Origin of the sequence: Herbaspirillum camelliae (genome assembly GCF_001929405.1) — a bacterium.
Taxonomy (GTDB): Bacteria; Pseudomonadota; Gammaproteobacteria; order Burkholderiales; family Burkholderiaceae_D; genus Herbaspirillum; species Herbaspirillum seropedicae.
Genome location: NZ_KV880769.1, coordinates 2,823,253 through 3,053,938, shown reverse-complemented (window position 1 = coordinate 3,053,938; position 230,686 = coordinate 2,823,253). Strand labels below are relative to the sequence as shown.

The window sequence follows — 230,686 nt, the reverse complement described above, 5'->3', positions numbered from 1 at the left end:
ATACGCCGGCGAATGCACGATCTCGGAGAGCTTGATCATCTGCCGACGCGCATTGGGCAACTCCAGGCCCATGCAGGTTTTGCCCGGGATGGTCTCGACTACGCGGATGGAGGTCAGGCCCAGCGCCCGCGAGAGGTCCTTCATCAGGTTCACCACCTGGGCCCCGCGCACCCCCTGGGCCGGTTCGACCTCGAAGCGGGTGATCACCGGACCGGCCTCGGCGCCCAGCACCGTCACCGGCACCTTGAATTCCTTGAGACGCTGCTCGATCAGGCGGCCGGTTTCCTGCAATTGCTCAGCATCGACCTCGATGCGCGACTCTGGGACTTCATCGAGCAGCTCCAGCGAAGGCAGCGGAATCTCCACGCGCGGCTCATCCACATAGTCGGGATAGGCCATGGAGACCGGCGCTGGCTCGGGTGCGGTGGGCGCATCCGGCATGCGCACCATGAAACCCGGCTCTGCAGCCACGGGCTCGACCGGCGCTGACGGTTCGGGATCGGGCAGCATGTCGAACCACGGCGCCTGGAATGTCTGCTGCGCCCCCGCAGCGGGGGTGAGCGGAGCAAAGGGAGTGAGGGGCTCCTGCAGGTCTGCGGGCGCTGGCGGCACTGATGGCTTGATGGGCTCGGCGGGAACTGCGGGGACAGTTGCCTCCCATGGCAGCGTCGGCGCGGGCGCCTCCATCTGCGGGGGCAGGCTTGCAGACGAGAGAGCCGGCGCCGCCGGCTCGGTCGGCAACGATGGCGGGGGCACCATGGCCGTCGCCGCCAGGGGCGGCATGGCGGGCTGGGCCGCTGGGGGAGCGCTGCTCTCTTGCAAGGAGCGCATCAAGCGGGTGGGAATGACATCGGCGCGCTCAGCGGGGCTGGGCGCGGCGGTGCTGGCTGGCGCGGGGCGGCCTACGCTGCTGATGCGCATGCCGCGCGTTGCCGGAGCAGGCGCAGGGCTGGCCGCAGGCACTCCGCCGGGCTGCACGGGACGGGCGATCGAAGGCGGAATCGGCCGGGGTGCGGCGGCCGCAGGCGGGACCGCGCGCGCCAGGCTCACATCAGCGGCTGCGCTGGCGGCCTGGATGGCGCGGCTGGCGGCGGCGCGGGCCAGCATGGCTTCGGTCGGACGCAAGGTTTCGAAGGCGGCCCATTCGGATTCCGGACGCGGCTTGGCGGGCTGCGCACCGGGCTTCAAGGCCGGCCATTTGCCGCGCTGGCTGCCATTGCCGGTCAGGGCCGACAGCGGCACCTGCCAATCCTCGCGCGGCGCGCTGTCCGGCGTGCGCTCTGCGGCGGGTGACAAGCGCGCCGGGCGTGGACGCGGCTCGAAGGGCGAGGCTGGCGCGCGCGCCGCGGGACGGGCCACCGGGCGGGCCGGTGCACGGCGCTCGGCGCCCGTCGGAAAACTGGAGCGCAGGCTGCTCATGCGCACGCGCTCGCTTTCGATGCTGCCGCGACGGGGCGGCCCCAGATCCAGTTCGGGATGATGGTCTTCGCGATCTTCACTGCGGGCGCGACCGAACAAGGCGCTCAGCAGCCATTTCAGGCCCAGCGCCAGCAAGACCAGCATCACGGCCACGGCCAGGCCACGGCTGATGCGTGCTCCCAGGGCGTCCAGCAGTGCGCCTCCCATCAGGGCAGCGCCCGGACCGCCGTCACCGCTGCCCAGTTGCGCGCGGATGAGCGCTTCGATCGCCCCGCTGGCGACCAGCAGCAAGAGGCTGCCGCACCACAGACGGATCGCACCGCGGCCCCCGAAGACCGACTTGCGGCCGAGCGCGCGCGCTACCGTGCGCAGCAGCAGCGGCAGCAGCCAGAGGACCGACCAGCCAAACCATTTGACGAAAATCATGCTACTCCCGACTTCACCGGCCTGGCATGTCGCCAGCCGGCCTTGTGTATCCTTTTACGACGGCGTCGGCACGACGCCACAGCCTGGCAGTGTAAACCAATCCACTCCATTGCCAGGGTTCAACAAGCCACCCTTTGGTACAGGCCCGCTTCAGCATCCCTCATTCAGCGTCCATGGCAATGGCAATCCCGGACATGGTCATTGATCACCCCCACGCCCTGCAGATACGCATAGATGATGGTGGAACCGACGAACTTGAAGCCACGCCGCGCCAGATCCTTGGAAATGGCGTCCGACAGCGGCGTCTTGGCCGGACACTCGGCCAGGCTGGACCAGCGGTTGACGATGGGCTGACCATCGACATGCGCCCACAGATAGGCATCCAGCCCGCCGATCTCTTCGCACAGCTTGAGATAGGCACGTGCATTGCCAATGGTGGCGGCGACCTTCAGGCGGTTGCGCACGATGCCCGGATCGGCCAGCAGTTGCGCCACCTTGCGCTCGTCATAGCCGGCGATCTTCTCGGCGTCCCAGCCGTCAAAGGCGGCGCGGTAGGTCTCGCGCTTGTTGAGCACGGTCTCCCAGGAAAGACCGGCCTGCGCCCCTTCCAGGTTGAGCATCTCGAAGAGCCGGGTCTCGTCGTGACAGGGCACGCCCCATTCGTGGTCGTGATAGTCGATGTAGCGTGGATTGGCAAGATTGACCCAGCCACAGCGGGTAAGCGTTTGCGTCATGTGTTCTCTTCTTCGATGAAGGGCTCAGACCGGCCACAGCGGCGCTTCGTCCATCAGCGCGATCTGTTCGCGCAGTTCCAGGATGCGGTCTTGCCAGTAACGTTGGGTATTGAACCAGGGAAAGGCGGCCGGGAAGGCCGGATCGTCCCAGCGCCGCGCCAGCCAGGCCGAATAGTGGATCAGCCGCAGGGTGCGCAGGGCTTCGATCAGGTAGAGCTCGCGCGGTTCGAACTCGCAGAAGCTTTCATAGCCGGCCAGCAGGTCGGCCAGTTGCCCGACCATCTCGCAGCGCTCGCCCGAGAGCAGCATCCACAGGTCTTGCACGGCCGGGCCGCTGCGGCTGTCGTCGAAATCGACGAAATGCGGGCCGGCATCGGTCCACAATACATTGCCGACGTGGCAATCGCCATGCAGGCGCAGGGTGCGGATGTGGCCGGCGCGCTCGTAGCAGCGCTGCACTCCGGCCAGCGCCTGCTCGACCGTGGTGCGCCAGGCGGTGGCCACATCCATGGGAATGAAGTCATGCGCCAGCAGCCAGTCGCGCGGCTCTTCGCCGAAACTGGCCAGATCCAGCGCGGGACGATGGACAAAGGGCTGGCGCAGGCCGACCGCATGGATGCGGCCAATGAAGCGGCCCAGGCGCTCCAGCGTATCGGCGGCGTCCAGCTCCGGCGCGCGACCGCCATGGCGGCGGAATACCGCGAAGCGAAAACCCGCATGACAATGCAGGGTGTGGCCGTTTTCCAGCGTCATCGCCGGCACGACCGGCACCTCATCATCCGCCAACTCCTGCGAAAAGGCGTGTTCTTCGAGGATCTGCTCATCCGTCCAGCGTAAGGGGCGATAGAACTTGGCCACCAGCGGCGGCCCCTCTTCCATGCCGACCTGGTAGACGCGGTTCTCATAGCTGTTGAGCGCCAGCAGCCGGCCATCGCCGTACAGGCCCTGGGCCGCGAGGGCGTCCAGCACGGTATCGGGCGAGAGGGTGGCGAAGGACGTGGCGTCGGGCTGGTCGGGGGCGGCGGATGGATTCATCCGTCTATTGTACTGTCCGGCAAGCCAAGGCCGCACGACAATCCCCCCTGTACCGCCAACAATGCTCGCGCCCCCGGCCCAATGCCTTTAAACTCCTGCCTTTAGCATCAGTCATTGGAACCATCATGCATCTCGACCAGCCCCTTTCCGACGCCGAATTCGACGAACTCGACGATTTTCTTCTCTCCGATCGCTGCGCCGACGATGTGATGACCATGGACACCCTGCACGGCTACCTGACGGCCCTGGCCATCGGTCCGCAGGAAGTGCTGATGGCCGAATGGCTGCCACGCGTCTGGGGCAGCCGTCCGGAAGACACGCCCAAGTTCAAGAATGGCAAGGAAGCTGAACGTATCACCAGCCTGATTGCGCGCAGCATGAACGAAATCGCCATCACCTTCGAGGTCGCGCCCAAGGAATATGAACCGCTCTTCTGCGAGCGCGAGCATGAAGGCAAACCCTTGCTGGACGCCGAGGCCTGGGCCTGGGGCTTCTGGGAAGGCATCCAGCTGCGCGCCGAGCAGTGGGATGAAATCTTCCACTCCAACCTGGCGCCGCTGATGCGGCCGATCTACCTGCTCGGTTCGGAAGAGCTGGAAGAGGAAGAGACCAAGCTCATCGACGATCCCATCAAGACCCACAAGCTGGCCATCGAGATCGAGGCGGCCATTCCGCATATCCACCGTTACTGGGCGCCCAAGCGCAAGTCGGCGGTGGAACAGGTGCAGCGCGACGCACCCAAGACCGGTCGCAACGACCCCTGCCCTTGCGGCAGCGGCAAGAAGTACAAGAAGTGCTGCGGGGCCGATTCCGATACGGAAGAGTGATTTTCCTTGCTGCAACGAAAAGGCGCGCCATTGCATTCAACGGGCGCGCCTTTTGGTTTGCGTCACGTCACCGCACGCTACTGCAGACTCACTCCTTGATGAAGTGCTCGCGGTAGTACTTCAGTTCTTCGATCGATTCGAGGATGTCGGCCAGGGCGGTGTGCATCTGGCGCTTCTTGAAACCGGTGGCGATTTCGGGCTTCCAGCGCTTGCACAGTTCCTTGAGGGTGGACACATCCAGGTTGCGATAGTGGAAGAATTCTTCCAGCTTGGGCATGCCGCGCACCATGAAGCGGCGATCCTGGCAAATGGAATTGCCGCACATGGGCGACTTGCCGGCCGGGACGTATTGCTTCAGGAATTCGATGATCTGCTTTTCGGCATCGGCTTCGGTGACGGTCGAGGCCTTGACGCGGTCGATCAGGCCGGAGCGGCCGTGGGTGCCCTTGTTCCAGGCGTCCATGCCGTCCAGCAGCTCGTCGGACTGATGGATGGCCAGCACCGGGCCTTCGCCCAGCACGTTGAGTTCGGCATCGGTAACCACCACGGCGACTTCGATGATGCGGTCCTTGTCGGGATCCAGGCCGGTCATTTCCATGTCCACCCAGATCAGGTTCATTTCATTGGGGCGGACAGGCGCGACGGGGGCTTGTGACATAATTCTTCCTTATTGACGTAATGGGGATGGCTCCCCTCTACTGCTTGGTTCCATTGCTGGGTGCGCTCGCCCGGCACTGGCCGGGCGGCGTGGCTGGCGATTGCCGCCACGCACTTTCGCCATTTTCGCACAGGGTACGCATGTCTTCACTTTCGTTTTCGGTTTTGTTCGTCACCTTCCTGGCTATCAGCCTGGGAGTACGCTTCTGGCTGGCCTCGCGCCATATCCGTCATGTGCTGGCGCATCGCGCCGCCGTGCCGGCCGAGTTCGCTGAAAAAATCCCCCTGTCGGCCCACCAGAAGGCGGCCGACTACACGGTCGCGCGCACCAAGTTCGGCCTGGTGACGCTGCTGGTCAATGCGGCGGTCCTGATCGGCTTTACCCTGCTGGGCGGCCTGCAAGCCCTCTCCAGCCTGCTGCTGGGCTGGACCGGCGGCCCCGGCATGCTGTACCAGATCGCGCTGGTGGCCGGCTTCGGCCTCATTTCGGGAGCGGTCGACCTGCCCTTCGACTATTACCGCCAGTTCAGGCTGGAAGCAGGTTTCGGCTTCAACAAGATGAGCCGCGCGCTGTTCTTCAGCGACATGATCAAGCAGACCTTGCTGGGCGCGGTGATCGGCCTGCCGTTGCTGTGGGTGGTGCTGGCGCTGATGGACAAGGCCGGTGCCCTTTGGTGGTTCTATACCTGGATCGTGCTGTGCGTGTTCCAGTTGCTGATGCTGGTGATCTATCCCAGCTTCATTGCACCGCTGTTCAACAAGTTCACTGCGCTGGAAGACGACAGCCTGCGCAGCCGCATCGAGGGCCTGATGCAGCGCGTCGGCTTTGCCTCCAAGGGCTTGTTCGTGATGGATGGCTCCAAGCGCAGCGCGCATGGCAACGCCTACTTCTCCGGCTTCGGCTCGGGCAAGCGCATCGTCTTCTTCGACACCCTGCTGGCGCGCCTGGCCCCGCATGAGATCGAGGCGGTGCTGGCCCACGAACTGGGCCACTTCAAGCTCAAGCACATCGTCAAGCGTGTGGTAGTGATGTTCGCCATGTCGCTGGCCTTCCTGGCCTTGCTGGGCTACCTGAAGCAGCAGGCCTGGTTCTACACCGGCCTGGGCGTGGAACCGCTGCTGATGGGCAGCAATGATGCGATGGCGCTGATCCTCTTCATGCTGGTGCTGCCGATCTTCACCTTCCTGCTCTCGCCCTTGTCCTCGCTGTCTTCGCGCAAGCACGAGTTCGAGGCCGACGCCTTCGCTGCGCAGCATACCGATGCGCAGGACCTGGTGTCGGCCCTGGTCAAGCTCTACGAGGACAATGCTTCCACCCTCACGCCCGACCCGCTGCACTCGGCCTTCTACGATTCGCACCCGCCGGCCTCGCTGCGCATCCGGCGTCTGCATGGCGCGCTGGCGGCATCGGCGGGCCAACACTGACACCGCAAGCACTCAACATCGAACATCGTCAGGCCGGTAGCGCATGCGCGCCGGCCTTCAGGAGAACTCCATGAGCATCACCGCATCCACCCTCGCTGCAGCCCACTGCATCCAACCCATCGACGCACTGGACGATAGCGCCATCGCCGCCCACCTGGCCGCCCTGCCCGACTGGCAGATCGAGGCCGGCAAGCTGGTGCGCAGCTTCGCCTTCAACAACTATTACGAGACCCTGGCCTTTGTGAACGCGATCGCCTGGATGATCCACGCCGAAGACCATCATCCCGAGCTGGGCGTGAGCTACAACCGCTGCACGGTGAAGTTCGACACCCACAGCGTGAACGCGGGACGCGGTGGTCTCTCGGCCAATGACTTCGTCTGTGCGGCCAAGGTGGACGCCCTCTTCGCCCAGCGCGCCCACGCCTGATGGGGGGCCGCAAGCAAGCCGCTGCGCGCCAGCGCAGCAGGTCCGATGCCATCGAACCGGGCCTGGTCATTGCCGCTCATGGCCGCCATTACCTGGTCCAGGCCGGCGAAGAAAAACTGCATTGCGTCACCCGGGGCAAGAAGAGCGACGTCGCCGTGGGCGACCGCATCCGCCTGGCCCGCACCTCGGCCGACCAGGGCGTGATCGAATCCATCGATGAACGCAAGACCCTGCTGTACCGCTCGGACCAGTACAAGTCCAAGCTGCTGGCCGCCAACGTGGACCAGCTCTTCATCGTGGTGGCGACCGAACCCAGCTTTACCGATGACCTGGTCTCACGCGCGCTGGTGGCGGCCGAATCGGCCGGGGTCGCGGCGCACCTGATCCTGAACAAGACCGACATCACCGACGCCCTGCCCAAGACCCGCGAGCGGCTGCAGGTGTATGCCCGCCTGGGTTATCCGGTGCATGAAGTCTCGGCCATCGCCCATCCGGAGCAAACCCGCGCGACCTTCCTGCCACTGCTGGAAGGCAAGAGCACCATCCTGATCGGCCAGTCGGGCATGGGCAAGTCGTCCATCATCAACCTGATCATCCCCGACGCCGACATCGCTACCCGCGAGATCTCGGCGGCGCTCGATACCGGCAAGCACACCACCACCTTCACCCGGCTCTACCAGATGGAGGGCGAGGCCAGCATCATCGATTCGCCGGGCTTCCAGGAGTTCGGCCTGTACCAGCTTTCGGAGGGCATGCTGGAACGCGCCTTCCGCGACTTCACGCCCTACCTGGGCAAGTGCCGCTTCTACAACTGCCATCACCTCAACGAGCCCGGCTGCGCCGTCCTGGAAGCGGTGCAGGCCGGCGAGATCGCGGGATTACGGCACCAGCTCTATGCGCAGCTGGTCCATGAGTCCTCGCAGACGCTGTACTGATCGATTCCTGATTCGTTCAGAACTTGTAGGCCGCCGTGAGCAATAGCGCGCGCGGCGCACCGGGCCGCACCTGGGATAGCCCGGTGGCGCTCTCGTAGTAGCGGCGATTGGTCAGGTTGGTGACGGCCAGGGTGAATTCAGCTTCGTAGAGGCGATAGCCCATCTTGCCATCCCAGCGCGTATAGGCCGGCAGTTCGAGCAAATTGTCACGGTCGGCGTAGCGCGCTCCCTCGACCGTGAGGCCAAGCTCGGCGAACCAGCCCAGGGTGGGGGCATAGCTGAGGAACAGACTGCCACCCCGGCCCGATACGCCCGATGCCCGCTTGCCGACGAACTTCGGTTCGGCCTGCACGATCTTCGCGCTCTGGATGGCCCAGCCGGCCCGCACGAACCAGGACGCGGCGAGCTCCCCTTCCACGCTCAGTTCGATGCCGCGATTGCGTTCCAGGCCGCTTTGCTCAAAGAAGCCCGGGCGCACGGGGTCGGCCACGTTGCGGTTGTACAGCTCCAGCTGGAACCAGGCCAGGGTGGTGCTGAGACGACGGTCCAGCCATTCGCTCTTGATCCCGGCTTCCACCTGACGGCTGAACTGCGGCTTGAGATCATTGAAATTGCCACGGGCGTCGGGCGTGATGCCGATGACGTCACCCCCGACCGGCGCAAAGTTCTTGCTCCAGGACAGATAGGCATGCTGGCCCGGCAAGGCTTCCCACACCACGCCGATGCGCGGGCTCAGGGCATGGGCCGTGCGCTCGCTGCGCACGCCGTTGCGGCGGTTGCGCGAATCGACGTCGAAGCGATCCCAGCGCAAGCCGGCCAGCATCTTCCAGTGCGTGGCCAAGGAAATCTGGTCCTGCACATAGAGGCCCAGGTTGGAAGCCTTGTGGTAATTCATCTGGAAAGGCGTAGTCGGGTCGTCGCCATTGCGGGTGTTTTCCGGCGTCACCGCCGAGACTGACGGTGCAGCGACCGACCACAGGCGCGGCTCGCGCTTTTGCCAGCCATGTTCAAGCCCGATCAGCAGATCATGCGCACCCCGCTGGCCGAGCAATTCCAGATTGTTCTGCACGCTGCGCTGCTGGAGGTTCTGCTGGTAGCGAGTACGCTCTACGCGATCCAGGTTCAGTGGCGCGCTCTGGTAGGCCTGGGTGACAAAGGTGTTATCGAAATTGCTGTTGAGGTCCATCAGGGCGAGCGCATGACGCAGGGTCCAGTCCTGCGAAAGCGCCCGCGTGAGCGTAGAGCGCAGGCTCATGTGGATATCGCGGATGACGTCGCGTCCGGCGGCGCCGAAGAATTGTTCATTCCCGGCGGTCGGCAGCGCGTAGGCGGTGGGCTTGCCGTTGGCCGTGGCAATGACGCGACCGGGAATGCCGCGATCCGGCACCCTTTCATATTCGTCGTATTCAGCCTGCAGCAGCCAGCTGTCGCGTCCGGACTCCCACTTCAGGGCCGGCGCAAAGTACTGGCGCGTGCCGTTGACGATATCGCGGAAGCTGCCCGCATGTTCGCGCCCGGTATTGATGCGCAAGGCCCACTGCGGCGCCAGTGGCCGGTTCCAGTCCAGCGCCGCGCCCAACAGCCCGGCGCTGCCCAGGCTGAGCGTGGCCTGACTGGTGACGTCCTGGCCGGGCTGTTTGCTGATGCGATTGATCACGCCCCCGCCGCTGCCGCGCCCGTAGAGCACGGAAGCCGGCCCTCGCAGCACTTCCACCCGCTCGATGTTGCCCAGGCCCCGCACGTATTGCGGATCATCCCGCATGCCATCGAGCAAGAGATCGTTGGCGCTGGAAAAGCCGCGAATGCGGAAGGCATCGAAACGGGTATCCGAGATATTGGAAATACCCGGCACGCCCAGGAGAGCCCCGGCCAACGTGCGCGCGCCATAGACGCTGACCTGCTCCACGCTCACGCTCTGGATGCTCTGCGGCACCTCCATGGGATCGGCGGCGCTCCTTGTCGCCGTACCGACCCGGCCTGCGCGAGGATCATGGGACCTGCGCTGGTCGCGCACCTCCACCACTGGCAGGGATGACTGTCCGGAGGACTCGCCCTCATTGCCGCCCTCGCGCTCGGCTGCGCAGGCCGGCAGGGTCAGGAAGGCCACACACACGGCGGCGGGAAGCCGGTGGATGCGGGCAAAGGGAATCGGGAATTGCATCTTGAACATGGCAGCCACTCAAGGAAAGTTGAAAGGCCGTCAATTCTATGCATACTAATGAAAACGATTATCGTTTACTTTCTGACTTTTGCTGACATCTTGGAACTGCTTCCTGTTTCTCGCAAACCATTCATGGTTTCTGCGAAAGTCTTCTATTTTCTTCCCTGATGAATTCGAAGCGCTGCATTTCCCTGGGCTGCCTGATCTGCGCAAGCGCCTGCACGCTCAATGCCCAGGCGCGGGTTTCCCGGAGGCAAGTACGCCGGGTATCTTTTTGGGCCGAATCCCTTATAATCTAAGGAGTTAACGACTATCGGCGGCAGGCGCCACACTGGCCGCCGTTTTTATTTATGGCAATCAAACACTACCTTCAGTTTTCCGACTTTACGCTTGATGAATACGAGTACGTGATCGAACGTTCCCGTGTGATCAAACGTAAGTTCAAGAATTACGAGCCCCATCACACGCTGGCCGATCGTACCCTGGTGATGGTGTTCGAAAAGAACTCGACCCGCACCCGCCTCTCCTTCGAAGCCGGTATGCACCAGATGGGCGGCGCGGCGATCTACCTCAACACCCGCGACAGCCAGCTTGGCCGTGGCGAGCCGGTGGAAGATGCGGCGCAGGTGATGTCGCGCATGTGCGACGTCATCATGATCCGCACCTACGGCCAGGAGATCATCGAGCGCTTTGCCAAGCATTCGCGCGTGCCCGTCATCAACGGTCTGACCAACGAGCAGCATCCCTGCCAGGTGCTGGCCGATGTGTTCACCTACATCGAACATCGCGGCAGCATCCAGGGCAAGATCGTGGCCTGGGTCGGTGACGCCAACAACATGCTCTATTCGTGGCTGCAGGCGGCCGAGGTGTTCGGCTTCCACGTCAACGTCTCCACCCCCAAGGGTTACGACATCGATCCGGCCCAGGTCTCGCCGGGCAACAAGCACTACACCTTCTTCGCCGATCCGGCTGATGCCTGCCAGGATGCCGATCTGGTCACCACCGACGTGTGGACCAGCATGGGCTTCGAGGCCGAGAACAATGCCCGCCTGAAGGCCTTCGATGGCTGGATCGTGGACCCGGCCAAGATGGCGCGCGCCAAGAAGGATGCGCTCTTCATGCACTGCCTGCCCGCACACCGTGGCGAGGAAGTGGCCGCCGAAGTGATCGACGGCCCGCAATCGGTGGTCTGGGAAGAGGCGGAAAACCGCCTGCACGTGCAGAAGGCCCTGCTCGAATATCTGGTGCACGGCCGCTTCGATTAAGCCGCCCTGCTGCCCATTCCCCCAGCGCAAGAATCACGCTTAACACTTCACTTCATCGCAACGTCAAGATCATGTCCAACATCCTGCAATCCGTCCCGGTCAATCAAAAAGTCGGCATCGCCTTCTCCGGCGGCCTCGATACCAGCGCCGCGCTGACCTGGATGCGCCAGAAGGGCGCCATCCCCTACGCCTACACCGCCAACCTGGGCCAGCCGGATGAGCCGGACTATGACGCCATCCCCAAGAAGGCCATGCAATACGGTGCCGAACTGGCGCGCCTGATCGACTGCCGTGAACAACTGGCCAACGAAGGCATCGCTGCCCTGCAAAGCGGCGCTTTCCACATCTCCACCGCCGGCATCACCTACTTCAACACCACCCCGCTGGGCCGCGCCGTGACCGGCACCATGCTGGTGTCGGCCATGCGTGAAGACAACGTCGACATCTGGGGCGACGGCAGCACCTACAAGGGCAACGACATCGAGCGTTTCTATCGCTACGGCCTGCTGGTGAACCCCAACCTGAAGATCTACAAGCCCTGGCTGGACAGCACCTTCATCGATGAACTGGGCGGCCGCAAGGAAATGTCCGAGTTCATGATCAAGTCCGGCTTCGACTACAAGATGTCGGTGGAAAAGGCCTACTCGACCGATTCCAACATGCTGGGCGCAACCCACGAAGCCAAGGACCTGGAATTCCTCAACAGCGGCATCAAGATCGTGCAGCCCATCATGGGCGTGGCGTTCTGGCGTGATGACGTGGAAGTGAAGGCCGAGACGGTCACCGTACGCTTTGAAGAAGGCCGTCCGGTGGCGCTCAACGGCAAGAGCTTCGCCAGCATGACCGAGCTGATCCTGGAAGCCAACCGCATCGGTGGCCGCCATGGCCTGGGCATGAGCGACCAGATCGAGAACCGCATCATCGAAGCCAAGAGCCGCGGCATCTACGAAGCCCCGGGCCTGGCCCTGCTGTTCATCGCCTACGAGCGCCTGGTCACGGGCATCCACAACGAAGACACCATCGAACAATACCGCGACAACGGCCGCAAGCTGGGCCGCCTGCTGTATCAGGGCCGCTGGTTCGATTCGCAGGCCATCATGCTGCGCGAGACCGCCCAGCGCTGGGTGGCGCGCGCCATCACCGGCGAAGTCACGGTGGAACTGCGTCGCGGCAATGACTACTCGATCCTCAACACCGAGTCGCCCAACCTGACCTACCACCCGGAACGTCTGACCATGGAAAAGGGCGAAGGCAGCTTCTCGGCCATCGACCGCATCGGCCAGTTGACCATGCGCAACCTGGACATCGCCGACACCCGCCAGAAGCTGTCGATCTACCAGAACACCGGCCTGCTGGATTCCAGCACTGCGGTGTCGCTGCCGCTCTTGGGCAAGGACGAGAAGTAATCTCCGCCTGATTCATATTCACCGTTTAATGGAAGCGATTCGATGAGCACCCAATTCGACAACGTCACCGTCCTGAAAAAGGGCAATGTCTACTTCGACGGCAAGTGTGTCTCGCACACCGTGCTGTTTGCCGATGGCACCAAGAAGACCCTGGGCGTGATCCTGCCCGCCAGCCTGACCTTCAATACCGGCGCGCCGGAAATCATGGAAATCAACGGCGGCAGCTGCCGCGTGCGTCTGAAGGGTGAAGAAGCCTGGAATACCTACGCCGCAGGCACCACCTTCAGCGTGCCGGGCAACTCCAGCTTCGACATCGAAGTCACCGAGACCCTGGACTACGTCTGCCACTTCGGCTGATCGCAGTCTTGCCTGAACGAAAAAGCCGTCCAGTATCGCTACTGGACGGCTTTTTCATATCTTGATGTTTTGCCCTTGGGTCGCGTTCAGATGAAGACCGGCTCGGGCTCCAGCTGCACCCCGAATTTTTCCTTCACATCCTCCTGGATGGCCTGGGCCAGCCTGGCCACCTCGGCGCCGGTGGCGCCACCGCGATTGACCAGCACCAATGCCTGTTTCTCGTACACGCCGGCGCGCCCCATGGTCTTGCCCTTCCAGCCGCTGCGGTCGATCAGCCAGCCGGCGGCCAGCTTGTAGTGCCCTTCATCGACGCGATAGCTGACCAGGTCGGCATATTGCGCCCGCAAGGTATCGCGCAGACGGGCCGGCACGATGGGGTTCTTGAAGAAGCTGCCAGCGTTGCCGATCTGCGCAGGATCGGGCAGCTTGCGGGTGCGGATAGTGATGACGGCTTCGGCGATGTCGCGTGGGCCGGGTTCGGTCACGCCACGCTCCTGCAGCGCCTGCGCCACGTCGGCGTAGTTGGCATTGGCTTGCCAGCGCTTGGGCAGGGCAAAGCTGACCTCCAGCACCACGGCGCGGTCGCGCAGCGCCTGCTTGAAGACGCTGTCGCGATAACCGAAGCGGCAGGCGTCGCGGTCCAGCGTGAGGATCTCGCCGGTAGCGAGATCGAAGGCGCGCAGGCTGTGGAAGCGGTCCTTGACCTCGATGCCGTAGGCGCCGATGTTCTGGATCGGCGCGGCGCCGACGCTGCCAGGGATCAGCGACAGATTTTCCAGTCCACCCAGGCCTTGCGCCAACGTCCATTGCACGAAGCCATGCCAGTTCTCGCCGGCAGCGGCGCAGACATAGATGAAATCCTCATCCTCGCCGGTGATGGTCATGCCCCGGCCCTGCATGTGCAGCACCAGCCCTGGGAAATCCTGCGTCAGCAACAGGTTGCTGCCGCCGCCCAGCACCAGGCGCGGCAAGGCCATCAGGGCGGCGTCCTGGCGCAGGGCGTGCAGGGTGTCGGCGCCCTGGACGGGCAGATAGGCATGGGCCTGCGCCTGGATGCCGAAGGTATTGAGGTCGGCCAGGGAAACGGCGTACTGGAGGGGAAGTGAAGACGTGGTCATAGGGCTGGGATTATATCGCCCCGCTGCGGCAAATCCGCTGTCAGCGGATCGGCGATGGCGGCCACGCCCCCTCTCCGCTAAAATCACGGGTCAGACGCCGGCCTTCGCCGGCTGCAAGAACATAAGGAACAAGCCATGCCCTCATTCGATACCGTCTGCGAAGCCAACCTGGTGGAAGTCAAGAACGCCGTGGACCAGGCCAACAAGGAAATCTCCACCCGCTTCGACTTCAAAGGCACCGACGCCCGCGTCGAGCAAAAGGAGCGCGAACTGACCGCCTACGCCGACTCCGACTTCCAGTTGAGCCAGGTGCGCGACGTGCTGACCGACAAGATGACCAAGCGCAACGTCGACGTGCGCTTCCTGGACGAAGGCAAGATCGAGAAGATCGGCGGTGACAAGGTCAAGCAGGTCATCAAGGTGAAGAACGGCATCGAGAGCGACGATGCCAAGAAGATCGTGCGCGTCATCAAGGACAGCAAGATGAAGGTGCAAGCCAGCATCCAGGGCGACGCCGTGCGCATCACCGGCGCCAAGCGCGACGACCTGCAGGCGGCCATCGCCCTGCTGCGCAAGGAGATCAAGGATATTCCGCTGGAATTCAACAACTTCCGCGACTGATTTCCTGCTGCGCAGTCCACAAAAAACGCCGGCAATTGCCGGCGTTCTTCATTGTCCTACTCCGCTATCTACTGAGCATCAGGCGGCGTCGCGCTCATCGCCCACCAGGCGGCGCTGCTTGACCGAATCAGCCAGGCCTTGCAGCACTTGCAGGCTTTCTTCCCAGTTGATGCAGCCATCGGTGACGGACTGGCCATAGGTCAGTTCCTTGCCCGGCACCAGATCCTGGCGGCCGGCGACCAGGTGCGATTCCACCATCACGCCGACGATACGGGTATCACCACCGGCGATCTGGCGACCGATGTCGGCGCAGACCGGAATCTGGTTTTCCGGCTTCTTGGAGCTGTTGGCGTGCGAGGCGTCGATCATCAGGCGCGCCGCCAGGCCGCTCTTGGCGATGTCCTGGCAGGCCGCTTCCACGCTGGGCGCATCATAGTTGGGCTGCTTGCCGCCGCGCAGGATGATATGGCAGTCCTCATTGCCGGCGGTGGAGACGATGGCCGAGTGGCCGCCCTTGGTCACCGACAGGAAGTGATGCGGCTGCGAGGCGGCCTTGATAGCGTCCACGGCGATCTTGACGTTGCCATCGGTGCCATTCTTGAAGCCCACCGGGCAGGACAGGCCGGAAGCCAGCTCACGGTGCACCTGCGACTCGGTGGTGCGAGCGCCGATGGCGCCCCAACTGATCAGGTCGGCGATGTATTGCGGGCTGATCACATCCAGGAACTCGGTGCCAGCCGGCAGGCCCAGCTCGTTGATGTTGAGCAGCAACTCACGGGCCGCGCGCAGGCCGTCGTTGATGCGGAAGCTGTTGTCCATGTACGGGTCGTTGATCAGACCCTTCCAGCCCACCGTGGTGCGCGGCTTTTCGAAGTAGACGCGCATGACGATTTCCAGCTCGTTCTTGTGACGCTCGCGCTCCACCACCAGGCGACGCGCATATTCCATGGCCGCCTTGGTGTCGTGGATGGAGCAAGGGCCGATGACGACCATCAGGCGGTCATCCTGGCCATGCAGGATGCGGTGCAGCGCGGTGCGAGCTTCAGCCGTGGTGCGCTCGACCTTTTCGGTGCAGGCGAATTCGCGGATGAGATGCGAGGGGGGGACCAGTTCTTTCATTTCTCGGATGCGAAGATCGTCAGTGCGCGGCATTTTTTTCTCCTGGTGTGCTGCAATTATTCAGCTGGAAATTTGACCAAAAAAAAACCGCCATCACTGGCGGTTTTTTAGGAAATCGGTTTTGTCTTTTTACGAACGCTTACCGCTTTTCACCGCCGTGGGGCTGGAATAGCTAAAGTAAAAATAAAAGTAAGCGCGGGTGAAGGACATGTCTGGCGTCAATCGTTTAAGTGAAGCAGGCATTCATAGTGCTACAAATCCAGACCTTTGGCAAGCAAACCGAAAAAAATGAAATGGTGCAGTGCATACGCAATTTTTATGCGTCAACGACCATAAAAAATAACTTTTTATATCACCAACACAAAAATTATCCGATAAAACACAATAATAATTCAAGCCAAATGCAAGCCATGCACGCCTGGGCGGGGGCGTATGAGCGTGGCTATCCTGCAAAAAAACAGCTTTCTTGATCTGGCCACGCCCTTCTCCTCCCTCGAAAACGCCGTCACGGACGAAAAAAAACCGCCAGAATCCCTCCGGCGGTTTTCATCATGCTGGCAGCGCAGCAACGCCGCAGGATCTGGATCAGGCGGTCCCGCCCACGGTCACGCCATCCAGACGCAAGGTCGGCTGACCCACGCCCACCGGCACGCTCTGCCCTTCCTTGCCGCACACGCCCACACCCGAATCCAGGCGCATGTCGTTGCCGATCATGGAAACGCGGTTCAACACGTCCGGACCATTGCCGATCAGGGTAGCGCCCTTGACCGGATAGGTGATCTTGCCATCCTCGATCATGTAGGCCTCGCTGGCCGAGAAGACGAACTTGCCGTTGGTGATATCCACCTGGCCGCCACCGAAGTTGACCGCATACAGGCCATTCTTGACCGACGCCAGGATCTCGGCCGGGTCCTTGTCGCCACCCAGCATGTAGGTATTGGTCATGCGCGGCATGGGCAGGTGCGCAAAGGATTCGCGGCGGGCGTTGCCGGTGACGTCCATCTTCATCAGGCGGGCATTCATGGTGTCCTGGATGTAGCCCTTCAGGATGCCGTCTTCGATGAGGGTGGTGCACTGGGTCGGGTTGCCCTCGTCGTCGATGTTGAGCGAACCGCGACGGTCGGCGATGGTGCCGTCATCGACCACGGTCACGCCCTTGGCCGCGACGCGCTCGCCGATGCGACCGGAGAAGGTGGACGAACCCTTGCGGTTGAAGTCCCCTTCCAGGCCGTGGCCGATGGCTTCGTGCAGCAGGATGCCGGGCCAGCCGGGGCCGAGCACGACGGTCATCGGACCGGCCGGGGCCGGGCGCGATTCCAGGTTCACCAGCGCCGTCGCCACGGCTTCGGAAGCATATTGTTCCAGCAGCAGGTCGGAGAAATAGCCATAGTCGTAACGGCCACCGCCGCCGCTGCTGCCCATCTCGCGACGGCCATTCTGCTCGGCAATCACCGTCACCGACACGCGCACCAGCGGACGGATGTCCGCAGCCAATACGCCATCGGCACGCGCCACCAGCACCACATCGTATTCGCCGGACAGGCTGGCCATGACCTGCTTGACACGCGGGTCCTTGGCGCGGGCGATGCGCTCCACGCGCTCCAGCAACTGCACCTTGGCGGTGGCGTCCAGCGAGGTCAGCGGATCATGCGGCAGATACAGCGCGCGACCGCCGCCAGGGATCATCGCACCGGCCACCTTGATCTTGCCGCTGCCCTGGCGGGCGATGGTGCGGGTTGCCGCAGCGGCATCCATCAGGGCCGATTCGGAAATCTCGTCGGAATAGGAAAATGCAGTCTTGTCGCCCGACACGGCGCGTACACCCACGCCCTGGTCGATGGAAAAGCTGCCCGTCTTGACGATGCCTTCTTCCAGGCTCCAGCCCTCGCTCTTGGTGAACTGGAAGTAGAGGTCGGCATAGTCGACCTTGTGCGTGAACATGCTGCCCAGGGCCTTGAGCAGCTTGGATTCGTCCAGGCCGAAGGGAGTCAGCAGCACGTCACGCGCCACTTGCAGGGCGCCCATGTTGGGTTCAAATAATTTCATAGCGTCTTGTCGGAAGGCAAAAAGGTCAAAGCTTGCGATGGCGGAGTGCCGGCAAACTTTCTCGAACGTATTGTAGACGATGGGGATCAATGTCGCCGATCACAAGCCCTTCCCCTTCCGGCAGGATCGAAACGACCTCGCCCCAGGGATCGACCAGCATGCTGTGGCCCCAGGTCCGGCGGCCATTGACGTGCTCGCCGCCCTGGGCCGACGCCAGCACGTAGCACTGGTTCTCGATGGCGCGGGCGCGCAACAGCAATTCCCAGTGGGCGCGGCCAGTGGTGTAGGTGAAAGCAGCGGGCATGACGATGAGCGCACACTCGCCCATGGCGCGGTACAGCTCGGGAAAGCGCAGGTCATAGCAGACCGACAGGCCGACCCGCCCGAAAGGCGCTTCGAAGCTCTGCACTTGGTGACCGTACTCGATGGTACGGGCTTCATCGTAGTTTTCTTCGCCGCGCACGAAGTTGAACAGATGGATCTTGTCATAACGCGCCACGCGCTGACCCTGCGGCCCATAGACCAGCGAAGTATTGAGCACCTTGTCCGGATTGCCGGCCTTCAGCGGCAGCGTGCCGCCCACCAGCCACAGGCCATGCTGGCGCGCCAGGCTGGCCATGAATTCCTGGATCGGGCCGACACCATCGGCTTCAGCGTGGGCCAGCTTGTCGCGTTCGTGGCGGCCCATGATGGGCCAGTATTCGGGCAGCAGCACCAGTTGCGCCCCCTGCTGGGCGGCAGCGGCCACCAGACGGGTCGCGCTGGCGAAGTTCTGCGCTACCTCGGGGGTGGAGACCATCTGGATGGCCGCCACCTTGATTGCCTGCGTCATGTCTTGCCTCTCATTGCATTGGGAGATGAACGATGCCCACAGTATCGCGCATTCGAGGCCAGCCTGCCGCCGGCACAAGCAATACGCTCACGCGCCGCTATTGATGACCGGGCCGATGTTCTGCGGGTTGGAGGGACGGCGCCCTGCCGGGGCCGTCGGCGCTGCAGCCGGAGCGGCCGGTGCAGCGGGAGCCGCCGGCGCAGGCATGGCAGGCAGGCCCTGCCCGCGCCCCTGCTCCAGCAGCTCGCGCGCACGCTGCCCGTCCACCGGCGTGACCTGGCCCTGCTTGACGACGATAGGATCGCTCCAGGAACCGCTGACCTTGTACTCGAAGCTGAGGGATTTCATCACCGGATTACGCAGGAACAGCTGCGCCAGCAGCGTGCTCACGCCGACTACCGGATTGACCGCCATGGCCACCACCGAGGCTGTGCCCAGGTTGATCTCGGGAATCACCACCACATGCAGGTCCTGGGTCTCGCGCGCAATGTCGGCCGAACCGCTCATGAGCACCGAGGCGGTCACGCCCGTCATCTTCAGGTTGTCGGTAGTGGCGATGCCCTTGTTGATGCTGGCCGTGCCGGCAACGGTATCGAAGGCGAAGCCTTCCGAGAAGACATCGCGGAAGTCCAGCGTCAAGCGGCGCGGCAAGGCTTGCAGGTTGAGCACGCCCAACAGCTTGGCCGCCCCCGGATCGACCTTGAGGAATTGCCCGGCATGCACATCCATGTGGACCTGCCCGGCCAGGCTGGCCATGTCCATGGCGTAGGGCGGCGCCTTCCAGCTGAGATCGCCATCGAGCTTGCCCTTGCCGCCGCGCACCGTACCGGGATAGCCGAAGCGCTCCAGCAGCTTGCCGGCGTCCTCGATGTCCAGCGCATAGGTGAAGTTGGAAGTATGGTTGCTGCCAAAGCTCATCCAGTTGCCGGCGGCGCGGAACTGGGCGTCAGGGTTGGCCAGCAGCAAGCGGCTGATACGCCATTCCCGGCCCACCGAGGTGACCATGTTGCTGGCGTCGAGCTCCAGTCGGCCCAGCTTCTTGCCGCCCAGCTCGAACTGTTCGGCACGAATGTCCAGGGCGGGCATCTGTACGTTGTCGTCTTCAGCGGCAACCGTCGCGGCGCCATTTTCGGCGGTCGGCGCCGGCTTTGGAATGACCAGCGAGGATAGGCGCGCCGTCACCTTGCCCGGGCCGCGCGCTGCGCCTGGCTCGTCCCAGGTAACGGTGCCGGCGACCTGTTGCGACTCCACATTGATCTGCCAGCTATTGCGCCGATGGGCAGCTTCCAGGATCAGCTTGTTGAGCTTCTTGCCCTTGAGGCTGAGTTCACCCACCCGCGCCGAGACCTGATCCGGCTCCAGATACTGTGCCACGTCGCCGCTGCCAAGGCGAGTGGAAGCGGCCGGCGCATCCTCTGCAGCCACCCGGCCGGCCAGTTCGTTCTTCAGGCTCAGCCAAGGGTCCACCTCCAGACTGTCGGCAGCCAGCGCCAGCTTCAGGCCGGCAGACGGCGACGGCGCGGGCTGGTTCCAGCCGATGCCGCCGCTGGTCACCCGCCAAGCAGCTCCCGTAGCTGCCACCCGCTCGCGCACATAGCGTGAAGCAATGTTGCTCCCCAACGCCACCTTCAGCTCCTCGCGTTCGATCAGGGGATCGGCCGAGGCCAGCGGCAGCAGTTCGAAGCGCAGAGGCAGGCTCTCCTGCGCACTCTTGCGCAAGGGCACGGGCAGATCGACGCCCAGCCCGGCCAGGCTGGATTCGACCACCACCTCGGGCTGATGCTGGCGCACCAGCACGGTGGCGTTGTAACGGGTCGTGCCGGACAGGCGCGCCAGCAGGCGCTGCAGCGATGGATCGGGATATTGCTTGCGCAGCATGTCGACGTTGATGGCGCCCTCCAGCCGCATCTGGCTGCTACCGTCTTTCTGGGTGCCGCCACTGATGGTCAGCGCATCGCCCAGGAACTGGCCGCGCACGCCATTGAGGGTGAAACCGTGTTCATTGAACTCGACCTTGCCATTGGTGCGATAGAGCACCGGCAGGTCCGGCAGCAGGTCCACATCATTGTTGGCGAAATGGAAGGCGCCCTGCGCACGGGTGTCGATGGCGTGATGCAGCGGCATCTGGAACTTCAGGTCCAGCCTGGCCTCGCCGGTGGCGCTGCTGCGCTCCATGATGTTGCCGGTCCAACGCGCCACTGGACTCTGGTTCACGTACCGCAGGAACACCGCCATCGGTGCACTGGCCACGCCCTCGATCTCCAGCTCGGCCTCATGCGAATCGACATCGGCCACCCGCGCCGTCACCGGCCCCAGCTTCGCACCCAGGGTGCGGGCGCTGTCGGCCTTGATCTCGAGGCGGGTGCGATCGATGCTCAGGTGACCCCGCCCCTCTTCCAGCAAAGGCCATTCCGGCTCCTTGCCGTCGCGACCCAGATGACCGGGCGTGTAGTTCAGCTTGAGGCCCTCGAAATCGCCGCTGAGCTGGAACTGGCCCTTGGGCTTGTCGCCGGGCTTGGCCGTATGGAAGGGAAAATCGGCCAAGGCGCCCTTGAGGGTGAATTGCACATCGCGCAGGCTGCCATCGACCAGTCCATCGGTGAGCCAGTGCCGCAAGGGTTCGCTCAGGTGGCTCGGCAGGTAGCGGCGGATCGCCTTCACATCGAAGCGGCTCAGTTCGCCGTGCAGGTCCACACTGCCCGCCGACTTGCCCTGCAAGGGCTGCACATGCCGCCCCGAGAGACTGCCGGCCACGCCGGGCTGGGCAAACTGCAGCTGCTCCAGGTCCACCTGCAGGGTCTGGTCCTTCAGGTACTGCCAGCGCGCCTGCATCTTGAGGCTGTCGAAAGGCATGCTGGACTCGACGAACTGTTCGGCCGGCATCTCGATGGCCAGATCCTGCGAGTCCAGCTTGACCGACCCGCCCTTCTCGGTGGCGTCGATCTCGCCGTCGATATTGCTGAAGCCGGGGAAACCCGCCCACTGCGCCCGCACCTGCTGGGCGGCATTGCGGCGCGGCTCCACATGCGCCGGCAGGCCCTTGAGTCCCAGCCCGGAAAAGCGGCCCTGGACGCGATAGGAAGCCAGTTCGGGATAGGTTCCCTGCCATTGCACGGTGAAGTCGCGCAGCTCGCCGCGCGGCGCCAGGTCATCCAGCAGCTTGCGCTGGGAAGGCGCCAGCGGCAGCCGCGTGGCCAGTTGCGACAGGGTCTGCAGGTTCAGGTAGGTGGCCTTGACGCTGGTGCGCTCGGCCTTCAGGGGCGTGCCTGGCTCATAGCTTTCGGAAATCGAGGTCGGCGGCAGCACGAAACCGTCCGGCGTCTCGATCGAAAAATCGGTCAGGGTCACCTGATGGCCATTGGCGCCGAAGGTGGGAATGCCGTCCTCGGGAGTGGCTCCCAGGCTTTCACTGGCCGAGATGCGGCCATTGACGCGCTTCAGCGACAGAGGCTCCAGCTGGCGCGAGAGCTGCGCATTGAAATCGTTCAGGGCCAGATCGGCGGTGAAATTGGCCACCTTGGCATGGTCCAGCGCCAGCCAGGCCCGCACCGAGCCGGTGCCGCTCTGGATGGCGATGGGATAGTCGAAATAGGCGCGCCAGACCGACAGGTCGGTGCGCCGCAGGTCGGCATAGAGCGTTCCCTTCCAGCGCACGATGTCGGAACTGCGGGCAAACGCCGGATGGCTGAAGTCGGCGCGCACGTCCAGCGGAGCGGCATAAGACACCGGTGGGATGGCGCGCAGCGAGAGACGATGGCGCAGCCAGCGGTTGTGCAGCACCAGGTTGACGTCTTCCAGCACCAGCTCCGGCGCCTTGCGCAATTCATCATCCCAGCGCAGCTTGCTATGGCGGATCACGATTTCGCGCTGCGACAGCAGCCAGTCCAGCGAACTGCCATCGCCCCCGGTAGGCACCGGGATACCCGCCACGAAGAGCTTGCCGTCGCCATCACGCCGGATCGCCAGGTCCGCGCCTTCGATGCTCAGGTTTTCCAGCCGCAGGCTGGCCACCAGCACGCTGCTCCAGGACAGCGTGGTCGAGACCTGCGGCAAGGTCAGCGCGGGCTCGCCCTGCTGGTCATGTACGGTGATGTTGGTCAGCGAGAGCTGCGGGCGCAGGCCACGCCAGGAAGCGTTGATGACGTCGATACTGACGGCGCGACCGATCTGGGCCGACACCAGGCGTTCGATCTGCGGTTTGTAATGGCCGATCTCGGGCAGCACGGCGTAGCGCAGCACCAGAAACAGCGCGCAGAAGATGAAGTAGCCCGCCAGCAGCAGCTTGACGGTAAAGCCCAGCAGATGATGGCTGGCCCGGTTCAGGCGGAAGTAGCTGCCCCGCGCGACGCGCCAGCACAGAGCCCAGCGGCCAGGCTTGTGTGCAGCGTTATCGTATTCTTCGGACATCAGGATGCAATGGCAGCTCGGGATTCAAAGATTTCTGGCAATACGGCAGTTCAGGCAGATGAAGCGGTGACATGATCGCATGGAAAACATGGCCATGCCATCTGCGCAATGCCCTTCCTGGGTGCAAAATGGCCGATAAATTGAAAAATGAAGGATAGAATCCCCTCTCTGGCCCATCCGTCAGGCCCATGTCAGCACTGTCCCAGCCCTGTCCAATTATCGACGCAGCGCAACATGACTGAAGCGACATGGCCACCGGTTTTCCTTCTTTTACACTTTGTTGCGGAGCTTTCCAGACGCTTATGCCGGTCTTCTCGCCTGCCCATCACCGCTCCCTCGTCGAGGCCTCGTCCTCGCGCTACTACACCCGCTGGACCCAGGCCGACCCGGCCCGCCCTGCCCTGGTGGCCGCCGCGGCCGCCGCCGGTGCGCTTGACCACGCCTTCCTGCAGCAGCGCCTGGAGCACGACCTGGCCAGCGGCCTGAGCCTGCCGGCGGCCATGCGCCGCTTGCGCAACCTGGTCATCTGCACCCTGATCACGCGCGACCTGGATGGCCGTGGCGACCTCGACGAAGTCGTCACCACCATGACCGGCTTTGCCGACTTCGCCGTGCAGACCCACCTGGCGGCGCTGATGCAGGAACAGACCGCGCTCTATGGCCTGCCCATCGGCGAGGAATCAGGACGACCGCAGGAAATGATCGTGCTGGGCATGGGCAAGCTGGGCGGGGGCGAACTCAATGTCTCCTCGGACATCGACCTCATCTTCGTCTATCCCGAAGACGGCGATACCCGCGCCGACGCCGGCCAGAAATCGCTGTCCAACCATGAATTCTTCGTACGGCTGGGCAAGAAGCTCATCGGTGCGCTGGCCGAGATCACCGAAGACGGCTTCACCTTCCGGGTCGACATGGCGCTGCGCCCCAACGGCAACTCCGGCCCGCTGGTGGCCAGTTTCAACATGGTGGAGGAATACCTGGTGCGCCAGGGCCGCGAATGGGAACGCTATGCCTGGACCAAGGCGCGCGCACTCACCGGCACGCCGGAAGACATCGCCACGCTGGAAGCGATCAGCCGCCCCTTCATCTTCCGCCGCTATCTCGACTACGGCTCCATCGACGCACTGCGCTCCATGCACGGCCAGATCCGCGCCGAGGTCAAGCGCCAGGAAGCCCTGCACCCCGACCGCAGCAACAACGTCAAGCTGGGGCGCGGTGGCATTCGCGAGATCGAGTTCACCAGCCAGGTATTCCAGCTGATCCGGGGCGGGCGCGATCCCGAGCTGCGCGACCGCTCCACCCGCACCACCCTGCGCACCCTGGCCGCCAAGGACCTGCTCGCGCCCGACGTGGTGGAACAGTTGCTGCACGCCTACACCTTCCTGCGCAATCTCGAACACCGCCTGCAATACCTGGAAGACGCCCAGACCCACACCCTGCCCGTCAATCCCGACGACCTGCTGCTGGTGGCCCGGATGATGGGCTATGAGGAGCCGGCTGCGCTGCTGCACGAACTGGAGCGCCAGCGCGCCATCGTCGCCACCCAGTTCGACGCCATCTTCGCCGACAAGCAGTCCGAGAGCGACAGCGACGGCCCCAGCGTGAGTGTGAGCGATAACGACAACCTCGAAGGACTGGCCGACGCCCTGCAGCTGGTCGGCTTCCCCGAGGCCGACATCGCCGACGGTGCGCGGCGGCTGCACCTGACCTGGCAATCCCCACGCATGCAAAGCCTGCCCGAGGCCAGCCGCAACCGCCTCAATACCGTCATCAACACCAGCCTGCCGCTGCTGGCGGCACTGCACTACGACCAGTTGCCGGCGCTGGGGCGGCTGCTCGACCTGCTTGAAGCAATTGCCCGCCGCGCCGCCTACCTGGCGCTGCTGACCGAGTATCCCTATGCCCTGCAACGCCTGGTGCGCATGATCGGCGCCAGCGGCTGGGCCGCGACCTACCTCACGCGCCACCCGCTGCTGCTGGACGAACTGCTGGACGACCGCAATCTCAAGGCGGCCTCCGACTGGACCGCCTTCGCCGAGAACTGCCGCCGTCAACTGGCCACCGCCGAGGGCGATACCGAACGCCAGCTCGACATCCTGCGCGAGTTGCACCATGCCGAACAGTTCCGCCTGCTGGCGCAAGACCTGGAGGGCGACCTGTCGGTGGAAAAACTGGCCGACGAACTCTCCGCCCTGGCCGATGTGCTGGTGCAAGTCACCATCGAAGCAGTCTGGCAGACCATTGCCCAGCGCCATCGCGAGGTGCCGCAGTTCGCGGTGATCGCCTATGGCAAGCTGGGCGGCAAGGAACTAGGCTATGCCTCCGACCTGGACGTGGTCTTCCTCTACGACGATGAAGACCAGGACGCCCCCGGCCTCTACGCCAAGCTGGCGCAGCGCTTCATCACCTGGATGACCAGCCACACCCCGGCCGGCACGCTGTTCGACATCGACATCGCCCTGCGTCCGGACGGCGCCAGCGGCCTGTTGGTGTCGCCCTTGTCTTCCTTCGAGAAATACCAGCTCAATGCGGCCTGGATCTGGGAACACCAGGCGCTCACGCGGGCGCGCTTCTGCGCGGGAGATACGGCCATCGGCGAGCGCTTTGAAGCGCTGCGCGAACGGGTGCTGCGCCAGCCGCGCGATGCGGCCAGGCTGGAAGAAGAAGTCTTGTCGATGCGACGGCGCATGCGCGAGGCCCATCCCAACCGCAGCACCATGTTCGACCTCAAGCACGACGAGGGCGGCATGATCGACATCGAATTCATGGTGCAATACCTGGTCCTGCGCCATGCCAGCGACCATCCCCAGCTCACCGGCGACATCGGCAATATCGCCCTGCTCAAGCTGGCCGGACAACTGGGCCTGATCGACGCGCTGCTGGCCGACGAGGCCGCCAATGCCTATCGCCTCTTCCGCAAGCTGCAGCACCAGATCCGCCTGCAGGGTTCAGAACGCGCCCATATCGATGCGATCCGGGTGGAGCATGAGCGGGCGTGCGTGATCCGGCTGTGGCAGCAGGTCTTCGGCTGACCCTGGGCCGGCCCGGCGCCAGGCGCCGGTGAACGAAAAACGGGACGCGCCTGCCGGTGCATCCCGTTTTTTCATGTCCAGCGCTGAGCCAACAGCGATGTCGCCTTACTGCTGCGGCTTGACCGCCACCAGATTGATGAGCGTTTCTTCGCGCTCGGCGCGGGGCTTGATGCCGAAGACGCGCTCCAGGATGCCCAGGTCTTCCCGGCTCCACCACAGGTAGGGATAGGAGATCGACTGCGGCGCCACCTCGAAACCGGCGCTGCGGACCAGGGCCAGGTATTCTCCGGCGGTCTTCTGCACCTCCATCGGATGGCGGAACAGCAGCCGGATGATCCACGAATGGATGTAGCGCTTGGTCGACTCGGCAAACAGCAGGATGCCGCCCGGCTTGAGGACGCGGTAGAACTCGCGGATCGCCTCTTCCTGGTCGATCAGGTGATGGAAGGTCTGGTGGCAGAACAGCAGGTCCACGCTATTGTCCTCCAGCCGCATGCGCGAGCTGGAACACTGGATGAATTCGGCGCGCAGGCCCTCAGCCTCGGTCTCGCTGCGGGCAGCGGCGATCATGTCCGGATCGATGTCCATGCCGATCAGGCGCTGCGGGGCAAAGCGCTGGTGCAGCTTCTTGAGCGAACGGCCCCAGCCGCAGCCCACATCGGCGACCACAGGATAGCTGCTACGGCGCGCGGGAATGAGACGCTCCAGATCCTGCATGGCGCGCTCCAGCACGTGCAGGGTCCAGGTCGGCGTGCGCAGGAACCAGAGACCGAAGGCAGTCTCGGGGACGTGCTCCGGCACGGCCGGAGGCATGGGCGAAGAATGTGATGTCATGTCGTTGTGCTTGTTGTACTGGCTGGACGCCGCGGCAGAATCGGCTGGCGTCGGGCTGACCGGCGGTTTCCCCCTGCCGGTTGATGGAAAAATGCCCCGCAAGCGGAGCATCGCAAGCGGGGCATCAGATGTTACCGGCTGGCAAACAGGACTGCAACCGTCCTGCGCGTTTATCCCAGCTCAATATTTGGGCGGCGTCTTCTCATCGCGGCTGGCGCGGCGGTCGCTGCCGGTGTCGCGTGAGGACGAGCTCTCGCGGTCGCGCGAACGGGCGCTGTCGCGGCTGGAATCGCGTTCGCGGGCGCGGTTGCTGCGATCGCTGTCCTTGCTGTCCTTGGCATCTTTGCTGTCCTTGGCATCTTTGCTGTCCTTGCCATCCTTGCCCTTGGCGTCGTCCTTGGCGGCATCAGCCTGCGCAGCGGGCGCCGTGACCGTCTGGATGCCCTTGGCGGCCATGTATTCGTGCATGTCCTTCCAGCCGGCGAAGATACCCGCCTTCAGGGCGTCGGGATTGCGCTGGTAGCAGTCTTCCAGGCTCTGGCCGGCCTGGCGGCAGCCCGCGCCAAGCGCGATGCCCTCGGCCTTGGCCTCTTCCGGGGTCTGCTTGGGCTTGGAAAAGCTGCTGATGTAGTCGCACGCAGACAGCGAAAAGCTGACGGCGGAAATCAGGGCCAGGTTGGCCAACAGGCGACGGGCCTGGGATGAGCTTGCTGACATGCGTTCCCTCGTTGGGTCGGTTGCTCTTGTTGTTGACGGGCCATGCGGCCCATGGCGGCAAATGGACAAAAGGCCATTGCAAGCGACGCTCGCAACAGCCTTCTGATCCTTTTGCAGGCTGATCCATCTATTTTCACCGCGGCAAGCAGGCTTGCATACGAGGAAAAGAAGCCGAAACAGCCCTGAAATTGACGCTCCCGACCGAGGAACCCCGGCCGGTGCGCCAGAACACGCGTCTTACTTGGCGTTGGCCAGGGCGACGGTGGTGTCCAGCATGCGGTTGGAGAAGCCCCACTCGTTGTCGTACCAGGACGACACCTTCACCAGGCGGCCGGAGACCTTGGTCAGGGTGGCGTCGAAGTTGGACGATGCCGGGTTGTGGTTGAAGTCCACCGAGACCAGCGGGTCGGTGTTGTAGGTCAGGATGCCCTTGAGCGGACCGGATTCGGAAGCGGCCTTCAGGATGGCATTGACTTCATCCACGGTGGTGTCGCGCGAGGCCACGAAGGACAGGTCGACGATGGACACGTTGATCGTCGGCACGCGGATGGCGTAGCCGTCCAGCTTGCCGTTCAGTTCCGGCAGCACCAGGCCGACGGCGGCAGCAGCACCGGTCTTGGTCGGGATCATGGACTGGGTGGCCGAACGGGCGCGGCGCAGGTCTTCGTGGTACACGTCGGTCAGCACCTGGTCATTGGTGTAGGCGTGGACGGTGGTCATCAGGCCGTTTTCCAGACCGATCTTGTCATGCAGCGGCTGCACCAGCGGAGCCAGGCAGTTGGTGGTGCAAGAGGCGTTGGAGATAACGGTGTCGGAGGCCTTGAGCACGCCGTGGTTGACGCCGAAGACGACGGTCGCATCCACGTCCTTGCCGCCCGGCGCCGAGATGATCACCTTCTTGGCGCCGCCCTTGATGTGGGCGCTGGCCTTTTCCTTGGTGGTGAAGAAGCCGGTGCATTCCAGCACCACGTCCACACCCAGCTCGCCCCAGGGCAGCTCGGCCGGGTTGCGCTGGGCCAGCACCTTGATGCGGTCGCCGTTGACGACGATGGAGTCGCCATCCACGGTCACGGTGCCGGGGAACTTGCCGTGGGCGGTGTCGTACTGGGTCAGGTGGGCATTGGTCTTCGGGTCGCCCAGGTCGTTGATGGCAACGATCTCGATGTCGTGCTTCTTGCCGCCTTCGTAGTGGGCGCGCAGGATATTGCGGCCGATGCGGCCATAACCGTTGATTGCAACACGAATTGCCATGCTCTTCTCCTTAAGTAGTAAAAATCAATGCAAACCGGTAGTCGGGAAAGCGACCTGTCCGTCAGCTTGCGCCCCGTGGGCGCCACCAGGCGGACATGAATCCTTCTTTTCCGGCCTTTTTGTTCAGTTGTTCTTGCCGTCGCTGCCTGCCCTGCTCATCTTGCCGATCGATCCCATAGCGGGCACACCCGGCGCTCACCCGCTCAGGAGTGAAGCTTGCGCCAGACGAAACCAGTCTCGTCGAGTTCACTGCCATCATCCCAGGTGAACGTTTGTTCATAAAGCCTTTCGGCCCCGAGTGACTCGAAAAATTCCCCTGCGCCTTCATTCTTGCTCAAGACCCAGGCCATCAGGCCGGTCGCACCAGCGCTGATGAGGGTGGCGGCGACGTTGGCCAGCAGGCGCTTGCCGATTCCCTTGCGCTGCTCATCGGGCAGCACGCAGATGGCGGTCAGCTCGGCGTCGCAGCCAAAGCGCGACTCGGCCAGGGTCATGCCGGAAGCAAACCCGATGATCTCGCCGCCGCTCTCGGCCACAAAGGTGCAGGCAGCATCCGAGGACGCTTCCAGCACCTGCTCCCACAGCTTGACGCTTTCCTCGGGCTTCAAGTGATCGAGGTAGCTGTCGGGCACCAGGCCGCGATAGCTGGCGCGCCAGGCATCGATGCGCACGCCAGCGATGGAGGCCGCGTCGCCCTTCTTGGCGCGACGGAACAGAACGTCTTCAGTCATGGACGGCGCACTGTTCAAGCCAGCACTGCCTTGGCCTTGGCCACCACGTTCTCGACGGTGAAGCCGAAGTGCTTGAACAGCACGCCAGCCGGGGCCGATTCACCGAAGGTATCGATGCCGACCACGGCGCCTTCCAGGCCGACGTACTTGTGCCAGAAGGCGGTCACGCCGGCTTCGATGGCCACGCGCGGCACGCCGCGGGTCAGCACGGAAGCCTTGTAGGCTGCATCCTGGCGGTCGAACACGTCGGTCGAGGGCATCGACACCACGCGCACGGCGATGCCTTCGGCGGTCAGCGCATCAGCGGCCTTGGTGGCCAGTTCGATTTCGGAGCCGGTCGCCATCAGGATGACCTTGGCGTTGGGCGCATCGCGCAGCACGTAGCCGCCACGGGCGATATCCTTGACCTGGGCGTCGGTGCGCTCCTGGAACGGCAGGTTCTGGCGCGAGAAGATCAGGGTGCTGGGGCCATCGTGACGCTTGATGGACTCGGCCCAGGCCACCGCGGTTTCGGTGGTGTCGCAGGGACGCCAGTTGTCCAGGTTGGGGATCAGGCGCAGGCTAGAGACGTGTTCCACCGACTGGTGGGTGGGGCCGTCTTCGCCCAGGCCGATGGAGTCGTGGGTGAACACGAACAGTGCACGGATCTTCATCAGCGCGGCCATGCGCAGGGCATTGCGGCTGTAGTCCGAGAAGGTCAGGAAGGTGGCGCCGAAGGGCAGATAGCCGCCATGCAGGGCGATACCGTTCATGATGGCGCTCATGCCGAATTCACGCACACCGTAGTTGATGTGGTTGCCGCGCTGGTCGGCGCGCACGGCCACCGATTCCTTCCAGTTGGTCAGGTTCGAGCCGGTCAGGTCGGCCGAGCCGCCCAGGAATTCCGGCAGCGCCTGCGCATAGGCCTGGATGGCGTTCTGGCTGGCCTTGCGGGTGGCGATGGTTTCCTTCTTTTCCAGCGTGGAATTGATGTAGGCGGTCACGGTCGATGCGAACGCGGCCGGCAGCTCGCCCTTGAGGCGGCGCAGCAGTTCGGCGGCTTCGCTCGGGTATTGGGCGGCGTAGGTGTCGAAGGTCTGCTTCCAGCTCGCTTCGAAGTCGGCACCGGTGGCCTTGGCATCCCAGGCGGAATAGACATCGGCCGGGATCTCGAAGGGAGCGGAAGTCCAGCCCAGCGCTTCGCGCACGGCGGCGATTTCCTTGTCGCCCAGGGCGGCGCCGTGGACCTTGTCGGTACCGGCCAGGTTGGGCGAACCCTTGCCGATGACGGTACGGCAGCAGATCAGGGTCGGCTTGTCGGCCAGCTTGGCCTGGTGGATGGCGGCGCTGACGGCTTCGACGCTGTGGCCGTCCACGGCCGGGATGACGTTCCAGCCGTAGGCTTCGAAGCGCTTCGGGGTGTCGTCCTTGAACCAGCCTTCGACGTGGCCGTCGATGGAGATGCCGTTGTCGTCATACAGCACGATCAGCTTGGACAGGTTCAAGACGCCGGCCAGCGAGCAGGCTTCGTGCGAGATGCCTTCCATCAGGCAGCCGTCGCCGACGAAGGCGTAGGTGTAGTGATCGACCACGGCCAGGCCGGGCTTGTTGAATTCGGCGGCCAGCAGCTTTTCAGCCAGCGCCATGCCCACCGCATTGGTGATGCCCTGGCCCAGCGGGCCGGTGGTGGTTTCCACGCCCGGGGTGATGTGCACTTCGGGGTGGCCGGCGGTCTTGGAGTGCAGTTGGCGGAAGGACTTGATGTCCTCCATCGACAGGTCGTAGCCGGTCAGGTGCAGCAGCGCGTATTGCAGCATGGAGCCGTGGCCGTTGGAGAGCACGAAGCGGTCGCGGTTGGCCCAGTGCGGATTGGCCGGATTGTGGCGATAGTGCTTGGCCCACAGGGCTACTGCGATTTCCGCCATCCCCATCGGCATGCCCGGGTGTCCGGAATTGGCTTTTTGAACTGCGTCCATCGCCAGCGCGCGGATCGCGTTGGCCATCTTGTCGGTGGGGAGAGTGGAAATCATGTCGATGTCTGAGTTTGCTTTGCTGGAAGCGCCGCCTGGCGCACAAATCGGGGTTCTGAAGCCAATCCACCCGCCCCGGAAGGCCGAGGCAAGTGCGGGGCCGTATTTTACCAGAGTGCGCCGGGGGGATTAAAATTCAGGGCCAGCCACATGGCTGTATTGACAATGTTTCCCCCGCTCACTGCCCTCAGGACCCGCCCATGCCCCGTTTCCATCTCCCGCAAGCCCTCGGTATCGGTTCGGACCTGGTCCTGCCGGAGCAGATCGCCCATCACATCCACGTGCTGCGCCTGCAGCCGGGCGACGCCATCACCCTGTTCAATGGCGAGGGCGGCGAATACACCGCCACCCTGAGCGCCATCGAGAAGAAACGCGCCCACGCGCAAGTGAAGACCTTTTCCCCCCGCGAAGCCGAGCTGCCCTATGCGCTGACCCTGGCCCAGGCCTTGCCGGAAGGCGCCAAGATGGACTGGATCGTGGAAAAGGCCGTGGAACTGGGCGCCACCGCCCTGCAGCCGCTGGCCGCCCAGCGTTGCGTGGTGCGACTCTCGGGCGAGCGTGCCGAGAAGAAGCAGGCGCACTGGCAAGGCATCATCCACGCCGCCGCCGAGCAATGCGGGCGCAACCGCCTGCCCCATCTGGGGGAAGTGACCGAATTCAAGCGCTGGATCGCCCAGAGCGACCTGCACCGCCGCATCCTGCTCTCGCCGCGCGGCGCCGAGCCGTTGTCGGGCTGGGCGCGCCACCATCCACCGCAGGCCGTGACGCTGGTGGTCGGCCCGGAAGGCGGCTTCAGCGACGAGGAAGAGGAACTGGCCTGCGCCCAAGGGGCGCTGATGCTCTCCATGGGCAGCCGTGTGCTGCGCACCGAGACAGCGGGGCTGGCCGCGCTGGCGGCTTTGAACGCGGTGTGGGGCGAGCTCTGAGCGGTTTTCCCCTCGCCATGGAGCCTGTAGCGCCTAGACCGGGCAACCGGTCTGCCGCCTGAACGTACGTAAGCTATTCTCCCCCTCCCCAAAGGAGCGCAGGCCTCACCAATTTGATTCGCCGCTGCGTCCCCTCACCCGCTGAACCCACCGATGCCATCCGGCAAGGATGGCCGTCCCGCCCTTCCCCGCCTGGCTTTGCCAGGACCAGCCAGGTCCAGGCAGCGATCTGGCATGGCTCCTGCTTAACGATATTCAATCTTGTATTCAAGTTTGAATATCCAACATGAAGCCTTCCCAGACTCCGCAACAAGTCGCTGCCGCTGCCCCTTCCACCATCGCCGCCACCCTGGCCGCCTACCGCAATGGCAGCAGCAGCCCTGGCAAAACCGTGGCCAGCTTGCTGGCGCAGATCGAGCAGGCCGACCGCGATGAAGTCTGGATCAGCCGTGTGCCGGCCAATCAGCTGAAGCAGCAGGCCGCCGCGCTGGACCTGATGTGGCAGATCAAGGGCGAGGCGGTCCTGGAGAGCATGCCCTTGTTTGGCATCCCCTTTGCCGTCAAGGACAACATCGATGTGGCCGGCATGCCCACCACGGCGGCCTGTCCCGAATTCAGCCGGGTGGCAGAGACCAGCGCCACGGTCGTCCAACGCCTGCAGGCGGCCGGTGCGCTACTGGTGGGCAAGACCAACCTGGACCAGTTCGCCACCGGCTTAGTCGGCGTGCGCTCGCCTTACGGCGCGGTACGCAATGCGATTGCCCCGGATTACGTCTCGGGCGGCTCCAGTTCCGGTTCCGCTGTGGCAGTGGCGCTGGGCCAGGTGATGTTTGCGCTGGGCACCGATACCGCCGGCTCGGGGCGCATTCCCGCTGCCTTCAATCATCTGGTCGGACTCAAACCCAGCCGGGGCCTGATCAGCACGCAGGGCCTGGTGCCGGCCTGCCGCACCCTGGACTGCATCTCCATCTTTACCCACGACGTCGCCGATGCCTGGCATGTGCTGCACAGCGCCGCCGGCTACGACACTGCCGACGCCTATTCGCGCAAGCTGCCCATGCTGGGGCTCAAACGCCGGGGCTATCGCATCGCCATCCCGGCCACCACCGAGTTCTACGGCGACCTGGCCGCCCAGGATGCCTGGGACCGCACCCTGACCCGGATCGCCGAACTGCCTGGAGTAACCCTGGCGCGGATTCCCTTTGCGCCCTTCGCCGATGCTGCGCGCTTGCTGTATCAAGGGCCGTGGGTGGCCGAGCGCCGCGCGGCGCTGGGGGATTTCTTCGTGGAGCAGCCGCAGGCCGTGCATCCGGTGGTGCGCGAGATCACCGCCCAGGCCGCCGACTATGACGCCGTGGCAGCCTTCCAGGGCCAGTACCGCCTGGCCGACCTGCGCCGTCAGGCCGAGCAGTTGCTGGAAGGCGCTGACCTAATGCTGGTGCCGACTACCACCGGCATGCCTACCATCGCCGACGTCCAGGCCGATCCGGTAAGGCGCAACTCGCAACTGGGCTACTACACCAACTTCGTCAATCTGATGGACATGTCCGCCCTGGCCATCCCCGGCCTGTGGAGGAGCGACGGCCTGCCCGCCGGCGTGACCCTGATCGGTCCGGCCGGCGCCGACCACTTGCTGGCTGAAGCCGGAGCGCGCCTGCAGCAGCAGCTCGGTGGTGCGGCCCAGGCCGACGCCATTGCTAGCGCGCCCCTGCCCTTCACCGAAGAGACGATCCGGCTGTGCGTGGTCGGCGCCCATCTGAGTGGCCAGCCGCTGAACTGGCAGTTGCTGGAAGCAGGCGCGCGCCGTCTGGCCAGCACCCGCACCGCACCGCGCTATCGTCTCTATGCCCTGGCCAACAGCGCGCCTCCCAAGCCGGGCCTGGCGCGTACCGAAGGCGCAGACGGCGTAGCCATTGCCGTGGAAGTCTGGGAAATGCCGCTGCGCCATTTCGGCGCTTTCGTGGCCGCCATTCCCGCGCCACTGGGCATAGGCACGGTGGAGCTGGAAGACGGCAGCAGCGTCAAGGGCTTCATCTGCGAGCCGGCCGGCATTGCCAGCGCCACCGATATCACCCGGCATGGCGGCTGGGTCAACTATCTGAATTCTCTGCACCGGTGACTATGCGCTGCCGGTCAAGGAAGCCGAAGCTGCCCACTTAGGCTTGATGACCTGAGTTGACTCCCCCAAGAACATCCGAATGATCGCGCCATGACTGTCACCCTCGCCAATGCGCTTGCCGAACAGGTCTATCACCGGCTCAAGGACGATATCTTCAGCTTCCGCCTGCTGCCGGGCGACAATTTCACCGAGACCGAGATGGCGCAGCGCCAGGGCGTCTCACGCACACCCTTGCGCGATGCGCTGTTCCGGCTGCAGCGCGAAGGCTATCTGGAAGTGGGCTTCAAGCGTGGCTGGAAGGTCTGTCCGATCGACTTCGACCGGCTCGATAATCTCTATGACCTGCGCATCGTGCTGGAAATGGCTGCGCTGGACAGACTCTGCAGCCAGCCGGAGGCCAGCGCTGAACTGACGCAATTGAACGCCATCTGGCTGGCCGAACCCGATGCGCGCCAGACCGATGCGGTCAAGGTGGCCCAGCTCGACGAGGCCTTCCACACCAACCTGGTCGCAGCGGCCGGCAATGAGGAGATGACGCGGGTACATACCGAGGTCACGGAAAAGATCCGCATCGTGCGCCGGCTGGACTTCCTGAAGAAAAAGCGCATCGACGCCACCTACGAGGAACACGGCAAGATCCTGCAGTTGATTGCCAAGCGCAAGGCCACCGAAGCCCAGATCCTGCTGCGCGCTCATATCACGCAGAGCAAGCTGGAAGTCCGGAAGATCACCATCTGGATGCTGGCCGAGGCGCGGCAGTTGCAGGAACCGGAGGCGGTGTTGACGCAGCTGTAAGAGAGGCGCGTGAGGATTTCGACGTCACCATACTGGCCTTTTAGGCGCTTGGGCGTCGTACCATTGCGGGCATCGCCGTGTGCCGGTGCCGTGCTTCTCCTAACCGAGATACTCGGTCGATTCCGCCTGTAAGGCGGAATCAACAGTAAGCTTCAATACCCCCTGGACAGGGCGTTTAGGCCACCTGACGTGCAGACGCCCGTCAAGACGGCTTCGTATGGATGTTAGTGCTTCAGCTTTACTTTGGACGGGGAAAGCCGATGCGATCCATCGTCATCAACTGGAATTGGCGAGTTCGCCGACACAGCGTTGTGAGTGCTGCCTCGTTCAGCATCATCCGATATCTTCAACGAATCACGCTGACTTTTCTAGCGCTGCGATTCAAGTACCTCATTGTAGTCAACCGTCTGTTGATCGACGAAATCAGTTGCGCGTCTCATCCTTTTGGGCAGATCAATCTTAACTTGCTCTTGAATTCGTGTTCCATCGCTGTTCTCTTTAATAGAGAAGGCAACCATCTCAGCAGCGTCTTGGCCAGCAGGGACCTTTCCTAAACTCCGGAATCCCACAAACACCTGGTTTTCCTGCGCATCCTTGCCCAAAATTCCAGTAGCGTCGTCTCTCTTTACCAGGGGCTTACCGCTGAACATCGCTATTTCTTCGATAGTTCTCTTATAGTGTCCGGTATTACCCTTCCCACCACGACCGTCACTGAAGAATTCTGCAATCCTGGCAGGATCTTCACTCTCCAGGCCATTCCAGAACTTTTTTTCCGGCAACCCATTGTAGACTCTCGAAAAGACGGCAATTCTCTGTTTATGCGGGAACGAGAATTCCTTCTCTGAACTAGAGAGGAATTTCTCTATTTTCCTAACGTTGGCTTCATAGTCTGGGGACGCTATTTCCATCACCCGAGAAGCGGCTGATTTAGAAAGGAGCTTTGACACATCCGTTTCAACAATTCCGCCACGACCGTCTTCCTGCTTCAACTTCAGTAGCGTTCGATTGCCCCCCTCTGTCCCCATCACAAACGACTTTTCCAATTCCGTTTCGTCCCCCTTCGCTTTGACAATTGCGGCCATTACCTTCTTAAACAGCTCCGGATCAGAAGATTCCTTTGCGACAAGCGCAACCGATTTTTCTTGAACAACCTTGTTCTGGTAAAGCAAAGTTCCGATACCAATCGTCGGGTTTCCATTCTTGTCGAGATAAACCATCGGACGATTACCCTCGCTCTTCTCCAGAAAATTAGCAAGTTCAGAGAAGTACTTTTCAGTTTTTTGCGTAGGCATTTTCACTTAGGCCTTCTGAAATTGAAGATGCAGCTATAACTATAAGCATCCTCCTTAGATTGAATATCAATAGGCTGACTGTACCCACCGAAGGTCTCTCCAGCGCTCGTCACAGACCAGTATCTTGAGAACTCCTTTTCCACCTCTTTCACCAGGACATATCCTTCTCCCGCACGTCCGTTTAAGGACTGAACGTTACCAATGGACTTATGGGCGTTCATATCATGGAAACCGGCGAATCTCTCCCGGCTATAGGTACCAAATTCCAATGCAACGATCCGCCCTCCGACCCGCGCCAGAAGAACTCTCTGCAGTGCCGCTCTATGGGATGGATAACCTAGCGCGTAGAACGGATCATCGGCATAGCATCCTTGGATCTGCAAGTTCTCAGTTGCAGGCTCTCCTCCACCATCTTTTTCCTGATATATCGAGAATCCATGCACCATGATCTTGGATTCGGGAACCGGCCCATCGGTGTTTTGTGGATCAATCCGCTCTGAGCCGTCGGGCTTCAACATTTCAACGTAGATATTCGTTCGATCCCGCATACGTTCCGAATAAGCGCGGAAGGTGTAGCCCTCCCAGCCCTTGGCATCGATGTTGGTGCCAATCACAGCATCTGGTTTGGAAGGAGAAAAACTGAACGCAGCCGAAGACACCAGATCACTACAACGCCGAGGCGCCACCGCGGCATCCAGAATGACCTTCAATTGCCGCGTGGTTCCGCGGGTACTTCGGAAGATCGGCTCAGGGAACGTAATGTCCTTCTTAACGAAAATTTCTTCAGACAACTTGCGACAGTATTTTTGCTGAGCCGGCCAATTGACGTCCCAATTAAATGCGGTCGCACTTTTCGCCACCCTGATATTTCTCGCGTCGAAGATGTGTTTGAAGAATTCTTTTCTCCTGTTGAGTATCAGCTTTTCATCCGCAGCCTCACGGGACTCATCCACCGCGAACTTGTTGGTTTCACATTTTTCTGCATCCTGGGATTGAACCTCAGGTATCCGTCTGCCGTCTTCGTCTGCCGCACTCGATATGGCTTCGACAGGAATAATCATGCTCGCTAGCATAAGAAGCTTTACCAAACGTTCTTTCATTTCCTCTCCACATAACAAGCTAGTTCACGAAACCATTTGATAGCACCAGATTGCACTGTTCTCTCCCCTGCCAATGATCGAACAAGGTCCAATGGAGAGAAAAGATGATCCGACATTTCACAGACGAGATGAACACCCTCATCCTCTGGAATCCAATTCCGATGGATTTGTTAAAAAACTTTTGAAGACGCCGTCGTCGCAGTTCTAGGCGTACGGATATGGATGGATCTTCAACTTCTATAGATGGGCCACATAGACCTCCGCCGTTGCGGTCGGAGCACTTGTCGATGGGTGAATAAGGCAACAGCAAGGAGGTGAAAAACCTTCGGCAAAGAGTCAAAGGCATCTTTTTCGGTCGGGAATACGCTGACCCAGCCTAACTTGGGCACTTTGGGGGATCTGGTATGCCCACCGTTGCACATGTCCTCAGAAGGAATCAACCAGCCTCAAATATTTCACCAAAGAAACATGGAAACTGCCTTGGATATCCGCGCCTGGCAGCTTGATCGCCCCGATCCCGCCACCAAATCAAGGAAAGCCTCCGAAACCATTTATAATGGAAGGCTTTTGCAACAACGCATCTATCCAGCGGCTCAATGAAGGTATTTCGCGGACTTCCCACAGCCGAATCGCGCGCCCCGTGCGCGCTGACCATCGGCAATTTCGACGGCGTGCATCTGGGCCACCAGGCTCTCTTGGCGCGCGTGCGCGAGGCCGCCGGCAAACTGGGGCTGGACGCGGCGGTGATGACCTTCGAGCCGCATCCGCGTGAATTCTTCGCCCAACTGGCCGGCACGCCCGAACGCGCCCCGGCGCGCATCGCCAACCTGCGCGACAAGCTCGAAGCACTGGCCAACTCCGGCATCGACCGCGTGGTGGTGGAACACTTCGGCAGCCATTTCGCCGCCCTCTCCCCGCAAGACTTCATCGAGAAGATCCTGGTGCAGGGCCTGCACGTGCGCTGGCTCATGGTGGGCGACGACTTCTGCTTTGGCGCACGCCGCGCCGGTACGCTGGACACCCTGATCGCAGCCGGCAAGCAGTACGGCTTCGAGGTCCACGCACTGCCCACGGTGACCAATGCCGGCGTACGCATTTCCTCTTCGGCCGTGCGCGCCGCCCTGGCCCAAGCCGATTTCGACCTGTCACGCCAGTTGCTGGGCCATCCCTACGCCATCAGCGGCCGCGTCGTCCACGGCAAGAAGCTGGGCCGCACCATCGGCTTCCCTACGCTGAACATGCGCGTGGGCCACAAGCATCCGGCGCTCTCGGGCATCTTCGTGGTGCAGGTGCATGGACTGGCCGAGCAGCCGCTGCCGGCCGTGGCCAGCCTGGGTGTGCGTCCGACGGTGGACGACAGCGGCCGGGTGCTGCTGGAGACCCATCTGCTGGACTTCAAGGGCGATTGCTACGGCAAGCTGGTGCGCGTGGAATTCCTCAAGAAGCTGCGCGACGAAGAGAAGTACGTCGATCTGCCCACGCTGACGGCCGCCATCGCGCGCGATGTGGACCATGCGCGCGCCTGGTTCCGCGAGAACGCCGGTTTCGCCGTCTCGGCCACCGACCGAATTTGAACGCTGGGCGGCAGCCGGAGCCCTGCTCCCGCTGCTGTCCAGCCGCCCCATCCTGCATCTCGCCAGCGCGCATCCTGCCGCGCGCGGCTGTCGAATCAACCTGCATTCAACGAAAGCCTTGTCATGTCCAACAACGAATCCTCCGCCAAACCCGGCAAACCGGAAAAAGCCGGCAAAGCCCCCTCCAAGTACCCGGTCAACATGACCGAGACCGCCTTCCCCATGCGCGGCGACCTCGCCAAGCGCGAGCCGCAATGGGTCAAGCAATGGCAGGAGAAGAAGGTCTACGAGCGCATCCGCAAGGCATCGGCAGGTCGTCCCAAGTTCATCCTGCATGACGGCCCCCCGTATGCCAACGGCGAGATCCATCTGGGCCATGCCGTCAACAAGATCCTCAAGGACATGATCGTCAAGGCGCGCAACATGGCCGGCTTCGACGCGCAATACGTACCGGGCTGGGATTGCCACGGCATGCCCATCGAGATCCAGATCGAGAAGAAGTACGGCAAGAACCTGCCGGTGGCCGAGGTGCAAGCCAAGGCACGCGCCTACGCCAATGAACAGATCGAGCTGCAGAAGAAGGATTTCATCCGCCTGGGCGTACTCGGTGAATGGGACAACCCCTACAAGACCATGAACTTCTCCAATGAAGCCGACGAGCTGCGCGCGCTCGGCAAGATCCTGGAGAAGGGCTATGTCTATCGTGGCCTGAAGCCGGTGAACTGGTGCTTCGACTGCGGCTCGGCCCTGGCCGAGGCCGAGGTGGAATACCAGGACAAGCGCGACCCGGCCATCGACGTCGGCTTCCCCTTCGCCGAACATGACAAGCTCGCCACCGCCTTCGGCCTGACCGAGCTGCCGACCCGCCACGGCTATATCGTCATCTGGACCACCACGCCCTGGACCATCCCGGCCAACCAGGCGCTGAACGTGCATCCCGAATTCGAATACGCGCTGGTGGAAACCAGCCGCAATGGCCAAGCCACACTGCTGATCCTGGCCAAGGACCTGGTGGCCTCCTGCCTGGAGCGCTTCGGCCTGGAAGGCAAGATCATCGCCACCACCACCGGCGAGAAGCTCTCGCTGATCCGCTTCCATCATCCGCTGGCCAAGGCCGACGCAGGCTACGACCGTCTGTCGCCAGTGTTCCTGGGTGATTACGTGACGGCCGATAGCGGTACCGGCATCGTCCACTCGTCGCCGGCCTACGGTATCGAAGACTTCATCTCCTGCAAGGCGCACGGGATGAAGGATGACGACATCCTCAACCCGGTCATGGGCGATGGTCGCTATGCGTCCTGGCTGCCGCTGTTTGCGGGACTCACCATCTGGGAAGCCTCCAAGCCCATCTGCGACAAGCTCGAGGAAATGGGCTCGCTGTTCAAGCTGGTCATGTTCAGCCACAGCTACATGCACTGCTGGCGCCACAAGAGCCCCATCATCTATCGCGCCACCTCGCAATGGTTCGCCAGCATGGACAACACGCCCAAGGATGGCGGCCCCAGCCTGCGCCAGACCGCGCTGCAAGGCATCGAGGACACCGCCTTCTTCCCCGGCTGGGGCAAGGCGCGCCTGCACGGCATGATCGCCAACCGTCCGGACTGGACCCTGTCGCGCCAGCGCCAGTGGGGGGTGCCGATGGCCTTCTTCGTCCACAAGGAAACGGGCGAACTGCATCCGCGCACGCCCGAATTGCTGGAACAGATCGCCCAGCGCATTGAGCAAGGCGGCATCGAAGCCTGGCAGGCGCTCGATCCCAAGGAATTGCTGGGCGACGAGGCCGACCAATACCTGAAGAACAAGGACACGCTGGACGTCTGGTTCGACTCCGGCTCGACCCATCAGACCGTGCTGCGCGGCTCGCACAGGCAAGAGCTGCAGTTCCCGGCGGACCTCTACCTGGAAGGCTCGGACCAGCACCGCGGCTGGTTCCACTCTTCGCTGCTGACCTCGTCGATGCTCAACGGCCGCGCCCCCTACAAGGCGCTGCTCACGCACGGCTTCGTGGTGGATGGCGAAGGCCGCAAGATGTCGAAGTCGCTCAAGAACGGCGTGGAGCCGCAAAAGGTGGCCGACTCGCTGGGTGCCGAAATCCTGCGCCTGTGGGTCGCCTCCAGCGACTACTCCGGCGAGATCTCGATCTCGGAGGAAATCCTCAAGCGCGTCACCGAAGCCTACCGCCGCATCCGCAACACCCTGCGCTTCCTGTTGGCCAACACCTCCGACTTCGACCCAGCGCAACACGCCGTGCCGATGGCCGAGCTGCTGGAAATCGACCGCTACGCCATCGCCAACATGGCGCGCCTGCAAGCGGAGGTGCTGGCGCACTTCGAGACCTATGAATTCCACCCGGTGGTGGCCAAGCTGCAGATGTACTGCTCGGAAGACCTGGGCGGCTTCTACCTGGACATCCTCAAGGATCGCCTCTACACCAGTGGCGTGGATTCGGCGGCACGCCGCTCGGCGCAGACTGCCGTCTGGCATATCACCCAGTCGCTGCTGCGCCTGATGGCTCCGATCCTGTCCTTCACCGCCGAGGAAGCCTGGAGCTTCTTCGCCGGCAAGGAAGCCTTCGAGGCCAGCGGCGAGACCATCTTCTCGCAGGTCTATTACGCTCTGCCGGAAGTGGCCGATGCGCAAGGCCTGCTGGCCAAGTTCGCGGTGCTGCACGAAGTGCGCGCCGCCGTGACCAAGCAGCTGGAAGAAGTGCGTATCGCTGGCAGCATCGGTTCGTCCCTGCAGGCCGAGGTGGAACTGAAGGTGGCGGGCGAGAAGGCGGCGCTGCTGGAAAGCCTGGGCGATGACCTGAAGTTCGTGCTCATCACCTCGGCGGCCCGCGTGACCCGCGTGGCTTCGGCGGAAGAAGAAGCTGTGGTGGTCACCCCCTCGACGCATCAGAAATGTGAACGCTGCTGGCACTATCGCGCCGATGTCGGGTCTCATGCCGAGCATGCGGGCCTGTGCGGCCGCTGCGTCAGCAACCTGTTCGGCCAGGGCGAGAAGCGGCAGTTCGCCTGATCCGGGCAGGACCGCCTTGCAAGCTGCCCGCTGCGACTTCACGCAGCGGGCAGCCTCATCAAACAAGAACATCCATGGCAACCAAAAAACGCTCTTCCTCTCCCGGCGCTTCCTCTTCCACCCAAGGGCTGCTGCCCTGGCTGGGCATCGCCACCATCGTGCTGCTGCTGGACCAGCTCTCCAAGATCACCATCCTCAAACTGTTCCACTACGGTGAATCGCTGCCGGTGACCGGTTTCTTCAACCTGGTGCTGGTCTACAACAAGGGCGCGGCCTTCAGCTTCCTGGCCGCCAGTGGCGGCTGGCAGCGCTACCTGTTCACCGCCATCGGCATCGGTGCGGCCGTGTTCATCATCCACCTGCTGCGCAAGCATCCCGGCCAGCGTATGTTCTGCTGGGCGCTGGCGCTGATCCTGGGCGGTGCGATCGGCAACGTGATCGACCGCGTGGTCTATGGCCATGTGATCGATTTCCTCGATGTCTACGTGGGCAACTGGCACTGGCCGGCCTTCAACATCGCCGATAGTGCGATCTGCGTGGGTGCGGTATTGTTCGTCGTGGATGAACTGCGCCGCGTCTCCAGGAAGTAAGCCTGCGGCGCGCCACATCAAGGAGCAAGCAATGGATCTGGCTGGCAAGAAAATCGTACTGGGCCTGACCGGCGGCGTGGCCTGCTATAAGGCGGCCATGCTGGCGCGCGAACTGGGCCGCGCCGGCGCCGCTGTCCATGTGGTGATGACCGAAGCGGCCACCCATTTCATGACCGCCGTCACCATGCAGGCGCTCACCGGCAATCCGGTCTATACCGACCAGTGGGATGCGCGCATGGACAACAACATGCCGCACATCAATCTCACCCGCGATGCCGACGCGGTGGTGATCGTGCCCTGCTCCACCGACTTCATCGCCAAGCTGGCCCATGGCGCCTGCGACGACCTGCTCTCCACCCTGTGCGTGGCTCGTCCTGCAAGGGTGCCGCTGATGGTGGCACCGGCCATGAATGTGGAAATGTGGCAGAACCCGGCCACGCAACGCAACGTACGCCAAATCAAGGAAGACGGCATCCTGCTGCTGGGACCGGACGCCGGTGCGCAAGCCTGTGGCGAGGTCGGCGAAGGCCGCATGCTGGAGCCGGTGCAACTGCTGGAAGAGATCGTCGCCGCCTTCCAGCCCAAGCTGCTGGCAGGCCGCCGCGTGCTATTGACGGCCGGGCCGACCTTCGAACCGATCGATCCGGTGCGAGGGATCACCAATCTGTCTTCCGGCAAGATGGGCTATGCGATTGCCCGGGCCGCCCGTGAGGCCGGCGCGGAGGTCACCCTGGTGTCCGGACCGACGGCGCTGGACACTCCCTACGGCGTGCGCCGCGTGGACGTGCAGACGGCGCAGCAGATGCATGATGCGGTCATGGCCCAGGTAGCCGGACAGGACCTGTTCGTGGCGGTGGCCGCCGTGGCTGACTGGCGTGTGGCCAATGCCAGCGCGCAGAAGCTCAAGAAGCAGAACGACGGGGATACGCCAGAGCTGCACTTTGTCCAGAATCCCGACATCCTGGCCACCGTGGCCGCCCTGCCCCAGCGCCCGTATTGCGTGGGCTTCGCCGCCGAATCGGAGAACCTGGAGCAATATGGCGCGGCCAAGCGGGTCAAGAAGAACATTCCGCTACTGGTCGGCAACATCGGCCACCAGACCTTTGGCCGCGACGACAATGCGCTCATGCTGTTCGACGCCCAGGGCCATACGGCGCTGCCGCGTGCAGACAAGCAGACCCTGGCCCGCCAGCTGGTGCGCGAGATCGCGCGCCGCCTGGCGGCCTGAGCCCTAGCGGCCTGCCGGCCACCAGCCTCGCAGGCCGTGTTTTTTTGTACCCTTTTGAACTCGACCAAGCATCCATGAAGACCATCGACATCAAGATCCTCGACCCCCGCATGAAAGACCAGCTGCCTGCCTACGCCACCCCCGGCAGCGCTGGCCTGGACCTGCGGGCCTGCATCGATGCGCCGCTGACGCTGGCGCCGGGTTCCACCCACCTGATCCCGACCGGCCTGGCGATCCATCTGGCCGATCCCAACTACGCAGCCGTGATCCTGCCGCGCAGCGGCATGGGCCACAAGCATGGCATCGTGCTGGGCAACCTGGTGGGGCTGATCGATTCGGATTATCAGGGCCAGTTGATGGTCTCGACATGGAACCGCGGCAGTACCGAGTTTGTCCTAAACCCCATGGAACGTCTGGCGCAGCTGGTGATCGTGCCGGTCCTGCAGGTCGGTTTCAATGTGGTAGAGGAATTCGACAGCAGCGAACGCGGCGCCGGCGGTTTCGGCAGCACAGGCAAACACTGATGGAGAACCGCATGCTCATATCCCCCCTGCCCCAATCCCCGTGGCAGAAACTGAAGACCCTGGCCGCCCTGGCGCCACTGGCCCTGCTGGCCGCCTGTGCTACGCAGGAACCGACCGTCAGCAGCCCGCCCTCGACGACCTGGCCCACCGCCACGGCACAGCCACCCAAGCCGGTGGCCACCACTCCCCAGCAGCAGCAGTTGCAGGAGCTGATCGCGCAGCAGGACCGCCTCTACCGTGTGGCCGCCCCGCTGTTGACCAGCAACGCCCAGCTGTGCCGCGGCAATGCCCGCAACCTGCTGGGCTTCACGGCCAAGAACCGCTATTCCTTCCCCATCGAGTATGCCGATACGGCGCGCAGCCTGGGCTATGACGACCGTCTGCAAGTGACCGGCGTGCTGCCTGGCAGCGGCGCGCAACAGGCGGGCATCCAGCGTGGCGATCTGCTCGTCTCGGTGGCGGGCAAGCCCATGCCGCAAGGCACCGACGCCGAGCGCCAGGCCGCCGTGCTGTTGAGCCCGCTGGTGGTCAAGAAAGCGCCGATCGCCCTGGGCGTACAGCGCAATGGCCAGACCAGCACCGTGAATGTGCCGCTGACCTTCGCCTGCGCCTTCAGCATCGAGCTGGGCAATGCCAGCAACGTCAATACCTATGCCGATGGCCGCCGCGTGCTCATCACTCGGGGCATGCTCAAGTTCACCCAGTCCGATGACGAACTGGCCTATCTGATCGCCAAGGACATGGCGCACAACATCCTCGGTCATGCGATCCGCCAGCGCATGGTCTCAACCATCGCCGAAGTGATCGACAACCTGCTGCTGCCGCATCCGGACCCGACCACGACCGCCGGCACCGCGGGTATCCGCGTCTATCCGCAGGACCTCGATGCCGCCGCGGATACGCTGTCGCTGTACCTGCTGGCGCGGGCTGGCTATAGCATCGACAACGTGCCGGCCTTCTGGAAGCGCCTGGCGGACCAGTATCCGGCCAGCGTACCCAATGGCTATACGGCGCTGCATCCTTCTACCACCTATCGCCTGGCGATGATCGAGAAGGTCACGCAGATCGTGAAGGCCAAGCAGGAGGCGGGCAAGCCGCTGGTGCCTTGATCAGCTGGTGTTGATGAGATCGACTTGAAGACGGCGCGGTGAAGACCGCGCCGTTTTTGTTTTTGTTGATCGCTTACTGAGGCGCGCGCCTTCGGCAGGGTCAGGACAGGCTTCGATACGCGGCGTTGCCGCTACTCAGGTCGAACGATCATCAGACCGCAAATTCCTTGGCATTGCACATTGACTCCCGTTCGACCTGAGTAGCCGCGCAACGGCGTATCGAAGGCGCTCCGAACTGCCGAACAAAAAAGCCACGCCGGTTTCCCGGCGTGGCTTGCATGGCTTGCTTGATGAGGCTTATTCGACTTCGAGCTTCTCTTGCGGTTCTTCCGGCGGAGACGAATCGTCGCCTTCGGGGAATTCCAGCTTGATCTGGTCCTTGTCGTCCATCTCCACCGTCACGCGGCCACCGCTGACCAGCTTGCCGAACAGCAGTTCGTCGGCCAGCGCCTTGCGGATCAGGTCCTGGATCAGGCGCGACATCGGGCGCGCCCCCATCAACGGATCGAAGCCCTTCTTGCCCAGGAACTTGCGCAGGCTGTCGGAGAAGACGGCTTCCACCTTCTTCTCGTGCAGTTGCTCTTCCAGCTGCATGAGGAACTTATCGACCACGCGCAGGATGATTTCCTCGTCCAGCGGGCGGAAGCTGATGATGGCATCCAGACGGTTGCGGAACTCCGGGGTGAACATGCGCTTGATGTCCGCCATTTCGTCGCCGGCTTCCTTCTTCTCAGTGAAGCCGATGGTGCGCTTCTGCAGGCTCTCGGCGCCCGCATTGGTGGTCATGATGATGATCACGTTGCGGAAGTCGGTCTTGCGGCCGTTGTTGTCGGTCAGCGTGCCATGGTCCATCACCTGCAACAGGATGTTGAAGATGTCGGGGTGCGCCTTCTCGATTTCATCCAGCAGCAGCACGGCATGCGGCTTCTTGTTGACGGCTTCGGTCAAGAGGCCACCCTGGTCGAAACCGACGTAGCCGGGGGGCGCGCCGATCAGGCGGCTCACCGCATGTCGCTCCATGTACTCGGACATGTCGAAACGCACCAGCTCGATACCGAGGATGAAGGCCAGTTGCTTGGCCACTTCGGTCTTGCCCACGCCGGTCGGGCCGGAGAACAGGAAGGAGCCGATCGGCTTGTCGGTCTTGCCCAGGCCGGCACGGGCCATCTTGATGGCCGACGACAGCGCTTCGATGGCCGGGTCCTGGCCGAACACTACGTTCTTCAGGTCGCGGTCGATGGTCTGCAGCTTGGCGCGATCATCCTGGTTCACGGACTGCGGCGGGATGCGGGCGATCTTGGAAATGATTTCCTCGATTTCCGGCTTGCCGATGGTCTTCTTCTGCTTGGACTTGGGCAGGATGCGCTGGGCAGCACCGGCTTCGTCGATCACGTCGATGGCCTTGTCGGGCAGGTGACGGTCATTGATGAAGCGCGCCGCCAGTTCGGCCGCCGAGGTCAGGGCCGAAGCAGAATACTTCACGCCGTGGTGTTCCTCGAACTTGGACTTCAGGCCGCGCAGGATCTGCACGGTCTGCTCCACGGTCGGTTCGTTCACATCGATCTTCTGGAAGCGACGCGACAGCGCGTGGTCCTTCTCGAAGACGCCACGGAATTCGGTGTAGGTAGTCGCGCCGATGCACTTCAGTTGACCGCTCGACAGCGCCGGCTTCAACAGGTTGGACGCGTCCAGCGTGCCGCCGGAAGCCGAACCCGCACCGATGATGGTGTGGATTTCATCGATGAAGAGGATGCCGTTGGGGCTGTCCTTCAATTGCTTCAACACGGCCTTCAGACGCTGCTCGAAGTCGCCACGATACTTGGTGCCGGCCAGCAGCGCGCCCATGTCCAGCGAATAGACGACGGCATTCTTCAGAATCTCGGGCACATCGCCTTGCGTTACGCGCCAGGCCAGGCCTTCGGCGATGGCGGTCTTGCCCACGCCAGCCTCGCCCACCAGCAGCGGGTTGTTCTTGCGACGACGGCACAGCGTCTGGATCACGCGCTCGACTTCGGACTCGCGCCCGATCAGCGGATCGATCTTGCCTTCGGCGGCGGCCTTGTTCAGGTTCTGGGTGAACTGGTCCAGCGGGCTTTCCTTCTGCTGGCCTTCGGCTTGCACGTCTTCCGCGCCTTCCGGGGCCTTCTGCGGATCGGCCTGCTGGTCCTTGCGCACCCCGTGCGAGATGAAGTTGACCACGTCCAGACGGGTCACGCCCTGCTGGTGCAGGTAGTAGACCGCGTGCGAATCCTTCTCGCCGAAGATCGCCACCAGCACATTGGCGCCGGTGACTTCCTTCTTGCCGTTGGAAGCCGACTGCACGTGCATGATGGCGCGCTGGATCACGCGCTGGAAGCCCAGCGTGGGTTGGGTATCCACCTCGTTGGTGCCAGGCACCGTGGGGGTGTTGTCGGTGATGAAATTGGTCAGCGTCTTGCGCAGATCGTCAATGTTCACCGAGCAGGCGCGCAAGACTTCGGCGGCCGACGGGTTGTCCAGCAGAGCCAGCAGCAGATGCTCCACGGTAATGAATTCATGACGCGATTGTCTGGCTTCGACAAAGGCCATATGCAAACTGACTTCGAGTTCCTGCGCAATCATGCTTCCTCCATCACGCATTGCAGGGGGTGCCCTGCCTTTCGAGCGTGGGTTAAAACGAGTTCCACTTTTGTGGATGCGATATCCTTGGGATACACACCACACATTCCCTTCCCATCTCGGTGAACCTTGAGCATGATCTGCGTCGCGGTTTCACGGTCCTTGTTGAAGTACTGCTGGATGACGGCGACGACGAATTCCATCGGCGTATAGTCATCGTTCAACAACAACACCTGGTACATCGGCGGCGGCTTGAGTTTGGACTCCTGCCGTTCGAGGACGGTACCTCCATCATTTTCGTGCTTGGTTGCCATGCGTTTGTTCGACCATCATAAGCTGTGCAACGCACAATGATCACGTAAGATCTAGATGAGATAGATATTACGCGTTTTCCGGACCTTGCGCAGATGACGATGATTTATCCTAAATCAAGGGCCGCGCCCCCCATCAAACAAACAAGCCTACAAACTTAAATCTGAAAACAGCTTGACTTTTGCATTTCGACCGAGAACAATGGAATTTCATCGGAAATCAGTTACATCTTGTTACTGTTGGCCGATAGAAGGGGGCACGGTTTAAGTGGGGCTGCGTGACGCGCGATGTTTCTTGCTTTAACGGCTCGTGTGATAGTTTATATTTGAAAGATGCTTTTATGGCAACAGGTACTGTCAAGTGGTTCAACGATTCCAAAGGCTTCGGCTTTATCACTCCGGATGACGGCGGCGAAGATCTGTTCGCCCACTTCTCCGCAATTCAGATGAACGGCTTCAAGACCCTGAAAGAAGGTCAAAAAGTCCAGTTTGACGTCACGCAAGGCCCGAAGGGCAAGCAAGCATCGAACATCCAGAACGCCGCCTAAACCCCGGTTTTCTCTGAAAAGCCCCGCTCGCGGGGCTTTTTTCATTTCCGCCGGTCAATGCCGTGCTACCACTTCACCACAACCACCACAGACAAAAACAGCCGGGGAATGCGCCCGGCTGTTTCATTCCTCATCCTGCGATCACATATTCTCGATCATGACGTCGCCAAAGCCCGAGCACGAGACCTGGGTAGCTCCCTCCAGCAGGCGGGCGAAGTCATAGGTCACGCGCTTGGACGAGACCGACTTCTGCATGGCGCTGATGATGAGGTCGGCGGCTTCGATCCAGCCCATGTGGCGCAACATCATCTCGGCCGAAAGGATGATGGAGCCGGGATTGACGTAGTCCTTGCCGGCATACTTGGGCGCGGTGCCATGGGTGGCTTCGAACACGGCTACCGAGTCGGACATGTTGGCTCCGGGCGCAATGCCGATGCCACCCACCTGCGCCGCCACGGCGTCGGAGATGTAGTCGCCGTTCAGGTTCAGCGTGGCGATGACGCTGTATTCAGCCGGACGCATCAGCACCTGCTGGAAGAAGGCGTCGGTGATGGCGTCCTTGACGATGATGGCGCGGCCGGTCTTGGGGTTCTTCAGGCGCATCCACGGACCATCGTCGATCAGCTCGGCGCCGAACTCGCGCGCTGCTAGCGCATAGCCCCAGTCACGAAACGCGCCTTCGGTGAACTTCATGATGTTGCCCTTGTGCACCAGCGTCACCGAGGGCTTGTCGTGGTCGATGGCGTACTGGATGGCCTGGCGCACGAGACGCTCGGTACCTTCCCGCGAGACCGGCTTGATGCCGAGTGCAGAAGACTCCGGGAAACGCAGCTTCTTGACGCCCATTTCGCGGGTCAGCAAGTCGATGAGCTTGTTGACTTCGGGCGTACCGGCGGCCCATTCGATGCCGGCGTAGATGTCTTCGGAGTTCTCGCGGAAGATCACCATGTCGGTCTTCTCAGGCTCACGCAGCGGCGACGGCACGCCCTTGAAGTAGCGCACCGGGCGCAGGCAGACATACAGGTCCAGCTGCTGGCGCATGGCCACGTTGAGCGAACGGATGCCTCCGCCCACGGGCGTGGACAACGGACCCTTGATCGCCACCAGGTATTCCTTCAGCACGGCCAGCGTCTCTTCGGGCAACCAGACATCCGAACCATACAGGCGGGTGGCTTTTTCGCCTGCATAGATCTCCATCCAGTGGATCTTGCGCGCGCCGCCATAGGCCTTTTCCACTGCCGCATTGACCACCTTGAGCATGACCGGCGTGACGTCCACGCCCACGCCATCACCTACGATGTAGGGGATGATGGGATTGTTGGGGACATTAAGAGTGTCATCGGCGTTGGCGGTGATCTTGCGCCCTTCTGCAGGCACCTGGATATGTTGGTACGACATCGTGTTCTCCGACGGTTGAGGCGAGCGTGGCCTGTATAGGTATCAGCGGCAGGCAGGAGCAGGCAAAGCAGCGACCATTGCCTGAATTGCCATGCAAGCGGGGAATTTTAAGAGATTTCCGGGATTTGAGCCCGGGAAATTCCAGTTCGCCGCAATCCGAGTTCGATCCAAGTCTTATATAAGACACAGGACATACTAATCGATTATGCATCAGGATTTTACGCAGCGCCATGTTTTTGCGACACTAGCGCATGCCCCTGATCTTATTGAACAAACCCTTCCAGGTGATGAGCCAGTTCTCGGCCCATCCCGAACGCCAGACGCTGGCCGATTACATCGACATTCCCAACGTCTACCCGGCAGGCAGGCTGGACGCCGACAGCGAAGGCTTGCTCCTGCTCACTGATGACGGCAAGCTGCAGCACGCCATCGCCCATCCGCGCCGCAAGTTGCCCAAGACCTACCTGGCCCAGGTCGAAGGACAGCCCTCCCCCGAGGCCCTGGACAAGCTGCGCCAGCCGCTGGACCTGGGCGATTTCGTGACACAGGGCAGCCAGGCCCGGCTGATTGAGGAACCGGGCTGGATGTGGCCGCGCAACCCGCCCATCCGCCAGCGCCAGAACCAGCCGACCAGCTGGATCGCCCTGACCATCAGCGAAGGCAAGAATCGGCAGGTACGGCGCATGACCGCTGCCGTCGGCCTGCCGACCCTGCGCCTGGTGCGCATTGCCATCGGGCCATTCTCGCTGGCGACCCACCCGGTCATGCCGGGCGAATGGCGGGAAGTAGAGCCACTGGAGCTGGAGCGGCAGGGATAGCGGGGCGCAAATCGGAAAAATTACGTCAATGACAATGTTTTTTCTGATCGTACATCATATTTTCTTGGCAAGAACTCTTAAAAATATGAAGAATACTGTCAACCTATGCAAGCCGCTGCCGTTATTGACAGTGATTCGCTCGAATCATCGTTTGCCTCACATCCCTAACATGTTGAATTGAAGGACGCAAAATGAAAAAATTGATCGCCGCTCTGATCGCTGGTCTGTTCGCAACTGCTGCTTTCGCACAAGCTCCGGCCGCTCCGGAAGCGCCGAAGGCTGAAGCCGCTGCTCCGAAGGCCAAGAAGGCAAAGAAAGCCAAGAAGGCAAAGAAGGCAAAGAAGGCAGCTGAAGCTAAGTAATTAGCGTCCGCATGACGAAAAAGGCAGGCTGGTCCTGCCTTTTTTCATGGGCGCGCACTTTGCGCGCATCCCCGGGCCATCCACCATCGCCCGGCACCTGCTATGCTGCTGATCCCTGCACGAACCGATATCCATAGAATCCGAACATGCGCCACCATCCTCTTTCCCGCTTTTTCGTCCGCAGCGCCGCCACCCTGCTGGCGCTCGCCTGCCTCTCCAGCGCCCAGGCCCAGACGCCACAGGTGCGCAAGTTTCCCACCACCCAGCTCAACATCGGCATCCACCTGATCAAGGCAGAAGTCGCCAAGACCGAGGCCGAGCGCGAGCAAGGCCTGATGTTCCGGGAAAAGATGGGGGACAACGAAGGCATGCTGTTCCTGTTCGAGCAGCCGGCCGGGGTCTGCATGTGGATGAAAAACACCCTCATCCCCCTGTCGGTGGCCTTCATGGACGAAAAAGGCGTCATCATCAACATCGAGGACATGAAGGCACAGACGCTGGATTCGCACTGCGCCAAGCGCGCGGCGGTCTACGCGCTGGAGATGAACAAGGGCTGGTTCAAGCAAAAGAACATCCAGCCGGGCAGCCAGATCGAGGGCTTGCCTCGTTAAGCAGGGAGCAGGGCCGGGGCGGTCGCTCCGGCCTCGGCCGCAAGGAAGAACACAGGGCAATACAAACGCAAAAAACCGCTTAGCAATAAGCGGTTTTCTTGTACTGCATCTACTGCAACCTGAAGCGGGCGGAGCCGCGCTTCAGTTCAAGCCAGGCGCAGATTAAGCAGCCAGGGCCTTCAGGGCAGCAGCCAGACGGCTCTTGTGGCGAGCAGCCTTGTTCTTGTGGATGATCTTCTTGTCGGCGATGCTGTCGATGGTCGACACGGAAGATTGGAACACGGAGGTTGCTGCAGCCTTGTCGCCGGCAGCGATGGCCTTGCGAACTGCCTTGATTGCGGTGCGCAGGGTCGAGCGCTGGCTCGAGTTGTGAGCGTTTTGCTTGACTGCTTGACGAGCACGCTTACGTGCCTGTGCGGTATTTGCCATGAAAATTATCCTAAATCGAGAGTCGTTTGCGCCGCAAACCCCTAGGACTCGCGATGCCAAATTCTGTAAAGCATTGGATTATAACCAGATTTGCGTGAGCAGGCAACCAACTTGTCCGCATCTGCGGTAAACCGGACGGTATCCGTTGCCATACAGCCCCACCGCCGCGCTGAACCGATCCGCCCGGTAGCACTCTACAGCGCCAAGGCATGCATTACCCGCCTACGCCTGGCCGCCGCCCCAGGCCTCCCTGCCCCGCTATAATGCCGCTCCATGAATCTGCATAAAACCCTAGCCGCCATCTCCGGCATGACGATGCTCTCGCGCATCACCGGACTGGTCCGGGAAATCCTGTTTGCCCGTGCCTTTGGCGCTTCCGCCTATACCGACGCCTTCAATATCGCCTTCCGCATCCCCAACCTGCTGCGCCGGCTGTTTGCCGAGGGCGCTTTCTCGCAGGCCTTCGTCCCCATCCTGGCCGAATACAAGAACCAGCGCGGCGAGCAACAGACCAAGCACCTGGTGGACCATGTCGCCACGGTGCTGATGTGGGTCATGCTGGCCACCTGCGTGGCCGGCATCCTGGCCACTCCCTTTGTGGTCTACTTCATCGCCACCGGCCTGCAATACAACCCCGATGCCTTCCACGCCTCGGTGCTGATGACCCGCATCATGTTCCCCTACATCGGTTTCATGGCCTTCGTGGCGCTGGCCGGGGGCATCCTCAATACCTGGAAGGAATTCAAGATTCCCGCTGTGACCTCGGTATTGCTGAACCTGGCCTTCATCATCGCCTCGCTGTTCGTGGCCCCCTTCATGGCGCAGCCCATCTATGCGATGGCCTTTGCCGTGCTGGTGGGCGGCATCCTGCAGGTGGCCATCCAGGTGCCGGCGCTGATGAAGATCGGCATGCTGCCGCACCTCTACTGGAATCCCATGCTGGGCCTGCGCGATGAGGGCGTCAAACGGGTGCTCAAGAAGATGGGGCCGGCCGTCTTTGCCGTCTCGGCGGCGCAGATCAGCCTGATGATCAATACCAACATTGCCTCGCGCCTGGAACATGGCAGCGTGTCCTGGCTCTCCTATGCAGACCGGTTGATGGAATTCCCCACGGCGCTCCTGGGCGTGGCGCTGGGGACCATCCTGTTGCCCAGCCTGTCCAACGCCCACGCCGCGCAGGACATGGAAGAATACTCCTCCCTGCTGGACTGGGGCCTGCGCCTGACCTTCATGCTGGCCATGCCCTCTGCCGTCGCCCTGGCCACGCTCTCCGAGCCCTTGACGGCCACCCTGTTCCACTATGGCCGCTTCGATGCGATTTCGGTGACCATGACTAGCCACGCCCTGGTGGCCTACGGGGTCGGTCTGATCGGCCTGGTCATGGTCAAGATCCTGGCGCCGGGCTTCTATGCCAAGCAGGATATCCGCACCCCCGTGATCATCGCCGTGGGCGTGCTCATCGCCACCCAGCTGATGAACAGCGTCTTCGTTCCCCTGTTCGCCCACGCCGGGCTGGCGCTGTCCATCGGCCTGGGGGCCTGCCTGAATGCCTTGTGTCTGTTCATCGGACTGCGCCGCCGCCAGATCTATGTACCGCGCCCCGGCTGGGGCCTGTTCCTGGTGCGCCTGACGGGTGCGCTGCTGGTGCTGGCGGGTGCTTCGCTGTGGATCGCCGGACATTTCGACTGGATCGCCCTGCGCGCCCATCCGCTCATGCGCATCGGCGCCCTGGCGCTGGTAATGCTGGTGTGCGCCCTGGCCTACTTCGGGCCGCTGTTTGCCATGGGATTCCGGCTGCGCGAGTTCAAGCGTATTGCGCGGCGCTGAGGTGGTGAATCAAAAGGTGTTTGTCAGACTGTGGGCAAGCTGAATCATGATCTTTCTTGCCACAGCAGACAGACCTGACGCAGCGCGCAATATTTTGATAGCATGGGTGGCATGACGCTCACCTCCCTCGACTATTTCGCTTCACTGGTGCGCCAGGACGATTCGATTCCCCTGTTCGAATCCGCCCTGACGCTGGGTCAGGACTTCTATCCCGAAATGGATTTCGCCGAAGAGGAGATGGCGCTCGATACGCTGGCCGCCAAGCTCAAGCAGCGCCTGCCCTCGGACGCTTCGCAGATCCAGAAGCTGCGCATGCTCAACCATTTCTTCTTCCAGGAAATGGCCTTCGCCGGCAACGTCAACAATTATTACGATCCCGACAACAGCTACATCCACCGGGTGCTCTCGACCCGGCGCGGCATCCCCATCTCGCTGGCCGTGGTCTATATCGAACTGGCCCAGCACATCGGGCTGGATATGAAGGGGGTGTCATTCCCCGGTCATTTCCTGATGAAGCTGTCGGTACAGTCGGGGGAAATCGTGCTCGACCCCATGAACGGGGCCAGCCTCTCGCGGGAAGAACTGGAAGAGCGCCTGGAACCTTTCCTGGCGCATCAGCCTGATGAAGAATTCGGCGATGAACTGCCGCTGGCAGCCTATCTGCGGGCGGCGCATCCGCGCGAGATCCTGGCGCGCATGTTGCGCAACCTCAAGGCCATCTTCATGGAAAGCCAGCGCTGGCAACAGGTGCTGGATGTGCAGGAGCGCCTGGTCATCCTGCTGCCCGAGGAAATCACCGAAAAGCGCGACCGCGGACTGGCCTACGCCAACCTGGGCCAGGCCCAGGCGGCGCTGGAAGACCTGGAAGCCTACCTGGCCCTGCGCCCCCATGCCGAGGACGCCCCCAACCTGCGCGAGATGCTGCCCGACCTGCGCGAAGCGCTGCGCAAGCCGAGCTGACCAGCCTTTGCGGGCTTACTGCTTGCCTTCGATTTCTTCCCAGCGCTCCAGGCTCACCAGCAATTCTTCGTCGATCTCGGCAAAGCGCTGGTTCAGCTTGACGGCCTCGTCGGCGCCCTTCTTGTACAGATCCGGGTCGGCCAGCTTGGCGGACAGCTCCTTCTGTTCCGCTTCCAGCGCGGCGATGCGCTTGGGCAGTTCTTCCAGTTCACGCTGTTCCTTGTAGCTCAGCTTCTTCTTGGCGGCCATGGGCGCCACGCCCGGTGCGGCCATGGTCGATTCGGCCTTCACCTCGCTCTTGTCAGCAGCCTTGGCGGCGGCCTTGGACGAAGCAGCCTGCTGCGCCGGGCGCTGGCGCTCCCAGTCGGAATAACCACCCACGTATTCACGCCAGACGCCATTGCCTTCCGAGGCGATCACCTGGGTGACCACATTGTCCAGGAACATGCGGTCGTGGCTGACCAGGAAGACGGTACCTTCGTACTCTTCCAGCAATTCTTCCAGCAGTTCCAGGGTATCGATGTCGAGGTCGTTGGTCGGTTCGTCCAGCACCAGCACATTGGCCGGCTTGGCGAACAGGCGCGCCAGCAGCAGGCGGTTGCGCTCGCCGCCGGAGAGCGTGCGCACCGGCGAACGGGCGCGCTCGGGCGCGAACAGGAAGTCCGACAGATAGGTCATCACATGCTTGCGCTGGCCGTTGACTTCGACCCAGTCGCTGCCCGGCGCGATGGTATCGGCCAAGGTGGTTTCTTCATTCAACTGCGCGCGCATCTGATCGAAATACGCCACCTGCATCTTGGTGCCCTGCTTGACGGTGCCACTGTCGGGCGCTTCCTCGCCCAGGATCAGCTTCAACAGCGTGGTCTTGCCGGCGCCATTCTGGCCGATCAGGCCGACCTTGTCGCCGCGCATCAAGATGGTGCTGAAGTCGCGCACGATGGTCTTGGGACCGTAGGCCTTGTTCACATTCTCCAGTTCCGCCACGATCTTGCCGGAACGCTCGCCCGTGCCCACTTCCAGCTTCACCTGGCCTTGCCGCTCGCGGCGCTCGCTACGCTGCACGCGCAAGGCTTCCAGGCGGCGCACACGGCCTTCGTCGCGGGTGCGGCGGGCCTGCACGCCCTTGCGGATCCAGACTTCTTCCTGCGCCAGGAATTTGTCGAACTTGGCGTTTTCCACCTCTTCATTGGCCAGCAGCTCGGCCTTGCGGGCCTGGTAGGTGGTGAAGTTGCCGGGGAAGGACAGGATCTTGCCGCGATCCAGTTCGATGATGCGGGTGGAGACGTTGTCCAGGAAACTACGGTCGTGGGTGATGAAGAGGAGGCTGCCCTTGAAGTCGCGCAGCAGGCCTTCCAGCCACAGGATGGAGCCGAAGTCGAGGTGGTTGGTCGGTTCGTCCAGCAGCAGCACGTCGGGGTTGCCGACCAGGCCGCAGGCCAGGGCCACGCGCTTCTTCATGCCGCCGGAGAGCTCGCCGATGCGGGCATCGCGGTTCAGGTTGAGCTTGTCCAGCGTGGTCTCGACCTTGTTGCCGATAGACCAGGCATCAGCCGCATCCAGCACGGTCTGGATCTGGTGCATGCGTTCCAGCAGGGCGTCGTCATTGTCGCCGCCGAACTGGCCGGTGATGGCTTCATATTCGGCCAGCAGCGCCGGCAGCTCGCCCAGGCCCGAGGCCACGGCGTCGAAGACGGTCATCTCTTCCGGGAAATGCGGTTCCTGATCGACGTAGGCGATCTTCAGGTTCTGCTGCATGACCAGGAGGCCGTCGTCCAGCTTGGAGCGACCCGCGATGATCTTCAGCAGCGAGGACTTGCCGGTGCCGTTGCGGCCGATCAGGCCGATGCGTTCGCCGGTCTCCAGCGAGAATTCGGCGTGATCCAGGAGGGCGACGTGGCCGAAGGCCAGTTGTGCGTCGGAGAGGGAAATGACTGCCATAGCGTGCGTGATCTGCGTGAGTGCGTCGGCCAGGGCCGCGCAGGATGAATGCGGAGGCGCTTGATGCGGGAAAAAGCGCAAGAGCGGCATTGTACCGACTGCGCCGCTGAAATGCTGATTTAAGCGCAGGAATGCCGACAAGCCCAGCCAATGACGCCCTCGGTTTGCACTGTAGCAACGGTCCTGACGACAAATAGCGACAGATACTCGAATTTCAGCGTCGAAGAAGTCCCATGTTACAACTGGTTAAGCATTGGCCGAGCGCCCTGCGCCGGCCTGGCGGCCCGATGCTGTAAGATAGCGCATCCCGATTTCCGCTCATCCCATGCCTCTGCCAACGCTTCCCCGCCCGCATTCCCGACCGCTCGCCCGACAGCGCGGTTTTCTCAACCCCAACATTGCCAAGTTCATCGGACTGTCCATCCTTGGCCTGGGCGTCGCCGGCGCGCTGCTGGTGGTCTATGCCCTGATCTTCATCAATCCGCGCCTGCCCTCGCTGGACCTGATCACCGACTATCGCCCCAAGGTGCCGCTGCGCATCTGGTCCGAAGACAAGGTGCTGCTGGGCGAGTTCGGGGAAGAAAAGCGCAGCCTGGTCAAGCTGGACGACATTCCGGCCGACATGAAGAACGCCGTGCTGGCCATCGAAGACTATCGCTTCTATGAACACGGCGGCATCGACTGGATCGGCATCGCCCGTGCGCTGGTCACCGACGTGCTGCGCGGCAGCGCCTCGCAAGGCGCCAGCACCATCACCATGCAGGTGGCGCGCAACGTCTTCCTGACCAAGGAAAAGACCTTCTCCCGCAAGCTCTATGAAGTGCTGCTGGCCAACAAGATCGAACATGCCCTGACCAAGGACCAGATCCTGGAGGTCTACATGAACCAGATCTACCTGGGCCAGCGCGCCTTCGGCTTCGCCGCCGCTGCCCGCACCTACTTCGGCAAGGACCTCAAGGACGTCACCCTGGCCGAAGCGGCCATGCTGGCCGGCCTGCCCAAGGCGCCCTCAGCCTACAACCCCATCGTCAATCCCAAGCGCGCCCATATCCGCCAGCAGTACATCCTGCAGCGCATGCTGGACGTGGGCTTCATCACCAAGGCGCAATATGAAAAGGCCGCCAAGGAAGAGCTGAAGGTGCGCGCACCGGGCAGCCAATACAACATTCACGCCGAGTATGTGAATGAAATGGTGCGCCAGATGGTCTATGCGCAGTACAAGGAAGACACCTACACCCAGGGCTTCAACGTCTATACCACCGTCAATGCAGCCGACCAGCAAGCGGCTTACCTGGCCGTGCGCAAGGGCGTGATGGATTACGACCGCCGCCACGGCTATCGCGGCCCGGAAGAGACCATCGAGCTGCCCGCCAATGCCGAGGACCGCGCTGCCGCCATCGATGACGTGATGGATGACCATCCGGACAACGACGACATCCTGGCCGCGGTGGTAGTCGCGGCCAGCCCCAAGCAGATCGACGCCGTGCTGCGTAGCGGCGACAAGATCAGCATCAAGGGCGAGGCACTACGCTTCGTGGCGTCGGCCCTGTCGGAAAAGGCCAAGAAGGACATCCGCATCGGCCCCGGCGCACTGATCCGCGTGATGCAGGACGCCAAGCAGAACTGGCAGGTGGTGCAACTGCCGCAGGTGGAAGCCGCGCTGGTGTCGGTGGTGCCGCAGGATGGCGCGATCCGCGCGCTGGTCGGCGGCTTCGACTTCACCCAGAACAATTTCAACCACGTCACGCAAGCCTGGCGCCAGCCTGGCTCCACCTTCAAGCCCTTCATCTACTCGGCAGCACTGGAGAAGGGTTTTGCGCCGGCCTCCATCGTCAACGATGCCCCGGTCTCCTATCCTGCCGGCCCCGGCCAGCCGAACTGGGAGCCCAAGGACGATGAGACCCCGGCCGGTCCCATCACCGTGCGCACGGCCCTGCAGAAGTCGGTGAACCTGGTGGCCATCCGTACGCTGGATTACATCGGCGTGCCCTATGCCAAGGACTTCATCACCGGCACCTACGGTTTCGACGCCGACAAGGTACCGCCCTACCTGCCCATGGCGCTGGGTGCGGGCCAGACCAATCCGCTGCAGCTCTCGGCGGCCTACTCGGTGTTTGCCAACGGCGGCTACAAGGTCCAGCCCTACCTGATCTCGCAGATCACCGATGCACGCGGCCAGGCGCTGTCCAAGGCCGAGCCGCTGATCGTGGGCAATGGCGCGCCGCGTGTGGTGTCGGAGCGCAACAGCTACATGATGACCAGCATGCTCAAGTCGGTGGCCCAGGGGGGTACGGGCGCGCGCAGCAACAGCATCGGCCGCAGCGACCTGGCCGGCAAGACCGGCACCACCAATGACGCCGTCGATGGCTGGTTCGCCGGTTACCAGCGCACCCTGGCGACGGTCGTCTGGATGGGCTATGACCAGCCCAAGAGCCTGGGCAGCAAGGAATTCGGCGCGCAGCTGGCGCTGCCGATCTGGGTCGACTACATGGCCAAGGCCTTGAAGGGTGTGCCGCAATTCGACTTGCCGGTGCCTGAAGGCATCCGCTTCATCGATGGCGAGCCCTACTACGACAACTTCACCCCGAATAACGGTCTGGTGACCAATGTGGGCGTGACGGTGGTGGATGCGATCTCGAACTTCTTCGGATGGACGCCGAGCCAGGCTCCGGCTGCGCCGGGTGGCGCGCAGCCGGAACCGAATGTCCCTGGCACTGCACCGGCGACCAATGGTACGCGCGCCCCCAATGAAAATGCGCGGCGTTTCCTGGAAAGCACCAACCAGGGTCATTGAAAGAAAGCCTCTTCCTGATGCAGAGGGAGAGGCTGAAGGCGAAGCTGAAAACGAAAAAGCGCAGAGGTTGCCCTCTGCGCTTTTTTTATGCTGGCGCCCCCGACACGGATCGAACGTGTGACCTATCCCTTCATACCACTATGGCTTTCGCCACCGGAGAACGTTTGTGGTCTGGACTATACCTTGACCATGGGCCTGTGCCTGATGCCGCACATGCCTACAGGCCGGAGCCGTCTAGTCTCTACACCTTCCGGTTTCCATCCATCTCGGAAACTGGCTTGGCTCGGTATTGCCAGCAGCCGCGCAGTCGCAGGGACCAGGCGCTGTCAGGGTTCACCGAATTTGACTCCATTCACGCGGCGCCTTTCGGCAGCCGCTGCCCAATTGTCTTTAGGAGGGGATCGCTCTATCCACTGAGCTACGGGGGCAGCAAGGCCGCTATTGTAGCTGCTGCGTCCAGGCTTGCAAAGCTGCAAGCAGGGGCAAGGCTTGGACTACAATAGGTTCATGCGCTTGCTCAATAAAAATGTGAAGGGGACGGCAGCCATCGTGCTGGGGATAGGGATGGCATGCGGCTTGGCGACGGCAGCGGCCCCAGAGGCTGCGCCAGCTGCCATTGCGGGCATGGCCGAACGCATGGCGGCCTGTACCGCCTGTCATGGCAAGCAAGGGCGCGCCACCGCTGATGGCTACTATCCCCGCATCGCGGGCAAGCCTGAGGCCTATCTCCTGAATCAGTTGCAGAGCTTCCGCGATGGACAGCGGCGCTATCCGATGATGAATTACCTGCTGGCCAACCTGTCCGACGATTATCTGCAGCAGATCGCGCGCTTTTTCGCTGACCAGCATCCGCCCTATTCGCCGCCGGCCCCGAATGAGGCCAGCGCCACCGTGCTGGAGCGCGGCCGCCGTCTGGTCGCGGAAGGCGATCCGCAGCGGCGCATACCGGCCTGCATCGCCTGCCATGCGCCCAGTCTGGGTGGCGTCCAACCTGGCATCCCCGGGTTGCTGGGTCTGCCGCGCGACTACATCAATGCCCAATTGGGCGCCTGGCGCAATGGCGACCGCACGGCAAAGACGCCTGACTGCATGGCTGCCGTCGCACGTGCGCTCAGCCCCGAAGAGATCAATGCGGCCAGCAGCTGGCTCAGCGCCCAGACCGTGCCGGCGGACTACGCACCTGCACCAACGCTCCCCGCGCCGCTGCCGCAGCACTGTGGCAGTCAACCGCAGGCGGGAGTGCAGCGATGAAGCGCACGCACCTGCTCAAGAGCCTGGGCGCCACTGCCGCATTGCTGATCGCGCTGCCAGCCGCCGTCATCGGCTGGCAATGGCTACGCCCGGAAGATCGCGGCGTGGTTGCTCCCGCCCCCGCCCCCACGCGCCAGCTGGCGCAAGGCCAATACCTGGCGCGCGCCGGCAACTGCATGGCCTGCCATACCGCGCGCGGCGGCACCCCCTACGCTGGCGGCCGCGCCATCGCCTCCCCTTTCGGCACCCTCTACACCAGCAACATCACCCCCGACAAAGCCACCGGGATCGGCCAATGGAGCGCCGACGACTTCTGGCGCGCCCTGCATCATGGGCGCGGCAAGGACGGGCAATTCCTGTATCCGGCCTTCCCCTATACCAGCTATACCCGCTTGAGCCGCGCAGACAGCGATGCGCTGTTCGCCTACCTGCAAAGCCTGCCGCCCGTGGCACGCGCCAACCAAGCCCATGCGCTGCGCTTTCCCTACGACCAGCGCATGCTGCTGGGACTATGGCGCGCACTCTACTTCACGCCGCAAAGCTACCAACCCGATCCCCGCCAGGATGCCCAATGGAATCGCGGCGCCTATCTGGTGCAAGGCGCGGGCCATTGCAGCGCTTGCCATAGCGCACGCAACCGGCTGGGCGCAAGCATTGAGCCGCTGGCGCTGGCGGGCGGCGTGATCCCGGCGCTGCAATGGTATGCGCCGCCCTTGCACGGAGGGACAGATGGCCTGCAAGACTGGAGTACTGCGGATATCGCCGCCCTGCTCAAGACGGGCGTCTCTCCCCATGCAGTGACGCTAGGGCCGATGTCGGAAATCGTCGGTCGCAGCCTCCAGTACCTGAACGATGCGGATGTCAGCGCCATGGCGGTTTATCTGAAATCCCTGCCGGCCAGCGCTGCGGACGACACGGCGCGACCTGCTCCGGTAGAACCCGCCGAGGCCGAGCGCATCCTGAAGCAAGGCAAGCAGCTCTATGGCACCCTGTGCGTGGACTGCCATGGCGGCAAGGGCCAGGGCAGCGCGCCCGACTACCCGCCGCTGGCGGGCAACCACGCCATTGCCGGCCCACATCCAGCCAACGCCATCCGGGCCGTGCTCAATGGCGGCTTCCCCCCCTCCACGGCGGGCAACCCCTATCCCTTTGGCATGCCGCCCTTCGGTCCGCAACTGAGTGACCAGGAGGTGGCCGCAGTGGTTTCCTACGTGCGCACCAGTTGGGGTAACCAGGGCGATCTGGTCTCGGCGGCAGAGGTGAACCGCTATCGCAGCGTGCCGCTGGATTGAACGCCGAGGCTGTCAGGACGTAAAAAAGGCGATCCGTGGATCGCCTTGCTGATGCAGCATCTGGGGGGCCGGCGCTTACTGTTCGGCGCTGAGCTTGTAGCCCATGCCGCGCACCGTCTGCACATAGTGAGCCAGGTCGCCCAGCGACTTGCGCAGCCGCATGATATGGACATCCACGGTGCGCTCTTCGATGAAGGTATGGTCGCCCCAGACCTTGTCCAGCAGCTGGGCGCGCGAGAAGATCCGCTCCGGATGCGCCACCAGGTAGCGCAACAGCTTGAACTCGGCCTGGTCCAGCAACACCGGCTTGTCGGCCACCGAGACCTGGCGTCGTTCGACGTCGATGCTGATGTCGCGATACTTCAGCGCCTGGCTGCCGATCTCCGGCGCCTTGCGACGCAACAGCGCCTGCACCCGCGCCACCAGTTCCTTGGGCGAGAAAGGCTTGGTGACGTAGTCATCCGCGCCCTCGTTCAAGCCCTTGACCTTGTCTTCTTCCATCCCCTTGGCGGTCAGCATGATCACCGGCAGGCTGGCGGTGCGCTGGTCGCGCCGCAATTCGTTCAACAAGACCAGGCCGGAACTGTCGGGCAACATCCAGTCCAGCAACACCACATGGGGCAGCGACTCGGCGATATGCTTCCTCGCCTGCGCCACGTCGGTGGCGATGGTGGTGGCAAAGCCCGCCCCCTGCATCGTGAAGCGCAACAGCTCCGCGATGCTGGGTTCGTCCTCGACCATCAGGATGTGGGGTAACTCTTTTGGCATCGTCCTTCTATCCGCAACACTGAATACTGAACAAGACCGGGCTCAAAGCACCTTGGCCGCAATGCGCTGCGCCATGCTGCGCGCCAGGTCGGCCTGCTGGGCTTCCACCATCACGCGGATCAGCGGCTCGGTGCCGGAGGGGCGCAACAGTACGCGGCCGCGTTCGCCCAGTTCCTCTTCCACGGCAGCCTTCTCGGCTTGCAGCGCGGTATTGGATTTCCAGTCGTAGCCAGCGGGAATCTTCACATTGACCAGCGACTGAGGATACATGGAAATATCGGCGGTCAGCTCGGCCAAGGTCTTGCCGCTGCGCTTCAAGGCCGACAGCACCTGCAAGGCCGAGACGATGCCGTCGCCGGTGGTGTGCTTGTCCAGCGCCAGCAGGTGGCCGGAGCCCTCGCCGCCCAGCACCCAGCCCTTTTCCTGCAGGACTTCCAGCACATAGCGGTCGCCCACCTTGGCGCGCTCGAAGGGCACGCCCATCTTCTTGAAGGCCACTTCCAGCGCCATGTTGGTCATCAGTGTGCCGACCGCGCCATGCACCGGACCGGTGGCCAGGCGATCCTTGACCATCAGGTACAGCAGCTCGTCGCCGTTGTAGATACGGCCTTCGCCATCGACCATGATGAGCCGGTCGGCATCGCCGTCGAGTGCGATGCCCAGGTCGGCGCGGAATTCGCGCACCGAGGCCACCAGGGTCTTGGGTGCAGTGGCGCCGCAGTCTTCATTGATGTTCAGGCCATCCGGCTGGTTGCCGATGGTGATGACCTCCGCGCCCAGCTCGTGGAACACGTGCGGGGCGATATTGTAGGCCGCGCCATGGGCGCAATCGACCACCAGGCGCATGCCACGCAGGTTCATGGCGTTGGGGAAGGTGCTCTTGCAGAACTCGATGTAGCGGCCGGGCGCGTCTGACAGGCGGCGCGCCTTGCCCAGCTTCTCGGAGGGCACGCAATCCATGGGCTGTTCAAGCGCGGCCTCGATATCGGCCTCGACCGAGTCCGGCAGCTTGTTGCCGGTGGCCGAGAAGAACTTGATGCCATTGTCGTGGTAGGGATTGTGCGAAGCCGAAATCACCACGCCCGCCGAGAGCCGCAGCGCACGGGTCAGATAGGCCACGGCCGGGGTAGGCAGCGGACCGGCCAGCCAGACGTCCACGCCGGCGGCGGCAAAGCCGGCTTCCAGCGCGGCTTCCAGCATGTAGCCGGAAATACGGGTGTCCTTGCCGATCAGGACCGTGGGACGGGTCATGCCATCCTTGGCCTTGGCCAGCACCTTGCCGGCGGCATAACCCAGGCGCATGACGAAATCCGGAGTGATGGGCGCCACGCCCACGCGACCACGCACGCCATCGGTGCCGAAATACTTTGCTGCCATATCTGTCCTTTTCCTTTTGTCTTGCGGACCTGTGCCCCCCACGGTCCATCTCCCATGATGCGTCCAGGCCGGCCGCATCATCCTGAATACCCTTGCCCGCTGACCCGCTCAGGCGTCTTCCCGTCCGGCCTGCCACATGGTGAGGGCATCGACCGTCTCGGCCACGTCATGCACCCGGATGATCATCGCACCCTGCTGGGCGGCCACCAGCGCCGCGCCGATGCTGCCGGCCATGCGCCGCTCCAGCGGCTTGCCGGTCACCGCGCCGATCATCGATTTGCGCGACATTCCCGCCAACAGCGGCAAACCCAGGTGCCGGATCAGGCGCCGGGTATTCTTCAGCAAGGCGAGATTATGCTCCACTGTCTTGCCAAAGCCAAAACCGGGATCAATACAAATACGCTCGCGAGCAATACCGGACTGGCGCATCAGGTCCACCTGTTGTTGCAGGAAAGCCTCGACCTCGCCGACCACGTCGTGGTACTGCGGCGCCTGCTGCATGGTCTGCGGCTGGCCCTGCATGTGCATCACGCAGAGCCCGGCTTCGCTGTCCACAACCGCCTCGATGGCGCCTTCTGCGCGGAAACCGTTGATGTCATTGATCATGTCCACCTCGGCCAGCAGCGCTTCACGCATGACGGCGGGCTTGTAGGTATCCAGCGAGAGCGGTTTGCCACAGTCGCGCAGGGCGTAGATCACCGGCAGCACGCGTTCCAGCTCCTCTTCCAGCGACAGCGGCGCGATGCCGGGGCGGGTCGATTCGCCGCCGATATCGATGATGTCCACGCCATCGGCGATCATCTGCTCGGCATGGGTCAGGGCCATGTCCAGGCGCTGGTGACGGCCGCCGTCCGAGAAGGAGTCCGGCGTGACATTGAGAATGCCCATCACCAGGGGGCGACGGCCTTGCTGTACCGACAGGCGGAACCTGCCGCATTTGAGGAATGCTTGCGTCATCTTGCTTGTGTGGTGGTGCGGAAAACTTTTGCTGCGCGTCCTTGGCAGGACGCCAGGCGATGCATGATACACCGCCTGATCTTGTCTTTTTGATCAGGGCTGAAAAAGAAAAAAGGTGAGGATCACTCCTCACCTTCCTTGCTACCGTGCATCTGCCGTCGCCATCAGGCCGGGGCCGTGGCATTGGGCGAGACATCGCCGGAACGGTTGTTGTCCGAAGGCGACTTCTTGGCCGGTACGCCATTGCGCGGCGGACGCGGTTCGTCGCCGTTCATGATGTCGTTGACCTGGTCGGCGTCCAGGGTTTCCCATTCCAGCAGGGCCTTGGCCATCACGTCGACCTTGTCACGATGCTCTTCCAGCAGGCGACGGGCCAGGGCGTATTGCTCGTCCAGGATGCTGCGGATTTCGGCGTCCACCTTTTGCTGGGTGGCTTCGGAGACGGTCTTGGAGGACATGCGGCCAAAGTAGGCGTCCTGCTCCGAATCTTCATACACCATGGTACCCAGGGTCACGGACATGCCGTAGCGGGTGACCATGGCCCGGGCCAGCTTGGTAGCGCGCTCGAAGTCGTTGGAAGCGCCGGTGGACATCTGGTGCATGAAGATTTCTTCAGCGATACGACCACCGAAGAGGATCGAGATCTCTTCCAGCATCTTGTCCTTGTACATGTTCACGCGGTCATGTTCCGGCAGCTGCCAGGTCAGGCCCAGGGCATAGCCACGCGGCATGATGGTCACCTTGTGGACCGGATCGGCCTTGGGCAGCAGCTTGGCGACGACAGCGTGGCCGGACTCGTGGTAGGCAGTGTTGCGGCGCTCTTCCTCGCGCATCACGGCCGACTTGCGTTCCGGACCCATGACGATCTTGTCCTTGGCGTCCTCGAAGTCCTGCATCTCGACCAGACGCTTGTTGCGGCGGGCGGCGAACAGGGCGGCTTCGTTGACCAGGTTGGCCAGATCGGCGCCGGAGAAACCGGGCGTGCCACGGGCCAGGATGTCGGCCTTGACGTCAGGGGCGATGGGCACCTTGCGCATGTGGACGTAGAGGATCTGTTCGCGGCCACGGATGTCGGGCAGGCCGACCATCACCTGGCGGTCGAAGCGTCCCGGACGCAGCAGCGCCTTGTCCAGCACGTCGGCGCGGTTGGTGGCGGCGATCACGATGACGCCGGAGTTGGCTTCGAAACCGTCCATCTCCACCAGCATCTGGTTCAGGGTCTGTTCGCGTTCGTCATTGCCGCCGCCCATGCCGGCGCCACGATGGCGGCCGACGGCGTCGATTTCGTCGATGAAGATGATGCAGGGTGCGTGCTTCTTGGCGTTCTCGAACATGTCGCGGACACGGGAAGCACCCACGCCGACGAACATTTCCACGAAGTCCGAACCGGAAATGGTGAAGAACGGCACCTTGGCTTCGCCGGCGATGGCGCGCGCCAGCAGGGTCTTACCGGTACCCGGGGGACCGACCATCAGCACGCCGTGGGGGATACGGCCGCCCAGCTTCTGGAACTTGGTGGGGTCGCGCAGGAACTCGACCAGCTCCTGCACTTCTTCCTTGGCTTCGTCGCAACCGGCGACGTCAGCAAAGGTGACGGAATTGCTGTTTTCATCGAGCATGCGCGCCTTGGACTTGCCGAAGGAGAACGCACCGCCCTTGCCGCCACCCTGCATCTGGCGCATGAAGAAGATCCAGACGCCGATCAACAACAGCATCGGGAACCACGAAATGAAGACTTGCGACAGGAAGGATTGCTCTTCCGGTTGCTTGACGTCGAACTTGACGCCATTGTTGAGCAGGTCGCCGACCAGGCCGCGATCCAGATAGGTCGCCGCGGTCTTGACCTTGGTGCCATCCTGGGTGGTGGCCACGATGGTGCGATCCTCGATGGTCGCATCCTTGATGTGGCCTGCCTTGACCTCGGAGATGAAGTCGGAATACGCGATCGCCTTGGCGTTGGTCGCCATGCTGCGGCTGTCGAACTGCTTGAACACCATAAACAGCACGAGCGCGATGACTACCCAGATGGCAGCCTTGGAAAACATATTGTTCACTGGAACTCCTCCGACGCCTGGGCGCCACGTTGCCTTTGTATGCTCCGATTTTACCCGGATTCAAACACCCTTACACAGAAAACCGCCGTCCGCCCTGCTCCCGGCGTGCGCTCACGCAACGCAACATCGCGTGCGGGCTACCTCTGGAAGCAGGCTTGTCATTTCGCCATCAGCAGTCCTGGACAGCCGGTAGAGGCAATCAGACGATTCCTGAAAATCGATATGAGGCTGAAATCAGGCAAAACAAGTCAGGAAAACGCAGCATCTGAAGAGAAATCTGGCAGATTTTGCGCTCAAACCGAGCTTCTGACGCTGTTGCGCATCAACTTTAACCGATTTAGCTGCGAGGATTTTTCAGGATTTTCCCTAGAAGAAAGATTTCCGACGACTTATCGCGACTGGCCTTGGGCTTTTTTGACATCACGGTCTTGAATTCGGCCCGGAATTTATGCACCAGCTCGTTGTAGCCAGTCCCGTTGAAACACTTGACCAGCAAGGAGCCGCCAGGTTTCATGTGTAGCTGCGCAAAATCGATGGCCAGGTCGATCAGGTACTCCACACGGGCAGCGTCGGCGATGGCTACCCCGGACAGGTTGGGCGCCATGTCCGAGAGCACCAGGTCGGCCTTGCGACCGTCCAGCACGGCTTCCAGCTGGCGCACCGGCTCCTCCTCGCGGAAGTCGCCCTGAATATAGTGGACGTCGGCAATCGGGTCCATTGGCAGGATGTCCAGGCCGATGATGGTGCCATGGATGCCTCCGCCCTGCGCACCGGCCAGCTTGTTGCGCACGTACTGGCACCAGCTGCCGGGGGTGCAGCCGAGATCGACGATCACCTGGCCAGGCTTGATGAGCCGCTCTTCCTCGTCGATTTCCTTGAGTTTGTAGGCGGCGCGCGCACGATAGCCCTCCTTCTGTGCAAGCTTCACATAAGGGTCGTTGATATGGTCGTGTAACCAGTTTTTGTTCAGTTTGTTCTTTGCCATTCGCGTAGAATACTGGTTTTATCTCATTGAGGGACAACTTGGCGCCGCCGAGACACCGTCCCGAACCTGCACTCCCATGTTGACATTGACTCCCGCCGAGCGCAGCGAACTGCGCGCCCAGGCCCATGGCTTGAACCCCGTTGTGATGGTTGGCGAAAGCGGCCTGTCCGAATCCGTGATGAAGGAAATCGACAAGAGCCTGAACGCCCACGGCCTGATCAAGGTACGCGTCTTCGGCGACGACCGCGAAGCCCGCATCGCGATCTACGAAACCATCTGCGCCGAGCTCAAGGCCGCCCCGGTGCAACACATCGGCAAGCTGCTGGTGCTGTATCGCCCGCAGAAGGACGAGGGCAAGAAAGCCGCTGCCGGCGCCAAGGGCGGCCTGCGCGAAGTGACCATCGTCAAGTCGCACGCCACCAAGCGCCCTTCGGTGAGCAAGGTCATGCTCAAGGGTAACGAGCGCATCACCGCCGGTGGCCTGGTCAAGAAGGCCAAGCCGCGCCAGCGCAGCACCAAGAAGTCCCTCGGCTGATTGTCGTTCGCCCACCGGGCTGCAGCTTGCTGCGGTCCAAAAAACAGAATGCCCGCTGATGCGGGCATTTTCATTTCCGGCTCGTCGGAGTTTGCAGCAGATCACATCCTTGCTGGAGGGATCGCTGCGGCGGCCTATCCGCAGACAGGCCGCCTGATGCCACGTCAGACGTAGCGCACTTCCAGGATCTCGTATTCCTTCAGACCCGACGGGGCTTCCACCGCCACGACGTCGCCAGCGCTCTTGCCGATCAGGGCGCGGGCGATGGGCGAGGTCACGGAGACCTTGGATTCCTTGATGTCGGCCTCGTCCAGGCCGACGATCTGGTAGGTCACCTTCTCGCCGCTGTCCAGGTTTTCCAGGTCCACGGTGGAGGCGAAGACCACGCGGCCTTCCGCGTTCAGTTCGGCCGGATCGACGATCTGGGCCGCGCCCAGCTTGCCTTCCAGGTCAGCGATGCGGCCTTCGATGAAGGCCTGTCGCTCCTTGGCCGACTCGTATTCGGCGTTTTCCGACAAGTCGCCCTGCGCGCGCGCTTCGGCGATCGCGTTGATGACTTCCGGACGGTCTTTGGTTTTCAAACGGTGCAATTCTTCCTTCAGAAGTTCGGCGCCACGCTTGGTAAGGGGAACTGTGCTCATAAGTCTCTTGCTCAAGGTTAGGGTTACACGGAGGACGCATCCAAGGTCCGCGAGCCAGCGAACACGCAAAAGGACAGCATCGCCGCCAACCTGGCGGACAAGCATCGTCTTTGCGGGAACATTCTGGCTGGTATGCGGACCGTTGCTGCAGGATTCCGTCAGCTCTTCAACAACACGCGCTCCTGACTCAGAGCCGCTAAGGACATGACGCCAAGCGGGTGCCGTTGTAACGGCGGCACGGTGGCGTCATGTCCTTAGCGTCCCCGGACGGATCTGCCCTGCAACATTGAACATGTTGTGGCCGCAGGGTGTCGTCCAAAAGTCAGAGAGGGCATCGATTGCTCAGATGCCCTCTGCGCTTGCCGGCGTCAGATACTGCCGACAAAGTAACGTGTTGTGGGTTTAGTGTATAGCTTTATGCAGGCCTTGTAAATCGTAGACGTCCAAGGACTCCAGATGGCGCATCCCTTCCACTGCTGCTTCGGCACCGGCGATGGTGGTAAAGGTGGTCACGCGGGCGGCCAGGGCCGAGGTACGGATCGCTCCGGAGTCGGCAATGGCGTTGCGCTTTTCTTCCACGGTGTTGACCACCAGGGCGATCTCGTTGTTCTTGACCATGTCCACGATGTGCGGACGGCCTTCCACCACCTTGTTGACGGTGGCCACCGGGAGACCGGCAGCGCTGATGGCAGCCGCCGTCCCCTTGGTGGCGACAATCGAGAAGCCCAGCGCCACCAGATCGCGCGCTACTTGCACGGCACGCGGCTTGTCGCTGTTCTTCACCGACAGGAAGACCTTGCCCGACTTCGGCAGCTTCACGCCGGCGCCCATCTGCGACTTCACGAAGGCTTCGCCGAAGGTCTTGCCCACACCCATGACTTCACCGGTGGACTTCATCTCGGGGCCGAGGATGGTGTCCACGCCCGGGAACTTGACGAACGGGAACACGGCTTCCTTGACGCTGTAGTAAGGCGGCACGACTTCGTTCTTGATGCCCTGGCTGTCCAGCGACTGGCCGACCATGCAGCGGGCGGCAATCTTGGCCAGTTGCAGGCCGGTGGCCTTGGAGACGAAGGGCACGGTACGCGAGGCGCGCGGGTTCACTTCCAGCACGAAGACGGTATCGACGGTCTTGCCATCGACTTCGCTTTGCTGGATGGCGAACTGCACGTTCATCAGGCCGACCACGTTCAGGCCCTTGGCCATCAGCGCGGTCTGGCGCTTCAGTTCTTCAATCGTTTCCGTGGACAGCGAATACGGCGGCAGCGAGCAAGCCGAGTCGCCAGAGTGCACGCCAGCCTGTTCGATGTGCTCCATCACGCCGCCGATGAAGGTACGTTCACCGTCGGAGAGGCAATCCACGTCCACTTCGATGGCATCGTTCAGGAAGCGGTCCAGCAGCACCGGCGAGTCATGCGAGACCTTGACGGCTTCGCGCATGTAGCGCTCCAGGTCACGCTGCTCGTGGACGATTTCCATGGCGCGGCCACCCAGCACGTAGGACGGACGCACCACCAGCGGGTAACCGATTTCCTGCGCCAGTTGCAGCGCGTCGGCTTCGGTACGGGCGGTACGGTTGGGCGGCTGGCGCAGGCCCAGGTCCTGCAGCAGCTTCTGGAAACGCTCGCGGTCTTCGGCGGCGTCGATCATGTCGGGCGACGTGCCGACGATGGGCACGCCATTGGCTTCCAGGTCCAGCGCCAGCTTCAGCGGGGTCTGGCCGCCGTACTGGACAATCACGCCAACCGGCTTTTCCTTGTCGACGATTTCCAGCACGTCTTCCAGCGTCACCGGCTCGAAGTACAGGCGGTCGGAGGTGTCGTAGTCGGTCGAAACGGTTTCCGGGTTGCAGTTGACCATGATGGTTTCGTAACCATCGTCACGCATGGCCAGCGCGGCATGCACGCAGCAGTAGTCGAATTCGATACCCTGGCCGATACGGTTCGGGCCACCGCCCAGCACCATGATCTTCTTCTTGTCGGTCGGGTTGGATTCGCACTCTTCGTCATAGGTCGAATACATGTAGGCGGTATCGGTCGAGAACTCGCCCGCACAGGTATCGACACGCTTGAAGACCGGACGCACACCCAGCTTCTTGCGCTGCTCGCGCACGGCGGTGTCGGTGGTCTTCAACAGCTTGGCCAGGCGGCGATCCGAGAAGCCCTTCTGCTTCAGCTGGAACAGGGTGGCCTTGTCCAGCGACTCCAGCGCGACGTCCTTTTCCAGCCACAGTTCGATATCGACGATCTCCTTGATCTGCGACAGGAACCACGGGTCGATGTGGGTCAGGCCGTGCACTTCTTCCAACGAGAAGCCTTGGGCAAAGGCATCGCCCACGTACCAGATGCGGTCCGGACCGGGTTCGCCCAGTTCCTTCTCGATCAGTTCGCGGTCGGTGGTCTTTTCGTTCATGCCATCCACGCCCACTTCCAGGCCGCGCAGGGCTTTCTGGAAGGATTCCTGGAAGGTGCGGCCGATGGCCATGACTTCACCCACGGACTTCATCTGGGTGGTCAGGTGCTTGTCGGCCTGCGGGAATTTCTCGAAGGTGAAGCGCGGGATCTTGGTCACGACGTAGTCGATGGACGGCTCGAAGGACGCCGGGGTCGCGCCGCCGGTGATCTCGTTGCGCAATTCGTCGAGGGTGAAGCCCACGGCCAGCTTGGCGGCGATCTTGGCGATCGGGAAGCCGGTGGCCTTGGAGGCCAGTGCCGATGAACGCGAGACGCGCGGGTTCATTTCGATGACGATCATGCGGCCATCGGCCGGGTTGACCGAGAACTGCACGTTGGAGCCGCCGGTATCCACACCGATTTCACGCAGCACCGCCAGCGAGGCGTTACGCATGATCTGGTATTCCTTGTCGGTCAGCGTCTGTGCCGGCGCGACCGTGATGGAGTCACCAGTGTGCACGCCCATCGGGTCCAGGTTTTCGATGGAGCAGACGATGATGCAGTTGTCCGCCTTGTCGCGGACCACTTCCATTTCGTATTCCTTCCAGCCGATCAGCGATTCTTCGATCAGCAGCTCGGACGTCGGCGAAGCCTCCAGGCCGCGCTTGCAGATGGTTTCGAATTCTTCGGCGTTGTAGGCGATGCCGCCGCCGGTGCCGCCCATGGTGAAGGACGGACGGATGATGACCGGGAAGCCGATGGTCTTCTGCACCGCCCACGATTCTTCCATCGTGTGCGACACACCCGAACGGGCCGAACCCAGGCCGATCTTGGTCATGGCCTGCTTGAACTTGGAGCGGTCTTCGGCCTTGTCGATGGCTTCCGGAGTCGCGCCGATCAGCTCGACCTTGTACTTGTCCAGCACGCCGTTGCGGTGCAGGTCCAGCGCGCAGTTCAGCGCGGTCTGGCCGCCCATGGTCGGCAGGATGGCGTCCGGCTTTTCCTTGGCGATGATGCGCTCGACAGCTTGCCAGGTGATCGGCTCGATGTAGGTGGCATCAGCCATTTCCGGGTCGGTCATGATGGTGGCCGGGTTGCTGTTGACCAGGATGACCTTGAAGCCTTCTTCACGCAGGGCCTTGCAGGCCTGGGCGCCGGAATAGTCGAATTCGCAGGCCTGGCCGATGATGATCGGGCCAGCGCCAATGATCAGGATGCTTTTGATGTCAGTACGCTTAGGCATTTTGTTTCTTCTCCATCATCGCCACGAACTTGTCGAACAGGGGAGCGATGTCATGCGGTCCAGGGGATGCTTCGGGGTGGCCCTGGAAGCAGAAAGCAGGTTTGTCGGTACGCTCGAAGCCTTGCAGCGAACCGTCGAAGAGCGAGACGTGGGTCACGCGGCAGTTGGCCGGCAGGGTCGCCTGGTCCACGGCGAAACCGTGGTTCTGCGAGGTGATCATCACCTGCTTGCTATCCAGGTCCTGCACCGGGTGGTTGGCGCCGTGGTGGCCGAACTTCATCTTGAGGGTCTTGGCGCCGGAGGCCAGGGCCATGATCTGGTGACCCAGGCAGATACCGAAGGTCGGGATGCCGCGCTCGATCAGTTCCTTGGACGCGGCGATGGCGTAATCACAGGGTTCCGGATCGCCAGGACCGTTGGAGAGGAAGATGCCGTCCGGATTCAGGGCCAGCGCCTCGGCAGCAGTGGCTTGCGCCGGCAGCACGGTGACCTTGCAGCCGCGCTCGGCCAGCATGCGCAGGATGTTGTACTTGACGCCGTAGTCGAAGGCGACCACGTGGAATTTCGGGGTGATCTGCTGGCCATAGCCGCGGCCCAGACGCCATTCGGTCTCGGTCCAGTTGTAGGCCTTCTGGGTGGAGACCACCTTGGCCAGGTCCATGCCGGCCAGGCCGGGGAAGGCGCGCGCCAGTTCCAGTGCCTTGGCGGTGGCCGCCGCGATGTCCGCATCACCGGCGACGATGGCGCCGTTCTGGGCGCCCTTCTCGCGCAGGATGCGGGTCAGCTTGCGGGTATCGATGCCGGCGATGGAGACGATGTTGCCTTCTTTGAGGTAATCCGACAGCGATTGCTGGCTGCGGAAGTTCGACAGCAGGCGCGGCAGGTCCTTGATGATGAGACCGGCGGCGTGGATCTGCGAAGCTTCGACGTCTTCACGGTTCACGCCCGTGTTGCCGATGTGCGGATAGGTGAGAGTGACGATCTGGCGGCTGTAGCTGGGGTCGGTCAGGATTTCCTGGTAGCCGGTCATCGCGGTATTGAACACGACCTCACCGGTGGTGTTGCCTGCGGCGCCGATGGAAAAACCTTGGAAGACAGACCCGTCTGCGAGCGCGAGGACGGCCGGAATCGCGGGACCGGAAAGAAGAGGCAGCAAGGGTAACTCCTGAGATTGTTACCGCCGCGGCTGGATGACCGGTAGACCTTTGCGCGCCAACCGACCGGCGCGAACACCCCGACTCATTCGGTACGGGAGCGTGGCTGGGCCTGTTTGGAACGAGGAAGAGGAATGGGTATGCGCTACGGCGGATAAAATTGGCTAAACCGCTCAATTATAGCGCAAGAGCGTCCCTCCGGCAAATCGTAGATCGCCGAAAGTTGCCGCAAGAAGCACCGAAATGGCTGCAAAAAAGCGGGAACGCCGGCAGGCAAGCCCACCGGCGTCGAGGAGGAGATTACAGGCCCAGGGCAGCGATGCCGGCCTTGGCGATCTGCACGTCTTCCGAGGACTTCACGCCCGAGACGCCCACGGCGCCCACGTAGTGGCCGTCAACGACGACAGGCACGCCGCCTTCGAGCAGGCCATCCAGGCCGGGGGCGCTCAGGAAGGAGACGCGGCCGTTGTTGATCATGTCTTCATAGATCTTGCTTTCACGGCGACCCAGCGCAGCGGTGCGGGCCTTGGCCGGGGCGATCTGCGAGGAGATCGGAGCAGCGCCGTCCATGCGTTGCAGCCACAGCAGGTGGCCGCCATCGTCGACCACGGAAATGACCACATTCCAGTTGTTGGCACGGGCTTCGGCTTCGGCGCCGGCGGCGATCTTCTTCACGTCGTCCAGCGTCAGAAACGGTTTGGTTTGCATGTTTGCTCCGGTAGGCATAAAAAATCGAACGCTGATTGTACGGCCAGATCGCTTTTTTGACACCCCGCCGCCACAAACTCATCGTTGAGAGTTTTTAATGCACCTTTAATGCAGCATTTAACGCACCAGAAAGAAGCCCTTCGCCAGGTCGCGACAGGCAGATCACGGAAGTAGTGCAAATTGCGCGAATAGTGCAAATAATTTAGCGAAAAAATTTTTTACAGCTCCTGTAGGAAAAACACTTACAGGGAGAAGACCGTGAGAAGCCCGCTTTTGCCCCACAAATCATTTCAATTTGACAAGCTGGCATGAAATCAGCTTTTGACAAGACGTAAGATTTACCTTACAGTCCCGCAATCCTATTTTGAGAGGATCCCGATGACCCTACGCCGATCTGACCGAATCCGACGACAAACCGCTCGCGCGTGCGCGCTCGCAGCCGGCCTCTGGATCAGTGCATCGGCTCATTCCGCTGACCTTTCCCTGGCAGCGCAGGATCTTCCCCCTCCCCAGGCAACTACCCCGCAAGCCCAGCAACTGATCAGCAAGACCAATCTTGCGATCGCCCGCCTGCAAGACATCACCAACCGCGCATCCGAACTGGCCACCCAGGCCCTGGCCATGCTGGGCATCAATTACCGCTACGGCGGCAATTCGCCTGATACGGGCCTGGATTGCAGCGGCCTGGTGCGTTACGTCTTCAAGGAAGCATGGGGCACCGACCTGCCCCGCACCTCGCTGGAAATCAGCCGCGTGGGCGAAAAGATCGGCAAGGATAATCTGCAACCCGGCGATCTGGTGTTCTACAACACCCTGCGTCGTGGCTTCTCGCACGTGGGCATCTATCTGGGCGACGGCAAGTTCATCCACTCCCCCTCGGCCGGCGGCCAGGTGCGTATCGAGAGCATGGACGAGTCCTACTGGAAGAAGCGCTTCAATGGTGCGCGCCGCATCGCGGCCGGCGAAGAAGAAAGCAAATAAGTAAAAAGTAAATAATTACGCAATTCCGAGTTCTGCTTACCAAGCAAATTCAACGAAATAGGCCGCTATCATCAGCGGCCTTTTTTTTATTTCTACAACACCATCACCCAGGCCATCACTCGCCCATCTGCATGGCCTTGAGCTTGCGCTTGATCTCCGGCATGGCCGCCAGCGCCGCCTGCTCGCCGGCCATGATGGCCACGTTGCGGCTGGCGAAGTCGCTGCCCTTCATCGCACCCAGGCCAGGCTGCAGGACGATGTCGGCGTTCTTGAGCTCATACTGGTTGATGGTCTGGCCCATGATGGCAAAGGTCTGCAACAGCACATCCACGGAACTGCTTGAAGCTGCTTGCGCCTCGGGATTGGCCGAGATGTTGACCGCAATCACGAAGTCCGCTCCCATCTGCCGCGCAAAGCGCACCGGCACCGGCGACACCAGCCCGCCATCGACATAGGTGTGCTCGCCGATCTTCACCGACTGGAACACCCCCGGCACCGCCGACGAAGCCCGCACGGCAATGCCGGCATTGCCGCGCTGGAACAGGATAGGCTGGCCGCTGCGCAAGTCTGTGGCGACCGCGCCAAAGGGAATCTTGAATTTCTCGATGGGGACGTTGTTGACGGCCTTGTTGACGTAGTTCTGCACGCCCTCCCCCTTGAGCACGCCGCTGACCTTGGAGAACAGTGGCACCGACCAGTCCGAGATGGCCGCCTCGTCCATGGCCAGGGCCAGCTTCTGCAAGGCAAAGCCATCGTTGCCGGCGGCATAGAGCGCACCGACCAGGCTGCCCGCGCTGGTGCCAGCCACCACATCGACCTGCACGCCCTGCGCCTCCAGCGCCTTGATCACGCCGATGTGGGCAAAGCCGCGCGCAGCGCCGCCGCCCAGGGCCAGGCCGATCTTGACGCGGCGCGGCGTCGGGCTGACCGGCGTTACCGTCGAGGAAGTGGCCGCACTGCCCTCGCGGGGCGAACTGCTGCCCGGCATCCACGAAGAGGTGCCGCAGGCGGAAAGGAAGAAAGTGCTAGCAAGGGCGGCCGCAGCCAGACGGAAGGGAAAGCGCATGAGACGACAGGTGGGAAATGAAGCGCCCTATTCTACTGCAAGCTCGGCCAGTGTCCGGGTCCGAGATGCCAGTGGTGTAGAATGCGCCGCCTGGCTCCAGGCCTTCCTTATGCATCGTTTTGCATCGTTTTGCATCGTTTTGCATCGTTTTGCATCGTCTTGCACGGCACCACCATGAATATCGTCATCAACGAAGAACTGAAACAGTACATCGACCCGCTCACTCCCAACGAATACGCCGCGCTGGAACGCAGCCTGCTGGCCGAAGGCTGCCGCGACGCGCTGGTGCTATGGGGCGAGGTGCTCATCGATGGTCACAACCGTTACGAAATCTGCAGCAAGTACGACCTGCCCTTCAAGACCATCCAGAACGACAGCTTCCAATCGCTGGAGGACGTGCTGCTCTGGATGATCGACAACCAGCTGGGCCGCCGCAGCGTCTCCGACTTCCAGCGCGGCATGCTGGCCCTGCGCAAGCGCGACATCATCGCCGCCCGCACCAAGGCCGAGGCCACGCCGGCCAAGACCAGCGCCGGCGACGACAGCCCGGCCGGCGACGAGACCGCCCCCGCCGATGCGGCCCAGGCCCATGATGACCCCTGGCATGCCGACGACAACACCGGCCGCATCAAGACCCGCGAAGACATCGCCCGCGCCGCCGGCATCAGCAGCGCCACCATCGGCCAGATCGACCGCATCCGCAAGACCGCCGCACCGGAACTGGTGCAGGCCGTGCGCAGCGGCGCCATCTCCATCAACGCCGCCGCTGCCGTGGCCACCCTGCCCAGCGAAGTGCAGGTCAGCGCAGTGGCCGGTGGCAAGAAGGAATTGCGCGAGGCCGCCAAGAAAGTGCGCGAGCAGAAAGCCGCCACCCGCACGCCGCGCGCCCCCAAGGCCGAGGACAGCGTCGGCGACGTGGCTATCCCCCTGGTGGAAGGTCAGGAAAACGAACTCACCGCCACCCTGCGCCGCGAGATCAGCGCCCTGCAAGCCCGCGTGGCGCAGCTCTCCGAAGAAAACCAGGGCCTGCGCGCCGAACTGGCCCTGCTCAAGGGCAACGCCGACCACCAGGCCTGACGGTACCACGCCATGGCCACCTTCACCCTCGCCCAGCGTGTGGAGATCGAACTGGAGATCCGCAAGAGCCGCTTCATCGGCATCGTCATGCCGGTGCCCGGACGCGAGGCCGCCATGCAGGAAATCGCCCGCATGCGCGACGCCCACCGCAGCGCCACCCACGTCTGCTGGGCGCTGATGGCCGGCGGCCAGTCCGGCATGTCCGATGATGGCGAACCCTCCGGCACCGCTGGCCGGCCCATGCTGGAAGTACTGCGTCACCATGAGCTCGATGGCGTCCTGGCCATGGTGGTGCGCTATTTCGGCGGCGTGAAGCTGGGTGCGGGCGGACTGGTGCGGGCCTATACCGACGCCATCGCCAGCGCCCTCAAAGAAGCCCAGCGCACCGAACGCGTGGCCCAGGCCGAGATCGAGATCGGCGTGATCTATGCGGCCGAGCCGCAGTTGCGCTACTGGCTGGCGCAGCAGAAATACGAACTGCTGGACAGCCGCCACGACACCCTGGCGCACCTCCACCTGCGCCTGCCCGAAGCCGCCCTGGCTCAGGCAGAAGAAGCGATCCGCCGGCTCTCTTCGAACGCCGAGATCAAACGCATCATCTGATCCATGCGCTCGCGCAGGGCCGCATCAGGCGGGCGCGACCACAGCATGTCGAACTCGGCCACCAGCAGGTGATAGTCGATCTCGGTCATGGGCACAGGCAGCTCCATCTTCCCTCCTACGCCTAAGCACGCGCCACCAGCCTGCGCGTGAGCACGATGGCCAGGGCCGGCGCCACCGCAAACACGGCAAACAACACCCCGGCGGCCTGGCGCGCACCGTCCACCCCGCCCGGCATGCCCAGGCCCGCCTGGTTGGCGATCAGACCGGCCAGGGCCGCGCCCATGGCCATCGCATACAACTGCACGGTGGTGATGGCCGAGGAAGTCAGGTTCTCTTCCCCGGGACGCGCCGCCTGCATGGCCCGCGCCACCAGATGCGGCCAGCCCACGCCAATGCCCAGGCCAGCAGCCGCCAACGCCAGCACGACCAGCACATCGGCCACCAGGCCCGCCGCCAGCAAGCTCGCCGGCAGCAGCGCGGCCAGGGCCAGCAGACCCAGCAGCATCAGCCAGGGCCCCATGCGGATCATGCGTGCAGCCGCCTGTGCACTGCGTCCGGAACCCACCAGCGAACCCACGCTCCAGCCGCCGGCCATGGCGGCGGTGGCATAGCCAGCGGCCAGTGGCGCGTAACCATGCAGGCTCTGCAGGAAGTACGGCACGAAGATCTCCACGCAACTGGCCATCACCAGCAGCGAGATGCAGGCAAAGGCGCAGCCCATCATCGTGGAGAGCCGATAGCCGTCGCGCGGCAACAGGCTGATGCGATGGCGCAGGTCAATGCGCGCCACCCATGCACCCAGCCCGGCGCCGCCCAGCACGCAGGCCAGTGCGCTCCAGGCCTGTCCGGTCTGCGCCGCCAGCGCCACCAGCAAGACCGACAGCGCCAGCAGGAAGATGCGTCCCAAGGGCATGGCTTGCACCGCATCGGACTGCGCGCGCACCCGGTCCGGCCCCAACTGCCGCACCACCAGCGCAGACTGCAGCAACAGCAAGGGCAGCAACGCGAAGAAAGCCAGCCGCCAGTGCCCGCCTGCCGCGAACAGCCCACCCACGGCCGGCCCCAGCAAGTTCGAGACGCCCCACATCCCCGACACCAGGGCGATGGCGCGCGACCACAAGCGCTGCTCGAAGACCAACGGAATCAGGGCATAGCCCAGCGAGGCCAGCAGCCCGCCACCTACACCCTGCACCGCCCGTCCTGCCAGCATCCAGCCCATGCTGCCTGCGCCCGCGCACACCAGCGCGCCAGCGCCGAACACCGCCAGCGCCAGCAGGTAAGCCGCACGCGCTCCCAGGCGGGCCAGCAGCTTGCCGGTCAGGGTCGAACCGATGATCGATGTCACCACGAAAAGGGTCACGTTCCAGGCGTAATAATCGAGTCCGCCAATATCACGTACCACCGAGGGCAGGATGGTCGTGACGATGTGGACATTGATGGCATGCATGGCCACGCCGCCGGTCAGGGCGACGGCGCACCAGCCGTGGCGGCGGCCCAGCAGTTCGCCCCAGCTGGCCACGCTGGCGGGCTGGGACTGAGGTTGAGGCTGGGCGGGCGGAGCGGAAGAAGAAGTTGTCATGGCGTTTCCTTCATGATTGGAGAGAGCAGATGCTGATCGACTTTTGTCCGGCGCCGGACTATTATCCAAGTAAATTCTTGGTTAATTTGAGCGCATGGTAAAACGTAACGTACAATTAAACAAGTAAACACTTGGATTAATATGCGAACCGATCAAGCGATACAGAACCCCACACACGCCAGCCCCAGCACCGCCGACCGCATCCTGCTGCGCCTGAAGACGCGCGGCCCGGCCTCGGCCAGCGAACTTGCAGCAGAGCTGGAGATGAGTGCCGAAGCGGCGCGCCAGCAGATCCAGAAACTGGCGACCGATGGCCTCATCTCAGGCCGCCAGGCCGCCGCCGCGCGCGCCGGGCGGCCCCGGCAGGATTGGGAGCTCACGGCGGCAGGCCACGCCCGCTTTCCGGATACGCACGCGCAATTGACGGTGCAATTGATAGGATCGATACGGCAGCTGTTTGGCCAGGCCGGCCTGGACAAGTTGATCGACCAGCGCGAAGTGCAGATGCGCGCCGAGTATCAGCAGCATTGCGGCAGGCTGAACTCGCTACCGCGCAAGCTGGAAAAGCTGGCCGAATTGCGTAGCGCCGAAGGCTACATGGCGCGGGTGGAAAAACAGGGCAAGCAATGGCTGCTCATCGAAGACCACTGTCCCATCTGCGCCGCGGCACAGAGCTGCCAGGGTTTTTGCCGGTCGGAGCTGCAATTGTTTGGAGAGGTGCTGGGCGAGCATGCCGAGATCACCCGGGAGGAACACCTGCTGGCAGACGGGCGGCGTTGCGTCTATCGCATCACTGCGCTAGCGTCGGGTTGATACGCGCCAGCGGGTGGCCAATGAGGTGAGGATCAACGGCCCGTCATTGCTGCCCCAGCCTGCGATACAGCGCATTGGCCCGCACCAGATGTATGCGCATCGCCTCGGCGGCGGCGTCGCCGTCACCGGCGGCAATGGCGTCCACGATGCGCGTATGTTCGGCCAGGGTCAGCTCTTCCGCACCCGGCGCACGCACCATGGGCGTATAGAACTCGCTGGCCCAGCGGAACAGGGATTCGACGATGGACGGGAAGATGGGATTGCCGCTGATGTCGGCAATCTCGCGGTGGAAGGCCATGTCGCGTTCGATGAATTCGCCCAGATCGACCATCGAGGCCCGATGCGCCGTCACGGCTTGGCGCAGCCGCTCGATCTGCTCTGGCGTGGCGCGCGCGGCGGCCATGCGGGCGGTGCTGGTTTCCAGGAAGACGCGGGCCTCCTTGAGATGCTGCAACATGTCCGGCTTGGTGCGCAGCAGATGCTGCGCACCGGCGGCGATCTGGGCGATCAGGCGCTCGGCAGTGGGATCGACCACCCGCGCACGCTCGCCGTGGGCGATCTCCACGAAGCCGGAGCGCTCCATGGCCTGCAAGGCTTCGCGCACGGCCGGGCGTCCCACGCCGTATTGCTCCATCAGGTCACGCTCGGAAGGCAGTTGCGACCCCGCCGGGAATTCACCCTGGTGGATACGGTTCATCAGGCGTTCCAGTACTTCCTGGTATAACTTGCGTCGCTGTATCTGTTCGGGCATGGCGGATGTCTCTGTCTCTAATAGGTTTCGTTGGAGGCGCACTCTACCACAATCCCACGCCAGGCCTGCGATTGCGCCCTATGCCAAGCCCTCGCGCAGCAATTGCACAAAGGCCTGTCCCGCACCCGACAATTGCCCGCCCTTGCGCGTGACGATGCCGATGGTCTGCGACATCGAGCGCAATTTCACCGGCAGGATGCGCAGCATGCCGCGCTGCACGAACATCTCCGCCACCGCCGTGGGCAGGATGGACACCATGTCCGCCCCCTGCTGCAACAAGGCCACCGTCACGAAGGTAGAAGCCGTGGCGATGGTATTGGTCGGCATGGACAGTCCGGCCAGGTCCATCTCCCGCTCCAGCACCGCATGCAGGGGCATGTGGCTGGGATAGGTGATCCAGCGGTAGCCGGCCAGCGCCGCCAGGTGCAGCTCCTTGCCACGCGGCCGCGGATGCTCGGCCGACACCACCACCGACAAGGGCTCTTCCGACAGGCTCTGGTAATGGTACTTGCCGGGATGGGCCGAGACGCTGGCGCGCGCCACCAGCAGGTCGAGATGGCCCTCGTCGAGCAGGTCCAGCATGTGCAGGCTGGTGTCTTCGACGATCTCGATGCTCAGCTCCGGATGGCGGCGCTGCAAGGCGTCCACCGCCGGCACGATCAGCGCCGGCACCGCGCCCATGACCGCGCCGATGGCCAGGCGCCCGCCCTGCCCCGAACGGATCTGGGCCATCTCTTCGCACAACGAACCCAGGTCGGTGGCCATCAGGCGCGCATAACGGATCACGCAATGGCCGAAGGGATTGGGAATCAGGCCGGACTTGGTGCGCTCGAACAGTTGCGCATCCAGCATCGATTCCAGCTCGGCCAGCGACTTGCTGGCCGCCGACTGCGTCATGGCCAGGGCGCTGGAGGCCTTGTGCAGGGATTTGTGCTCATCCAGGGCGATGAGCAATTGCAGCTGCTTCATGCGCAGGCGCGACAGCAGGATGTTCAGACTTTGCGGGCGAGGGGCGGATTGCAGAGATGGCATGGGTGATTCCAAAAAGCGATCACATGATGGAAAGTCTTCACTATACAGCCCATCGGGGCAGACGTATATTCACCGTCATCCAACACCCCTAACAACCCTGACAATCCCAACAAGGAGACTCCATGAGCACCCCTCTCTACCGCGGCGTATTCCCGGTCGCCCCGACCATCTTCGACGCCAACGGCAAGCTGGACCTGGAAGGCCAGAAGCGCGCCATCGATTTCATGATCGACGCCGGCTCCAACGGCCTGTGCATCCTGGCCAATTTCTCCGAGCAGTTCGTGCTCTCGGACGAAGAACGTGTGCAGGTACAGAACACGGTGCTGGAGCATGTGGCCGGACGCGTGCCGGTCATCGTCACCACCACCCACTACGGCAGCCAGATCTGCGCCGAGCGCAGCCGCGCTGCCCAGGATGCGGGCGCAGCCATGGTGATGGTGATGCCGCCCTACCACGGCGCCACCTTCCGCGTGCCGGAAAAACAGATCTACGAATTCTACAAACACGTCTCCGACGCCATCGATATCCCCATCATGATCCAGGATGCGCCGGTGGCCGGCACGCCCCTGTCAGCCCCCTTCCTGGCCCGCATGGCCAAGGAAATCGAACAGGTCTCCTACTTCAAGATCGAAACCGCCGGCGCGGCCTCCAAGCTGCGTGATCTGATCGAACTGGGCGGCGACGCCGTGGTCGGTCCGTGGGATGGCGAAGAAGCCATCACCCTGATCCCCGACCTGGACGCCGGCGCCACCGGCGCCATGACCGGCGGCGGCTATCCGGACGGCATCCGCAAGATCGTCGACGCCTACTTCGCGGGCGACACCGAGAAGGCCGCCGAGCTCTACATGCAGTGGCTGCCGCTGATCAACTACGAAAACCGCCAGTGCGGCCTGTCCGCCTGCAAGGCGCTCATGCTCGAAGGCGGCGTGATCAAGTCCGACATGCTGCGCCATCCGCAGCCGCCGCTGCATCCCAAGGTGCGCGAAGGCCTGCTGCGCGTGGCGCGCCGCCTCGATCCGCTGGTGCTGAGCTGGGGCAGGTAAGCCCGGTCGGTCGGGCCACAGTGAGCTGTGGCTGCGCTGACCTTGAATAGAGAAATACAAGAAAATCGCCGCCCTGGCTTAGCCCAGGAGCGGCGATTCTTGTTCAGGGGTCACGCCGGTTTCAATAGGCGCCCCCCTTCAACGCCCGGATAGGCTCGCTGAAGTAATAGCCCTGTCCGTGCAGGGTCTGCAGCGGCAAATTGCTCAGCCCGCTCTCGCGGCACTTGCGACGCAGCCGGCTGATTATCTTTTCCAGTATGCGCTCATCGAAATCGACGTAGGGCACGCCGAAGACGCCAGCGATATCGCTGCGGCTGGCCGAGTGATGCGAACTGGCCGCCAGGAGCCTGAGCAAGGCAATCTCCTTGTCGTTCACCTTCAATGCATCATTGCGCGGCGTGCGCAAGGTGCGCGCCTTCAAGTCGAGCTGCCAGACGCCTGGCACCAGCCGACGCAGCATCACGTCGATATAGGTAGCCAGCATGTCCAGCCGCACGGGCATCGGCTCGCAGAAATCAGCACCGCTTTCCAGACCGTGGATACGGCTGGCCGCGCATTCATCGGGCGCCGCAATGAGCAGGATGCCGATGCGCGCATTGAGCGAGCGCAACCTGCGCACCACCTCGCAAGCTGGACCACTCGCTCGCCCCATATCGACAATGGCGATATCGCCCGCACACACGGGCATCATCATCCCCCCATCCTCCGCCATCGGCGAAATCAACGTATGTCCGCGCGCACGCAGATATTTACGCAACGACGCATTACACTGCCGCCTCGCATCGCTTTCAACCAGAAATACTGCAACCATTCAATTCCCCCTCTATGAGAGTAAGCAAAACAATGACTAACAAAAATACGATGTCACGAAAACGTCAACACCTCTGCGCTCCTTGAATGAAGCGCATTTACGATGACGCCGGATAAGAAATTTATACAAAAAATCTAATTTTTTACACTTTGTCTTGTTCCGTTCGAACAGATTGTTTTTACATCGGGAAAAATCTATTGTCTTTGAACAAAGCTTAACCACAATCAAGATCAAGGCCCTAACTCATGTAGCAAAACTATCCGGCCTGGTGACAGGCCAGACAGGCCCGGACGGCGGCCTTTTCGGGATATCTGCAACGATACGTTTTTCGAAAAAATTCGCCGTCTTTCTCATCGGGCTTTTGCATAACCGTCCGATTGTTTTGAAGGCCGGGAAAATATTTACTCCCGGACCATTTTTTCGTCGGCAGACTGGGCTTTCGCGGTAAGTTTCTCCTCTACTTTACGAGGAGAAAATGATCTACAAGCCGCTCCCCCCCCTCCCCCTCGGCCCCCTCTCCGGCCAGCGCATCCTGGTTGTCGATGATGCCGAAGACGACCGCACCCTGCTCACAGGATTCCTGCTGCGCCATGGCGTGCGCCTCTACATCGGCACCGATGGACAGGATGGCTATCGCAAGGCCCAGACCGTGCGGCCGGACCTGATCCTGATGGATATCCGCATGCCCGGCTACGACGGCCTGACCAGTTGTCGCCTGCTCAAGGCCAATACGAGCACGCGCAATATTCCGGTGATCTTCCTCTCTGCAGCCACGACCACGGAAGAGAAGGTCACCGGACTCTCCACCGGCGCCGTGGACTACATCACCAAACCCTTCGACTTCGAGGAAGTGCGACTGAGGTTGTGCATCCATCTGCGCTCGGCGGTGCGCAGCAATGCGCCGTCGGCCAGCACGGAGAGTGTGGAAGTTCCGCACGGGACCAATACCTTCGACATGGTGCTGTTCCAGGCTGCCCGCAAGCTGATGCTGGAGAAGCTGGACCAGACCCTGAGCCTCAATGGCCTGGCCTCGGCGGTGGGCACCAATGCACGTCGGCTCAGCAGCGCCTTCAAGAACTGCGCGGGCGTGACCGTGTTCGACTTCCTGCGCGAAGAGCGCATGAGGGAAGCGCGCCGGCTGCTCTCGGAAACCACGCTGGAGATTGGCACCATCGCACTGGCGCTGGGGTATAGCAATACGGCCAATTTCTCCACGGCGTTCCGCGAGCGCTTCGGCATGCCACCCAGCCAGTTCCGCCGCTGACATCCCGCCATGCAAGCCTCGCAGGAACTGCGCCGGCCGCATGGGCCAGCGCTGCAGATGATGCGCGCTCTGCTGCTGACATTGGCGCTCGGGCTTCTGTGTGCGCCGCGCGCAGGCGCGCTCAGCATCGACTTCGCGCAAGTGGGCGAGGCCGCCACCATCACGCCTGCACTGTGGCTGCTGCATGACCCTGGCGCCGGCCTGGACGTGCCGGACGCGCGCGCGCAGGCGGACTGGCGTCCCGTTGGCGCGAGCGTGCTCAAGCTTGGCTACGACGAAGGGGCGTACTGGCTGTACGGTGCGCTGCGCAATTCGGCGGAGATTCCCGTCACCCGCTGGCTGGGGCTGGGTTCTGCGCGCCTGGAAGACGTGCAACTGCATCTGCTGGCCACGGACCATGGCGAGGATGCCAGCGCGCCTGCGCAGATGCAGCAGGCCGGCACTCGCTTTCCCCTCGGGCAGCGCAGCGTGCGTTCCTTGCGTCCTTTCTTTGCGGTGACACTGGCACCGGGTGAGGAGCGCCAGTTCATGCTGCGCGTGGCCAGCGACTCCATCATCGACATCAGCGTGGCGCTGTGGGAGCCCGCCGCGATGCGCCAGGAGGAGGGCCGCGAACTGGCGATCCAGGGTTTCCTCCTGGGCCTGTCATTGCTGCTGGCGGCCTATGCGCTGGTGCAGGGACTGGTCTGGCGCGATCGCAGCCTCATATTCATGGCGGCCTGGCTGGCGACGGCGCAGGCCTATATCTGCGCCTTCCAGGGCTATCTGTATCGCTACCTGCTGGAGGCGGGCAGCGCCTGGATCGTCCACGCTCCCGCCACCCTGGGTTGCCTGGCCACGCTGATCTACCTGTGCATGAGCCAGAGCATGGTGGAACTGCAGACGCTGTGGCGCTGGCAGACGCTGTACCGGTACATGATCCTGGTGTTGGGCGTGGTGACCTCGTGGACGGCGCTGGGCGACTATCGCGACGCCGCCCCGGTCGCCAACGCCAGCGCCGGGCTGTCCTACCTGGCGTGGCTGGCCTCGATGCTGCATGCCTGGCGGCGCCGGCTGGACAATGCGCGCATGCTGGTGCTGTCCTTTGCACTGGCCTGGCTGGCGATGTCGATGAAGATGCTGGAACTCAACGGCGTGTTCGACGGCGACCTGCTGCCGGACTGGCGTTTTGCCGCGCTGTTCCAGATCGGGCTGCTGTGCATGACCAGCGTGATCGTGACCGGCCGCGCAGTAGACCTGCATCGCAAGCACGAGCAGATGCAATCGTCTGTGCTTTCCCTGCGCGCGCGCGAACAGCTCAAGCTGGAAAGAGCGGTGGCGGTGCGCACCCAGGAACTGCGCCAGGCCCTGCAGGCGGCCGACGAGGCGAACCTGGCCAAGAGCGGTTTCCTGACCCGCATCAGCCACGACCTGCGCACCCCGCTCACGTCCATCCTCGGCTTTGCCGACATGATCCAGGCCAGCGGCGGCCAGCATGCGGGACACGGCCGTATCATCATGCGCAGCGCCCGCCACATGCTGGCCATGGTCAACGACCTGATCGACTATGCGCGCGGCGATCCGCTGGACACACCGCAGCCGGTGCCGCTCTACCTGCATGCCCTGCTCCAGGAGATCGCCCAGGAGGGCCAGGTGCTGGCCCAGCGCCAGCACAATCACTTCACCCTGGACATCAGCCCGGACCTGCCGCCCGTGCTGGCGCTGGATGCGCGCCGCCTGCACCGCATCCTCGGCAATCTGCTGGACAACGCCGCCAAGTACACCCGCGAGGGCCACATCGGCCTGCGCGTGCAGTGGCAGGCCGACAGCGCGCACGCCGGCAAGGGCGCGCTGCAGATCGAGGTCAGCGATACCGGATGCGGCATTGCGCTGCAATTCCAGGCCCGCATCTTCGAACCCTTCGAACGCGCCGACGCCGACCGCCGGCAACCCGGCATCGGCATGGGCCTGGCCATCGTCAGGCTATGGGTGCAGCGCATGGACGGCAGTATTGCGCTGGAGAGCCAGCCAGGCGTCGGCACCCGCATGCAGCTGCAGTTGCCGGCCGAGCTGGGATCGGAACAGGATATCGCCAGCCATCACGTGCAGGAGCAAAGCAGTGCGCGCGTGCTCATCGATGGCGCTGGCCGCCAGGTGGTGGTGGTGGAAGACAGTCCGGAAATCGCCCGGCTGCTGTCAGATCAGTTGAGCAGCCTGGGCTTCGCGGTGAGCGTGTTCGGCGATGGCGAAACCGCCATCGCCCACCTGTGCGCGCTGCCCATGGACCAGGAGGCCCCTGCGCTGGTGCTGACCGACTATCTGCTGCCGGGCGTACACGGAGGGGCGGTGCTGCAAGCGGCGCGTCGCCTGCTGCCGGGGACGCCGGTGCTGCTGCTGTCGGCCACCCTGCATGCCTGCGAGGTCGAGCTTGAGGAGGACCTGCGCTTCGACGGTAGTCTGCTCAAGCCGGTCAACTTCAGCGAGTTGCAAGAGATGATCGCGCAACTGCTGCAGTTGCCATTGCTGGGACGCACCGCTAGCACCGGCAGCACCGCCGGTGAGGTCTTGGCCATGCCGCCAGAGGCGCTGTTGCAGGCGGCCCTGGAGATGATTGCGGAAGGGGCAGTGTCCGACCTGATCGACTGGTGCGAGACGCTGGGTCATGATCATCCGCAGTGCAGCCAGTTCCAGGCGCAGGCGCTTGAGCAGATCACGCAGGGCCACTTGGCGAGATTGCGCGCCATGTGCGAGCAGGCGCTCAGCGAGCGCACGGAATCTGCCGCCCTCTGAGGCAGCGTCGGCGGCGTTCAGTCCCGCAGTCGCCCGCTGGCCAGGTCGATGCGCCCGTCCACTTCGCCTCGCTGCTGGTAGGCCTGGGCATTGCGCTGGTTGATCTGGTACTGCTCCTCGGCATGCTGGTAGGCCAGTTGCTCCTTGGGCGAGCGGCTACAGCCGGTCAGCAGCAGGAGAGACATGAGGGGGAGCAGGAGCAGCAGAAGTGCCGGTTTGGCATTCATGATCGTCTCCGTTTTATATTTCTGTGCGGAAATATACTCCTCACGAAGTCTCACCACAAGCCCTATCGGCGCCTCCTGCGCGCACTGATACAGCGCTGCCCCAAAGCCGCCGCTACTGGCGCGCCCCGATCCAGTCCCAGCAATCGGCAGCGTTCATGGGCCGGGCAATGCCAAAGCCCTGTCCGAAGTCACAGCCCAGATGCTGGAGGATGCGCCGGGTCTTTTCGTTTTCCACCCCTTCGGCCACGACCGCGAAACCCAGCCGCTGGCCTAGATGGATCATCGATGGCACGATCTGCTGGTCGGAGTAGTCGCTTTCCATGCGCAGGATGAAGGACTGGTCCAGCTTCAGGTAATCGGCCGGAATATGCTTGAGATAACTGAGGTTGCTGAAGCCCGCACCGAAGTCATCGATAGCCACCTTCACCCCCAGCCGCTTGATTTCCTGGATGCGGCCATAGAGCTTTTCCGGATTGCGGCTCATCGCACTCTCGGTGAATTCGATCTCGATCAGCCCGGCCGGAATACGGTGCTGCTCCAGCAAGCGTCCCAACAGCTGCAGCAGGTCGTCATTGTCGAAGTCGCGCGCCGAGACGTTGATGGCCACCGGGATGGCCACGCCGCGCCGCGCCCAGGCGGTGGCCTGCTCGATGCCCCGTTGCAGCACCCAGAGCGTCACCTGGCGGATCAGCGCAGTCTTTTCGGCCAGCGGGATGAACAAGGCCGGCGAGATCACCCCATGGACCGGGTGACGCCAGCGCAACAGCGCCTCCACCCCCGCGCAGCGACCCGTGGACAAGGACACCTTGGGCTGGAACTCCAGCCACAGCTGGTCCGTGCTCAGCAAGGCTGCCGGAATCGAGGAGAGCAATTCGAAACTGTGCTTTTGCATCTGCCCCAGCGGCTGCTCATACTGGCATTGCAGATGGCCGTCCGCGCGCGCCACGTCAGCCGCCGTCAGCAGCGACGGCACCAGCTCCGCCGCATCCGGACACTGGCTCAGCGGCACGATGCCCACCGAGACTTCCAGATGATGCGGAATGCCCTGGTGCTCGACCGTGGCCGCGAAGGCCTGACGAATACGGTCGGCCTGGGCCTGCCAGCGATCGCATCGGTCCAGGTAGGCGAAGGTGGTGGCGCCGATGCGATAGAGCGCCATGTCGCCCAGCGCCTGGCACAGGCGCTCCTTGGCCTGGATCAGGAAACCCTCTACGTAATCCCAGCCCAGCGCCTTGACCATGTCGGTCAGGTAGGTATGGTCACAGACATCCACCGCCACCGCCGCCAGACGCTGCGGCAGCTCATCGAGCCCGGCCAGCCCGGCGGTGTGCGCCTGCATGAGCTGGACGTCCGCCACCAGCCGGCTGCGATTGGGCAAGGAGGTGAGACTGTCCACATAGCTGCCCATGCGCAGCATGTCCAGGCGCGCCATCACGATGGCGGCCAGACGTTCCAGCCTGTCCTGATCGACCTCGCTGAATTGGCTGCGCGGTGATTTGCCGATCAGGCACAAGGTTCCCAGGGCCACGCCATCGGCCGTGCGCAGCGCGGCTCCCGCATAGAAGCGGATGCCAGGCTCGCCCAGCACCAGTGGATTGTCGGCGAAGCGCTCATCCTGGCGGGCATCGGCAATGACCATCGTGCGCGCCTGCACGATGGCATGCGCGCAGAAGGATTGCGAGCGTGGCGTACCCGGTGCGTCCAGACCCTGGCGCGACTTGAACCACTGGCGATGCTCGGCCACCAGCGAGACCAGCGCGATCTCGACATCGAACAATCGCGTCGCCAGTTCGGTGATCATGTCGCACAGGGGATCGGGCTGGGTGTCGAGCAGGCAGTAGGCATCGAGCACGGCCAGGCGCTGCTGCTCGGCAGCATCGAGCGGCAGCGGGGGTATCAGCAAGGGTGACTGTTTCAGGAGATCAGTATGCATGTAAGCCTTAGAAGGTGACCCATTCATCGGCATCGGCCGAACTCAGACGGCTGCCCGAAGCGGGCGCCGGTTTCATCGGACTGGCCGGCGAGGGCAGCCTGGACGAGCGCGTCGCAGGCGTCGCAACGGATCTGGGCGCTGCGACACTGTCCGGCGCGACCTCGGGTGCGGCCTCCAGCGCCTGGCCAGCGTCCAGACGGAACACGCTGACCGCCTGCGCCAGTTCCTGCGCCTGCTCCTGCAGCGATTGGGAAGCCGCAGCCGCCTGCTCCACCAGGGCCGCATTCTGCTGGGTCACCTGATCCATCTGGCCCACCGCCTGGCTGACCTGCTCGATGCCCGAACGCTGCTCTTCCCCCGCAGCGGTGATCTCATTGATCATGTTGGTCACGCGCTGCACGCTCTCGACGATCTCGCGCATGGTGTCGCCGGCCTCATTGACCAGCACGCTGCCAGACTCGACCTTGGCCACCGAATCGCTGATGAGGGCCTTGATCTCCTTGGCCGCCGCCGCCGAACGCTGGGCCAGGCTGCGCACCTCGCTGGCCACGACCGCAAAGCCGCGCCCCTGCTCGCCGGCGCGCGCTGCTTCCACCGCCGCGTTCAAGGCCAGGATGTTGGTCTGGAAGGCAATGCCATCGATGACGCTGATGATGTCCACGATCTTGCGCGAGGAATCATTGATCTCTTCCATCGTATCGACCACCCGGCTGACCACCCCGCCGCCGCTGCTGGCAATGTCGGAAGCAGCCAGCGCCATGCGGTTGGCTTCGCGGGCGTTGGCGGTGTTCTGCCGCACCGTGCTGGTCAGTTCTTCCATGGACGAGGCGGTCTCTTCCAGCGAGCTGGCCTGTTGTTCGGTACGCGAGGACAGGTCCAGGTTGCCGGTAGCGATCTCGGAAGAAGCCGTGGCGATCATGTCGGTGCCGCGACGCACGCCGGAGACGATGCGCACCAGGCTTTCATTCATGTCCTTGAGCGCGCCCAGCAATGCACCGGTCTCATCCCGCGAGCGCACCTCGATGCGCGCGGTCAGGTCGCCCGAGGCGACCCGGCGCGCCAGTTGCACCGCCAGCGCCAGCGGACGGGTGATATTGTTGGCCAGCCACCAGGCCAGCAACATGGCCAGTACCAGGGCAATGGCGCCACCGCCGATGAGGGTGGTCGCGGTGACCGAGCTGAGCGCAGCGGCTTCATCGGCGCGCTCTCCCAGCAGGGCCGACTCCATATGGTCCATATCATTGAGCAGCACACGCATGCGATCCATCTGGCTCTTGCCCTTGCCGGCCTGCTCGAAGGCAACCACAGCGGCCATCTGCTCGCGCCCTTCACGCACCTCGCGGCGCAGGGTGATCGCAGGGTCTACCGCCGAACTTATCCAGCGCTGCGCGCTGTCGGAGAGCTCCTGCAGGCGCTGCTGCTGCAAGGCGTTGTCTGTGGTGAGGGCGCGGGCTTTTTCCAGCGCGCTCTTGAAGGTGCTCAGGCCCAGGTGATAGGGTTCCAGCGAGGCATCCACGCCGGTGAGCGAAAAGCCGCGCTGGCCGGTTTCAATGTTGATCAGGCTCACAGCCATGACGCGCAGCTGTGCGCGCACTTCATAGCTGTGCACATTGAGCTCGTTGGCCGCGCCCAGGCGCGCAAAATTGGTATAGGCCATGCTGACCAGGATGACGAGGATGGCGGCGACCAAGCCAAAGCCCATGTACAGCCGGGTACCGATTTTCAGGTCCGCAAGTTTCATGACGGTTCTTTCTTGTTGTAGTGGATGCAAGGTTTCTCTGTGAGCCAGCCGGGGCGGCCGGTCTTTATGTCAGACAAACACGGCACAATCGTACAAATACGTGACATACTCACTCAAAAAATCGCGGAACATATCGTATCGCCGTTTTGTCTATCCGCAATTATCGATATGTACCGCTTTTGAACGGGTACACATAAGAAAAATCCGTACTTTCTAAAATTTTTTCTATTACCAATATGACAACCAATTCATATCCCGATCCCGACGAGCTCAACGAACTGCCGCTGCTGCGCCCCGGCGCGGTAGCCCGCCAACTGGGCATGTCGGTGGAGACCCTGCGGGCCTGGGAAAACCGTTACGGCCTGACCTCTTCGCATCACAGCGGCGGTGGCCAGCGGCTTTATTCGCAGGAGGATGTGCAGCGGCTGGCTCACATCAAGCACCTGGTGGACGAAGGACATCGGATCGGCCAGTTGGCAACCTTGCCGCTGGAGGCGCTCAAATCCCTGGACCAGAGTCCGGACGCCGCCGAGCCTGCCGACGCAGCAACCCTGGCCGGCCTGCGGCTGGTGCTGGCCGGCCCCTGGATCAGCAGCACGGCGTGCGTGGAGGCGCTGCGCCGGCAACAGGCCAGCGTCAGCAGCGCGGTCCAGGATCTGGAAGAACTGAGACTATCCAGCCTGGGCCTGGACACCGGTGTGGAGCTGCTGCTGGTGGAAAGCACGGTGCTGGACCCGGGCCTGGGCAGCAGGATGGACAGCGTGCGGCGCAGCTTCGCCAGCGCCCGCGTCGTCGTCCTCTATCGCTTTGGCTCGCCGGAGATGGTGGCGCGGCTCACCCAGGCCGGCCATCAGCTGGTGCGCAAGCCCATGGACGGCATCGATCCGGCCTGGCTGTGCGAACTGATACGACGCCTGGACCTGCCGCCCGGCGAGGTACAGAAGGACAGCCCCGCCGTACCCGCCCCGCGCTTCAGCGAAGCCGAACTGGCGCAGGTCTCGCAAGCCTCGACGCGCATGCAGTGCGAATGCCCGCGCCACCTGGCCGAACTGTTGACCGCACTGGTCGGCTTTGAACGCTACAGCCGCCAGTGCGAGGACGAATCCGAAGAAGAAGCCGCCCTGCACCGCGAGCTATGCCTGGCCGCTGGCCGCGCGCGATTGCCGCTGGAAGACGCCTTGCAGCGGCTGGCCCAGGTCAAGGGCATCAGGCTGCCCTCGGACCAATAAAAAAGCGCGCCGCAAGGGCGCGCCGGATGTTGCATGAGTCCGCCTCGCAGCGGACTACTCGGGATTGCTCAGAACTGCTCCCACTGTCCATCGGCCAGGGCGGCCTGGGCTACCGGCTGGGCCGCCGGGATGGACTTGGCCGGTGCACTGGTGCGCGTGACCGGCTTGCGCGCCAGCACTGGACGGGCCGGCGCGACATGCGCACTGCGCTGCACCGGCGCGAGCGACGGCGAGGGCTGGCGCGCGTGGTCGTCGCCGAGACGGAAGATGCCCACCGTTTCCGACAGCCGGCCCGACTGTTCCTGCAGGGACTGCGCCGCCGCGGCAGCCTGCTCGACCAGCGCCGCATTCTGCTGCGTCACTTCATCCATCTGCACGATGGCTTGATTGATCTGCTCGATGCCATCGCTCTGCTCACCGCTGGCCGCGGTGATCTCGGCGACCACATCGGTGACGCGCTTGACGCTGGCGACCACTTCTTGCATCGTCGCCCCGGCCTGGCCGACCAGGCGGCTGCCGCTTTCCACGCGTTCCACCGACGCGTCGATCAAGGTCTTGATTTCCTTGGCCGCCGCCGCGCTGCGTTGCGCCAGCGTGCGCACTTCCGACGCCACCACCGCAAAGCCGCGCCCCTGCTCGCCGGCACGCGCCGCTTCCACCGCTGCGTTCAAGGCCAGGATATTGGTCTGGAAGGCGATGCCATCGATGACGCTGATGATGTCCACGATCTTGCGCGAGGCATCGTTGATCTGTCCCATGGTCTGCACCACTTCACCGACCACGCTGCCGCCCTGGATGGCGACCTGCGAAGCGGTCTCGGCCAGGGTATTGGCCTGGCGTGCGTTGTCGGCGTTCTGGCGCACGGTCGAGGTCAGCTCTTCCATCGCCGAAGCGGTCTCTTCCAGCGCCCCGGCCTGCTGCTCGGTGCGCGAGGACAGGTCGAGGTTGCCGGTAGCGATTTCCCTGGAGGCGGTATTGATGGTGTCGGTACCGGCGCGCACCTCAGCGACGATGCGGTGCAGGTTGTCATTCATCGACTTGAGCGCGCCCAGCAAGGCGCCGGTCTCATCGTTGGAAGTCGCGTCGATCTGCACCGTCAGGTCACCGGCCGCCACGGCGGTAGCCACCTGCACGGCTTCATTGAGGGGCCGGGTGATGGAGCGCGTGATGAGCATGGCGCACAAGGCCGACAACAGCACGGCCACGCCCGAGAGCAGCAGCATGATGTTGATGGCCGAACTGGAAGCGGCAGTGGCGCGCTCCACGCTCTTGTCCATCAAGGAGGCCTGGAATTTCACCATGTCCTCCACTGCAGCAAAATATTTATCCTGCACACCGATGGTCTTGTCGAACAGATGGGCAATGGCCTCATCGCGCTTTTGCTGGTGGATCAGCTCGACCACCTTGACGCGCTCCTTCGTGTAGTCGGCGCGGGCTTGCTTGAGCGCGCCCATCAGCTCACTTCCCTTAGGTGTATTGAGGCGCTTTTCCAGCTCCGCCAGATGCTGGCCCACCTGGCTGGTATAGGTGTCCATGCGGTCGAGGTACTTCTTCTGCTCCTCCGGATTGCGCGCCATGATGGCATTACGCAGGCTGCGCGCGCCGATGTTGACCTTGTCATTGATCTGTGTGCCCAGCGCAACCTTCACGTAGCGGTCGTTGACGATCTCATCGGTCGCATCGCTCACCATCATCAGGTTCTTCACGCCCACTCCCGCAATCACGCACATCACCACGATCAACGCAGCAAAACACGCCCCCAGCCGCACACTGATCTTCATATCCGAAATTTTCATCATCGCCCCCTGTTGAGTGGTTTACTCCGCGTGGTCGCGAAGTTGAGTCCGATTCCGGACCCGACGCCCCAACTCTAAACGATTTATTCATTAAATTCGATAAATATGTTTTTATATGAGGTTTAGCGAGGCATTGCCGCCACAGCTTGTCGGAAGGGCAAGCAGCCGACCTGATGATTCCACCGGGAAATCCGGCCATATAAGGGCCAACGCGCGATTCAAATAACATCAGCGCCTGTCTGCGCGGCAGCAGTCACCTGACAGCAGCGAGCCTTGCCCGGGCAAAAGACATCACAATAAATTGATATATTTGATATAAACAGTAAAGAACACCACCACAGCACCAGGCGACGGGAAAATGGAATAGCCTTTGGATACTGAGCGCTGCGAATTGATAGGCAATCAGCGGGACGAAGGTGAGCGCGGACAGCAAACCCGCGAAAAATAGAAATCCTTCCATTGAGCAAGTCCAGCAGGGACCGGAGACTGACGCCCTCACCGCTGGGGCGCTGCATGATCGACCGGAGCTGAACTCGGCGCTGAGAAATTCAGAAGAGCGGCTATCAGCTCATCGCGAGCTTGGGGACAAAAGGATGCATACGATGACTCAGTGGAAAGGAATGCCTAGACCATGGCTATTGGGGATCATCACCAGCATCTTGCTTCACGCCGGGGGCGTCGTCTTTATCGCCCATCAATCCCTTCCAGGTCAGCGCGATATCGACGATCCGCGTCCCCTGACCGGCATCCTGTATGTCCAGCCAAGACCATCCATGCCATCGCCCTCCCCGCTCCCTCCTGCAAATGCAAAGCCTCCGGCCACCAGGCCACGCTTGGCCCCGCGACCTGCCAACCACGCTGCTGAAGCAGCGGCGCAGTCGTCCAGCGAGGCAGCGCTTGCAAGCAGGCCTCAGAAGAGCGATGGCATGGCTGCGGGCAACCATGATCTGCCCCCAGCGCCGACGGGTGGGCAGGATACCGGCCTGGTGCTGACCTTGCCTGCCAATGCCAGCAAGGCCAGAGGCTTGCACCCGAACAGCAACATGGCCGATCCCGCCGACCGCAAGCTGACTCTCTCCAGGCCAAAGGATGTCCTGGCGGAAGGCATCAAGGAGGCGGCCATCCCCGACTGCCTGAGCGAGAACCAAGCGGGCGGCTTGCTTGCGCTACCGGGCATCCTGTACCGGGCCGCCAGCGGAAAATGCAAGTAGCTTGCGCCGTCAATTCACCTGATAAAGCCCCTTCAACATCTTGCGCACGATCGCCTCAAAGAAGATCACCGCAAACCCGTCATTGCGAATGAGCTGCTGCGTCAGGTCCGCGCATTTCTGCCGCACGTCGTCCTGCAAGACCTGATCCTCGCCCCCCATGGATCGACCCGCCACCTGGATCTCTGCGGCGCGCTGCACCGTCCACAGCAGGAAGAAGGCGCGCTCGATATCGCTCTCGCACACCGCTACCCCATGGTTGCGCAAGACCAGGATGTGCTTCTCGCCCAGGCTTTGCAGCATGCGCTGCTTTTCCTCGGCAAACAGGGTGATGCCCTCGAAGTCGTGATAGCCGATGCGCCCGAACAGTTGCGCGCCGTAGAAGTCGTTGTGCGCGAAGCCGCTCTTCTTCATCGTCACCGCCGAGATCGGCGTGGTGTGCGTGTGGATCACGCAGCGCAGGTCATCGCGCGCGCCATGGATGGCGCTGTGCAGCGCGAATCCGGCGGGATTGGCCTTGTAGTCCGAGGGCTCGGCCAGTTGGCCATCCAGGCCGACCTTGAGCAGATTGGCCGGGGTCACTTCGTTGTAGTTCAGCGCAAAGGGATTGACCAGGTAATGATGCTCCGGCCCCGGCACGCGCACCGAAATGTGGTTGAAGATCATCTCGGTCCAGCCGAGGTAATCGACCAGGCGATAGCAGTGCGCCAGCTGGATGCGCAGCGCCCATTCCTCGTCGCTGCAATGGGCGGGCTGTACTGCCCCATAGCTGTATTGCATGATGTTCATCGATGTAACTCCTCCATCCTGTGAATCAGGTGAACGTGCTCAGGCAGCCCGCGCCGCCGGCTGCGGCGCTGCTGGTGTCTGCGGCGCTCTCTGTTGTTGCGCCGCTTCGCCGCGAAAGCGCGCCAGCGAAACGATGGCGCGGGTGATCGGCATCGGGATGGCGTAGCGCTCGGCCATCTCCAGCACCGCGTCGCCGATGGCCGCCAGCTCCAGTGGACGGCCGCGTTCCAGGTCCTGCAGCATGGAGGTGCGGAATTCCCCCATGGCCTCGCCCAGTTGCAGGAAGGTGAGCGGATCGATATCCACCCGCGCACCATGGCTGGAAGCCACCAGCAGGGTCTCGCGCATGATCTGGCTGACCACCTCGCGCAACTCCGGCAAGCCATACAACTGCTGCAGCGTGCCCTGCGTGATGACCGACAGGGGATTGGTGCTGATGTTGGCGATGATCTTGGTCCACAGCTTGTCGCGGATGCGGTCGGTGGCGCGGGCTTCGATGCCGGCCGATTCGACCGCAGCGCGCACGCGCAAGAGGCGCTCACTCATCTCGCCGGAAGGCTCACCCAGCACCATCAGATGCGGATTGACCGAGCGGATCACGCCGGGACTCTCCACCTCGGCGGTGATGAACAACACGCTGCCGATGATCTGCGCCAAGGGCAGCGCTGCGGCCAGCGCGCCCTCGGGATCGACGGCCTTCACGGTCTGGCCATCGAAGCGTCCGCCTTCGCGGTGGAAATACCACCAGGGCACACCGTTGTTGGTGGGAATGACCACCGTGTTCTCCTCTACCATCGGCGCGACCTGCGGCAGCAGGTCCGCCATGTCCTGGCTCTTGGCGCAGAGGAAGATCACATCCTGCACGCCGAACGAGGGCCGATGGTCGGCGGCTGGCCGGACGTGGGTGGTGCCGTGCAGGTCGTGCAGCGTCAGGCCGTGTTCACGAATGGCCTGCAGGGTCTGACCGCGCGCCAGCACGCTCACCTGATGGCCGGCGGCGGCCAGACGCACTGCCAGCGTGCCGCCGATGGCGCCCGCGCCGGCGATGCAGATGCGCAACGGGGCGGAAGAGGAAATGGAATCGTCGCTCATGGAAGGTCCCTGCCGGTTCAGCCTGCGAGCTTGTCCTGGTGCTTGCCGGACAAGCCCAGGTAAGCCTCGATCACGCGGCGGTCATGCGCCAGCTGGCTGGCCGGGCCGTGCATGCGGATCGCGCCGTTCTCCAGCACGTAGCCATAGTCGGCCACTTGCAGCGCGGCGCGCGCGTTCTGCTCCACCAGCAGGATGGACACGCCACGGCGGCGCAGCTCGGCGATGATGCGGAAGATCTCGCGCACGATCAGCGGCGCCAGGCCCAGGCTGGGTTCGTCCAGCATCAGCAGGCGCGGCTTGGCCATCAGCGCACGGCCCACCGCCAGCATCTGGCGCTCCCCGCCGGAGAGCGTGCCGGCCTGCTGGCTGCGGCGCTCGCGCAGGCGCGGAAAGAGCGTATAGACCTCTTCCAGCGTGGCGGCATGATCGCGCTGGCCGGTGCGGTAGCGCTGGAAAGCACCCAGCATGAGGTTGTCCTCGATGTTCATCTCGGCGAACAGCTCGCGCTTTTCGGGCACCAGGGTCATGCCGGCTGCGACCATCTCTTCCACTTCTGGCGAGTGGCGGATGGCGCCGTCGAAGGCCATCGCCCCGCGCGAGGGCAGCACGCCCATGATGGCCGAGAGCAGCGTGGTCTTGCCCGCGCCATTGGGGCCGATGACGGTCACGATCTTGCCCTGCTCCACCGACAGGTCGATGCCCGCGAGCACCTCGACCTTGCCGTAGGCCGCTGACAGGTCACGTACTTCCAATACCTTATTGCCCATGATGTGCTCCTGCCGCCATGGCGGTGTCGGGTTGCGCGGCGGTGCCGGCATCTTCGTCGCCCTCTTCGTCGGCCACGCCGAGGTAGGCTTCCAGCACCGCAGGATTGTTCTGGATGTCCTCAGGCAGGCCCTCGGCGATCTTCTGGCCGAAATCCATCACCACGATGCGGTCCACCAGTTCCATCACGAAGTCCATGTCGTGCTCCACCAGCAGGATGGCCATGCCCTCCCCGCGCAGCTTGCGCAGCAGTTCAGCCAGCGCCTGCTTCTCGCCCAGGCGCAGGCCGGCCGCCGGTTCATCGAGCAACAACAGGCAGGGATCGGCCGCCAGCGCCCGGGCGATTTCCAGGATGCGCTGCTGGCCCAGCGAGAGTGCGCCCGCCAGCTCGTACATCTGCGCCTTCAGCCCCACCCGCTCGATCTGGCGGGCGGCTTCGGCGAGGATGCGCGCTTCTTCCTTGCGGTCCAGGCGCAGCATCGACGCCAACACACCACGCTGGCCGCGCAGGTAAGCGCCGATGGCCACGTTCTCCAGCACCGTCATGCGCGGCATCAGGCGCACATGCTGGAAGCTGCGGCTCATGCCCAGCCCGGCGATGTGGCGCGAACCACGACCGGTGACCTCCTGCCCGCGGAATTGCACGCTGCCCGAGGTCGGCGTATCCACGCCCGAGATCTGGTTGAAGAGCGTGGACTTGCCCGCGCCATTGGGGCCGATCAGGGCCAGCACTTCACCGGCCATCACCTTCAGGCTCATGTTGTTGTTGGCCACCAGCCCACCGAACTTGCGGGTGACGCTACGCACGTCCAGCACCACTTCCTGCGGCGCGGGCATGGGACGGCGCGGCAGCGCCTCGGCCTGGGCATCGATCACCAGGCGGCGCGTGCGCACCGGGGCCAGCCGCGCCAGGTAAGGCCAGATGCCCTCACGCGAGCGCTGCAGCAACACCACGATCAAGAGACCGAAGACGATGGTCTCGAAGTTGCCGGAGCGGCCCAGCACCACCGGCAGCAGGCCTTGCAGCCATTCCTTGAGCACCACGATGAGGGTCGAGCCCAGCACCGCGCCCCACACATGGCTGGCCCCGCCCAGCACCGCCATGAAGAGATAGTCGATGCCAAAGCCCAGACCGAAGGGTGAAGGATTGACGAAGCGCTGCATGTGGACATACAGCCAGCCCGACAGCGCCGCCAGCACGGCAGCGATGACGAAGACCACGATGCGCATGCGCGCCGTGTTCACGCCCATGGCCTCGGCCATCACGATGCCGCCCTTGAGCGCACGGATGGCCCGTCCCTCACGTGAATCCAGCAGGTTGCGCAAGGCCGCCACGCCCAGCAGCACGGCCACCCAGATCAGGCCGAACATGGCGCGATCGGAGCCGAGTGTGACGCCAAAGAGGCTGATGGAGGGAATGCCCGACATGCCGGTCTGCCCGCCCATGCTCTCCAGCGTGCCGAAGATGAAGTACAGGCTGATGCCCCAGGCGATGGTGCCCAACGGCAGGTAGTGCCCGGAGAGCTTGAGCGTCACGCTGCCCACGGCAAAGGCCAGCAAGGCCGTCAGCAGCAACGCCACGGCCAGCGCCGGCCACGGCGACTGCAACCACAGCAGGGCCTCGGGCAGCGGCAACACCTTGGCCGAGAGCGCCGCCGAGAAGTAGGCCCCGAGCCCGACGAAGGCCGCCTGGCCAAAACTGGTCAGCCCCGCCACGCCGGTCAGCAGCACCAGTCCAAGCACCACCAGCGAGGCCAGGCCGATGTTGTTCAGCAAGGTCATGTAGAACGGCGGCAGCACGAATGGCGCCAGCGCCAGCAATACGATGAACAGGCCCAGCGCGACGCGCGGGGACAGCGAGAAGGCAGAGGTCTTCATTCTTCTTCCTCCACATGACGGGTGGTGAGAGAACGCCATAGCAGGATGGGAATGATCAGCACGAAGACGATGATTTCCTTGTAGGCGCTGGCCCAGAAGGTGGAGAAGGATTCGATCAGGCCGATGGCCAGCGCACCGGCGGCCGCCAGCGGATAGCTGACCAGCCCGCCGATGATGGAGCCGACGAAGCCCTTGAGGCTGATCAGGAAACCGGAGTCATAGTAGATCGTGGTGATGGGCGCGATGAGCACGCCCGACATCACCCCGATCAAGGACGCCAGCAGGAACATGGCCTTGCCCGCGAACACCGGCGAGATACCCATGAGCCGCGCCCCCATGCGATTGAGCGCAGCCGCCCGCAAGGCCTTGCCGTAGAGCGTGCGTTCGAACATCAGGAACAGGCCCACGATCAGCAGCAGCGATACGCAGATCACCCACAGCGCCTGGCTGGACAGGCGCAGGCTGCCCAGCTCCAGCGCCGCTTCGGTGAAGGGCGCGGTGCGCGCCCCTTCTGGACCGAACACCAGCAGCGCCACGCCCACCAGCGCCACATGCACGGCAATGGAAACGATCAGCAGCACCAGCGGCGAGGCCGAGGCAATGGGCTGGAAGGCCATGCGATACATCAACGGCCCCATCGGCACCAGCAACAGCAGCGTCATGGCGATCTGCACCAGCATGGGCATGGTGGCGAAGTTGACCGACAGCGCCACCCCGCCCACCACGGCGGCATAGGCCAGCTTGGCCGGCAGCCACAGGCTGGGACAGCGGCGGCTGGTGCGCCACATGTCGTAGAGATCGAGGGCACAGGCGCCCAGGCACATGGCCACCAAGAGCCAGGCCACCGTGAGCGGCTGGCCGTTCTGCATCATGCCCATGGTCAGTGCGCCGAAGGAGACGAATTCGCCCTGCGGAATCAGAAGGATACGGGTGACGGTGAAGACCAGGACGATGGACAGCGCCAACAGCGCATAGATGGCGCCGTTGGTGATGCCGTCCTGTCCCAGGAGCGCCACGATTTGGAGATTCATTGCGACTTCCTTGTGGAACCGGCGCGCTGCAGAGCAGCCAGAATAGCCAGGAGCGGCGCGCCAGGTTCGGGATGCGTGTGGAGAGGAAAAACTCCGCCGTCCTTGGTGGAGGCCAGGGCGGCGAAGGAAGCAGCGTTCTTATTGTTTGAGCAGCGCCCAGTTGCCACCCTTGACGGTGATCAGTTCGCGGCCACGTTCATCGAATCCGCTGTGGTCGGTCGCACTCATGTTGTAGACGCCCTGGGTACCCACCACTTCCTTGGTGTTTTCCAGCGCATCGCGCAGGGCGGCGCGGAATTCCTTGCTGCCCGGCTTGGCCTTGCGGGCGGCCACCGGAATGGCCTTTTCCAGCAGCAGGCCGGCGTCGTAGACATTGGCGCCGAAGGTGGCCGGCACGGCGTTGTACATCTTCTTGTAGGCCTCGATGTAGTCCATGGCGACCTTCTTGGAAGGATTGCTGTCCGAGATCTCCGGCAGCACCAGCATCAGGCTGGCCGCCAGGATCGTGCCTTCGACCTTGTTCTTGCCCAGTTGCAGGAAGGCCGGCAAGGCCGCGCCATGGGTCTGGTAGATCTTGCCCTTGTAGCCCTGGTCGAATAGCGTGGTCTGCGGCAGCACCGTGGCCGCGCCCGGTGCGGCCACCAGCACGGCATCAGGATTGGCGGCGACGATCTTCAAGCTCTGCGCGGTCACCGAGGTATCGGTGCGCTGGTAGCGCTCGTTGGCGACGATCTTGATGTTGTTCTTGGCGGCCAGGTCGGTGAAGACGCGCGCCCAGTTCTCCCCGAAGGGATCGTTGACGGCGATGAAGCCGGCGGTCTTGACCTTGGTCTTGACCATCTGGTCCACCAGCGCCTTGGCGATGAGGTCATCGTTCTGGGTGGTCTTGAAGACCCACTTCTTTTGCTCCGTCATCGGCAGCACCACTGCGGCCGTTCCCACCGGCGCAAGCAAGGGCACGCCGGCTTCGGCCACGAAGGAGATCACGCCCATGGCATTGGGCGAACCGCTGGGGCCGATGATGGCGTCGACGTTGTGTTCCGCGATGAGCTTCTTGATTTCGGTGACCGACTTGGTCGGATCGCTGGCGTCATCCAGCGAAATGTATTCCACCTTGAGATCGCCGATCTTGGTGGGCAGCAGCGGCACCGTATTCTTTTGTGGAATGCCCACCAGCGAAACCGGTCCGGTGGACGAGGTCACCACTCCGACCCTGACCTGGGCCAGGGCAGGAGGCATGGCCAGCGAACTCATCCCCAGTAGTACGGCAGCGGCAATCAGGCGTTTGTGCAGCATGTGTTTCTCCCTTGTTGGTGGCGAGGATGACGGGCTTTCCCGACGCGTCATCCATCTGGAACAGCAAATCGAGAGCAGCGCAAGACCGCTCGGCATCAACGCATGTACAGGCCGCCGTTGATGTCGAGACAGGCGCCGGTGGCCGACCCCGCCTCTGGCGAAGCCAGCAGCAGCACGGCGTCAGCGATGAAGTCCGGTTCGCCCAGGGCCTTGACCGGAATGGTGGCGATGGTCGCGGCCAGCTTGTCGGCCGGGACGATCTCGCGCACGATGGGCAAATCCAGCGGCCCCGGCGAGATCGCATTGACCGTCACGCCCGCACCGGCCAGTTCGCGTGCAAAGACCTTGGTCAGTGTCAGCACCGCGCCCTTGGCAGCGGCATAGTGCGCGCCCGTGGCGGTGCCGCCATTCTGGCCGGCCAATGAAGCGATGTTGATGATGCGGCCGTAGCCCCGGTCGGCGAAGCGTTTGCCGAACACCTGGCACGCAAGAAACGTGCCTTTCATGTTGATGGCGGTGACCTCGTCCCACTCCTCGGGAGTGATCTCCATGAGCGCCGCCACGCGTGAGCGGCCGGCATTGTTGACCAGCACCGCCGCCCCGCCCCAGCGCAGTTCGATGGCGTCGCAGGCGGCGATGAAGTCGGGCTTGCGACGCACGTCCAGCGCCAGCGGCATGGCCGTGGCGCCGCTGGCGTCGAGGCTGGCGGCCACCGCCGAGACCTGTTCGAGATCGATGTCCGCCAGCGCCACCTTGTAGCCGGCTGCGTGCATCTTGCGGGCGATGCTTTCCCCCAGGCCGCGTGCCGCGCCGGTGACCAGCGCAATCTTCTTGTCCATGATCAGGCGCCCTGGATGATCAGGGCGCGGCCCACCCGGGCTTCGATCTTGCCGTACTTCCACAGGCGGTGTTCGCCCACCATGGTGGTGCGGAACAGGTTGCAGGCCGCCACCACCGTGTCGAGGTCGGCCACGTCGGCCATGATGTAGAAGGTCCACGGCGCATCGTCGGACTTGCCCACCATCAGGCGGTCATCGTCCATGGTGCCCAGCACCTTGATGCCCTCCATGGTGGCCAGGGCGGTCATCATCTGGCCATAGGCCTGCCACACCGGACCGGTCTCGGTGGCGGGCAGGTCGAAGAAGTTCTGCGTGACGCCCACGCAGAAGAGGACGCGCAGCGGTTCTTTATCATTGCTGGGGACTTGGCTCATGGAGGCTCCGGGGTGATAACTGGGTAATCAGTAAATACGTAAAGGTACGCAAGAAGAAAGGACTCAGCGGCTTACAGGAAGCCCGGCATCGGTGGCACGCCCAGCGTGACCGCACCGGCGCCGTCATAGATGCCCTCGCCCAGGAAGGCATGCTGCTTGACCACGGCGGCATCGCGCAGGTAGCGCTGCAACGGGTGGTTGCTGTAGATCGCGGTGGTGCCGGCCAGACCGAACATGGCTTGGGTGACTTCATTGCCGACCTTGGCGATTTCCACGGCGGTCAGGCGCAACAGGCTGACCTGCTCGGGCGTGACCGGATTGCCGGCGAGGATGGAATTCCATACTTCGCCGGTGGCGTCATAGAGGAAGGCGCGCGCCGAGCGCAGCTTCGCTTCGGCCTTGGCCACTTCGATGCGCACGTAGGAACGGTCGGCCAGCTTGGGCGCCCCCGTGATGGCCACGCGCCCGCCCGACATCTGGTTGATCTCGTCGATGGCGGCGCGCGCCACGCCCAGGTTGACCACCGCCAGCACCTGCGCGGCATAGGCGATGGTGGGATAGCGATACAGCGGCTCATCGATGGTGGGCACGCCACCACGGATGAAGGTCCATTCCTCGGGGACAAATTGCTGTGACACCTTGAGGTCGTGACTGCCGGTGCCCAAGAGCCCCATGACCTCCCAGTTGTCGATGATCTCGACCTGTTCCGGCGGCAGCACGGCGGTGCGCGGCTTGGAGCCGGCCTGTCCGGGAACGGCCGCGCCAATGCCCACGCCGAGCACGTCAGCACCTTTGCTGCCGCTGGCGAACTTCCAGGTGCCATCGACGATCCAGCCGCCCTCGGCCTGGGTGGCCGGCTGGATCGGGAAGAGACCGCCGGCGAAGGTCAGGTCCGGTCCCTTGGCGTAGAGCTGGGCCTGGGTTTCCCTGGGCAGCGCGGCCAGGTAGACCGAGGCCGAACCGAAACTGGCGACCCAGCCCACGGAGGCGTCGGCTTCGGAAATCCTTTCGATCAATTGCAGAAAGCCCATGGGCGACATGCCGCTGCCGCCGAAGCATTGCGGCGTGGCGGCGCGATAGACGCCGGCCTTCTTCAACTGCGCGATGAACTCCTTGGGCACGAAGCGCTGGGCAGCGAACTCATCGCGGCGCGCGCGGATCTCGGCCAGCAGTGGAACCAGGGCGTCTTCTTCACGGACCGCCAGCGCGGCCGGTTTTTCCATCACGGACATTGCATTCTCCAGGTGGCTTGCATCAGAATGAAGTCGAGTGTAGGGAGCGGCGTATCCCGGTTCAATCGGGAGCGCTGCAGCTTTTTTAGGGGATGAGGATGAGTGCACTAAAGAAATCCCCTAGACGCCATGCCTGATCAACGAGACGCCCATGCCAGAACACACCGCCGCCCCCGAGGACGATCCCATCCGTTTTGGCCTCGATGATTTCCGCCGCATGATGGATGCGCTGCCCATGTGCATCATCCTGCATGACGCCCAGACCAAGTCCATCCTCTGGGCCAATCCTTCGGCCTGCCAGGTGCTGGGCTTTACGCTGGAAGAGCTGCTGCCGCTGAAGGCGCCGGACATGAGCCGGCAGTCGCACGAGTATCGCCGCGAGATCGGCCGCAAGTGGCTGCACGACGCCACGCTGCATGGCAGCAACATGGTGGAATGGTGCTACCGCGCCAAGAACGGCGAGGAGATCCTGTCCGAGGCGATCGCCATCCTGGTGCCGCTGACCGAACGCGATGTCATCATGGTGCAGTTCCGCAATATCGCCCGCGAGGAACAGATACGGCGCGAGATGAAGAAGCTGGAAAGCCGTCTCAAGGAATTCATGCAGGACTCCGACGAAGGCGTGGCGGTGCTGCGTCCCGATGGCGGCATCGAATATCTCAGCGATGCCGGGCGCAAGCTCTTGGGTGTACGACCCGGCCAGAACCCACCCAAGAATTTCGTCGAGCAATGCCTGCCCGATTCGCAGGAGGAATTGCTGGAGCTGCTCACGCTGGCGCTACCGGACGCGATCAGCTTCCCGCTGCGCTATCGCATCGCCCGCAAGGATGGACTGGTGCGCTGGCACCACGCGGTGTGCCGCTATATCGAGATCGAGAACGACCTCAAGGGCCATCTGCTGCACTTCCACGACATCACCGACCAGGTCGAGGCCGAGGAAGCGCGCCGCCGCGACCAGGCCGCGCTGGAATACCTGGCGCGCCACAACGCCATGGGCGAGATGGCCACCGCCATTGCGCACGAGCTGTCGCAACCACTGGCGGCGATCCGCAATTTCCTGGAAGGCTCGGTGCTGCGCCTCAATCACAGCGAGACCCTGCGCGAGCAGGCCGGCCAGATCATCTGGGGACTGGAGAGCGCCGGCCGCCAGGTCGACCATGCCGCCGCCATCATCAAGAGCGTGCGCGAATACGTGGTCAAGCTGGAGCAGAGCGAAGGCCTCATCGATCTCAATGAAGTGCTGGCCGAGGTGCGCTGGTTCATCGAGATGCGCGCGTCCGAAAGCCGGGTCCAGCTGGAGGTGCAGGCCAGTGAAGAAGCGCTGGTGGTGAGCTGCGAGAAGGTCCTGATCGGCCAGGTGATCCTGAACCTGGCCTTCAACGCCATCGAGGAAATGTCGCACTTCCCGCAAAGCCAGCGGCGCGTCTGCATCAGCCTTGCGCGCAAGGATCAGCAGGCGCTCCTGACGGTGGCCGACGAAGGGCGCGGCATCGATGCCGGCCATCGCGAGCGTCTCTTCGATGGTTTCTTTTCGTCCAAGGTCAGCGGCAACGGTATCGGGTTGGCGCTGTGCAAGAACATCATCGCGCGCCATCGCGGCGATATCTGGGCGCAGCCGGCGCAAGTGCGCGGCACGCGCTTCTGTTTCACGCTACCGTTGGTCCAGCGCCACAACTAAAGAATCCTTTATCCGCTCTTTACCCGCTCTTTACCCGCCGCCGCGCACGCGCCGCCTTGGTGATCGTGCGCACCTGCATGGTGCCTGCGCGCATGAATTCATTGCCTGCGCGTACCTTGATGCACCGGAGCAGAGAAAACGGCCCCTGCCTGGCGCGCGCATGAACCAGGCTTATTGCCGCTATCCGCTCTATCAATTTGATCTGACGCAAATGCGCTTCCTATGATGCCTGCACATGACACCCCACCGTCATGTCCGCCACGCAGTCCGGCAAGACCGCGTATCACAGCCAGCGGCCTGCTTCGCAGCGCCGCCAGCCATACAGCACACAGGGAGAGCTTGCTACATGAAGAAGACACTACTGGTCGCCGCGATGCTCGCGGGCGGCGCGACGACGGCGCATGCCCAGAGCAGCGTTACCCTCTACGGCCTGATCGACCTCGGCCTGACCTACTATTCCAGCGCGCCCAAGAGCGGCGGCGGTGGCGCCAGCCTGCTGCGCATGGATAGCGGCATCGCCCAGGGCAGCCGCATCGGCTTCAAGGGGACCGAAGACCTGGGCGGCGGCATGAATGCCTTCTTCACGCTGGAAACCGGCTTCGGCGCCGATGACGGCAGCCTGGGCCAGGGCGGGCTCCTGTTCGGCCGCCAATCCTTCGTCGGCCTGGGCAGTACGCAATGGGGTTCGCTCAGCGTGGGCCGCCAATACGATTTCATGGCCAACATCGGCGGCCAGTACGCCATGGGTGCATTGTCGCCGGCCGGTTCCTTCGGCTGGGGCCTGCATGCCGACGCGGCGCACGGCACGGCGCTGAACAACCACATCTATGCGGGGGATCGCACCAACAACTCGATCAAGTACAACAGCGCCAAGTTCGGCGGCTTCAGCTTCGGCGCGATGGTCGGCCTGGGCGAGACCGCCGGCAACAACAATGCCGGCCGCACCGTCAGCGCCACTGGTCAGTACGACAACGGTCCCTTCAGCGGCGCGCTGGCCTACACCGACATCAAGGACAGCACCGGCAGCTTCTCCACCCGCATCTATGGCGGCGGCGCGCGCTACCAGATCGGCGCCTTCACGCCCTTCGGCGTGATCACCCAGGTCAAGAACACCAATACCAGCGCCAAGGCCACCACCTATGAACTGGGTACGGTCTATGCGTTGACACCGCTGTGGGATCTGGCCGCCGCCTACCAGTTCCAGAAGCGCAACCAGGGCGTGGGCAATGCCCAGGCGCTGGTGGCCACGGTGGACTACAAGATCTCCAAGCGCACCGACCTCTACGTCGGCGCGGTCTATGACCGCGACAAGGGCTACAACGCCTATCCGGTCTTCGGCGGCGGCATCCAGTCCGCCACCGGCAACCAGACCGCGCTGCGCCTGGGCATGCGTCATCGCTTCTGACGCTGCTGCTGCAACAGAGCGCAGCACCAACGGCCCGCAGCAGCGCGGGCCGTTGGCCATGACGATGACTGCGGCAGCCTCAGCTGCTGCGACCGTATTGCTGCAGCAGGTCGATGACGATCTGGCGCAACCAGCTGTTGCCGGCGTCATGGTCGAAGGATTGGTGCCAGTGCAGCGTGACCTCGACCACGGGAATGTTGACCGGCAACTGGTAGGAGACGAACACCCCCGGATGTTCGCTATGGAAGAGCCGGGCGATGCGCGCCGGCACGGTGGCCACCAGGTCGGACTTGCCGAGGATGCGCGGCAGCACCGTGAAGTGCGGAATGGAAAGGCTGATGCGGCGCTGCACGCCCAGCTTCTGGAAGGAATTCTCGACCTGGTGGTGGCTGCTCTCGGCCGACTCCACCAGCACATGCGACATCGCCAGGAATTCATCGAGCTCCAGCCGGGCGCGCTGCGGCAGGCCATCGCGCTGGCGCATCAGGCAGACATAGGTTTCGCGGAACAGCAGTTCGTGACAGGTGACCGGCTTCAGGGCCGGCAAATTGCCGAAGGCAAAGTCGAGCTGCCCCGTGCGCAGCGCTTCTTCCAGATGGGCCGGCGCTACCTGCTCGACCTGCAGACGCACGTCCGGCGCCTGGGCCGTCAGGATTTCACACAGGTCCGGCAGGAACATCATCTCGGCCACATCCGTCATCGAGGCGCGAAACACCCGCGTGCTCTGGGCCGGATCGAAGCGCTCGGTATAGCGCAGCGCATCCTGCACGGCCTGCAAGGCCCGGTTGATGGGCTTGGCCAGTTCCAGCGCGGCCGGGGTGGGCTGCATGCCCTCCTTGGTACGGATGAACAGCGGGTCGTCGAAGATCTGCCGCAAGCGCCCCAGCGCATAGCTCACCGCCGGCTGCGACAGGTGCAGGCGGTTGCCCGCCAGCGTCAGGCTGCGTTCGTCGGCAATGGCCTGGAAGACGCGCAGCAGGTTCAGGTCCATGTTGTTGAAGGTCGCCATTGCAGTCTCCGGATGGGGTCGCTGGGGTCGCACGGGGCCTGAGCCCGATAAGGGAAAGCGGCCATTACTATCCATGCCGCTTATGAGAAAAATATTTTACATCAATTTGATCTATTTTAAGGCGACTTTTAAAATGCTTCACATCAGCCAGGGAAACCGCCTGCATCCCACGCCGGACGTGGATTTTCGGCCTGCAAGGCAACTTTTAGATGGATGCGCCATGACACCTCAGCCCAGTTCTTCCCCGCGCCAGCCCACCCCGCTGCGCAAGCGCAGCGGCCGCGCCGCCATCGCTGCCCTGCAGCAGCAGGCGCGCATCGCTTGCCTGGGAGCGGCAGGATGAACGCCACCGTCCCGCGCACCGTCCCCGGCACCGGCAACGCCCTGCTCTCGCGCTTTCACCTGGGCGGCAGCGGCCCCACGGCGGCCATCAAGGATTGCATCGACATCGCCGGCCAGCCCACCTGCGGCGGCAGCGCCGCACTGGCCGATGCGCCGCCGGCCAGCGCCCATGCCGACGTGGTCGCCGCGCTGCTCGAGGCCGGCTGGCAGATCACCGCGCGCGCCAACATGCACGAGCTGGCCTATGGCATGACCGGCATCAATGAGTGGAACGGCACCGCCGTCAATCCGCAAGATCCCACGCGCATGACCGGCGGCTCCTCCAGCGGCTCGGCCTCGGCGGTCGGCGCGGGCCTGGTGGATGTGTCCATCGGCAGCGATACCGGCGGTTCGATCCGCCTGCCTGCTGCCTGTTGCGGCGTGATCGGCTTGAAGCCCACCTTCGGGCGCGTCAGCCGCGCCGGCGCCTATCCAGCGCTCAGCAGCCTGGACTGCCTGGGACCGTTCGCGCGCAGCATGGACCTCATCATCAGCGCCATGGCCAGCATCACGCCGGGCTTTGACCGCGCCGCCGCCAGCACGCCCGCCGCCCATGCGCGTGTGAAGCTGGTCACGGTGCAAGCCGACGTCGAGATCGCCGAGGCCGTCGCCGCCGCCTTTGCCGCCAGCGGCTGGGAAGGTTCGCGCTGGACACCGCAGCACATGCAAGCCGCCTTCGAAGCCGGCATGACCCTCATCAACCGCGAGACCCACGATGCCTTCGGCCATCTGCTGGGCCTGGGCAAGCTGGGCGCCGATATCGAGAAACGCCTGTCGGCCGCAGCCAGCACCAGCGACGAGGCAGTCGCCCACGCCGAAGCCGTGCGCACGGCCTTCAGCGCAGAGATCGACGCCGCCCTGGCCGATGCCGACGCCCTGCTGCTGCCGACCCTGCCGTCGCTGCCGCCGACGCTGGAGGCGATCCGCCAGGGTGCCTCGGTACTGCTGCTGTCCTCGCTGGTGCGCCCCTTCAACCTGTCCGGCCACCCGGCGCTGAGCATTCCGGTGTCCATCGCCGGCAGCCCGCTCAAGGCTGGCCTGCAACTGGTCGGCCGCAAGGGTGAGGATGAACGCCTCTGCGCGCTGGGCCTGCATCTGGAACAGGTGCTCAAGCGCCTGCCCTGACGTAACAAGCACGTAAAAAGTACGTAACAAGCTCGCCACAAGATCAACACCGACAACGACAGCAAGCCATTGGAGAAAGCCATGAACGCACCGCTACGCTTCCACCCGCGCAAGACCGATTCATCCTATGCCGACCTGGTCCAGGATGCGGTGGTGGACCCTTCGCTCTACACCGATCCGGCCCTCTTCGAAGCGGAGATGGACAAGATCTTCTACAAGACCTGGATCTGGGTCGCCCATGAAAGCGAGATCAAGAATCCCGGCGACTTCAAGACCGCCCAGATCGGTCGCCAGCCGGTCATCGTGGTGCGCGACAAGAGCGGCAAGATCAACGTGCTGGAAAACCGTTGCCGCCATCGCGGCGCCACCGTCTGCGAAAAGCACAAGGGCAACGCCACCGGTTTCACCTGCCCCTACCACAGCTGGTCCTATGGCCTGGATGGCAAGCTGCGCGGCCTGCCCTATCCGGAAGGCTATGAAGATGTGATCGAGAAGGCCGACCTGCCGCTGCAAAGCCTACGCTGCGAAAGCTACCACGGCATGATCTTCGCCTCCTTCAACCAGGAGATCGAACCGCTGTCGGACTTCCTCGGCCACGCCAAGAAGTGGATCGACCTGTTCATGAAGCAGGGCGCGGGCTTCCCCATCAAGGTGCAGGGCGAGCACAAGTTCAGCTTCAAGGGCAACTGGAAGATCCAGCTGGAAAACACCACCGATGGCTATCACTTCCCGGTGGTGCACAAGACCTTCCTGTCGTCGGTGGATGAAGAGACCTCCGAGATGCTTTCCTTCATGACCGATGATCAATCCATCACCCGCTCGCTGGGCAATGGCCATAGCGTCATGATCATGGTGCCCGAGCACGTGGACCTGGATGTGGATGATGGCAGCGAGCAATTGCAGGAACGCTTTGCCCATGTGACCGAAGAGCTGTCCAAGACCATGCCGCCGGAGCAGGTGCGCCGCATCGTGCGTTCGCTGCATGGCGCGGGCTTCAACCTGAACCTGTTCCCCAATGTGGCCATGTCGATGTCCTTCTTCCGGGTGCTGCATCCGGTGTCGGTGGGCGAGACCCAGATCCGCCACGTCGCCCTGGGTATGGATGGCGGCCCCGAGATCGCCAACCGCGAACGCCTGCGCATCCATGAACACTTCCAGGGGCCGTTCGGCTTTGGCAGCCCCGACGACGCCGAAGCCTGGGAACGCGTGCAGGCCGGCTCCCACGCCGGCCGCGATGCGCCCATCCTGGTCAACCGCGGACTGAACCGTGAATGGGTGGACGACAACGGCGACAAGGTGTCGCACTCGACCGATGAAACCGGCATGCGCGAAGCCTATGCCATGTGGAAAAAGATGATGGAGAAGTGATCACCATGAGCCAACAAGACACCCTGCAAGGCATCCCCGCGCCGATGGCGCGCGCCATCGCCTTCATCTGGAAGGAAGCCGAATTGCTGGACCGCAAGGACTACGCCGCCTGGCAAGACCTGTGGACCGACGATGGCTACTACGTCGTGCCCATCGATCCCGAGACCACCGACTACGCCGCCACCCTGAACTATGCCTACGACAATGCCCACATGCGCAAGATCCGCATCGAGCGCCTGACCTCGGGGCATGCGATGTCGGCGGTCGATGCCGCGGCCACCGTGCGCACGGTCTCGCGCTTCGTGCCGGTGCACCTGTCGGAAGACCTGGTGGAAATCAGTTCGGCCCAGGTGCTGGTGGGCTACAAGCGCCAGCAGCACACGATGTTCGTAGCCAATGTCACGCACCGCCTGCGCTTCACGCCCCAGGGTCCGAAGATCGAGCAGAAGGTGATCCGCCTGATCAACTCCATGGACAGCCTCAACGCCCTGGGCTTCCTGCTCTGAACTGCCGCACCGCAATCCGACATCGAACCGACGAGTAACCGACGAGTATTGGCCTCATGAAACTGATCGTAGACACCCTCACCGACGAAACCGGCGACATCCGTTCCTTCCGCCTGGTGCGCGCCGATGGCGCACCGCTGCCGGCCTACGAGCCGGGCGCGCACATCGACGTCACCGGGCCGACCGGGATCATGCGCCAATACTCGCTATGCGGACCGCTGGAAGACCGTTGCGGCTATACCATCGCCGTCAAGCGCGAGAGCGCCTCGCGCGGCGGCTCGGCGGCGCTGCACGATGCGGTCAAGGCAGGCATGGAGCTGGAAGTGGGCACGCCGCGCAACCTCTTCGCGCTCGACGCCAGCGCACCGGAGCATCTGCTCTTTGGTGCGGGCATTGGGGTCACGCCGCTGCTGGCGATGGCCTATCGCCTGTGGGCCGAAGAGAAGCGCTTCACGCTGCACTACTTCGTGCGCGCGCGCGAACATGCGGCCTTTGCCGACCTGCTGGAGAATGCGCCCTTTGCCGCGCATGTGCGCTTCCACTATGCGGTCATGCCTGCGCAGATGGAGCATTACCTCACCGCCTGCCTGGAAGCCGGCAGCAAAGAAGCCCACGTCTATACCTGCGGCCCTGCGTCCTTCATGGACGCCGTGGTCAAGTGCGCGTCCGCCACCCGCAGCGAAGAGGCCATCCACCTGGAGCACTTCCAGGCCGCGCCAGCGGCCCCGGCTGCTGCGGGCGGTGATGGCGCCTTCGAGGTCAAGCTGGCCAGTTCGGGCAAGGTGGTGCAGATTCCGGTCGGCATTCCCATCGTCGATATCCTGGCGCGCGAGGGCATCGTCATCGATACTTCCTGCCGCGAAGGCATTTGCGGCACCTGCGTGGTGCCGCTGCTGGAGGGCGAGCCGGATCATCGCGACAATTGCCTGTCCAAGAAGGAGAAGGCGGCCAATGACCAGATCTGCACTTGCGTCTCGCGGGCCAGGTCGGGGATGCTGGTGTTGGATCTCTGAGGTCCCATCAACCGTTCGGACTGAGTAGGCCCGCAGGGCCGTATCGAAGGCGCAGCGCTGGTTGCGACCGTGGTGTGTCTTCGTTACGCCGCTGCGCGGCTACTCAGTCCGAACGGCATTTTTATAATCCAAGCAGACGCGCGCAAAAGCATGAATGCCGTTCAGCATTGCGCTGAACGGCATTCATCTTTGTATCCTTGCTAAAAGATTTACAGCGCCGTGCGCTTGACCTTGTGGAATAGCCGATTGAAGTAGATGAGGCTATCCTTCTTCTCATTGACCTTGACCTCCGCCAGCTCGACGAACATGACGGAGTGGGTGCCCACTTCCTTGAACTCGCGGATACGCCCCTGCAGTTTCACCAGCGCATCAGCCAGCACCGGCTGATCCAGTTCCCCCGGCTGCTCCCAGATATCCCAGGCAAAGCGTTCCTCCATGGGTACCTTGGTTGCACCGGAGAAATGCATGGCCAGTTGTTCCAGTTCGTCCGAGAGCACATTCACGCACAGCCGCCCATTCTTCCTGAAGACATCATGCATGGCGCTGCTGCGGTTGATGCAGACCAGGATGGTGGGCGGCGTATCGGTGACCGAACATACCGCACTGGCGGTGATGCCGCAGCGGCCGCCCTCGCCATTGGTGGTGATGATGGACACCGCCGCCGGCAGGTGCGCCATGGCATGACGGAATTCCAGTTGCTCCGGCGCCAGCGCCGGACGGGCCGCGCTGGCAGCGGAGGTGGATGGATGGACGGTGGCGGTCTGCACTGCGTTGGCGCTCATAGGGACTCCCTGGTTTGCACGCCGATGATGCACGGCGCTCGATAACAGCAGGTTAAGGCATGCCCATGGTGCAGACAATGCGTGCCACATGCCCGCCCCACCGGGGATTGCGGCAGCGCACCTAGGTAAAAATACCTAGATCACACCCCTGATGACAGTGTTACAGTGACGCTGATCCCAAGAATTTCAGGCCTGTTTTTTGCATAGATCAAGACGTGGTGTTTTGATTTGTGCCGACCGGACCATCAAGAAATCGAGAGGGTCGGAAATAGCGCCGGTGCACACCGGCTCCATTTTGACGAGACGAGGAGTAATGATGGAAACCAACCCGCCGGTGGTCTACATCGTTGATGATGACGAAGCCGTGCGCACATCGCTGGCCTGGCTGCTGAGCTCGGTCAACATCCGCACCGAATGCTTCGAAGGACCGGAAGCCTTTCTCAAGGCCTACGACGCCAACAGCCTGTCCTGCCTGATCCTGGATGTGCGCATGCCCGAGATCAGCGGCTTCCAGCTGCAGGACCGCTTGAAGGAGATCGGCGCCGACATTCCGGTGATCTTTGTCTCCGGACATGGCGACATCCCGATGTCGGTGCGCGCGCTGCACAATGGCGCGGTCGACTTCCTGGAAAAACCCTACAACTCCCAGCAGATGCTGGAGCGCATCCAGATGACGCTCAAGCACGTGGCCGGCAACATGCAGGCCCGCACGCGTCGCCAGCAACTCAAGGCGCGCCTCAAGACGCTGACCGCGCGTGAACGCGAGATCCTGGAAAAGGTCATCATGGGCCAGTCCAGCAAGCTCATCGCCCGCGAACTCAATATCAGCGTCAAGACGGTGGATGTGCATCGCGCCAGCGTGAAGGACAAGCTGGGCTGCCAGAGCACGGCCACGCTGGTGCGTGACGTGCTGATGGATTTCGGCACCGACTTCCTGCGGCTGCCTAAAGCTGCCTAGCTGCCTAGCTGCCCAAGGCAGCCTGATCCCGCCGAAGCGCATGGCGCCGGCCCGGATGGGCCGGCGGCTGCTTTACGCTGCCTGCAGTGAGAAGAAGGCTACTGCCCGCTTCAATTGCGCAGCCTGGTCTTCCAGCGACTTGGCGGCCGCCGCGGCTTGCTCCACCAGCGCGGCGTTCTGCTGGGTCACGCCATCCATCTGTCCCACTGCCTGGTTGACCTGGTGGATGCCTTCGGCCTGCTGGCGGCTGGCGGTGCTGATCTCGCCCACCAGCGTATGCGCACCCTGCACGCTGCCCACCACTTCCTGCATGGTCTTGCCGGCCTGCTCCACCAGCGTGCTGCCGGCGCTGACCTTGCCTACCGAATCGTCGATGAGCTGCTTGATTTCCTTGGCCGCCGCCGCCGAGCGCTGGGCCAGCGCCCGCACTTCGGAAGCCACCACCGCAAAGCCACGCCCCTGCTCGCCGGCGCGGGCTGCTTCGACGGCCGCGTTCAGGGCCAGGATATTGGTCTGGAAGGCGATGCCATCGATCACCCCGATGATGTCCACGATCTTGCGCGAGGAATCATTGATGGTGGCCATGGTGGAGATCAACTGATCCATCACCGCACCGCCCTGGCCGGCCACCGACGCGGCGGTGCTGACCAGTTCATTGGCCTGGTGCGCATTGTCGGAATTGGTGCGTACGCTGGAAGTCAGTTCTTCGATGGACGCCGCCGTCTGTTCCAGCGCACCGGCCTGTTCTTCGGTCCGGGCCGAGAGGTCCAGGTTGCCATTGGCGATCTCGCCGGAAGCCATGGCAATGCTGTCGGCACCATGTCGCACGGTCGAGACCACGCCATGCAGGCGCTCGCTCATGCCTTGCAGCGACGCCACCAGTTGGCCCAGTTCGTCGCGCCCCACCGCCTGGGTGCGCGAAGTCAGGTCGCCTGCGGCGACGCGCTGGGAAATGGCCAGCGCCGCATGCACAGGCCGGGTGATGCTGCGCGTGAGCAGAACCGCAAACGCAATGCCGCACAGCAGGATCACCACTTCCAGCAGCATGATCTGGTACTGGCTGGACGTCGCATCCTGCTGGATCTGGGCGGAAATCTGATCGATGCGGGCGCGCTCGAAGTCCAGCAGGGCGCGCATGGCGTCCTGGGTGGACTTGGCGATGCCCACATATTGCTTCTGGTAGAGCTCCTCGACCTGGGCCGCGTCGCCCTGCTTCTTGGCCGCGTAGATCTGGTCACGAATGGTCAGGAATTGTTTGCGCGCCACATTGATGGCCGCAAACATCTTCTTTTCTTCCTCGCTGGCCAGCAGTTGCTCCACATCCTTGAGGGTCTGGGCCGATTCCTTGCTGGAGGCGGCGGCCTCCTTGCCGAGGAAGGCTTCCAGTTCAGGATCGTGGCTCTTGACCACGGTGGTGGTGCGCTGGATGGCGATCAACAGCAGCGTGTTCCATTGCGAGACCAGGCGTTCGGTCTTGAGCGGCACGTCCATCATCTGCTGGGTCTGCGCCGCCACGGTCTTGAGCCGCCAGATCCCCACAGCCGCCACCACCATCGAAAACACCAGCACTACCGCAAAACCCGCCCCCAGGCGCGAGCCGATACGTATGTTCTTGATCATTGATTCTTTCCATCGCTACCGCGTTATTCTCGGCATCCCCGGGGGACGGACCCCACCCTGCTTCCGTCCCAGCCGGCTTGCCCCCCAAGCCGATCTAGCAAGACTGGTGCCTGCGTTGCTGTTACGCAATCGATTCTAGAAGTGCGTTACGTTGCCGACTATATCAAAATTAAGAAATGTCCCATGCCGAAAAAGCAAGGCATGGCGGTAAAGCAGCGTGCAGCGTGGCGTGCAGAACACAAGGGGAGGAAAATGTTATGAAATAAAAAACATAAATATCTGTTGGCAAACGGCCCCGGCGCAACCGGGAAGCCACTCTAGCGCACCCCAGAGCACCCCGACCAGGAAAGCGGCGCTGGGCGAACTTGGGCACAATAGCGCCTTCCCGCCTGCTTTCTTTGCACCCACGCCACATGACCGCCCCATCCTCTCCACCCATCGCCCTGCTCCTGGCAGCCGGCCGCGGCAGCCGCTTCAATGCGCATGAAGAGAAGCTGCTGCAAGCCTTTCCCCATCACGACGGACATCCCGGCATGGTCGCCACCGCGGCCGCCGCCGCGCTGCTGGAGGTGATGCCGGTGCTGGCCGTGGTGCCCGGACCGGGCGCGCTGGCCGAGGCCCTGCGCGCGCAAGGCTGCGCGATCTGCATGCCCGCGCCAGCGGCATCGCGGGAAATGAGCGCGTCCTTGCGATGCGGCGTGCAGCACAGCGCCCAGGCCTCGGGCTGGCTGGTAGCGCTGGCCGACATGCCGTGCGTGCAAGTGTCCACCCTCTGCCTGCTGCGCGACGCGCTGGCCGCCGGCGCACCCATCGTGGCCCCGGTCATGCAGGGCCGGCGCGGCCACCCGGTCGGATTCGGACGCGCTCACCTGGACGCACTGCTGGCCTTGCAGGGCGACCAGGGCGCACGCGCCTTGCTGAAGACACATCCGGTGACGGAGCTGGAGGTGACGGATGAGGGCATCTTTGCCGATGTGGATACGGCAGAGGATCTGCGCCGGGTGCGGGAGATAGCGCAATCTCAGAGATGACAGATTCCAGCCGGCGGAATTTTCCTGGCGCCTCTCAAAAGAACTTAATGAACTGCCGTGGCCCGTCACCGCAGCAACAAAAAAGCCACCGCATGCGGTGGCTCCCCTTGAACCGGCCAGCGCACTGGCGCGCAGTCTCAACTACTCCAGCGCACGATTGCGCGACTCCACATCCACGCAAAGAATGGCCACGGCGCCTGCCACCAGGAAGGCCGACAGCATCGCCAGCGCCAGCGTGAAATGGCTGGCCATGACGGGCGCCACGATGGCCGGGGCGAACAAGCCGCCGAAGCGGGCCACCGCGCCGGCCGTGCCCATGCCGCTGGCGCGCAGGTCGGTAGGATAGACCTCGGGCGTGAAGGCGTACAGCGCGGCCCAGGTACCCAGCAGGGAAAAACTCAACAACAGCGTGGAACCAACCACCAGCATGGGGTCCTTGCCCAGGCTGTAGAGCATGCAGCCCACCGCCGAGAGCACCAGGAAGCCCACCAGCGTGGGTTTGCGGCCCCAGCGCTCCACCCCATAGGCCGACAGCGCATAACCGGGCAACTGCACCAGCGCCAGGAAGATCAGGAAGATCTGCCCACGCATGAAACCGAAGCCTTCCGAACCCAGCTTGACCGGCAGATAGACGAACACGCCATAGTAGGCAATCGAGATCAAGCCCCAGGCCAGGTACAGCGACAGGCTGCGGCGGCGCAGGGCAGCCGAGAACAGCGCGCTCATGGGCTTGCGCTCCACCACCTCGGGTTGCAGCGGCGGGATCGGCGTGCTGCTGCCATTGACCTTGGCCACCCGCTCCAGCACCTGGCGTGCGGCGTCGGACTTGCCGCTGCGGTTGAGATACATCGGCGACTCCGGCACATAGAAGCGCAACACCACGCCCACCAGGGCCGGCAGGCCGGTGACGAAGAAGATCACGCGCCAGGCGTCATTGCCCCAGCTCACCGCCACCAGCGCCAGCACGGCCAGGCAGATCGTGCCGATGGCCCAGAACGATTCCAGCATCACCAGCCAGCGCCCGCGTCGCGCACTGGGCAGGAACTCGGCCATCATGGTGTAGTCCACCGGCAGCGTGCCGCCCACGCCGATACCGGTCAGCAGGCGCAAGGCCAAGAGCCAGGTGAAATCGGGCGCGAAGGCCGAGGCCACGCCGAAGCAGGCATCGATCACCACCGCCCCCATGAGCACCGGACGGCGGCCGATGCGGTCGGCCAGGCGGCCAAAGACGAAGGCACCCAGCAGCATGCCGACAAAGAACATCGTGCCGCTCTGCAGCGCCTGCGGCACGGTCAGGCCGAAGGTCTTGGCGATGGTCGGCGCCGAGAAGCCGATGGACAGGACCTGCATCGCATCGGCCAGCCAGACCAGACCGAAGATGACGAACAAGCGATACTGGAACTTCCCGACCCCGGCGGCCTGTAGCCCCTGTTCCACTGACGCGGGTAGCGTGGACATGCAACTCTCCTCAAATGTTCAAAACGGCGCCAGGCATCCTGGCTACCGTACCGGTGGTGACCGGCGACACGATGCAAGAGCCGAGCCTTCCTCGCTTTCCCTCGAAGCGGGCCCGGCGGTCAATCAACCAAGCGCGCTCAGGCGGCAGCCTTGCTGGGCGCGACCAGCGGCTCGGTGAAGACGTCGTAGCCAAAGCACCAGGACGGATCTTCATTGGTGCGCAGCCAGGTATTGTCATGCGAGATGCGCTGCACCTTGCTGGCGCGGGCGGCGCGATTGGCTTCGTAGAGCGCGAAGGCATCGGCATAGTGGCTCACGCCCACTTCCTTGAAGCAGCGCGCCAGCATGGCGCCATCCTCGATGGCCATGGCGGCGCCCTGGGCCATGTGCGGCTTCATCGGGTGGCAGGCGTCGCCCAGCAGCACCAGACGGCCACGGCTCCACAGCGGCAGCGGATCGCGTTCCAGCAGGGACCACTTGGTCACTTCCACGGTCGCGTCCACCAGCGCCTGCACCGTCGGGTGCCAGCCGTGGAAGGTCTCGCGCATTTCTTCCTTGCTCGAGGGCAGCCAGCGGTCGTTCAGATCCCACTTCTCCACCGGCACGCCGGTCACGTAGTAAAGCTCGTTGGCCTTGCTGGTGACGAAGTAGACCATCATGTGACGGTCATCGCTCCACCACTTCACGCAGGCATCGAAGGGCAGCATGCCGGCCTTGAGTTCGGGCGTGGGGAAGACTGCGCGGTGCGCCAGGTAGCCGGCGTACTTGGGCGGCTCCACCCCCAGCAGTTCTTCGCGGATGCGCGAGTTCACGCCATCGGCGCCGATGACGATATCGGCTTCTTCGATGGTGCCATCGGCAAAGCTGAGGATCACCACATCGCCACGGTCCTCCACCTTGGTGAGGCACTTGCCGAAGCTCAGGCGCTCGCTGGGCAGCGCCTTGATCAGCAGCTCGTGGAAGTCGCCCCGGTGCACCGTGAGGTAGGACGCGCCATAGTGCTTGAGCGCGTAATCACCCAGCGGAATCTGCGCCAGCACGTCGCCAGTCTGCCAGTGACGGCTGTACCAGAAATCGGGACGGGAACCCTGGCGGTTCATCTCATCCTCGATGCCAATGCGGCGCAGTACCTTCATGACGTTGGGCCCAACGTGGATGCCCGCACCCAGGCGCGAGAAACCGGGCGCCTGCTCATAGACGCGCACATTGAAACCTTCCTGCAACAGCAGCGCGGCGGTTGCCGCACCACCCAAGCCAGCGCCGACGACGGCGATACGAGGGGAATTGGACACACTGATCTCCTTGCGAAATGGGGAAAAACCTACGACGAGAAATCCGGTACACGTCGAATTAAATACAGTGTACACACTCTATTTTTAAAAGAATAGATGTTTATCGAAGAGATTTTTCTTGCTGCATTGCAGTGCAGTTTATGCCCATTAATAGGCATACAAACCCCATACTGGTGCGACTATGCGGGGAGCGCACGGAATCCGCAAAGCAAGATCCCGCACAGCGCAATTTAAAGCGTACACATCATTGTTTACAGGAATAATCCGGACAAAGGTTGCGCCAGGCTCGCCATAACTAACCATGACGCAATCTGCACGCATTCCCCGAAGACTCAGCAGCAGGCGCGCCACGCAGCGACTTGGCCTCTTCAACACCCCACACGCGTGGCAGCAACACGCCATTACGCACGGCCACGATCTCGGCCATGACAGAAATGGCGATCTCGGCGGGCGTCTTGCTGCCGATGAAGATCCCCACCGGTCCGCGCAGCGCCTGCAGCTGCGCAGCAGTGAGGTCGAACAGCCGCAGCCGTTCGCGTCGCGCATGGTTGTTGGCGCGCGAACCGAGCGCACCGACATAGAAGGCCGGCGTCTTGAGCGCCTGCATCAGCGCCAGGTCATCAAGCTTGGGATCGTGCGTCAAGGCCAGCACAGCCGAACACGCATCGGGCTGCATCGCATCCACGGTGTCGTCGGGCATGCTGCGCACCAGTTCCACGCCCGCCAGATCCCACTGATCGAGGTACTCGCTGCGCGGATCACAGACCGTCACCTGGAAATCCAGCGCCAGCGCCATCGCACAGAGGATGCGCGACAGCTCTCCCGCACCGATGACCAGCAGGCGATAGCGCGGACCATGCACCGTCACCAGTGCATGCGCATCCACCTGCAGGATGCTGCCTGAAGGCGCCGGCTCCAGGCTCACCGCGCCGCTGCGCAGGCAAAGCCGCCGCCGCACCAGCCGACCTTCGGCCAGCATGGACAGCAACTCGCCGATGCGGCTCTGCGCCGACAAGGGTTCGGTCACCAGCTCCAGGGTGCCGCCACAGGGCAGGCCGAAGCGATGCGCCTGGTCGGCATCGACGCCATAGACCAGCCGCCCCGGCGGCTGCGGCACGATGCCATCGCGCTGCACGCTGGCGATGAGATCATCCTCGATGCAACCGCCCGAGACCGAACCCACCAGCGCACCATCGTCACGCAAGGCCAGCATCGCCCCGACCGGCCGCGGCGCCGAACCCCAGGTGCGCACCACCGTGGCCAGCAACACGCCACGGCCAGCCTCAAGCCACTGCTGACTGCGCTTGAGTACATCGAGGTCGATACTGTCCATTGCTTGACTCCTCTCCAGAACCTCAGAACTTCAGAACATCACAAACTCAGAACAGATGGCGGATACCCACCTGAACCCCATTGACCGTGCCGCCCGAAACCGGCACATTCTTGGTGATCGGCGCAGCACCCGCCAGCGAGAAGCTCGCGCCATTGTTGTTGGCCAGGTGAGCATAGGTGGCGTAGAGCATGGTCCGGCGCGACAGGTCATAGGTGCCGATCAGGCTGAACTGGCGCGCATTGCGGCCCGCACCCGTGCTGTCCTTGGCCCAGCCATAGCCGGCGCCGAGCGTGGCCTGGCCAGTCAGGCGATAGTTGGCCGACAGCGAATAGGCACTGTAGTACGAACCGGGCGTATTGGCACTGGCCGCCGCACCCAGGTTGTTGCCCCGGTAATAGCCGAGGAAGACCTTGCCACTGCCGTAATCATAGGCGCCGCCGGCAAAGGTGGAGCGGATGGTGATGTTGTCATTGGCGCTGTTCTGGGCCGAGCTGCTCACGCCCAGGTAGAGCGGGCCGCTCTCGTACTCCCCCGCCAGCATGGCGGTGGACAGGCCGTTGCGCGGCGCGGTCTGCTCACCCAGCCCATAGTAGGCCTGCACCCTGAAACCGCGCATCACCGGCGAGAGGTAGCCGATCACGTTGTCGTAGCGCGGCGTGTAGGCCGAGACGTTGTTGAGGAAGGACGCATAGGTCGCGCCCGCAAAGGCGTCCAGGCGCGCGATCATCAGGAAGCCCGGCGAATTCTGCCGTCCCAGGCGCAGCTCGCCCAGCTCGTTGCCCAGGCCGACCCAGGACTGGCGATTGAACAGACGGGTGCTATCGTGCATGGCCCCGCTATCGGAAGCAAAGCCATTTTCCATCTGGAAGTTGGCGCGCAGTCCGCCGCCCAGGTCTTCGCTGCCCTTGAAACCCACCCGACTGGCCTGGTAGCCGCCACTGTCCAGCGACGCCACCGAGCCTTTGCCGGTCGCATTGGTGTAACCCATGTAGGTATCGATCACGCCATAGAGGGTGACGTTGGATTGCGCCAGCGCGCCACCCGCGCACAACAGACTTGCCACGCCGACTGCCCATGCCTTTTTCATGTTTCTTCATCCCTTTGATTGATGTGTTGGAGGTACCGCCACTGCCTTGCCGTCCCGGTCAGCCGGGCTTCTTCTGGAAATCCTTGCTGCGCCTACTGACGTGTACGGAACATCGCCACCGACTGCTCCAGCCGCTGGCTCTGCTCGGCCAGCGCCGCAGCGGCAGAAGCCGCCTGCTCGACCATGGCAGCGTTCTGGCGCACGGCGTCATCGATCTGTCCGATGACATGGTTGATGTGCGCGATCTCGCCGCCTTGCTGGCGCGAGGCCTCGCTGATCTCGCCGACGGTCACGCCGACCTTGCGCGCCAGCTCGACAATCTGCTCCAGGCTCTCGCCAGCCTGGCCTGCCAGGTTCACGCCATTGGCCACATCGCTGCCCGAGCGCGCCAGCAATTCACTGATCTGGCGCACCGCGTCGCTGCTGCGCTGGGCCAGGCTGCGCACTTCACTGGCCACCACGGCAAACCCGCGTCCGTGCGCACCGGCGCGCGCCGCTTCGACGGCGGCATTGAGCGCCAGGATGTTGGTCTGGAAGGCAATGCCCTCGATCACCGAGGAAATCTCGGCAATGCCGCTGGCGCTGCGCGAGATCTCATCCATGCTGCCGATCACCTGGCGCACCAGCACGCTGCCAGCTTCGGCGGCCTGCACCGACGCCGTGGCCAGCCCGTGCGCCTGGCCGGCGCTGGCGGCATTGCGCTGCACGGCGCTGTCCAGCTCGGCCATGCGATGGGCGCTTTGCTCGACGGCGGCAGCGGTCTCTTCGGTGCGGGCCGCCAGGTCCATGTTGGCGTCGGAAATTTCCGCTGCCGCCCCGCCCACCGTGGCCACGCCTTCACGCAAGTCGCGCACCAGGCTGGCCAGGCTCTTCTGCATCACATCCATGCTCATCGCCAGGCGGGCGACCTCGTCATCGCTGCCGCCCTGCTGAGCCACCACCTGCGTGAGGTCGCCCGCGCCGATGCTGCGCGCATGCCTCAACATCCCCTCCACCGGCCGGCTCACGCGGCGCGCCGCCAGCGCCAGCACCAGCGCCTGCCAGAGCGAGAGCAGCACGACCACCACCGCCTGCCACCCTGCCGCAGCACCAGAACCCGTCAGCCAGAGCAGCGCCACCAACAGCAGCGCAGCATTGAGACCTTGGGCAAAACGCATGCGCCAGGCCAGCGTGGGCGTCAAGCTGATACGCAGCAAGCGGCCAATGCCGCGCAAGCCCAGCCGCCCTTCCCGCAATTCCCACCAGCGTCCCGCGCCGCGTCGACGCGCGGCGGTGAAGGCGCGCATCCGGCGTACCTCATGATCGGCGGCCCGGGTACGCACCGTGGTATGGCCGACGTGCGCACCATCGACCATGGTGCGGGTGATGGTGGCCCTGGCCCAGAAGCAGCGGCCATCCTTGCCGCGATGACGCATCACCCCGGTCCACGCACCGCGCGCCTTGACCGTGCGCCACAGGTCCACACCCAGTTCGGGCGGCATATCGGGCGCATACATCATGCTGGCCGGCTGCCCCAGCAACTCATCAGCGGCGTAGCCGCTGCGCCTGACGAAGGCCGCATTGACATAGACCATCCGCCCCTCGATGTCGGTGCGCGTGATCAGGTACTCATCCTCGCCCAGGGCCATGTCGGCCTGGACATCCTCGTTTCCATGGCCGAGCGCCGGCAGCCGTGGATCTTGCGTAGCGGTTAACGACAACATCTTCCTCTCCTGTGCGGCGCCGCCGGATCATGCCGGCGGCAGTTCTCGCGCAGCATCCTCAGTCCGTACCAACGGGATGATGCAAGCGCGACTCATCAATTATTTTTTATGACGCACACACTCTATATTTAGCGTGTAAGCAAAATATAGACCAGCTTTGACCGAGCGCAAGAAGGCAGTGCGCAGGCCGGATTAATATGGATTAAATGGGGATATACAGGGAATCCAGCTTGTCTCCACGGCGATTCCAAAGCCGCTTACAGATTTATTATTTATAATGTACACACCATATTAATGCGAAACGCGAAAACTGCACAAGCACAGTGCGTTGTGCACCACGACATCGCGACAGTGCTGGCGTTTCTGCTTGCGCCGAGCGCGCAAGCAGGATGCAAGAACGTCAATGGAGTGTCAGCAACAGCGCGCGCCGTCGATGGATCGACGACGCCTCTGCAGGAGCAGCACGGCCAGCCCGATCAGCGCGGACGCGGCAACGTGAAATTGGAGGCGTTGACGCTGCGGCCATACCATTCGCCGCCCATGCGAAAGAGCAGATCAACCTTGCCCGGATCGAGCTTGCCATCGCCATCGAGCAAGTCATCCTGGACATGCGCAACCAGCACTTCGCCCAACACCAGATGGCAAGACGGCGCGTGGCGCGGATACGGCTCCAGCATGGCCAGCCTGCACTCGAAGCTGGCCGCAGCGTCCGCCACACGGGGCGGGGCCACGCTCTGGCTGGGCGCGGCGGTCACGCCGCAGGCCTCGAACTCGCTAACGCCGGCCTCGAAGGGAAAGGACGTCTCGTTGAGCTGCGCAGCCTGCGCGGGCGCAGCGAGATTGACCACGAACTCGCCGCGCTCATCGATATTGAGCACCGTATCCTTGAGCTTGCCGCCCCGCTGCAACAAGGGGCAGATCAGCAAGGTGGGCGGCTTGCCGGTGACCATCTGGAAGAAGCTGAAGGGCGCCAGGTTCGCGCGTCCCTGCGCATCCAGGGTCGAGACCCAGGCGATGGGCCGCGGCACGATCAGCGACGACATCCATTCATAAGCCTCGACGGGCTTGAGCCCCGCGAAATCAATCAACATACTTGCCTACCTCTCCGATGAAAACCACAGCAACACGCTCTTCCCCCACCGCCAAACGGACTGCGCCGGCGCGCCAGCGCGCCAAGGCTTCCGCTGGCACCGCATCTACTACGTATACAGCGGGCAAACAGGACATTAGAATCAGCAGCTGCCCTCTGCTCGCCGCCGGCGACCAGGGCATGCCAAGCCACTCATCTCTGGTGCCCATGACCAAGAAGACCGTTTCTGCCAATTATCACTTTTCCGACCAGATCGGCCACCTGCTGCGCCGCGCCTACCAGCGCCATGCCGCCATCTTCCAGCAGCACATCCCGGATTCGCAGTTGACGGCCGCGCAGTTCGTGACCCTGTGCGCCATCCGCGACCTGGAGACCTGCTCGCTGTCGGACATCGTCAAGGTGACCGCCATCGACCAGGCTACCATCCGCGGCATCGTCGAGCGCCTCAAGGCGCGCGGCCTGATCGAGCTGTCCCACGACGAGGCCGACCGCCGCAAGGTGCTGGTGTCGCTCAGCAAGAGCGCCGCCACGCTGGTGGCCGACACCGTGCCCTTCGCCGCCCAGATCAGCGAGGCGACCTATGGCAACCTCAATCCGGCTGAACGTGTGGCGCTGGTGTTCCTGCTGCGCAAGATGATCGAGGAGTAGGCTGCGCAGTCCGCGTGGACTGCTCACCCCGCCGCCAGCGGTTCCTGCAGCGCCGCCAGGATGCACTCCGCATTGAAGGGCGGCTGGCGCAGGCGTCTGCCGGTGGCGTCGAAGAGCGCATTGGACAAGGCCGCCGCACTCGGCACCGAGGCCGATTCGCCGGCGCCCATGGGCGGCTGGTCCTGGCGCTCCATCAACACGATCTCGATGGGCGGCACTTCGGTGAAATGCAGGATGGGATAGGCACCCCACTCCAGGCTGCTGGCCCCCTGTGGCCCAAAGGCCACCCGCTCCTTGAGCACCCGGCTCAGGGATTGCAGGATATTGCCGTGCATCTGGTGGCGCACCCCGGCCGGGTTGACCATCATGCCGGTATCCTGTCCCACCACCAGCGAGGTGACGGCCAGCGCGCCCGTGACCGGATCGACTTCGACATCGATGACCCAGGCCGACCAGGCCGCCCCAAAGCCCGGAAACTTGCTATGGACGTAACGTGCATAGGCGATGCCGCGACCGCGCAGCTTGCCGTCGGCCTGCACCTGCCCGCGCGAGCCCTGGGCATGCGTGACCCATCCAGCCTTGTGCGCCACCGCCTGCAACAGCTCACTGGCGCGCTCGTCCGGCAGATGCGCCAGCCGGAAAGCCAGCCGGTCCGCGCCGGCCAGCTCGGCCAATTCGTCGATGAAGACCTCGTGGGCAAAGGAATTGGGCATGGCCGACACCCCGCGCAACCATCCGGCGCGCACGATGGGCGCGACATCATCGCAATCGATCTGCATGTGCGGGTAGGCATAGGGCGGCAAGGCGGTGCGGTCGCCCATTTCCAGCACGCGCGGTTCTGGCGCGATCTTGCCGGTCAACAGCAAGGCCAGCACCGGCGCATCATTGGAGGGATAACGGGTCTGGAAGCGATAGTGCGAGAGCCGGCCCTGGGCATCGACGCCGCCGCACACATCCATGAGTTGGGCCGCCCCCTTGGGCTCCCAGGCGTGTTCCTGCTCGCGGGTGAGCTGCACCCGCACCGGCCGGCCCACGGCGCGTGAAAGCAAGGCCGCATCGGCCACCACATCGTCTGCGCAATTGCGGCCATAGCAGCCGGAGGCTTCCAGCCGGATCACTTCGATGCTGCCCTCGTCCAGATCACACAGACGCGACAGGTCGATGCGCATCACATGGGGATTCTGGGTGCCGGACCAGACCGTCAGGCCTTGCGCCCGCCAGTCCGCCACCGCGCAAGACGGCCCGATGGATGCATGCAGCTGATAGGGCCAGACATAGGTCCGCTCGATGTGGCCAGCGGCGTTAGAAATAGCCGCCTCCATGTCGCCCTGCCGCACCAGCTCGCGCCGCTGGGCGGGCAGGCTGCGCAGGCGCGCTTCCAGGTCGTCCATGGGCGGCAGCGGCGGGATGCTCTTCCACTGCACCTTCAGTTCGCGCATGGCGCGTTGCGCCTGCTCTTCCCGCTCGGCCACCACGCCGATGAAATCACCCTCCACCACCACCGCGACCAGGCCGGGAATATGGGCCACCGACTGGCGATCCACCGCCAGCAGGCTGCGGCCAACGAAATCCCCGCCGTCGCGGCCCGGATGCGGTGGGCGCACCACGCGGCCATGCAACATGCCAGGCACGCGCACGTCATGCACATACACAGGCTGCGCGCGCACCTTGGCCGGAATATCGACCCGCTGCGAGCTACGTCCCACCAGCGTGTACTGACTCACCGGCTTGAGCGGCACCTCGCCGGATTCCAGCGTGAGCACGACGCGTTGCCCGCGCAGCAATTCGAAATAGCTGATGGTGCGCCCCGCCACGTCGCCATCGATGATGCAGCCGGCCTCCACGCGCAGGCGCTCGGCTGTGGTCTCCCAGCGCGCGGCGGCCATCGCCAGCAGGTGCTCGCGCGCCTGGGCGGCCGCACGGCGCAACGGCATGGCGGAAATCTGGATGGTGGCGCTGGCAATCGTCGGCCCCTGGTTCGGCGCCTCCTCGGTATGCCCGAGGATCATGCGGACCTGCTCCATGGACACGCTCAGCTCTTCGGCCACGATCTGCGCCAGCGCGGTGCGGATGCCGGTGCCCAGATCGACGTGGCCATTGAAGGCCAGCACCTGCCCCTCGCCCAGGATGGCCACGAACACATCCGGCAAGGGCTGCACATAGGAAGACGCCGCCCCCGGCTGGCCGGGCGCGGGCTTCACGCCCGGCTGGGCCGCCCGGGTCACCAGCAGCGCGTCGCTGCGCGAGAGTAGCTGGCGGCGGGCCTCGCGCGGGGTCGGGGCGGTAGGGTTCATTGCTTGCATGTCAGCGCATCTTGCATGTCACATTCATCGGGTTCGCACCGGCCTTGCCCGCTGCGGACATCAACGCTGGCTGACCACCTGCATGGCCTCGTCCAGCGGCATCACGGCCGCATACTTCTGCGCCATGTCGAACAGATTGGCCTCGTGCGGGCCGATGGCGCGGTCACCCACGCAATCCGACACCACCAGCGGGCGGAAGCCCCAGGACATGGCGTCGACCACGCTGGCGCGTACGCAACCGCTGGTCACCGCACCGGCCACCAGCAGGGTCTGCACGCCATGCTGCGTGAGCCACGGCGCCAGCGAGGTGCCAAAGAAGGCCGACGGCACAGTCTTGCGCACCACCAGCTCACCGTTGGCCGGGGTCAGTTCCGGCACGATGGCGCTGCCGGGCAGGTCTTCCTTGAGGGTCACCATGCCAGGCACCTTCATGCCGAAGATGTTGCGGTCGGCGTCATCATCGGCGAACACGATGCGGCTGTGCGCCACCGGCCAGCCTTGCTGGCGGGCATGCGCCAGGAGGCTTCGCGTGCGCTCGATGGCCTGCGGGATGTTGCCGCCGCCGAACTGCTGCGGATCGGCGAAGCTGTTGACGAAATCGACAATCAGCAGCCCGAACGGCGGCTTCATTTCCAGCGTCTGGCCAAAGCCCTGGCGCTGGTAGGTTTCCACTTCCTTGTGCATCGTATCTTCCTTTGCGGGAGGCTGCCGGTGAAGCCGGCCCGCCTCATTTCGAATTGCCGTAGACGAAACCGTCCAATACCTTGCCCTCCTTGACCACTGGCACGCCATCGAGCGCCACCGTGCAGCGGCGCAGCGGGATATCGATGTGGCAGGCCGTGGTGCGGCTGCCGCCCGCCTCATTGTTGGGGCCGAAGGAGAACAGGAAATTGCCTTCGTAGGCGCGGGCATCCATGCCGATGGTGGCCTCGCGGTCGTACATGGCCAGGGTGGACCATTGCGCGCGCGGTTGCAGGCCCCAGCCGATGTGCGACATGGCATAGGCTTCCGGGTCCTTGAAGGAGGCCATGTAGTCGCTCAGCAGTTCGGCGTCGAGCCCGCCTTCGATACGGGTGACGAAGCCATCCTTGACCGTGACCTCGATGGCTTCCTGCGCATAGCACTTCATGGGCAAGAGGATATCGCCACGATCGATGACCAGGGTGCCGTTGGTCTGGCGCTCGTTGGGCCAGGTCAGCACGAATCCGCTGGGCCAATGGTCCCAGCGGCCCGGCTGGTCCACAAAGCCATATTCCTGGATCACCGGGAACTCGCCCAGCGGACAGCGCAGGTCGGTGCCGGCGTCGGAGCTGATGTGCATCTCCCGCTTGCCTTCCAGGAGGCGCGCCGCCTGGGCGACACGGCGGCGATCATCCTCGCTGGGCACCATGCGCACCAGCACTTCGGGCGGCTCCACCGCCAGCAGGATCTTGGTGCCGGTGGCGAGGATCTCGTACTGCTCGGGCGAGAACAGCAGGGTCATCAGGTCCAGTACCAGGTCGCTTTCCTTGAGGGCGGCGATGGCGGCGCGGTTGCCGGTCAGCGGGGTGGTGCCGAGGTAGGCCAATGAGTCGCGGCTCAGGGCCTTTTCCGCATTGACCGGCGGCAAGTCGAGACGATTGACGGTCGCGCCCATGAGCGCAGCGGCGGTCATGGCGGTGGACAGGGTCTGCGGATGGGTGCTGCTGCTGGTGAGGACGGTGACGATCTGTCCCGCCTCCAGCCTGGACAAGCTCAGTACCTGCTTCCAGGCGCTGATCAGGTCATGGTCGCTGACGGCCATGGTGTTCTCCTTTGCAATCGGTCATTCGATGAGCGGAATCTACAGTGTCGCGCCGAGGAAGTCGCCGAAGGCGGCGTAGAAGCCGGCCTCGTTATCCCAGGGGATCATGTGGCCGGCGTCTTCCACGCGGCTCACCACCACCTGCGGCAGCAGGCTGCGGATCTCGGCCACATCCTCGGGCAGGATGACGTCGCCGCGCGAGGCTTGCATCAGCATCACCGGCAGCCGCAGCGCGGGCAGGTCGGCATGGAAGTCACCGGTATGGAATTCCTCGAAGCTGGCGATGACGGCGCGCTCGTCGCAGGTGTGCAGCCATTCGGCGCGCAACTGCAATTGCTCCTCGGTCCAGGTCGCACAGAAGGCGCGCATCTGCTCGGCCGAACATCCCTCGCGCGCCAGGCGCATCGAATCCACATACCAGGGCAGCTTGGACGGATAGGCGCGGCGGCCCGGACCGGATACCGGCGGGTCCACCATCACCAGCCGCGTCAATCCCTGCGGCGCCTGGCGCGCAGCGCGCGCGCCGATGCGTGCGCCCATGGAATGGCCGACGATGGCGTAACGCTGCAAGCCCAGCGCCTGGGCCAGCGCGATCACATCGGCGGCCTGGGCGTCCACGCTGTAGTCCAGCGTATCGGAAGCCGATGAAAGACCACGGCCGCGCACATCCAGCACATAGGTATCGAACTGCTGGCCGAAGCGCTCGCCGACAAAGCCCCAGGTCACCGCAGGACTGGTGATGCCGGGCAGGATGATGACGGCGTCGCGACTGGCGCGCGCACCGTCGTTGCCGCCATAGCGCAGGTAATGCTGACGGATGCCGTTGGCCTGGACGTTGGCGCCGTAGAGGAAGCTGCTGGAGCGGCTATGCATGGCGCGCCTCTCAGTAAGCGCCGGAGAGCAACGCACCCGCGCCCGGCACGATGCGGTCCAGCTCCAGGCGCTTGAGCATGGCGTAGGTCGTGGCCACGGCCGCGGTGATGACGGGCTTGCCGGTCATCGCCTCGACCTGGGCGATCACCGGCAGCGAGGGCATCTGCACGCAGGCCGAGAGGACGATGGCGTCAACCTGGCTGGTATCCATCTGGGCCACGATGGCGGGCAGCCTGGCCGGGTCATGACGGGCTACGTCGAGGTTGTCGGGGATTTCCAGGGCACGATAGTCCAGCACTTCATAACCTTCATGGCGGATGTAATCGACCACCAGCTCGGTCAAGGGCTTCATGTAGGGCGCCACGACCACGATCTTCTTCGCGCCGATGACCTTCAAGGCATCGATGAGCGCGCCGGCGCTGGTGACCACCGGCGCGTCGGCGCCATTGGCGGCGGTGTGGGCGGTCAGGCGCTGCTCGGACTGGCGATGATAGCCGCGCCCCATGGCCATGATGGCCACCAGGCAGGCGTAACCCAGCACATCCACGCGAGCGTCCGAGAGCTCGACGGCGCAGCGATCGGACTCACCATCCATGGCCGCCAGCTCTTCCTTGACCACCTTCTTCATGCGCATGCGGCTGGAGTGGAAGGTGAAACGCTCGGGGCGGATCGCCTGGCGCGCCGTCAACATGGCCGGGATCTCGGTCTCCATGGTGGTGTTGGAACTGGGGACGATTTGCCCGATACGGTAAAGACGCTGCTGCATGTGAGGTTCTCCTTGATCTGCCGCGGTCACGCGAAGTTCGCTAATTTGTAATGCATACACTATATTTAATCATTTCCCGGATCTTTGCAACAGCGTTTTTCATGCGCACCAGCAGAACCGCGCATTTCCCTATTTATGTGCGATGCAGCACCAAATACGGGAGTTTACAGGCCTATATCGCACCAGTTCGAGGCCGCGCAATGCAACATGGAAATTGGCGATTTACTTGGCATTATTCAATGTGTACACTCTTTTTCAAGACAAAGAAGGAGGTCCGCCTGACAGCCCCCGCAAGCGCAGGCATACTCCCCGCAGCAAGCGCATTGGCATGAAGGATGCTTCACCATGCGCTGACGACCATTCCACAAGCGCCCCCGAGGCGCCCGCAGCAACAGAGAGACCATGCACAAGCAAGAACCCATCACCTTCCATGTCAACGGCGTCCCGGTCAGCCTGGACATTGCCGCCGATGCGCCGCTGCTCAACGTGCTGCGCAACGACCTTTGCCTCAACGGTCCCAAGTTCGGCTGCGGCCTGGGTGAATGCGGCACCTGCACGGTGCTGGTCGATGGGGTGGCGGCGCGTTCCTGCGTGATCCCGCTGGCCGGCGTGGCCGCGCGCCATGTCACCACGCTCGATGGACTGGAACAGGACGGATGTCTGGACCCGGTGCAGCAAGCCTTCATCGATGAACAGGGTGCGCAGTGCGGCTACTGCCTCAACGGCATGATCATGACCATCAAGGCCCTGCTGCTGCGCTCACCCACGCCCAGCGAAGACGAGATCCGCCACGAACTGGACTTCAACCTCTGCCGCTGCGGCACCCATGTGGAAATCCTGCGGGCCGCACTGCGTGCAGTCGAACTGCAGCGAGGAAGGCAATGATGGGCAGCATCGACCTGCAGGCGGCTACCACCGCCACGCCCTCCTCCCTACCCTCCTTGCGCCATGCCCGGCTGGCCCTGCCGCCGGTGCTGGGCTGGCAATCGCAGCGTTACACCGGCGCCCACCTGCAAGGCGTGGACGTTGACGCCGCGCTGGGATTGCCCGGCGTGCGCAGGCTGGTACAGCAGCGTCACCTGCTGGCCGTCATCGCCGACAGCGACGCCCAGGCGCGCCAGGCCTGCGCCCTGCTCAAGCCGCGCTGGAGCACGCCGGCCGACGACGACCAGGCGCTGCGCCCACGCCAGGCGCACAGCCTTTATCAGCGCGGCAAGGAAGAAGAAGGCCTGTACGACCTCACACTGGAAGCCGACTATCAATGGCAGGAGGGCGAAGCCGCCCTATCGTCCCCCGACGTGGTGGCCCTGGCCGCACCTAGCAAATCGGGCATGCGCATCGACCTGCCCTTCGGCAATCCCGCCGCCATCGCGCTCGAAGTCGCGGGCTTGCTCGCTCTACCGGTCGCCCAGATCGAGGTGCGCAGCCACCGCGCACCCGCCGACGCCCGCGAGTACCGCGCCGCCTCCGATGTGGCCGGTGTGGCAGCGCTGCTGTGCCAGCAGTGTGGCGAAGCGGTCTCGCTGGCGCTGACGCCCGGAGATGCGCCCGCCCTCCTGACCTCGCTGCATCTGCGCGGCGAATTCGATGAGGATGGCGCGCTGGGCAACAGCGCACTGGAAGTCACGCAGGACAGCCCTGCCCCCCCACTGGCCTGGTTGCTGACGGAGACGGCCTATGCGCTGCCGGACGCCTCCACCAACGATGGCGCGGCGCTGGCCTCGCCTTATGACTGGCGCACCGTCCACGTCAGTGGGCCAGTGGACACCAGCGTGCCGGTCGCAGCGACCTGCTTTGCGCAGGAGATCTTTCTGGATGAAGTGGCGCAGCGCCTGGGACAGGACCCGGTCCAGTATCGCCTGGCCCACCTGCCCGACAGCCACGGCAGGGACCTGATCCGTTCGGTGGCGCACGGCGCCAGCTGGCATCCCGCCCGGCAGCAAGGCCAGCGCCGGGGCGGCCGCTTGCGCGGACGCGGCTTCGCCTATGCCAGCACGATCGAACAGCAAGCCGGCCAGCCCGTGCAGAGCTGGTCGGCCTGGGTCGCCGATGTGGAATACGACGAGGCCTCCGGCGAACTGAGCGTGACCAAGATTACCGCCGGCCACGACGTACGCGCTGCCGGGCAGCCGCCTGCAACCAGCCCTGCGCTGGAACAGGCCAACGCCGACCGGCTCGGCCAGCAGGCCCGGCTGGCGCTGGCGCAGAGCATGCACGGCGGCAAGGGCTTCGATGCCTGGTCGCGCGAACTGAGCCTGCCGTCCACCTTGCCCGCCTCGCTCAGCTTGCCCCAGAGCGCCGCGCTACCGACGGTCGAACTGGTGGGAACACCGCCGGCGCTGCAGAACATCCAGCTCAACGCCGGCGCTGCCTTCACGCTGCCGGCGGCGGCGGCCATCTCCAACGCCGTCTATGCCGCCACCGGCGTGCGGCTGCGGCAGGCGCCCTTTTCCGGCGAGCAGATCCGGCTGGCATTGAACGCCTCCGCGCCCGCCCGCGGCGCGCAGCGCTGGCGCAAGTATGGCTGGCTGGGCGCGGCCGTGGCGGCAGTGGGTACTACGCTGACCCTGGCGATGCCCTGGCGCAGCGAGATCGCGCCCATCGCGCGTCCCGATCCCGACCTCTACTCGGCCGCCACCATCGAGCGTGGACGACGGGTGGCGCTGGCGGGTGATTGCGCGGTCTGCCACACCGCGCCGGGCGGGGCGGCCAACGCCGGCGGCCACGCCTTGCAGACGCCCTTCGGCACCATCTACAGCACCAACATCACCCCCGACGAGCAAACCGGCATCGGCAACTGGTCGTACGCCGCCTTCGAGCGCGCCATGCGCCAAGGCATCCACCGCGACGGCAGGCATCTCTACCCGGCCTTCCCCTATACCGCCTTCGCCAAGATCAGCGAGGCCGACATGCAATCGCTCTATGCCTACCTGATGGCGCAACCGGCCGTGGCCAGCACACCGCCGGCCAATGACTTGCGCTTCCCCTTCAACCTGCGGCCCTTGCTGGCGGGCTGGAATACGCTGTTCCATGATCCCCAGGTATTCCAGCCCGATCCGGCGCGCTCGGATCTGTGGAATCGCGGGGCCTACCTGGTCGAAGGCGCGGGCCATTGCGCGGCCTGTCACTCGCCACGCAATGCGCTGGGTGCAGAAAAAGGGGGACGCCACTACCTGGGCGGCGGCACGGTCGATGGCTGGGAGGCGCCGGCGCTGACGGCCTTGTCGAAGTCGCCCACGCCGTGGACGGAGGAAGAATTGTTTGCCTATTTGCGCAGGGGCTTCTCTGCACGGCATGGCATCGCAGCCGGGCCGATGGCGCCGGTGGTGGCCGAGTTGGCGCAGTTGCCGCCGGGTGACGTGCGCGCCATCGCGCATTACCTGGCCTCGTTCCAGTCCGGCGCAGCCAGCAGCCCTGCGGCGCCCGTACCGGCATCCGCCACGCAAGCGCCCAGCCCGGCCGAGCTGCGGTCACGGGCCAATGGCCAGCGCCTGTTCGCAGGGGCCTGTGCGGCTTGCCACCAGGAAGGCACAGGCCCAACCCTGTTCGGCGTCAAACCCTCGCTGCGGGTCAATACCAATCTGCACAGCGATACGCCTGACAACCTGGTCCACGTGATCCTGCATGGCATCCGCGAACCGGCCAATCCTGCCTTGGGTTACATGCCTGGCTTCGCCAACAGTTTCAGCGATGCCCAGATGGTGGACCTGCTGGCCTATCTGCGCAGCGAATTCGCCGCCGGCAAGCCGGCCTGGCAAGGTGTGGAAGCCAGCATTGCGCGTTCGCGCGCCATGCCGACGCAGTGAGCCGGTCGCAAGCCTGTCGGTTCAGATGCCGCTGAACCAGTTGTAGCCCTGGTCTTCCCAATAGCCGCCAGGATTCTGGTTGCTCACGAAGATGGCCACCACATGCTTGGGATTCTTGAAACCCAGCTTGGTCGGCACACGCACCTTGAGGGGATAGCCATACTGTGTCGGCAAGGCTTCCTTGCCGAAGTCGAGCGCGAGGATGGTCTGCGGATGCAGCGCGGTGGGCATGTCCAGGCTGGAATAATAGCGGTCGGCGCATTTGAAGCCGACATACTTGGCCGTCAGGTCCGCGCCCACGGCCTGGAGGAACAGCCGCAACGGCACGCCGGACCATTGGCCGATGGCGCTCCAGCCTTCGATACAGATGTGGCGGGTGATCTGGCCGGCCTGCGGCAGTGCGCGCAGGCGCTCCAGCGTCCAGCTGCGCTTGTCGCTGACCAGGCCCGAGACTTCCAGCTTCCAGTCGCTGCCATCGATCTCCGGCGCATTGAACTCGTCATAGAAGGCGTTGAATGGGAAGGGATTCGTGATCTGGCTGGCCGCATAGGTGGGCGCCAGTTTGTGGCTGCGAAACAGCAGCGCCTGCACGCGATCATTCCAGCGCGACATGGCCCACAGCACCTTGTCCACGCTGTCGTTGTCCTGCAGGTCGCAGCCCGAGAGCATGGACAGCGCCCCCAGCGACAGCGCCGAGCGCAGCATGAGGCGGCGCTGCACCTGCACCAGGGCCGGGCGATGGTCGGCCAGCAGGATCTTTTCCGTCTTCGGCGCGTGCTTGTCGTCCTTGTCTTTCATGATGCATTGGCCTTCTTGTCATGGCCGCCGATGAACATCGGGAGGAGGGTCCTGGGCACGATGGCCACCAGCGCCAGGTGTACCACCACGAAGGCGGCGATGCCCGCCATGGCGGCGAAGTGGACCTTGCGCGCAAAGTCGAAGCCGCCGAAGAGATCGGCCAGCCAGTCCAGCTGCACCGGCTTCCACAGCGCCAATCCGGACAGCACCACCAGGATGCCCAGCAGCATCACCGCCCAATACAGCAGCTTCTGCACGGCGTTATAGACGCCGGGCTGGTGCGGCAGTTTGAAGCGCAGCGCCTGCCCGGCATCGCGCCAGACTTCGCCCGCACGCACGGGCAGCAGGTGGCGGCGAAAGTGGCCGCTCAGGGCGCCATAGAGCAGATAGAACAGCCCATTGGCCACCAGCAGCCACATCGCCGCGAAGTGCCAGGCGATGGCACCGCCTAGCCAGCCGCCCAGGGTTATCCAGGAAGCGAATTTGAAGGCAAAGATGGGCGAGGCGTTATAGATGCCCCAGCCACTGCTGATCATGCAAGCGATGGCAAAGGCATTGAGCCAGTGGGCAATGCGTACGGCCAGCGGATGAAGAACGGGTGGTCGGGACATCGTCGCCCTCCTTGTTACATCGGCGGGGTGATGCCGTTCTTGCCGGCGCTGACGCTGGCGGCGGTGAGGCTGCCGTCGGCATTCTTGCGGGCGCGCACCACCACCTTGACACCGGCGGCCAGCAGCGAGCGGTCACCGGCTTCGATGTTGACCACCGGCACATCCTCGGGCACCACGATCTTCTTTTCGCCGTTCTTGTACTTCAGCGTCAGGGTGCGGCCATTGCTGGCGATGACGTCGCCCACGGTGCCGTTGGTCATGGTGCTGTTGGGGGCGAGATCAAAGGGGCGATGACCATCACCGGTGCCGGCCATGGCGGGCGGGAAGACATGCACCTCCAGCGCCTTCTGCGACCCATCCGGCTGGGGAATGCCGGCCGCGCCGATATAGCTGCCGGGCTTGATGTCATTGATGTTGGCAATGGAGATGGCGGCCACGCGGGTGTCCTTGTCCAGCGCCACGTTCTGCTCGGCGCCCTTGTTGCTCTTGACGACGAGCTGATCCTTGCCGACCGAGACGATGGTGCCGCGGATACCGACCAGTGCCGGTGTCTGCGCCAGCGCGACGGGGACCAACAGATGACTGGCCAGCAGCGCCGGGATCAGTGCACCGCGAAAGACTTGAGGCAGTAGTTTTTTCATCATGGGGACCTGGAAGACGTCGTTGAAGGGGAACCTGATTCTAGGCAGCCCAGCACGTCATTCGAATGACATTTGAGTGACAAAAATGTCATCTTTCCCACATGGCGACAACCGCGAACAACAGCGTGCCACAGCAGCACAACGACGCTCCCCGGCAGCACGCCTGCCGGGCAGCGCAGTGACCCGATGGAGGGCGGGCGTCAGTTGTCCTGATGCGCCCAGTTGAAGCTCAGCGAGGCCGGCTTCTCGCCCACGCTGACCTTGCTGGTCTTCTTGACGCCGTTGTAGATGGCGGTGACCTCATATTCGCCGGACGGCAGCTTCAGGTTGGTCATCGGTCCGGCGCTGGGCAGGGTGAAGATGCTCTTGCCGTGCAGATCGCTGACGGTCAGCTTGACGTTGCTGACGAAAGCGCCGTCCTTGGCTTCTGAAAAGAGCAGGCGCAGGTTGTAGTCCTTGGCCGCCTCGCGCAGCTTGTGCTGCTCGCCGGCGCCGATGCCGCCGTTCATGTAGGCCACCGAGCCCTGCATCTCCTGGGCTTGGGTGAGCGGTGCGGCCAGGCCTGCGAGGCCGAAGACGATGGCGCTGATGGCGGTGATCTTGTTGATGTCCATGATGGCTCCTTATCGTGGTTCAGGATGAAAAAGCGCGCCGCCTGAGGCGGTGGACCGGATCTGCCCGACGGTTGGGCTTCCGATGGCTTGACTGTAGACCTGGAAAATTAAGAAAGACTTAATGCCGGCCCCATTTCATCCATCACCGTAGCCGTGAGATGCCCGTTGATGAAATGCGTTCTACATGCCAGGTTGTCGCAGGCCGTGTTCAATCTCGCCCAGTTGGCCGGTGTAACGGTGGATGATCTGCTGCTTGCGCTGCACTGCTGTGCTCAAGGCCTGCAGGCGGGCGGCGCATATGTCGCCGATGGTTTCGGCCAACGCTTCCAGGCTCAGTTGGATGGCCTGGCCCAGGGCGTCGTAGAGCTTTTCATAGGAGGGCGGCAAGTCCTCAGCGAAGGCTCTCTCATAGCCGGCGTCGGCGGGCAAGACGATGCCCTGCGCCGCCGGTGCGGCCAGCACATGACTGTCCAGCACGGCGCGGGCGTGGCGCTCGAAGGCGTGCATCATCAGCGGCTGCAGGGTATCCACCACGGCGGCCACATCGACTGCGGCGGCGTGCTGTTCCAGCAAGGCCGGCAGGCCCGGCATGATCTCGCGCCAGGCCAGTTGCACGATGTGCGCACATTGGGCGGTCAGCGCCGCCTGCTCCTGCTCCAGCAACTGTTGCAGGGCTTGCAGGGCCGGCAGGGTCTGTCCGTGCAAGGGCGCCAGCACGTCTTCCTGCAGGTGGTGCAGCAATACTTCGGCGGGCTTGCGATCACGATAGGCCAACGCCGGTGCAAGCAACGCCGACAGCGCCGCATAGAAGCGTTCAAACCCCGCGCCCTCCATCGCGGCAGCATCCGCGCCCTCGGTGCGGGCCACGTGCGCAGACAACGAGACCGGCGGCTTGAGCTGGCGCAAGGCCACGCCCAGGGCCTGCAGCTTGTCGCTGGCGCGGGCGTACACATCGGCTTCCTGATCGGCCCGATTGGCCGAGGATTTGTTGCGCAGGCGCTTGACGATCTGGCCATCCAGTTCGTCTTCATCGATGACGTCGCTGCGCGTGAGCACGGGCAGCAAGGGCTTGCCACGGCGCAGTTCGCGCGCCAGCTCGTCAAGTTCCTGCACCTGCCCCGGCGACGTCGAACTGGTCAGCCACAGCACGGCATCGGCGCTGTCCAGAAACCGCTGGGTCAGGGCGGCGTTGTCATCGGTAGCCGAGTGCAGGCCGGGCGTATCCAGCACCACCAGGCCATCGCCCAGACAGACACCTTGCAAGCGCGCCGTGGTCTCGGTGGCGCCTTCATGGAAGGCGCTGGCGCTTTCGATCAACTGCCCATCCTGCAGATGGAAATATTGCACGGCCTGGCTGCGCTGGCGAAAACGCTGGGCCAGGAAATTACACAGCGAACTCTTGCCGGCATTGAACTTGCCGAACACCAGCAGCATCAGCTTGCCTTCGAAACGCTGCGCCAGCGCGCGCGCCGGAGCCAGTGCCATCCATTGCTGCTGGCGGCGCTGCGCCTGGCGCGCCAGGTCTTCATGCAGGTCAGCGATACGCCGGGCCAAGGCGCTGCCGGACTGCAAGCCGACCGCGTCGATGCGCCCGTCCTGCAAGGCCTGGTCCAGCGCCGACAGCCAGCCGCGCAAGGCCGCCAGCACCGGCTGCAAGTCGGCCTCGCCCTGGCCGGTGCGGCCGATGGCGTCGATGAACTGTTGCTCCTGCCGGTTCATGCGCTCGCCCCTTGGCGCAGCCGCTGCAGCGCCTCCAGTGCGCGGGTGTTGGCCTGCTGCTCGGACTGCGCCTGCGCCAGCGCCTGCTGCAAGGCTTGCTGGTCCTCCGACAGTTCATAGTAATGCAGGAAGGATTGCATCAGCTGTGCCTGTCCGGCCGGCTCGCAGAAGCGGCGGCGCAGGTCGGCGCGGTATTTGACCGAGATGCCCATCACCGCCACCATCACCGTGTCCAGGCTGGCCACGGAGGTGCGTTGGTCAGCGGGCAAGCCTTCCACACCGTGCTGGATCAGGTGAGCGCGAATGGCGATGCAGGCGCGTGAATAGGCCACGTGGATGCGCGCCCGCTCGCGCTTGCCGGCGGTGAGCCTGAACTCATCAGCCGCCGTGTCAGGTGTCAGCGCCGGGTCCTCGCCTTGCAACTCGACGATGGGCTGGAGGTCCCGGTGGATGCTCTCCAGCACGCTCTGCAAGCCTTGCTCGAATTGCTGGCGCTGCTGTTGCTGGCGCTGCTGCAGCGTCTGCCATTGCGCTTGCGCGGCGGCCTGCTGCTGCTGCAACTGCTCGCCGATGTCGGCAAAGAGCACTGCCTGCTCATGCTGGCGCGCGGCCGGCACTTGCTGCACCACCTCGCGCAGCAGCGCTTGCAGGGCCGGGATGCCGCTCTTGTTGAGCAACAGCGGCTTGCCGCCTTCCACGCCATTGCGATGGCGGGTGGCCGAGACCGGATGCAGCGCCAATCCGCCCGCCTGCGCCTGGATGGCGGCGCTGACCTTGGCCAGTTGCTCCTCGTCGCTCATCTGGTCGACCTGGGTCAGCACGAACAGGGTCTGACGCCGGGTGCGCAACTGGTCCTCGCGCAGGGTCTGCAGCAGCTTGCGCTCGCCGGCGTCGAGCTCGCCCTCCTTGGCGGCATGCACGAACAGGCGGATATCGGCCTGCAGCCAGATGGCTTGCTGGGCGTGGCCGTCGTCCTGCTCGGCCACATCGGCATCCAGGCCGGGCGCATCCAGCCAGCGCAGTTCGGCATGATGATGCTCGGACAGCGTGACCGTCTCGCGGCGATCAGCCACGGCGAACACGTCGCGCCCCACCAGTTCATTGAGCAGGCGGCTCTTGCCGTGGTTGTACTTGCCCACCACGGTGACGGTGGGGGCGGCATGGCGCTGCGCCAGCACGCGCAGGCGCGCCAGGTCATGCGCGCGCGCCGGGGCCACTGCCAGCACCTCGCTGGCCAGCGGGTCGAAGAAGTCTTGCGGATTCATTGCAGTCTCCATGCGTTTTCATTTTTTTTGAACGGGGCGGCCGATGAGCCAATAGGCCGCCATGCCCACCATCACACCCCAGAAGGCTGCGCCCAGGCCGAACAGCGTCATGCCGGAGGCGGTGGCGAGGAAGGTGATGACCGAGGGCTCGACATAGCCGCCCTCCTCGCTCATGAGGCGAATGTTGGAGACGATCGCGCCGATCAGCGCCAGGCCGGCCAATGCGGCGATCAACTCCTTGGGGAAGGCGGTGAAGAGCGTCACGATGGAGGCCGCAAAGGTGCCGCCAATGAGATAGAAGACGCCATTGGCGATACCGGCGATGTAGCGCTTGCCCGGCTCGGGATGGGCGTCCTTGCCGGTGCACAGCGAAGCCGTGATGGCCGCCAGCACGATGGTGATGCCGCCAAAGCAGGCCGTGGCCAGCGAGGCCAGCCCGGTACCGGTCACCACGGCGCGGGTCGAGGGATGGTAGCCGGCCAGCTGCAGCACCGCCATGCCAGGCAGGAACTGGCCGGTCAGGCTCACCAGCACGAGCGGCACCGTCAGGCTGAAGAACACGCCCACGCTGAAATGGGGCGCGATGAAGACCGGTTCGGCCAGTTGCAGCCGCAATGCGCCCAGCGCAGTCTGGCCGCTGGCAAAGGCCACCGCAAAGCCGGTCAGCGCCACCACCACGATGCCGTAGCGCGGCCACCAGCGACGGCCCGCCAGATAGGCCGCCAGCATGGCCGCCACCATCAGCGGCGCGGCCACGCTGGAGCGGAAGGCCTGCAGGCCGAACTGCAACAGGATGCCCGCCATCATGCCCGCCGCAATGCCCTTGGGAATGAAGGCCAGGATCTTCTCGAAATAACCGGTCACACCGATGAGGATGAGCAGCACCGCGGCCATCAGGTAGGCCCCCACCACCTCGGGCATGCTGATGCCGGGAAACAGGCTCAGCAGCAGCGCCGTCCCCGGGGCCGACCAGGCCGTGATGATGGGTAGCCGGAACCAGCCGCTCAACAGCAATCCGCTCACGCCAGCGCCCATCGAGATGCCCCACACCCAGGACACCAGCTGCGCCTGCGGCACCTGCCCGGCATGCGCGGCCTGCACGAAGATCACCAGCGGACCGGCGTAGGAAATGAGCACTGCCAGGAAACCGGCCACCCACGCCGTGAGCGAGCCTTGTCGTTGCACCATTGCGCGTTCTCCGCTGCACATGTCGTCCCCAATCCATACAAAAGCAAAATGGTCCGGCGCCGCCCGCAGGCGCCGGACCGCCTAGCTGCCAGAGCGATCTTAAACGCTACGCGAGGCGGCCGCCGGCGGCGCCTTCGCCGCTGGGGCAGCATGGCTAGCTTGGCTGCCATGGCGGTAGCGCAGCATGAACAGGCCCATGGCCAGCGCGGCCACCAGGCCGGGGATGGCGAAGACCAGGAAGTTCATCTTCAGCGGCAGGGCCGCCGCCATCAGTGCGCCACCCAGCAAGGGGCCGACGATGGCGCCCGAGCGGCCCACGCCCGAGGCCCAGCCCAGCCCGGTGGAGCGGATCGCCAGCGGATAGAACTGGGCGGTGTTGGCATACAGCAGGATCTGCGTGCCGATGGTGGTGGCGCCGGCCACGATGATGAGCAGGTACAGCACCGGCGTAGGACTGTTGAAACCCAGCAGGGCGATAGCCACCGTACCGACGGTGAAGAAGCTCACCACCACCTTGGGCAGGGTAAAGCGGTCACCCAGCCAGCCGCCGCCGATAGCCCCGACCACGCCGCCGAAGTTCAGCGCCAGCAGGAAGGACAGCGAGGAACCGAGGCTGTAGCCGGCGCTGGCCATGAGCTTGGGCAGCCAGGAGCCGAGCGCATAGACCATCAACAGGCAACAGAAGAAGGAGACCCAGATCATCAGCGTACCGACGGTGCGATCCTGCTTGAACAGATGCAGCATGGGGGCGCCCGCGCCCTTGACATCGGCTTGCACCAGCTGGGTATCGGCCGCGATGCGCGCCTGCGGATCGACCTGCGTGAGCATGGCGCGGGCCTGTTCCAGGCGGCCCTGGCGCAGCAGGAAGCCGACCGATTCGGGCAGCTTCCACAGGATCACCGGCAGCAGCACCAGCGGTACGGCGGCGGCAAAGAACATCGATTGCCAGCCGAAGTTGGGCAGCATCCAGATACCCAGGCCGGCGCACAGCACGCCGCCCAGCGAATAGCCGCTGAACATGATGGCCACCAGGGTGCTGCGCAGGCGCTTGGGCGCATATTCATTCATCAGCGCCACGGCATTGGGCATGAGGCCGCCGCAACCCAGGCCGGCCAGGAAGCGATAGACGCCGAACTCGGTGGGCGAGGTCGCAAACCCGCTCAGGAAGGTCGAGATACTGAAGAGCACGAAGCTGATCGCCACCCCCTTCTTGCGGCCGATGCGATCCGCCAGCGGGCCGAAGATGAAGGCCCCGAACATCATCCCGAACAGCGCATAGCTGCCCAGTGCGCCGGCCTGCACCGGCGAGAGCGACCACTCCTTCATCAGCACCGGCAGCACCGCGCCGTAGATGAACAGGTCATAGCCATCGAACACCAGCAGCAATGCGCACAGGCACATCACCATCCAGTGGAACTTGGTAAAGCGTGCGCCATCGATGATCTGGCTCACATCCAGTGTCTTCATAGGTCTCCTCCTTCGTTGTCTTCAGTACGTTGTTTTTAGTACGTTTTATGGGTTGGCCGCGTGGCCGGTCCTGCTTCAGGGTGTGCCGCCTCCTGCCGGGCGCAGGTGCGCCACCGCCTTGATCTCGATGACATAACCCGGCGCGCCGCCCAGCATGTGCGCACCGATGGCGGTCCAGGCGGGTAGCGGATAGTGGCTCAGGTAGCGGTTGCGCACCTTGATGAACAGCGGCAGGTCGCGCATGTCGGTATGGAAGGTCGTCAAATCGACGATGTCGTCCAGCGTGCCGCCGGCCGTTGCCAGCACCAGCTTGAGATTCTCGAAGGCTTGCACGATCTGGGCTTCACGCGGTTCGACCAGGTGCATGTCCGGCCCCCGGCCGATCTGGCCGGACACATACAGGACCTGCCCCACCCGCACAGCGGGGGCGTATCCGATCTTTTCGTAGACGTCTTCCATTCCTTTGGGAATGATGGCCTGGCGGTCTGGCATGGCGGCTCCGTAGCTGGTGAAAAGATGATTCAGAAGCTTCAACCGTTGTCACCGCCCGCCACCGGCAGCACTGCACCGGTGATGTAGCTGGCGTCGTCGGAGGCGAGGAAGAGGATGGGTGCGATCTGCTCTTCCAGCGTGGAATAGCGCTTGAAGTAATTGGAACGGGTGACCTGTTGCACGGCTTCCTGCATCCACATCTGTTCCTGCAGGCTGTCGCCCTCCGGATTGCGCGGCACCCGGCGCGGCGGCGCCTGGGTGCCGCCGGGCGCGGTCGCCACCACGCGAATGCCGAGTTCGCCGTACTCCATGGCCAGCGCTGCGGTCAGGGCATTGACGCCGCCCTTGGCCGCCGAATACGGCACGCGGCGAATCCCGCGCGTAGCGTTGGACGACACATTGACGATCACGCCCCCGCCCTGCTGCAACAACTGCGGCAATACCGCGTGGCAGCCGTAGAGTGTGGGCATGAGCGAGCGGCGGATCTCGGCGTCGATCTGGGTCGGTGTGTATTGGGCATAGGGACGCATGCGGATGGCCCCGCCCACCCCATTGATAAGGATATCGATGCGGCCATACAACTGCACCGCCTCGTCCATGGCCGCCTGCGCGCCGGCATAGCTTTCCAGGTCGGCGACCAGGCCCTTGCCGCGTCCGCCGGCGGCCTCTGCGGCCACCTCATGGACGAACTCGGCGCGGTCCACCAGCAACACCTGGCCGCCCTCTTCGGCAATGCCCAGCGCCACGCCGCGCAGGATGCCCTGGGCGGCGCCGGTGACCACGACAACCTTGCCGGCGAAGCGACTTTTCATGGAGGCGGCGCTCATGCCGCTGCCGCCACTGAGGCCACCGCCGGCTGGCTGGAGGCGAACTTCTCGTAATAGAAGCTGGCCGGCTGCATGCCCGTGGCCTGGAAGTGCTTCTGCACCGCCTCCACCATCGGCGGCGGGCCGCACAGGTAGACGTCCACATTGCCATCGTGCAGCACCGCAGCGGGCATGTGCTGGGTCACGTAGCCCTGACGCGCATGGGTGGTGGCGGGATCGGCCACGCAGGTGGTGAAGCTGAAGCCAGCCAGGCGATCCGCCAGCGCTTGCAGACGCTCCACCAGCACCAGGTCCTGGTCGCGGGTGACGCCATAGATCAGGTGTACCGGCTGATCCAGCCCTTGCTGCGCCAGTTCCGCCAGCATCGACAGGAAAGGCGCGAGCCCAGTGCCGCCGGCCAGCATCAGCACCGGGCGCGTTACGGGGCGCAGGTAGAAGCTGCCCAGCGGCCCGGTCAGCGCCAGCGTCGCCCCCTCGCTGGCGCTGGCCAGCCAGTTGCTCATCAAACCGCCGGGGACGTTCTTGATGAGAAAGCTCATGCGGCTCGCGCCCGAGGGCGAACTGAACGAATAGGAACGGTGCTGGCCGCTGTCCGGCACGCCGATGTTGACGTACTGGCCGGGCAGGAAGGCCGGTGCATTGGCCGGCACATCCAGCACCAGTTCAAAGGCCGCGCCGCCCAGGTCGCTGAGTGCGGCCACCTTGCCGGCGAAACTGACGGTGCCGGTCTTGCAGGCGGTCGAGGCGACCGGCACGGCGATGACGCAGTCGGACTGCGGCACCATCTGGCAGGTCAGCACCATGCCTGCATCGGCTTCGTCGCTGCTGAGCGCATCGTCGATGTAGTCATCGCCCAGGTCGTAGACGCCGCTCTCGGCGCGGCACTTGCAGGTGCCGCAGACGCCATCGGAACAATCCATGGGCAGGTTGATGCGGTTGCGGAAGGCCGCGTCCAGGACTTTTTCCCTGGCGCCGCAATCAATGATGCGGGTGACCCCATCCTCGAAATTCAAGGCGATGCGATAGCTGCTCATCTTCTGTCTCCTGCTGCCGGTCAGACGTGATAGACGTCGATGACCTGGCGGATATAGTCGTTCTTCAGCACGATCTTCTTGCGGGCGATGACGAAGCCGCCCTCGACCTTGCGCAGTGTGGCCAGCACGGTGCCGAAGAACTGGTCGGTGATCTTGTAGCGGTGCGACAGGGTGTGGAAGTTGTAGCGCACCTCCACGACGTCGCCCTGCTCGTCCAGGACCTCGACATTGGCGATCATGTGGCTGGTGCGCGGCTCCGGCATGGAGGCGCTGGAACGCTCGGTCTTGATGCGGAAGACGCGGTCTTCCAGGCCATCGCGGTTGGCGTAGTACATCAGCGAGATCTCGCGCTGGGGGTCTTCGGTGATCTGGTCGTCATCGTCCCAGGCCGGCATCCAGTATTCGACGTCGGGTGCGTACAGCTCCAGCCATTGTTCCCACTGGCGCTCGTCCAGGTAGCGGGCTTCACGGTAGAGGAAGGCGCAGATGGCATTGAGTGGAGTGGACTGGCTCATGCTTGTGCTCCTTGTTGTGCTCCCTGTTTTGCTCCCAGCTGGACAGCGGCGCGTTCCTTCTTCACGGCATTGCGCATCTGTTCGGTCCAGTAGTGGTGCTGACAGACGAACAGGCCTTCGTCTTCGCTGCGCTCACCGCTCAACTTGGGGTGCATGCCCATCTTGCGGGCGTTCTCGTCCGGGCCTTCCTTCCACAGCGGCGCACCGCGACTCATGTCATTCCAGCGCACGGTCGAACCGGCATAGCCAGCCTGGCAGGCGCGGAATTCTTCCAGGTCGTCCGCCGTGCCCATGCCGGAGACGTTGAAGAAATCCTCGTACTGGCGGATACGCACGCGGCGGTCTTCATCGCTCTCGCCCTTGGGGCCGAAGCAGAAGATGCTGATCTCGGTCTTGTCCACGCTGATGGGACGGGCCACGCGGATCTGGGTGCCGAACTGGTCCATCAGGAACACGTTCGGATACAGGCACAGGTTGCGGGTCTGGGCCACGATGGTATCGGCGCGCGCCTGGCCCACGCGGGCGGCCAGTTCTTCGCGCTGGTTCCAGATCGGGCGCACTTCGGGGTTCAGGGTATTGGTCCACAGCAGGATGTGGCCATTCTCGAAGCCATACACGCCGGCTACCGCCTTGCTCCAGTTGTTGGCGTCGGTGGCCTTGGTGCCGCCTTCCTTGCGGCGGCTCATGGTGGCCGCATAGTTCCAGTGGACCGAGCTGACGTGATAGCCGTCGCAGCCGTTTTCCATCTGCATCTTCCAGTTGCCGTCGTAGATATAGCTGGAGTTGCCGCGCAGGACTTCCAGGCCATTGGGGGCCTGGTCGACGATCTGGTCGATGATCACGCGGGTCTCGCCCAGGTACTCTTCCAGCGGCAGCACGTCCTCGGAGAGGCTGCCGAAGAGGAAGCCGCGATAGCTCTGGAAGCGCGCCACGCGGGTCAGGTCATGCGAGCCATTTTTGTTGAAGGAGACCGGATACTCGGTGGTCTTCTCATCCTTGACCTTGAGCAGCTTGCCGTTGTTGGAAAAGGTCCAGCCGTGGAAGGGACAGGTGAAGCTGCTCTTGTTGCCATGCTTGCGACGGCACAGCATCGCTCCCTTGTGGGCGCAGGCGTTGATGACGGCGTTGAGCTGACCGGTCTTGTCGCGCGTGATCACCACCGGCTGGCGGCCGATCCAGGTGGTGTAGTAATCGTTGATCTCGGGGATCTGGCTTTCATGGGCCAGATAGACCCAGTTCGATTCGAACAGGTGCTTCATCTCCAGTTCGAACAGGTCCGGGTTGGTGAAGATGTCGCGACGGCAGCGGAAGACGCCATTGTCCTTGTCTTCCTGCAGGGCGCTCTGCAGCAGGGTGTCGAGCTCGTCGTACTGGTCGGCGGCGGCGGTGGTGTTCATGGTGCGGTCTCTCCAGGGTGCAAGCCGCCCCCGCGCGATGGCAGGCATCGCGGCGCAGTGCACGGCGGGGGCAGGTGGGGTAGCGTCAGGCTGCCAGGCGCGGACGGTCGACGATCTGGTTGTCGGCGCCGTTGACCAGCGAAGTCAGCTTGATGTCGAAGACGATCTCGGCGAACGGACCCTCCAGTCCTTCGGCCTTGATGCTGGCGGCGTCGGTGCGCTCCACCAGCGGCGGCACCAGGCCTTCGCGGGTGGCGTAGGCGAAGTCGTCATAGATCAGCGGATCGCCTTCGATGTTGATCTGGGTGGTCAGCTTGCGATGGCCTTCGGCAGTGACGAAGAAGTGGATGTGCGCCGGACGGTTGCCATGACGGCCCAGTGCATTGAGCAGGCCCTGGGTGGGACCGGCGGGCGGGCAGCCGTAGGCGGCCGGCATGATGCTGCGGAATTTGTAGCGGCCCTGGGCGTCGGTGATGATGGTGCGGCGCATGTTGAAGGGCTTTTGTTCACCGGTCGGGTCGAAGTGCGAGTAGAAGCCCTTGGTGTTGGCATGCCAGACCTCGACCTGGGCGCCCGGCATGGGCTTGCCGTCGGCTCCGTAGACGGTGCCGTGCATGATGATGGTTTGGCCGGCCTTGTCGCTGCCATCGTCCAGGCGGGCGAAGCCCTGCTCTACCGGCGCACCGGCGACGTACAGCGGACCTTCGATGGTGCGTGGTGTGCCGCCATCGATGCCCAGGGCGGCGTCTTCGGCGTCCATGCGCATGTCCAGGAAGCGGTCCAGGCCCAGGCCCGGTGAGAGCAGGCCGGCTTCGTGGGCGGTGCCCAGGCGATTGATGTAGGCCACGCCGGTCCAGTATTCGTCGGAGGTGATTTCCAGGTCTTCGATGGTCTTGAACAGGTCGGACAGGATGCGATGGACGATCTGCTTGGTGCGCGGGTTGCCGCCTTCGGTGTCCAGGCCACTGGCCAGGCGCAGGAAATCTTGTACTTCGCGGGTGCTGAAAATCTTGGCTGCCATGTTGCGTCTCCTTTTGGATTTATTGATTGCCGATGGGTTTATTGTTTTATCCGGCCAGCTTGGCCGGCCTCACTGCTGTCACTGTCGCGCCCTGTCTGCTGTCGCGCCGGAAATACTGTAATCGCTCTTCGTCCAGCGTAATGCCCAGGCCGGGACGATGGGGGATGGCCAGCTGGAAATCCTGGTACTGCAAGGGCTCGGCCAGGATTTCCTCGGTCAGCAGCAGCGGACCGAACAGTTCGGTCCCCCATTGCAGTTCGCGGAAGGTGGCGAAGGCATGGGCCGAAGCGATGGTGCCGATGGCGCCTTCGAGCATGGTGCCGCCGTACAGCTCGATGCCGGCGGCGTCGCCGATGGCGGCCACCTGCTGGGCTGCGCGCAGGCCGCCGGATTGTTCGATCTTGATGGCGAACACATCCGCGCCGCCGATGCGCGCCAGCGCAAATGCCGAGGCCGGGCCGGTCAGGGATTCGTCGGCCATGATGGCGATGGCGTGCTTGCCCTTGAGGCGGGCCAGCGCCTGGGGCGAGGCCACCGGTTGCTCGACCAGCTCGCAACCGGCATCGACCAGTCCGGCCAGTCCACGCTGGGCTTCCAGCTCGCTCCAGGCCATGTTCACATCGACCCGCACCGCACCGCGGTCCCCCAGCGCCTTCTTGATGGCGGCCACGTGGGCCACGTCTGCATCAACCTCGCGGCGACCGATCTTGAGCTTGAAGATGTTGTGGCGACGCTGGGCCAGCATGCGTTCGGCTTCATCGATATCCTTGGCGGTATCGCCCGAGGCCAGGGTCCAGGCGATGGGCAGGCTTTCACGCGCACGTCCGCCCAGCAACTGCGACACCGGCAGGCCGGTGCGCTGGCCCAGCGCATCGAAGAGCGCCGTCTCGACGGCGCACTTGGCGAAGCGGTTGTCGCAGATGGCCTTGTTCAGGCGCGCCATGATGGCCGGGATCTGGCTAGCGTCCGCGCCCAGCAGCAGCGGGGCGAAATAGGTATCGATGGCCAGCTTCATGCCCTCGGGCGACTCCGCGCCATAGGCCAGGCCGCCGATGGTGGTCCCCTCGCCCACGCCGACGCTGCCGTCGGCACAGTACAGGCGTACCAGCATCAGGGTCTGGCCGTTCATGGTGGCCATCGACAGCTGATGGGGCCGGATCGTCGGCAAGTCGACCAGGAAGGTCTCGACCCGGTCGATCAGCGCCGGGCCTGCCGCAGTGTTGTTGTGTAGTGTCGTCTCCATGACCTGCATTGAACACCCGGAAGGCCATCCATTGCCAACACCAAATACGTCTAGTTTCATACCTTTTTTATATAGTATTCTCGCAAATGCACAAAAAATCGCGAATTAGACAGTGTTAGTGCGCCTGGGATATGATTTCCTGACCATGGACATCAGACAACTGAAATACTTCGTCGCCGTCGCCAACACGCGCAACTTCACCCGCGCCTCCGAGCAGCTGCACATCGCCCAACCGCCGCTGAGCCGGCAGATCCAGCTGCTGGAGGAAGAGCTGGGGGTGCAACTCTTGCTGCGCAACAGCCGTCCGCTGCGGCTGACCGAGGCCGGCCGGCTGTTCTATGAACAGGCCCTGCAGATCCTCAACCGCCTGGACCAGCTCAAGAATGCAACGCAGCAAATCGGCCTGAACCAGCGCCAGACCCTCTCCATCGGCTTTGTCGCCTCGACCCTCTATGGCGGCCTGCCGATGCTGGTGCGCAAGTTGCGCCAGCACTATCCGGAGGTTGACATCCAGTTGCTAGAGCTGACCTCGATGCAGCAATTCGCTGCGCTCAAGTCGGGCCGCATCGATGTGGGCTTCGGCCGCATCCGCAGCAATGACGCCACGGTGGCGCGCATCGTGCTGCGCGAGGAAAAGCTGGTGCTGGCCATTCCGCCCTCCTTCGCCCTGGCCGACAGCGACCAGCGCGTGAGCCTCAAGGAGGTGCATGGACAGAAGCTGATCGTCTATCCCAAGGAGCCGCGTCCCAGCTTCGCCGACCACATCCTGAGCCTGCTCAACGACCAGGACATCCACCCGGCAGAAGTGCACGAGGTGCGCGAGATCCAGACCGCGCTGGGCCTGGTGGCGGCCGAATCGGGGATCTGCCTGATCCCGGCCTCGGCGCGGCTGCGCAATGACCTGCACTATCGCCTCATCGACGATGCGCGTGCGACCTCGCCCATCATCCTGACCCATCGCATCAACGACAACGCCTGGTACATCGAGGCCGTCAAACGGCTGGTGGCCGACATGTATGCCGAACATCCGGCCTGGCTGGACATCGATACCAACTCCTTCCCGGCCACCGGTTTTCCCATCCCCCAGCGCAAGCCCGCCGATCCTGGCGAAGGTTGACAGCGCCAGCCGCACACGCCTACACTGGATTGTGCGAATAAAGGATCATTGTTCGTTTATCGAACATCACAGCAAGCCTCATCAGCAATCCCGCAGGCAAGCGCCCCTCATCACGACAATGGAGAAGACATCATGCTGTTCATGGTTCAAATGCAAGTGAATATCCCCGCCACGCTGGACAAGGCGGTCGCCGACCAGTTGAAGAAGGACGAGAAGGAGATGTCGCAGAAGCTGCAGCGCGAGGGCAAGTGGCGCGACCTGTGGCGCGTGGTGGGCCAGTACGCCAATGTGAGCATCTTCAATGTCTCGGGCAATGACGAACTGCACAACATCCTCTCGGCGCTGCCGCTGTATCCCTTCATGACCATCTCGGTCACGCCGCTGACCCAGCATCCGTCGGCCATTGCCCAGATCGGCTGAGGGGACCTCGATGCCCTTTGCCAACGTCAACGACATACGGCTGCACTATCAACTGGAGGGCGATGCTGCGCTGCCGGTGCTGGTGCTGTCGAACTCGCTGGGGACCTCGCTGTCGATGTGGGATCCGCAGATGCCGCAGTGGCTGCAGCACTTCCGTGTGCTGCGCTACGACACGCGCGGTCACGGCCAGTCCGGGGTCACGCCGGGCGACTGCAGCATCGCCCAGTTGGGTAGTGATGTGATCGCCCTGCTGGACCATCTCGGGATCGCCCAGGCGCATTTCTGCGGTCTGTCCATGGGCGGCAGCACCTTCATGTGGCTGGCCGTGCATCATCCGCAGCGCGTCAACAGACTCATCCTCTGCAACACCGGCGCCAAGATCGGCACGGCCGAGGCCTGGAACAGCCGCATCGACACGGTCCGCCGCGAAGGCCTGGGGGCCATTGCCGGCGCGGTGGTGTCACGCTGGCTCACGCCGGAGTATGCCCAGACGCATCCCCAGCAGGTCGAAGCACTGACCGCGATGTTGCTGGCTACGCCCCCCGAAGGCTATGCCGCTGCCTGCGCGGCGGTGCGCGACAATGACCTGCGCGAGGCCATTGCCGGCATCCGCGCACCCACGCTGGTGATTGCCGGCAGCGGCGATGTGCCCACGCCGCCGGCCGATGCGCAATTCATGCGCGCTACCATCCCGGGAGCGCAGTATGTGGAGTTCGATGCCGCGCATATCTCCAACCAGCAGCAAGCCGCCGCCTTCACCCAGGCCGTGGTGCAGTTCCTGACCGGTCAAGCCTGACCGGATCGCGCGGCGCTGCCTCAGCGCCGCGCAGGGCGATGCCGTCCATTCCCCCGTTGTTCCCGTCATCCGCTTTCCCCTTCTCCCCTCTTTTTATCCTTTTCCCCCGCCTGTTCAAGGCAGCTGCATGCGCGCTCGGTGCAGCTTCTGTCGCGACTGTCATTGCCATCACCGCTATCACCGCTGTCGCAGCTAACCCAGCGTGCGAATCCACACAAATAATTTCCTTGAAAAAAGATTCGCCCGCATGTAAATTAAATCCATCAATTTAATCATATTTAGCTTATTAAATTGATTATAACGAATTTGTGATTCTTTGATAGAAAATTGTGCTTCGTTGCAGACACGGGCGGCGCGGAAGGCGGCCAGCCCGGACGGCGCCCCGGTTCAAGCTCAAGGGCAGAACACCGGCCGTTTTGACGACCCAGGCTGTGGCAGCTGTTGCACGGCGTCGTCAAGCCCATGCGGCCTTCAGCAGTATCGATTCGGGGCGAGATAAAGGATCCGCCCCGATTGACTTGATCTTACATAGGGGTTCGCCATGAATATCTCGCTAGTCTCCCGCTTCAGCATCCGTCAAATCTTCATCATGCTCACCGCAGTGATCACCCTGCTGATGACGCTGATCGTTCTCGCCGCCCTGGGTGTGGACCGCTACGACGCCAGGCTCAACGCCGCCAACGAGAGCCGCTATGCGTCCTTCCTGCTGGCCACCGAATTGCGCCAGAGCTCCGACGACCTGACCCGGCTGGCCCGCACCTATGTGGTCACGGGCGATCCGTCCTATGAACAGCAATACGAAGCCATCCTCGACATCCGTAACGGCAAGAAGGCGCGCCCTGAACATTACGGGCGGATCTATTGGGACTTTGTCGCCGCCGAGGGCAAGGCGCCGCGCCCCGATTCGAACCAGCACGTGGCGCTCACCGACCTCATGCGCGCAGCCGGCTTTACGGCCGCCGAAATGGGCAAGCTGGAAGAAGCGAAAAACAATTCGGACGCGCTGGTCAAGACCGAGGTCATCGCCATGAACATGGTCAAGGGTCTCTATGCGGACGCCCAGGGCAATTTCACCAAGCGTGCCGACCCCGATCTGGCGCAGGCGCGCGACCTGATGCATAACCATGCCTACCACGTCTACAAGGCCAAGATCATGCGCCCGGTCGATGAGTTCTTCGCCATGCTCGACGCCCGCACCGCAGAGCAGGTCGAAAGCGCCCGCGCCCAGGCTACGCAGATGGCGGCCATCTTCTACAGTCTCATCGCCATTGCACTGGTGGTATTGGCCTGCACCCTGATGCTGGTCTACCGCGCCATCCGCAATCCGCTGGAGCATGCGACCTCGGTGGCCCGGCGCGTGGCCCATGGCGACCTGACCGCGCAGATCGATCCCGAGATCAAGGGCGAGACCGGCAAGCTGCTGGAAGCACTGACCATCATGCAGTCCGGCCTGCAGACCATCGTGCTGGACGTGCGCAATGGCGCCCAGCATATCAATACCTCGGCCAATGAAATCGCCTCGGGCACGCTGGACCTGTCGTCCCGCACGGAACAGCAGGCCAGCTCCCTGGAAGAGACCGCCTCGTCCATGGAAGAACTGACCTCCACCGTGAAGCAGAATGCCGGCAACGCGCGCCTGGCCAGCGAGTTGGCCAATACCGCATCGGGCGTGGCGGTGCGGGGTGGTGAAGTGGTCGCCCGCGTGGTCGATACGATGGGCGCCATCAACGAATCGTCCAAGCGCATCGTCGATATCATCGCCGTGATCGACGGCATCGCCTTCCAGACCAACATCCTGGCCTTGAACGCTGCAGTGGAAGCGGCCCGTGCCGGCGAGCAGGGACGCGGCTTCGCCGTGGTGGCCACCGAAGTGCGCAGCCTGGCGCAGCGCTCGGCAGCGGCCGCCAAGGAGATCAAGACGCTCATCGACAATTCGGTCAGCAAGGTGGAGGCCGGCAGCACCCTGGTCAATGAAGCCGGCAGCACCATGCGGGAAGTGGTGGAGAGCGTGCAGCGGGTCACCGAGATCATCACCGGCATCAGCAACGCCAGCCAGGAACAGGCCAGCGGCATCGAACAGATCCAGCAGGCCATCAACCAGATGGACCAGGTCACCCAGCAGAATGCGGCCCTGGTCGAACAGGCCTCGGCGGCTTCCGAATCGATGCAGATGCAAGCCCACAAGCTCACCGACCTGGTGGGCGCCTTCAAGACACCCACGGCGATGGGAATGATGGTGGTCGCCTAGCCCGCCCCAACTGGCGCCGGGGCGGCGGCATGTGCCGCCTCAGGCGTCCAGCCGCAGGCGCCGCTGCAAGACCCCGATGGGCGGCGCCCAGCGGGCTTCGCGCGGTTTCTTCGAGGTCACCAGCGTGATATCGGCGGGCTCGAAGACTTCGACGTTGTGCGTGATCGGTGTGGTCAGCACGTATTGCGCCCGGGTCGACTTGAGGAAGTTGCCGACCAGCTGGATGTTGCGCACGTCCAGGTGGGCAAAGGGTTCGTCGATGAAGACGAAACCGCCGGGCATGTCGTCGTCCTTCAACAAACCCACCAGCAGGATCAGCGACTTGATCACCTGCTGCCCGCCCGACGCCTCGCCGTCATTCAAGCCAATCTCGCCCTTGCCATCGAAGTTGAAGCTCACCTTCAGCTCCGCCTGACGCAGCACGGCGTCGTCGTTGTCCAGGTGCGGCAGGTCGGCGCTGACGATCACGCCAGCCAGCGCACCCAGGTCGATGATGTTCTTGCGATAGCGCCGCACAGTGGCGCGCAGCACATCGATATAACGCTCACGGGCATTGCCCACGGCTTCCTCGGCCTGTGCGTTGCTGATCTTGCGGGCATCGAGCTCATTGCGCTGGTTGCCCACGGTGCCTTGCATGATCAGGTGCTTGTCTTCGACAGCGCCGTCCTTTTCCCACTGGCCGCTTTCCAGTTCGTTTTCCACCGAGGTCATGCGCAGTTCGGCCTGCTTGGCATTCGTGTATTTTTCGTACAGCAATTGCAGGGATGCACCGCTGATCCAGCGCTGCGGGAAACCGGCCTTCTGCGCCCGCGAGGCCAGCGCGCGGGCGCGCTGCTCGTCGTGACGCATGCGCCATTCGCGTTCCTGCCCTGCCAGGTCGCCTTCGCTCTCGCGCAGGCGGCGCTCCAGGGCGGCGTGCTTGCCATCGATGATGGTGCGCTGTTCGATGGCGGCGGCATGGTGCAGGTCCAGCTGCGACCAGCGTTCGCTGGCGGCCATGCGGGCCTGGCGCAGCGAGGGCAACTGGCGGCGCGCCTCTTCGAATTCTTCACTGCGGCGCGCCAGGGCTTCGGCGGCCAGGTGGCCCTGGGTGGCTTTCTTGGCGGCGTCGAGCTGGCGCTTGACTTCGCTCTGCTTGAGCACGATGTCGGTGAGCTGTTCGTCCAGGCTGGCCAGGCGCTTCTGGATCGAGGCCTGGCGCGAGGCCATGGCGGCGGCACCGAACTGGTAGTCGCCCGGATCGCGCCAGACGCTGCGCCCGCCCCGGCCATCGCGCCAGTAGGCTTGCGGGGTGATCCATTCGCCGCCCACGCGCGCACCTTCGACCGTGTCGTCCACACGGCGGATCTGGGCCAGTTGGCGTAGCAGCCAGGACGGCGCCTTGGCCGAGAAGCGCAACACGGCCAGGAGGCTGTCGGCATTGGGCTTGTCCGGTGCGCTGGCCGCATCCGCGACGACGTAGTGACGATAGCGCTCACGCTCGGCCAGGGCCATGGCGGCCGCTTCATCCTTGGGGTCCTCCAGCACCACCACCCAGCAGGAAGCGCGCAGCACGCCTTCGGCCGCAGCGCGCCAGTGATCGTCGCTGATCTCGATGACATCGGCCAGGATGTGGTGGGCAATGCCAGCCTGGCGCAGGCTGCGGGTGAACTGCTGGACGTCGCCCGGCTTGGGCGCCTGGCGCTGTCCGGAGACGCGCTCGAGCGCCTCCTGGGCGTCCTTGCGTTGCTGCTCCAGCGCGCGCCAGCGGTCATGCAGATCGCTCTTGTTCTGTTCCAGTTCTTCCACCCGCGCCAGCAGTTGGGCGGCATCGCCCTCCACCGCCGACAGGGCCAGCAGTTCGTCGGACTGCTTGACCAGTTCTTCCACCGGCTTCTCGGCATCGCGGGCCTTTTGCTGGGCCTGCTGGGCCTCGGCCTTGTCGCGCTCCAGGGTCGCCACCTTCTCGCGGGCGGCCTGCTGCTGGGTCAGCAGCGCCGACAATTGCAGGGTGTCGCTGCTGCGCTGGCGGCGCTGACTATTGTGATGCAGGCGCTGGCGATGCAATTCGCGCAGGCGGTGGGCCGTGCCCTGGCGTTCTTCATGCCAGCGCAATACCGGGATCACTTCAGTGGCCAGGGTTTCGCGCTCGCGCAGCTTGCCCTGGTATTGGCGATACAGGGTGACACGGCTGTCGAGCTGGGCCAGTTGGGCTTCGCTGTAGGCCAGTTCCTGCTCGGCCAGCGTGACCTCGGCGGCCAGGTCGCGCTGGTGACGGCGCGCTTCTTCGTAGCGGTCCAGCACTTCCTGGTCACCGAAGACTTCGAACACCAGGCGCAGCAATTCCTTGGGCGAGAATTCGCACAGACGGTCGGTCTGCCCCTGTTCCAGCGCCAGCACGCGGGCAATCGCACGCGACAGGCCGGCCCCTTCCAGGCGCTTGCGCCAGTGGTCCAGGCCCAGCCAATCCTTCTCGGGCAATTGCGCCAGGGTCTCGATGGCGACATCGCCATCGCTCATGCAGTAGCGGCGCTGCCAGTCGCCGCCATTGCGCTCGATGCGGCAGGCCAGCGTGACCTGGTCGGCGTAGAGCAGGTTGCGGGCGAAGGGCCGGGTCGAGGTCTGGCGGCCATGCGGACGGTTGTCCACCGTGGCGCGCAGCCAGGTGGTGTCGGCATTGGCGTGGCGAGCGTAGGTCTTGTAGCTGCGTCCGCCCGAGCATTCCAGGCCCAGCAGGGTGCGCATGGCGTCCAGCAGCGTGGTCTTGCCCGAGCCGTTGGGGCCGGCGATGGTGATGATGGAGCCGTCCAGCGGCAGGGTCAGGCGCTGGCAGTAATCCCACTGCAGCAGTTCCAGAGATTGCAGGTGGAACATCAGGCGTCTCCCTCGGCGGCTGGTTCGGATGGTGCGGATGGGTCGGTGGCGGCGGCGTCCTGATCACTCTCGTGATCGCTCTCGTGATCAGCCTCGGGGTCCGGCTCGCGGGCGCCGGCGCGGGCCAGCACATCACCCAGCGCGCCATCGAGGATGCGCGGGGCCAGGGCGTCATAGTCCAGCAGCAGGTCCAGCAAGGGACCTTCGGCGATGTCGTCACCGCGCCGCACGATGAAGCCGTGCGCCTCCAGGCGGCGCAGGTTGGTATCCATGCGCGTCTTCTTGCCGAGCTGGTTGCCGAAGTCGGCCAGCAGCGCCTTGTAGGACACCACCGGGCTGACCTCTGCGGCGCTGGGCATGGGTTTTTCGGTCTGGAACATCTCGTCCTGCTGCTGGCTATCGTCACCGCCGGCGCGGGCCGACTGGCGCTCGCGCTTGGGCAACACGATCAGCGACCACAGCACCACCAACAATGAAATCGCATCACGCGGCAGGTCGAGGTTGTTGTTGGCGTTCATGCCGGCTTCGCCGAAGACGACGTACTCGGCCGGGCGCACCAGGGCCACGCTGATATGGTCGGCGTGGATGTTGTCCACCAGGCGCAGGCCGACCTGGGTCAGGCGGTCTTGCAGGGCTTGCCAGAGGTCGGCATCGACCAGGGCGCGGCGCACGCGGGGATGCTTGCGGGGCAGCCAGCGGCGCGCCAGCAGTTCGGCGGCCAACAGGCCTGCCTCGTCTAGGGTCTCACTCATTCGGTCTTTCCCGGGATGGATCTGGATGGATGGCCCCGGCGCTCATGGCGGCCACATCGGGGTCATCGGTTTTTTCTACGCGCGGCAGGAAGCCGACGTGCCAGGGCAGGCGCGCCAGGTCACCGGTCTGCCCTTGCAGGGTCTGGGCCTGGCGGTCACCCAAGAGCGGTAGCAGTTGCAAGCGATAGGCGGCCTTGCCAAAGCTGCCGCCCAGCACCACCGAGGACAGCGGCTGTGGTTGCAGCTCAGCCGCATCCTCTGCAGTGGAGGTGGGCAAGGCGCCCAGGCGGCCCAGTTGCTCGATCAGTTCGCCCAGCTCGGCGGGCATGCGCAGCGCTTCGATCTTGCCCTCCACCGCCTGGGCGGGCGGCGGCAGGCCTTGCGAGCGCTGGGTGTCGGGACGGTCGCGTTCGAACTCGCCCTCGGCCACGTCCAGCAATTCGTGGCCGCTGACGAAGACGGGTTTCACACCGATGGACAAGGCTTCGCCCATCAGGGACGACAGGTCGGGATGCAGTTGCAGCCAGCGCCGCACGTCCGAACTGGTCACACCGGTGCTGCCCAGGGTGACGCGCTGGCGGTCGGCCTGTTGCAGGGCGCGGGTGAACTGGCTGGCCATGGTCAGCAGGCGCGCCTGACCATTGCCCAGGGCGCGGGCTTCGCGCTCCAGGCGGGCGTCGGCGTGTTCGCTGCGGATCAGGGCGGTGAGCGCTTCGCCGGCGCGGTTGACCAGCTTGAGGGCGCGTTCGAAGCGCGGCTGGGCCTGCCGCAGCAGGGCTTCCGAGCCGCTTTCGATGGCGTCGGCGAACTGGTCGTGCAGGCGCGCCAGCTGGGCGTGCAGATGGCGGATCTGGCTGGCGTCGGACAGGCCCAGCGCCTGCGCGCCCGCCACCTGGGAGAGCAACGCGGCCATCTCGTCATCCTCGCCCACGGCGCGCGTCAACGGGGCCAGCAAGGCTTGCACCTGCTGGGCGATGGGCGGGAGCTGGTAATCCTGGTCGGTGGCGTTCCAGACCAGGAGGCCGAGGTCGCGCAGGCGTTTGAGGGCGGCTTCCATGGCCTCGGGCTTGAGGGCGTAGAACAGCTGGTTCAGGTCTTCACGCTGCAGGCGGCCTTGCGGCAGGGCCGCCAGCTCCAGGAACACCCAGATGCGCAGGCGCGCCGCTGCCTGGCCGCCGGAGACCAGCCCGCGCAGCGCATCCAGCACGTCCAGCCGCTGGCCCAGGCTCCAGGCCAGCGGCGCTTCCGTGGCCTGCGAGGGGTCGCGGAAATAGCTCTCGAAGGAGCCGGATTCATGCTCGTCGCCAAGGGGAGCGGGGTCGAATTCTTCTGTCAATTTATCGTTGGGGTTGGCCAGGACTGCCTGGAAACCGGCCTATCAGCCGGCCCGTAAATCAGGCGGATCGGCAAGTTTAGCAGGCGGGCCGGTTTGCATCCAATCCGCTGGGCCTCCCGGGGCCGGGCAATTGCGCAGAAGAGCCGATATTATTATCAATTTGATCACAAAACCACACTAAAAGACCCCAAACAGACCCAACCAGGCTCGCTCAACGCCCCGTCGCTTGAGCCACATCGTCCCGCTTCCACCAGGCCGGCAACAGCGCCTGCACCTCCGGCTGGGCAAAGCGCTCATCGATGAGCCACACCACGCCCTGGTCGCTTTCGGTGCGGATGACCCGTCCGGCGGCCTGCACCACCTTCTGCAGGCCGGGATAGAGATAGGTGTAGTCGTAGCCTGCCCCAAAGAGCGCCTGCATGCGCAGGCGCAGCTGTTCATTGACCTCATTGACCTGCGGCAGACCCAGCGTGGCGACAAAAGCGCCGATGAGCCGCTCGCCCGGCAGATCGACCCCCTCGCCGAACGAGCCGCCCAGCACCGCAAAGCCTATCCCCCTGCCGCCCACGACAAAGCGCGCCAGGAAAGCCTCGCGCTCGGCCTCGCTCATGCCGCGTGACTGCTGCCAGGTGGGGATGTCGGGATGCGCGCGGGTGAACGCCGCCAGCGCTTGCTGCAGGTAGTCGAAGCTGGAGAAGAACGCCAGGTAGTTGCCGGGCCGCTGGCGGAACTGACGCGCCATCAGCGCCGTGATCGGCGCAATCGATGCGCTGCGGCGCTGCCAGCGGGTGGAGATGTCCCGCGCCACCCTCACCTCCAGCTGGCTGGCGTGGAAGGGTGACTCGACATCGATCCAGACGGTGTCCTTGGGCATGCCCAGCAGGTCGGCGAAGTAATGCCAGGGGCCTAGCGTGGCCGAGAACAGCGTGGTGGCGTGAGCCTGGACGAAACGCGGCCCCAGGAAAGGCGCCGGCACCACATTGCGGATGGCCAGCACGGTATTGCGCTCATCCTGGCGCGTGAGGTCCAGCAGCGAATGCGGCCCGAAGGATTCAGCCAGACGCACGAAGGCCATGGCCTCGAGATGGAAGTCACGCAGCGGAGGCTCCAGCGGCACGGCCACCTGGGCCAGGTGATCGCTGATGGCGTTGTTGGCCGCGCTCAGGGTGTCAATGAAGCGCGGCGGCATCGCCTCCAGCACCTGGTAGGGCAGCAAGGCCCGCTTGCCGATGGCGCTCCAGGCGCGGCCGATCTTCTCCAGCAGCTTGACCACCGCCGCCGGCGCCACTGCACGCGCCGCGCGCAGGCTGGCCCGGCTCAACTGCGCGCTGTACATGCCACGGGCGCGCGCCACCAGGTTGTGGGCCTCGTCGGCCAGCACGCTCACGCGCCAGTCATGCGCCTGTGCCATGGCATAGAGCATCGCCCCGCCATCGAACCAGTAGTTGTAGTCACCGACGATGACATCGCTCCAGCGCGTCATCTCGCTGCCCAGGTAATAGGGGCAGACCTGATGCGCCAGGGCGATCTGGCGCAGGCTGGCGCGGTCCAGCAAGGGGGCGTCCAGGCAGGCCGCGCGCGCCTGCGCCAGGCGATCATAGAAACCCTGGGCCAGGGGACAGGAATCGCCCCGGCACAGGCGTTCGGGATGCTCGCAGGCCTTCTCGCGCGCGCTCAGTTCCAGCACCCGCAGTGGCAGCTCGCCCTGCCCTTTCAGCGTGGCGGCGGCGTCCAGCGCCAGTTGCCGCCCGGGCGTCTTGGCGGCGAGGAAGAGGATCTTGTCCAGCTGCTGGCGCGGGGCGGCCTTGAGGGCGGGAAAGAGCGTGCCCAGCGTCTTGCCGATGCCGGTCGGCGCCTGGGCCAGCAGGCTGCGCCGCCCCGCATGGGCGCGAAAGACGGCCTCGGCCAGTTGCCGCTGGCCGGGGCGGAAATCGCCATGTGGAAAACGCAACTGCTCCAGCGCCGCATCGCGCGCCTGCCGATGCGCCAGCTCCTGGGCGGCCCAGCCGATGAAGCGTTCGCACAATGCCCCGAACAGCCCGGCCAGTTCTTCCCGGCTGCGACTTTCTTCCAGCCGCGTCTCCTGCTGGCTGCCAATCTCGAAATAGACCAGCGCCAGGTTCACGCGCTCCAGCCCCTGCGCCTGACACAGCAGATGGCCATAGACGCGCAGTTGCGCCCAGTGCAGATGGCGATGGTTGTCGGGCATGCTGGCCAGTTGCCCGCGATAGGTCTTGACCTCTTCCAGCAACTGGCGGTCTGCATCGTAGCCATCGGCGCGGCCGCGTACGTGCAGCGCACCATGATCGATGGCCAGCGCCAGTTCGCTCTGGTAGTGCTCGCCACGACGGCTCGCCACGATGGCGTGACCTTCCATGCCCTGGCGCGCCGTCGGCGTGGGCGTGAAACGTAGGTCCAGATCGCCCTCCTTGGCGGTGAATTCACAGAGGGCGCGCACGGAGACCGTGTAGCGCCGGGCCGGTGCCACAGGTGCGCTGCTCATGCGGCCTGCTGCTGCCATTGCAGGTAGCACACCGCCACCGGCATCTGGTGTTGCGCGCAAAAGGCCAGCCAGCGCTGCTGGTTGTCCTGCAGGCGGTCGCCCGGGCCCTTGACTTCGATCATGCGGTAGCGCCGCTGCTGCGGCCAGAACTGGATCAGGTCGGGGAAGCCGCTGCGATTCTCGCGCACATCCTCCAGGATGCGCAGACACCAGTGCTTCAGATGCCAGGCCGGGATGCAGTCCAGCGCCAGCACCAGCAATTCACGACTGATCGCGCCCCAGCTGACGAAAGGCGACAGCACACCTTGCTTGTCCTCGTAGGTGGCAAGGATGGCCTCGCGATGGCGCTCCTGGTCCAGCAGCGCCAGGCAATGCGCAAATGCCTCACGCCGACGCGCATGGAAATCCGCGCTGTGCAGATCGGCGGGCTCACGCTGGAAGGGATGGAAAAACGCACCCGGAATCGCCGCAAAGATGGCGTCCCAGCACAGCAGTCCGAACAGCGCCGTCGCCAGCGTATTCTCGACATAGAACACCGGTGCATCCGGCGCCTGCAGATGCGCGCGCACCGCCGCCTCCACACCCTGCCCGGCCTGCATGGCCAGGACCAGGTCCAGCCGCTGCGGCGGCAAGGGGCGCATGCGCACCATCGGTGGATAGCCGAGCTGGCGCGTCAGGCGTGGGCCGATGCGTTGCAGATGCTGACGCTCGGCTTCGCTTTCCGGTGCGGCTTGCGCGGCCTGGAACAGGGCATAGGCCTGGGCATAACGCCCCTGCTTTTCCAGCACGCGCATGGCCCGGCCACGTGCACCCGGATAAGGACAGCGGGCATAGACCGCATGGGCTTGCTGCCAGTGGCCCTGCTTTTCCAGATGCTGGCCGAGCTTGAACAGCAGGCGCTCGTAGCGGCTTTGCAGCCAGGGGTTGTGGTCGCCCTCGGCAGGCGCGGCCGCCGTCAACGCGGCCATGACATCGGCAGCATCCTCGCCGGCCTCCAGCGCTTCGCTGCAGGCATGCAGGCGCAGGTAGTGATCGACGTCGCTGCGCTGACGGAAACCGCGCGCCTCTGGCGACAAGGTCACCCGCTCATAGCGGAACCGGCCCAGGTCGGCCAGCACGAACTCGCTCCAGTCCTGGCGCAGGTTGCCAAAGAACATCAGGCGCAGGCGGTCGCACAGGTCCTGCACGCGCAGGCGCAACGCAAGTTCGTCGCCTTGCCTGCACCACTGGCGCAGCACACGCGCTTGGTCCCAGGCCGGATCGGCCGCCAGTTGCGCCAGCAGGTCGGTCTTGCGGGCGGCCCGTGGTGCGCCGGCCAGCGCGAAGGCGCGCACAAGTTCCGGCTTGGTGGAGAGGCTGAAGAACTGTTCCAGCGTCAACACCGCATCGCGCTCGACCCAGTCCTCGGGCAGGCCGCTGACGGCCTCAAGCGGGCAGCCGATCTCGGGATAGTCCAGCCGACCGGTACGGAAGAGCTCGCCCTTGCGCATCATCATGCGCACCAACAGCGCCCGTGAGGACAGCGGCAGGCCGGGGAAGGCGGCGATGAACTGCCGCTCGCGCAGATCAAGCAGGTCGGCGCAGCGCTGGGCCAGCCAGTCCAGGACTTGCTGGAAATTGTCCAGATAGTAGAAGGGTCTTGCGGAGGGCACGGGGGTTCTGGCGGCCGTTAGCTGTATAAAAGCACAGTATAACGCGTCCGGGAGCGAGGGGAATGCAAGGCCCGCCCGCTGCACATCTCCCGCCAGCAAGGCAACCCAGACAAACAACTCAGGCCGGCGCCACCGCCACTGCATTGAGAGGAAGAACCACCTCGAAGTAATGCTGGATATGCTCCAGGCACTGCCTCACCTTGAGCGGCATGTTGTCGCGGTGGCGCACCGTGACATAGACATCGAAGCCGCCCAACGTCCATTCCGGCAGGACCTGGACCAGGCGTCCGGCCCTGAGGTCATCATCGATCTTGCATTCCAGCAGGCGCGTGATGCCATGGCCGTCCAGCGCCAGATACCGCAGCGAGCGCGCATGATTGGCGCTGATGCGCGGCTGCAGCCGCACTTTCACCGTGCCGCTGGCTGCATTGGAGAATTCGAGGAAGCAGGGTTCGCCATGCGGATTAAACAGCAGGAAATCGTGATGCAACAGATCTACCGGCGAACGGATAGGCGGCCGCACTGCCAGGTAGGACGGAGAGGCGCACAGCACATCCGTGAACCGACCCAGGAAGATATCGCCCGGCTGACGATTGCGGCCCGCGCGCAGCGCCAGGTCGATGCGCTGCTCGATCAGGTCGACGTTGTTGTCGGCGACTTCCAAGCGCAGCCGCACCTTGGGATTGTGTCTGATGAAATCGTGCAGCGCGGGGATCAGGTACTTGGTGGACATGAAACTGGAAACGGCAATGCGCACCTCGCCCACCATCTCGTTGTTGAGCACGGCAATGCTCTGCTCGGCTTCACTGGCGGCCGTGACGATATGGGCGCAGTGCTTGTAGAAGAGCGTGCCGGCCTCGGTCAGGCTGAGCTTGCGGGTGGAGCGGTTCAACAGCGTCGCCTGCAATGACAATTCGAGCGCCCTGACATGCTGACTGACCGATGAAGTGGTGAGGCCCAGGGCTTTGGCGGCGCGCGAGAAAGCTCCCAGCTCCACTACCCGCGCAAACGTCGCCATTCGTGCTAAATCATCTATTCCAAGTTTTCTCATTGACTGAATGTGCTGATGCCGCGCAGCCCAATCCTGGCTGCGATGCAATGCGAGTTTCTTTTATCGCAACATGATATGGATGAACTTATTCCCTTGAATGACTGATTGTACGGAATAGCATTTGTTGACTGAATGTGAGCCCATTGGCCTCGGGAGCGAGCGGCCCTGATCCTGAAGCGCAATGGCGCACCAAGCTGCGGACGAGCTTGCCCGCCTCTCACCAGACAGCACCGGTTCCCGCAAAATTCCGCGCGCGCTTGCGCAAGCTTTCCTGCGAACAGATTGCGCCCCCCCGATGGTCAAGCTCATCGAAACCGGAATGTAATACAGGAGTTGCCACTTGATTAGGCCGAGAAAATTACACTAATAGTTAATTTTTTTTAATAGTGAGTGTAGCCAATATAGTTGACTGAAGTACATCATTATCTGAGCTCCATCCTCGTATCACGGAGCTGAACCTGCGACATGGCGGCTTAATGGCCACCATGATTCTTGCGCAACCCGAGCTCGCGAAGAGGTCGAAAATTGCCCAGCCCTCTTTATTCGACTGATTTACCAAACAGTCTTTGAATTAATAAGGGGCTAAACGCTGGGACTCATCTGTAATAAAGTCCGCAAGGCCAGACACGAGAAGAACAAAAGATCGTACGTCGACGGTGATTACGGATACCCCTGGCCCGCACTTCCTCTCGCTCCCGCATCAACCCTCCCTGCTCTGGCCAGGCAGATCCCGCTTCCCCGCTGGCGATGATCCACAGTTCCCCCGCACCAGCGCGGTCTGGCCGAGACCACATGCGCAGGGCAGCCCGAGGGCACGCCCGGCGCAATGCAACTCACTTTGACCAATAAGGGGCAGGAATGAACTGGTTCACCAATCTGAAAGTCAGTCACAAACTCATCGGCGGCTTCATGATCGTCGCCCTGATCGGCGCGACCATCGGTACCATCGGCATCATCAAGGCAGGCCAGATCAACGACCTGGCCACCGAGATGTACGAGCTGCAGGTCGTGGGCCTACGCCATTCCGCCCAGGCCACGCTGGACCTGAGTTCGTCGAACCGCGCCATCCGCACGGCCATGCTGGCAGAGTCTCCCGCCGAACGCGAGGCCAGTCTCAACGATCTCGCCAAGCGTCTGGACAATACCAGCCTCGCCTTGAACGAAACCGAACAGCGCTTCGTCACCCCCGACGGCAAGGCCTTGGTGGCCAAGGCCAGGGAGGCCTTTACCAAGTACAAGAACGCCGTCATGCTGACCGCCGACGAGTTACGCAAGGAGCCGGTCGCCGATGCGCGCCAGTCGACCAGCCGGCTGTTCTCTTCGGTGCGGCCGCTGGCCAACGAAGCCGAGGCGAACATGCTCAAGCTGATGGAAGTCAAGAAGGACAACGCTGACCGGCTCAATGACGAAACCGATCTCATCTATGCCCATATCCGCACCCTGTTGCTGGTGCTGACCTTTGGCGGCGTCCTCTTCGGCATCGCGCTGGGCCTGTTCATCTCGCGCAACCTGACGCGCCAGCTCGGCGGCGAACCGCGCGACGTGGCCGCTGCGGCCGATGCGATTGCCTCCGGCGATCTGAGTACCCACATCGACATCAGCCATGCGGCCCAAGGCAGCGTGGTCAGCGCCATGCACATGATGCAGGGCTCGCTGCGCAAGGTGGTGCAGACAGTGCGCACGAGCAGCGAGAGCATCGCCACCGGTTCGCGCCAGATCGCCACCGGCAACCTGGACCTGTCGGCACGCACAGAACAGCAGGCCAGCGCCCTGGAAGAAACAGCCTCGTCGATGGAAGAGCTGACCTCCACCGTCAAGCACAACGCCAGCAACGCACAGAACGCCAAGGAGATGGCCGCGACCGCCTCCACGGTGGCGCAGGAGGGCGGCGAGGTGGTGGCGCAGGTGGTCGACACGATGAGCGCCATCAATGAGTCCTCCAGGAAGATGGCCGACATCATCAGCGTCATCGACGGCATTGCCTTCCAGACCAACATCCTGGCCTTGAACGCCGCCGTGGAAGCGGCCCGCGCCGGCGAGCAGGGACGCGGCTTCGCGGTCGTCGCCACCGAGGTGCGCAACCTGGCGCAACGCTCGGCGGCCGCCGCCAAGGAAATCAAGACGCTCATCGAAGATTCGGTGGACAAGGTCAACGTCGGTGCGCGGCTGGCCGATCAGGCTGGCACGACCATGAGCGGCATCGTCGAAAACGCCGGCAAGGTGACTTCCATCATCGGAGAAATCTCGGCGGCCAGCACGGAACAGACGGCCGGCATCGAACAGATCAACCAGGCCATCATGCAGATGGACGACGTGACCCAACAGAACGCCTCGCTGGTCGAAGAAGCCGCGGCAGCCTCGCGCGCCTTGCAGGATCAGGCCGATGCGCTGGCGCAGATCGTGAGCATCTTCAACCTGGGACAGACGGCCATCGGCATGCAGGATGCCCCGCGCACGATCACGCCAACCGCGCCCAAGACCATTGCAGGGGCGCCGCGCGGCGAACCCAAGCGCCTGGGCAGCAAGGCCGCCACACCCTCCGCACAAGCGACCAAGGAAGAGGACTGGACGACCTTCTGAGCCGATATGTCCCGCCCGGCGGGGCTGACCGTGCTGGAGCCTTGATCATGGAACAGGCGGACCGGATCTGCCAGGTCCGCCCCTGGCTCAACGGATCTTGATCTCGACGAAGCGATTGCGCGGTTCGGCCACGCCGCGCTTCTGCGGGACACGCGGGTCGCGTGCGCCCTTGCCGATGACTTCGATGCTCAGCGCCTTGACGTCGGCACGGCGCAGTTCGCGTTCGATCAGGCGGGCGCGGCGCAGCGACAGGGCATCGTTGTTGCTTTCGCTGCCGATATTGTCGGCATGACCGATCAGCACGAATTCCCCTGCGGGGAAGTCCTTGATTTCAGCGATCGCCTTCTTCAGGGCGTCTTGCGAGGCCGGGGTCAGACGATCCGTTCCCAGTTCAAACAAGAGATCGTAGCTGCGTGGCCGCGCGGGCAGGCTGCCCAGCACGTCGGCATAACGCTTTTCCACATCGGCGGGAGTCACCGTGAGGGTCTTGTCGACCTTGCCGCCGGCGGTCTCCACCGATGCGTAGGGCGTGGCGAGCGCGGTTTCGCCGGTGGCGGTCTTGACCACGATGCTGCTGGCCGAGCCATCGGGCTGGGGCAGCAGCAGGAAGCGTTCGCGCGGGCCGGCGCAACCGGCCAGAAGGACGGCCAGGGCGGTCAGGATCAGGCTTTTATTCACCGGCCACCTCGACGATGAAGTCGGTGCCGCGAATGCCGATGGTGGCCGTGGGCGTGGAAAACTGCTGGCGTTCCGGCGCATGCTTGCCGATCAGTCCGGAGACGTAGCGCAGGGTCCCTTTGACCATGCGCACGGCGATATTGCCTTCATCGGTCTTTTCATTGAAGACGAACTGTTCGAGCAGGAACTGGCTGTTGGGTCCCAGCGAGATGAGGGTATCGTCGCGCAGCGTGAAGCCGACCGAACTGGCGGCGGCGGTGAGCACGCGGTCGCCCTCGTAGAGCCGTTCACCCACTGCCAGCGGGCGGGTCTTGCCCTCGCGCTGGGCCTGTACCTCGCCGCGCATGACCTTGACGATGGCCGCCTGGGTCGCGCCATCCTGCTGCGCCCAGGCCGCTGCCGACGCCATCATCAGCGCCGACCATCCCAGTCCCAGCAGCATGCCCTTGCCCCTGCGCCGGACCTGCCTGCGTCCCGACGATGTGATCCCCATATCGCTTGCCCTTTGATGTTTTGATGTTGTGGTGTTGATATCGTGATGTTGCAGTGACGCAATCTGCTGCGCAATTTCACAGAAAATCGGTGCTGCCGTCAATCTCTCTTTTACCGCTTCTCGAAAAAGGGAATGCCGGGGATGACCTGCCAGGGACTCAACGAGTACGCCACGAGGGCGCCACGGCAGAGTGACATGCATTCCTTCAATGAATGCCTGCGATATCCACGCGGTCCTGCGCCAGTTCCTTGATCAGCTGCATGACGGTGCGGCATGCCAGGGTCAGCTCGCCATGGCGTGACATGGCCAATGCGATGTGGCGGGTGATCTCAGGCGAAATGATCCGTGATGCCTTCAGGCGGTTCTTGCGCACCGCGCTGGCGATCGCGTAAGGCCCGAGCAGCGCATAGACCCCGCCATTTTCCACCAGATGCTCCTGGATGCTCAGGGAATCGGCCTCGATCTGGACATTGAGCGTGATGCCATGCTCGATGCTCAGATGGTCCAGCCGGTCGCGCCAGCTGTTGGGCCGGCAGAACGACACCAGAGGCAGCTGGTGCAGCGACGCGAATGGAACCGTGGGCGCCTGCACCAGTGGATCGTTGGGCGCACCCACGAGATAGGTATCGGTCTTGGTGATGTAGAGATCGCCGTTCTTGGCATGGGCGCCATGGCGGAACAGCAGCGCCAGGTCCACGTAGCCATTGTCCAGCCAGGTATCGAGCTGCGCGCCCTGCCCTTCGCGCACGCTCAGCTGGATCTGCGGATAACGTTGCTGGATCTGCTGGTACAGCGTGCTCACCAGAGGATGCGCAGCCGAAGGGAGTATGCCCATGCGCACGCGGCCAATGGGTGTGCCGGCGGCTGACTGGATGTCATTGGTCAACTGCTCGGTGGTGGCCAGCCAGGCCCGCACCCGCGGCGCCACCCGCATGCCCAGTTCGGTCGGAATCACGCCCCGGCCATTGCGCTGGAACAGCCGGCCGCCGCATTGCTGCTCCAGCTCGGCGATCTGCCTGCTGATGTGGGGCTGGGTGGTCCCATGCAGCAAGGCCACCTTGCTGAGACTTCCCAACTCCATGGCTTCGACAAAGAGCTTCCAGGCGGCGTAGTGCATGGCTTCGTTCTCCAGCGGGATATGTCAATCCAGTATATCTGAAATGCCCCTTTACGCTCTTCCTGCATGGCTCGGGCAACCCTACACTTTGTTTCATCCCGCTGTCACCGGCCTTGCCAGAGTGCAGGCCCAGCGGGCGTCTTGAGCCTCTTTGCCGTTGCTGGAGGACAAGAAAAACATTCATTACAACGAAAGGATGACAACATGAGTATCGACCTGCGCGGCCTCGTCCCGGCCCCCGTGACCCCCTTCACCCGCGACGGCGCCGTCGACCACGCGGCCATCCTGCGCCTGGGCAAATGGCTGGGCAGCTTCGATGGCGTCAAAGGACTGGTGGTGCTGGGCCACGCTGGCGAAGGCACCTTCCTGTCGCAATCCGAGCAAGCCGCCGTCATCGAGAGCTTCGTCAAATCCACTGACGGCAAGGTCCCCGTGATCGCGGGCATCACGCTCGAAGGCACCCAGGTCGCCGCAGAAGAAGCCAAGCGCGCCGTCAAGGCCGGGGCCGCCGCCGGCCTGGTCTATCCCTCGCACGGCTGGTTGCGCTTCGGCTACCAGAAAGGCGCGCCACAAGACCGCTACCGCGCCATCTACGAAGAAAGCGGCCTGCCGCTGATCCTGTTCCAGTACCCCGACGCCACCAAGGCCACCTACAACCTGGAAACCCAGCTCGACATCGCCGCCCTGCCCGGCGTGTTCGCCATGAAGAACGGCGTGCGCAACATGCGCCGCTGGGACACCGAGATCCCGGTCGTGCGCCGCGAACGTCCCGACCTGCAGATCCTGACCTGCCACGACGAATACCTGCTGCACACCATGTTCGATGTGGATGGCGCCCTGGTCGGCTATGGCAGCATCGCCCCCGAGCTGCTGATCGACCTCATCGCTGCCGGCAAGGCCAAGGATTACCGCAAGGCCCGCGCCATCCATGACAAGCTCTTGCCGGTGACCAAGAACGTCTACCATCGTGGTTCGCACATGGAAGGTACGGTGGCCCTCAAGCACGCCCTGGTGGCACGCGGTATCCTCGAGCACGCCACGGTGCGCTCCCCGCTGCTGCCGCTGGAGCCCGGCGCCGATGTCGAGATCGCCAAGGCGCTGCGTTCCGCCGAGATGATCTGATCGGTCCGCGCCCCCCCCCAAAAAAAGGGGCGGCGCACGGCGTCACAGCGAGCACTGGCCGGCGAAGACTGGCCAGTGACTCAGCTGTGACCATGGCCTTGATCGCCCCCAGAGGCTGACAAGGAAGACTGGCCGGAACAGGCCTGCAACAGAAAAAAGAACAGAAAAAAGCATGGAGACACTATGACTACGCTGGCCGCGCACACGCGCGCACAGGCAGCCCGCCAGGGACTGCTGACATCCGACGATGCGCACCGCGCCGCAGGATTGCTCTTCCGTATCGAGAACGTACCTTTCTCAAGGTGGCACACCAAAGCCCGTATCATCATGGGCAGCGCCACCTTGTTCGACGCCTTCGACGCCCTCTCGCTGGCCTTCGTGCTGCCGGTGCTGGTGGGGTTGTGGCACCTGTCGGCGGCGCAGATCGGTCTGTTGATCGCCTCCGGTTATCTGGGGCAGGTCATCGGCGCCTTGTTCTTCGGCTGGATGGCCGAGCGCTACGGTCGCGTGCCCAGCGCCAGTGTCACGGTCGGCCTGATGTCGGTGCTCAGTATCGTCTGTGCGTTCACGGGCAGCTTCCATATGCTGTTCCTGTGCCGTTTCCTCCAGGGCATCGGCGTGGGTGGTGAAGTCCCGGTGGCGGCCACCTACATCAACGAGCTGTCACAGGCCCATGGCCGTGGCAAGTTCTTCGTCCTCTATGAGCTGATCTTCCCGCTGGGCCTGCTGGCGGCGGCGCAGGTGGGAGCGTTCTTGGTGCCGCGCTTTGGCTGGGAATACATGTTCCTGGTGGGCGGCATCCCCGGAATACTGGTGGCCCTGCTGATCACGCGCCTGCCCGAGTCGCCGCGCTGGCTGATCGGGCGTGGCCGGTTGGATGATGCAGAAAAGGTCATCCGCACACTCGAGGCCAGCACCCCAAAACGCAACCTCGATGCGCAGACCGACAAGCAAGCCATCGAACAGCGCATCAACGCACTGGCTGCCGGCGCGGGAAAACGCCAGCGCGGCTCGTGGAAGGAATTGTTTTCTCCGGTCTATCGCGGTCGCACCATCATCGTCTGGGTGCTGTGGGCCAGCTCCTACTTCGTGGCCAATGGCATCAACAACTGGCTGCCCAGCCTGTACAAGACCGTCTATCACCTGCCGCTGCAGGAGTCGCTGCGCATGGCCTCGGTATCGAATGTGCTGAGCGCCTGTGCAGTGCTGGGTTGCGCCTTGCTGATCGACCGCGTGGGCCGCCGGCGCTGGGCCATTGCCAGCTTCATCGTCAGCGGCGCATTACTGGCCTTGCTGGGCGTACTCAAGGCCGAAAGCGCCTGGTCGGTGATGTTGCTGGCTTCTTCGGCCTATGCGGTGATGGGAACGACGACGGTGCTGCTGTATCTCTACACCCCCGAGATCTATCCGACCCGCATGCGCGCTATCGGCACGGGGCTCGCCACCTCCTGGCTGCGCGCCGCCTCTGCAGCGGCACCGACGATGGTCGGGGTAGTCCTGGCCGGACATGGCATTGCCACGGTGTTCCTGATGTTCGCCGGCGTCACCGTCCTTGGCTTGCTGGCGGCGTGGCGGATGATCGAGACCACCAACCGGTCGCTGGAAGAAATCTCCCCTTAGTCTGCAAGCACCGGGGGAGGCGCTAAGTCGCCATCGAATCGCCCTCCCCTGAGGTTCACCATCCCGATGTTTTGCTGGCAACGGCCCGTACCGCACGCGGCCTGCGCACGGTCACGCCCAGCCATGGCGGACGCCTGCGCGCCAGCCCGCATCCTCGCACCTGAACAAGACCAGGCACATCCATCAGGAGGAATTCATGAAGGCATTGAAGGCTATCATCGCTGCGCTATTAACCATGAGCGCATCGCTGTCCCAGGCACAGTCGGTGACGCTCTACGGCATCGTCGACACGGGCGTGGAATACGTCAACCACGTCGGCGCAGGCCAGCAGGGCCTGCTGCGCATCCCCAATCTCACCGCGACCACGCCCTCCCGCATCGGGCTGCGCGGCACCGAGGACCTGGGCGGCGGCCTGCGCAGCGTGTTCATGCTGGAATCGGGATTTGCTCCCGACTCGGGAGCACTCAACCAGGGTGGCCGGATGTTCGGACGCATTGCCTACGTAGGCTTGAGCGATCACTGGGGGCAGATCAGCTTCGGTCGCCAGGCCACCATGCTGCTGTGGGCCACGCTGGAGTCCGACATCCTGGGCGCCAATGTCTATGGCGCCAATGCGCTGGACAGCTATCGTCCCAACGCGCGCGCCGACAATTCCATCGCCTACCGGGGCAGCTTCGGCGCCTTCACGCTGGGCGGGACCTACAGCTTCGGACGCGACACCGTCAACGCCGGCCAGAATCCGGCCGGCACCAACTGTGCGGGCGAGCAGGCGGGCGACAGCCTGGCCTGTCGTGAGTGGTCCCTGATGGTGAAGTACGACACCGCTGCCTGGGGCGCCTCGCTGGCCTATGACACCCTGCGCGGCGGCAAGGGCGCGGCGGCGGGCCTGTCCAGCAGCCAGTTGAGCGACAGCCGGATGTTGCTGGGCGCCTATGTCAAGGCCGACCGGCTCAAGGTCGGCATCGGCGGCTCCCTGCGACACAACCAGGGCAGCGCGCTGTCCAAGAGCCAGCTGTACTACGCCGGCCTGTCCTATGACCTCACGCCAGCATTCAACCTGGCCGGCCAGCTCTACTACCTGCATTACAACGACAGCGCCAACAAGGCCTGGCTGGGCGCCTTGCGGGCCACCTACTCACTTTCTGCCCGCACGGCGCTCTACCTCACCAGCGGCTTCATCGACAACCGTGGTCAATCCAATCTGTCAGTCAGCGCCGGCGGCAGCGTGGGGACCGCCAACCCCGCACCGGGCGGCAACCAGTTCGGGATGATGGCGGGGATACGGCATAGTTTCTGATTTCCAAAGGGTCCTCCGGATCTGAGCAAGAGCCCATCTACTGCTGCTTCACCAATTCGGAAAGTCGTGCAAATACGTCCGGAGAGCTTCGCCGGAGATGGCAGGCATAGAAGGAAGCCAGCCCTCCGGCGACCAGGATGCTCACTGCAAGCAGGTAACTGGGAGCGGAAGGCAAACCCGAGAGGAGTTGCACATGGGCGATCATCTGCCACAGGAAATACAGCAGCACCAAGGCACTGCACACTGGCGCAACCACGCCGCGCCAGGCTGATACGGAGCTCTGGTGACGTCTGAAGAAACTGGCCACGGCAAGCGCAGCCAGCACCTGGCAAGTCAACACGCCGATGGCCGATGGAACGCTGGCCCATGGCAATGCCTGCAGCATCGGATCCAAGCCAGCCATCGCGCACATCAGGATCAAGGCACAGGAAATGCACATCGTGATGGCCGAGGCGACATAGGGCGAACGATGGCGTGGATGCGTCCTGGACAGCATTGTCCAGACCAGCCCGCGCATCGACAAGGCATGCCAGTAGCGGGCCACCACGTTGGTAAAACTCAGTACCGCAGCGAACAGGCTGGTGATGACCAGGACCGCGCCGATCCTGGCTGCGGTCGGTCCTGCCAGGGTCTGGAACATGGACAGCCACATTCCTCCCGGGTCATTTGCCGCGACCTGTACCGCGTGATCCACGCCGAAATGATGGAGCATCAGGAAGATGGATGCTGCGTACAACACACCGATGAAGACGATCGAAAAGTACATCGCACGTGGCACCGAACGTTGCGGATCGCGGGCCTCCTGCGCATAGATCGCGGCTGTTTCGAACCCCATGAAGGAGGCGACGACAAAGATCAGGGAAGGTCCGAAGCCCGCCGTGAAAACCGACTGCGGCCGGAACGGAGCAAAGGAGACCACGGCGCCAGTGAAGTGCTGGCGCCGCAGCTCCAGCACATCCGCGCCCAGGATGGCGCCCACCTCGCACAGCATCAGCAACAGCAGCAGGCGTCCGCTGAACTCGATGCCACGTACACATAGCAGATGGGCCAGCACGGCGCAGACCAGCGCCCATATCCACCATGGCGCGGCAATGCCCATCGCGGCCATCATGACCTGCATGAAATGCCCCAGCATCGCATAACAGGCCAGCAGGATGGAGATATAGGACAACACGGCGATACAGGCGCTGCCCACTCCCGCGACGCTGCCCAGGCCTTTGGTAATGTAGGCGTAGAATGCCCCGCCATTCTGGACGTAAGGCGTCATCGCACAAAAGCCGATGGCGAAGAGCAGATAGGCCAGGCACACGACGACGTAGGAACCCGGCAGCCCGATGCCGTTGCCCAGGGTGATGCTCACCGGTACGCCGCCTCCCATCGAGGTAAGCGGACCATTGGTGGTAATCACCATCAGGAAGATGCCGAACCAGCCGATGGCATCTTTCTTCAGACCGGTGTGATCAGGCGTTGAACGGGCTGGTGCAGACATCCGGGACTCCTTGAAACGGCAGGCAAGAAACGTGATTGGCTCGGTTTGGCTGAGCTTGCTCAGTTGCCGGCAAACAGCCCGAAACCATACATATCGGCCGCAATGCGCCAGCCATCCTGCTCTTTGCGCCATGCCGTCAAGGAACGCATCGCAATCTGATCGCCGGCGCCGCCGGCGGGAGGGGAGGTCCATTCCAGCCAGGTGATGGCCGCGCCTTCATTGATCTCCACCGTGCGCACCGAACGGATGGACAGGTGCGGGGTGATCTTGAGCATGTCGGTCAGCATCGGCAGCAAGTCGCCGCCAACGGTGATGACCGGCGTGCCCTCCCCGTTGATGCTGCAATCCGCGCAGAACATCTCGCGATGCAGTACGACGGCATCTCCTTGACGGCACAAGGTTTGCAGCTTCTCGATGGACTGGTTCAGGTTCAGGTTCATGTCATTCCTTTCAAAGTAAAGTGGATGGCGCAAATTGCCTCGCTTCAAGCCTGCGGGGACAGGAACTCTCCTACCTCGCGGGCAGCCCGGATCCCCTCCTCGATGGCCCCGTCAATGAAGCCGCGCCAGCCGCTGGCCCAATCCGTATTGGCAAAGAACAGCGGCGGCGCCGAGGCCTGCAGCGACGCCAGGTGACGGGTGGTCTGGTTGGGCGCGAACCAGGTCCATCCACCCTTGGCATAAGGGTCATTGATCCAGTCGTGCGCCAGTACCTCGGTCACGTTGATGTCCGGCAGAAACTTGCGAAGCTCGCTCTGGATCTGGCCGATATCGGTGAGATCGATCTTGTCATCCGGGCCGAATCCGACCAGCAGTGACTTTCCATTGATCACGCGGTCAGAGATGACCATGGTCAGCGCATTGGGATACGGCGCAAAGCCGATCCAGGCCCCCACATTGCGGTCCACATGGGCGATGAACTTGGTGCCGGCGCAGACATGGCGCTGGCGATGCGCCTGCTCACGGGCCGGAGCAAGACCGGAGGTGAAGCGAATGTCGCCCAGTACATTCATGGGAACGGCCACCACCAGAGACTTGGCCAGCAGCGAGATATTCCTGGCCTGAAGCCGTACGCCATCGGCCGTCGCCGTGATCTCGGAGACTGGCTCACCGACGAACAGATCGGCCTTGGAATCCTTGAGCAAGGCCAGCGCCAGCGCCGAGGTCCCCTTGGCGATCTTGTAGCGTCCCAGACGCTTGAGCAGCGCCTCCGTGGAATATTCGCCCAGCGCCCACCAGCGCAGCTGATCATAGAAGCCGCCCTTGGCAGGATCGGTCGCCGCATTCATGGTGACGAACGACTCCAGCAGTGCGCGCTGGCGGCTTGACAGCTCGATCTGCGCAAGCCGCTCGGCCAGGCTGATGCTGTCGAAGCGATCGGCGACCGGGTCCGGACAATGGGGATTGGCGAAGGCGATTTCGCCACGCGCGCCATCGACATCGCAAAACAATTGCAAGGCCGCAGACAGATCCTTGCCCATCGCTTCGGCGCTATCCGTTTCCAATCCCTGGGAGGTCAAGAGGCTGATGGACTCAGGCGTGCCGCTGACCGATTCAGAGATCCCCAGGCCATAGCGATGGAGTTCATTCCATACATAAGCCTGGCCCCAATGCACCCAGGTGCCCCCTACTTCGTACTTCTGGCCATTCTGCTCGGCAATGAAGGTGCGCCCGCCTATGCGGTCACGCGCCTCGACAATGGCCACTCGCAGGCCACTGGATCCCAGTTCGCGGGCAGCGGTCAGTCCGGCAAAGCCAGCACCGACGACGACCACATCGTAGGCATTGCCATCGGGAATCTTGCTGCTCAAGGCAGCCGGGGAAGGTAGGCCGTGAATGGGTGCGCATCCGGCCTTGATGTGATGTCCGTCCGAAGTAGTCTTCATTGGCGTGTGATCTGGAAGGAGTGAAGAAAAATGGATAGCTGGATTCTGGCCCTGGCGACTGCGCCGGGGTAACCCCAATCGGCATATGAAGCAGGCCACCGCAAATGCCGGGCGACCTACAGCAAGGCGCTAACAGCAGAAGCCGCATCAAACTTGTGCAAAAAAGTAAAGATTGCACCAAGACAAAAAGAAGCAGCAAAACACATAAATAAATAAAAAATTATTTGCTGTTTTTTTGCTTTGAGATAAAGTCGCAAAAAAATGACGTCATTCCTGCTTGATTGCGGAATGAGTGGTGATGTGATGGGTGACGGGTGACGGGCGATGGCAAGCCGATGCTCGCAGCCCGCCGTCACCGACGCCATGCATAAGATCAGGCACGCCAGATGCTAGGAGACTGGGCTGCGCTTATCGATGAAGCCGCAGCTCACCTTGGAGAGAGACCATGTTGCAAAGCGTTCTTCGTTTTCAGGATGTGCATGAGCACGCCGCTGCGATCAGTCCATGGAATCTGCACTATGCGCAGATTTCGGCAGGCAAGGTGGAGAGCTCGCTGCTGCAGTTGTCCACGCCCCGCTGCCACGTCTTTCGCGAGCGTATCAACCAGCGCGTGGTGCAGCAGGGGGAAGCGCCCAGAGAGCAGGTGTGCTTTGCATTTCCTGTCGCAGCGCCCGGCAAGGCGCATGTACAGGGCCGCGAGGTGGATGAGCACTGCATGTTGTTCTTGCAGGGGGGAGACGAGTTCATGTGTCACCTGCCCATGGACACGGACTTGTTCGCCATCACCTTTGACCGCGCCCTGTTTGAGGCGCAGCTTGAGCACACGGCAAGTCCGGAGCGCATTGTTGCGCTGATGAAGCAGCCCGTCGTGAAAGTCGCCTCCCAGGACTTGCACGCCTGCCGCGAGCGGCTTCTGAACATATTCTATTGGGCGATGCTCTCCATCGAGGATGGACACGGACAGCACCCGCAACAAGAGCAGGAACTGGAACTGTCTCTGCTGGCCGAATTGCTGGCGCTGCTATCGGCGCCCGACTGTGGCGCCAGCCGGCAGATCAGCACGATACGCAGCTACATCGTCGACAAGTTGCATCGGCAGACCATGAACGATGCCATCAATGTCCCCAGCATCTTCGAGGTGTGCGAGCAGATGCAGGTCAGCCGGCGCACGGTGCAGAACAGCTTTCAAACCGTGACCGAGACGACGCCCCGCAACTATCTGCGCTGCGTGCGGCTCAACGGCGTACGACGGGCATTGATGTCAACCTCTGCGGAGCAGATCACGATAGGCGATATCGCCTCACGCTGGGGATTCTTTCATCTGAGCCACTTTGCAGAGGACTACCGGGCCTTGTTCTGCGAACTGCCATCCCAGACCATCCGCCGCTCCCACGCCTTCGGGAGAGCGGCGACGTCCTGAGTTTTTCTCTGCTGGCCCTGGATCAGAATGAATAACGCCCCTGCACATAGACGGTGCGCGGTGCGCCCACCAGCTTGCCCAGGTTGTTATCGGTGGTCCGTGTGAAGTAGCGACGGTCGGTCAGGTTATTGATGCCGGCAAAGACATCAAAGCCCTTCGCCCCCGGCACTTTCCAATCCACCTGGGCATTCCAGAGGCGGAAGCCAGGGATTTCCCCGATGCTGCCGTCGGCGCTTTCGGCGATGGTGTTGGCTTCATCGGAAAATTGACGGCCTTGATGCGTGGTCGACAGATTGAAACCCCATGATCCCGATTTGAAGCGCGTGCCCACCGTGTCGGTAGTGCGCGCATAGAACGGCAAGTCCTTGCCCGGATTCGCGCCCGATTTCTGCAAGGCGCGGGTGTAGGTGTAGTTGGCGTAGACCGACCATCCCTTCAAGACGCTCTGCTGATCAAAGGCATAGTCCATCGCCAGTTCGATGCCATCATGCTGGGTCTTGCCGATATTGCGGAAGACGCTTGGATTCGTTCCCTGAACGGAGACGATCTGGTTGTCGAAATCGATATGGAACACCGTCGCTTCTGCAGATGCCTGCGCGCTCTTCCAGCGCACCCCTCCTTCGATCGTCTTGGCCAGCTCGGGCGAGAGCGGATTGGCCGATGACATGGTGTTGAGTTGCGAATTCTGAACCACACCGAAGGAAGTGTTGTAGTTGCTGAACAAGGTCAACTGCTCGGTAAGCAGGTAGGCCACGTTGATCGAGGGCAGCGGCTTGTTGTTGGACACCTGGTAGGAAGCGTTATTGGCCACGTCATAGCGGGTCGACTGGACGTGCTCGAAACGCAGGCCCGGAGTAATGCGCCATTTGCCGAAGGCGATCTTGTCATCGATGTAGCCGGCATGGGCATCGGTGCTGTTCTGGAACTGGGTGAATCCGCTGAGCACGCCGGTCAGGACGGCTTCGTTATAGACATTATCATCGCCGCGCTCACGGACATAACGATAGCCGACGGTGACATCGTGCGTAGTGCTGCCCCATGCAAAGCGCTGCGTGTAGCGCGGCTCGATGCCCAGCGTTTCATAGTTGCGCGGTTGATGTGAGAGGCGGGTGCCGGCCGGATTGATCAATGTGCTCTGGCGGGTAGCCTGGTTGAAGTAGGTACGGATCTCGAATTCCTGGCGATCCGATATCGTGTTGAGGTAGCCCACATCAAAGCCTTTACGGGTTCCACCCCAATTGTCGCGCTGGCGTGTGTTCTGGAACGGGTCGGCAGCGTACTGCGCAACGCTGAGTCCGCCGGGCGTGCGGCTGAGCACGTCATAGTAGTTGATCTTGGCGTAGAGCTCGGAGGTCGGCGAGATTTCATAACGCATCTTCAGCGCAAAATCATTGAGGTGCTCATCGCTCTTGTCGCGCCAGCCGCTTCCTTCCTGGCCGGAATAGAGAAAGGCCATGCCGAAGCCATTCTCCGCCTGACCGCCGGCAAAGGCGGTGTACTGCGTATTGCCGCCGCCCTGGCCGTAACTGTTGTAGCGCACCGCCGCGTCACCGGAAATGCCGGGCGTCGTCGGGATGGAGCGTGTCTTGAAATTGATGATGCCGCCCACGTTCTGCGGACCGAAGCGCACGGCACCGCCGCCACGGACGACATCGATCGATTCGATATTGTTCAGGCTCAGTGGCGCGAACGATAGTTGCGGCTGGCCATAGGGCGCCACCGCCATGGGGATGCCGTCCAGCAGGATGGTGGAGCGCGGTGAATAGCGCCCGGCCAGCCCGCGCACACCGATGTTGAGCGCGAGGGCGCTGCCGGCGGTGCCGGAGTTGTCGCTGGACTGCACACCGGGAATGCGGCGCATCGCGTCACCGATACTGACAGCGCCGGTGCTTTCGATCTCCTGCTTCTTCACCACGGTGCGCGCTCCCGGATAAGTTTTAACGCTACTTTCCAAGCCAGTGCCCAGCCAGTCGCCGCTGACCTGGATGGGCTCCAGGCCGGGTTGTCCGTCCGAGGGGGTTGCCTGTTGAGCCAGGCCTGCTACGGGAAAAGCCAGTATTGCCAGCGAGGCAAGAGCGGTCGTGGTGATGCGCAGGTCGCGCACAAAGAGCGATGGGGCTTGATGGGTCTTCATTACATTCGGTCCAATAAAAATACTGGCGAACCTCCGCCGTTTATTTCTTCTAAAAATTGGGAAATCTTCAGGACGACATCCGAAGAATTGCGAATGATAATGATTTGCACTCAATAATGCACGTATTTCGATATTTGCGATAATTTATCTGCAACACCTCCGTATTTTTTTGAGCCGAGATAGGCCAACCCGATCAGACGCGCACACGGCCTGCCGCAAGGGCGTCAGCCCGGCAGGCCAATGACGATGCGCTCGGCCTGCTGGATGCGCCGGACCAGCGCATCAATGCCTGACCAGGCGGCCTCCTCCTCGGCTTCCATCGGCTTCTTCGATGGGAAAGTGCAGCAGCGCCGCCACGATGCCCACCACAAAGGTGGCCATCCACAGCAGGGAATACGATCCCGTCACTTCCAGCATCCATCCGCCCAGCCATGCCCCCAGGAATGAACCCACCTGATGGCTCAGGAAACAGACGCCAAAGAGCGTGCCCATGTGCGCCGTGCCGAACAGGCGCGCCACCAGTCCGGTGGTAAGCGGCACCGTGCCCAGCCAGGTCAGTCCCATGACGGCGGCAAAGAGCGTCACCGACTGGCTGCTCTTGGGCGCGATGAAGAACAGCCCGATGGCGGTGCTGCGGACCAGGTACAACCAGCCCAGCACCCGCTGCGGGCGGTAACGTCCACCCAGCCAGCCACAGGCCCAGCTGCCGGCCATGTTGAACAGACCGATCAAGGCCAGCGCGGTGGCCGCCAGGCCCATGGGCATGTGGCACAGTTCCAGATAACCGGGCAGATGCGTGGCGATGAAGGCCAGCTGGAAACCGCAGGCAAAGAATCCCAGCGTCAGCAACTGGTAACCACGATGGGCGGTGGCCTGCGCAATCACCTCGCGCACCGAATAATCCAGCCGTGGCGCGTCGGCTGCGACCGGGCCGGTGCGGGCCAGCGCCAGACCCAGGGGCGCCACCGCCAGCACCAGCAAGGCCAAGACCATCAAGGCCAGGCTCATGCCCGAGCTTGCCCGCAGACCCTGGACCAGCGGCAGCATCAGCACCTGGCCCAGCGAACCACCGGCGCTGACCAGGCCCATGGCGCTGCTGCGACGTTCAGCGGGCACGCTTCGCCCGACCGCGGGCAACACCACGCCGAAGCTGGTGCAGCTGATTCCCACACCGATGAACACGCCCATGCCCAGCACCAGCACCGCCCCATTGGGGGCCAGCGCCGTCAGCGCCAGGCCGATGGCATAGCACACCGCCCCGAACGCCACCACCGGCGCCGGTCCATGGCGATCCGTGAGGGCCCCGGCCAGCGGCTGGGCGGCGCCCCAGACCAGGTTGTGCAAGGCGATGGCAAAGGCCACCAGGGTCACCGGCAAGCCATGGTCATAGGACAAGGGACTGATGAACAGCCCAAAGGTCTGGCGCGATCCCAGCGCCATGCTCATGATGGCGGCGCCGGCTAGCACCACCAGCCAGGGTTTTCGATTGACAGTAGCAATACGCATGGAAGACCTATCTCGTAAAGAAACCGATGAAGAAAGAATGCTGAATTTGACTACGTGGCGGGCGCAGGCTCAAGTGAATTCGGTAGACCCTCACATTCCCTCTATGCATGCGAAAAATTTCCGCCAGCGCTCTCACGCAAGCCCCGGTCTATGCTTCAATAGCAGCTCTTCCCCGCCCTGCCGAGATTGCCATGAGCCTTCCCCTTGCCAAGCTGCCGCCCCTGGATCTGCTGCGCGGATTCGTCGCAGTGGGTCGCCGCATGAGCTTCACGCTGGCCGCGCAAGACCTGTTCCTGACGCAATCGGCGGTCAGTCGGCAGGTGCTGTTGCTGGAGCAGTACATGCAAACGCCATTGCTGCAGCGACATCATCGTTCGATCTCCTTCACGCCCATGGGCGAACGGCTCTTTCGCAGCGCCGACGCCGCCCTGCTGCAATTGCAGGACAGCCTGGGCGAGCTGCGCGCGGCCCAGGCGGCGCGGCCAGTTACCATCACCGCCAGCATCGGCATGACCGGGCTGTGGCTCTTGCCGCGTCTGTCGCGGCTGCAGCAGCAGGTCCCGGGCGTGGATGTGCGCGTGGCCGCCAGCGACAGCACGATAGACCTGCGCCACGAAGGCATCGACCTGGCCTTGCGCTATACCAGGCGCGTCCATGCACCCGCCGATGCGATCCGGCTGTTCGGCGAAACAGTGGCGCCGGTAGCCCATCCCTTGCTGCTCAAGAACGGCAAGTTGCCCGCCGACGCCACGCTGCTGGAATTCGACCAGGCCAACCCGCATCTGCGCTGGAAGTCCTGGCTGGACAGTGAATCCGTGGGCAAGGCCGGCAAGATTGGCAAGCTCGGTACGATCAGCAAGAAGGCGCGCATGCTGCGCCTGAACCAGTACGACATGGTGATCCAGGCGGCCCTGGCCGGCCAGGGTGTGGCCCTGGGGCGACTGGAACTGATCGCTCCGCAACTGGAGGGCGGCCAACTGGTCTTGCTGGCCGATCCACGCACCCAGGACGACGACGGCTATGCCTACTGGCTGATCCAGGCAGAGCCCTCGCCGCGCCGCGAGGTGCAGCTGATCGCCAACTGGATCTGCGCGCAGGCCAGGGCTCGCCGCAGCCTCATCGGCTGACGCCCGCATCGCCGACACACCAGGCCAGGGCATCGTCGAGACGATCATTACCCCAGAACATCTCATCGCCGACAAAGAAGGTCGGTGCGCCGAAGATGCCGCGTGTGCGGGCCTGTCGGGTCTGTTCGCGCAGTCGGGCGCGATTGGGCTCCGATTGCGCCTCGGCGATGATCTCGGCAAATGGCAGGCCCAGCGCCTGCAATACTTCGCTGATCGTCTCGACGCTGTCGATGTCCCTATCCTCGGCGAAGTTCAGGTGCATGACCAGGCGGCAGAAACTGGACATCCAGGGCGCATGCTCAAAGCGCAGCGCCACCCGGGTCGCCAGCACCGCCGCACGCGGGAAGCGGCTGGGCATGGTCCACGGCAAACCGTACTTCCTGCACTGGCGCGCCATATCCTTCCAGGTATACGCCCCCTTCTCCTTCTGCAACACGAACGGTGAGGTGCTCCAGCCCAGTTCCTGGAATACCGGCCCCAGCAGGAAGGGACGCCACACCACCCGTACACCGGCCTGCCGCGCCGCCTGCTCGATGCGCATGGTGCTCAGGTAGCTGTAGTTGCTGCCGAAGTCGAACCAGTATTCGATCAGCTTGGCGGGGCCGTTCATGCGTGGACCACCAGGCAGCGCATCTCCAGGCTCTTCCGCAAAGGCGCATCGGCCGGGATGGCCGGCAAATCGAAGGCCGTGTGCGGGGTAAAGCGCGCTACGCCGCTGGTGCGGGAATCGTATTGCTTGAACACCAGGGCATGGCTGCGATCCATCTTTGGAAAATAGAACCAGCGGTGCGCGGGATTGTTACGCACCAGGTAGATCTCGCCGTTCCGTTGGGGATAACGCACTTCGCCGCGCACCAGGTCCTGGCTTGCCACACTGCGCGCATCGAGCAGCGCCAGCGGCGTATCTTCGACCACGCCGCGCAGGGTGCGCCAGATGTTGATGATGGAAAAATGCTGGACGAAAGGGATCAGGTCGGAATCCCGCAAGATCATCGACAGACGCCGCCGCCCTGACACCTCAGTATAGTCATTGTGGATGCGCCCATTGGCCGCTGGCGTGGCGCCCCGCGTGGTGCGTCCGAAGTTCAGCGGCGCCCGCACCGGGTCGCGCTCGCGCACCAGGTGATCGAAGACGTAGGCATGGGCGCCACCGGTGACCGCCAGCGCGATCTCGATGGCCTCGGCATAGCAGAGGGCGGTGATCTCGTCGGCATCGTCAGGGTTGCGCAAGGCGGTGGGCGCATCGAACAACGCGAAGCCGTTGGTGTCGATGCTCAGTCCTGCATGGACGGCGGCATCGGCGATGAAGCACTCTTGCTGGTCGTATTGGGCGCTTTCCCAGGGCGTGCCGGGCGGTGGCGTGAATGCATAGCTGACCGGGTCGCGCGAATGGCTGGACAGATAGCTCAGGCGCGCATGGACGCCACGACTGGCATCAGCTTCCTGAATGCGAAGGGCGGCCGATCCACTTTCTGAATTCATCTGCTTCTCCTGGGTCATGGGGGTTTCCATGACGTGTATTGAAGCAGTGCAGCGGGCTGAATTCAAATGACTTATTTGAGATTCCCATGCGCAGAAAGAATACCAGGTAGGGTAGCAACAATGCCGGTAGCGATCGGCATATTTCACGCGCTTCTATGCCGCCCTTTTCGGTGAAGCTTGAGGTATAGTGCGCGACCATGCCCGGGACATCATCATGACAACATCCGGGCCAGTACAGTTTGCAGCTCTGTTGTTCTACAAGACCAAGACCACAGGACTTTAGGAATGCCATCCATGAACATTGAAAGAGCCGGCAAGGAGGACTACGCCTCGCTCATCGACATCTGGGAGTGCTCAGTGCGGGCAACCCATGACTTCTTGGGCGACGAGCAGATTGCCGCGCTGCGACTACTGATTCTGAATCACTATTTTGACGCCGTCGACCTGCGCATTGCCAGGCAGGAGGAAGGTGAAATCACCGGTTTCATCGGCGTGGCCGGGGACCAGGTGGAAATGCTCTTCGTCTCCCCCTCGCATCAGAACAAGGGTATCGGCTCCTTGCTGATGCGCCATGCCATCGAACATCAGGGCGCATGCCGCGTGGATGTGAATGAACAGAACCCGGCAGCCATCGGTTTCTACCTCCATCTTGGATTCGTCCAGATGGGCCGCTCTGAGCATGATGGACAGGGCAATCCCTTCCCCCTGCTCCATCTCAGGCTGGCTTCGACGACCTCGTGAGCAGCCATCGCAAGCGCTGGAGATTTGCCTTTCCCCTGAACTCACTTCACCCCTGCCGGAGAAACAGAAATGCGCAAGACATGGATATGTGCGGCCCTGATCGCGAGTGCAGCTTTCTCGACTGCGGCTTCAGCACGGACGATATGCACGATCGTGGCTGATGCGTCCGAGCACGGCCCTGCCCTTAGGAGCGGCGAGTGCGCCGAGCGCTTCACGCCAGCCTCGACGTTCAAGATCGCCATCAGCTTGATGGGCTTCGACGCGGGCATCCTGCAGGACGAACACACGCCGTCCTGGCCCTATCAGCCGGGATATCCCGATTGGGGTGGCGATGCGTGGCGCCAGCCTACCGATGCCAGCCGGTGGATACAGTATTCCGTGGTCTGGTTCTCGCAGCGCGTGGCCCAGCAGCTCGGAGAAAAACGTTTCCAGCGCTATGCGCGCGATTTCCGCTATGGCAACCAGGATGTCTCGGGTGAACCTGGCAAGCACAATGGCCTGCAAGGTGCATGGATCAATTCGTCGCTGCGTATCTCGCCGCAGGAACAGATTGCCTTCCTGCGCAGGCTGGTGAACCGGCAATTGCCGGTCAGCGCGCATGCGTATGATATGACCAGCAAGGTCACGCTCATCGCTGCGGCGCCGGACGGCTGGGAAATCCATGGCAAGACCGGGACCGGTTCGCCGGGCTCCAATGGTCGCTATGATCCTGCTCATGCCTACGGATGGTTTGTAGGCTGGGCCATCAAGGGCGATCAGAAACGGGTGTTTGCCCGCCTGATCCAGGACGATCAGCCCACCCAGCCCAATGCGGGACTGCGTGCCCGCGACGGACTGCTGCAAGAGCTTCCGGCACTGGCGGATCAACTGACCCGCCGCTCGCACTGAGAGACCACTACTCCACCCGCGCATCAGCACGCTGCGCAGTCAATGCCGAAGCAATCGCCACAGCGACCGCATGGCGATATCTGTGCGCTGCATGTGGGTAACGCACTCTTGCTTGGACGCCAGTCATGCTCGCTGTCGTCGTCAAGCAGCGCTATCGGGTATTGAAAAAGCTAGCAGGCAGATCGCTTTTCGGCACGATACCTTGCTGTGTTTGCCGGCTTGCCGAGCGTGCGCGTGATCGCGACCGCCCAGGCTCGGCTTGGCCGGCTTCAGGTTGCGGTCCGATGTACACCGCACGGGGCCTGATCAGGTGGTGCTGCTCGCGCTGCTCCAGTCCGTGCGCAATCCACCCTATCGAGCGACCAAGCGCAAACAGGCCGAACGCTGCACCCACCGGAAGCCGCAGATGCCTGCGCAGCGCCACCAGGGCGAAATCCACCGAGGGCTTCTGGCCCGTGAGGGTGATTCCGGCGTCGATCATGGCTGCCCAGGGCGAATGGCGTGGCAGGATCTGGGAGAGCAGATAGCTCGCACGTGGATCGCCATCCGGATAGAGCGTATGCCCGAAGCCGGGCAGGTCGTCCCCTCTCGAGAGCCGCTCGCGCATCTTCCTGTCGATGTCGCGCGTGCCGAGTTCATCCCAGAGCGCCTCCACGCGCCCAGTGGTCGCGCCATGCCGTCCACCGGACAGGCCCGCCAGACCGGCGATCACCGCTGCCCGCAGGCTCGCATCCGTGGAGGCCACGCATCGGCTGGTGAAGCTGGACGCATTGAGCTCGTGATCGGCGCAGAGCACCAGCGCCATCCGGATCAGCTCGGCGCCCGAACGACCCACGCCCCATGCCCGCGCACATTGCTCGTGGATCGGGCTGGTGTCGGGACGGGTCCGCAGCAGGCATGCCGCCAGAATCCGCACCAGGTCGCCACAGCCTTGCGCCTGGCGCTCGGTCGCCTTCTGCCAGATGGCGGTCGATGCATCTTCGCTGCCCACGGCGAAAAGCGGCAGAAGGACTTCCTCTGCCCGTTGATCGCCGTAGTGCCTGAAGAGCGCTCGCAAGACAGCGGGAGAAGCGTTGACCTGGGGACCAAAGGCAGTCTGCCTGTCGCATTGCCAGAGGCCGGCCGCCACCTCCTCCAGGCTGGCATGCTCAGCCAGCCTGAGTGCATCCACGCCACGATAGAAGAGCCGTCCGCCATCGATCAAGGTGATGCTCGATTCGAGTACGGGAGCGCCCCAGTTCAGCGCCGCCTTCGCCACTTCCTTGGGCTTGCGTCCGCGTGCACGCTGTGCCGCGACGCGCTCGACGTCGGCGGCGAAATAGCGGCGCTCGCGTGCCGTGGCGCCGGGTTCGGCGTGCAGCAGGCCGCGGCTGACGTAGGCGTACAGCGTTTGCCGGGACACCCCGAGCCGTGCAGCGGCTTCGGTCGAGTTGAGGTAGTTCGACATCGTCGTGGAAGGGAATCGTTTGATTAGTTGATCAGGATAATCAACGTTGACAGCAAATTCAAACGATCCGATCTTTGTCACACCTGAACCAGTCGAGGCAAACATGGAGAACGATCAAGTGACACAAGCGGCGTCGCAGCATCTGCGGGAATTCTGGACAGCCCTGGGAGGCGCTCCCGCGTTGGCCGCGACGTGCGGCTTTGGTGGAACCGGGGAGCTGGTGTCCGCATTCCGGGTAACCGACCTGGCCGCAGCGGCCATTGGCGCGGCCGCAACGGCGGCAGCCGAGTTGCTGCAAGCCTCGACCGGTCACTTGCCGGCGGTTCAGGTCGACCGGCGCATGGCCTCGCTCTGGTTTGGCGCGTCGCTGCATCCGCTGGGATGGACGATGCCGCCGCTATGGGATGCGATCGCCGGCAATTATCGGGCGCGTGATCGCTGGATCCGCTTGCACACCAATGCGCCGCATCACCGCCAGGCCGCGCTGTCCGTGCTCGACTGCGCGGCGGATCCGGAATCGGTGCGGCAAGCGGTGGCAGGCTGGGACGCCGATACACTGGAGGCAGCCATTGTTGCGCGCGGTGGTTGTGCTGCGGTGATGTATTCCCGCGAGGAATGGGCCGCGCATCAGCAAGGCCAGGCCGTCGCTGCCGAGCCCTTGCTGCATGTCGCGACCGGGCCCCGTGTGACTACGCGCGCCTGGGAGCCGTCGCGAGATCGGCCATTACGTGGAATCCGCGTGCTCGATCTCACGCGCATTCTCGCCGGTCCTGTCGCCACCCGCTTCCTCGCCGGGCTGGGGGCCGAAGTGTTGCGCATCGATCCCTACGGCTGGGAAGAACCGAACACCGTGCCGGAAGTCGTCCTGGGAAAGCGCTGTGCGCGGCTGAATCTGAAAGACCCAGCCGACCTCGATACGCTGCGGAAATTGATGCGCCATGCCGACATCCTTGTCCACGGTTACCGTGCCGATGCGCTCGCCAAGCTCGGCCTGGACGCCGCGCAACGGCGCGAACTCAATCCCGCACTGATCGATGTCTCGCTCGATGCCTATGGCTGGTCCGGTGCATGGCAGTGCCGGCGCGGTTTCGACAGCCTCATCCAGATGAGCACCGGCATCGCCGAGACCGGCATGCGGGTGATGGGCGGCGCTGCACCGGTCAATCTGCCGGTCCAGGCCATCGACCATGCGACGGGCTATCTGATGGCGGCCGCAGCGCTGCGGGGATTGACGCTGAGGATGACGCAAGGGGTAGGAATCGGGGTGCGTGCTTCGTTGGCGCGTACTGCAGCGGTCCTGCAATTGCGCACGGAGCCAATGCGCGAGGTGGTGGGGTTCGCGGCGGAAACAGCAACTGATCGCGCTGCGCACGTCGAGCCGACGTCGTGGGGACCGGCGGCGCGACTGCTGCCACCGGTGCAGGTCGAGGGTGCGCCGCTGGCGTGGCGTTATCCGGCGCGCGCACTGGGGGCGTATGAAGCTGAATGGTTGTCTTCGAATGAACTGCTTTGAGTTTGAGTGAACCCATGAATCAGGCGGGGGGCAGATAAGCCGCCCCCCGTAGGGCAGCTGCACGCTATTCGGAGATAGGTGATATCGACGCTACATCAGCTCTCGAATCGCGGCAGTTGCCATCAAGCTGCGGGAGCCTTGAATACAAAACAGGTCGTGGTCGCATGGGCGTACAGCCTGCCGCTTTCGTCCTTGATGCTCGCTTCCGCTGTGGCCATTTGACCGCCCCGATGCAAGACCGTGGCGGCCGCGCGGAGCGGTCCGGTTTGTTGCGAAGCTGCCCGTACGATATTGACGCTCAGTTCTACCGTCGTATAGCTCTGCCCAGCCGACAGCGTCGTTTTTACCGCGCAACCCAGCGCAGAATCCAGCAGCGTTGCAAACCAGCCTCCATGCACCGTCCCCATCGGGTTGAGATGCCGCAGCAGCGGGATGCCCTGGAATACGGCGCTACCCTCGTCAAGTTCTAACAGGGTCATATTCATGGTCTCGTTCATCGGCGGCGACGGCAGCGCTCCGGACATCATCGCACTGAGGATTTCCATCCCGCTCTTGCCCGCGATCTGTTCCATTCGGGCCACGCCGGGCGCACCGCCGCCATCACGCTCGCGCTGGAGTGCGGCGGCCTGCTGATCTGTCCAGACACTGGCTTGTTTTTCGACGTCCATGTCTTCCTTTCTCGTGCTGATGGTCAGGGTCGGGATAGCGGGTTGAACGGCGACACTATTTTCATAGTCCCGGCAGGAAAATCACATTCCCACTATTTGTAAGCTCGTTGATGCGTTTGGCCTTCAATGGTGCATAGCTTGCCGACGCATACATTTCGCTCGCTGCTTCTTGAGAAGGAAAGCGAATGAGGGCGGTGAAGTTGCCGCTGGATTGGCCTTCCTGCGCCACGGCATCCCCTGTGGCGGCAAGAAACGCTCCGCCAAACTTTTCCACCTCGGCCTTCATCAGGGAACCGTATTGCTCGAAATAGGTGGGGAAGTCCTTTACATCGAACTGCACGAGGACAAACATCGGCTGTGTCACTGGTATCTCCTATTGAATGCAGATGCGGCAATTCATGCGATGTTGGGCAAGACCGATGCCGCGATTGGCGCCGGTGACGAGAACGGTGGAGTCAGCGATTTTCATGAATCAGACATTTATGATGACCATCATATTTCTAAGAAAAATGAGGCTGTCAGCGACAAAGCGGACAAACTCAACGGAGGGATGCGTCGTCAAGGTGAAGGCGACGGATCAAGACAAAACCGGATCGAACTGATTGATCAACTGCTTTCTGGCCAGCGCCAGCAACTCACGCCCTTGCTTGCCGCCCAAGGTCCGCGCCAATTGCAATGCGCCCGTCATGGTTGAGGCCACTGTTGCGCCGTTAGCCGGATCGCAGCCTGGCGGCAAGCATGACCGCGCAAGCTCGATCAACTGAGCGACGAGCCGCTTGGCATCGCCGCGAGCCGCCTCATCCAGACGCGTCATTTCAGAAGACAAGGCGGCGATCACGCAACCCTGTTCGACTTTCTCCAGATGACTGTCATGCAGATAGCAATTCACCAGCGCTGCGAAACGACTTTCGCCCGCCGCCACCCGCCGCGCCATCGCGTTCGTCAACGCCTGCGATGTGTCTTGCCAGGCATGCCTCATCGCTTCGCTCACCAAGGCGTTGCGCGACTCGAAATGCGCATAGAAACCGCCATGGGTGAGGCCAGCCTCCTTCATGATGTCCGCCACGCCGACACCATGTGCGCCCGCTCGCCTGATGGCGCGCGAGGCAACATCGACGATACGGTCGTGGCTGACTTGTTTGCGGGTAGGCTTGCTCTGCATGATGACCATCATATTAGCGACGTCGTGCGGAAGACGTCAAGCGCACTTCATCCAAAGCACGGACCGCTAGCGGTCGGATAGGCAGCTCAGCTTCGCGCTTAAACTCTTCAGAAAATAGCCGTTGTTCACGTGCCATGTAATACCTTCGATGGGGACATCATACCTATCAAAAGTGTTCGTCATGCTGGGGGAAGGCCAGCAGGCGGCTTAGTTCTCGACCAACCTTGGTCCAGCCCGAGGGGTTCACTCCCCCCCACCAGGTCAATCTAAAAAAAAACAAGATCTAATTTGACCTAGGAAGGTTGATTAGCTCAGTGTAGATATGACTGATGCAAATACCTAGAGCACGTTTTTCTCGATCACTTTCGGAGAACCCGCGGATCATGTCTCCAGCGATAAGGCAGCTGCCCAAGGTGGGGCCAACCGCCCAGTAACTCAAGATGGAGTTATACAAATCTTGAATTTCAGGCGAATACCAGCCGTAACGATCTACAAGTTCAAAGAAGTCGACGTGGCTCTGTGCGCCATTAATGCCGATAACCTTGATCTTTACGCTTGCGATAGGAGTACCAGGAGCACTGCCCGTCACTGGAATCGCAAAATCCTGTGCATTTTCCAAAGAGAACTGGATGGAATTTGGCGGGAACTCGAATGGAGTCTTCACCTGTTTTTGAAACGGATCATCATCATGTTTCACGCCAGAGTTGCACTGATGGCATGAGGGAATAAGGTTATACAAAGAAATACCAAGATAGGGATAGTGGCCCCGCGGATAAAAATGATCCAGCGGTGGCCTCATTGTGAATTTCTTGACCACGGGAGGTTTTGGTACTCCTCTCTTTCGACGCGGTTTCTTTACGGTCACTACTGGATCGTCGCTGTGGTAATTGACATGGTTAAGATTACAGTAAGGGCAGATTCGCAGGCGGTGATTTTTCACAAGTGCGTAAGCCCCCCAGCCATCCTTCTCGCCAGAAAAAGCATCATAGTCAAATGCATTACGGATGGCGTTGCTTAACGCTGCGTAGTCAGCATCAAAGATTGATTTCTGCTTTTTTGTTGGATTGATTTTCGTGTACTGATGAAACCCAGAAAAAAATCTCGCAAAATTCTCTATATGAATACGAAGATCAGACGGCTTACCAATCAACAGTGAGTCAATTTCTGATTTCAGATACTTCTCAACCAAACTCGCCAACGTCGGCACAGTGGGACTTGGCATCATCTCAGATCGACGTAATACCGAAAACTCCTGATAGATCTTATCCAGGGTTACAGCCTTTAGCGTCGACAAATGTGTCTGTTCGTCGAGGGGACCATTAGTCGGCAACTGAATCATTTTTGACTCTCGGCGGCGATCCGTTTGAGGAGATACTCACGGACATTATCATCCGCCAATGCTTGCACAATGCGTGTGGCATCTTCCCGCGAAATGCGAGATCCTTTTTGAAAATATTTAGCAAGCATTTCCAGAGTAGGTCGGCTGTAATCACCGGGGAGATCATCGACTTGATAAACCGCCTCCAAGAGAGATTTCGGCCCTAGACCAAAGCCGTTGACTCTTCTAGCATTCTCAATATCGATCAGACAATCGGGAGGAGTATCGGCAGCCACTATGAGCGAATGCGTCGAGACCAAAATATGAGTACGGGGCGCTATAGCTTTAAAGCTTTCAACTAGCCGGTGTATTCCTTGGACGTATTTTCGTTGCCAGCTGGGGTGCAAAAACATCTCGCCTTCATCAATCAATATGAAAACCGGACTTGTTTTGTCACCAGAGTCATCCAACCGCATCAACGCACTATTGATAGCGGTATAGAACATCGAAATGGCAGTCTCTCCCGAGCTCAATCCTTCCAGCGTAAACGAAATCAATCCGTCAGTAATGCATTTCCGCAGAAGAGACTTGTTCCGCACGAGTTGTTCAAGGCGGCTGTAAAGGCTTTGGGGTGACAATGATCCAAGACGTCCACCCCGAAGTAACCGATCTCTCAGTAGATTTATGAGTTTAACGATTTTCTCTGCGCGTTCAACATCACGCTGGCTGATACTAAGAGCGTCCCAAAGTATATTCTTCCTATCTTCTTTAGTTAGATTTACGAGCTCTTCACCGTCCGCACCGTAGACCATCTTTTTCTTGTAGTGCTTTGCTAATACGGTATCCAGTGCGCGCCAAAGATCTTGAGCCCAGGACAACCTTGTTTTAGGATCGGCATGCAAGGTGCTGGAGAGCACTCGAAGAATATCTATCTCGTCGACTAGGCCTTGCTCTCCCTGGGCCTGTATAAGTCGAGCCAAGATAACACCACCGTCCACGCCGAACATATGGTCAAGCGTGGCAGTAGAAAGACTCCGATAGATATCGTCTAAGCTCAAGAGATGTATGCCAATTTCTACCTGTGCATTGTCGATAAATCCTTCCGGTAGATGCGCCATTGCCTCAGCCAAGCTCAGGCCATCAAAGAGATTGGCGTCAGCGTATCTTGGTGAGACGTCTAGCCAGTAACCGCTATTGCTGCGAACCAAATCAGAGCGGCGCCTATTCTCGAAGGGAGAGCTAGTGTAAAAGACTGAAGGCGCCTTCGGTCGGAGATCGGAGCGAGAGACTTCAATATCGCTAAGGATTTCCAGATGGGAGTGCTCAGTGGATAGGAACAAATATAAATTCCCTTCGCGAGCATAGAGCACCGAAGTCTTGGCTTCATTCCTATCTTTTTGAAATACACTTGCGATATCCAATAAGACCTCTGTTTTACCCGATCCATTTATTCCAAACAAGGTATGAAACGAAGCGACCGTTCGCTTAAGGCCGACAGGAACTTCTTTCTTTCCGCTGTAAAGGACTCGCACCGTGCTCTGATCAAGAGCTAGACAATATTCTCCGCTTAGCGGGATGGACAACAGATTATTTTTAGTTGAGACGATAAGAGCGTGAATTATCGGCGAAGACCTACTACTTTTTTTCTTCATTGTATTGATATGAGATAGTTCTTATTTAAAGGAAGTCGCCTTAATACCTTTAAAAGCTTCCGCCTGTTCCAACGCAACACTTATTCGATCACCATATTTAATCTCCACCAATTTCTTAGACGTTCGCCTGGTGGTGGAAATACCGCTTCTTGTAGTTCATTAGCGATCGATTTTACTGAAGCTGTGCCGGTGCTTCGGATTGTAGAATATCTCAATGTAACATCGTTGAATAGTACGATCATTGAGCTTGTCGCTGACGCACAGTAAAGCGCCAATTATTGGTGTGCCACCGCAAATAGAAAATCCCGGAAAACTGAACTGCACCCCAAAGGCTGGACACTGATCCACCCTTTGGGTGTTTTTTATGGCGAAGTACGAGATTAAGTTCAAGCAAGAAGTGGTGAGGGAATATCTGGCAGGAGCTAGTGCCGGCGGCCAGGGCAAGGAATACGGGTTGGGCCAAGGGATAATTCAACGATGGCTCCAGAGCTACCGCAATGGCGGCCTGAATCGGCTGCGCAAGAAGCGCAGCGCGAAGTCGAGGCGATGTTTGCACTTCGAGACTGCGGCACAGTCAGTCGATGTGAGCGCCAGTATCATGAGCGCGGTCTGGCTGGATTGCAGCCCAGGCCGAAAGGACGCGCAAAGATGATGAAACCCAAGATTCCCCTCAAGCCCAGAAAGAAAGACAACACGCGCCCGCGTGAGGAATTGCTTGATGCGACCGAATACCTGCGTGCGGAGAATGATTACCTAAAAAAGCGTCGAGCCTTGATTCAGGTAGCGCAAGCAGCTGCACAAAAGCAGCGCAACTCGCGCGGGAAGCGAGGCCACACCATAAGTTGTCTGTTCTGTTGAGCGTTGCTGGATCGGCGCGCAGCACCTTCTATTACCAGATCAAGTCGCAAGAGACGGACGACAAGTATCCGACCGTGACGTCGCGTATCCGCAAAATATATGAGCGGCACAAAGGCAGATATAGCTACCGCTGCTTCACGGATACGCTCAAGCAGGCGAGCGAACTGATTAGGGCCTGATGACGCAATTGGGCTTGAAGTCGTTGATAAGGCCGAAGAAAGACCGGTCGTATCGCGGCTCTGCGCACGTCCATGGGGCGAACTTGCTTCAACGGAAATCCAAGGCAGAGCGGTTTGGAGAGAAATGGGTAACGGACGTGACTGAGTTCACAGTTGGTAGTGAGAAGCTCTATCTGTCGCCCGTAATGGACTTGTATAACAGCGAGATCGTGTCGTGTGAGACAAGCCATTTGCCCCAATCCAATATGGTTTGACGGGGACGCTTCGTCCTATGTTGCATCGGAGCAGGGCTGTCCATCCCAGATGCATGTCTATCGGCGTACCTTGGCCGAGAACCGCATCAAACAGAGCATGTCACGTTGGGGGGAGTTGCCCGGATAATGCGGTCATGGAAAGCCTCTCCATTCGCAACCACAGCTGCTGTGAGAGAAAACTGTATTTGGATTAACTGTGCAAATAAATCAAAGACTTACTCCATTAGAAATGGCGTCATACACTCTCTTAAATCTGGATCTGCAGTCCAAATATAATTCGAACGCCTCCCCATTTAATGTTGCAAAAAAGAAATTAACTAAATTAAAGCAACTTCCAGCTCTGCTCAACGTAGGGAGTTAAGCTTCGCAAGCAATCGATTGCTTTCTGTTCTCCTCATCTATTGGGGGCAGGCCTGTTGATAACCTTGATGAGTAGTACGATGATTGTGCTTGCCGCTGGCGCAGAGTAACGCGCTCAATATTTATGCAGCCGACATGATCCGGGAGAAGGCACATGGACATGAATGACGATATCGACCTCTCGATCGCTCTGAGGAAATTAAATCAATTGCAACTTGAAGAAGGTGACTTGGGAGCGGCTTACTGGCTGTCGATCTCGAAACTCCTGAAAGCTTCAAGTGAATATCGTGATCGCGCCATTGCGGCAGAAAGAAAACTTCGGGAAATACGTCTCCTCTGCGACTGAGCGAAACGATGATGAACAAACAGGCTCACAAAAAGCAGCTGTACAAGCGTCAACTAAAATTTGAACGCTCGTCTTCTCTGACAGCTGAAGATTTTGCCTGAATGAAGATGAGGCTAGTTGGGCGTTAATTCGGCAGCTCTGATTTTGAACGGGTGACTGCTTTAGAAAATTCAGCTGGCAAGCCGCCCATGGGGCTGAATTGAACATGAAGGTGACGTAGATCTAGGCAGCTGACTCCCATTCATTGGAGCGCATCATGATCAAAAATGGAATGCGTGCAGTTCATCCTGGCGAGATCTTGTTCGAAGACTATATCAAGCCTGCAGACATGAGTGTACGTACCGTAGCGATGGCGCTGTATGTGCCTTACGGGCGCTTGGATGCGGTCATTAAGGGAAAACGGGCTATCAATGCAGACATGGCGCTGCGGCTAGAACGTTACTTTGGAAGCGAAGCACAAGGCTGGCTAAATCTTCAGACTGCCTATGACCTTCGAATTGCTAAAGATCTGTCCAGCATGTTGATTTGCTCGCAGAATTGACCCTCTCCATTTGACCCACCTTCCATTGCCTCCCGAAGGCTGCCACGCGGTCGTACGACCCTTCATATCCCAGCTCCCTTAAGTCCAGGAACATCTGTTTCAGGGTTCGTCTCTGCTTGCGCGATTTGACCGCCTCGGCGCTGAGCCAGGCTGAAAGTCGAGGCGCGAATTCATCCAGGGCACTGGATGAATGCCTTGAGGGGTAGGAAGGCTCGATCGCTCCGGATCGGATATAGCGACGAACCGTGTTCCGAGAGATGTCCAGCCGGCGGGAGATTTCCCTGATCGAGATGCGATCGCGGATGTACCAGCGCCGAATAATTCCAAGTAGGGCCACGTCTATCACTCCGTTCTCCCGCTCGCTGTCATGAGCAGGATTGTGGTCTAAACATGGGTCAACTTAGGATGCAAATTTCCGGGGAAAGTGGGTCAGTTTTGGATGCAACTCAACACTCCGCAATCAATATTGCCTCTATAGCACCGACAGCATTCGTTTCCAGATCTACCTCACCAAGATCCAGGAAATGAGCTTTGATCGCTCCCAGAAGCGCAGACGTGATGTGTGAAGCAATGATAGAACTCGGGCATTTCAGTTTTATTTCTTTACTAAAGGACGCTCGTTCCAAAACATCACAGAATAACGAACGCATCATCATCAGCTCACGGCGATGAGCCTCCAAAAACTCTTTCCCGCCTCCAGAGAAGTCACAACGGAAGACCAAAATTTCTAACGCGGCCCGCACATGTTTATCATTCTTTATTAGCCAAAATGACTTCCGGAGACTTGCCCTGAATGCAGGAAGAACCTGGTGCTCAAGGGTGGCAGCAAATGCAAGGTCGTCTAACAATGGGAGCCGGCCCCTCTCCAGAACCGCCCGCAGAATTTCGATTGGCTCTTTAAAGTGCCAAGAAATAGCACCTCGAGAACATCCAGCCTTAGTTGCAATCTCTTGCAAACTTGTCCCCGAAACACCCATCATGCAAAAACATGACTCCGCAGCGTCCAATATTTTTTCGCGTGTTTCTAGCGCGTCTTCTTTTTTCCGTCTGGCCATGTCAATCTCTGGCCGCCATCAATAAGAGACAAACAATGGCATAGGCACAGTTGAGAGGAGAGTCTTGGTAACCCCTCCAAGCATCATCTCTCGGATTTTCGGCCTACTATAAGCACCAAAGACAAGCAGATCTGATCCAAAATCCAGCGCCTGCTCCACAATTTTCATGGCCACAGGTTGCCCATCTGATGGCACTCTTTTTAGCTCAACCTTCACATCATGCCGAGCTAGGTAAGTGGCCATATCTGCGCCTGGTTCCTCTCCATGTAAGTCGGCTTTATCGGCTGAATCGACTATAAGCAATTGCACCACGTCTGCAGAAACGAGCAAGGGCAACGAATCCGCTAGAGCTCGCCGAGACTGACGACTGGCATTCCATGCCACAGTAATTCTTCGACCAATTTGGTCCTTACGCCAGGCATCTGGAACGATCATGAGAGGTACCCCTGCTCTCATCAAAACATCCTCTAGCGACCAAGATGCTGGAGTTCCAGGTGCATTGGGATGACCTATAATCAAGAGGTCGCTATACAGCGCGTGTAGAGAAGTCTCTTGAATGGCCTCCGCAGCCGGTATCACCCTGAATTCCGTGCTCACTCCAAATCGAGATGACATAGTCTCAAGGGATTCATTAATCAAAGTTAGCCGTGATGCTTCTAATTCCTGCTGATGTCGGATAACGTCAACGATTGCCTTTCCTCTCGAAAAAGCATCTTGTGGAAAATCCCCCCAATGATCGATAGCCGTAACACCAATTAGGTGCGCGCTCTGATTGGCAGAAAATCGAGTAGCACTCTCCAAGACTCGATGACCCGCTTCGCTATGGTCGAAGAAGACCGTTATGTCTCTCAATAGGTGGGGCATGACAGTCTCCAATTTTTAATTTTCGAAAGAGGACGCGGTAGCTTTTTTCAAGGTGCTAGACGTCGCTGGATATTGTTGTTGCTGCCAATCTCCTCCCATCGCCTTATACAGGGTGATGGTATTTGTTTGACGGCTGAGGCGAATTGATATCCAGTTTTGTTGCGCAGTGAACAATGTTCGCTGTGCGTCTAACACCTCTAGATAACTCGATACGCCATTGTTATATCGCCTTCTAACGAGCACATAAGCATCCTGTGCCGCCTCGACACGACGCTCTTGAGCCGACATACGCGAAGCTATGCGCGAGCGAACTGCAAGCGCATCAGCGACCTCTTTGAACGCCACTTGGATGGCATGGTCATAATTTGCAACGGCGATTTCTCTACTCACCTTCGCCGCATCAAGATTTCCTTGAAGCCGTCCGCCAGAAAAAATTGGGATGCTAATCTGTGGCTGGAAACTCCAAGTCCGATTTCCTCCGTCAAACAAGTCCGACAGAGAGTTGCTCGCAACACCAATCCCACCGGTCAAGCTAATACTTGGGAAAAAAGCAGCCCGCGCCGCCCCGATACTGGCGTGTGCCGCGACTAAAGTGTGCTCCGCAGCGACAATGTCAGGGCGGCGTTGCAGGAGGTCGGATGGCAAACCAGGCGGTAGCTCTTTCGAAGAAAATACGGAGTCCCATGACGAACTAGGCTTTAAATTCTCTGGTAACGGGGTCCCGAGAAGAAGATCTAGCGCGTTTCTACTCATGGCAACGGCGCTTTCCTGTGCAAACACTGTATCGTGTGCAGCCTCCAGTTCTATCTGGGCTTGGCGCAACTCTAATTCGGACACATTTCCCAGCTCATTCAGCTTTCGCTGCAGATCGTACGTATCCTGCCGGCTACGCTCCGTCTCTTGCGCCAACTTCATCCGCTCCGCATCCGCAGCAAGCGTTAAATAGGAATTTACGACTTCAGCGATGAGACCAATCTTTACACCACGCTGCAGTGCTTCGGTAGAAAGGTATTGCTGTAACGCTTGATCCCGCAGACTTTGCAGTCTCCCGAACAAGTCAATCTCCCAAGAAGGGATTCCCAAGCCGACGCTATATGCGTGGCTCGTGTATGCACTGCCGGTTGTCGATATCGACGCTGGCGTCCTTCCTGAATTCCCAGCAAGGTCAACGCCAAGACCGGGGAGTAGATCTGCACGTTGAATCTGGTACAGAGCTCTTGCCTTCTTAATATTGAGAGTTGCGACGAGAAGATCTCGATTGTGATCCAGCGCCAGGTCGATGACTTGGCGTAGTTTTTGGTCGACAACAAGATTTTCCCAAGTCATGTCACCGCCCAGTTCAGATTTGCTCGAATCTGCCCCCGATCCCCCAGGCCATTGCATGGGAATCGGATTTGCGGGCTGATAGTAGTGCGGCGCCAAAGTACCGAAGCATCCGCTCAAGGAGGCACTCAACAGGGTTGGCACAAGAATGCGCGCGATTTTTGCTTTCATTGTGACGCCTCCGAATGCGAGATCTTGGTTTCGGTGGCAATTCTCTTTTTGAATAACGATGACACCACAACATAGAACAAAGGAATAAAGAAGATGGCCAAGACGGTCGCGGTCACCATCCCCCCGATAACTCCAGTACCAATCGCATGCTTACTCCCTGAGCTGGCGCCGCTTGAGATCGCCAACGGAATAACACCCATAGTAAAAGCCAAGGAGGTCATGATGATTGGACGCAAACGAAGTCGTGAGGCTTCGATAGCTGATTGAACTAACGTCCGCCCACCTTTTTCATGCAGATCCTTTGCAAATTCCACGATCAAAATGGCATTTTTAGCGCACAAGCCAACGGTAGTCAGAAGTCCGATCTGGAAAAACACATCGTTGTCCAAGCCCCGAAGTAACGTGGCACCGACCGTGCCTATCACTCCCAACGGGACCACCAAAAGAACTGAGAATGGGATTGACCAACTTTCGTATAGTGCTGCCAGACAGAGAAAGACTGCGATAATCGAAAGCCCATAAAGGGCCGGCGCTTGAGAACCCGACATCCGCTCTTCAAATGAGAGGCCAGTCCAAGCAACTGAAACGCCAGCAGGGAGTCTCTTAGCAATTTCATCCACTGCCTTCATTGCGTCCCCAGAACTGTAGCCAACAGCAGGCTGCCCCAGAATCTCGATAGCCGGCAGGCCATTGTAGCGCTCCAATTTTGGAGAACCGTAGGTCCATTTTCCAGATGCGAACGAGGCGAACGAGACCATGTCACCGTTCTTGTTACGCACATACCATTTATTAAAATCCTCCGGTGTAATACGTGCCTCTGCCACACCCTGAACGTAGACATGCTTTACTCGATCACGGTCGATGAAGTCATTCACATACGCGGATCCCCATGCTGCAGACATAGTCGTGTTGATATCCGCCAACGTCACACCATGAGCACGGGCCTTCTCATCATCAATCATGATTTGGTATTGTGGTTCATCGTCTTTTCCGTTTGCTCGTACCAACGCAAGCGCAGGTTCCTTCGCCGCTTCTGTGAGGAACTGTTTCCGGGCGGCCATAAGATGCTCGTGTCCTTCTCCGCTGAAGTCCTGAAGAAACAAATTGAAGCCTGTGGCATTTCCTAGTTCCAAGATTGGCGGAGGTGCGAATGCCAAAGCGTTTGCTGTCTTGATTTGGCTGAAGTGCTTCATTACACGCTGCTGAAGCTCGAAGACTGTACCCTTACGCTCCTCCCATGGTTTCAACGTAACAAAAGCCATTCCGGAATTCTGACCGCGTCCAGAGAAACTGAAACCGTTTGCGGCGAAAACGGCCTCGACCATATCGCCCTCTTCTTTCGCCAGATATTCAGAAATATCCTTGAGAACTTGATCAGTCTGAGCTGAAGTGCTGTTATTTGGGAGCTCGACCTGCAGGAATAAGGATCCCTGGTCTTCGCCTGGCAAAAACGAGGTCGGCATCATTGGATATAGCGCAGCAAGTGCACAGACGATCAGGCCAAAGACCAGCATGTAACGGCCACGGCCAGCGACAATACGAGACACACCGCGCTCATAACGAGTGGCGCTACGCTCGAAGGTTCTGTTAAACCATCCGAAAAATCCGTTCTTTTCTTGATGCCCGTGCACCGGCTTCAGAATCGTTGCACACAGAGCCGGAGTGAATATCAAGGCAACGATTACGGAAAGCGCCATCGCAGTGACGATAGTCAACGAGAATTGTCGATATATGACCCCCGTTGATCCGCCAAAGAACGCCATAGGAATAAAGACGGCCGAAAGAACCAAACCAATTCCGACCAGAGCACCTGAAATCTGATCCATGGATTTTCGTGTCGCTTCAAGCGGAGATAGACCTTCTTCCACCATGAGGCGCTCCACGTTTTCCACCACCACGATTGCATCATCGACCAACAATCCGATTGCAAGTACTAGGCCGAACATACTCAGGATGTTGATGGAAAAGCCAAATGCAGCCATCACACCGAAGGTTCCCAGCAAAACCACCGGGACAGCCAACGTGGGGATCAACGTTGCACGTATGTTCTGCAAGAAAAGATACATAATCAGGAAGACCAGAACGACTGCCTCGCCCAATGTGTGAACGACGCCTTTGATCGATTCGCTTACAACAGGGGCTGTGTCATACGGATAGACGATCTTCACTCCGGCTGGTAGCGTCGGCTCCAGTCGTAATAACGTTGCCCGAACAGCGTCAACGGCTTCAAGTGTGTTACCACCGCTCACCAGGCGCAATGCAATGCCTGCGCTGGGGCGCCCCCCATACATGGCACTAATTGAGAAGTTGTCGGAGCCCAAACCGACATCAGCTACATCCTTCAAGCGGACCTGAGAACCGTCAGGATTCACTTTAAGAAGAATTTCTTTGAACTGCTCAGGTGTCTTCAATAACGTCTTTCCAAGCACTGTGGCGTTCAGCTGAACCTTATCTGTGCTAGGCCGCCCACCCAACTGGCCCGCCGAAACTTGGACATTTTGTTCTCGGATGGCAGTCACGACGTCGCCCGGCATGAGCTTGTAGTTGGTGAGTTTGAGTGGGTCCACCCAAATACGCATTGCGTTCTGAGCACCAAGAACCATGAAGTCGCCAACGCCCGGAGTCCGCGTTAGCGGATCTTGCAATTGAGAGACTACCAGGTCGCCTAATGCGTAGTTGTCCAAGCGTCCATCTTCGGATACCAGCGCAGCAACGACCATGAAGTTAAGCTTCCACTTCACGACACGAAGGCCCAGCTGCTGTACCGCTTGAGGCAACATGGGAGTTGCCAGCGCAAGTTTATTTTGTACCTGTACCTGCGCAACGTCTGGATCGACATTCTGTTCGAATGTGACAACGATATTTGCGCTGCCATCGGTATTGCTTTCCGAGCGAATATAACGAAGCCCATCCAAGCCGTTTAATTGCTGCTCGATCACCTGAGTGACGGTGTCTTGGACCGTTTGTGCTGACGCGCCAGGATAGGTCGCGATGATCCCGATTGCTGGTGGGGACACGTTTGGATATTGATTGACGGGCAGAGAGAAAATCGACAACCCGCCAACCAACATAATGACAATAGCAACCACCCAAGCAAAGATTGGGCGGTCAATGAAGAATCTGGACATGGACTTCCCTTACTTGCTAGCAGCCATAGCGACTGCCTGTTTTTCATTGATGCTGGCTGGTACAGGTTTCACTTCGATGCCTGGACGAACACGTTGCAGACCGTCCAGAATGACGCGGTCGCCCGGTTTAATTCCGCTACTTACCAGCCACTGGCCCTCGACGCTGCGCTCGGTGACTAAAGACCTTTGCTGGACAGAATTCTTGGCGTCTACCACCATAGCCACAGCGTTCCCTTGAGTATCGCGAGTAACTCCTCGTTGGGGCACTAACAGTGCGTTGTCACGTACTCCTTCTTGCAACTGAGCCCGAACAAACATCCCAGGAAGCAAAAGTCCCTGGGGATTGGGGAATACCGCACGTAGGGTAACGGCGCCTGTACTTTCATCCACGCTAACCTCCGAGAATTGCAATTTCCCTGGATGTGGGTATGGCCGACCGTCGTCTAACGTCAGGTGAACTTCAGCCTCACCTCCGGCAGCACTTTTGAGACGACCGCTTGCAAGTTCTTCACGCAACCGCAACAACGAAGTAGAGGGCTGCACGATGTCGACATATATTGGGTTGAGTTGCTGGATCGTTGCCAAGGCTGTTCCTTGGTTCGCCGTGACCAAGGCACCTTGCGTCACCGTTGATCGACCAATTCGCCCCGAGATCGGGGCTCCAATTTTTGTGTAATTCAGGTCAATACGAGCCGTATCCATTGCGGCTTTGGTCTGCAGATACTGCGATCGCGCGTCGTCGAATTGCTGCTGACTAATTGCCCGAGTTTGTATCAACTGCTCGTAGCGATTGGCCAATGATTGCGCTGATTGAAATGCTGCCTCCGCACGCGACATTACGGCTTTGTAAGGGGCGGGGTCGATTTCATACAAAGACTGACCAGCCTTAACTTCCGCCCCCTCTTTGAAGCTGCGTTTCAGCAGTATGCCGCCCACCTGCGGTCGCACTTCCGCGATCAGAAACGGTGATGTGCGCCCTGGCAATTCAGTGACCAGCTGCAGTTTTTGAGGTTGAATCGTGAGAACACCGACCTCAGGAGCTGCGCTTGCCGCTGCCAAAGCAGAGTCTTTTTTGCATGCTACGAGCTGGAGGCATGTCACGAGCACAACTGCAACGCCGGCAATTCGGGGCATCTTTTGTGGAGTCATTTTCATTGTGGGAGTGGTATCAATTAATTAGTTTGGATATACAACCTATTTTATTTTTGAATTAGGTTAATCATCCTATTTTTCAAATTGTAACGCTCGAATCCAATAATTTGGTCATCCAACCTAAAATATTTAGAGGGATAACCAAACTAACTAAGCTATACTTGACAGGCCTGTGTTGCAGTGCGCAAACACACCATCTGAAATTGGCCAGTGGAAATTTTATGAAACCCATAGATCCTAGCGAAACACATGAGACCGCAACCGCCCGACGCCGCAAAGAGCAAGTGCTTCACGCTGCCGCGCAATGTTTTCGCCAAGAGGGATTCCATCAAACGAGTATGGCCAAGATATCAAATGCAGCCGGCATGAGCCTTGGGCACATATATCACTACTTTAAAAGCAAAGAGAGCATCATTGAAGGCATCGTCGCCCGGGAACATTCGGAGTTGAGTCAGCTTATTGCTGACGTGACGGCCAAAGCAGAGAAAACCGCAGACCCCGTCGCCGCAATCATGGAACATACTCCCAAGAGTATCGCTAGATACATGGCTCCGCATCAGGCATCCTTGGGCTTGGATATTTTGGCAGAATCCAGCCGAAACCTCGAAGTAGCAGCTCTGATTCAACAAAACGATGCGGAAGTACAACAAGCTTTCTATGACCTGCTGGGAAGTAACTTGCCGGAGGTTAAATCCCGTTGTGAGATTGTCGCCGCTTTATTAGAAGGGCTTAGTGCGCGTACTCTGCGCAATCCCAAGATAAACGACATCCTTGATCACAAGATGCTTTTGAACGTGCTTAAACATATTCTTACAGAAGCATGTTGACTCCGGCGTAGAAGAGCGCCCCTCTCACTATCGAGTTGTCTTCCTTTGGCCTTCCGAAGGCTACTAGACTGCGACTCCTCATTTCTCTCTCATCTCTTTCGCATCCCTGAACATCGTTTTTGAGGTCCGGCTTTTTGGAGGATGTGGCCGCTACGGCGCTTAACAAGCCAGCCGGTCTAAGCACGAATTCATCTAGCTAGCGTAATGATTGTGCGTTGGACTAGGACGACTCCACCGTCTCTTGTCAAATACATTTTCGAACCGTATTGGCTACGGACGAATCCCCATTTGAGATGCGAGCTCTTATTTGTTAGCGCCGAAAAATTACGAGAGAGCACATCTATCTCGCCATTCTTCCACTCACCTCATTGAGAAAAAAGGTAGGTTAAAACGTCGGGTAATTTCCCCGCCCTTAGCCTAGATTATGGGCTTGGGTCAAAAGTTGGTACCTCCTCGGTGCAAGTCAACACAGCCAAACTGACTACTCAAAAAATCCGTGGAGAAGTGCGGATTTTCATTTTTATGCAGTTTTGTCTGCCTATTGCCGCCATTTCTGAGACTGCTCAAGATCAAGACCAGATTGCAACAGCTAACTATCCAGAATCTTGCGCTAGGACGTGACACCCCATAAAATATAATGATTCTCATTTGTTATAACGACTGATATGGACATGCTGCGCAAATAGTCCCATACAGACCTCAGCCATCGTGCCCCAGCAATCAATCCAATCGCTATATACGGAACATCACAACTGGCTACACAGGTGGCTGTGCCGGATGCTGGGAGATTCTTTTGATGCAGCCGATATGGCACATGACGTCTTCATTCGTCTTTTGAATCGGCCGATGCAAGAGTTCAAGGAGCCCCGTGCCTATCTGAGCACCGTGGCCAAGAACTTGGTCGTTGAGCATTGGAGACGCCGAGAACTTGAGCGAGCATGGTTGGAAACGCTGGCCTCTATGCCTGAAACAATGGCCCCTCCACCAGAGACACGCCTCATGCTTCTTGAAGCGCTGGTTCAAATCGACCGAATGCTTGACTCCCTCAAGCCGAAAGTCAGAACAGCCTTCCTTTTGGCACAGCTCGAAGGTATGACCTGCCCGCAGATTGCAGAACGGATGGGCGTCTCACGTGCCACCGTTGAGCGCTATATCTCGTCGGCTCTACTTCATTGCTGTACCCTCGCCCCCCCCCTGTAAGCATGCCGCCTCTAAGTCATTCTCCCGAAGACAAATTGGTGCAGGCCGTCGACTGGGCATTGAAAGTACAGTTCAACCAGCCTAACGACGATACTCGGATAGCATTCGAACGCTGGCTCCAAGCGGATCCGGCCAATGCGGCAGCATGGAAACGCGTTTCAAGCGTTCAAGCCAACTTCAAGAATCTTCCCACTGGCGTCGCAAAGGGCGTCCTTGATGCCGTGGAGAAGTCACGGACGGGCAGCCGGGCCTCGCGACGCACGGCGCTGAAGTTACTATTACTCACCGCGGTTGTCGGACCGACGGCGTGGGTAATCAACCGAGAGACGCCATGGCAGCGGCTCATCGCTTCGGAATCTACCTCGGTCGGCGAGATTCGAACCATTCATCTGGACGATGGCACGGCGGTCACCCTCAATACGGATACCGCCATCAGCGTAGCTTTCGAGGAACATCGCCGTGAAATTCACATTCATCGTGGAGAAATCCTTGTCTCTACTGGCATGGACGCGGCTTTCACCAGCCAAGGCCAGCCTAAGCGCCCATTCTGGGTAGCCACTAAGTTCGGAATGCTGCAGGCGCTCGGGACGCGCTTCATTGTTCGTCTTGATGACGACAGAGCAAGAGTGAGCCTGCAAGAGGGGGCTATCGAGCTGACGCCGGCCACCGGTGGAGACGTAATTCGAGTGGCACCGGGTCAAACCTGGTGGCTATATAAAGACCGCGGAGTCCTTGCTGAAGCCTCAGGGATTGGCATTAGCGAATGGGCTGACGGTCTGATTGTTGCTAACGATGCGCGCCTAGACGACTTAGCTGCTGAAATCGCTCGTTACCGCCGTGGCGTTATCTCTTGCGACCAGGATATCGCCGGCCTCCGCGTTTCCGGCCTTTACCACCTCGGCGATACCGATAAGACACTGCGATTCCTTGCGACCACCCAACCGGTTGAGGTCCGATATATGACCCGTTATTGGGTGAGAATTGCCTCCCGACAGCGCTGAGAAAATATTTTTAAAAAAATCTCCAAAAAATGAGGTGATTTTGAATCTCAATCGTCCTACTGAGGATGCAACATAAAACCTCTCTATAGGAACGATTCATGCACTCAGCGCAAACTGCCGGCACCCCAGCCCGCCCCCTGCAAAGCCGCAAAGCAAGTAATCCCTCCCGCTTCTTGAAGTGGAGCGCACTGACCATCGCGCTGAGTCTGGCGTATGCACCACAGCTGGTTCAAGCACAAGCGGCCTCTCAACAAGCTGCCGCCGCGCGCAGTTTCAATATTCAACCTGGGCCGCTACGAGGCGCTCTTGAGCAATATGCACGCACCACAGGCGTGAATGTGGCCTACGATTCGGCCATTGTTCAGAACGTCAACACCACCGGCGTTTCCGGCACTTATTCTCCGGCAGATGCACTGGGCGTGCTCCTCAGGGGTAGTGGCGTCGAAGCCATTCCCCAGCCAGATGGGGGCTTTGCGCTACGCAATCCGCAAGCTGCTCAACGCGGCGATGGACAAGCCCCCTTGCCGGCCATCACGGTGACATCCAACACAGACGCAGAGAAATCGACCTTCGCCGGCGGCCAGGTCGCCAGGGTAAGTTCGCTCGGCCTTTTGGGAAAAAAGAGCTTTCTGGACGTTCCATTCAGTGCGGTCAGCTTCACCTCGAAGCTGATTCAAGACCAACAAGCCACTAGTGTTGCTGACATCCTGACCGGTTTGGACCCATCTGTGCGAGCAGCCATTGGCAATAGCAATCGCTATGACGCCTATACCATCCGCGGTTTTCGCGTCCCCAATAGTGATGTGGCTCTGAATGGCTTGTACGGCCTTCTGCCCAACTACCGAATCGGCTCGGACTCCGTGGAGCGCATCGATTTGTTGAGAGGTCCGAGTGCCCTGCTCAACGGCATTGCACCTGGCGGTAGTGTTGGCGGCGCCGTCAACATCATGACCAAGCGTGCAGGGGATGAGCCGTTGACTGAAGGCACATTGGAATATTCTTCCAAATCGCGAAAAGGCGTCCATGCCGACTTGGGGCGCCGCTTCGGGGACGACAATCAGTTTGGGGTTCGTATCAATGCAGCTGTGCGTGATGGCGACACACCATACGATAACCAGTCCATGCGGACGAACTCTCTTTCTGTCGGGGCAGACTACAAGAGCCGCCGCCTCCGTATCGAAGGCGACCTGATTTATCAAGACGACTGGATGAGAGCTCCCGAGCGTGGTTACAACGTGGCAGCGGGCGTACGAGTCCCGTCCGTCCCGGATGCCAATATCAACGTCAGCCAGGTCTACGACTTTTCCGACACCCAGAGCACCACCGGCTTCGGCAAAGTCGAGTACGACCTGACGGATGATGTCACTGCTTATGCCACTCTCGGCGGTAACAAGTTCAACTTCAACAAACGCGAATCGCCTGGCGGGACCATTACCACCAATAGCGGTACGGTCAGCACTGTTTCCACGGCGCAGTTCGGTAGCTACGAGACGTACACCGGTGAAGTGGGATTCCGCGCGAAATTGGCGACCGGTCCCGTCCGCCATGAAGTGTCGGTTAGCGCCAACCGTATGCATCAAACGTACCGTTTGGGACAGACGGCTTATGCCACTTACCTGACCAACATCTACAATCCCGTAACACTGCCGCAGCAGACTGTTCCGCTGGCTGCAACCACGTACGGAGAAGGTCCGGCGAACGAGGTTACGCTGCAGAGCTATGCAGTGGCAGATACGCTGTCATTCGCCGATGGTCTGGTGCAGCTGACGGGTGGCCTGCGTCGTCAAAACGTGGAATCGCAGACGTATGCACCGACGACTGCAGCAATCACACGGAAATACGACAGCAGTGCTACGACTCCTATGGTCGGCATTGTCGTGCGCCCGACCAAGACTCTTTCTCTCTATGCAAGCTATATCGAGGCTTTGACCCAGGGACCACAACCGCCGGCCAACGCTGTCAATAGCGCCGACGTGTTTGCCCCATTCAAGACCAAGCAATATGAGATGGGCGCCAAGGTTGATTACGGCACGTTCGGTGCGAGTGCCAGCATTTTCCAAATTACCAGCCCGGTCGGCATTACAGACCCGACTACGCGGATTTATAGCCTGGATGGGGAACAACGCCACCGTGGCCTTGAATTCTCCGGATTTGGCGAAGTTGCCCGTGGTGTTCGTCTGCTTGGCGGCATTACCTTCCTCGACGCGAAGCTGACCCAAACGGCTGGTGGCACAAACAACGGCAAACGTGCCATCGGCGTTCCCCGTCTTCAGGCCAACCTGAGCGGTGAATGGGATGTTCCGCAAATCGCAGGCCTGACCTCCACAGCACGCGTCGTTCACACCGGACAAACTTACCTGGACGCTGCGAACACTCAGTCGGTTCCTAGCTGGACACGCTTTGACCTAGGGGCTCGATACACGCTACAAACTTCGTCGAAGAATCCGGTTACCTTGCGCGCCAACATCACCAACTTGTTCAATCGTCATCATTGGGAAGCCAATCCAAGCGGCTACCTGCTCGTCGGTTCCGCGCGTGCTTTGACGCTAACGGCATCAGTTAATTTCTAAGAAAAGTAGCGGGAGCGCATTCTTATGTGCGTCCCCAGCTCTACCTGCCAGCCCCTTTAATGGGGCGGTTTCATTACTCCGTCCGATGTTCTACGTGCGGCGCCGCTCACCCCTTCTGCGCAGCCCCCGAGACAATGCCGCCCTTCCCTACCCGGAGCTTCCGTTCTGATGATTTCCATTAAAGACCTTGTAGTGCAGCGAGATAAGAAAACCGTTCTGCACAAGTTAAACCTTGAGATTAATACAGGCTCCGTTTATGCCCTGATGGGTGGTAATGGCGCCGGAAAAACTACGACCATCAACACTCTTCTTGGCTTCATAAAGCCATCTAGTGGCGACATCCAGATTGACGGTGTGCATCTGAAAGAAGGCAATTCGCTCAGGGCTTTGATTGCCTACCTTCCCGAGAACGTGGCCCTCTATCCGTATCTCACAGGCATTCAGAATTTCCAGTATTTCTGCACCCTGGCAAAAGTAAACGTCAGTGACCGCGAGGCGCACCGGATGCTGAGCGATGCAGGCCTGGACGAGCGTCATCATTTACGAAACGCTGGCCTTTATTCGAAAGGGATGCGTCAAAAAGTCGGTCTCGCCATTGCCTACGCCAAACACGCAAAAGTGATGCTGCTTGATGAGCCCACCTCCGGTCTGGACCTGGCAGCCGCGAACGACTTCGCGGTACAAATCAAGAATGCGGCAAGCCGAGGAATGGCCATTCTGATGGCTACGCATGATTTACAGAATGCTCGCCAGGTGGCAGACCAGGTGGGCATCATGCGGAACGGTTACTTGGTGGATGAGTTCAAGATGGCCGACGTCGGCGCCGATGAGTTGGCACAAAAATATCTTCAATTTTCCCAATCTGCGCCATGATGAAAGCCATGTTGAAGAAGGAAATCACATCCGTCCTTAAGGACGGAAGATTTCGCGTTCTGGCTCTGATTATTCTGCTGTTATCAGCATCACTTCTACTCGTCTCGGAGCAAAAATACGGCGCCAGCGCGAAGGAACGGGTAGCCATCGACCAAGCGCTTCGAAAGCAATGGGAATTCCAAGGTGACAAGAACCCCCACCGGGGAGCTCACTTCGGACAGTATGTGCTCCGCCCGGAGAACCCTATATCCATCCTCGAACCGGGCCTGACGGCGGTATCCGGTCAAGCCCTTTATATCGAGCCGCACATCCGTAACGTCACTCGATTCTCGCCAGCCGCGGACGAAACCATAGCGTCGCGCTTCGCCCAGCTATCCCCGATGCTTCTGCTCTATGCACTTCTCCCGCTGATGCTGATTGCCATTGCCTTTAACAGCGTCAGCCTGGAACGGGAGCAAGGTACGTTGCGCATGATGCATGCACTTGGCGTCTCATCCGGCCGGCTGCTGGCAGCCAAGCTCCTTGCCTCCCAGGCGGCAATCTGGATGGTGTTGCTGCCAGTGGGGATTGTGGCCGGCATCTTGCTTTCTTATTTGCCTGGAAACGGCGCCGAAATGTGGCCACGCCTTGGTGTTACTGCTGCGAGCTACTTTGCATACCTTTGGATATTCGGCTCTCTGTGCATCGGCGCATCCGCACTGTTCAAACGGAGCCGCACTTCTCTCATCTTCATGTTGCTGTTTTGGCTGGTCATGGTAATGACGATGCCACGCGTGGGCACGGCCATCTCGACTCAGATTGTCCAAACACCATCTGCAGAAGAATTCTGGAGTGACATCAAAACCGATACCGAAGACGGGCTCCCAGGGGACGGCACGCAAACGGCCCGAATGAAACGTTTTGATGAATCACTGCTGAAGAAATACAACGTCAACTCGCTCGATGCCCTGCCTCTTGGCGTCAATGCGCTACGCCGTCTTGAGCGCGACGGGTACGCAGAACGCGTGCAGGACGTTCACTTCGCATCTCTGTGGCAGAAATATATGCAACAGAAGTCCCTGGCCTTCTTGGGCTCTGGCTTTAGCCCTGCGGTAGCAATCAAGAACGTCGCGATGGCAATGGCGGGGACCGACCTGGATAGCCAACATCACTTCGAGAGCGCCGCAGAGAAGTATCGCCGGGAGGTGAACACGCTAATCGACAAATGGGATATCGAGAATTCGCAAGGCGTCACATCCTTCGACTCCCGATATGCCGGCAACAACGTCTGGCAGCTGGTGCCGAAGATGAAATACGTCCCCATGAGCTTTGCTCAGGGCCTGCACAACTTATCGAGCGAATTTACCGTCATTGCTGCCTGGCTAGCCGCAGCCACTTTATTTCTGATTTTCGCAGCGAGGAGATTGAAACCGTGATGAGACTCATCTCAAGTGAATGGCGCCGCTTCCGCCATGACCGCACCAATATGATTATTGCTCTGGTGACCGCTGCCATTCTGCTTCTGAGTGGAATATTGGCTGGATTTGATGCCAAGGAGCGCCGTGCGGAAGCCAGTTATCAAGACTCCGTACGTGCCTCCGTCGTTGAGCGACTCGCCGGAAGTCTTACCCCGGATGACAAGCCCATTAAGGCGCAGCCATTCAATATCAATCGCCTGGCCGGCGCCAACGTAAAACTGGCGCTGGGGCATGGACTTGTTCTTGGCAGCAGCCGCTTTGATGCCCTCACCAGCGACACCCGTGTGGGAATTGAATCCCGGCATGTCGACGGTCGGCGAGACGGTGGATTGTCCAATCCGTACCTGGCGTCTTTGGGAGCACTAGACCATGGCGTAGTCGTTACGGTGCTCCTGCCCTTGGTGTTGTTTGCCCTGAGCTTCGGCCTTGTCAATGAGGACCGGGAACAAGGGATTTGGCGTTTTGTTGTTTCCCAGGCTGACAATGAGTGGCGCATTCTTGCAGCAGCCCTCTTCATCCGGATTGTTGCTTTGACCGCTATCGAGGCCGCGGCTGCCGCACTGGCGCTAAGCATCGATTCCGCTGGGAGGTTGTCCGTTTTAATCTCCTGGTTGCCGGACGTATTTGGCTACGCGCTTTTCTGGGGAGCCTTGGCAGCAGTTCTGATACTTCTGACCCGGTCTTCCAGCGCCACGATGGTTGCCATGCTTGGCGCCTGGATTATCGGTATCTTTGTCATTCCGACGATGGTCGGCGAGCTCGCGAAAAGCGAGAATCCAATGCCATCCCGGTTGGCTACCTTGGTCGAGATGCGGGGAATTCAACAAGATGCCGAGGACCATGCCGAAGAACTATTGAGCCAATGGTACAAAGAGCACTCGCTACCCGAGCCAATCACCGAATGGCCAGTCTCCACGGTGCCTCGCTATCTCTCGCAGGACAATCAATACCGTCCGCTTGCCTACCGATTTGACGTTGCTCGTACCAATCAGTGGAATTGGATGTCGAATTGGTATTGGCTACTCCCCAACATTGCGCTCTTGGGCAAGGCTGAAAGCTTGGCCGGCATCAGCGCCAACGACTATCAGGGGTATGTTTCGCGAGTGAATCAATACGAAGATACTTGGCGAGCTATGTTCGTGCCAAAGATTATGCGTTTCGAGACAGTGACTCGGAAGGAGTTTCTCTCGCTGCCTTCGTTGACATATGCTCCAGAAAACTCAGGCACCAACACCCGCTTGGTCATAACGATCCCGGTCTATACCAGCGCTCTGCTCATGCTGGCCATTGCGTTCCTGCTCCGCCGTCGCTTGTCGCCCGCTACGGATTGATAACCGAAGCTCACCGCAACCTTGAAAAGCCGCTACGTTACTAACGTAGTGGCTTTTTCTACGCGCCCAAAAAGCGCCGAGCAAAGGCAATAGAGCAGTTCGCCCCCCAATTCTTCATCATTTCAAAAATCTCGAATGACCTGATTAGCCGTTAGCTTGAGCCGAGGAATATCCCACGTAAGGATTATAAGACTCCAAGTTTTGAATACTCTGCGCCAGCATTTCAACGAATTCCTGCAACTTTCTCGTCCGATAGCGCTGAAGTGGATATGCACAGTAGATCTTGGTCCATTCTGGCTTCCAGTTCTGAAGAACTGGAACAAGTGTTCCTTGTAAAACCTCCGGTTGAACAAAGAAATCTGGCAGAGCAGCAATTCCAAAACCGTCGAGACAATAAGTTTTCATAACCCAATAATCATTCGTCCAAATCCCCCCCTTAGACAGTTGTGGTTGGCTGTGTTTTTCGCTGTGCAGCATAAGCTTTTGATGTGTTCCTCGACCAGACAAGATAATCGCATCATGATTGGACATTTCGATAGGTGTCGCGGGTACTCCTTTACGGCTCAAGTAAGAAGGGCTCGCATACAAACCATAGCTAATTCTGCCCAGTAGCTTTCCCACCATATTCGGAATATCCGGCGGAACAGAACATATGTAGCAATCAACTTCATCTACAGAAAGTGCATCGGGTCGTTGAGCGACATCCAAGCGAACCTGAACGTTCGGATGCTTCTCTTTAAAAAGGCGCCCCACATGACAAGCGTAAGTAGTGCTGAAGACGCTGTCTGCCAATATCGAAAGCGTTCCTGTCACACCACTATTCATCTCCTGCACCTGAACGCGTGCAGTATCGATACGCCCAGTCAATTCCGCAAGCATTGCTTCACAGTGTGCATAGAACACGCGACCAGCTTCCGTAGGAGCCATCCCCCGGGCTCTTCGAGACAATAGAGAGGAGCCAAGTGTCTTCTCAAGGGACAAAATTTGTCGGCTCAAGGTCGCTTTTGAAATCCCACTTACTTCTTCCGCCTTGGTCAGGCTACCGCATCGCAACACCAATGCGAAAGCCTCTATCAGTCGCAGATCAATCTGCATGCCTAGTCTCCGGTTATTTCATTTTTTAAAAAAGTTTATATCACGAGAGCTTTCCAAAAATGAAAAGGATGTTTTTGGAAGACATCTTTCTCATCGTTTGTCACTACGTTAAGTTTCTAATCGGCTTGAGACGGCCGAACACACAACGTAGAGGAAACATGAACGAGCAACTTCATTCAACACTTTCTGCACCAGACAAAGCTCGCTGGTGCCCAGTGATCCCATCAGCCGATTTGCCGGCATCGGTAAACGTCACCCTCGGATTCCTCAATGGAGAAGAAGTCGCTTTGTGGCGCGCCGACAATGGGGCCCCTCAAGCATGGCAAAACAAATGTCCACATCGGGGGCTCCGCTTTACGTTGGGTCGAGTCATTAATAATCGGCTCTCCTGTGCCTATCACGGCTGGGAGTATCAAGCTGGCGACGGTCGCTGCGTTAGCATTCCCGCCCATCCGCAAATGCCAGCACCACGCAATATCTGTGCCAGCACTTTCTATGTCGTTGAATCGGATGGCATGGTTTGGGTCAGCAAAGAAGATCCACGGACTCCCCCACCGACCTTCGCTTCGAAGACATATCTGCGGACCATGGGTATTCGCGCGCCACAAAAGGTCGCGGAAGAAGTTTTGGAGAAACGCTCTTGGCGCCCGGTCGCACCTGCCGTTTTCCGCGGAACCGTAGGTGACCACACCGCCTTCGCTTACCTGGCCAAGAGTGGAGACGAGCTCGTTCTGCTGCATGTGGCAGTCGATGCAGCAGCGGACGCAGTATCGTTTCAGAGTGCGCACGCACAACTGAAAAAGCTGCGGGGCGAGATTGAAATCGCGTGGAAAAAACAAGGAGAGCTACATGCAACTTAGTATCAATGACACCAACGTCGTGAATGATTGGCTCACAGTGGGCCCAGCCAAACGTCTGCTAGGTCGAAACAAAGAGCATCCCTACACGACTCGCCTGCTCGAAGAGGAGGTGAAAATCTGGCGTGATGACGATGAACAGCTTCACGGCACGCTCGGTGGCGAGTTTGTTCACGTCCAAGAACAATATGACTATCTCTGGGTATGCGCCGGGATTGAACCTAATCGCTTCTTTGCATTTCCAGAGTTCAGTGAGAAAGGCCGCCGAATTGTCGACTGCGACGGCGTAGGGGTCTCAGTGTCTGGGCTCCGGATGATTGAAAACTTCTTGGACATGGGTCATTTTCCATTCGTCCACGCTAGCTACTTAGGCGAAGTACCGAATACCGAAGTTGCACCATACACCGTTGAGATTGATGAAGAGAACGGAGAAATTTGGGCTCGCGAGTGTCGATTCCTACAACCTAAGACGTCAATGAGCGCAAAGGCTCCATTAGAGGTTCAGTACCAGTATCGCGTGATGCAGCCGTTCTCCGCAATACTCTATAAAACAGCATTCACTCGCCCAGGCGAAATGGATGCATTGGCCCTGTTGGTTCAGCCCATCAGCGAGACCGAAATTATCGCCTATTGTCTGTTGGCCTATTTCGACGACGAATCGTCCGATAACGACTTGATTTCGTTCCAGCACACCATTTTTGCTCAAGACAAGCCAATTCTGGAAAACCAAGTCCCGAAGCGTCTTCCGCTCCATACGGGCGTAGAGATTCCTACACGCTGTGACGCCGCATCCGTGGCGTATCGGCGTTGGCTGAAGAGCCGCGACATGCGCTACGGCGCCATCGCAAATGCGTGAGGACGATATGACTCTCGACACCATTCTCCCCAAAAATGGTCGCGCTAGCTTTCGAGTTCTTAGAAAGTGGCCGGTAGCAAGCGAAATCGTTGGAGTAGAGCTTGTCCCACTCGACGGAGCGAGCCTCCCAGTTGCCCCAGCGGGATCGCACATCGAGATTGTTCTGCCAAGTACCGATGGTAAACCGCTCATTCGTCACTATTCGCTTTGCAATTCGCCTTCCGAAAGAGACAGCTATCTTGTGGCTATTAAGCGAGAACCGACATCCCGCGGAGGATCGGCCTACATTCACGAAGTGCTAACGCCGGGTCACGTCGTCGAAGTTAGTGAGCCTCGAGATCAATTTCCCTTGGTTGAGGATGCTAGCCATCATCTTCTATTTGCTGGGGGAATTGGAATTACTCCACTCCTTTCGATGGCGCAAAAACTTCACTTGGAAGACCGTCCATTCAAGCTAGTGTATTTCGCACGCACGCTTGACCATGTGGCGTTTCCGAATCGACTTGAAAACCTTGGCCGCACAGTTCAACTTCAAATTGGATACTCGCCTGAGGACACCGAAGAATCCATTAAGGCAGCGCTTGCAAGCGCAGGATCAAACACGCATGTGTACGTGTGCGGACCAGCTCCCTTCATCTCGACCGTCGAACGTCTTTCGAACGAGACGGTGGGTCCCGATAGATTCCACTGTGAACACTTCGGCGCAGCGCCAGTTGCGACTGGATCGGCCGACAAGGAATTCGAGGTCGAGCTGGCCAAGTCCGGAAAGATCATCCGTATAAAGCCTCACCAAACAATCATCCAAGCATTAGAGGAAACCGGACTTCGTCCGGAAATCTCCTGCGAGCAAGGTGTATGTGGAACTTGCCTAACGCGTGTGCTCGCTGGTGAGCCAGATCATCGTGACAGTTACCTTAGTGCTGCAGAAAAAGCTGCCGGAAAACAAATCCTGATATGCGTGTCACGATCAAAATCTGAACGCATCGTACTCGACATCTAAAGAAAATCTCATGCAACTCTTTGACTATGAATTGTCTGGAAACTGCTACAAGGTGCGTTTCCTACTGCACGCGTTGAAAGTCGAATATGACCGATATCCGCTGAATTTCCATCCTGGAAAGGAACACAAGGCAGATTGGTTTATCGAGAGGTGCAATCCACTCGGCCAAATTCCTGTACTTGAGGACCAACAGCTTTATATTCGCGATGCACAGGCGATCCTTGTGTATTTGGCGAGCAAGTACGACAGAAGCCGAACCTGGTATCCAGATGATCCATTGATTCGTGCGCATGTTCAAATTTGGCTTTCGACAGCCGACGAAATTACGCGAACTGCGTCCGCGGCACGTCTACATGACGCACTAGGCTATAACTTCGATATTGAATCGTGCAGAAAAGGAGCCAAGGCTATTTTTCGTGTGATGGATGATCACCTCGCTGAACTTCACTTCCATGGGCAGCAGTGGCTTGCCGCCACAAAACTGCCAACCATCGCAGATATCGCATGCTTCCCATACGCTGCACTAGCACCCGAGGGAGGGGTATCGCTTGACGAATTCCCAGCACTTAGGAGATGGATCTCTGATTTCCGCAGCCAGCCTCGCTTCATTGGTATGGCAGGAATCATGGCGCCAGCATTGACGGCCGACACCAACTAAAACGATATATTTTCGGAGACCTCTATGAGCAAGCCTCTCATTGAAGACCGCACCTTCTTGCGGCATTTCTGGCATCCGGTATGCACGCGTGCCGAGCTTGAATCTGCAAATCCATCCGGCCTAGGCCCGCATGCCGTGGAGTTACTAGGCGAGCAGCTCGTTATTGCAAATTTGAACGGCGAGATAGTCGCCATGAATGACCTCTGCCCCCATCGTCACGCAGCTCTTTCAAAGGGGCGAGTCAACAACGGAACTCTTCAGTGCGCATATCATGGCTGGCAATTTGATAACGGTGGTAATTGCGTTCGAATTCCAGCATGTCCCGAACAGCCCATACCGCGTCGCGCTTGCACTTCTAGCTACGATTGTGTCGTCAAGTACGACATTGTTTGGGTGCGTCTGGACAGCAGTTGGAACTGCACAGACATTCCTTACTTCAGCGAATGGGACCAGCCTGGCATGCGCCATATCGTAGTCCCTTCTTACGAATGGAAAACTGGCGCCGAACGACGTTGGGAGAACTTTACTGATCTATCCCATTTCGCCTTCGTTCATCCAGGAACTCTTTACGATCCAGCTTATGACCGCCCGCCAATCCCAGTTGTGGATCGTGTTGACTCGGAGCTGCGCTTCGAAATCGAACCACCACCAGAAATGCTTGAGAATCTTCCGGAGAACGCGCCTCTTGGTTCATTTACCTATCGCTGCACCATGCCGTTCTCAATCAACTTGAAATTGCGGTTATATCGGGATGACTCCGTATTTACTTTGTGGACGACAAGCTGCCCAGTATCCGACGACCGTTGCCGCAATTTTCTGATTATCTCGCGCGAGGCGAAAGATAACGATCCAGACCATGCGCACGCAGCCTTCCAGAAAATCGTTTTGGACGAAGACCAACCAATCATCGAGTCGCAGCGCCCCAAGACCATCACGATGGAAGAACTTTCGGTAACGACAGATAAGGTATCCAACCAATACCGGAAATGGTTGCGAGAACTTTCTCTTGCAGCTACCGAGGGAAAAGAGGCATTCATGCGCTGTCTCAAAACAACAGTTCTCGAGAAATCTCAATAAACTCAAAAAAGGAACGCCAATGAAAATGCCATTTTCTCTGGGATGCAATGGCCGAGGAGTCGTGCATCTTGAAGGTACGCCGATCAGCGTTGATGAGCAATTCAGCATGATCAAATCTTCCGGCGTCTATGATCACTTCGACCGTATGCCCCAACCTGGAGAAGAAAAAGAATACATTCGAGCAGCAAACAAGTATGGCATCCCGCTCAGAACCGGTCTGTGGTGGTACGTCTCTGGTCGGGATGAAGATCTACTGGAAAAAAATCTTCGCATCAGCAAAGAAGCTGGCACAGAGTTTCATGACGTGATGCTGCATCTCTGCAACGCACAAGGAAAAATTGTCAGTGATGATGAAATCGTGGCGTTCTATCGACATGCTTACGACCTAGGCGCTCGCATTGGCATTGAAATCGGATTTGAAAATCACATTTACATGTGGTCCGAAGATCCTCGCCGTATTACCCCCATTGGCCAGCGGCTGGCCAGGGAAGGACTTCCATTCAAATTTGTTCTTGACCACAGTCACGTACTTATAAAAGTAGACAACGTTGAAGAGCAAGACATCATCGGAATTCGGAACGATGTCGAATCAGGGAAGCTGGTAATTGACCCGTACGAGCAAGGAAACGTCATCGATGAGTGGATCGAAAACAACTGGGTGCACTGGTTGCAAGTTCGACCGGTTTCGCCGAACGGGCCGAAGAACATTTGGGCAATCAAGAATCCGAATGAGTACATCGGTGGTGCATATGGCCGTCCTTGCCAATATCCTTTTACGAAGCCCCGTCCTGGTGAATGGCATTCGCAGTGGCACGCGTATCGGCTAGAACCGTGCAAGGAAGTGGTGAGAAAGATGTTCAAGCATCACCATCTGAATCGTAGAAGCCCTCTTCGATATATCACCACAGACATGATTGACATGGCGGACTACGGTGAGAATGCAAAGTATTCGTTGTTTGACCAAAACGTGGCAATTGCTGAATGGATCCGTAGCACCTGGGATGAAATTTCCTCCCAACCGTTGCCGCAGGAAGCCACGATTAACAAAAATGACTAGACATAAATTAATGGCACCTCGGCGCCATTAATTAGCAAGCAATTGAAAGCTCTACGATGAATACATTGGATTCCACTTTAGAATCTGTCCGTCCTTTGAGGCTGATTCTCCTAGCAATACAGCACGTGCTAGTTATGTATGCTGGAGCAATCGCCACGCCGTTAATTATTGGCGCAGCGCTGAATCTTCCTAAAGAACAGATCGCCTACCTTATCAATGCAGATCTTATGGCTGGTGGATTAGTCACATTAGTTCAGACTGTCGGTTGGCGTGGGTTCGGCATTAGATTGCCAATCATGATGGGGGTTACATTCACCGCAATCGGACCCATGATCGCAATTGGTAGCAACCCAGAAATGGGGCTACAAGGTGTCTATGGCGCCACAATTGCGGCCGGCCTATTCGGTTTAATCGTGGCACCGTTCGTCGGAAAATTGCTGCGTTTCTTCCCGCCTATCGTCACCGGCATCGAGATTCTATTGGTTGGACTTTCCCTCATGGGAGTCGCTGCGACGTGGGCTGGTGGTGGATATGGAAGTGCCGATTTTGGTGGTCTTTTGAATCTAGCTATTGCGGGCTCGGTATTACTTTTCGTACTACTCCTGGTACGTAAAGATAGAGGCATGCTGTCGTCACTGTCGATATTGCTGGCGCTCATTTTTGGAGTACTCCTTTCCCTAGCACTTGGAAAGGTTTCGTTTGACGGTTTAGCTGACGCTCCTTGGATTGGCGTTATTACACCTCTACATTTCGGCATGCCGACAATCAGCTTCTGGGGTGTAGCTGCAATGTGCGTAGTCATGCTGGTGACCTTTATCGAATCAACCGGTATGTTCCTTGCTGTCGGAGAAATTGTAGGAAAACCAGTGTCACAAAGGGATTTGGTTCGAGGCTTCAGGGCCGATAGCATCGGCAATGTAATCGGAGGATTTTTTAACACCTTCCCATACACCTCCTTCGCACAAAATGTCGGTTTGGTGGCAATGACAGGCGTTCGCAGCCGCTGGGTCTGTGCAGTCGGGGGCATCATTTTAATTTTGCTAGGGATGTTGCCGAAGCTTGCCGTAGTTGTGGCATCTGTCCCACCTAGCGTTCTTGGTGGCGCAGGTATCGTGATGTTTGGCATGGTCGCAGCCAGTGGTGTCCGTACGCTTACCAAAGTAGATCTTAGCCGCCATCAAAATCTCTACATCATTGCTATTAGCGTAGGCGTCGGGATGCTTCCGGTCGTCTCCGAGAAATTCTTTTCCAAGATGCCAGGAGCGATTGCTCCAATCCTAAGCAGTAGCATTCTTCTGGCCGCGATTACCGCAGTCATCTTGAATCTATTTTTCAATGGTGTTGGCTCTACTCAAGAGGCGGAGAAAGCAGCATTGGAAACGGCGCGCACGGAAACAATCTAACCGGTTGTAGCGATGTAGTTGTGGTGTGTCTCTTCTCCTGCGCTCGCAGATCATCCCGGGCCAGGAGTTTTTTCCCTTAGATAGCCAAATGCCATCCTTCTTTTATGAGGGCGGGACTAACTCAACCTTGCATAACAGAGAAAACTCATGACCTGTATTTCAATGCGTGTTTTGGCGCTTTCTGCACTTACCTTTCTTGCACTTCCAGCATGGAGCGCAGACTGGAGCACTACTGACTTGGAATATCGCTACGGTACGCAATACAACGACAACGGAGGAACTGGCGGTCCCCACATAGCAAAACACATGCTGCAGGTACAGAACGCGAGTGGATTTAGCCTAGGTCGCAGCTACTTTTTCCTATTAATGTCAACTGCCGATAATGCGGACAACAACTCCGGTGACCTTTACAGCGAAGGCTCCGCAACGCTCAGTTTGAGCAAGATCGCCGGACAAAAAATAGCATTTGGCCCTATCAGCGACGTTGGCCTGACTGGTGGATACAACTTTGGGTCCCGCAACACTACCTATGGACCAAACACGCGAGCACTGCTGTTCGGCCCAACCTTTGACTTCTCGTTGCCCGGCTTCAGTATTGCAAGCATCGACGTACTTGCATATCGGGACAACGGACGATATAGCGGATTCGGAGGTGGTCGAATTTGCGGTCAAGGAAACACTACATATCAAATCACTCCGTACTGGCTTAACCAATTCACGGTAGGGCGTGCACGCTTTGAATTCGGCGGCTACACCGATTTCATCGGTTCACATGGCACTTGCTCGCAACAAATTTTGACGGAGGTCCAACTAAGGTTGGATGTAGGTGAGTTTTGGGGTGTGCGCGACAAATTCTTCGCCGGCATCGAGATTCAACACTGGCGGAACAAGTTCGGCGTTTCAGGAGTGAAAGAAACTGTTCCTCAGTTGGTTCTACGCTGGCGTCTCTGATGATCTCATTCATTATCGGCAATCCCATTTCATCAAATATCTCAGTTCGGGCTCACACAAGCATCATGGGAAGCTAAAACGCGACCCTATCTACTACTCAAAGGAGAAACGCAAAATGAAGACAAAAGCAGCAGTTGCATGGAAAGCAGGCGCCCCACTGACGATCGAAGAAGTCGAACTTCAAGGTCCGAAAGCAGGTGAGGTTTTAGTCGAGCTGAAGGCTACTGGCATCTGCCATACGGACTACTACACCTTGTCGGGCGCAGATCCAGAAGGAATCTTTCCTGCTATTCTCGGCCACGAGGGTGCCGGCGTAGTAGTTGATATTGGCCCAGGTGTAAAGACGTTGAAAAAGGATGATCATGTCATTCCCCTCTATACACCCGAGTGTCGTGAATGCAAATTCTGCCTTTCAAAGAAAACGAATTTATGCCAAGCCATCCGGGCCACTCAGGGGAAAGGATTGATGCCGGATGCTACCAGCCGCTTCTCCATTGGAGGCAAGCCACTGTTCCACTATATGGGAACCTCCACGTTCTCAAATTACATCGTAGTACCCGAAATTGCGCTGGCAAAAATCCGCTCGGACGCACCTTTCGATAAGGTCTGTTATATCGGATGTGGTGTCACAACAGGTGTTGGCGCGGTACTGTTCTCCGCGAAGGTTGAGGCTGGCGCGAATGTCGTTGTATTTGGACTCGGAGGGATCGGCCTCAACGTAATTCAGGCTGCAAAGATGGTAGGCGCAGACAAAATCATCGGGGTCGATATCAATCCAAAGCGCGAAGAGATGGCTCGAAAATTCGGTATGACACACTTCATCAACTCGAAGGGAGTCGAAAACGTCGTTGACTCTATCGTTCAGTTGACCGACGGCGGTGCCGACTACAGCTTTGAATGCGTAGGCAATACCAATTTGATGCGCCAAGCACTTGAATGCACTCACAAGGGATGGGGTAAATCGTTCATTATCGGCGTAGCTGCGGCAGGACAGGAAATCTCCACACGTCCGTTCCAACTGGTAACTGGACGCGAATGGCGCGGTTCTGCCTTCGGAGGCGCCCGAGGTCGTACAGATGTTCCAAAGATCGTGGACTGGTATATGGAGGGCAAGCTCAACATCGACGACTTGATTACTCACCGGTTGTCTTTGGAGCAAATCAACGAAGGCTTTGAATTGATGAAAGCAGGTGAGTCCATCCGCTCTGTGGTCATCTACTAACTTGAGGTCGCGATGTTTGAATTGATAAGCGAACATGCATGCTTCGGCGGCGTTCAACGATTTTATAGACATCATCCGAAATCCATCGGACTACCGATGCGGTTTTCAGTATTCTTCCCGCCCGCCGCCAAAAATGGGCCCGTACCTGCCCTTATCTATTTGGCGGGTCTGACTTGCACAGAGGAGACTTTCGTAACGAAATCTGGAGCTCAGCGGAAGGCATCCGAGGCTGGAGTAATGCTGATCTCTCTGGATACGAGCCCACGCGGCGCGAACGTTCCAGGTGAATCCGAGAATTGGGACTTGGGCGTTGGAGCAGGATTTTATGTCGATGCAACGCAAGCTCCCTGGTGCACAAATTATCGGATGTACAGCTACGTACTGGAACTGCGACAGTTGTTGTTGGACGATTTTGCCGTCTCTCCCGGTGCTATAAGCATCATGGGGCACTCAATGGGTGGGCACGGCGCCTTGGTGCTAGCACTACGTAATCCAGGAATGTTCAAATCGGTGTCAGCAATTGCCCCAATTTGCGCACCGAGCCAGTGCCCTTGGGGAGTTAAAGCATTCAGCACCTACCTAGGCACGGCCAATAAAGACTGGCTTGAATATGATGCTAGCGCATTGATGGCCAAACTGAGGCGTCCATATCCTGCTGGTATTTTGGTGGATCAGGGTACCAGCGATAAATTTTTGGTCGAGCAGCTATCACCGTCATCTTTGGAGATAGCGTGCGAAACCGCCAACCAGCCACTTCAATTGCGGCGATTCGTTGGATATGACCACGGTTACTACTTTATCTCGACAGTGATCGATGACCATCTTATGTTTCATGCAGAAGCATTGGATTCATGAAGATCTCAATACACTTCCACGCCGGTGAATTGAGCCTCCTCTGATTCCGCCCTCATAAAGAGGCCCGCTTGCGGGCCTCTTTTTATATGTCCATGCAAAAGACCGTGAACAACCTTAGCGGTCTCGTAACCATCCTATTTCTAGGACTAGGCATTTCATTTTTGCACCGAGCCTTCTCATAAAGCCTCTTACTCGGCATCGCCATATGGTCTTAAATACCAGTGTTGCGTTTCGTGCATTTAGCCGGATTGCAGCGCGAACGAATCGAAATACACATATCCAATAACGGAGACATTTATGAACAAAATTATTTACATATCCACATCCTAGCCGCCTGCCTCTAGGAGAGGTCCACATCCTTTAACCCAAGTGAATTATTTATCAAAGCAGCCTTTAAGGTCTGCATGAAAGGGCAGCATGCAACAATCAGCAATCTTTCAGGACAAAAGCTATCTGCGGCATTTCTGGCATCCGGTATGCACTGTAGAAGAATTGGAGAAAGCAAAACCATCAGGCGTTGGTCCGATAGCTGTAAAGCTTCTCAATGAACAGATAGTGGTCGCCAAGCTCCCGAGTGGATATGTCGCAATGCATGACCGATGCGCTCATCGCTCCGCAAAGCTTTCGGCTGGTGCCGTTAATGGCGATAGCGTGCAATGTCCCTATCATGGCTGGGAATACGATGCCGAAGGAAAGTGCAAGTTTATTCCCGCGTGCCCCAGCGCCCCTATCCCGTCGAAGGCAGTGGTAAAAAAATTCGATTGCGCGGAGCGATATGGCCTTATTTGGGTGAGACTAGACTCCAGTTTCGAATCAACGTCAATTCCTTACTTCAGCGGAGCTGACAATAAGAAACTTCGTGTCGTGGTGCAAGAACCCTACTGGTGGGATGCTACTGCCGAGCGTCGCTGGGAGAATTTCACAGATTTTTCACATTTCGCGTTTGTTCACCCCGGGACACTCTTTGATCCTAACAATGCGGCGCCTCCCATCGTTCCGATGGATAGAGTTAATGGGCAGTTCAGATTCGTCTACGAAACGCCTCCAGGGATGGACGTACCTGACGAAGCACCCATTGGTACGTTTAGCTACACGTGCACCATGCCATTTGCAATCAATCTCGAAGTACGGAAATACACCACTGACTCCATCCATGTTTTGTTCAATGTTTCTTGCCCAGTTGATGACACCAGAACAAAAAATTTCCTGATTTTTGGTCGAGAAAAAAGTGATGACTCTGATCACATGCATATTGCTTTCAACAATTTGGTTTTTGCAGAAGACCAACCTGTCATCGAATCGCAGTGGCCAGCCGAAATCAGCACTGACGAAGTTTCCGTCTCAACCGATAAGGTCTCCCTGCAATATAGAAAGTGGCTTCGTGAACTTGACCAAGCGAGCAGACAGGGGCGCGATGCTTTCCGTGAAGCGTTACTGACTCCGCAAATCGAAAGCGGCCGCGCCTATCCAGATGCAACCGGTACACACCAACCACCGTGGACTGAGTGCGTTAACCGCTAAGACAAAGAAACCAAGGAGAAGGTAATGAAGAAAATGTTTTTGATGGCCTGCGCAGGGCGGGGCGTAATTCCGTCCTCCATGGCTGCTCCAGTTTCTGACACGGAATTACCGATATCAGAGCAGCTTAGGATATTAAGCGAAACAGGATTGTGGGATTTCGTCGACCGTATCCCTGTTGATGACAAGCAGCTTGATGAATATTTAGCCGCAAGCGAAAAATATGGTCTTCCTATTCTATCGGGCAGCTGGACCTATGTACTTGGACAAGATGAACACGTAATGGCCTCGAATCTTGAGCGGGCTTACCGTGTTGGATCGAAATATCACAACCTGATGATTTGGTCGAAGCATGCGGACGGTCACTACGTGACCGACCAAGAGGTCGCGGACTCCTACCTGCGTGTTTATGACCAAGCCAAAAAGTACGGTATCAAGGTTTCATATGAAGGCCACGTCGATATGTGGTCCGAAGACTTTAGACGAGTGAATAAGGTCGCTGAAATAGTTCGAAAGCGCGGAATCCCATTTCATTTCTGTATGGACTATAGCCACTGCATCTTCAAAATTGGCAATGAAGAAGAACATGCCGTCTCACAAATGAGAGGCGATGCGGAGGCAATTCGTCGTTTAGACCCATTCAATCCCGACAGCTTTGCCGATGACTGGCTGAATCAGAACATGGTTACTTGGGCTCAGGTCCGTCCTGCGGCCCCCAATGGCCCTCGGAATTGGTGGGCATTTGAAACCGGGCCATGGGACGGCTTGGGATATGATCGCCCTGGTCGGGGCATTCAATATCCGTTCTCTAAGCCAAATCCTGGTGAATGGCATACAGAGGCCTGGCATGCTCACGCGCTCGCCTGCACACGTGAGTTGGTCAAGAAGGTTATCGACCATTACCTTTCTGTTAGCGACTCGTCAATGGAAATCATGACGATCGACAACATCAATCTTCCTTCTTACGGAACAGGCTGGAGATACAACATGTTTGCGGATAGTTGTTTAGTTGGGAAATTCGTACGGGAACTCTATGCCGAACGTGCCGCCGTTTTTGAAGCAAAGCGAAAGGCCCATAGCGAAAAAGCATTTGTCGACCAATACCGACCGTGATTTCTCTCCACCAAGGATAGATCCTTCCTCATTCGCACATCGGATTCACCTAGTTCCAACACCGCTGTTCTGCGAGTAGAGTTGGTCCAGAACCAGCTTTATGTAAAAAGCCCACAGAGAAATCTAGTGGGCTTTTTCTAGCTTCAATTCTGCTTCTTAGAGACTAGATCTGCGAGGCACCTCTCCCGTCAATTTTTTCTTGGGCATTGCTGACCGAAAAGAGAAGGAGCTTGTGTAATGACCCAGCGAAACCTGCTCAAGTTATGCGGCTAAAGCAAACGCCTCAGCCGGTGTCTTCATGCCCAGCGCCTGATGCGGCCGGCGGTGGTTATAGAAGCCGATCCAGTCACCAATGATGCGACTGGCGTGCTGCAATGTTT

The 230,686-nt window shown here is 61.5% G+C and carries 198 protein-coding genes (1 of these 198 cut by a window edge); 87 read left to right on the top strand and 111 right to left on the bottom strand.

Going from position 1 to position 230,686, the window contains the following annotated elements:
- From BGK68_RS13530 to BGK68_RS13520, 3 genes are all read right to left on the bottom strand, one after another.
- Positions 1-1,845, bottom strand: the 5' portion of a protein-coding gene (locus tag BGK68_RS13530) for a DNA translocase FtsK (RefSeq protein WP_075257531.1). The gene continues 1,134 nt to the left of window position 1, outside the view; only the first 1,845 of its 2,979 coding nucleotides appear in the window; it begins with the start codon at positions 1,843-1,845; its stop codon lies beyond the left edge, outside the window.
- Positions 1,846-2,009: 164 nt separating this feature from the next.
- Positions 2,010-2,579 (bottom strand): DNA-3-methyladenine glycosylase I, encoded by a 570-nt coding sequence (locus tag BGK68_RS13525; protein WP_075257530.1) that lies wholly within the window; start codon positions 2,577-2,579, stop codon positions 2,010-2,012.
- Between the two features lie 24 nt (positions 2,580-2,603).
- Positions 2,604-3,614, bottom strand: a complete 1,011-nt coding sequence (locus BGK68_RS13520; protein WP_075257529.1) for a serine/threonine protein kinase — start codon at positions 3,612-3,614, stop codon at positions 2,604-2,606.
- 125 nt (positions 3,615-3,739) lie between these two features.
- On the opposite strand from BGK68_RS13520, the gene BGK68_RS13515 reads away from it, so the two are divergent.
- Complete coding sequence (locus BGK68_RS13515; RefSeq protein ID WP_075257528.1) at positions 3,740-4,441, top strand: UPF0149 family protein; 702 nt, start codon at positions 3,740-3,742, stop codon at positions 4,439-4,441.
- 88 nt (positions 4,442-4,529) lie between these two features.
- Here the strand turns inward: BGK68_RS13515 and orn are convergent, their stop codons facing one another.
- The gene (gene orn, locus BGK68_RS13510) at positions 4,530-5,099 is read right to left on the bottom strand and encodes an oligoribonuclease (protein WP_075257527.1); all 570 of its coding nucleotides are present in this window, start codon (positions 5,097-5,099) and stop codon (positions 4,530-4,532) included.
- 140 nt (positions 5,100-5,239) lie between these two features.
- Between orn and BGK68_RS13505 the strand changes: the two genes are divergently transcribed.
- The 3 genes from BGK68_RS13505 (at position 5,240) to rsgA (ending at position 7,885) form a co-directional block, all read left to right on the top strand.
- Positions 5,240-6,523: a M48 family metallopeptidase gene (locus BGK68_RS13505; RefSeq protein WP_075257526.1), complete on the top strand. Its 1,284-nt coding sequence runs from the start codon at positions 5,240-5,242 to the stop codon at positions 6,521-6,523.
- A 70-nt stretch (positions 6,524-6,593) separates the two neighbouring features.
- Positions 6,594-6,950, top strand: a complete 357-nt coding sequence (locus tag BGK68_RS13500) for a 4a-hydroxytetrahydrobiopterin dehydratase (RefSeq protein ID WP_075257525.1) — start codon at positions 6,594-6,596, stop codon at positions 6,948-6,950.
- Positions 6,950-7,885 carry a ribosome small subunit-dependent GTPase A gene (gene rsgA / locus BGK68_RS13495; protein ID WP_075257524.1) on the top strand — a complete coding sequence of 312 codons (936 nt, stop codon included), beginning with the start codon at positions 6,950-6,952 and terminating at the stop codon, positions 7,883-7,885. The genes BGK68_RS13500 and rsgA overlap by 1 nt, the downstream gene beginning before the upstream one ends.
- Positions 7,886-7,901: 16 nt before the next feature.
- Here rsgA and BGK68_RS13490 read toward each other — a convergent pair whose 3' ends face one another.
- Positions 7,902-10,055 (bottom strand): TonB-dependent receptor, encoded by a 2,154-nt coding sequence (locus tag BGK68_RS13490; RefSeq protein WP_075257523.1) that lies wholly within the window; start codon positions 10,053-10,055, stop codon positions 7,902-7,904.
- A gap of 341 nt (positions 10,056-10,396) precedes the next feature.
- Here BGK68_RS13490 and argF point away from each other — a divergent pair, with 341 nt between their 5' ends.
- From argF to ppnP, 3 genes are all read left to right on the top strand, one after another.
- Positions 10,397-11,311, top strand: coding sequence for an ornithine carbamoyltransferase (gene argF / locus BGK68_RS13485; RefSeq protein ID WP_075257522.1), 915 nt, complete (start codon positions 10,397-10,399; stop codon positions 11,309-11,311).
- Positions 11,312-11,382: 71 nt separating this feature from the next.
- On the top strand, positions 11,383-12,717 hold the full coding sequence (gene argG / locus BGK68_RS13480; protein WP_075257521.1) for an argininosuccinate synthase: 1,335 nt from the start codon (positions 11,383-11,385) through the stop codon (positions 12,715-12,717).
- A 42-nt stretch (positions 12,718-12,759) separates the two neighbouring features.
- On the top strand, positions 12,760-13,074 hold the full coding sequence (gene ppnP / locus BGK68_RS13475) for a pyrimidine/purine nucleoside phosphorylase (RefSeq protein ID WP_041310401.1): 315 nt from the start codon (positions 12,760-12,762) through the stop codon (positions 13,072-13,074).
- Positions 13,075-13,160: 86 nt separating this feature from the next.
- Here ppnP and murB read toward each other — a convergent pair whose 3' ends face one another.
- Positions 13,161-14,192, bottom strand: coding sequence for a UDP-N-acetylmuramate dehydrogenase (gene murB, locus BGK68_RS13470; RefSeq protein WP_075257520.1), 1,032 nt, complete (start codon positions 14,190-14,192; stop codon positions 13,161-13,163).
- Between the two features lie 135 nt (positions 14,193-14,327).
- On the opposite strand from murB, the gene BGK68_RS13465 reads away from it, so the two are divergent.
- The gene (locus BGK68_RS13465; protein ID WP_075257519.1) at positions 14,328-14,813 is read left to right on the top strand and encodes a YajQ family cyclic di-GMP-binding protein; all 486 of its coding nucleotides are present in this window, start codon (positions 14,328-14,330) and stop codon (positions 14,811-14,813) included.
- A gap of 78 nt (positions 14,814-14,891) precedes the next feature.
- Here the strand turns inward: BGK68_RS13465 and aroG are convergent, their stop codons facing one another.
- A complete protein-coding gene (aroG, locus tag BGK68_RS13460) occupies positions 14,892-15,965 on the bottom strand; it encodes a 3-deoxy-7-phosphoheptulonate synthase AroG (RefSeq protein WP_075257518.1) in 1,074 nt (357 codons plus the stop codon).
- A 197-nt stretch (positions 15,966-16,162) separates the two neighbouring features.
- Here aroG and BGK68_RS27485 point away from each other — a divergent pair, with 197 nt between their 5' ends.
- Positions 16,163-16,402, top strand: a complete 240-nt coding sequence (locus BGK68_RS27485; RefSeq protein ID WP_143433045.1) for a hypothetical protein — start codon at positions 16,163-16,165, stop codon at positions 16,400-16,402.
- A 115-nt stretch (positions 16,403-16,517) separates the two neighbouring features.
- Here the strand turns inward: BGK68_RS27485 and tldD are convergent, their stop codons facing one another.
- From tldD to BGK68_RS13445, 3 genes are all read right to left on the bottom strand, one after another.
- Complete coding sequence (gene tldD, locus BGK68_RS13455; RefSeq protein ID WP_075257517.1) at positions 16,518-17,978, bottom strand: metalloprotease TldD; 1,461 nt, start codon at positions 17,976-17,978, stop codon at positions 16,518-16,520.
- Positions 17,979-18,003: 25 nt separating this feature from the next.
- Entirely contained in the window at positions 18,004-18,810 is an 807-nt protein-coding gene (locus tag BGK68_RS13450; protein WP_075257516.1) for a carbon-nitrogen hydrolase family protein, read from the bottom strand.
- Positions 18,811-18,897: 87 nt separating this feature from the next.
- Complete coding sequence (locus BGK68_RS13445; protein WP_075257515.1) at positions 18,898-23,217, bottom strand: YhdP family protein; 4,320 nt, start codon at positions 23,215-23,217, stop codon at positions 18,898-18,900.
- Between the two features lie 302 nt (positions 23,218-23,519).
- Between BGK68_RS13445 and glnE the strand changes: the two genes are divergently transcribed.
- A complete protein-coding gene (glnE, locus tag BGK68_RS13440; RefSeq protein WP_198937202.1) occupies positions 23,520-26,249 on the top strand; it encodes a bifunctional [glutamate--ammonia ligase]-adenylyl-L-tyrosine phosphorylase/[glutamate--ammonia-ligase] adenylyltransferase in 2,730 nt (909 codons plus the stop codon).
- A gap of 105 nt (positions 26,250-26,354) precedes the next feature.
- Here the strand turns inward: glnE and BGK68_RS13435 are convergent, their stop codons facing one another.
- From BGK68_RS13435 to tkt, 5 genes are all read right to left on the bottom strand, one after another.
- Entirely contained in the window at positions 26,355-27,083 is a 729-nt protein-coding gene (locus tag BGK68_RS13435) for a class I SAM-dependent methyltransferase (RefSeq protein WP_083657807.1), read from the bottom strand.
- A 180-nt stretch (positions 27,084-27,263) separates the two neighbouring features.
- On the bottom strand, positions 27,264-27,800 hold the full coding sequence (locus tag BGK68_RS13430; RefSeq protein ID WP_075257512.1) for a hypothetical protein: 537 nt from the start codon (positions 27,798-27,800) through the stop codon (positions 27,264-27,266).
- Positions 27,801-28,037: 237 nt separating this feature from the next.
- Entirely contained in the window at positions 28,038-29,051 is a 1,014-nt protein-coding gene (gene gap / locus BGK68_RS13425) for a type I glyceraldehyde-3-phosphate dehydrogenase (RefSeq protein ID WP_075257511.1), read from the bottom strand.
- Between the two features lie 203 nt (positions 29,052-29,254).
- Positions 29,255-29,782, bottom strand: coding sequence for a GNAT family N-acetyltransferase (locus BGK68_RS13420; RefSeq protein WP_198937201.1), 528 nt, complete (start codon positions 29,780-29,782; stop codon positions 29,255-29,257).
- A 14-nt stretch (positions 29,783-29,796) separates the two neighbouring features.
- Positions 29,797-31,797, bottom strand: coding sequence for a transketolase (tkt, locus tag BGK68_RS13415; protein ID WP_267889741.1), 2,001 nt, complete (start codon positions 31,795-31,797; stop codon positions 29,797-29,799).
- 194 nt (positions 31,798-31,991) lie between these two features.
- Between tkt and BGK68_RS13410 the strand changes: the two genes are divergently transcribed.
- The 3 genes from BGK68_RS13410 (at position 31,992) to BGK68_RS13400 (ending at position 35,631) form a co-directional block, all read left to right on the top strand.
- Positions 31,992-32,717, top strand: a complete 726-nt coding sequence (locus BGK68_RS13410; protein ID WP_075257508.1) for a 16S rRNA (uracil(1498)-N(3))-methyltransferase — start codon at positions 31,992-31,994, stop codon at positions 32,715-32,717.
- Between the two features lie 286 nt (positions 32,718-33,003).
- Entirely contained in the window at positions 33,004-34,836 is a 1,833-nt protein-coding gene (gene atzF / locus BGK68_RS13405) for an allophanate hydrolase (protein WP_083657806.1), read from the top strand.
- 90 nt (positions 34,837-34,926) lie between these two features.
- Entirely contained in the window at positions 34,927-35,631 is a 705-nt protein-coding gene (locus tag BGK68_RS13400) for a GntR family transcriptional regulator (RefSeq protein ID WP_075257507.1), read from the top strand.
- Between the two features lie 368 nt (positions 35,632-35,999).
- Here the strand turns inward: BGK68_RS13400 and BGK68_RS13395 are convergent, their stop codons facing one another.
- Together BGK68_RS13395 and BGK68_RS13390 are read right to left on the bottom strand one after the other, a co-directional pair.
- On the bottom strand, positions 36,000-36,929 hold the full coding sequence (locus BGK68_RS13395) for a hypothetical protein (RefSeq protein ID WP_143433044.1): 930 nt from the start codon (positions 36,927-36,929) through the stop codon (positions 36,000-36,002).
- Positions 36,926-38,023: a hypothetical protein gene (locus BGK68_RS13390; protein WP_075257505.1), complete on the bottom strand. Its 1,098-nt coding sequence runs from the start codon at positions 38,021-38,023 to the stop codon at positions 36,926-36,928. Before BGK68_RS13390 ends, BGK68_RS13395 begins: the two co-directional genes overlap by 4 nt.
- Positions 38,024-38,491: 468 nt before the next feature.
- Here BGK68_RS13390 and BGK68_RS28530 point away from each other — a divergent pair, with 468 nt between their 5' ends.
- The 7 genes from BGK68_RS28530 (at position 38,492) to BGK68_RS13360 (ending at position 46,066) form a co-directional block, all read left to right on the top strand.
- Complete coding sequence (locus tag BGK68_RS28530; RefSeq protein WP_267889710.1) at positions 38,492-38,623, top strand: hypothetical protein; 132 nt, start codon at positions 38,492-38,494, stop codon at positions 38,621-38,623.
- A complete protein-coding gene (locus BGK68_RS13385; RefSeq protein ID WP_075257504.1) occupies positions 38,620-39,597 on the top strand; it encodes a bifunctional riboflavin kinase/FAD synthetase in 978 nt (325 codons plus the stop codon). The genes BGK68_RS28530 and BGK68_RS13385 overlap by 4 nt, the downstream gene beginning before the upstream one ends.
- A gap of 123 nt (positions 39,598-39,720) precedes the next feature.
- The gene (ileS, locus tag BGK68_RS13380; protein ID WP_075257503.1) at positions 39,721-42,615 is read left to right on the top strand and encodes an isoleucine--tRNA ligase; all 2,895 of its coding nucleotides are present in this window, start codon (positions 39,721-39,723) and stop codon (positions 42,613-42,615) included.
- Between the two features lie 74 nt (positions 42,616-42,689).
- Entirely contained in the window at positions 42,690-43,205 is a 516-nt protein-coding gene (gene lspA, locus BGK68_RS13375) for a signal peptidase II (RefSeq protein ID WP_075257502.1), read from the top strand.
- A gap of 31 nt (positions 43,206-43,236) precedes the next feature.
- The gene (coaBC, locus tag BGK68_RS13370; protein WP_075257501.1) at positions 43,237-44,433 is read left to right on the top strand and encodes a bifunctional phosphopantothenoylcysteine decarboxylase/phosphopantothenate--cysteine ligase CoaBC; all 1,197 of its coding nucleotides are present in this window, start codon (positions 43,237-43,239) and stop codon (positions 44,431-44,433) included.
- Positions 44,434-44,507: 74 nt separating this feature from the next.
- Positions 44,508-44,957, top strand: a complete 450-nt coding sequence (gene dut, locus BGK68_RS13365) for a dUTP diphosphatase (RefSeq protein ID WP_013233420.1) — start codon at positions 44,508-44,510, stop codon at positions 44,955-44,957.
- Positions 44,958-44,968: 11 nt separating this feature from the next.
- Positions 44,969-46,066 (top strand): M48 family metallopeptidase, encoded by a 1,098-nt coding sequence (locus BGK68_RS13360; protein WP_233149311.1) that lies wholly within the window; start codon positions 44,969-44,971, stop codon positions 46,064-46,066.
- Between the two features lie 297 nt (positions 46,067-46,363).
- On the opposite strand, the gene clpA is transcribed toward BGK68_RS13360, so the two are convergent.
- Positions 46,364-48,667: an ATP-dependent Clp protease ATP-binding subunit ClpA gene (gene clpA, locus BGK68_RS13355; protein WP_013233418.1), complete on the bottom strand. Its 2,304-nt coding sequence runs from the start codon at positions 48,665-48,667 to the stop codon at positions 46,364-46,366.
- Positions 48,664-48,978, bottom strand: a complete 315-nt coding sequence (gene clpS / locus BGK68_RS13350) for an ATP-dependent Clp protease adapter ClpS (protein WP_013233417.1) — start codon at positions 48,976-48,978, stop codon at positions 48,664-48,666. Before clpS ends, clpA begins: the two co-directional genes overlap by 4 nt.
- Positions 48,979-49,316: 338 nt before the next feature.
- Between clpS and cspE the strand changes: the two genes are divergently transcribed.
- Positions 49,317-49,523 (top strand): transcription antiterminator/RNA stability regulator CspE, encoded by a 207-nt coding sequence (gene cspE / locus BGK68_RS13345; protein ID WP_006463169.1) that lies wholly within the window; start codon positions 49,317-49,319, stop codon positions 49,521-49,523.
- Positions 49,524-49,664: 141 nt separating this feature from the next.
- Here the strand turns inward: cspE and icd are convergent, their stop codons facing one another.
- Positions 49,665-50,921, bottom strand: a complete 1,257-nt coding sequence (gene icd, locus BGK68_RS13340; RefSeq protein ID WP_075257499.1) for an NADP-dependent isocitrate dehydrogenase — start codon at positions 50,919-50,921, stop codon at positions 49,665-49,667.
- Positions 50,922-51,172: 251 nt separating this feature from the next.
- Between icd and BGK68_RS13335 the strand changes: the two genes are divergently transcribed.
- The 3 genes from BGK68_RS13335 (at position 51,173) to BGK68_RS13330 (ending at position 52,712) form a co-directional block, all read left to right on the top strand.
- A complete protein-coding gene (locus BGK68_RS13335; protein ID WP_075257498.1) occupies positions 51,173-51,739 on the top strand; it encodes a pseudouridine synthase in 567 nt (188 codons plus the stop codon).
- A gap of 191 nt (positions 51,740-51,930) precedes the next feature.
- The gene (locus BGK68_RS28015; protein ID WP_006463172.1) at positions 51,931-52,101 is read left to right on the top strand and encodes a hypothetical protein; all 171 of its coding nucleotides are present in this window, start codon (positions 51,931-51,933) and stop codon (positions 52,099-52,101) included.
- Between the two features lie 146 nt (positions 52,102-52,247).
- Positions 52,248-52,712: a DUF192 domain-containing protein gene (locus BGK68_RS13330; protein WP_075257497.1), complete on the top strand. Its 465-nt coding sequence runs from the start codon at positions 52,248-52,250 to the stop codon at positions 52,710-52,712.
- 162 nt (positions 52,713-52,874) lie between these two features.
- Here the strand turns inward: BGK68_RS13330 and rpsT are convergent, their stop codons facing one another.
- Complete coding sequence (gene rpsT, locus BGK68_RS13325; protein WP_006463174.1) at positions 52,875-53,141, bottom strand: 30S ribosomal protein S20; 267 nt, start codon at positions 53,139-53,141, stop codon at positions 52,875-52,877.
- 273 nt (positions 53,142-53,414) lie between these two features.
- Between rpsT and murJ the strand changes: the two genes are divergently transcribed.
- On the top strand, positions 53,415-54,968 hold the full coding sequence (murJ, locus tag BGK68_RS13320; RefSeq protein ID WP_075257496.1) for a murein biosynthesis integral membrane protein MurJ: 1,554 nt from the start codon (positions 53,415-53,417) through the stop codon (positions 54,966-54,968).
- 111 nt (positions 54,969-55,079) lie between these two features.
- On the top strand, positions 55,080-55,928 hold the full coding sequence (locus tag BGK68_RS13315; protein WP_075259822.1) for a SirB1 family protein: 849 nt from the start codon (positions 55,080-55,082) through the stop codon (positions 55,926-55,928).
- Between the two features lie 15 nt (positions 55,929-55,943).
- Here BGK68_RS13315 and BGK68_RS13310 read toward each other — a convergent pair whose 3' ends face one another.
- Positions 55,944-57,866: an ATP-binding cassette domain-containing protein gene (locus BGK68_RS13310; RefSeq protein ID WP_075259821.1), complete on the bottom strand. Its 1,923-nt coding sequence runs from the start codon at positions 57,864-57,866 to the stop codon at positions 55,944-55,946.
- Positions 57,867-58,191: 325 nt separating this feature from the next.
- Here BGK68_RS13310 and BGK68_RS13305 point away from each other — a divergent pair, with 325 nt between their 5' ends.
- The 3 genes from BGK68_RS13305 (at position 58,192) to BGK68_RS13295 (ending at position 63,203) form a co-directional block, all read left to right on the top strand.
- The gene (locus tag BGK68_RS13305) at positions 58,192-60,660 is read left to right on the top strand and encodes a penicillin-binding protein 1A (protein WP_075257495.1); all 2,469 of its coding nucleotides are present in this window, start codon (positions 58,192-58,194) and stop codon (positions 60,658-60,660) included.
- 507 nt (positions 60,661-61,167) lie between these two features.
- Positions 61,168-61,911 carry a c-type cytochrome gene (locus BGK68_RS13300; RefSeq protein WP_198937200.1) on the top strand — a complete coding sequence of 248 codons (744 nt, stop codon included), beginning with the start codon at positions 61,168-61,170 and terminating at the stop codon, positions 61,909-61,911.
- Positions 61,908-63,203: a c-type cytochrome gene (locus tag BGK68_RS13295; RefSeq protein WP_075257493.1), complete on the top strand. Its 1,296-nt coding sequence runs from the start codon at positions 61,908-61,910 to the stop codon at positions 63,201-63,203. The genes BGK68_RS13300 and BGK68_RS13295 overlap by 4 nt, the downstream gene beginning before the upstream one ends.
- A 75-nt stretch (positions 63,204-63,278) precedes the next feature.
- Here BGK68_RS13295 and BGK68_RS13290 read toward each other — a convergent pair whose 3' ends face one another.
- From BGK68_RS13290 to BGK68_RS13270, 5 genes are all read right to left on the bottom strand, one after another.
- Entirely contained in the window at positions 63,279-63,971 is a 693-nt protein-coding gene (locus BGK68_RS13290; RefSeq protein WP_075257492.1) for a response regulator, read from the bottom strand.
- Between the two features lie 42 nt (positions 63,972-64,013).
- Positions 64,014-65,348, bottom strand: coding sequence for a phosphoglucosamine mutase (glmM, locus tag BGK68_RS13285; protein ID WP_075257491.1), 1,335 nt, complete (start codon positions 65,346-65,348; stop codon positions 64,014-64,016).
- A 108-nt stretch (positions 65,349-65,456) separates the two neighbouring features.
- Positions 65,457-66,305: a dihydropteroate synthase gene (gene folP / locus BGK68_RS13280; protein ID WP_075257490.1), complete on the bottom strand. Its 849-nt coding sequence runs from the start codon at positions 66,303-66,305 to the stop codon at positions 65,457-65,459.
- Between the two features lie 164 nt (positions 66,306-66,469).
- Positions 66,470-68,359, bottom strand: coding sequence for an ATP-dependent zinc metalloprotease FtsH (gene ftsH, locus BGK68_RS13275; RefSeq protein WP_013233404.1), 1,890 nt, complete (start codon positions 68,357-68,359; stop codon positions 66,470-66,472).
- Positions 68,360-68,696: 337 nt separating this feature from the next.
- Entirely contained in the window at positions 68,697-69,344 is a 648-nt protein-coding gene (locus BGK68_RS13270; RefSeq protein ID WP_075257489.1) for an RlmE family RNA methyltransferase, read from the bottom strand.
- 76 nt (positions 69,345-69,420) lie between these two features.
- Here BGK68_RS13270 and yhbY point away from each other — a divergent pair, with 76 nt between their 5' ends.
- Complete coding sequence (gene yhbY / locus BGK68_RS13265; protein WP_013233402.1) at positions 69,421-69,879, top strand: ribosome assembly RNA-binding protein YhbY; 459 nt, start codon at positions 69,421-69,423, stop codon at positions 69,877-69,879.
- A 164-nt stretch (positions 69,880-70,043) separates the two neighbouring features.
- On the opposite strand, the gene greA is transcribed toward yhbY, so the two are convergent.
- The 4 genes from greA to BGK68_RS13245 all read right to left on the bottom strand — a co-directional run bounded on the left by greA (position 70,044) and on the right by BGK68_RS13245 (position 76,018).
- The gene (gene greA, locus BGK68_RS13260; protein ID WP_013233401.1) at positions 70,044-70,520 is read right to left on the bottom strand and encodes a transcription elongation factor GreA; all 477 of its coding nucleotides are present in this window, start codon (positions 70,518-70,520) and stop codon (positions 70,044-70,046) included.
- A 402-nt stretch (positions 70,521-70,922) separates the two neighbouring features.
- Entirely contained in the window at positions 70,923-74,156 is a 3,234-nt protein-coding gene (gene carB, locus BGK68_RS13255; RefSeq protein ID WP_075257488.1) for a carbamoyl-phosphate synthase large subunit, read from the bottom strand.
- The gene (gene carA / locus BGK68_RS13250) at positions 74,149-75,312 is read right to left on the bottom strand and encodes a glutamine-hydrolyzing carbamoyl-phosphate synthase small subunit (protein ID WP_075257487.1); all 1,164 of its coding nucleotides are present in this window, start codon (positions 75,310-75,312) and stop codon (positions 74,149-74,151) included. Before carA ends, carB begins: the two co-directional genes overlap by 8 nt.
- 298 nt (positions 75,313-75,610) lie before the next feature.
- Positions 75,611-76,018 (bottom strand): GlcG/HbpS family heme-binding protein, encoded by a 408-nt coding sequence (locus BGK68_RS13245; RefSeq protein ID WP_013233398.1) that lies wholly within the window; start codon positions 76,016-76,018, stop codon positions 75,611-75,613.
- A 378-nt stretch (positions 76,019-76,396) separates the two neighbouring features.
- Here BGK68_RS13245 and BGK68_RS13240 point away from each other — a divergent pair, with 378 nt between their 5' ends.
- Positions 76,397-76,999 carry a C40 family peptidase gene (locus BGK68_RS13240; RefSeq protein ID WP_075257486.1) on the top strand — a complete coding sequence of 201 codons (603 nt, stop codon included), beginning with the start codon at positions 76,397-76,399 and terminating at the stop codon, positions 76,997-76,999.
- A gap of 115 nt (positions 77,000-77,114) precedes the next feature.
- Here the strand turns inward: BGK68_RS13240 and BGK68_RS13235 are convergent, their stop codons facing one another.
- Positions 77,115-78,065 (bottom strand): patatin-like phospholipase family protein, encoded by a 951-nt coding sequence (locus tag BGK68_RS13235; RefSeq protein WP_075257485.1) that lies wholly within the window; start codon positions 78,063-78,065, stop codon positions 77,115-77,117.
- A 174-nt stretch (positions 78,066-78,239) separates the two neighbouring features.
- Here BGK68_RS13235 and BGK68_RS13230 point away from each other — a divergent pair, with 174 nt between their 5' ends.
- Both BGK68_RS13230 and BGK68_RS13225 read left to right on the top strand, forming a co-directional pair.
- A complete protein-coding gene (locus tag BGK68_RS13230; protein ID WP_075259820.1) occupies positions 78,240-79,142 on the top strand; it encodes a hypothetical protein in 903 nt (300 codons plus the stop codon).
- A 12-nt stretch (positions 79,143-79,154) separates the two neighbouring features.
- A complete protein-coding gene (locus tag BGK68_RS13225) occupies positions 79,155-79,745 on the top strand; it encodes an IMPACT family protein (protein WP_075257484.1) in 591 nt (196 codons plus the stop codon).
- Here BGK68_RS13225 and BGK68_RS28010 read toward each other — a convergent pair.
- Both BGK68_RS28010 and BGK68_RS13220 read right to left on the bottom strand, forming a co-directional pair.
- Positions 79,685-79,852, bottom strand: a complete 168-nt coding sequence (locus BGK68_RS28010) for a hypothetical protein (protein WP_198937199.1) — start codon at positions 79,850-79,852, stop codon at positions 79,685-79,687. The two genes, BGK68_RS13225 and BGK68_RS28010, sit on opposite strands and share 61 nt — an antisense overlap.
- A 14-nt stretch (positions 79,853-79,866) precedes the next feature.
- Positions 79,867-81,324 (bottom strand): MFS transporter, encoded by a 1,458-nt coding sequence (locus tag BGK68_RS13220; protein WP_075257483.1) that lies wholly within the window; start codon positions 81,322-81,324, stop codon positions 79,867-79,869.
- 141 nt (positions 81,325-81,465) lie between these two features.
- Between BGK68_RS13220 and BGK68_RS13215 the strand changes: the two genes are divergently transcribed.
- Complete coding sequence (locus BGK68_RS13215) at positions 81,466-82,137, top strand: helix-turn-helix transcriptional regulator (protein ID WP_075257482.1); 672 nt, start codon at positions 81,466-81,468, stop codon at positions 82,135-82,137.
- A 43-nt stretch (positions 82,138-82,180) separates the two neighbouring features.
- Here the strand turns inward: BGK68_RS13215 and nanR are convergent, their stop codons facing one another.
- Both nanR and BGK68_RS13205 read right to left on the bottom strand, forming a co-directional pair.
- Positions 82,181-82,888 (bottom strand): transcriptional regulator NanR, encoded by a 708-nt coding sequence (gene nanR, locus BGK68_RS13210; protein ID WP_075257481.1) that lies wholly within the window; start codon positions 82,886-82,888, stop codon positions 82,181-82,183.
- A 78-nt stretch (positions 82,889-82,966) separates the two neighbouring features.
- The gene (locus BGK68_RS13205) at positions 82,967-83,920 is read right to left on the bottom strand and encodes a LysR family transcriptional regulator (RefSeq protein ID WP_407645681.1); all 954 of its coding nucleotides are present in this window, start codon (positions 83,918-83,920) and stop codon (positions 82,967-82,969) included.
- A gap of 122 nt (positions 83,921-84,042) precedes the next feature.
- On the opposite strand from BGK68_RS13205, the gene BGK68_RS13200 reads away from it, so the two are divergent.
- The gene (locus tag BGK68_RS13200) at positions 84,043-84,963 is read left to right on the top strand and encodes a dihydrodipicolinate synthase family protein (protein WP_075257480.1); all 921 of its coding nucleotides are present in this window, start codon (positions 84,043-84,045) and stop codon (positions 84,961-84,963) included.
- Positions 84,964-85,084: 121 nt separating this feature from the next.
- Here the strand turns inward: BGK68_RS13200 and BGK68_RS13195 are convergent, their stop codons facing one another.
- On the bottom strand, positions 85,085-85,774 hold the full coding sequence (locus tag BGK68_RS13195; RefSeq protein ID WP_075257479.1) for a winged helix-turn-helix domain-containing protein: 690 nt from the start codon (positions 85,772-85,774) through the stop codon (positions 85,085-85,087).
- A 475-nt stretch (positions 85,775-86,249) separates the two neighbouring features.
- Here BGK68_RS13195 and BGK68_RS13190 point away from each other — a divergent pair, with 475 nt between their 5' ends.
- Positions 86,250-87,038 (top strand): response regulator transcription factor, encoded by a 789-nt coding sequence (locus tag BGK68_RS13190; RefSeq protein WP_075257478.1) that lies wholly within the window; start codon positions 86,250-86,252, stop codon positions 87,036-87,038.
- Between the two features lie 9 nt (positions 87,039-87,047).
- Positions 87,048-89,807 (top strand): hybrid sensor histidine kinase/response regulator, encoded by a 2,760-nt coding sequence (locus BGK68_RS13185; protein ID WP_075257477.1) that lies wholly within the window; start codon positions 87,048-87,050, stop codon positions 89,805-89,807.
- Between the two features lie 17 nt (positions 89,808-89,824).
- Here BGK68_RS13185 and BGK68_RS13180 read toward each other — a convergent pair whose 3' ends face one another.
- From BGK68_RS13180 to BGK68_RS13170, 3 genes are all read right to left on the bottom strand, one after another.
- Positions 89,825-90,034 (bottom strand): hypothetical protein, encoded by a 210-nt coding sequence (locus BGK68_RS13180; protein WP_069373389.1) that lies wholly within the window; start codon positions 90,032-90,034, stop codon positions 89,825-89,827.
- Between the two features lie 112 nt (positions 90,035-90,146).
- Positions 90,147-91,937 carry a putative bifunctional diguanylate cyclase/phosphodiesterase gene (locus BGK68_RS13175; RefSeq protein ID WP_233149310.1) on the bottom strand — a complete coding sequence of 597 codons (1,791 nt, stop codon included), beginning with the start codon at positions 91,935-91,937 and terminating at the stop codon, positions 90,147-90,149.
- 37 nt (positions 91,938-91,974) lie between these two features.
- The gene (locus BGK68_RS13170) at positions 91,975-93,708 is read right to left on the bottom strand and encodes a methyl-accepting chemotaxis protein (RefSeq protein ID WP_075257475.1); all 1,734 of its coding nucleotides are present in this window, start codon (positions 93,706-93,708) and stop codon (positions 91,975-91,977) included.
- A 236-nt stretch (positions 93,709-93,944) separates the two neighbouring features.
- Here BGK68_RS13170 and BGK68_RS13165 point away from each other — a divergent pair, with 236 nt between their 5' ends.
- On the top strand, positions 93,945-94,937 hold the full coding sequence (locus tag BGK68_RS13165) for a MerR family transcriptional regulator (RefSeq protein ID WP_075257474.1): 993 nt from the start codon (positions 93,945-93,947) through the stop codon (positions 94,935-94,937).
- Between the two features lie 68 nt (positions 94,938-95,005).
- Here the strand turns inward: BGK68_RS13165 and BGK68_RS13160 are convergent, their stop codons facing one another.
- Positions 95,006-96,733, bottom strand: a complete 1,728-nt coding sequence (locus BGK68_RS13160; protein WP_075259818.1) for a methyl-accepting chemotaxis protein — start codon at positions 96,731-96,733, stop codon at positions 95,006-95,008.
- A 926-nt stretch (positions 96,734-97,659) separates the two neighbouring features.
- Between BGK68_RS13160 and BGK68_RS13155 the strand changes: the two genes are divergently transcribed.
- Entirely contained in the window at positions 97,660-97,944 is a 285-nt protein-coding gene (locus tag BGK68_RS13155) for a hypothetical protein (RefSeq protein WP_075257473.1), read from the top strand.
- Positions 97,945-97,953: 9 nt separating this feature from the next.
- Here the strand turns inward: BGK68_RS13155 and BGK68_RS13150 are convergent, their stop codons facing one another.
- The 9 genes from BGK68_RS13150 to BGK68_RS13110 all read right to left on the bottom strand — a co-directional run bounded on the left by BGK68_RS13150 (position 97,954) and on the right by BGK68_RS13110 (position 107,237).
- Positions 97,954-98,730 (bottom strand): class II aldolase/adducin family protein, encoded by a 777-nt coding sequence (locus BGK68_RS13150; protein ID WP_075257472.1) that lies wholly within the window; start codon positions 98,728-98,730, stop codon positions 97,954-97,956.
- Positions 98,731-98,769: 39 nt separating this feature from the next.
- Positions 98,770-99,822: a ketopantoate reductase family protein gene (locus BGK68_RS13145; protein ID WP_075257471.1), complete on the bottom strand. Its 1,053-nt coding sequence runs from the start codon at positions 99,820-99,822 to the stop codon at positions 98,770-98,772.
- 17 nt (positions 99,823-99,839) lie between these two features.
- Positions 99,840-100,589 (bottom strand): ABC transporter ATP-binding protein, encoded by a 750-nt coding sequence (locus BGK68_RS13140; RefSeq protein WP_013233373.1) that lies wholly within the window; start codon positions 100,587-100,589, stop codon positions 99,840-99,842.
- On the bottom strand, positions 100,579-102,465 hold the full coding sequence (locus tag BGK68_RS13135) for a branched-chain amino acid ABC transporter ATP-binding protein/permease (protein ID WP_075257470.1): 1,887 nt from the start codon (positions 102,463-102,465) through the stop codon (positions 100,579-100,581). Before BGK68_RS13135 ends, BGK68_RS13140 begins: the two co-directional genes overlap by 11 nt.
- Positions 102,462-103,496, bottom strand: coding sequence for a branched-chain amino acid ABC transporter permease (locus BGK68_RS13130; protein WP_075257469.1), 1,035 nt, complete (start codon positions 103,494-103,496; stop codon positions 102,462-102,464). Before BGK68_RS13130 ends, BGK68_RS13135 begins: the two co-directional genes overlap by 4 nt.
- Positions 103,497-103,634: 138 nt before the next feature.
- Positions 103,635-104,792, bottom strand: a complete 1,158-nt coding sequence (locus BGK68_RS13125; protein WP_075257468.1) for an ABC transporter substrate-binding protein — start codon at positions 104,790-104,792, stop codon at positions 103,635-103,637.
- A gap of 95 nt (positions 104,793-104,887) precedes the next feature.
- On the bottom strand, positions 104,888-105,631 hold the full coding sequence (locus BGK68_RS13120) for an SDR family NAD(P)-dependent oxidoreductase (protein WP_013233369.1): 744 nt from the start codon (positions 105,629-105,631) through the stop codon (positions 104,888-104,890).
- A 2-nt stretch (positions 105,632-105,633) separates the two neighbouring features.
- Positions 105,634-106,005 (bottom strand): hypothetical protein, encoded by a 372-nt coding sequence (locus tag BGK68_RS13115; RefSeq protein ID WP_075257467.1) that lies wholly within the window; start codon positions 106,003-106,005, stop codon positions 105,634-105,636.
- Between the two features lie 71 nt (positions 106,006-106,076).
- Positions 106,077-107,237: an acyl-CoA dehydrogenase family protein gene (locus BGK68_RS13110; RefSeq protein ID WP_075257466.1), complete on the bottom strand. Its 1,161-nt coding sequence runs from the start codon at positions 107,235-107,237 to the stop codon at positions 106,077-106,079.
- A gap of 151 nt (positions 107,238-107,388) precedes the next feature.
- Between BGK68_RS13110 and BGK68_RS13105 the strand changes: the two genes are divergently transcribed.
- Positions 107,389-108,915 (top strand): PAS domain-containing sensor histidine kinase, encoded by a 1,527-nt coding sequence (locus BGK68_RS13105; RefSeq protein ID WP_075257465.1) that lies wholly within the window; start codon positions 107,389-107,391, stop codon positions 108,913-108,915.
- A gap of 19 nt (positions 108,916-108,934) precedes the next feature.
- On the opposite strand, the gene BGK68_RS13100 is transcribed toward BGK68_RS13105, so the two are convergent.
- Complete coding sequence (locus BGK68_RS13100) at positions 108,935-109,126, bottom strand: hypothetical protein (RefSeq protein ID WP_075257464.1); 192 nt, start codon at positions 109,124-109,126, stop codon at positions 108,935-108,937.
- Between the two features lie 135 nt (positions 109,127-109,261).
- On the opposite strand from BGK68_RS13100, the gene BGK68_RS13095 reads away from it, so the two are divergent.
- Positions 109,262-110,320 carry a porin gene (locus BGK68_RS13095; protein ID WP_075257463.1) on the top strand — a complete coding sequence of 353 codons (1,059 nt, stop codon included), beginning with the start codon at positions 109,262-109,264 and terminating at the stop codon, positions 110,318-110,320.
- Positions 110,321-110,399: 79 nt separating this feature from the next.
- On the opposite strand, the gene BGK68_RS13090 is transcribed toward BGK68_RS13095, so the two are convergent.
- A complete protein-coding gene (locus tag BGK68_RS13090) occupies positions 110,400-111,329 on the bottom strand; it encodes a LysR family transcriptional regulator (protein WP_075257462.1) in 930 nt (309 codons plus the stop codon).
- A 220-nt stretch (positions 111,330-111,549) separates the two neighbouring features.
- Between BGK68_RS13090 and BGK68_RS28525 the strand changes: the two genes are divergently transcribed.
- The 5 genes from BGK68_RS28525 to BGK68_RS13070 all read left to right on the top strand — a co-directional run bounded on the left by BGK68_RS28525 (position 111,550) and on the right by BGK68_RS13070 (position 115,722).
- Entirely contained in the window at positions 111,550-111,672 is a 123-nt protein-coding gene (locus BGK68_RS28525) for a hypothetical protein (protein ID WP_267889709.1), read from the top strand.
- A complete protein-coding gene (locus tag BGK68_RS13085) occupies positions 111,669-112,835 on the top strand; it encodes an amidase family protein (RefSeq protein ID WP_075257461.1) in 1,167 nt (388 codons plus the stop codon). The genes BGK68_RS28525 and BGK68_RS13085 overlap by 4 nt, the downstream gene beginning before the upstream one ends.
- An 81-nt stretch (positions 112,836-112,916) precedes the next feature.
- Positions 112,917-114,203 carry an aromatic ring-hydroxylating oxygenase subunit alpha gene (locus BGK68_RS13080; RefSeq protein ID WP_075257460.1) on the top strand — a complete coding sequence of 429 codons (1,287 nt, stop codon included), beginning with the start codon at positions 112,917-112,919 and terminating at the stop codon, positions 114,201-114,203.
- Between the two features lie 5 nt (positions 114,204-114,208).
- Positions 114,209-114,709, top strand: coding sequence for an aromatic-ring-hydroxylating dioxygenase subunit beta (locus BGK68_RS13075; RefSeq protein WP_075259817.1), 501 nt, complete (start codon positions 114,209-114,211; stop codon positions 114,707-114,709).
- A 56-nt stretch (positions 114,710-114,765) separates the two neighbouring features.
- On the top strand, positions 114,766-115,722 hold the full coding sequence (locus BGK68_RS13070) for a PDR/VanB family oxidoreductase (protein WP_075257459.1): 957 nt from the start codon (positions 114,766-114,768) through the stop codon (positions 115,720-115,722).
- A gap of 209 nt (positions 115,723-115,931) precedes the next feature.
- On the opposite strand, the gene hpaC is transcribed toward BGK68_RS13070, so the two are convergent.
- Positions 115,932-116,504 (bottom strand): 4-hydroxyphenylacetate 3-monooxygenase, reductase component, encoded by a 573-nt coding sequence (gene hpaC / locus BGK68_RS13065; protein WP_075257458.1) that lies wholly within the window; start codon positions 116,502-116,504, stop codon positions 115,932-115,934.
- A gap of 313 nt (positions 116,505-116,817) precedes the next feature.
- On the opposite strand from hpaC, the gene BGK68_RS13060 reads away from it, so the two are divergent.
- A complete protein-coding gene (locus BGK68_RS13060) occupies positions 116,818-117,462 on the top strand; it encodes a response regulator transcription factor (protein WP_075257457.1) in 645 nt (214 codons plus the stop codon).
- Positions 117,463-117,534: 72 nt separating this feature from the next.
- On the opposite strand, the gene BGK68_RS13055 is transcribed toward BGK68_RS13060, so the two are convergent.
- The gene (locus BGK68_RS13055) at positions 117,535-119,082 is read right to left on the bottom strand and encodes a methyl-accepting chemotaxis protein (RefSeq protein ID WP_075257456.1); all 1,548 of its coding nucleotides are present in this window, start codon (positions 119,080-119,082) and stop codon (positions 117,535-117,537) included.
- 413 nt (positions 119,083-119,495) lie between these two features.
- On the opposite strand from BGK68_RS13055, the gene BGK68_RS13050 reads away from it, so the two are divergent.
- On the top strand, positions 119,496-120,113 hold the full coding sequence (locus tag BGK68_RS13050) for a nucleotidyltransferase family protein (protein WP_075257455.1): 618 nt from the start codon (positions 119,496-119,498) through the stop codon (positions 120,111-120,113).
- Between the two features lie 141 nt (positions 120,114-120,254).
- Here BGK68_RS13050 and BGK68_RS13045 read toward each other — a convergent pair whose 3' ends face one another.
- The 6 genes from BGK68_RS13045 to BGK68_RS13020 form a co-directional block, all read right to left on the bottom strand.
- Positions 120,255-121,571, bottom strand: a complete 1,317-nt coding sequence (locus tag BGK68_RS13045) for an MFS transporter (protein WP_075257454.1) — start codon at positions 121,569-121,571, stop codon at positions 120,255-120,257.
- Between the two features lie 137 nt (positions 121,572-121,708).
- Positions 121,709-122,863 carry an FAD-dependent monooxygenase gene (locus BGK68_RS13040; RefSeq protein ID WP_075257453.1) on the bottom strand — a complete coding sequence of 385 codons (1,155 nt, stop codon included), beginning with the start codon at positions 122,861-122,863 and terminating at the stop codon, positions 121,709-121,711.
- 295 nt (positions 122,864-123,158) lie between these two features.
- Positions 123,159-124,196, bottom strand: a complete 1,038-nt coding sequence (locus BGK68_RS13035) for an XdhC family protein (protein ID WP_075257452.1) — start codon at positions 124,194-124,196, stop codon at positions 123,159-123,161.
- A gap of 46 nt (positions 124,197-124,242) precedes the next feature.
- Positions 124,243-125,283, bottom strand: a complete 1,041-nt coding sequence (locus tag BGK68_RS13030) for a porin (RefSeq protein WP_075257451.1) — start codon at positions 125,281-125,283, stop codon at positions 124,243-124,245.
- Positions 125,284-125,375: 92 nt separating this feature from the next.
- Complete coding sequence (locus tag BGK68_RS13025) at positions 125,376-126,986, bottom strand: methyl-accepting chemotaxis protein (RefSeq protein ID WP_083657805.1); 1,611 nt, start codon at positions 126,984-126,986, stop codon at positions 125,376-125,378.
- 476 nt (positions 126,987-127,462) lie between these two features.
- On the bottom strand, positions 127,463-128,077 hold the full coding sequence (locus BGK68_RS13020; protein WP_075257450.1) for a flavin reductase family protein: 615 nt from the start codon (positions 128,075-128,077) through the stop codon (positions 127,463-127,465).
- Positions 128,078-128,283: 206 nt separating this feature from the next.
- On the opposite strand from BGK68_RS13020, the gene BGK68_RS13015 reads away from it, so the two are divergent.
- The gene (locus BGK68_RS13015) at positions 128,284-128,724 is read left to right on the top strand and encodes a MarR family winged helix-turn-helix transcriptional regulator (RefSeq protein WP_198937198.1); all 441 of its coding nucleotides are present in this window, start codon (positions 128,284-128,286) and stop codon (positions 128,722-128,724) included.
- Positions 128,725-128,747: 23 nt separating this feature from the next.
- Here the strand turns inward: BGK68_RS13015 and BGK68_RS13010 are convergent, their stop codons facing one another.
- The 5 genes from BGK68_RS13010 to BGK68_RS12990 are packed head-to-tail and all read right to left on the bottom strand — an operon-like array spanning position 128,748 to position 134,449.
- Positions 128,748-131,027 (bottom strand): xanthine dehydrogenase family protein molybdopterin-binding subunit, encoded by a 2,280-nt coding sequence (locus BGK68_RS13010; RefSeq protein ID WP_075257448.1) that lies wholly within the window; start codon positions 131,025-131,027, stop codon positions 128,748-128,750.
- A 60-nt stretch (positions 131,028-131,087) separates the two neighbouring features.
- Positions 131,088-131,711, bottom strand: a complete 624-nt coding sequence (locus BGK68_RS13005) for an N-carbamoylsarcosine amidohydrolase (protein ID WP_075257447.1) — start codon at positions 131,709-131,711, stop codon at positions 131,088-131,090.
- A gap of 43 nt (positions 131,712-131,754) precedes the next feature.
- Positions 131,755-132,810: a M29 family metallopeptidase gene (locus BGK68_RS13000; RefSeq protein WP_075257446.1), complete on the bottom strand. Its 1,056-nt coding sequence runs from the start codon at positions 132,808-132,810 to the stop codon at positions 131,755-131,757.
- Positions 132,811-132,849: 39 nt separating this feature from the next.
- Complete coding sequence (locus tag BGK68_RS12995; protein ID WP_075257445.1) at positions 132,850-133,683, bottom strand: alpha/beta fold hydrolase; 834 nt, start codon at positions 133,681-133,683, stop codon at positions 132,850-132,852.
- Between the two features lie 10 nt (positions 133,684-133,693).
- Positions 133,694-134,449, bottom strand: coding sequence for a maleate cis-trans isomerase family protein (locus tag BGK68_RS12990; RefSeq protein WP_013233344.1), 756 nt, complete (start codon positions 134,447-134,449; stop codon positions 133,694-133,696).
- 402 nt (positions 134,450-134,851) lie between these two features.
- On the opposite strand from BGK68_RS12990, the gene BGK68_RS12985 reads away from it, so the two are divergent.
- Together BGK68_RS12985 and BGK68_RS12980 are read left to right on the top strand one after the other, a co-directional pair.
- Positions 134,852-135,334 (top strand): (2Fe-2S)-binding protein, encoded by a 483-nt coding sequence (locus tag BGK68_RS12985; RefSeq protein ID WP_075257444.1) that lies wholly within the window; start codon positions 134,852-134,854, stop codon positions 135,332-135,334.
- Entirely contained in the window at positions 135,331-138,255 is a 2,925-nt protein-coding gene (locus BGK68_RS12980; protein ID WP_083657804.1) for a c-type cytochrome, read from the top strand. The genes BGK68_RS12985 and BGK68_RS12980 overlap by 4 nt, the downstream gene beginning before the upstream one ends.
- A 21-nt stretch (positions 138,256-138,276) precedes the next feature.
- Here the strand turns inward: BGK68_RS12980 and BGK68_RS12975 are convergent, their stop codons facing one another.
- From BGK68_RS12975 to BGK68_RS12905, 15 genes are all read right to left on the bottom strand, one after another.
- The gene (locus BGK68_RS12975) at positions 138,277-139,053 is read right to left on the bottom strand and encodes a molybdopterin-dependent oxidoreductase (RefSeq protein WP_075257442.1); all 777 of its coding nucleotides are present in this window, start codon (positions 139,051-139,053) and stop codon (positions 138,277-138,279) included.
- Positions 139,050-139,664, bottom strand: coding sequence for a cytochrome b/b6 domain-containing protein (locus BGK68_RS12970; protein ID WP_075257441.1), 615 nt, complete (start codon positions 139,662-139,664; stop codon positions 139,050-139,052). The genes BGK68_RS12975 and BGK68_RS12970 overlap by 4 nt, the downstream gene beginning before the upstream one ends.
- 14 nt (positions 139,665-139,678) lie before the next feature.
- A complete protein-coding gene (locus BGK68_RS12965; RefSeq protein ID WP_075257440.1) occupies positions 139,679-140,308 on the bottom strand; it encodes a DUF5666 domain-containing protein in 630 nt (209 codons plus the stop codon).
- Between the two features lie 197 nt (positions 140,309-140,505).
- Positions 140,506-140,919, bottom strand: a complete 414-nt coding sequence (locus BGK68_RS12960) for a hypothetical protein (protein ID WP_075257439.1) — start codon at positions 140,917-140,919, stop codon at positions 140,506-140,508.
- Positions 140,920-141,099: 180 nt separating this feature from the next.
- Positions 141,100-142,638: a dynamin family protein gene (locus BGK68_RS12955; protein ID WP_075257438.1), complete on the bottom strand. Its 1,539-nt coding sequence runs from the start codon at positions 142,636-142,638 to the stop codon at positions 141,100-141,102.
- A complete protein-coding gene (locus BGK68_RS12950) occupies positions 142,635-143,903 on the bottom strand; it encodes a GTPase (protein WP_143433043.1) in 1,269 nt (422 codons plus the stop codon). The genes BGK68_RS12955 and BGK68_RS12950 overlap by 4 nt, the downstream gene beginning before the upstream one ends.
- Positions 143,904-143,921: 18 nt before the next feature.
- Positions 143,922-145,091 (bottom strand): benzoate/H(+) symporter BenE family transporter, encoded by a 1,170-nt coding sequence (locus BGK68_RS12945; RefSeq protein ID WP_075257436.1) that lies wholly within the window; start codon positions 145,089-145,091, stop codon positions 143,922-143,924.
- A 99-nt stretch (positions 145,092-145,190) separates the two neighbouring features.
- Positions 145,191-146,558: an MFS transporter gene (locus tag BGK68_RS12940; RefSeq protein WP_075257435.1), complete on the bottom strand. Its 1,368-nt coding sequence runs from the start codon at positions 146,556-146,558 to the stop codon at positions 145,191-145,193.
- A 75-nt stretch (positions 146,559-146,633) separates the two neighbouring features.
- Positions 146,634-147,050: a RidA family protein gene (locus tag BGK68_RS12935; protein ID WP_075257434.1), complete on the bottom strand. Its 417-nt coding sequence runs from the start codon at positions 147,048-147,050 to the stop codon at positions 146,634-146,636.
- 38 nt (positions 147,051-147,088) lie between these two features.
- Complete coding sequence (benD, locus tag BGK68_RS12930; protein ID WP_233149309.1) at positions 147,089-147,862, bottom strand: benzoate diol dehydrogenase BenD; 774 nt, start codon at positions 147,860-147,862, stop codon at positions 147,089-147,091.
- An 11-nt stretch (positions 147,863-147,873) separates the two neighbouring features.
- Positions 147,874-148,911 carry a benzoate 1,2-dioxygenase electron transfer component BenC gene (benC, locus tag BGK68_RS12925; protein ID WP_075257432.1) on the bottom strand — a complete coding sequence of 346 codons (1,038 nt, stop codon included), beginning with the start codon at positions 148,909-148,911 and terminating at the stop codon, positions 147,874-147,876.
- A 20-nt stretch (positions 148,912-148,931) separates the two neighbouring features.
- Complete coding sequence (gene benB / locus BGK68_RS12920; protein ID WP_075257431.1) at positions 148,932-149,426, bottom strand: benzoate 1,2-dioxygenase small subunit; 495 nt, start codon at positions 149,424-149,426, stop codon at positions 148,932-148,934.
- Complete coding sequence (locus BGK68_RS12915; protein ID WP_075257430.1) at positions 149,423-150,823, bottom strand: Rieske 2Fe-2S domain-containing protein; 1,401 nt, start codon at positions 150,821-150,823, stop codon at positions 149,423-149,425. Before BGK68_RS12915 ends, benB begins: the two co-directional genes overlap by 4 nt.
- 85 nt (positions 150,824-150,908) lie before the next feature.
- The gene (gene catA / locus BGK68_RS12910; RefSeq protein ID WP_075257429.1) at positions 150,909-151,844 is read right to left on the bottom strand and encodes a catechol 1,2-dioxygenase; all 936 of its coding nucleotides are present in this window, start codon (positions 151,842-151,844) and stop codon (positions 150,909-150,911) included.
- Between the two features lie 46 nt (positions 151,845-151,890).
- Positions 151,891-153,087 (bottom strand): muconate/chloromuconate family cycloisomerase, encoded by a 1,197-nt coding sequence (locus BGK68_RS12905; protein WP_075259815.1) that lies wholly within the window; start codon positions 153,085-153,087, stop codon positions 151,891-151,893.
- Between the two features lie 145 nt (positions 153,088-153,232).
- Here BGK68_RS12905 and BGK68_RS12900 point away from each other — a divergent pair, with 145 nt between their 5' ends.
- The 4 genes from BGK68_RS12900 (at position 153,233) to BGK68_RS12885 (ending at position 157,668) form a co-directional block, all read left to right on the top strand.
- Positions 153,233-154,204, top strand: a complete 972-nt coding sequence (locus BGK68_RS12900; RefSeq protein ID WP_075259814.1) for a LysR family transcriptional regulator — start codon at positions 153,233-153,235, stop codon at positions 154,202-154,204.
- Positions 154,205-154,336: 132 nt separating this feature from the next.
- A complete protein-coding gene (gene catC, locus BGK68_RS12895; protein WP_013233325.1) occupies positions 154,337-154,624 on the top strand; it encodes a muconolactone Delta-isomerase in 288 nt (95 codons plus the stop codon).
- A 10-nt stretch (positions 154,625-154,634) separates the two neighbouring features.
- Positions 154,635-155,420 carry a 3-oxoadipate enol-lactonase gene (gene pcaD, locus BGK68_RS12890; protein ID WP_075257428.1) on the top strand — a complete coding sequence of 262 codons (786 nt, stop codon included), beginning with the start codon at positions 154,635-154,637 and terminating at the stop codon, positions 155,418-155,420.
- Positions 155,421-155,961: 541 nt separating this feature from the next.
- Positions 155,962-157,668 (top strand): methyl-accepting chemotaxis protein, encoded by a 1,707-nt coding sequence (locus BGK68_RS12885; protein ID WP_075257427.1) that lies wholly within the window; start codon positions 155,962-155,964, stop codon positions 157,666-157,668.
- Positions 157,669-157,707: 39 nt separating this feature from the next.
- On the opposite strand, the gene BGK68_RS12880 is transcribed toward BGK68_RS12885, so the two are convergent.
- The 6 genes from BGK68_RS12880 to BGK68_RS12855 form a co-directional block, all read right to left on the bottom strand.
- Positions 157,708-160,521, bottom strand: a complete 2,814-nt coding sequence (locus BGK68_RS12880; RefSeq protein ID WP_075257426.1) for an ATP-binding protein — start codon at positions 160,519-160,521, stop codon at positions 157,708-157,710.
- Positions 160,521-161,273 carry a DUF4194 domain-containing protein gene (locus BGK68_RS12875; RefSeq protein WP_075257425.1) on the bottom strand — a complete coding sequence of 251 codons (753 nt, stop codon included), beginning with the start codon at positions 161,271-161,273 and terminating at the stop codon, positions 160,521-160,523. Before BGK68_RS12875 ends, BGK68_RS12880 begins: the two co-directional genes overlap by 1 nt.
- A complete protein-coding gene (locus tag BGK68_RS12870) occupies positions 161,266-162,609 on the bottom strand; it encodes a hypothetical protein (RefSeq protein WP_075257424.1) in 1,344 nt (447 codons plus the stop codon). Before BGK68_RS12870 ends, BGK68_RS12875 begins: the two co-directional genes overlap by 8 nt.
- Positions 162,610-162,820: 211 nt before the next feature.
- Positions 162,821-165,112 (bottom strand): ATP-dependent DNA helicase, encoded by a 2,292-nt coding sequence (locus BGK68_RS12865; RefSeq protein ID WP_143433042.1) that lies wholly within the window; start codon positions 165,110-165,112, stop codon positions 162,821-162,823.
- Positions 165,109-166,764: a VRR-NUC domain-containing protein gene (locus tag BGK68_RS12860; RefSeq protein WP_075257422.1), complete on the bottom strand. Its 1,656-nt coding sequence runs from the start codon at positions 166,762-166,764 to the stop codon at positions 165,109-165,111. The genes BGK68_RS12865 and BGK68_RS12860 overlap by 4 nt, the downstream gene beginning before the upstream one ends.
- A gap of 118 nt (positions 166,765-166,882) precedes the next feature.
- The gene (locus BGK68_RS12855) at positions 166,883-167,782 is read right to left on the bottom strand and encodes a LysR family transcriptional regulator (protein WP_233149308.1); all 900 of its coding nucleotides are present in this window, start codon (positions 167,780-167,782) and stop codon (positions 166,883-166,885) included.
- 891 nt (positions 167,783-168,673) lie between these two features.
- Here BGK68_RS12855 and BGK68_RS12850 point away from each other — a divergent pair.
- On the top strand, positions 168,674-170,395 hold the full coding sequence (locus BGK68_RS12850) for a methyl-accepting chemotaxis protein (RefSeq protein WP_075257421.1): 1,722 nt from the start codon (positions 168,674-168,676) through the stop codon (positions 170,393-170,395).
- Positions 170,396-170,482: 87 nt separating this feature from the next.
- Here the strand turns inward: BGK68_RS12850 and BGK68_RS12845 are convergent, their stop codons facing one another.
- The 3 genes from BGK68_RS12845 to BGK68_RS12835 form a co-directional block, all read right to left on the bottom strand.
- Positions 170,483-171,073: an OmpA family protein gene (locus BGK68_RS12845; protein ID WP_233149307.1), complete on the bottom strand. Its 591-nt coding sequence runs from the start codon at positions 171,071-171,073 to the stop codon at positions 170,483-170,485.
- Positions 171,066-171,515, bottom strand: a complete 450-nt coding sequence (locus tag BGK68_RS12840; RefSeq protein ID WP_233149306.1) for a FecR family protein — start codon at positions 171,513-171,515, stop codon at positions 171,066-171,068. Before BGK68_RS12840 ends, BGK68_RS12845 begins: the two co-directional genes overlap by 8 nt.
- Positions 171,516-171,771: 256 nt before the next feature.
- On the bottom strand, positions 171,772-172,683 hold the full coding sequence (locus BGK68_RS12835; RefSeq protein WP_075257419.1) for a LysR family transcriptional regulator: 912 nt from the start codon (positions 172,681-172,683) through the stop codon (positions 171,772-171,774).
- A gap of 204 nt (positions 172,684-172,887) precedes the next feature.
- Here BGK68_RS12835 and BGK68_RS12830 point away from each other — a divergent pair, with 204 nt between their 5' ends.
- The 3 genes from BGK68_RS12830 (at position 172,888) to BGK68_RS12820 (ending at position 176,722) form a co-directional block, all read left to right on the top strand.
- Positions 172,888-173,805 carry a dihydrodipicolinate synthase family protein gene (locus BGK68_RS12830; RefSeq protein ID WP_075257418.1) on the top strand — a complete coding sequence of 306 codons (918 nt, stop codon included), beginning with the start codon at positions 172,888-172,890 and terminating at the stop codon, positions 173,803-173,805.
- Between the two features lie 183 nt (positions 173,806-173,988).
- Positions 173,989-175,425 (top strand): MFS transporter, encoded by a 1,437-nt coding sequence (locus tag BGK68_RS12825; protein ID WP_075257417.1) that lies wholly within the window; start codon positions 173,989-173,991, stop codon positions 175,423-175,425.
- Between the two features lie 196 nt (positions 175,426-175,621).
- Positions 175,622-176,722, top strand: coding sequence for a porin (locus BGK68_RS12820; RefSeq protein WP_075257416.1), 1,101 nt, complete (start codon positions 175,622-175,624; stop codon positions 176,720-176,722).
- A gap of 37 nt (positions 176,723-176,759) precedes the next feature.
- Here BGK68_RS12820 and BGK68_RS12815 read toward each other — a convergent pair whose 3' ends face one another.
- From BGK68_RS12815 to BGK68_RS27480, 4 genes are all read right to left on the bottom strand, one after another.
- Positions 176,760-178,343, bottom strand: coding sequence for an APC family permease (locus tag BGK68_RS12815; protein WP_233149305.1), 1,584 nt, complete (start codon positions 178,341-178,343; stop codon positions 176,760-176,762).
- Positions 178,271-178,651, bottom strand: a complete 381-nt coding sequence (locus tag BGK68_RS12810; protein ID WP_075257414.1) for a Cif family virulence factor — start codon at positions 178,649-178,651, stop codon at positions 178,271-178,273. Before BGK68_RS12810 ends, BGK68_RS12815 begins: the two co-directional genes overlap by 73 nt.
- 44 nt (positions 178,652-178,695) lie before the next feature.
- Positions 178,696-180,096 (bottom strand): flavin monoamine oxidase family protein, encoded by a 1,401-nt coding sequence (locus tag BGK68_RS12805; RefSeq protein ID WP_075257413.1) that lies wholly within the window; start codon positions 180,094-180,096, stop codon positions 178,696-178,698.
- A 116-nt stretch (positions 180,097-180,212) separates the two neighbouring features.
- The gene (locus BGK68_RS27480) at positions 180,213-180,461 is read right to left on the bottom strand and encodes a hypothetical protein (protein ID WP_143433041.1); all 249 of its coding nucleotides are present in this window, start codon (positions 180,459-180,461) and stop codon (positions 180,213-180,215) included.
- A gap of 80 nt (positions 180,462-180,541) precedes the next feature.
- Between BGK68_RS27480 and BGK68_RS12800 the strand changes: the two genes are divergently transcribed.
- Positions 180,542-181,516, top strand: coding sequence for a helix-turn-helix domain-containing protein (locus BGK68_RS12800; protein WP_075257412.1), 975 nt, complete (start codon positions 180,542-180,544; stop codon positions 181,514-181,516).
- Positions 181,517-181,538: 22 nt separating this feature from the next.
- Here the strand turns inward: BGK68_RS12800 and BGK68_RS12795 are convergent, their stop codons facing one another.
- Together BGK68_RS12795 and BGK68_RS12790 are read right to left on the bottom strand one after the other, a co-directional pair.
- Positions 181,539-183,650: a TonB-dependent receptor family protein gene (locus BGK68_RS12795; protein ID WP_075257411.1), complete on the bottom strand. Its 2,112-nt coding sequence runs from the start codon at positions 183,648-183,650 to the stop codon at positions 181,539-181,541.
- Between the two features lie 282 nt (positions 183,651-183,932).
- Positions 183,933-185,156, bottom strand: a complete 1,224-nt coding sequence (locus tag BGK68_RS12790) for an MFS transporter (protein WP_075257410.1) — start codon at positions 185,154-185,156, stop codon at positions 183,933-183,935.
- Between the two features lie 191 nt (positions 185,157-185,347).
- Here BGK68_RS12790 and BGK68_RS12785 point away from each other — a divergent pair, with 191 nt between their 5' ends.
- The gene (locus tag BGK68_RS12785; protein ID WP_075257409.1) at positions 185,348-186,283 is read left to right on the top strand and encodes a LysR family transcriptional regulator; all 936 of its coding nucleotides are present in this window, start codon (positions 185,348-185,350) and stop codon (positions 186,281-186,283) included.
- On the opposite strand, the gene BGK68_RS12780 is transcribed toward BGK68_RS12785, so the two are convergent.
- Together BGK68_RS12780 and BGK68_RS12775 are read right to left on the bottom strand one after the other, a co-directional pair.
- A complete protein-coding gene (locus tag BGK68_RS12780; protein WP_075257408.1) occupies positions 186,273-186,893 on the bottom strand; it encodes a 2-hydroxychromene-2-carboxylate isomerase in 621 nt (206 codons plus the stop codon). The genes BGK68_RS12785 and BGK68_RS12780 overlap by 11 nt on opposite strands.
- Positions 186,890-187,765 (bottom strand): CmcJ/NvfI family oxidoreductase, encoded by an 876-nt coding sequence (locus BGK68_RS12775; protein WP_075259811.1) that lies wholly within the window; start codon positions 187,763-187,765, stop codon positions 186,890-186,892. The genes BGK68_RS12780 and BGK68_RS12775 overlap by 4 nt, the downstream gene beginning before the upstream one ends.
- A gap of 285 nt (positions 187,766-188,050) precedes the next feature.
- Between BGK68_RS12775 and BGK68_RS12770 the strand changes: the two genes are divergently transcribed.
- Entirely contained in the window at positions 188,051-188,506 is a 456-nt protein-coding gene (locus tag BGK68_RS12770) for a GNAT family N-acetyltransferase (RefSeq protein WP_198937197.1), read from the top strand.
- Positions 188,507-188,575: 69 nt separating this feature from the next.
- A complete protein-coding gene (gene blaOXA / locus BGK68_RS12765) occupies positions 188,576-189,394 on the top strand; it encodes a class D beta-lactamase (protein WP_075257406.1) in 819 nt (272 codons plus the stop codon).
- Positions 189,395-189,545: 151 nt separating this feature from the next.
- Here blaOXA and BGK68_RS12760 read toward each other — a convergent pair whose 3' ends face one another.
- A complete protein-coding gene (locus BGK68_RS12760) occupies positions 189,546-190,841 on the bottom strand; it encodes a citrate synthase family protein (protein ID WP_075257405.1) in 1,296 nt (431 codons plus the stop codon).
- A 103-nt stretch (positions 190,842-190,944) separates the two neighbouring features.
- Here BGK68_RS12760 and BGK68_RS12755 point away from each other — a divergent pair, with 103 nt between their 5' ends.
- On the top strand, positions 190,945-192,354 hold the full coding sequence (locus BGK68_RS12755) for a CoA transferase (RefSeq protein ID WP_075257404.1): 1,410 nt from the start codon (positions 190,945-190,947) through the stop codon (positions 192,352-192,354).
- 122 nt (positions 192,355-192,476) lie between these two features.
- Here the strand turns inward: BGK68_RS12755 and BGK68_RS12750 are convergent, their stop codons facing one another.
- The 5 genes from BGK68_RS12750 to BGK68_RS12725 form a co-directional block, all read right to left on the bottom strand.
- Positions 192,477-193,022: a PaaI family thioesterase gene (locus BGK68_RS12750; RefSeq protein WP_075257403.1), complete on the bottom strand. Its 546-nt coding sequence runs from the start codon at positions 193,020-193,022 to the stop codon at positions 192,477-192,479.
- Positions 193,023-193,083: 61 nt separating this feature from the next.
- Entirely contained in the window at positions 193,084-193,386 is a 303-nt protein-coding gene (locus BGK68_RS12745; RefSeq protein WP_143433040.1) for a DUF1330 domain-containing protein, read from the bottom strand.
- A 213-nt stretch (positions 193,387-193,599) separates the two neighbouring features.
- Entirely contained in the window at positions 193,600-194,196 is a 597-nt protein-coding gene (locus BGK68_RS12740; protein WP_075257401.1) for a TetR/AcrR family transcriptional regulator, read from the bottom strand.
- Positions 194,197-194,467: 271 nt separating this feature from the next.
- The gene (locus BGK68_RS27470; RefSeq protein ID WP_143433039.1) at positions 194,468-195,523 is read right to left on the bottom strand and encodes a hypothetical protein; all 1,056 of its coding nucleotides are present in this window, start codon (positions 195,521-195,523) and stop codon (positions 194,468-194,470) included.
- A complete protein-coding gene (locus tag BGK68_RS12725) occupies positions 195,520-197,154 on the bottom strand; it encodes an AAA family ATPase (RefSeq protein WP_143433038.1) in 1,635 nt (544 codons plus the stop codon). The genes BGK68_RS27470 and BGK68_RS12725 overlap by 4 nt, the downstream gene beginning before the upstream one ends.
- Before the next feature lie 364 nt (positions 197,155-197,518).
- On the opposite strand from BGK68_RS12725, the gene BGK68_RS27200 reads away from it, so the two are divergent.
- The 4 genes from BGK68_RS27200 to BGK68_RS12700 all read left to right on the top strand — a co-directional run bounded on the left by BGK68_RS27200 (position 197,519) and on the right by BGK68_RS12700 (position 199,692).
- A complete protein-coding gene (locus BGK68_RS27200) occupies positions 197,519-197,806 on the top strand; it encodes a helix-turn-helix domain-containing protein (protein WP_083657801.1) in 288 nt (95 codons plus the stop codon).
- Positions 197,803-198,012 (top strand): hypothetical protein, encoded by a 210-nt coding sequence (locus tag BGK68_RS27195; protein WP_143433037.1) that lies wholly within the window; start codon positions 197,803-197,805, stop codon positions 198,010-198,012. Before BGK68_RS27200 ends, BGK68_RS27195 begins: the two co-directional genes overlap by 4 nt.
- A gap of 947 nt (positions 198,013-198,959) precedes the next feature.
- A complete protein-coding gene (locus BGK68_RS12705; protein WP_075257395.1) occupies positions 198,960-199,151 on the top strand; it encodes a hypothetical protein in 192 nt (63 codons plus the stop codon).
- Between the two features lie 256 nt (positions 199,152-199,407).
- Complete coding sequence (locus tag BGK68_RS12700; RefSeq protein ID WP_075257394.1) at positions 199,408-199,692, top strand: HigA family addiction module antitoxin; 285 nt, start codon at positions 199,408-199,410, stop codon at positions 199,690-199,692.
- Here the strand turns inward: BGK68_RS12700 and BGK68_RS12695 are convergent.
- From BGK68_RS12695 to BGK68_RS12670, 6 genes are all read right to left on the bottom strand, one after another.
- On the bottom strand, positions 199,652-200,029 hold the full coding sequence (locus BGK68_RS12695; RefSeq protein ID WP_158035451.1) for a winged helix-turn-helix transcriptional regulator: 378 nt from the start codon (positions 200,027-200,029) through the stop codon (positions 199,652-199,654). The genes BGK68_RS12700 and BGK68_RS12695 overlap by 41 nt on opposite strands.
- Before the next feature lie 109 nt (positions 200,030-200,138).
- Positions 200,139-200,747 (bottom strand): TetR family transcriptional regulator, encoded by a 609-nt coding sequence (locus BGK68_RS28320; RefSeq protein WP_075257392.1) that lies wholly within the window; start codon positions 200,745-200,747, stop codon positions 200,139-200,141.
- 18 nt (positions 200,748-200,765) lie between these two features.
- Positions 200,766-201,611, bottom strand: a complete 846-nt coding sequence (locus BGK68_RS12685; RefSeq protein WP_075257391.1) for a universal stress protein — start codon at positions 201,609-201,611, stop codon at positions 200,766-200,768.
- Between the two features lie 15 nt (positions 201,612-201,626).
- Entirely contained in the window at positions 201,627-203,105 is a 1,479-nt protein-coding gene (locus BGK68_RS12680) for an efflux transporter outer membrane subunit (RefSeq protein WP_075257390.1), read from the bottom strand.
- Positions 203,102-206,233 (bottom strand): efflux RND transporter permease subunit, encoded by a 3,132-nt coding sequence (locus BGK68_RS12675; RefSeq protein WP_075257389.1) that lies wholly within the window; start codon positions 206,231-206,233, stop codon positions 203,102-203,104. Before BGK68_RS12675 ends, BGK68_RS12680 begins: the two co-directional genes overlap by 4 nt.
- Positions 206,234-206,242: 9 nt before the next feature.
- Entirely contained in the window at positions 206,243-207,388 is a 1,146-nt protein-coding gene (locus tag BGK68_RS12670) for an efflux RND transporter periplasmic adaptor subunit (RefSeq protein WP_198937196.1), read from the bottom strand.
- A gap of 218 nt (positions 207,389-207,606) precedes the next feature.
- Here BGK68_RS12670 and BGK68_RS12665 point away from each other — a divergent pair, with 218 nt between their 5' ends.
- From BGK68_RS12665 to BGK68_RS12635, 7 genes are all read left to right on the top strand, one after another.
- On the top strand, positions 207,607-208,212 hold the full coding sequence (locus BGK68_RS12665; RefSeq protein ID WP_075257387.1) for a TetR/AcrR family transcriptional regulator: 606 nt from the start codon (positions 207,607-207,609) through the stop codon (positions 208,210-208,212).
- A 705-nt stretch (positions 208,213-208,917) separates the two neighbouring features.
- Complete coding sequence (locus BGK68_RS12660; RefSeq protein ID WP_075257386.1) at positions 208,918-209,412, top strand: sigma-70 family RNA polymerase sigma factor; 495 nt, start codon at positions 208,918-208,920, stop codon at positions 209,410-209,412.
- Positions 209,413-209,450: 38 nt separating this feature from the next.
- Complete coding sequence (locus BGK68_RS12655) at positions 209,451-210,413, top strand: FecR domain-containing protein (protein WP_233149303.1); 963 nt, start codon at positions 209,451-209,453, stop codon at positions 210,411-210,413.
- Positions 210,414-210,511: 98 nt separating this feature from the next.
- Positions 210,512-212,983, top strand: coding sequence for a TonB-dependent receptor (locus tag BGK68_RS12650; protein WP_083657799.1), 2,472 nt, complete (start codon positions 210,512-210,514; stop codon positions 212,981-212,983).
- A gap of 168 nt (positions 212,984-213,151) precedes the next feature.
- On the top strand, positions 213,152-213,856 hold the full coding sequence (locus tag BGK68_RS12645) for an ABC transporter ATP-binding protein (protein WP_075257384.1): 705 nt from the start codon (positions 213,152-213,154) through the stop codon (positions 213,854-213,856).
- 8 nt (positions 213,857-213,864) lie between these two features.
- Positions 213,865-215,271: a DUF3526 domain-containing protein gene (locus BGK68_RS12640; RefSeq protein WP_075257383.1), complete on the top strand. Its 1,407-nt coding sequence runs from the start codon at positions 213,865-213,867 to the stop codon at positions 215,269-215,271.
- Entirely contained in the window at positions 215,271-216,644 is a 1,374-nt protein-coding gene (locus tag BGK68_RS12635) for a DUF3526 domain-containing protein (protein WP_075257382.1), read from the top strand. The genes BGK68_RS12640 and BGK68_RS12635 overlap by 1 nt, the downstream gene beginning before the upstream one ends.
- 144 nt (positions 216,645-216,788) lie before the next feature.
- Here BGK68_RS12635 and BGK68_RS12630 read toward each other — a convergent pair whose 3' ends face one another.
- A complete protein-coding gene (locus tag BGK68_RS12630) occupies positions 216,789-217,739 on the bottom strand; it encodes a LysR family transcriptional regulator (protein ID WP_075257381.1) in 951 nt (316 codons plus the stop codon).
- 158 nt (positions 217,740-217,897) lie between these two features.
- Here BGK68_RS12630 and BGK68_RS12625 point away from each other — a divergent pair, with 158 nt between their 5' ends.
- The 12 genes from BGK68_RS12625 (at position 217,898) to BGK68_RS12570 (ending at position 230,306) form a co-directional block, all read left to right on the top strand.
- Positions 217,898-218,599, top strand: coding sequence for a Rieske 2Fe-2S domain-containing protein (locus tag BGK68_RS12625; protein ID WP_075259809.1), 702 nt, complete (start codon positions 217,898-217,900; stop codon positions 218,597-218,599).
- A complete protein-coding gene (locus tag BGK68_RS12620) occupies positions 218,589-219,452 on the top strand; it encodes an aromatic ring-hydroxylating oxygenase subunit alpha (protein WP_075257380.1) in 864 nt (287 codons plus the stop codon). Before BGK68_RS12625 ends, BGK68_RS12620 begins: the two co-directional genes overlap by 11 nt.
- 7 nt (positions 219,453-219,459) lie before the next feature.
- Entirely contained in the window at positions 219,460-220,452 is a 993-nt protein-coding gene (locus BGK68_RS12615; protein WP_075259808.1) for a PDR/VanB family oxidoreductase, read from the top strand.
- Positions 220,453-220,462: 10 nt separating this feature from the next.
- Positions 220,463-221,110 (top strand): glutathione S-transferase family protein, encoded by a 648-nt coding sequence (locus BGK68_RS12610; protein WP_075257379.1) that lies wholly within the window; start codon positions 220,463-220,465, stop codon positions 221,108-221,110.
- Positions 221,111-221,134: 24 nt separating this feature from the next.
- On the top strand, positions 221,135-222,187 hold the full coding sequence (locus tag BGK68_RS12605) for an aromatic ring-hydroxylating oxygenase subunit alpha (protein ID WP_075257378.1): 1,053 nt from the start codon (positions 221,135-221,137) through the stop codon (positions 222,185-222,187).
- A 19-nt stretch (positions 222,188-222,206) separates the two neighbouring features.
- Positions 222,207-223,244, top strand: a complete 1,038-nt coding sequence (locus BGK68_RS12600; protein ID WP_075257377.1) for a xylose isomerase — start codon at positions 222,207-222,209, stop codon at positions 223,242-223,244.
- A 56-nt stretch (positions 223,245-223,300) separates the two neighbouring features.
- Positions 223,301-224,647: a nucleobase:cation symporter-2 family protein gene (locus tag BGK68_RS12595; RefSeq protein ID WP_198937195.1), complete on the top strand. Its 1,347-nt coding sequence runs from the start codon at positions 223,301-223,303 to the stop codon at positions 224,645-224,647.
- A 147-nt stretch (positions 224,648-224,794) separates the two neighbouring features.
- Positions 224,795-225,598 (top strand): hypothetical protein, encoded by an 804-nt coding sequence (locus BGK68_RS12590; RefSeq protein WP_143433035.1) that lies wholly within the window; start codon positions 224,795-224,797, stop codon positions 225,596-225,598.
- A 115-nt stretch (positions 225,599-225,713) separates the two neighbouring features.
- Entirely contained in the window at positions 225,714-226,820 is a 1,107-nt protein-coding gene (locus tag BGK68_RS12585) for an S-(hydroxymethyl)glutathione dehydrogenase/class III alcohol dehydrogenase (protein WP_075257374.1), read from the top strand.
- Between the two features lie 12 nt (positions 226,821-226,832).
- Positions 226,833-227,675, top strand: coding sequence for an S-formylglutathione hydrolase (gene fghA / locus BGK68_RS12580; protein ID WP_075257373.1), 843 nt, complete (start codon positions 226,833-226,835; stop codon positions 227,673-227,675).
- A 417-nt stretch (positions 227,676-228,092) separates the two neighbouring features.
- Positions 228,093-229,196, top strand: coding sequence for an aromatic ring-hydroxylating oxygenase subunit alpha (locus BGK68_RS12575; RefSeq protein WP_075257372.1), 1,104 nt, complete (start codon positions 228,093-228,095; stop codon positions 229,194-229,196).
- A gap of 24 nt (positions 229,197-229,220) precedes the next feature.
- Positions 229,221-230,306: a sugar phosphate isomerase/epimerase family protein gene (locus BGK68_RS12570; protein WP_075257371.1), complete on the top strand. Its 1,086-nt coding sequence runs from the start codon at positions 229,221-229,223 to the stop codon at positions 230,304-230,306.
- A gap of 261 nt (positions 230,307-230,567) precedes the next feature.
- On the opposite strand, the gene BGK68_RS12565 is transcribed toward BGK68_RS12570, so the two are convergent.
- On the bottom strand, positions 230,568-230,681 hold the full coding sequence (locus BGK68_RS12565; protein WP_343652494.1) for an integrase core domain-containing protein: 114 nt from the start codon (positions 230,679-230,681) through the stop codon (positions 230,568-230,570).
- Positions 230,682-230,686 lie beyond the last annotated feature (5 nt).

Excerpts from the sequence above, each read along its gene's own strand:
- BGK68_RS13525 (WP_075257530.1), bottom strand. The coding sequence starts at position 2,579 with ATGACGCAAACGCTTACCCGCTGTGGCTGGGTCAATCTTGCCAATCCA.
- BGK68_RS13520 (WP_075257529.1), bottom strand. The coding sequence starts at position 3,614 with ATGAATCCATCCGCCGCCCCCGACCAGCCCGACGCCACGTCCTTCGCC.
- BGK68_RS13515 (WP_075257528.1), top strand. The coding sequence starts at position 3,740 with ATGCATCTCGACCAGCCCCTTTCCGACGCCGAATTCGACGAACTCGAC.
- orn (WP_075257527.1), bottom strand. The coding sequence starts at position 5,099 with ATGTCACAAGCCCCCGTCGCGCCTGTCCGCCCCAATGAAATGAACCTG.
- BGK68_RS13505 (WP_075257526.1), top strand. The coding sequence starts at position 5,240 with ATGTCTTCACTTTCGTTTTCGGTTTTGTTCGTCACCTTCCTGGCTATC.
- BGK68_RS13500 (WP_075257525.1), top strand. The coding sequence starts at position 6,594 with ATGAGCATCACCGCATCCACCCTCGCTGCAGCCCACTGCATCCAACCC.
- rsgA (WP_075257524.1), top strand. The coding sequence starts at position 6,950 with ATGGGGGGCCGCAAGCAAGCCGCTGCGCGCCAGCGCAGCAGGTCCGAT.
- BGK68_RS13490 (WP_075257523.1), bottom strand. The coding sequence starts at position 10,055 with ATGTTCAAGATGCAATTCCCGATTCCCTTTGCCCGCATCCACCGGCTT.
- argF (WP_075257522.1), top strand. The coding sequence starts at position 10,397 with ATGGCAATCAAACACTACCTTCAGTTTTCCGACTTTACGCTTGATGAA.
- argG (WP_075257521.1), top strand. The coding sequence starts at position 11,383 with ATGTCCAACATCCTGCAATCCGTCCCGGTCAATCAAAAAGTCGGCATC.
- ppnP (WP_041310401.1), top strand. The coding sequence starts at position 12,760 with ATGAGCACCCAATTCGACAACGTCACCGTCCTGAAAAAGGGCAATGTC.
- murB (WP_075257520.1), bottom strand. The coding sequence starts at position 14,192 with ATGACCACGTCTTCACTTCCCCTCCAGTACGCCGTTTCCCTGGCCGAC.
- BGK68_RS13465 (WP_075257519.1), top strand. The coding sequence starts at position 14,328 with ATGCCCTCATTCGATACCGTCTGCGAAGCCAACCTGGTGGAAGTCAAG.
- aroG (WP_075257518.1), bottom strand. The coding sequence starts at position 15,965 with ATGCCGCGCACTGACGATCTTCGCATCCGAGAAATGAAAGAACTGGTC.
- tldD (WP_075257517.1), bottom strand. The coding sequence starts at position 17,978 with ATGAAATTATTTGAACCCAACATGGGCGCCCTGCAAGTGGCGCGTGAC.
- BGK68_RS13450 (WP_075257516.1), bottom strand. The coding sequence starts at position 18,810 with ATGACGCAGGCAATCAAGGTGGCGGCCATCCAGATGGTCTCCACCCCC.
- BGK68_RS13445 (WP_075257515.1), bottom strand. The coding sequence starts at position 23,217 with ATGTCCGAAGAATACGATAACGCTGCACACAAGCCTGGCCGCTGGGCT.
- glnE (WP_198937202.1), top strand. The coding sequence starts at position 23,520 with ATGCCGGTCTTCTCGCCTGCCCATCACCGCTCCCTCGTCGAGGCCTCG.
- BGK68_RS13435 (WP_083657807.1), bottom strand. The coding sequence starts at position 27,083 with ATGACATCACATTCTTCGCCCATGCCTCCGGCCGTGCCGGAGCACGTC.
- BGK68_RS13430 (WP_075257512.1), bottom strand. The coding sequence starts at position 27,800 with ATGTCAGCAAGCTCATCCCAGGCCCGTCGCCTGTTGGCCAACCTGGCC.
- gap (WP_075257511.1), bottom strand. The coding sequence starts at position 29,051 with ATGGCAATTCGTGTTGCAATCAACGGTTATGGCCGCATCGGCCGCAAT.
- BGK68_RS13420 (WP_198937201.1), bottom strand. The coding sequence starts at position 29,782 with ATGACTGAAGACGTTCTGTTCCGTCGCGCCAAGAAGGGCGACGCGGCC.
- BGK68_RS13410 (WP_075257508.1), top strand. The coding sequence starts at position 31,992 with ATGCCCCGTTTCCATCTCCCGCAAGCCCTCGGTATCGGTTCGGACCTG.
- atzF (WP_083657806.1), top strand. The coding sequence starts at position 33,004 with ATGAAGCCTTCCCAGACTCCGCAACAAGTCGCTGCCGCTGCCCCTTCC.
- BGK68_RS13400 (WP_075257507.1), top strand. The coding sequence starts at position 34,927 with ATGACTGTCACCCTCGCCAATGCGCTTGCCGAACAGGTCTATCACCGG.
- BGK68_RS13390 (WP_075257505.1), bottom strand. The coding sequence starts at position 38,023 with ATGAAAGAACGTTTGGTAAAGCTTCTTATGCTAGCGAGCATGATTATT.
- BGK68_RS28530 (WP_267889710.1), top strand. The coding sequence starts at position 38,492 with ATGGAAACTGCCTTGGATATCCGCGCCTGGCAGCTTGATCGCCCCGAT.
- BGK68_RS13385 (WP_075257504.1), top strand. The coding sequence starts at position 38,620 with ATGAAGGTATTTCGCGGACTTCCCACAGCCGAATCGCGCGCCCCGTGC.
- ileS (WP_075257503.1), top strand. The coding sequence starts at position 39,721 with ATGTCCAACAACGAATCCTCCGCCAAACCCGGCAAACCGGAAAAAGCC.
- lspA (WP_075257502.1), top strand. The coding sequence starts at position 42,690 with ATGGCAACCAAAAAACGCTCTTCCTCTCCCGGCGCTTCCTCTTCCACC.
- coaBC (WP_075257501.1), top strand. The coding sequence starts at position 43,237 with ATGGATCTGGCTGGCAAGAAAATCGTACTGGGCCTGACCGGCGGCGTG.
- dut (WP_013233420.1), top strand. The coding sequence starts at position 44,508 with ATGAAGACCATCGACATCAAGATCCTCGACCCCCGCATGAAAGACCAG.
- BGK68_RS13360 (WP_233149311.1), top strand. The coding sequence starts at position 44,969 with ATGCTCATATCCCCCCTGCCCCAATCCCCGTGGCAGAAACTGAAGACC.
- clpA (WP_013233418.1), bottom strand. The coding sequence starts at position 48,667 with ATGATTGCGCAGGAACTCGAAGTCAGTTTGCATATGGCCTTTGTCGAA.
- clpS (WP_013233417.1), bottom strand. The coding sequence starts at position 48,978 with ATGGCAACCAAGCACGAAAATGATGGAGGTACCGTCCTCGAACGGCAG.
- cspE (WP_006463169.1), top strand. The coding sequence starts at position 49,317 with ATGGCAACAGGTACTGTCAAGTGGTTCAACGATTCCAAAGGCTTCGGC.
- icd (WP_075257499.1), bottom strand. The coding sequence starts at position 50,921 with ATGTCGTACCAACATATCCAGGTGCCTGCAGAAGGGCGCAAGATCACC.
- BGK68_RS13335 (WP_075257498.1), top strand. The coding sequence starts at position 51,173 with ATGCCCCTGATCTTATTGAACAAACCCTTCCAGGTGATGAGCCAGTTC.
- BGK68_RS28015 (WP_006463172.1), top strand. The coding sequence starts at position 51,931 with ATGAAAAAATTGATCGCCGCTCTGATCGCTGGTCTGTTCGCAACTGCT.
- BGK68_RS13330 (WP_075257497.1), top strand. The coding sequence starts at position 52,248 with ATGCGCCACCATCCTCTTTCCCGCTTTTTCGTCCGCAGCGCCGCCACC.
- rpsT (WP_006463174.1), bottom strand. The coding sequence starts at position 53,141 with ATGGCAAATACCGCACAGGCACGTAAGCGTGCTCGTCAAGCAGTCAAG.
- murJ (WP_075257496.1), top strand. The coding sequence starts at position 53,415 with ATGAATCTGCATAAAACCCTAGCCGCCATCTCCGGCATGACGATGCTC.
- BGK68_RS13315 (WP_075259822.1), top strand. The coding sequence starts at position 55,080 with ATGACGCTCACCTCCCTCGACTATTTCGCTTCACTGGTGCGCCAGGAC.
- BGK68_RS13310 (WP_075259821.1), bottom strand. The coding sequence starts at position 57,866 with ATGGCAGTCATTTCCCTCTCCGACGCACAACTGGCCTTCGGCCACGTC.
- BGK68_RS13305 (WP_075257495.1), top strand. The coding sequence starts at position 58,192 with ATGCCTCTGCCAACGCTTCCCCGCCCGCATTCCCGACCGCTCGCCCGA.
- BGK68_RS13300 (WP_198937200.1), top strand. The coding sequence starts at position 61,168 with ATGCGCTTGCTCAATAAAAATGTGAAGGGGACGGCAGCCATCGTGCTG.
- BGK68_RS13295 (WP_075257493.1), top strand. The coding sequence starts at position 61,908 with ATGAAGCGCACGCACCTGCTCAAGAGCCTGGGCGCCACTGCCGCATTG.
- BGK68_RS13290 (WP_075257492.1), bottom strand. The coding sequence starts at position 63,971 with ATGCCAAAAGAGTTACCCCACATCCTGATGGTCGAGGACGAACCCAGC.
- glmM (WP_075257491.1), bottom strand. The coding sequence starts at position 65,348 with ATGGCAGCAAAGTATTTCGGCACCGATGGCGTGCGTGGTCGCGTGGGC.
- folP (WP_075257490.1), bottom strand. The coding sequence starts at position 66,305 with ATGACGCAAGCATTCCTCAAATGCGGCAGGTTCCGCCTGTCGGTACAG.
- BGK68_RS13270 (WP_075257489.1), bottom strand. The coding sequence starts at position 69,344 with ATGGCAAAGAACAAACTGAACAAAAACTGGTTACACGACCATATCAAC.
- yhbY (WP_013233402.1), top strand. The coding sequence starts at position 69,421 with ATGTTGACATTGACTCCCGCCGAGCGCAGCGAACTGCGCGCCCAGGCC.
- greA (WP_013233401.1), bottom strand. The coding sequence starts at position 70,520 with ATGAGCACAGTTCCCCTTACCAAGCGTGGCGCCGAACTTCTGAAGGAA.
- carB (WP_075257488.1), bottom strand. The coding sequence starts at position 74,156 with ATGCCTAAGCGTACTGACATCAAAAGCATCCTGATCATTGGCGCTGGC.
- BGK68_RS13245 (WP_013233398.1), bottom strand. The coding sequence starts at position 76,018 with ATGCAAACCAAACCGTTTCTGACGCTGGACGACGTGAAGAAGATCGCC.
- BGK68_RS13240 (WP_075257486.1), top strand. The coding sequence starts at position 76,397 with ATGACCCTACGCCGATCTGACCGAATCCGACGACAAACCGCTCGCGCG.
- BGK68_RS13235 (WP_075257485.1), bottom strand. The coding sequence starts at position 78,065 with ATGCGCTTTCCCTTCCGTCTGGCTGCGGCCGCCCTTGCTAGCACTTTC.
- BGK68_RS13230 (WP_075259820.1), top strand. The coding sequence starts at position 78,240 with ATGAATATCGTCATCAACGAAGAACTGAAACAGTACATCGACCCGCTC.
- BGK68_RS13225 (WP_075257484.1), top strand. The coding sequence starts at position 79,155 with ATGGCCACCTTCACCCTCGCCCAGCGTGTGGAGATCGAACTGGAGATC.
- BGK68_RS28010 (WP_198937199.1), bottom strand. The coding sequence starts at position 79,852 with ATGGAGCTGCCTGTGCCCATGACCGAGATCGACTATCACCTGCTGGTG.
- BGK68_RS13220 (WP_075257483.1), bottom strand. The coding sequence starts at position 81,324 with ATGACAACTTCTTCTTCCGCTCCGCCCGCCCAGCCTCAACCTCAGTCC.
- BGK68_RS13215 (WP_075257482.1), top strand. The coding sequence starts at position 81,466 with ATGCGAACCGATCAAGCGATACAGAACCCCACACACGCCAGCCCCAGC.
- nanR (WP_075257481.1), bottom strand. The coding sequence starts at position 82,888 with ATGCCCGAACAGATACAGCGACGCAAGTTATACCAGGAAGTACTGGAA.
- BGK68_RS13205 (WP_407645681.1), bottom strand. The coding sequence starts at position 83,920 with ATGCCATCTCTGCAATCCGCCCCTCGCCCGCAAAGTCTGAACATCCTG.
- BGK68_RS13200 (WP_075257480.1), top strand. The coding sequence starts at position 84,043 with ATGAGCACCCCTCTCTACCGCGGCGTATTCCCGGTCGCCCCGACCATC.
- BGK68_RS13195 (WP_075257479.1), bottom strand. The coding sequence starts at position 85,774 with ATGGTTGCAGTATTTCTGGTTGAAAGCGATGCGAGGCGGCAGTGTAAT.
- BGK68_RS13190 (WP_075257478.1), top strand. The coding sequence starts at position 86,250 with ATGATCTACAAGCCGCTCCCCCCCCTCCCCCTCGGCCCCCTCTCCGGC.
- BGK68_RS13185 (WP_075257477.1), top strand. The coding sequence starts at position 87,048 with ATGCAAGCCTCGCAGGAACTGCGCCGGCCGCATGGGCCAGCGCTGCAG.
- BGK68_RS13180 (WP_069373389.1), bottom strand. The coding sequence starts at position 90,034 with ATGAATGCCAAACCGGCACTTCTGCTGCTCCTGCTCCCCCTCATGTCT.
- BGK68_RS13170 (WP_075257475.1), bottom strand. The coding sequence starts at position 93,708 with ATGAAACTTGCGGACCTGAAAATCGGTACCCGGCTGTACATGGGCTTT.
- BGK68_RS13165 (WP_075257474.1), top strand. The coding sequence starts at position 93,945 with ATGACAACCAATTCATATCCCGATCCCGACGAGCTCAACGAACTGCCG.
- BGK68_RS13160 (WP_075259818.1), bottom strand. The coding sequence starts at position 96,733 with ATGAAAATTTCGGATATGAAGATCAGTGTGCGGCTGGGGGCGTGTTTT.
- BGK68_RS13155 (WP_075257473.1), top strand. The coding sequence starts at position 97,660 with ATGGCTGCGGGCAACCATGATCTGCCCCCAGCGCCGACGGGTGGGCAG.
- BGK68_RS13150 (WP_075257472.1), bottom strand. The coding sequence starts at position 98,730 with ATGAACATCATGCAATACAGCTATGGGGCAGTACAGCCCGCCCATTGC.
- BGK68_RS13145 (WP_075257471.1), bottom strand. The coding sequence starts at position 99,822 with ATGAGCGACGATTCCATTTCCTCTTCCGCCCCGTTGCGCATCTGCATC.
- BGK68_RS13140 (WP_013233373.1), bottom strand. The coding sequence starts at position 100,589 with ATGGGCAATAAGGTATTGGAAGTACGTGACCTGTCAGCGGCCTACGGC.
- BGK68_RS13135 (WP_075257470.1), bottom strand. The coding sequence starts at position 102,465 with ATGAAGACCTCTGCCTTCTCGCTGTCCCCGCGCGTCGCGCTGGGCCTG.
- BGK68_RS13130 (WP_075257469.1), bottom strand. The coding sequence starts at position 103,496 with ATGAATCTCCAAATCGTGGCGCTCCTGGGACAGGACGGCATCACCAAC.
- BGK68_RS13125 (WP_075257468.1), bottom strand. The coding sequence starts at position 104,792 with ATGCTGCACAAACGCCTGATTGCCGCTGCCGTACTACTGGGGATGAGT.
- BGK68_RS13120 (WP_013233369.1), bottom strand. The coding sequence starts at position 105,631 with ATGGACAAGAAGATTGCGCTGGTCACCGGCGCGGCACGCGGCCTGGGG.
- BGK68_RS13115 (WP_075257467.1), bottom strand. The coding sequence starts at position 106,005 with ATGAGCCAAGTCCCCAGCAATGATAAAGAACCGCTGCGCGTCCTCTTC.
- BGK68_RS13110 (WP_075257466.1), bottom strand. The coding sequence starts at position 107,237 with ATGTCCGTGATGGAAAAACCGGCCGCGCTGGCGGTCCGTGAAGAAGAC.
- BGK68_RS13105 (WP_075257465.1), top strand. The coding sequence starts at position 107,389 with ATGCCAGAACACACCGCCGCCCCCGAGGACGATCCCATCCGTTTTGGC.
- BGK68_RS13095 (WP_075257463.1), top strand. The coding sequence starts at position 109,262 with ATGAAGAAGACACTACTGGTCGCCGCGATGCTCGCGGGCGGCGCGACG.
- BGK68_RS13090 (WP_075257462.1), bottom strand. The coding sequence starts at position 111,329 with ATGGCGACCTTCAACAACATGGACCTGAACCTGCTGCGCGTCTTCCAG.
- BGK68_RS28525 (WP_267889709.1), top strand. The coding sequence starts at position 111,550 with ATGACACCTCAGCCCAGTTCTTCCCCGCGCCAGCCCACCCCGCTGCGC.
- BGK68_RS13085 (WP_075257461.1), top strand. The coding sequence starts at position 111,669 with ATGAACGCCACCGTCCCGCGCACCGTCCCCGGCACCGGCAACGCCCTG.
- BGK68_RS13080 (WP_075257460.1), top strand. The coding sequence starts at position 112,917 with ATGAACGCACCGCTACGCTTCCACCCGCGCAAGACCGATTCATCCTAT.
- BGK68_RS13075 (WP_075259817.1), top strand. The coding sequence starts at position 114,209 with ATGAGCCAACAAGACACCCTGCAAGGCATCCCCGCGCCGATGGCGCGC.
- BGK68_RS13070 (WP_075257459.1), top strand. The coding sequence starts at position 114,766 with ATGAAACTGATCGTAGACACCCTCACCGACGAAACCGGCGACATCCGT.
- hpaC (WP_075257458.1), bottom strand. The coding sequence starts at position 116,504 with ATGAGCGCCAACGCAGTGCAGACCGCCACCGTCCATCCATCCACCTCC.
- BGK68_RS13060 (WP_075257457.1), top strand. The coding sequence starts at position 116,818 with ATGATGGAAACCAACCCGCCGGTGGTCTACATCGTTGATGATGACGAA.
- BGK68_RS13055 (WP_075257456.1), bottom strand. The coding sequence starts at position 119,082 with ATGATCAAGAACATACGTATCGGCTCGCGCCTGGGGGCGGGTTTTGCG.
- BGK68_RS13050 (WP_075257455.1), top strand. The coding sequence starts at position 119,496 with ATGACCGCCCCATCCTCTCCACCCATCGCCCTGCTCCTGGCAGCCGGC.
- BGK68_RS13045 (WP_075257454.1), bottom strand. The coding sequence starts at position 121,571 with ATGTCCACGCTACCCGCGTCAGTGGAACAGGGGCTACAGGCCGCCGGG.
- BGK68_RS13035 (WP_075257452.1), bottom strand. The coding sequence starts at position 124,196 with ATGGACAGTATCGACCTCGATGTACTCAAGCGCAGTCAGCAGTGGCTT.
- BGK68_RS13030 (WP_075257451.1), bottom strand. The coding sequence starts at position 125,283 with ATGAAAAAGGCATGGGCAGTCGGCGTGGCAAGTCTGTTGTGCGCGGGT.
- BGK68_RS13025 (WP_083657805.1), bottom strand. The coding sequence starts at position 126,986 with ATGTTGTCGTTAACCGCTACGCAAGATCCACGGCTGCCGGCGCTCGGC.
- BGK68_RS13020 (WP_075257450.1), bottom strand. The coding sequence starts at position 128,077 with ATGTTGATTGATTTCGCGGGGCTCAAGCCCGTCGAGGCTTATGAATGG.
- BGK68_RS13015 (WP_198937198.1), top strand. The coding sequence starts at position 128,284 with ATGACCAAGAAGACCGTTTCTGCCAATTATCACTTTTCCGACCAGATC.
- BGK68_RS13010 (WP_075257448.1), bottom strand. The coding sequence starts at position 131,027 with ATGCAAGCAATGAACCCTACCGCCCCGACCCCGCGCGAGGCCCGCCGC.
- BGK68_RS13005 (WP_075257447.1), bottom strand. The coding sequence starts at position 131,711 with ATGCACAAGGAAGTGGAAACCTACCAGCGCCAGGGCTTTGGCCAGACG.
- BGK68_RS13000 (WP_075257446.1), bottom strand. The coding sequence starts at position 132,810 with ATGGCCGTCAGCGACCATGACCTGATCAGCGCCTGGAAGCAGGTACTG.
- BGK68_RS12995 (WP_075257445.1), bottom strand. The coding sequence starts at position 133,683 with ATGCATAGCCGCTCCAGCAGCTTCCTCTACGGCGCCAACGTCCAGGCC.
- BGK68_RS12990 (WP_013233344.1), bottom strand. The coding sequence starts at position 134,449 with ATGCAGCAGCGTCTTTACCGTATCGGGCAAATCGTCCCCAGTTCCAAC.
- BGK68_RS12985 (WP_075257444.1), top strand. The coding sequence starts at position 134,852 with ATGCACAAGCAAGAACCCATCACCTTCCATGTCAACGGCGTCCCGGTC.
- BGK68_RS12980 (WP_083657804.1), top strand. The coding sequence starts at position 135,331 with ATGATGGGCAGCATCGACCTGCAGGCGGCTACCACCGCCACGCCCTCC.
- BGK68_RS12975 (WP_075257442.1), bottom strand. The coding sequence starts at position 139,053 with ATGAAAGACAAGGACGACAAGCACGCGCCGAAGACGGAAAAGATCCTG.
- BGK68_RS12970 (WP_075257441.1), bottom strand. The coding sequence starts at position 139,664 with ATGTCCCGACCACCCGTTCTTCATCCGCTGGCCGTACGCATTGCCCAC.
- BGK68_RS12965 (WP_075257440.1), bottom strand. The coding sequence starts at position 140,308 with ATGATGAAAAAACTACTGCCTCAAGTCTTTCGCGGTGCACTGATCCCG.
- BGK68_RS12960 (WP_075257439.1), bottom strand. The coding sequence starts at position 140,919 with ATGGACATCAACAAGATCACCGCCATCAGCGCCATCGTCTTCGGCCTC.
- BGK68_RS12955 (WP_075257438.1), bottom strand. The coding sequence starts at position 142,638 with ATGAACCGGCAGGAGCAACAGTTCATCGACGCCATCGGCCGCACCGGC.
- BGK68_RS12950 (WP_143433043.1), bottom strand. The coding sequence starts at position 143,903 with ATGAATCCGCAAGACTTCTTCGACCCGCTGGCCAGCGAGGTGCTGGCA.
- BGK68_RS12945 (WP_075257436.1), bottom strand. The coding sequence starts at position 145,091 with ATGGTGCAACGACAAGGCTCGCTCACGGCGTGGGTGGCCGGTTTCCTG.
- BGK68_RS12940 (WP_075257435.1), bottom strand. The coding sequence starts at position 146,558 with ATGAAGACACTGGATGTGAGCCAGATCATCGATGGCGCACGCTTTACC.
- BGK68_RS12935 (WP_075257434.1), bottom strand. The coding sequence starts at position 147,050 with ATGCCAGACCGCCAGGCCATCATTCCCAAAGGAATGGAAGACGTCTAC.
- benD (WP_233149309.1), bottom strand. The coding sequence starts at position 147,862 with ATGAAAAGTCGCTTCGCCGGCAAGGTTGTCGTGGTCACCGGCGCCGCC.
- benC (WP_075257432.1), bottom strand. The coding sequence starts at position 148,911 with ATGAGCAGCTATCGCATCGCCTTGAATTTCGAGGATGGGGTCACCCGC.
- benB (WP_075257431.1), bottom strand. The coding sequence starts at position 149,426 with ATGAGCCAGTCCACTCCACTCAATGCCATCTGCGCCTTCCTCTACCGT.
- BGK68_RS12915 (WP_075257430.1), bottom strand. The coding sequence starts at position 150,823 with ATGAACACCACCGCCGCCGCCGACCAGTACGACGAGCTCGACACCCTG.
- catA (WP_075257429.1), bottom strand. The coding sequence starts at position 151,844 with ATGGCAGCCAAGATTTTCAGCACCCGCGAAGTACAAGATTTCCTGCGC.
- BGK68_RS12905 (WP_075259815.1), bottom strand. The coding sequence starts at position 153,087 with ATGGAGACGACACTACACAACAACACTGCGGCAGGCCCGGCGCTGATC.
- BGK68_RS12900 (WP_075259814.1), top strand. The coding sequence starts at position 153,233 with ATGGACATCAGACAACTGAAATACTTCGTCGCCGTCGCCAACACGCGC.
- catC (WP_013233325.1), top strand. The coding sequence starts at position 154,337 with ATGCTGTTCATGGTTCAAATGCAAGTGAATATCCCCGCCACGCTGGAC.
- pcaD (WP_075257428.1), top strand. The coding sequence starts at position 154,635 with ATGCCCTTTGCCAACGTCAACGACATACGGCTGCACTATCAACTGGAG.
- BGK68_RS12885 (WP_075257427.1), top strand. The coding sequence starts at position 155,962 with ATGAATATCTCGCTAGTCTCCCGCTTCAGCATCCGTCAAATCTTCATC.
- BGK68_RS12880 (WP_075257426.1), bottom strand. The coding sequence starts at position 160,521 with ATGTTCCACCTGCAATCTCTGGAACTGCTGCAGTGGGATTACTGCCAG.
- BGK68_RS12875 (WP_075257425.1), bottom strand. The coding sequence starts at position 161,273 with ATGAGTGAGACCCTAGACGAGGCAGGCCTGTTGGCCGCCGAACTGCTG.
- BGK68_RS12865 (WP_143433042.1), bottom strand. The coding sequence starts at position 165,112 with ATGAGCAGCGCACCTGTGGCACCGGCCCGGCGCTACACGGTCTCCGTG.
- BGK68_RS12855 (WP_233149308.1), bottom strand. The coding sequence starts at position 167,782 with ATGGCGACGTTTGCGCGGGTAGTGGAGCTGGGAGCTTTCTCGCGCGCC.
- BGK68_RS12850 (WP_075257421.1), top strand. The coding sequence starts at position 168,674 with ATGAACTGGTTCACCAATCTGAAAGTCAGTCACAAACTCATCGGCGGC.
- BGK68_RS12840 (WP_233149306.1), bottom strand. The coding sequence starts at position 171,515 with ATGCTGCTGGGACTGGGATGGTCGGCGCTGATGATGGCGTCGGCAGCG.
- BGK68_RS12835 (WP_075257419.1), bottom strand. The coding sequence starts at position 172,683 with ATGCACTACGCCGCCTGGAAGCTCTTTGTCGAAGCCATGGAGTTGGGA.
- BGK68_RS12830 (WP_075257418.1), top strand. The coding sequence starts at position 172,888 with ATGAGTATCGACCTGCGCGGCCTCGTCCCGGCCCCCGTGACCCCCTTC.
- BGK68_RS12825 (WP_075257417.1), top strand. The coding sequence starts at position 173,989 with ATGACTACGCTGGCCGCGCACACGCGCGCACAGGCAGCCCGCCAGGGA.
- BGK68_RS12820 (WP_075257416.1), top strand. The coding sequence starts at position 175,622 with ATGAAGGCATTGAAGGCTATCATCGCTGCGCTATTAACCATGAGCGCA.
- BGK68_RS12815 (WP_233149305.1), bottom strand. The coding sequence starts at position 178,343 with ATGGCGCAAAGAGCAGGATGGCTGGCGCATTGCGGCCGATATGTATGG.
- BGK68_RS12810 (WP_075257414.1), bottom strand. The coding sequence starts at position 178,651 with ATGAACCTGAACCTGAACCAGTCCATCGAGAAGCTGCAAACCTTGTGC.
- BGK68_RS12805 (WP_075257413.1), bottom strand. The coding sequence starts at position 180,096 with ATGAAGACTACTTCGGACGGACATCACATCAAGGCCGGATGCGCACCC.
- BGK68_RS27480 (WP_143433041.1), bottom strand. The coding sequence starts at position 180,461 with ATGGCGTCGGTGACGGCGGGCTGCGAGCATCGGCTTGCCATCGCCCGT.
- BGK68_RS12800 (WP_075257412.1), top strand. The coding sequence starts at position 180,542 with ATGTTGCAAAGCGTTCTTCGTTTTCAGGATGTGCATGAGCACGCCGCT.
- BGK68_RS12795 (WP_075257411.1), bottom strand. The coding sequence starts at position 183,650 with ATGAAGACCCATCAAGCCCCATCGCTCTTTGTGCGCGACCTGCGCATC.
- BGK68_RS12790 (WP_075257410.1), bottom strand. The coding sequence starts at position 185,156 with ATGCGTATTGCTACTGTCAATCGAAAACCCTGGCTGGTGGTGCTAGCC.
- BGK68_RS12785 (WP_075257409.1), top strand. The coding sequence starts at position 185,348 with ATGAGCCTTCCCCTTGCCAAGCTGCCGCCCCTGGATCTGCTGCGCGGA.
- BGK68_RS12780 (WP_075257408.1), bottom strand. The coding sequence starts at position 186,893 with ATGAACGGCCCCGCCAAGCTGATCGAATACTGGTTCGACTTCGGCAGC.
- BGK68_RS12775 (WP_075259811.1), bottom strand. The coding sequence starts at position 187,765 with ATGAATTCAGAAAGTGGATCGGCCGCCCTTCGCATTCAGGAAGCTGAT.
- BGK68_RS12770 (WP_198937197.1), top strand. The coding sequence starts at position 188,051 with ATGCCATCCATGAACATTGAAAGAGCCGGCAAGGAGGACTACGCCTCG.
- blaOXA (WP_075257406.1), top strand. The coding sequence starts at position 188,576 with ATGCGCAAGACATGGATATGTGCGGCCCTGATCGCGAGTGCAGCTTTC.
- BGK68_RS12760 (WP_075257405.1), bottom strand. The coding sequence starts at position 190,841 with ATGTCGAACTACCTCAACTCGACCGAAGCCGCTGCACGGCTCGGGGTG.
- BGK68_RS12755 (WP_075257404.1), top strand. The coding sequence starts at position 190,945 with ATGGAGAACGATCAAGTGACACAAGCGGCGTCGCAGCATCTGCGGGAA.
- BGK68_RS12750 (WP_075257403.1), bottom strand. The coding sequence starts at position 193,022 with ATGGACGTCGAAAAACAAGCCAGTGTCTGGACAGATCAGCAGGCCGCC.
- BGK68_RS12740 (WP_075257401.1), bottom strand. The coding sequence starts at position 194,196 with ATGATGGTCATCATGCAGAGCAAGCCTACCCGCAAACAAGTCAGCCAC.
- BGK68_RS27470 (WP_143433039.1), bottom strand. The coding sequence starts at position 195,523 with ATGATTCAGTTGCCGACTAATGGTCCCCTCGACGAACAGACACATTTG.
- BGK68_RS12725 (WP_143433038.1), bottom strand. The coding sequence starts at position 197,154 with ATGAAGAAAAAAAGTAGTAGGTCTTCGCCGATAATTCACGCTCTTATC.
- BGK68_RS27200 (WP_083657801.1), top strand. The coding sequence starts at position 197,519 with ATGGCGAAGTACGAGATTAAGTTCAAGCAAGAAGTGGTGAGGGAATAT.
- BGK68_RS27195 (WP_143433037.1), top strand. The coding sequence starts at position 197,803 with ATGATGAAACCCAAGATTCCCCTCAAGCCCAGAAAGAAAGACAACACG.
- BGK68_RS12705 (WP_075257395.1), top strand. The coding sequence starts at position 198,960 with ATGGACATGAATGACGATATCGACCTCTCGATCGCTCTGAGGAAATTA.
- BGK68_RS12700 (WP_075257394.1), top strand. The coding sequence starts at position 199,408 with ATGATCAAAAATGGAATGCGTGCAGTTCATCCTGGCGAGATCTTGTTC.
- BGK68_RS28320 (WP_075257392.1), bottom strand. The coding sequence starts at position 200,747 with ATGGCCAGACGGAAAAAAGAAGACGCGCTAGAAACACGCGAAAAAATA.
- BGK68_RS12685 (WP_075257391.1), bottom strand. The coding sequence starts at position 201,611 with ATGCCCCACCTATTGAGAGACATAACGGTCTTCTTCGACCATAGCGAA.
- BGK68_RS12680 (WP_075257390.1), bottom strand. The coding sequence starts at position 203,105 with ATGAAAGCAAAAATCGCGCGCATTCTTGTGCCAACCCTGTTGAGTGCC.
- BGK68_RS12675 (WP_075257389.1), bottom strand. The coding sequence starts at position 206,233 with ATGTCCAGATTCTTCATTGACCGCCCAATCTTTGCTTGGGTGGTTGCT.
- BGK68_RS12670 (WP_198937196.1), bottom strand. The coding sequence starts at position 207,388 with ATGAAAATGACTCCACAAAAGATGCCCCGAATTGCCGGCGTTGCAGTT.
- BGK68_RS12665 (WP_075257387.1), top strand. The coding sequence starts at position 207,607 with ATGAAACCCATAGATCCTAGCGAAACACATGAGACCGCAACCGCCCGA.
- BGK68_RS12650 (WP_083657799.1), top strand. The coding sequence starts at position 210,512 with ATGCACTCAGCGCAAACTGCCGGCACCCCAGCCCGCCCCCTGCAAAGC.
- BGK68_RS12645 (WP_075257384.1), top strand. The coding sequence starts at position 213,152 with ATGATTTCCATTAAAGACCTTGTAGTGCAGCGAGATAAGAAAACCGTT.
- BGK68_RS12640 (WP_075257383.1), top strand. The coding sequence starts at position 213,865 with ATGTTGAAGAAGGAAATCACATCCGTCCTTAAGGACGGAAGATTTCGC.
- BGK68_RS12635 (WP_075257382.1), top strand. The coding sequence starts at position 215,271 with ATGAGACTCATCTCAAGTGAATGGCGCCGCTTCCGCCATGACCGCACC.
- BGK68_RS12630 (WP_075257381.1), bottom strand. The coding sequence starts at position 217,739 with ATGCAGATTGATCTGCGACTGATAGAGGCTTTCGCATTGGTGTTGCGA.
- BGK68_RS12625 (WP_075259809.1), top strand. The coding sequence starts at position 217,898 with ATGAACGAGCAACTTCATTCAACACTTTCTGCACCAGACAAAGCTCGC.
- BGK68_RS12620 (WP_075257380.1), top strand. The coding sequence starts at position 218,589 with ATGCAACTTAGTATCAATGACACCAACGTCGTGAATGATTGGCTCACA.
- BGK68_RS12615 (WP_075259808.1), top strand. The coding sequence starts at position 219,460 with ATGACTCTCGACACCATTCTCCCCAAAAATGGTCGCGCTAGCTTTCGA.
- BGK68_RS12610 (WP_075257379.1), top strand. The coding sequence starts at position 220,463 with ATGCAACTCTTTGACTATGAATTGTCTGGAAACTGCTACAAGGTGCGT.
- BGK68_RS12605 (WP_075257378.1), top strand. The coding sequence starts at position 221,135 with ATGAGCAAGCCTCTCATTGAAGACCGCACCTTCTTGCGGCATTTCTGG.
- BGK68_RS12600 (WP_075257377.1), top strand. The coding sequence starts at position 222,207 with ATGAAAATGCCATTTTCTCTGGGATGCAATGGCCGAGGAGTCGTGCAT.
- BGK68_RS12595 (WP_198937195.1), top strand. The coding sequence starts at position 223,301 with ATGAATACATTGGATTCCACTTTAGAATCTGTCCGTCCTTTGAGGCTG.
- BGK68_RS12590 (WP_143433035.1), top strand. The coding sequence starts at position 224,795 with ATGACCTGTATTTCAATGCGTGTTTTGGCGCTTTCTGCACTTACCTTT.
- BGK68_RS12585 (WP_075257374.1), top strand. The coding sequence starts at position 225,714 with ATGAAGACAAAAGCAGCAGTTGCATGGAAAGCAGGCGCCCCACTGACG.
- fghA (WP_075257373.1), top strand. The coding sequence starts at position 226,833 with ATGTTTGAATTGATAAGCGAACATGCATGCTTCGGCGGCGTTCAACGA.
- BGK68_RS12575 (WP_075257372.1), top strand. The coding sequence starts at position 228,093 with ATGCAACAATCAGCAATCTTTCAGGACAAAAGCTATCTGCGGCATTTC.
- BGK68_RS12570 (WP_075257371.1), top strand. The coding sequence starts at position 229,221 with ATGAAGAAAATGTTTTTGATGGCCTGCGCAGGGCGGGGCGTAATTCCG.